Annotated in this window: 203 protein-coding genes and 9 pseudogenes (2 of these 212 only partly in view); 102 read left to right on the top strand and 110 right to left on the bottom strand. The window is 64.9% G+C overall.

What is annotated here, in order from left to right; translation table 11 throughout:
* The 7 genes from ACV229_RS10080 to ACV229_RS10050 all read left to right on the top strand — a co-directional run.
* Window positions 1–997: the 3' portion of an MBL fold metallo-hydrolase gene (locus tag ACV229_RS10080; RefSeq protein WP_448082960.1), read on the top strand. Its footprint begins 38 nt before the window's first position; the window shows 997 of its 1035 coding nt (coding positions 39–1035); its start codon lies off the left edge, out of view; the stop codon is at window positions 995–997.
* A 126-nt stretch (window positions 998–1123) separates the two neighbouring features.
* Entirely contained in the window at window positions 1124–1618 is a 495-nt protein-coding gene (locus tag ACV229_RS10075; RefSeq protein WP_448082959.1) for a hypothetical protein, read from the top strand.
* 182 nt (window positions 1619–1800) lie between these two features.
* Window positions 1801–2073, top strand: a complete 273-nt coding sequence (locus ACV229_RS10070) for a DUF4148 domain-containing protein (protein ID WP_448082958.1) — start codon at window positions 1801–1803, stop codon at window positions 2071–2073.
* Window positions 2074–2299: 226 nt separating this feature from the next.
* A complete protein-coding gene (gene nthA, locus ACV229_RS10065) occupies window positions 2300–2959 on the top strand; it encodes a nitrile hydratase subunit alpha (protein ID WP_448082957.1) in 660 nt (219 codons plus the stop codon).
* Complete coding sequence (gene nthB / locus ACV229_RS10060) at window positions 2956–3630, top strand: nitrile hydratase subunit beta (RefSeq protein ID WP_448082956.1); 675 nt, start codon at window positions 2956–2958, stop codon at window positions 3628–3630. Before nthA ends, nthB begins: the two co-directional genes overlap by 4 nt.
* Complete coding sequence (locus ACV229_RS10055) at window positions 3627–3995, top strand: nitrile hydratase accessory protein (protein WP_448082955.1); 369 nt, start codon at window positions 3627–3629, stop codon at window positions 3993–3995. Before nthB ends, ACV229_RS10055 begins: the two co-directional genes overlap by 4 nt.
* A 357-nt stretch (window positions 3996–4352) precedes the next feature.
* On the top strand, window positions 4353–5798 hold the full coding sequence (locus ACV229_RS10050; protein WP_448082954.1) for a DEAD/DEAH box helicase: 1446 nt from the start codon (window positions 4353–4355) through the stop codon (window positions 5796–5798).
* Between the two features lie 168 nt (window positions 5799–5966).
* On the opposite strand, the gene ACV229_RS10045 is transcribed toward ACV229_RS10050, so the two are convergent.
* The gene (locus tag ACV229_RS10045; protein ID WP_448082953.1) at window positions 5967–6299 is read right to left on the bottom strand and encodes a putative quinol monooxygenase; all 333 of its coding nucleotides are present in this window, start codon (window positions 6297–6299) and stop codon (window positions 5967–5969) included.
* 215 nt (window positions 6300–6514) lie between these two features.
* Here ACV229_RS10045 and ACV229_RS10040 point away from each other — a divergent pair.
* Window positions 6515–6657, top strand: a pseudogene (locus ACV229_RS10040) (integrase); the annotation flags it as partial.
* Window positions 6658–6896: 239 nt separating this feature from the next.
* On the opposite strand, the gene ACV229_RS10035 reads toward ACV229_RS10040, so the two are convergent.
* From ACV229_RS10035 to ACV229_RS10020, 4 genes are all read right to left on the bottom strand, one after another.
* Complete coding sequence (locus ACV229_RS10035) at window positions 6897–7136, bottom strand: hypothetical protein (RefSeq protein WP_448082952.1); 240 nt, start codon at window positions 7134–7136, stop codon at window positions 6897–6899.
* Window positions 7137–7419: 283 nt separating this feature from the next.
* Window positions 7420–8052 (bottom strand): LysE family translocator, encoded by a 633-nt coding sequence (locus tag ACV229_RS10030; RefSeq protein ID WP_448082951.1) that lies wholly within the window; start codon window positions 8050–8052, stop codon window positions 7420–7422.
* Window positions 8053–8178: 126 nt separating this feature from the next.
* Window positions 8179–9075, bottom strand: coding sequence for a LysR family transcriptional regulator (locus ACV229_RS10025; RefSeq protein ID WP_448082950.1), 897 nt, complete (start codon window positions 9073–9075; stop codon window positions 8179–8181).
* A gap of 246 nt (window positions 9076–9321) precedes the next feature.
* Window positions 9322–10260 (bottom strand): LysR family transcriptional regulator, encoded by a 939-nt coding sequence (locus ACV229_RS10020; protein WP_448082949.1) that lies wholly within the window; start codon window positions 10258–10260, stop codon window positions 9322–9324.
* Window positions 10261–10516: 256 nt separating this feature from the next.
* Between ACV229_RS10020 and gltP the strand changes: the two genes are divergently transcribed.
* The 5 genes from gltP to ACV229_RS09995 all read left to right on the top strand — a co-directional run bounded on the left by gltP (window position 10517) and on the right by ACV229_RS09995 (window position 15938).
* Window positions 10517–11842 (top strand): glutamate/aspartate:proton symporter GltP, encoded by a 1326-nt coding sequence (gene gltP / locus ACV229_RS10015; RefSeq protein WP_448082948.1) that lies wholly within the window; start codon window positions 10517–10519, stop codon window positions 11840–11842.
* Between the two features lie 55 nt (window positions 11843–11897).
* Window positions 11898–13172, top strand: a complete 1275-nt coding sequence (locus tag ACV229_RS10010; RefSeq protein ID WP_448082947.1) for an aminotransferase class V-fold PLP-dependent enzyme — start codon at window positions 11898–11900, stop codon at window positions 13170–13172.
* Between the two features lie 172 nt (window positions 13173–13344).
* Entirely contained in the window at window positions 13345–14094 is a 750-nt protein-coding gene (locus tag ACV229_RS10005) for an electron transfer flavoprotein subunit beta/FixA family protein (RefSeq protein ID WP_448082946.1), read from the top strand.
* A gap of 17 nt (window positions 14095–14111) precedes the next feature.
* Window positions 14112–15059 carry an electron transfer flavoprotein subunit alpha/FixB family protein gene (locus ACV229_RS10000; RefSeq protein ID WP_448082945.1) on the top strand — a complete coding sequence of 316 codons (948 nt, stop codon included), beginning with the start codon at window positions 14112–14114 and terminating at the stop codon, window positions 15057–15059.
* A 21-nt stretch (window positions 15060–15080) separates the two neighbouring features.
* Entirely contained in the window at window positions 15081–15938 is an 858-nt protein-coding gene (locus ACV229_RS09995) for an HpcH/HpaI aldolase/citrate lyase family protein (RefSeq protein ID WP_448082944.1), read from the top strand.
* Window positions 15939–16234: 296 nt separating this feature from the next.
* Here ACV229_RS09995 and ACV229_RS09990 read toward each other — a convergent pair whose 3' ends face one another.
* From ACV229_RS09990 to ACV229_RS09975, 4 genes are all read right to left on the bottom strand, one after another.
* Window positions 16235–17617, bottom strand: a complete 1383-nt coding sequence (locus tag ACV229_RS09990; protein ID WP_448082943.1) for an MFS transporter — start codon at window positions 17615–17617, stop codon at window positions 16235–16237.
* Between the two features lie 72 nt (window positions 17618–17689).
* Complete coding sequence (locus ACV229_RS09985) at window positions 17690–18868, bottom strand: CaiB/BaiF CoA transferase family protein (RefSeq protein ID WP_448082942.1); 1179 nt, start codon at window positions 18866–18868, stop codon at window positions 17690–17692.
* Between the two features lie 12 nt (window positions 18869–18880).
* Entirely contained in the window at window positions 18881–20041 is a 1161-nt protein-coding gene (locus ACV229_RS09980) for an acyl-CoA dehydrogenase family protein (protein ID WP_448082941.1), read from the bottom strand.
* 31 nt (window positions 20042–20072) lie between these two features.
* Window positions 20073–20918, bottom strand: coding sequence for an acyl-CoA dehydrogenase (locus ACV229_RS09975; RefSeq protein ID WP_448082940.1), 846 nt, complete (start codon window positions 20916–20918; stop codon window positions 20073–20075).
* 141 nt (window positions 20919–21059) lie between these two features.
* On the opposite strand from ACV229_RS09975, the gene ACV229_RS09970 reads away from it, so the two are divergent.
* Window positions 21060–22010 (top strand): LysR substrate-binding domain-containing protein, encoded by a 951-nt coding sequence (locus ACV229_RS09970; RefSeq protein ID WP_448083018.1) that lies wholly within the window; start codon window positions 21060–21062, stop codon window positions 22008–22010.
* Between the two features lie 22 nt (window positions 22011–22032).
* Here ACV229_RS09970 and ACV229_RS09965 read toward each other — a convergent pair whose 3' ends face one another.
* Window positions 22033–22965: a LysR family transcriptional regulator gene (locus ACV229_RS09965; RefSeq protein ID WP_448082939.1), complete on the bottom strand. Its 933-nt coding sequence runs from the start codon at window positions 22963–22965 to the stop codon at window positions 22033–22035.
* A gap of 117 nt (window positions 22966–23082) precedes the next feature.
* Between ACV229_RS09965 and ACV229_RS09960 the strand changes: the two genes are divergently transcribed.
* The 4 genes from ACV229_RS09960 (at window position 23083) to ACV229_RS09945 (ending at window position 27248) form a co-directional block, all read left to right on the top strand.
* A complete protein-coding gene (locus ACV229_RS09960; protein ID WP_448082938.1) occupies window positions 23083–23619 on the top strand; it encodes a phosphonopyruvate decarboxylase in 537 nt (178 codons plus the stop codon).
* The gene (locus ACV229_RS09955) at window positions 23619–24215 is read left to right on the top strand and encodes a thiamine pyrophosphate-dependent enzyme (RefSeq protein WP_448083017.1); all 597 of its coding nucleotides are present in this window, start codon (window positions 23619–23621) and stop codon (window positions 24213–24215) included. The genes ACV229_RS09960 and ACV229_RS09955 overlap by 1 nt, the downstream gene beginning before the upstream one ends.
* A 149-nt stretch (window positions 24216–24364) precedes the next feature.
* The gene (locus ACV229_RS09950; RefSeq protein WP_448082937.1) at window positions 24365–25843 is read left to right on the top strand and encodes an aldehyde dehydrogenase; all 1479 of its coding nucleotides are present in this window, start codon (window positions 24365–24367) and stop codon (window positions 25841–25843) included.
* A gap of 100 nt (window positions 25844–25943) precedes the next feature.
* Window positions 25944–27248: an MFS family transporter gene (locus tag ACV229_RS09945; protein WP_448082936.1), complete on the top strand. Its 1305-nt coding sequence runs from the start codon at window positions 25944–25946 to the stop codon at window positions 27246–27248.
* Window positions 27249–27297: 49 nt separating this feature from the next.
* Here ACV229_RS09945 and ACV229_RS09940 read toward each other — a convergent pair whose 3' ends face one another.
* The 7 genes from ACV229_RS09940 to ACV229_RS09910 form a co-directional block, all read right to left on the bottom strand.
* Window positions 27298–28419 (bottom strand): FUSC family protein, encoded by a 1122-nt coding sequence (locus ACV229_RS09940; protein ID WP_448082935.1) that lies wholly within the window; start codon window positions 28417–28419, stop codon window positions 27298–27300.
* A gap of 306 nt (window positions 28420–28725) precedes the next feature.
* Window positions 28726–28953, bottom strand: a complete 228-nt coding sequence (locus ACV229_RS09935; protein WP_448083021.1) for a hypothetical protein — start codon at window positions 28951–28953, stop codon at window positions 28726–28728.
* Window positions 28954–29302: 349 nt separating this feature from the next.
* Window positions 29303–30118, bottom strand: coding sequence for an alpha/beta fold hydrolase (locus ACV229_RS09930; protein ID WP_448083016.1), 816 nt, complete (start codon window positions 30116–30118; stop codon window positions 29303–29305).
* 89 nt (window positions 30119–30207) lie between these two features.
* Window positions 30208–31425: a pyridoxal phosphate-dependent aminotransferase gene (locus ACV229_RS09925; protein WP_448082934.1), complete on the bottom strand. Its 1218-nt coding sequence runs from the start codon at window positions 31423–31425 to the stop codon at window positions 30208–30210.
* Window positions 31422–32069 (bottom strand): RraA family protein, encoded by a 648-nt coding sequence (locus ACV229_RS09920; RefSeq protein ID WP_448082933.1) that lies wholly within the window; start codon window positions 32067–32069, stop codon window positions 31422–31424. Before ACV229_RS09920 ends, ACV229_RS09925 begins: the two co-directional genes overlap by 4 nt.
* Window positions 32069–32749, bottom strand: a complete 681-nt coding sequence (locus ACV229_RS09915; RefSeq protein ID WP_448082932.1) for an RraA family protein — start codon at window positions 32747–32749, stop codon at window positions 32069–32071. Before ACV229_RS09915 ends, ACV229_RS09920 begins: the two co-directional genes overlap by 1 nt.
* A 24-nt stretch (window positions 32750–32773) precedes the next feature.
* Window positions 32774–33433, bottom strand: coding sequence for an RraA family protein (locus tag ACV229_RS09910; RefSeq protein WP_448082931.1), 660 nt, complete (start codon window positions 33431–33433; stop codon window positions 32774–32776).
* Window positions 33434–33565: 132 nt separating this feature from the next.
* Between ACV229_RS09910 and ACV229_RS09905 the strand changes: the two genes are divergently transcribed.
* Both ACV229_RS09905 and ACV229_RS09900 read left to right on the top strand, forming a co-directional pair.
* On the top strand, window positions 33566–33772 hold the full coding sequence (locus ACV229_RS09905) for a hypothetical protein (protein WP_448082930.1): 207 nt from the start codon (window positions 33566–33568) through the stop codon (window positions 33770–33772).
* Window positions 33769–34704, top strand: a complete 936-nt coding sequence (locus tag ACV229_RS09900; RefSeq protein ID WP_448082929.1) for a LysR substrate-binding domain-containing protein — start codon at window positions 33769–33771, stop codon at window positions 34702–34704. The genes ACV229_RS09905 and ACV229_RS09900 overlap by 4 nt, the downstream gene beginning before the upstream one ends.
* Before the next feature lies 1 nt (window position 34705).
* Here ACV229_RS09900 and ACV229_RS09895 read toward each other — a convergent pair whose 3' ends face one another.
* A complete protein-coding gene (locus tag ACV229_RS09895) occupies window positions 34706–35581 on the bottom strand; it encodes a lysozyme inhibitor LprI family protein (protein ID WP_448082928.1) in 876 nt (291 codons plus the stop codon).
* 219 nt (window positions 35582–35800) lie between these two features.
* On the opposite strand from ACV229_RS09895, the gene ACV229_RS09890 reads away from it, so the two are divergent.
* On the top strand, window positions 35801–37384 hold the full coding sequence (locus ACV229_RS09890) for a tetratricopeptide repeat protein (RefSeq protein WP_448082927.1): 1584 nt from the start codon (window positions 35801–35803) through the stop codon (window positions 37382–37384).
* An 18-nt stretch (window positions 37385–37402) separates the two neighbouring features.
* Window positions 37403–37528: pseudogene (locus tag ACV229_RS09885) on the top strand (ESPR domain-containing protein); the annotation flags it as partial.
* Window positions 37529–37905: 377 nt separating this feature from the next.
* On the opposite strand, the gene ACV229_RS09880 reads toward ACV229_RS09885, so the two are convergent.
* Window positions 37906–43917, bottom strand: coding sequence for a hypothetical protein (locus ACV229_RS09880; RefSeq protein ID WP_448082926.1), 6012 nt, complete (start codon window positions 43915–43917; stop codon window positions 37906–37908).
* A 15-nt stretch (window positions 43918–43932) separates the two neighbouring features.
* On the bottom strand, window positions 43933–44379 hold the full coding sequence (locus tag ACV229_RS09875; RefSeq protein ID WP_448083020.1) for a hypothetical protein: 447 nt from the start codon (window positions 44377–44379) through the stop codon (window positions 43933–43935).
* Here ACV229_RS09875 and ACV229_RS09870 point away from each other — a divergent pair.
* Window positions 44378–44788, top strand: a complete 411-nt coding sequence (locus tag ACV229_RS09870) for a YadA family autotransporter adhesin (RefSeq protein ID WP_448083015.1) — start codon at window positions 44378–44380, stop codon at window positions 44786–44788. The genes ACV229_RS09875 and ACV229_RS09870 overlap by 2 nt on opposite strands.
* Window positions 44789–44918: 130 nt before the next feature.
* On the opposite strand, the gene ACV229_RS09865 is transcribed toward ACV229_RS09870, so the two are convergent.
* Window positions 44919–45797 (bottom strand): GntR family transcriptional regulator, encoded by an 879-nt coding sequence (locus ACV229_RS09865; protein WP_448082925.1) that lies wholly within the window; start codon window positions 45795–45797, stop codon window positions 44919–44921.
* A gap of 286 nt (window positions 45798–46083) precedes the next feature.
* On the opposite strand from ACV229_RS09865, the gene ACV229_RS09860 reads away from it, so the two are divergent.
* From ACV229_RS09860 to ACV229_RS09820, 9 genes are all read left to right on the top strand, one after another.
* A complete protein-coding gene (locus ACV229_RS09860; protein ID WP_448082924.1) occupies window positions 46084–47109 on the top strand; it encodes an amidohydrolase family protein in 1026 nt (341 codons plus the stop codon).
* A 29-nt stretch (window positions 47110–47138) separates the two neighbouring features.
* Complete coding sequence (locus ACV229_RS09855) at window positions 47139–48509, top strand: NAD-dependent succinate-semialdehyde dehydrogenase (protein ID WP_448082923.1); 1371 nt, start codon at window positions 47139–47141, stop codon at window positions 48507–48509.
* A gap of 25 nt (window positions 48510–48534) precedes the next feature.
* A complete protein-coding gene (locus ACV229_RS09850; RefSeq protein ID WP_448082922.1) occupies window positions 48535–48960 on the top strand; it encodes a cupin domain-containing protein in 426 nt (141 codons plus the stop codon).
* A gap of 15 nt (window positions 48961–48975) precedes the next feature.
* Window positions 48976–50049, top strand: a complete 1074-nt coding sequence (locus tag ACV229_RS09845) for an isocitrate/isopropylmalate dehydrogenase family protein (RefSeq protein WP_448082921.1) — start codon at window positions 48976–48978, stop codon at window positions 50047–50049.
* Between the two features lie 247 nt (window positions 50050–50296).
* A complete protein-coding gene (locus ACV229_RS09840; RefSeq protein WP_448082920.1) occupies window positions 50297–51610 on the top strand; it encodes an MFS transporter in 1314 nt (437 codons plus the stop codon).
* A 132-nt stretch (window positions 51611–51742) separates the two neighbouring features.
* Window positions 51743–52036 (top strand): antibiotic biosynthesis monooxygenase family protein, encoded by a 294-nt coding sequence (locus tag ACV229_RS09835; protein WP_448082919.1) that lies wholly within the window; start codon window positions 51743–51745, stop codon window positions 52034–52036.
* 297 nt (window positions 52037–52333) lie between these two features.
* The gene (locus tag ACV229_RS09830; RefSeq protein ID WP_448082918.1) at window positions 52334–53497 is read left to right on the top strand and encodes a porin; all 1164 of its coding nucleotides are present in this window, start codon (window positions 52334–52336) and stop codon (window positions 53495–53497) included.
* A gap of 142 nt (window positions 53498–53639) precedes the next feature.
* Window positions 53640–54917, top strand: a complete 1278-nt coding sequence (locus tag ACV229_RS09825; RefSeq protein ID WP_448083014.1) for an MFS transporter — start codon at window positions 53640–53642, stop codon at window positions 54915–54917.
* A 77-nt stretch (window positions 54918–54994) separates the two neighbouring features.
* Window positions 54995–55936, top strand: a complete 942-nt coding sequence (locus ACV229_RS09820) for an alpha/beta hydrolase (RefSeq protein ID WP_448082917.1) — start codon at window positions 54995–54997, stop codon at window positions 55934–55936.
* A 104-nt stretch (window positions 55937–56040) separates the two neighbouring features.
* On the opposite strand, the gene ACV229_RS09815 is transcribed toward ACV229_RS09820, so the two are convergent.
* The 7 genes from ACV229_RS09815 to ACV229_RS09785 form a co-directional block, all read right to left on the bottom strand.
* Entirely contained in the window at window positions 56041–57138 is a 1098-nt protein-coding gene (locus tag ACV229_RS09815) for a mandelate racemase/muconate lactonizing enzyme family protein (RefSeq protein ID WP_448082916.1), read from the bottom strand.
* The gene (locus ACV229_RS09810; RefSeq protein ID WP_448082915.1) at window positions 57135–57938 is read right to left on the bottom strand and encodes an NAD-dependent epimerase/dehydratase family protein; all 804 of its coding nucleotides are present in this window, start codon (window positions 57936–57938) and stop codon (window positions 57135–57137) included. Before ACV229_RS09810 ends, ACV229_RS09815 begins: the two co-directional genes overlap by 4 nt.
* Complete coding sequence (locus ACV229_RS09805) at window positions 57932–58249, bottom strand: Dabb family protein (protein WP_448082914.1); 318 nt, start codon at window positions 58247–58249, stop codon at window positions 57932–57934. Before ACV229_RS09805 ends, ACV229_RS09810 begins: the two co-directional genes overlap by 7 nt.
* Before the next feature lie 14 nt (window positions 58250–58263).
* Window positions 58264–59724 carry an aldehyde dehydrogenase (NADP(+)) gene (locus ACV229_RS09800; protein WP_448082913.1) on the bottom strand — a complete coding sequence of 487 codons (1461 nt, stop codon included), beginning with the start codon at window positions 59722–59724 and terminating at the stop codon, window positions 58264–58266.
* On the bottom strand, window positions 59721–60173 hold the full coding sequence (locus ACV229_RS09795) for a nuclear transport factor 2 family protein (RefSeq protein WP_448082912.1): 453 nt from the start codon (window positions 60171–60173) through the stop codon (window positions 59721–59723). The genes ACV229_RS09800 and ACV229_RS09795 overlap by 4 nt, the downstream gene beginning before the upstream one ends.
* A 182-nt stretch (window positions 60174–60355) precedes the next feature.
* A complete protein-coding gene (locus ACV229_RS09790) occupies window positions 60356–61255 on the bottom strand; it encodes an aldose epimerase family protein (protein ID WP_448082911.1) in 900 nt (299 codons plus the stop codon).
* 34 nt (window positions 61256–61289) lie between these two features.
* Window positions 61290–62873: an IclR family transcriptional regulator domain-containing protein gene (locus ACV229_RS09785; RefSeq protein WP_448082910.1), complete on the bottom strand. Its 1584-nt coding sequence runs from the start codon at window positions 62871–62873 to the stop codon at window positions 61290–61292.
* A gap of 158 nt (window positions 62874–63031) precedes the next feature.
* Here ACV229_RS09785 and ACV229_RS09780 point away from each other — a divergent pair, with 158 nt between their 5' ends.
* From ACV229_RS09780 to ACV229_RS09745, 8 genes are all read left to right on the top strand, one after another.
* Window positions 63032–63826, top strand: a complete 795-nt coding sequence (locus ACV229_RS09780) for an RraA family protein (protein ID WP_448082909.1) — start codon at window positions 63032–63034, stop codon at window positions 63824–63826.
* Between the two features lie 527 nt (window positions 63827–64353).
* Window positions 64354–65241 carry a 4-hydroxy-tetrahydrodipicolinate synthase gene (gene dapA, locus ACV229_RS09775; protein ID WP_448082908.1) on the top strand — a complete coding sequence of 296 codons (888 nt, stop codon included), beginning with the start codon at window positions 64354–64356 and terminating at the stop codon, window positions 65239–65241.
* A gap of 59 nt (window positions 65242–65300) precedes the next feature.
* The gene (locus ACV229_RS09770; RefSeq protein ID WP_448082907.1) at window positions 65301–66470 is read left to right on the top strand and encodes an iron-containing alcohol dehydrogenase; all 1170 of its coding nucleotides are present in this window, start codon (window positions 65301–65303) and stop codon (window positions 66468–66470) included.
* Window positions 66467–68833, top strand: coding sequence for a 4-hydroxythreonine-4-phosphate dehydrogenase PdxA (pdxA, locus tag ACV229_RS09765; protein WP_448082906.1), 2367 nt, complete (start codon window positions 66467–66469; stop codon window positions 68831–68833). Before ACV229_RS09770 ends, pdxA begins: the two co-directional genes overlap by 4 nt.
* Before the next feature lie 96 nt (window positions 68834–68929).
* On the top strand, window positions 68930–70354 hold the full coding sequence (locus tag ACV229_RS09760) for a sodium:solute symporter family protein (protein WP_448082905.1): 1425 nt from the start codon (window positions 68930–68932) through the stop codon (window positions 70352–70354).
* A 91-nt stretch (window positions 70355–70445) separates the two neighbouring features.
* On the top strand, window positions 70446–71621 hold the full coding sequence (locus ACV229_RS09755; protein WP_448083013.1) for a sialidase family protein: 1176 nt from the start codon (window positions 70446–70448) through the stop codon (window positions 71619–71621).
* 132 nt (window positions 71622–71753) lie between these two features.
* Window positions 71754–72542 (top strand): DeoR/GlpR family DNA-binding transcription regulator, encoded by a 789-nt coding sequence (locus ACV229_RS09750; RefSeq protein ID WP_448082904.1) that lies wholly within the window; start codon window positions 71754–71756, stop codon window positions 72540–72542.
* Between the two features lie 33 nt (window positions 72543–72575).
* Complete coding sequence (locus ACV229_RS09745; protein WP_448083012.1) at window positions 72576–73268, top strand: SDR family NAD(P)-dependent oxidoreductase; 693 nt, start codon at window positions 72576–72578, stop codon at window positions 73266–73268.
* A 29-nt stretch (window positions 73269–73297) separates the two neighbouring features.
* Here the strand turns inward: ACV229_RS09745 and ACV229_RS09740 are convergent, their stop codons facing one another.
* Window positions 73298–74833, bottom strand: coding sequence for an MFS transporter (locus ACV229_RS09740; protein ID WP_448083011.1), 1536 nt, complete (start codon window positions 74831–74833; stop codon window positions 73298–73300).
* Between the two features lie 129 nt (window positions 74834–74962).
* Entirely contained in the window at window positions 74963–75958 is a 996-nt protein-coding gene (gene senB, locus ACV229_RS09735; RefSeq protein WP_448082903.1) for a selenoneine biosynthesis selenosugar synthase SenB, read from the bottom strand.
* Here senB and senA point away from each other — a divergent pair.
* A complete protein-coding gene (gene senA, locus ACV229_RS09730; protein WP_448082902.1) occupies window positions 75957–77153 on the top strand; it encodes a selenoneine synthase SenA in 1197 nt (398 codons plus the stop codon). The genes senB and senA overlap by 2 nt on opposite strands.
* Window positions 77154–77222: 69 nt before the next feature.
* Here senA and ACV229_RS09725 read toward each other — a convergent pair whose 3' ends face one another.
* Window positions 77223–78926, bottom strand: coding sequence for a cobaltochelatase CobT-related protein (locus ACV229_RS09725; protein WP_448082901.1), 1704 nt, complete (start codon window positions 78924–78926; stop codon window positions 77223–77225).
* 16 nt (window positions 78927–78942) lie between these two features.
* Window positions 78943–80145, bottom strand: a complete 1203-nt coding sequence (locus ACV229_RS09720; protein WP_448082900.1) for an ATP-binding protein — start codon at window positions 80143–80145, stop codon at window positions 78943–78945.
* A gap of 238 nt (window positions 80146–80383) precedes the next feature.
* Between ACV229_RS09720 and ACV229_RS09715 the strand changes: the two genes are divergently transcribed.
* The 4 genes from ACV229_RS09715 (at window position 80384) to ACV229_RS09700 (ending at window position 85567) form a co-directional block, all read left to right on the top strand.
* Window positions 80384–81787 carry an HD domain-containing phosphohydrolase gene (locus ACV229_RS09715; protein ID WP_448082899.1) on the top strand — a complete coding sequence of 468 codons (1404 nt, stop codon included), beginning with the start codon at window positions 80384–80386 and terminating at the stop codon, window positions 81785–81787.
* A gap of 61 nt (window positions 81788–81848) precedes the next feature.
* Window positions 81849–83612, top strand: coding sequence for a histidine kinase (locus ACV229_RS09710; RefSeq protein ID WP_448082898.1), 1764 nt, complete (start codon window positions 81849–81851; stop codon window positions 83610–83612).
* 157 nt (window positions 83613–83769) lie between these two features.
* On the top strand, window positions 83770–85020 hold the full coding sequence (locus ACV229_RS09705; RefSeq protein WP_448082897.1) for a polysaccharide pyruvyl transferase family protein: 1251 nt from the start codon (window positions 83770–83772) through the stop codon (window positions 85018–85020).
* A gap of 169 nt (window positions 85021–85189) precedes the next feature.
* On the top strand, window positions 85190–85567 hold the full coding sequence (locus tag ACV229_RS09700) for a hypothetical protein (RefSeq protein ID WP_448082896.1): 378 nt from the start codon (window positions 85190–85192) through the stop codon (window positions 85565–85567).
* On the opposite strand, the gene ACV229_RS09695 is transcribed toward ACV229_RS09700, so the two are convergent.
* The gene (locus ACV229_RS09695) at window positions 85561–86724 is read right to left on the bottom strand and encodes a DNA methyltransferase (RefSeq protein ID WP_448082895.1); all 1164 of its coding nucleotides are present in this window, start codon (window positions 86722–86724) and stop codon (window positions 85561–85563) included. The two genes, ACV229_RS09700 and ACV229_RS09695, sit on opposite strands and share 7 nt — an antisense overlap.
* Window positions 86708–87916, bottom strand: coding sequence for a hypothetical protein (locus tag ACV229_RS09690; protein WP_448082894.1), 1209 nt, complete (start codon window positions 87914–87916; stop codon window positions 86708–86710). The genes ACV229_RS09695 and ACV229_RS09690 overlap by 17 nt, the downstream gene beginning before the upstream one ends.
* Before the next feature lie 309 nt (window positions 87917–88225).
* Between ACV229_RS09690 and ACV229_RS09685 the strand changes: the two genes are divergently transcribed.
* The 6 genes and pseudogenes from ACV229_RS09685 (at window position 88226) to ACV229_RS09660 (ending at window position 92866) form a co-directional block, all read left to right on the top strand.
* Window positions 88226–88390, top strand: coding sequence for a hypothetical protein (locus tag ACV229_RS09685; protein WP_448082893.1), 165 nt, complete (start codon window positions 88226–88228; stop codon window positions 88388–88390).
* 35 nt (window positions 88391–88425) lie between these two features.
* On the top strand, window positions 88426–88617 hold the full coding sequence (locus ACV229_RS09680; protein WP_448082892.1) for a hypothetical protein: 192 nt from the start codon (window positions 88426–88428) through the stop codon (window positions 88615–88617).
* A gap of 445 nt (window positions 88618–89062) precedes the next feature.
* A pseudogene (locus tag ACV229_RS09675) lies at window positions 89063–89296 on the top strand (YbfB/YjiJ family MFS transporter); the annotation flags it as partial.
* 38 nt (window positions 89297–89334) lie between these two features.
* Window positions 89335–90591, top strand: a complete 1257-nt coding sequence (locus tag ACV229_RS09670; protein WP_448082891.1) for an MFS transporter — start codon at window positions 89335–89337, stop codon at window positions 90589–90591.
* A 191-nt stretch (window positions 90592–90782) separates the two neighbouring features.
* Window positions 90783–91883, top strand: coding sequence for an NAD(P)H-dependent flavin oxidoreductase (locus ACV229_RS09665; RefSeq protein ID WP_448082890.1), 1101 nt, complete (start codon window positions 90783–90785; stop codon window positions 91881–91883).
* A 59-nt stretch (window positions 91884–91942) separates the two neighbouring features.
* The gene (locus ACV229_RS09660) at window positions 91943–92866 is read left to right on the top strand and encodes a recombination-associated protein RdgC (protein ID WP_448083010.1); all 924 of its coding nucleotides are present in this window, start codon (window positions 91943–91945) and stop codon (window positions 92864–92866) included.
* 166 nt (window positions 92867–93032) lie between these two features.
* Here ACV229_RS09660 and ACV229_RS09655 read toward each other — a convergent pair whose 3' ends face one another.
* Entirely contained in the window at window positions 93033–93269 is a 237-nt protein-coding gene (locus ACV229_RS09655) for a tautomerase family protein (RefSeq protein WP_448082889.1), read from the bottom strand.
* Window positions 93270–93281: 12 nt separating this feature from the next.
* A complete protein-coding gene (locus tag ACV229_RS09650) occupies window positions 93282–93698 on the bottom strand; it encodes a (R)-mandelonitrile lyase (RefSeq protein WP_448082888.1) in 417 nt (138 codons plus the stop codon).
* A gap of 131 nt (window positions 93699–93829) precedes the next feature.
* On the opposite strand from ACV229_RS09650, the gene ACV229_RS09645 reads away from it, so the two are divergent.
* A complete protein-coding gene (locus tag ACV229_RS09645; protein ID WP_448082887.1) occupies window positions 93830–94723 on the top strand; it encodes a LysR family transcriptional regulator in 894 nt (297 codons plus the stop codon).
* 466 nt (window positions 94724–95189) lie between these two features.
* Complete coding sequence (locus ACV229_RS09640; RefSeq protein ID WP_448082886.1) at window positions 95190–95549, top strand: septal ring lytic transglycosylase RlpA family protein; 360 nt, start codon at window positions 95190–95192, stop codon at window positions 95547–95549.
* A 209-nt stretch (window positions 95550–95758) separates the two neighbouring features.
* Here ACV229_RS09640 and ACV229_RS09635 read toward each other — a convergent pair whose 3' ends face one another.
* From ACV229_RS09635 to ACV229_RS09625, 3 genes are read right to left on the bottom strand one after another with little or no spacing between them, the layout of a single operon-like run.
* Window positions 95759–96139, bottom strand: coding sequence for a hypothetical protein (locus ACV229_RS09635; protein WP_448082885.1), 381 nt, complete (start codon window positions 96137–96139; stop codon window positions 95759–95761).
* Between the two features lie 10 nt (window positions 96140–96149).
* Window positions 96150–96551 carry a DsrE/DsrF/TusD sulfur relay family protein gene (locus ACV229_RS09630; protein ID WP_448082884.1) on the bottom strand — a complete coding sequence of 134 codons (402 nt, stop codon included), beginning with the start codon at window positions 96549–96551 and terminating at the stop codon, window positions 96150–96152.
* 27 nt (window positions 96552–96578) lie between these two features.
* Window positions 96579–96905, bottom strand: coding sequence for a sulfur reduction protein DsrE (locus ACV229_RS09625; protein ID WP_448082883.1), 327 nt, complete (start codon window positions 96903–96905; stop codon window positions 96579–96581).
* A 576-nt stretch (window positions 96906–97481) separates the two neighbouring features.
* On the opposite strand from ACV229_RS09625, the gene ACV229_RS09620 reads away from it, so the two are divergent.
* Window positions 97482–98918: a pyridoxal phosphate-dependent decarboxylase family protein gene (locus ACV229_RS09620; protein ID WP_448082882.1), complete on the top strand. Its 1437-nt coding sequence runs from the start codon at window positions 97482–97484 to the stop codon at window positions 98916–98918.
* A gap of 61 nt (window positions 98919–98979) precedes the next feature.
* On the opposite strand, the gene ACV229_RS09615 is transcribed toward ACV229_RS09620, so the two are convergent.
* A complete protein-coding gene (locus ACV229_RS09615) occupies window positions 98980–99357 on the bottom strand; it encodes a RidA family protein (RefSeq protein WP_448082881.1) in 378 nt (125 codons plus the stop codon).
* 1304 nt (window positions 99358–100661) lie between these two features.
* Here ACV229_RS09615 and ACV229_RS09610 point away from each other — a divergent pair.
* Window positions 100662–102308: an NRAMP family divalent metal transporter gene (locus ACV229_RS09610; protein WP_448082880.1), complete on the top strand. Its 1647-nt coding sequence runs from the start codon at window positions 100662–100664 to the stop codon at window positions 102306–102308.
* 319 nt (window positions 102309–102627) lie between these two features.
* Complete coding sequence (locus tag ACV229_RS09605) at window positions 102628–102825, top strand: hypothetical protein (RefSeq protein WP_448082879.1); 198 nt, start codon at window positions 102628–102630, stop codon at window positions 102823–102825.
* 824 nt (window positions 102826–103649) lie between these two features.
* On the opposite strand, the gene ACV229_RS09600 is transcribed toward ACV229_RS09605, so the two are convergent.
* The 8 genes and pseudogenes from ACV229_RS09600 to ACV229_RS09565 form a co-directional block, all read right to left on the bottom strand.
* The gene (locus ACV229_RS09600) at window positions 103650–104669 is read right to left on the bottom strand and encodes a TGS domain-containing protein (RefSeq protein WP_448082878.1); all 1020 of its coding nucleotides are present in this window, start codon (window positions 104667–104669) and stop codon (window positions 103650–103652) included.
* 231 nt (window positions 104670–104900) lie between these two features.
* On the bottom strand, window positions 104901–105431 hold the full coding sequence (locus ACV229_RS09595) for a nucleoside-triphosphatase (RefSeq protein WP_448082877.1): 531 nt from the start codon (window positions 105429–105431) through the stop codon (window positions 104901–104903).
* Window positions 105391–106023: an endonuclease III gene (gene nth / locus ACV229_RS09590; protein ID WP_448082876.1), complete on the bottom strand. Its 633-nt coding sequence runs from the start codon at window positions 106021–106023 to the stop codon at window positions 105391–105393. Before nth ends, ACV229_RS09595 begins: the two co-directional genes overlap by 41 nt.
* Before the next feature lie 102 nt (window positions 106024–106125).
* On the bottom strand, window positions 106126–106704 hold the full coding sequence (locus ACV229_RS09585) for an elongation factor P (protein WP_448082875.1): 579 nt from the start codon (window positions 106702–106704) through the stop codon (window positions 106126–106128).
* Window positions 106705–106739: 35 nt separating this feature from the next.
* Window positions 106740–106958: a hypothetical protein gene (locus ACV229_RS09580; protein ID WP_448082874.1), complete on the bottom strand. Its 219-nt coding sequence runs from the start codon at window positions 106956–106958 to the stop codon at window positions 106740–106742.
* 31 nt (window positions 106959–106989) lie between these two features.
* On the bottom strand, window positions 106990–107277 hold the full coding sequence (locus ACV229_RS09575) for a GYD domain-containing protein (protein ID WP_448082873.1): 288 nt from the start codon (window positions 107275–107277) through the stop codon (window positions 106990–106992).
* 152 nt (window positions 107278–107429) lie between these two features.
* Window positions 107430–107739: pseudogene (locus ACV229_RS09570) on the bottom strand (hypothetical protein).
* Between the two features lie 158 nt (window positions 107740–107897).
* Entirely contained in the window at window positions 107898–109709 is a 1812-nt protein-coding gene (locus tag ACV229_RS09565) for an ABC transporter transmembrane domain-containing protein (protein WP_448082872.1), read from the bottom strand.
* Window positions 109710–109940: 231 nt separating this feature from the next.
* Between ACV229_RS09565 and ACV229_RS09560 the strand changes: the two genes are divergently transcribed.
* Window positions 109941–110150 carry a hypothetical protein gene (locus ACV229_RS09560; protein WP_448082871.1) on the top strand — a complete coding sequence of 70 codons (210 nt, stop codon included), beginning with the start codon at window positions 109941–109943 and terminating at the stop codon, window positions 110148–110150.
* Window positions 110151–110538: 388 nt separating this feature from the next.
* Here the strand turns inward: ACV229_RS09560 and ACV229_RS09555 are convergent, their stop codons facing one another.
* The 16 genes from ACV229_RS09555 to ACV229_RS09480 all read right to left on the bottom strand — a co-directional run bounded on the left by ACV229_RS09555 (window position 110539) and on the right by ACV229_RS09480 (window position 130362).
* Window positions 110539–111084 carry a dioxygenase family protein gene (locus ACV229_RS09555; RefSeq protein WP_448082870.1) on the bottom strand — a complete coding sequence of 182 codons (546 nt, stop codon included), beginning with the start codon at window positions 111082–111084 and terminating at the stop codon, window positions 110539–110541.
* Window positions 111085–111661: 577 nt separating this feature from the next.
* Entirely contained in the window at window positions 111662–111934 is a 273-nt protein-coding gene (locus ACV229_RS09550; RefSeq protein ID WP_448083009.1) for a helix-hairpin-helix domain-containing protein, read from the bottom strand.
* A 31-nt stretch (window positions 111935–111965) separates the two neighbouring features.
* Entirely contained in the window at window positions 111966–113879 is a 1914-nt protein-coding gene (locus ACV229_RS09545; protein ID WP_448082869.1) for an SMP-30/gluconolaconase/LRE-like region family protein, read from the bottom strand.
* A gap of 529 nt (window positions 113880–114408) precedes the next feature.
* Complete coding sequence (locus tag ACV229_RS09540) at window positions 114409–114915, bottom strand: prolyl-tRNA synthetase associated domain-containing protein (protein WP_448082868.1); 507 nt, start codon at window positions 114913–114915, stop codon at window positions 114409–114411.
* A 61-nt stretch (window positions 114916–114976) separates the two neighbouring features.
* Window positions 114977–116389 carry an aspartate ammonia-lyase gene (locus tag ACV229_RS09535; RefSeq protein ID WP_448082867.1) on the bottom strand — a complete coding sequence of 471 codons (1413 nt, stop codon included), beginning with the start codon at window positions 116387–116389 and terminating at the stop codon, window positions 114977–114979.
* Window positions 116382–117365, bottom strand: coding sequence for a LysR family transcriptional regulator (locus tag ACV229_RS09530; RefSeq protein WP_448082866.1), 984 nt, complete (start codon window positions 117363–117365; stop codon window positions 116382–116384). Before ACV229_RS09530 ends, ACV229_RS09535 begins: the two co-directional genes overlap by 8 nt.
* Window positions 117366–117433: 68 nt before the next feature.
* Entirely contained in the window at window positions 117434–118831 is a 1398-nt protein-coding gene (locus ACV229_RS09525; protein ID WP_448082865.1) for an MFS transporter, read from the bottom strand.
* A gap of 219 nt (window positions 118832–119050) precedes the next feature.
* Entirely contained in the window at window positions 119051–119464 is a 414-nt protein-coding gene (locus ACV229_RS09520; RefSeq protein ID WP_448082864.1) for a gamma-glutamylcyclotransferase family protein, read from the bottom strand.
* 88 nt (window positions 119465–119552) lie between these two features.
* The gene (locus ACV229_RS09515; RefSeq protein ID WP_448082863.1) at window positions 119553–120656 is read right to left on the bottom strand and encodes a type II asparaginase; all 1104 of its coding nucleotides are present in this window, start codon (window positions 120654–120656) and stop codon (window positions 119553–119555) included.
* 593 nt (window positions 120657–121249) lie between these two features.
* A complete protein-coding gene (locus ACV229_RS09510; protein WP_448082862.1) occupies window positions 121250–121558 on the bottom strand; it encodes a hypothetical protein in 309 nt (102 codons plus the stop codon).
* 161 nt (window positions 121559–121719) lie between these two features.
* A complete protein-coding gene (locus tag ACV229_RS09505) occupies window positions 121720–122121 on the bottom strand; it encodes a transposase (protein WP_448082861.1) in 402 nt (133 codons plus the stop codon).
* 575 nt (window positions 122122–122696) lie between these two features.
* Window positions 122697–122900 (bottom strand): DUF2964 family protein, encoded by a 204-nt coding sequence (locus ACV229_RS09500; protein ID WP_448082860.1) that lies wholly within the window; start codon window positions 122898–122900, stop codon window positions 122697–122699.
* 467 nt (window positions 122901–123367) lie between these two features.
* Window positions 123368–124258, bottom strand: coding sequence for an AraC family transcriptional regulator (locus ACV229_RS09495; RefSeq protein ID WP_448082859.1), 891 nt, complete (start codon window positions 124256–124258; stop codon window positions 123368–123370).
* A gap of 175 nt (window positions 124259–124433) precedes the next feature.
* Window positions 124434–125900 carry an efflux transporter outer membrane subunit gene (locus tag ACV229_RS09490; protein ID WP_448082858.1) on the bottom strand — a complete coding sequence of 489 codons (1467 nt, stop codon included), beginning with the start codon at window positions 125898–125900 and terminating at the stop codon, window positions 124434–124436.
* Between the two features lie 157 nt (window positions 125901–126057).
* Window positions 126058–129219: an efflux RND transporter permease subunit gene (locus tag ACV229_RS09485; RefSeq protein ID WP_448082857.1), complete on the bottom strand. Its 3162-nt coding sequence runs from the start codon at window positions 129217–129219 to the stop codon at window positions 126058–126060.
* Between the two features lie 12 nt (window positions 129220–129231).
* On the bottom strand, window positions 129232–130362 hold the full coding sequence (locus ACV229_RS09480; RefSeq protein ID WP_448083008.1) for an efflux RND transporter periplasmic adaptor subunit: 1131 nt from the start codon (window positions 130360–130362) through the stop codon (window positions 129232–129234).
* Window positions 130363–131012: 650 nt separating this feature from the next.
* Between ACV229_RS09480 and ACV229_RS09475 the strand changes: the two genes are divergently transcribed.
* Both ACV229_RS09475 and ACV229_RS09470 read left to right on the top strand, forming a co-directional pair.
* Entirely contained in the window at window positions 131013–133133 is a 2121-nt protein-coding gene (locus ACV229_RS09475; protein ID WP_448082856.1) for a S53 family peptidase, read from the top strand.
* Window positions 133134–133394: 261 nt separating this feature from the next.
* The gene (locus ACV229_RS09470; protein ID WP_448082855.1) at window positions 133395–133598 is read left to right on the top strand and encodes a cold-shock protein; all 204 of its coding nucleotides are present in this window, start codon (window positions 133395–133397) and stop codon (window positions 133596–133598) included.
* 105 nt (window positions 133599–133703) lie between these two features.
* On the opposite strand, the gene rpoD is transcribed toward ACV229_RS09470, so the two are convergent.
* The 9 genes and pseudogenes from rpoD to ACV229_RS09425 form a co-directional block, all read right to left on the bottom strand.
* A complete protein-coding gene (gene rpoD, locus ACV229_RS09465; RefSeq protein WP_448082854.1) occupies window positions 133704–135692 on the bottom strand; it encodes an RNA polymerase sigma factor RpoD in 1989 nt (662 codons plus the stop codon).
* Window positions 135693–135950: 258 nt separating this feature from the next.
* Complete coding sequence (locus ACV229_RS09460) at window positions 135951–137072, bottom strand: alkene reductase (RefSeq protein WP_448082853.1); 1122 nt, start codon at window positions 137070–137072, stop codon at window positions 135951–135953.
* Between the two features lie 151 nt (window positions 137073–137223).
* Window positions 137224–137946: a hypothetical protein gene (locus ACV229_RS09455; RefSeq protein WP_448082852.1), complete on the bottom strand. Its 723-nt coding sequence runs from the start codon at window positions 137944–137946 to the stop codon at window positions 137224–137226.
* A gap of 36 nt (window positions 137947–137982) precedes the next feature.
* Window positions 137983–138387, bottom strand: a complete 405-nt coding sequence (locus ACV229_RS09450) for a nuclear transport factor 2 family protein (RefSeq protein ID WP_448082851.1) — start codon at window positions 138385–138387, stop codon at window positions 137983–137985.
* A gap of 40 nt (window positions 138388–138427) precedes the next feature.
* Window positions 138428–138565 (bottom strand): annotated as a pseudogene (locus ACV229_RS09445) (SDR family NAD(P)-dependent oxidoreductase); the annotation flags it as partial.
* A gap of 31 nt (window positions 138566–138596) precedes the next feature.
* Complete coding sequence (locus ACV229_RS09440) at window positions 138597–139094, bottom strand: DUF3237 domain-containing protein (RefSeq protein WP_448082850.1); 498 nt, start codon at window positions 139092–139094, stop codon at window positions 138597–138599.
* 35 nt (window positions 139095–139129) lie between these two features.
* Complete coding sequence (locus tag ACV229_RS09435) at window positions 139130–139930, bottom strand: alpha/beta hydrolase (RefSeq protein WP_448082849.1); 801 nt, start codon at window positions 139928–139930, stop codon at window positions 139130–139132.
* Window positions 139931–140071: 141 nt separating this feature from the next.
* Window positions 140072–141076, bottom strand: a complete 1005-nt coding sequence (locus ACV229_RS09430) for a LysR substrate-binding domain-containing protein (protein WP_448083007.1) — start codon at window positions 141074–141076, stop codon at window positions 140072–140074.
* A gap of 243 nt (window positions 141077–141319) precedes the next feature.
* Window positions 141320–142429 (bottom strand): alkene reductase, encoded by a 1110-nt coding sequence (locus tag ACV229_RS09425; RefSeq protein WP_448082848.1) that lies wholly within the window; start codon window positions 142427–142429, stop codon window positions 141320–141322.
* Window positions 142430–142467: 38 nt separating this feature from the next.
* On the opposite strand from ACV229_RS09425, the gene ACV229_RS09420 reads away from it, so the two are divergent.
* The 3 genes from ACV229_RS09420 to ACV229_RS09410 all read left to right on the top strand — a co-directional run bounded on the left by ACV229_RS09420 (window position 142468) and on the right by ACV229_RS09410 (window position 144623).
* Window positions 142468–142734, top strand: a complete 267-nt coding sequence (locus ACV229_RS09420) for a hypothetical protein (protein WP_448082847.1) — start codon at window positions 142468–142470, stop codon at window positions 142732–142734.
* A gap of 139 nt (window positions 142735–142873) precedes the next feature.
* Complete coding sequence (locus ACV229_RS09415; protein ID WP_448082846.1) at window positions 142874–143575, top strand: flavin reductase family protein; 702 nt, start codon at window positions 142874–142876, stop codon at window positions 143573–143575.
* Window positions 143576–143597: 22 nt separating this feature from the next.
* Window positions 143598–144623 carry a LysR family transcriptional regulator gene (locus ACV229_RS09410; RefSeq protein WP_448082845.1) on the top strand — a complete coding sequence of 342 codons (1026 nt, stop codon included), beginning with the start codon at window positions 143598–143600 and terminating at the stop codon, window positions 144621–144623.
* Window positions 144624–144747: 124 nt separating this feature from the next.
* On the opposite strand, the gene ACV229_RS09405 is transcribed toward ACV229_RS09410, so the two are convergent.
* From ACV229_RS09405 to ACV229_RS09385, 5 genes are read right to left on the bottom strand one after another with little or no spacing between them, the layout of a single operon-like run.
* A complete protein-coding gene (locus ACV229_RS09405) occupies window positions 144748–146418 on the bottom strand; it encodes an electron transfer flavoprotein-ubiquinone oxidoreductase (RefSeq protein ID WP_448082844.1) in 1671 nt (556 codons plus the stop codon).
* Window positions 146419–146465: 47 nt separating this feature from the next.
* Window positions 146466–147131, bottom strand: coding sequence for a HutD/Ves family protein (locus tag ACV229_RS09400; RefSeq protein WP_448082843.1), 666 nt, complete (start codon window positions 147129–147131; stop codon window positions 146466–146468).
* The gene (locus ACV229_RS09395) at window positions 147128–148072 is read right to left on the bottom strand and encodes an electron transfer flavoprotein subunit alpha/FixB family protein (RefSeq protein ID WP_448082842.1); all 945 of its coding nucleotides are present in this window, start codon (window positions 148070–148072) and stop codon (window positions 147128–147130) included. The genes ACV229_RS09400 and ACV229_RS09395 overlap by 4 nt, the downstream gene beginning before the upstream one ends.
* Window positions 148069–148842: an electron transfer flavoprotein subunit beta/FixA family protein gene (locus tag ACV229_RS09390; RefSeq protein WP_448083006.1), complete on the bottom strand. Its 774-nt coding sequence runs from the start codon at window positions 148840–148842 to the stop codon at window positions 148069–148071. The genes ACV229_RS09395 and ACV229_RS09390 overlap by 4 nt, the downstream gene beginning before the upstream one ends.
* A gap of 33 nt (window positions 148843–148875) precedes the next feature.
* Complete coding sequence (locus ACV229_RS09385; protein ID WP_448082841.1) at window positions 148876–150060, bottom strand: NAD(P)/FAD-dependent oxidoreductase; 1185 nt, start codon at window positions 150058–150060, stop codon at window positions 148876–148878.
* Window positions 150061–150244: 184 nt separating this feature from the next.
* Between ACV229_RS09385 and ACV229_RS09380 the strand changes: the two genes are divergently transcribed.
* Both ACV229_RS09380 and hutG read left to right on the top strand, forming a co-directional pair.
* Entirely contained in the window at window positions 150245–151210 is a 966-nt protein-coding gene (locus ACV229_RS09380) for a LysR family transcriptional regulator (RefSeq protein ID WP_448082840.1), read from the top strand.
* Window positions 151211–151227: 17 nt separating this feature from the next.
* A complete protein-coding gene (gene hutG / locus ACV229_RS09375; protein WP_448082839.1) occupies window positions 151228–152034 on the top strand; it encodes an N-formylglutamate deformylase in 807 nt (268 codons plus the stop codon).
* Between the two features lie 213 nt (window positions 152035–152247).
* On the opposite strand, the gene ACV229_RS09370 is transcribed toward hutG, so the two are convergent.
* On the bottom strand, window positions 152248–152850 hold the full coding sequence (locus ACV229_RS09370; RefSeq protein WP_448082838.1) for a helix-turn-helix domain-containing protein: 603 nt from the start codon (window positions 152848–152850) through the stop codon (window positions 152248–152250).
* A 247-nt stretch (window positions 152851–153097) separates the two neighbouring features.
* On the opposite strand from ACV229_RS09370, the gene glnT reads away from it, so the two are divergent.
* The 6 genes from glnT (at window position 153098) to ACV229_RS09340 (ending at window position 160878) form a co-directional block, all read left to right on the top strand.
* The gene (gene glnT, locus ACV229_RS09365; RefSeq protein WP_448082837.1) at window positions 153098–154486 is read left to right on the top strand and encodes a type III glutamate--ammonia ligase; all 1389 of its coding nucleotides are present in this window, start codon (window positions 153098–153100) and stop codon (window positions 154484–154486) included.
* Between the two features lie 12 nt (window positions 154487–154498).
* A complete protein-coding gene (locus tag ACV229_RS09360; protein WP_448082836.1) occupies window positions 154499–155407 on the top strand; it encodes an amidophosphoribosyltransferase in 909 nt (302 codons plus the stop codon).
* Window positions 155395–156084 carry a GltB/FmdC/FwdC-like GXGXG domain-containing protein gene (locus tag ACV229_RS09355; RefSeq protein WP_448082835.1) on the top strand — a complete coding sequence of 230 codons (690 nt, stop codon included), beginning with the start codon at window positions 155395–155397 and terminating at the stop codon, window positions 156082–156084. Before ACV229_RS09360 ends, ACV229_RS09355 begins: the two co-directional genes overlap by 13 nt.
* Window positions 156085–156109: 25 nt before the next feature.
* Window positions 156110–157462, top strand: coding sequence for an FMN-binding glutamate synthase family protein (locus tag ACV229_RS09350; protein WP_448082834.1), 1353 nt, complete (start codon window positions 156110–156112; stop codon window positions 157460–157462).
* Between the two features lie 150 nt (window positions 157463–157612).
* A complete protein-coding gene (locus ACV229_RS09345; RefSeq protein WP_448082833.1) occupies window positions 157613–159046 on the top strand; it encodes an APC family permease in 1434 nt (477 codons plus the stop codon).
* Between the two features lie 17 nt (window positions 159047–159063).
* Window positions 159064–160878, top strand: coding sequence for a protein kinase domain-containing protein (locus ACV229_RS09340; protein ID WP_448082832.1), 1815 nt, complete (start codon window positions 159064–159066; stop codon window positions 160876–160878).
* A gap of 112 nt (window positions 160879–160990) precedes the next feature.
* Here the strand turns inward: ACV229_RS09340 and ACV229_RS09335 are convergent, their stop codons facing one another.
* Window positions 160991–162139: a branched-chain amino acid ABC transporter substrate-binding protein gene (locus tag ACV229_RS09335; RefSeq protein WP_448082831.1), complete on the bottom strand. Its 1149-nt coding sequence runs from the start codon at window positions 162137–162139 to the stop codon at window positions 160991–160993.
* A 674-nt stretch (window positions 162140–162813) separates the two neighbouring features.
* On the opposite strand from ACV229_RS09335, the gene ACV229_RS09330 reads away from it, so the two are divergent.
* Window positions 162814–163863, top strand: a complete 1050-nt coding sequence (locus ACV229_RS09330; RefSeq protein ID WP_448082830.1) for a proline racemase family protein — start codon at window positions 162814–162816, stop codon at window positions 163861–163863.
* 53 nt (window positions 163864–163916) lie between these two features.
* A complete protein-coding gene (locus ACV229_RS09325) occupies window positions 163917–164876 on the top strand; it encodes an aldo/keto reductase (RefSeq protein WP_448083005.1) in 960 nt (319 codons plus the stop codon).
* 184 nt (window positions 164877–165060) lie between these two features.
* Here ACV229_RS09325 and ACV229_RS09320 read toward each other — a convergent pair.
* The 5 genes and pseudogenes from ACV229_RS09320 to ACV229_RS09300 all read right to left on the bottom strand — a co-directional run.
* Window positions 165061–165744 (bottom strand): annotated as a pseudogene (locus tag ACV229_RS09320) (lactonase family protein); the annotation flags it as partial.
* Window positions 165745–165888: 144 nt separating this feature from the next.
* Complete coding sequence (locus tag ACV229_RS09315; RefSeq protein WP_448082829.1) at window positions 165889–166695, bottom strand: radical SAM protein; 807 nt, start codon at window positions 166693–166695, stop codon at window positions 165889–165891.
* Between the two features lie 24 nt (window positions 166696–166719).
* Window positions 166720–167289, bottom strand: coding sequence for an exonuclease (locus ACV229_RS09310; protein WP_448082828.1), 570 nt, complete (start codon window positions 167287–167289; stop codon window positions 166720–166722).
* Window positions 167279–167956, bottom strand: coding sequence for a toprim domain-containing protein (locus ACV229_RS09305; protein WP_448082827.1), 678 nt, complete (start codon window positions 167954–167956; stop codon window positions 167279–167281). The genes ACV229_RS09310 and ACV229_RS09305 overlap by 11 nt, the downstream gene beginning before the upstream one ends.
* A 192-nt stretch (window positions 167957–168148) precedes the next feature.
* Window positions 168149–169246 (bottom strand): DUF6765 family protein, encoded by a 1098-nt coding sequence (locus tag ACV229_RS09300; RefSeq protein ID WP_448082826.1) that lies wholly within the window; start codon window positions 169244–169246, stop codon window positions 168149–168151.
* 188 nt (window positions 169247–169434) lie between these two features.
* Between ACV229_RS09300 and ACV229_RS09295 the strand changes: the two genes are divergently transcribed.
* Window positions 169435–171030 carry a GMC oxidoreductase gene (locus ACV229_RS09295; RefSeq protein WP_448082825.1) on the top strand — a complete coding sequence of 532 codons (1596 nt, stop codon included), beginning with the start codon at window positions 169435–169437 and terminating at the stop codon, window positions 171028–171030.
* Window positions 171031–171322: 292 nt separating this feature from the next.
* On the opposite strand, the gene ACV229_RS09290 is transcribed toward ACV229_RS09295, so the two are convergent.
* The 3 genes and pseudogenes from ACV229_RS09290 to ACV229_RS09280 all read right to left on the bottom strand — a co-directional run.
* Entirely contained in the window at window positions 171323–172075 is a 753-nt protein-coding gene (locus ACV229_RS09290; protein WP_448082824.1) for a hypothetical protein, read from the bottom strand.
* 69 nt (window positions 172076–172144) lie between these two features.
* A pseudogene (locus ACV229_RS09285) lies at window positions 172145–172249 on the bottom strand (rhodanese-like domain-containing protein); the annotation flags it as partial.
* A 24-nt stretch (window positions 172250–172273) separates the two neighbouring features.
* A pseudogene (locus ACV229_RS09280) lies at window positions 172274–172698 on the bottom strand (helix-turn-helix domain-containing protein); the annotation flags it as partial.
* On the opposite strand from ACV229_RS09280, the gene ACV229_RS09275 reads away from it, so the two are divergent.
* From ACV229_RS09275 to ACV229_RS09265, 3 genes are all read left to right on the top strand, one after another.
* Window positions 172668–173279 (top strand): histidine phosphatase family protein, encoded by a 612-nt coding sequence (locus tag ACV229_RS09275; RefSeq protein ID WP_448082823.1) that lies wholly within the window; start codon window positions 172668–172670, stop codon window positions 173277–173279. The pseudogene ACV229_RS09280 and the gene ACV229_RS09275 sit on opposite strands and share 31 nt — an antisense overlap.
* Window positions 173280–173670: 391 nt before the next feature.
* Window positions 173671–173946 carry a DUF4242 domain-containing protein gene (locus ACV229_RS09270; protein WP_448082822.1) on the top strand — a complete coding sequence of 92 codons (276 nt, stop codon included), beginning with the start codon at window positions 173671–173673 and terminating at the stop codon, window positions 173944–173946.
* A 43-nt stretch (window positions 173947–173989) separates the two neighbouring features.
* Window positions 173990–175783: a BTAD domain-containing putative transcriptional regulator gene (locus tag ACV229_RS09265; RefSeq protein WP_448082821.1), complete on the top strand. Its 1794-nt coding sequence runs from the start codon at window positions 173990–173992 to the stop codon at window positions 175781–175783.
* A gap of 545 nt (window positions 175784–176328) precedes the next feature.
* Here the strand turns inward: ACV229_RS09265 and ACV229_RS09260 are convergent.
* On the bottom strand, window positions 176329–178062 hold the full coding sequence (locus ACV229_RS09260; RefSeq protein WP_448082820.1) for an alkaline phosphatase family protein: 1734 nt from the start codon (window positions 178060–178062) through the stop codon (window positions 176329–176331).
* A 761-nt stretch (window positions 178063–178823) separates the two neighbouring features.
* Between ACV229_RS09260 and ACV229_RS09255 the strand changes: the two genes are divergently transcribed.
* Window positions 178824–179315, top strand: a complete 492-nt coding sequence (locus tag ACV229_RS09255; protein WP_448082819.1) for a RidA family protein — start codon at window positions 178824–178826, stop codon at window positions 179313–179315.
* On the opposite strand, the gene ACV229_RS09250 is transcribed toward ACV229_RS09255, so the two are convergent.
* Together ACV229_RS09250 and ACV229_RS09245 are read right to left on the bottom strand one after the other, a co-directional pair.
* Window positions 179241–179615 carry a PhzF family phenazine biosynthesis protein gene (locus ACV229_RS09250; protein ID WP_448082818.1) on the bottom strand — a complete coding sequence of 125 codons (375 nt, stop codon included), beginning with the start codon at window positions 179613–179615 and terminating at the stop codon, window positions 179241–179243. The genes ACV229_RS09255 and ACV229_RS09250 overlap by 75 nt on opposite strands.
* 95 nt (window positions 179616–179710) lie before the next feature.
* Window positions 179711–180013 (bottom strand): DUF1330 domain-containing protein, encoded by a 303-nt coding sequence (locus ACV229_RS09245; protein ID WP_448082817.1) that lies wholly within the window; start codon window positions 180011–180013, stop codon window positions 179711–179713.
* A gap of 528 nt (window positions 180014–180541) precedes the next feature.
* On the opposite strand from ACV229_RS09245, the gene ACV229_RS09240 reads away from it, so the two are divergent.
* Window positions 180542–180742 (top strand): hypothetical protein, encoded by a 201-nt coding sequence (locus ACV229_RS09240; protein WP_448082816.1) that lies wholly within the window; start codon window positions 180542–180544, stop codon window positions 180740–180742.
* Between the two features lie 229 nt (window positions 180743–180971).
* Here the strand turns inward: ACV229_RS09240 and ACV229_RS09235 are convergent, their stop codons facing one another.
* Window positions 180972–181277: a hypothetical protein gene (locus ACV229_RS09235; protein ID WP_448082815.1), complete on the bottom strand. Its 306-nt coding sequence runs from the start codon at window positions 181275–181277 to the stop codon at window positions 180972–180974.
* A 764-nt stretch (window positions 181278–182041) separates the two neighbouring features.
* On the opposite strand from ACV229_RS09235, the gene ACV229_RS09230 reads away from it, so the two are divergent.
* Entirely contained in the window at window positions 182042–183544 is a 1503-nt protein-coding gene (locus ACV229_RS09230; RefSeq protein ID WP_448082814.1) for a tetratricopeptide repeat protein, read from the top strand.
* Window positions 183545–183759: 215 nt separating this feature from the next.
* Here ACV229_RS09230 and ACV229_RS09225 read toward each other — a convergent pair whose 3' ends face one another.
* Window positions 183760–184974 (bottom strand): formylglycine-generating enzyme family protein, encoded by a 1215-nt coding sequence (locus tag ACV229_RS09225; RefSeq protein WP_448083004.1) that lies wholly within the window; start codon window positions 184972–184974, stop codon window positions 183760–183762.
* Window positions 184969–185640: pseudogene (locus ACV229_RS09220) on the bottom strand (caspase family protein); the annotation flags it as partial. The gene ACV229_RS09225 and the pseudogene ACV229_RS09220, both read right to left, overlap by 6 nt.
* A gap of 400 nt (window positions 185641–186040) precedes the next feature.
* Between ACV229_RS09220 and ACV229_RS09215 the strand changes: the two are divergent.
* The 8 genes from ACV229_RS09215 (at window position 186041) to ACV229_RS09180 (ending at window position 197513) form a co-directional block, all read left to right on the top strand.
* Window positions 186041–186469, top strand: a complete 429-nt coding sequence (locus ACV229_RS09215) for a DUF4399 domain-containing protein (RefSeq protein WP_448083003.1) — start codon at window positions 186041–186043, stop codon at window positions 186467–186469.
* Window positions 186470–186511: 42 nt separating this feature from the next.
* Complete coding sequence (locus ACV229_RS09210) at window positions 186512–186937, top strand: DUF4399 domain-containing protein (protein ID WP_448082813.1); 426 nt, start codon at window positions 186512–186514, stop codon at window positions 186935–186937.
* Between the two features lie 415 nt (window positions 186938–187352).
* Entirely contained in the window at window positions 187353–188780 is a 1428-nt protein-coding gene (locus ACV229_RS09205) for an efflux transporter outer membrane subunit (RefSeq protein WP_448083002.1), read from the top strand.
* A 170-nt stretch (window positions 188781–188950) separates the two neighbouring features.
* Window positions 188951–190834, top strand: a complete 1884-nt coding sequence (locus ACV229_RS09200) for an FHA domain-containing protein (RefSeq protein WP_448082812.1) — start codon at window positions 188951–188953, stop codon at window positions 190832–190834.
* Window positions 190812–192221 carry an HlyD family efflux transporter periplasmic adaptor subunit gene (locus ACV229_RS09195; RefSeq protein ID WP_448082811.1) on the top strand — a complete coding sequence of 470 codons (1410 nt, stop codon included), beginning with the start codon at window positions 190812–190814 and terminating at the stop codon, window positions 192219–192221. Before ACV229_RS09200 ends, ACV229_RS09195 begins: the two co-directional genes overlap by 23 nt.
* A 115-nt stretch (window positions 192222–192336) precedes the next feature.
* Complete coding sequence (locus ACV229_RS09190; RefSeq protein WP_448082810.1) at window positions 192337–193089, top strand: peptidylprolyl isomerase; 753 nt, start codon at window positions 192337–192339, stop codon at window positions 193087–193089.
* Window positions 193090–193107: 18 nt separating this feature from the next.
* Window positions 193108–196179 (top strand): peptidase domain-containing ABC transporter, encoded by a 3072-nt coding sequence (locus ACV229_RS09185; protein ID WP_448082809.1) that lies wholly within the window; start codon window positions 193108–193110, stop codon window positions 196177–196179.
* Window positions 196176–197513, top strand: coding sequence for a sigma-54 interaction domain-containing protein (locus ACV229_RS09180; protein ID WP_448082808.1), 1338 nt, complete (start codon window positions 196176–196178; stop codon window positions 197511–197513). The genes ACV229_RS09185 and ACV229_RS09180 overlap by 4 nt, the downstream gene beginning before the upstream one ends.
* Before the next feature lie 27 nt (window positions 197514–197540).
* On the opposite strand, the gene ACV229_RS09175 is transcribed toward ACV229_RS09180, so the two are convergent.
* Both ACV229_RS09175 and ACV229_RS09170 read right to left on the bottom strand, forming a co-directional pair.
* A complete protein-coding gene (locus tag ACV229_RS09175) occupies window positions 197541–198311 on the bottom strand; it encodes a PP2C family protein-serine/threonine phosphatase (protein WP_448082807.1) in 771 nt (256 codons plus the stop codon).
* Window positions 198312–198370: 59 nt separating this feature from the next.
* A complete protein-coding gene (locus tag ACV229_RS09170; RefSeq protein ID WP_448082806.1) occupies window positions 198371–198655 on the bottom strand; it encodes a hypothetical protein in 285 nt (94 codons plus the stop codon).
* A 480-nt stretch (window positions 198656–199135) separates the two neighbouring features.
* On the opposite strand from ACV229_RS09170, the gene ACV229_RS09165 reads away from it, so the two are divergent.
* Together ACV229_RS09165 and ACV229_RS09160 are read left to right on the top strand one after the other, a co-directional pair.
* Window positions 199136–199678, top strand: coding sequence for a lecithin retinol acyltransferase family protein (locus tag ACV229_RS09165; protein WP_448082805.1), 543 nt, complete (start codon window positions 199136–199138; stop codon window positions 199676–199678).
* Window positions 199679–199746: 68 nt separating this feature from the next.
* Window positions 199747–199962, top strand: a complete 216-nt coding sequence (locus ACV229_RS09160) for a hypothetical protein (RefSeq protein ID WP_448082804.1) — start codon at window positions 199747–199749, stop codon at window positions 199960–199962.
* A gap of 32 nt (window positions 199963–199994) precedes the next feature.
* On the opposite strand, the gene ACV229_RS09155 is transcribed toward ACV229_RS09160, so the two are convergent.
* Window positions 199995–200213: a hypothetical protein gene (locus ACV229_RS09155; RefSeq protein WP_448082803.1), complete on the bottom strand. Its 219-nt coding sequence runs from the start codon at window positions 200211–200213 to the stop codon at window positions 199995–199997.
* Between the two features lie 441 nt (window positions 200214–200654).
* On the opposite strand from ACV229_RS09155, the gene ACV229_RS09150 reads away from it, so the two are divergent.
* Window positions 200655–202751: a protein kinase domain-containing protein gene (locus ACV229_RS09150; protein WP_448082802.1), complete on the top strand. Its 2097-nt coding sequence runs from the start codon at window positions 200655–200657 to the stop codon at window positions 202749–202751.
* A 19-nt stretch (window positions 202752–202770) separates the two neighbouring features.
* On the opposite strand, the gene ACV229_RS09145 is transcribed toward ACV229_RS09150, so the two are convergent.
* Window positions 202771–203229, bottom strand: coding sequence for a (2Fe-2S)-binding protein (locus ACV229_RS09145; RefSeq protein ID WP_448082801.1), 459 nt, complete (start codon window positions 203227–203229; stop codon window positions 202771–202773).
* Window positions 203157–205532, bottom strand: a complete 2376-nt coding sequence (locus ACV229_RS09140; RefSeq protein WP_448082800.1) for a molybdopterin cofactor-binding domain-containing protein — start codon at window positions 205530–205532, stop codon at window positions 203157–203159. Before ACV229_RS09140 ends, ACV229_RS09145 begins: the two co-directional genes overlap by 73 nt.
* Before the next feature lie 282 nt (window positions 205533–205814).
* Between ACV229_RS09140 and ACV229_RS09135 the strand changes: the two genes are divergently transcribed.
* Together ACV229_RS09135 and ACV229_RS09130 are read left to right on the top strand one after the other, a co-directional pair.
* Complete coding sequence (locus ACV229_RS09135; RefSeq protein ID WP_448082799.1) at window positions 205815–208160, top strand: hypothetical protein; 2346 nt, start codon at window positions 205815–205817, stop codon at window positions 208158–208160.
* A 9-nt stretch (window positions 208161–208169) separates the two neighbouring features.
* Complete coding sequence (locus tag ACV229_RS09130; protein ID WP_448082798.1) at window positions 208170–209153, top strand: NAD(P)/FAD-dependent oxidoreductase; 984 nt, start codon at window positions 208170–208172, stop codon at window positions 209151–209153.
* A gap of 163 nt (window positions 209154–209316) precedes the next feature.
* On the opposite strand, the gene ACV229_RS09125 is transcribed toward ACV229_RS09130, so the two are convergent.
* The 3 genes from ACV229_RS09125 to ACV229_RS09115 form a co-directional block, all read right to left on the bottom strand.
* Window positions 209317–209577: a hypothetical protein gene (locus ACV229_RS09125; protein ID WP_448082797.1), complete on the bottom strand. Its 261-nt coding sequence runs from the start codon at window positions 209575–209577 to the stop codon at window positions 209317–209319.
* 782 nt (window positions 209578–210359) lie between these two features.
* The gene (locus ACV229_RS09120) at window positions 210360–210620 is read right to left on the bottom strand and encodes a hypothetical protein (RefSeq protein ID WP_448082796.1); all 261 of its coding nucleotides are present in this window, start codon (window positions 210618–210620) and stop codon (window positions 210360–210362) included.
* Window positions 210621–210853: 233 nt separating this feature from the next.
* Entirely contained in the window at window positions 210854–211132 is a 279-nt protein-coding gene (locus ACV229_RS09115; RefSeq protein ID WP_448082795.1) for a hypothetical protein, read from the bottom strand.
* A gap of 23 nt (window positions 211133–211155) precedes the next feature.
* On the opposite strand from ACV229_RS09115, the gene ACV229_RS09110 reads away from it, so the two are divergent.
* Window positions 211156–211893 (top strand): BON domain-containing protein, encoded by a 738-nt coding sequence (locus tag ACV229_RS09110; RefSeq protein WP_448082794.1) that lies wholly within the window; start codon window positions 211156–211158, stop codon window positions 211891–211893.
* A 171-nt stretch (window positions 211894–212064) separates the two neighbouring features.
* Here ACV229_RS09110 and ACV229_RS09105 read toward each other — a convergent pair whose 3' ends face one another.
* From ACV229_RS09105 to ACV229_RS09080, 6 genes are all read right to left on the bottom strand, one after another.
* On the bottom strand, window positions 212065–213168 hold the full coding sequence (locus ACV229_RS09105) for a YncE family protein (protein WP_448082793.1): 1104 nt from the start codon (window positions 213166–213168) through the stop codon (window positions 212065–212067).
* Between the two features lie 97 nt (window positions 213169–213265).
* Window positions 213266–213796 carry a hypothetical protein gene (locus tag ACV229_RS09100; RefSeq protein WP_448082792.1) on the bottom strand — a complete coding sequence of 177 codons (531 nt, stop codon included), beginning with the start codon at window positions 213794–213796 and terminating at the stop codon, window positions 213266–213268.
* A 104-nt stretch (window positions 213797–213900) separates the two neighbouring features.
* Window positions 213901–214083 (bottom strand): hypothetical protein, encoded by a 183-nt coding sequence (locus tag ACV229_RS09095; RefSeq protein WP_448082791.1) that lies wholly within the window; start codon window positions 214081–214083, stop codon window positions 213901–213903.
* A gap of 81 nt (window positions 214084–214164) precedes the next feature.
* A complete protein-coding gene (locus ACV229_RS09090; protein ID WP_448082790.1) occupies window positions 214165–215265 on the bottom strand; it encodes a PstS family phosphate ABC transporter substrate-binding protein in 1101 nt (366 codons plus the stop codon).
* A gap of 335 nt (window positions 215266–215600) precedes the next feature.
* Window positions 215601–216065, bottom strand: a complete 465-nt coding sequence (locus ACV229_RS09085; protein ID WP_448082789.1) for a hypothetical protein — start codon at window positions 216063–216065, stop codon at window positions 215601–215603.
* 79 nt (window positions 216066–216144) lie between these two features.
* Window positions 216145–217341, bottom strand: coding sequence for a PstS family phosphate ABC transporter substrate-binding protein (locus ACV229_RS09080; protein ID WP_448082788.1), 1197 nt, complete (start codon window positions 217339–217341; stop codon window positions 216145–216147).
* A gap of 325 nt (window positions 217342–217666) precedes the next feature.
* On the opposite strand from ACV229_RS09080, the gene ACV229_RS09075 reads away from it, so the two are divergent.
* The 5 genes from ACV229_RS09075 to ACV229_RS09055 all read left to right on the top strand — a co-directional run bounded on the left by ACV229_RS09075 (window position 217667) and on the right by ACV229_RS09055 (window position 223238).
* Window positions 217667–219244 carry a substrate-binding domain-containing protein gene (locus ACV229_RS09075; protein WP_448082787.1) on the top strand — a complete coding sequence of 526 codons (1578 nt, stop codon included), beginning with the start codon at window positions 217667–217669 and terminating at the stop codon, window positions 219242–219244.
* Between the two features lie 193 nt (window positions 219245–219437).
* Window positions 219438–220445, top strand: a complete 1008-nt coding sequence (locus ACV229_RS09070) for an ABC transporter substrate-binding protein (RefSeq protein WP_448082786.1) — start codon at window positions 219438–219440, stop codon at window positions 220443–220445.
* A gap of 108 nt (window positions 220446–220553) precedes the next feature.
* Window positions 220554–221366 carry an ABC transporter ATP-binding protein gene (locus tag ACV229_RS09065; RefSeq protein ID WP_448083001.1) on the top strand — a complete coding sequence of 271 codons (813 nt, stop codon included), beginning with the start codon at window positions 220554–220556 and terminating at the stop codon, window positions 221364–221366.
* 27 nt (window positions 221367–221393) lie between these two features.
* On the top strand, window positions 221394–222263 hold the full coding sequence (locus ACV229_RS09060; protein ID WP_448082785.1) for an ABC transporter permease: 870 nt from the start codon (window positions 221394–221396) through the stop codon (window positions 222261–222263).
* Between the two features lie 180 nt (window positions 222264–222443).
* Entirely contained in the window at window positions 222444–223238 is a 795-nt protein-coding gene (locus tag ACV229_RS09055; RefSeq protein WP_448082784.1) for a hypothetical protein, read from the top strand.
* 18 nt (window positions 223239–223256) lie between these two features.
* On the opposite strand, the gene ACV229_RS09050 is transcribed toward ACV229_RS09055, so the two are convergent.
* Together ACV229_RS09050 and ACV229_RS09045 are read right to left on the bottom strand one after the other, a co-directional pair.
* Window positions 223257–224675: an ATP-binding protein gene (locus ACV229_RS09050; protein ID WP_448082783.1), complete on the bottom strand. Its 1419-nt coding sequence runs from the start codon at window positions 224673–224675 to the stop codon at window positions 223257–223259.
* Window positions 224672–225337 carry a response regulator transcription factor gene (locus ACV229_RS09045; protein WP_448078360.1) on the bottom strand — a complete coding sequence of 222 codons (666 nt, stop codon included), beginning with the start codon at window positions 225335–225337 and terminating at the stop codon, window positions 224672–224674. Before ACV229_RS09045 ends, ACV229_RS09050 begins: the two co-directional genes overlap by 4 nt.
* On the opposite strand from ACV229_RS09045, the gene ACV229_RS09040 reads away from it, so the two are divergent.
* The 4 genes in view from ACV229_RS09040 to ACV229_RS09025 are tightly spaced (at most 58 nt apart) and all read left to right on the top strand, a layout consistent with a single transcriptional unit that may run on beyond the window.
* On the top strand, window positions 225336–225623 hold the full coding sequence (locus ACV229_RS09040) for a hypothetical protein (protein WP_448082782.1): 288 nt from the start codon (window positions 225336–225338) through the stop codon (window positions 225621–225623). The two genes, ACV229_RS09045 and ACV229_RS09040, sit on opposite strands and share 2 nt — an antisense overlap.
* Window positions 225613–227673, top strand: a complete 2061-nt coding sequence (locus tag ACV229_RS09035) for a PepSY domain-containing protein (protein ID WP_448082781.1) — start codon at window positions 225613–225615, stop codon at window positions 227671–227673. The genes ACV229_RS09040 and ACV229_RS09035 overlap by 11 nt, the downstream gene beginning before the upstream one ends.
* Before the next feature lie 58 nt (window positions 227674–227731).
* Window positions 227732–230638 (top strand): TonB-dependent receptor, encoded by a 2907-nt coding sequence (locus ACV229_RS09030; RefSeq protein WP_448082780.1) that lies wholly within the window; start codon window positions 227732–227734, stop codon window positions 230636–230638.
* A gap of 43 nt (window positions 230639–230681) precedes the next feature.
* Window positions 230682–230686: the beginning of a hypothetical protein gene (locus tag ACV229_RS09025; RefSeq protein ID WP_448082779.1), read on the top strand. 799 nt of this gene lie beyond the right edge of the window; the window shows 5 of its 804 coding nt (coding positions 1–5); it begins with the start codon at window positions 230682–230684; the stop codon falls past the right edge of the window.

The following is a 230686-nucleotide window of genomic DNA, read 5'->3' as shown; positions in this document are numbered from 1 at the left end:
CCACACTGTTGAGGTTGCAACCGGTGTGCGCTGGATCCGGCTGCCCATGCCGTTCAAGCTCGATCACGTCAACGTATGGGCCATAGACACCTCCGACGGCTGGGTGCTGGTAGACACCGGCCTGAACTCCCCTGACACCGTGGCGGACTGGTTGGCGCTAACGGCGCAGGGGCCGCTGTCGCGGCCGCTCCAGGGGGTGTACGCCACGCACATGCACCCGGATCACATCGGCTTGGCAGGGTGGTTCACGCGGCGCACCGGTGTGCCGCTGCACATGAGCCGCCTTGAATACCTGTCCTGCCGAGTATTGCATGCCGACACGAACCGCGAGGCCCCGCGCGACGGCGTGCAGTTTTGCCGGCGCGCCGGGTGGTCAGAGGCTGCCATCGAGGGCTATCGCAGCCGCTTCGGCAGCTTCGGCAAGCATATTCACGCGCTGCCCGAGAGCTATCGACGACTGCAGGACGGCCACCAGGTTCGGCTGGGCGAGCACGACTGGCGGATCATCACGACCGGTGGCCACTCGCCCGAGCATGTCAGCCTGTACTGCCCCGATCTGAAGCTGCTGATCTCCGGCGATCAGGCGCTACCGAAGATTTCGTCGAATGTGTCGGTGTTCGCCAGCGAGCCGCAAGCCAATCCGCTGCAGGAGTGGTACGAGTCGCTCGGCAAGCTAATGAACGGCGTGCCCAATGATGTGCTTGTGCTGCCTTCTCACAACGAGCCCTTCTACGGTTTGCATGAACGACTGGACTCGCTCAAATCCGGACAGGACCGTGCTATCGACCGACTGCGCCAATCGTTGGCGGCCGGGCCCCAACGGATCGTCGATGCGTTTGCCCCTCTGTTCGGCCGTCCCATCGGGGAACAGGATGCGCAGCAACTGAGTCTTGCGACCGGCGAAGCGGTGGCCTGCATGAACTACCTCATTGCCACGCGCGTGGTGAAGTGTGTGGTGGATGACGACAACGTCGCCTGGTATTCCCTGGTAGCTTGAAGCGGAGACATGCTTCGAATTGTTGAATCGCCCCACTAGCCGGGTATTGATTGACCCCTTGCGTTCTCCCGTGTCGCCGGCGCCACGGCGATCCGGGGCTACACCTTCAGAAGGAATCATCGTCCTATGCCTCATCCCATTTCCTCTTTGGGCGCGGTTCACACCGTTGTCAGCCTGGTGACGGTCGCCGCAGGTCTCTATGGCTTTGCCCGATATCGAAAGATCGATAGCACAACCCGGTCCGCCAGGATTTACGTGGCGGGGATGGTGGTATCCGTGTTCACATCGTTTGGTTTGTCCAGTACCGGCGGCTTCAATGTCGGGCATGCACTCGGCATCTTGGCGCTACTCGCAACATTGGGCGGACTACTCGTCCCGCGAATCAAAGCCTTGGGGCCCGCGCGGCTGTACCTGTCCCAGTTCGCATTCACGTTCAGCTTCTTTCTGCTGTTGGTCCCCGGGATCAACGAGACGCTGACACGACTGCCAGTTGGTCATCCCCTCGCGAATGGCCCTGAATCCCCAATCGTGCGAGGATCACTCGCCGTGTGGCTAGGTGTTTTTGTGCTGGGATCGATGTTGCAGCTTTTTTTGCTTCGTTCGAGCCGCAGCCGGACATGAATTTGCGGAGGTCATTCCCTCGAATAGCGACTTCCTCATCACCATGTTCGACGAATGGGTACACCGTGACGTGGAACAGATTCACGTGATGAACTTCGATCGGGCGCTGTCTGCATGAGGGGGCTGGGCGGCACAATGCCGCCTAGAATGAAAGGGCCGCCTTGTTAAAGGAGGGCCCTGTCATGAACCAAATCTCTCGCATCGGTCTGGGTGTGCTTCTCGGTGCAACCTGTGCAGCCTCTGCTTTCGCGGAGGTAGCGTCGGTTCCATATGATCAATCGACCCCGAAGACGCGCGCCGACGTCATCGCGGATCTGCGCGCCTGGATGGCTGCCGGCTATGATCCGAGCGACTGGATCAATTATCCCGAGAATGCGCTGCGCGCTGCCCGGATCGTGGCGGAGCGACGCGCGCAGGCCGCGGGGGCCGGCGGCGCAACGAACATTCGCCAATAGCTGCGGCAATGGGCTGGTAGCCGGTACAGCGAGCCGGTTTCGACCGGGTTGTCGGTGGCGCTTTGGGGGTCGCGATCGTGGCTGCGTTTGCTCGCAAATGCAGAGGGCGCGAGCAGGCAAAGCGGATCGCGATCGTGGGTGCATTTGCCCCGAAACTCTGCACCTTGAATTTGCGTTTGCAGCAAACCATACTCTGTCGCATTGGCACGCTTCCTGGTGAATTCCGATGAGCCACGACGACTCGCAAGGTGCGTGGCAGACCGATGGCCACGGCCACGAAGGCAGTGCATTGTCGGATCTGGACTTGCGTGTGCGCGCGCTGGAATCCCTGCTGGTGGAAAAGGGATACGTCGATCCGGCTGCGCTTGACATCCTGATCGAGACCTACGAGAGCAAGATCGGTCCGCATAACGGTGCTCGCGTCGTCGCTCGGGCCTGGTGCGATCCCGGATACAGGCAGTGGCTTCTGACGGATGCCAGTGCGGCCATAGCGTCCCTCGGCTACACGGGCAGGCAGGGAGAGCACATGGTGGTTCTGGAGAACACGCCAGGCGTGCACAACATGGTGGTCTGCACGCTTTGCTCATGCTATCCATGGCCCGTCCTCGGGCTGCCGCCTGTCTGGTACAAATCGGCACCCTATCGGTCGCGCGCGGTCATCGACCCGCGCGGTGTATTGGAGGAATTCGGCGTCATGTTGGCAGCGGACATCGAGGTTCGCGTATGGGACTCGACTTCCGAGGTTCGCTATCTGGTTATGCCGATGCGTCCGCCCGGTACCGATGGCATGAATGAGGATGCACTCGCCCAACTCGTCACGCGCGATTCGATGATCGGTACGGGGTTACCCAAGGCGCCTGACGAGTGGACAGGAGCAGTCCGATGAACGGCGCACAGGACCTCGGTGGCATGCAGACGTTCGGACCCGTTCAGCCGGAGCCCGATGAGCCGCCTTTTCACGCAGGCTGGGAACGTCGCGTTCACGCTCTGACGCTGGCGATGGGTGCTACCGGCAAGTGGAACATCGACATGTCCCGCGCCGCTCGCGAAAGCCTGCCGCCCGCGCAATATCTCGCCAGTACTTACTACGAAAAATGGTTCGAGGGCCTCAAGACGCTGCTGATCGAAACGGGCCTTGCCACTGCCGAAGAAATCGAAGGGGGCAAGTCGTTGACTGCGGCGGCGCCCGTCGCGCGTGTTTTGACTGCCGGCCACGTGGGCGCGGCGCTGGCGCGAGGCAATCCGGTTGACCGTCCGGCGCTCGCAGAAGCACGCTTCGCGGTCGGCGACATGGTGCGCACCCGCCTGATGAATCCTGTCACGCACACCCGGTTGCCGCGTTATTGTCGTGGCAAGCAAGGGCAGGTTGTTGCACGACATGGCGCGCACGTGTTTCCCGATACCAACGCGATCGGCGAGGGCGAGCAACCGCACTGGCTCTACACGGTGCGCTTCGAAGCCATTGAACTCTGGGGGCCCGATACGACCGCGTCATCGGTCTGCGTCGACTGCTGGGAACCGTATCTCGAGGCCGCGAGCGCGGGCAGCGTGACATGACTCGAAGGAAGACGCCGCCATGGGAGGAATACACGCGCTTGCCGGCCATGCGTCACGGCAGCGCCGATCCGGCTTTTAGTGCACCATGGCAAGCCGCGGCATTCGCAATGACGCTTGCACTGCACGAACGCGGCCTGTTCACGTGGGCGGAGTGGACGGTTCATTTGAGCAGCGCGATACGCGATGCTCAGGCGACTGGCGACCCGGACCGCGGGGACACGTACTACGAGCACTGGCTGACGGCACTCGAACGCATCGTCACGGAAAAGGGATATGTAACGGTTGATGCGTTGCTGCAACGTCGGGACGCATGGGACGAAGCTGCCCGGCGAACGCCGCACGGCGTGCCGATCGAACTGCGGTGATGGTGTCCTGAGGTTCGCCCGTCGCCTGGCTGGCACTGCTGAAAGACCCGAAAACAATCCCCCGCCGGAACCTCGAACGTTTGCTCGAGCGCATCCTGCAGGCTCCTTGAAATCGCCGTCAACCAGTTGGCGGATTTTCCGCAAGGAAGGGCAATTCGTGCGTATGGTACCTGGATAGGGCAGGTGCAGCTGGCAGTGCTGCTCATCGGTGTCTCGTAGTACAGCTTGCCGGCGCGCGGTGCCCGGCACCGCTACGTTTTTCAGCGGCGATCAACGTCGATCTTCTTGACCATCGATCTGCGCGGTGCGATCAGCGCGGTAACCGCTAGAATTGCGGTTTTAGCCCGGAATGCACCCATGTCCTTCGCCTCGCTTGGCCTGATCGATCCCTTGCTGCGTAATGTGCAGGACCTCAATTACCAGACACCTACGCCGGTGCAGGTCAAGGCGATTCCTGCTGTGCTCAATGGCAAGGACGTCATGGCGGCGGCACAGACCGGCACAGGCAAGACGGCGGGTTTTGCGCTTCCGCTGTTGCAACGGCTGGTGCAACACGGCCCGGCCGTATCCAGCAACCGCGCGCGTGTTCTGGTGCTGGTGCCCACGCGCGAACTGGCTGAACAAGTGCTGCAAAGCTTTATCGCTTACGGCAAAGGCCTCGACTTGCGATTTCTGGCCGCCTACGGCGGTGTGAGTATCAACCCGCAGATGATGAAGTTGCGCAAGGGCGTGGATGTGCTCGTTGCCACGCCGGGCCGTTTGCTGGATCTCAATCGCCAGAACGCGGTGCAGTTCGATCAAGTACAGACGCTGGTGCTGGATGAAGCGGACCGCATGCTGGATCTGGGCTTTGCGCGCGAACTCAACGCCGTCTTTGCTGCGTTGCCCGCTCAGCGCCAGACCCTGCTGTTCTCTGCCACGTTTTCCGATGATATCCGCGCCATGGCGGCGAGCATTCTGCGCGGCCCGGTCAATATCAGCGTCAGCCCGCCCAATGCGACGGCCAGCAAGATCAAGCAGTGGGTGGTGCCGGTGGATAAAAGGAACAAGCCCGAGCTCTTCATGCACCTTGTGGCCGAGAACAACTGGGAGCACGCGCTGGTGTTCGTCAAGACCCGCAAAGGCGTGGATTACCTGGCGGCCATGCTGGATGAAGCGGGCTATGCGGTCGACACCATCCACGGCGACAAACCGCAACCCGCGCGCCTGCGTGCGCTGGAGCGCTTCAAGACGGGCGAAGTCGACATGCTGGTGGCCACCGATGTGGCTGCACGCGGGCTGGATATCGATGACCTGCCGCTGGTGATCAACGTCGATCTGCCGATCGTGGCGCAAGACTATGTGCACCGTATTGGCCGTACCGGCCGCGCGGGCGCCAGCGGCGTGGCGGTGTCCCTTGTGTGTGCCGATGAAGCGCCGCAACTGGCAGCGATTGAAGCGCTGATCCGGCAAACGCTGCCCCGTGAAGAAGAGCCGGGTTTTGAAGCCGAACACCGCGTGCCGGAAACCAGCGCAACGGGCCAGATTATCAAGAAACCCAAAAAGCCCAAGAAGCCCAAAGTGCCGCAAGCTGCGCCGGGCGCCATGCCGGTGCTCGGCAAGAAACCGCGGCCGCAAAGCGGCGAAAACACACGCAAGCCTGCGGCGCAGCGCGCTGTAGCCGCAGGTAAAGGCACAAGTTTGTCCGGCGGTAACCCATTCAGCGTGCAAAAGCCACGCAGCAAACCCGCCAGCAAGCCAGCTGCGGGTTCACGCAAGCCGGCTGGCAAACCCGCTGGTGGCCGCGGTAAACGTCAACCCTGATCCGTGGGGATGAGTCACGCCGGTCCTGGAACAGGCTGGCGGTTTGCGGCCCGCTGGCAGGCAGCGGCGTGGCTTCGGCGTCCATTAGGGCGGCGGATGACGGCGCACTGAATCCAGGATCCGTAACAACTTCGGGGCCGCTGCCGTTCGCATAGGCGTCGACGACGTCTATGCGAGGCTATCGGGAGCAAGTCGTAAAACCCGTGCGGGTGCCGCCCTGAAGCTCGGACTGTGTGCATCGGCGGCAATCGTGTGAGGCGTCACGTCGTGTGCCGCCAACGCTTCAGCTGATGCCCAGCGCTCGATCAAGACAAAGCTATTGTCGTCACCGACGACAGCATGAAGGTCGTACTGGAGACAACCTTGTTCCGCTCGCACTATCGGCGCTAACTTTTCGTAGGCCGCGATTTGCTCGTGGCCTTTCCCGGGAATGGTTTGAATCGAGATAACAAGCATCACCTCGAGGTCGCTACTTCGGCTGTGGTGATTTACTTCGCCCATGACGACTCCGTGCTGGTGTGATACCGACGAAAGACGATCAGCCGTAAACGCGAAAGGCCCCGTCTTTTGCCGGCGGGGCCCTTGAGGATATGCAACGACGAAGATTACCGCGTGCGCATCAAGGACGACCCACCGTTGCCGATGGTCGTCGTTGTAATGACGGTCGCGAAAGGAATCAGATTGCGTTGCATGTTGGTACCGTACCTCATGCGGCGGAGGCTCGTCAACTCTACCGGTGCACGAAAAATCTTCTGGCGGTTCAGTTGCTGCTCGGACTTACAAAGCTCGAAACACTGTCCGATACCTTGGCATTGAGGTAGACGACGCTCCGGAAATGGCGGAGCAGACTGACGTTTAAAGGCTCAACGGCCTGCAAGCGGTCGCTCGCAGGCCGTTGAGCGTCAGTCGCGGAATTTCTCCGATAGGCCGCTTGCCGCCAAAAGGAAACGGTCATACCTGTTTCCATCGGTAGTTGTGGGCAAGCAAGCCTTGCTTACGAGCGAGGCCGCCCTTGAGGGCGTGATGTCGACGTTCCCCTGTTGTGTCAAACACAGCCACATTGGGCGTTTCCATGTGACTGAACGAGGGTGAGGAGGCTCATACGGCCATGCCAAGGTCCGCAAAGTTGGTCATTGTTGCGTCACAAGCTCGCGCAAGCTGCAAATCGTGACTCGAAAAGAAGACTACGCGGTCTTTAGCCAACGTCTTGAATAAATCGATAAGCACGGCACGCGTTGCTGCGTCGAGCCCGCTGCCGGGCTCGTCGGCGATGATGACCGTGGGCTCGCCCAGTGTGGTCGCCGTCGAGAATATTTTCTTGCGGGTGCCGAGCGACATTTGCTCGAAGCGCTTGTTCAGGTGCCCGGTGAGACCGAAGCGGTCCGCGAGATCAAGCGTGCGGCTGTTCAGCTGCGCAGTCGTGCAACCGCTGGTGCCGCTATCGTGCCACGTTGGCCGCAGCGCAACAACAGCACCGGTCTTTCGTCCATGTGGCGACGCGTATCGCTTTGATGTGATGGGGTGATCGTCTCGTGTCGTCCCAACAGCGGTCGTTTGGAAATGCCGCTTGAACGGCGAATTCGGGGTTGCGGATTCAACCGATCCCGCCTCTCGCCATTTTCTAGCTTCGCGACTCCAGTGCGATACGCATCGCCAATCCGGCCAACACAGTGCCCATCAACCAGCGCTGAACCAATGCCCAGGCCGGCCGGCCGGCGAGAAATACAGCAACGGAACCGGCCATGCTCGCGATCAGAGCGTTGACGCTAACGCTTACCGCGATCTGCACGCAGCCGAGTGCCAGTGATTGCGCGAGCACGCTACCATGTCCCGGTGAAATGAACTGGGGCAGTAGTGACAGATACATCACCGCGATCTTCGGATTCGCGAGGTTCGTGACGAAGCCCATCGTGAAGAGCTTTCGGCGGCTGTCGTGCGGCAACTGCCGGATCTGAAATGCCGAGCGACCGCCCGGCTTGAGCGCCTGCCAAGCGAGGTACAACAGGTACAATGCGCCAGAGAATCGCAACGCGTCGTACGCGTACGGCACGGTCAGCACAAGCGCGGTGATGCCTAGCGCCGCACAAGACATATAGAACACGAACCCCAGTGCAATGCCGCCGAGCGACAGCAGACCGGCACGGCGGCCTTGGCAGATCGAACGCGAAATCAGGTAGATCATATTCGGGCCGGGCGTCAGGACCATGCCGAGCGACAAGAGTCCGAAAGCAAACAGAGTGGGCAAGGCCGGCACGGCGGTCTCCTTCGGGGCAGCGAAGTCAGGTTGACGAGTTCCGTGCAATGTATTGCATCTCGGCCGCCTCTGGTGTGAATAAACTGCAAGCTGCATATGAGCGCTTTTCATCGCGCCTGCGACTCGCTACTTCGCCTTTTTCGCCCGCGTCCTGGTCGCGTTTCCTGCTCTGACACGTTGAGCTGCGGCGAGCCTGACAAATTCATTGGTCACCACATTGTCAGTCGTGTTCCACGACAGCCGTACGGAACGATGCAATCTCGGTGATAGCTCCAGCACCTGGCCCCCGAACGGCGTGTAAGTCAGCGTGATGCGCGGGACGATCGACACGCCCATGCCGGCCTCCGCCATTGAAAGAATGGTGCGCATCTCGACCACATTGAAGGCGGCACGAAGTTGCGCGCCACTACGCGCGAAGTAGTCTGCGATCAATGGCCCGCAACCTGCCTTCGAGAAAATGAACGGCAACGCAGACAACTGTTTTGCCGACACGCTCTTGCGGCCGTCGAACGTACCGGCCGCCGCTACCGCGACAAAATTCTCATCGAGCAGCAGAAAATTGCTCGTGAACGTTTTCGTGCCCGCCACAACGCCGACGTCGGCGGTACCGTCCTCGATCCATCCTTCGACTTCCGTATCCGTGCCTTCGAGCAGCACTGCCGTCACCCCCGGATGCAACTCTTTCAACGCCTCGAGTGCGGGCACGACGAACGCCAGGGATACGCTCGGCAGCGAGGCGACCACTAGCCGCCCTTCAAGCTTGCCGCGCGACAGGCTGAACTGCTGGCGCAGCGTTTGCGCTTCTCGCACCACATTTCGGATGTACGGCCATAGACGTTCGCCGGCTGCAGTCAACACGACCGGCTGCCGGTCACGCATAAGCAGCTTGATCTGCGTGATGTCCTCCAGTTCGGTCAAAGCATGACTGATCGCAGATTGACTGCGACTGAGCCGGTCGGCGGCAGCCGTAAGCGAGCCGAGTTCGACCACGGCGGCGAGTGCCTGCAACTGAGCAAGCGTCATCTGAACTCCTTGTACCGGTGCACGTATGTCATGCATGAAATGCGGAAACGTCATGAATTATATTGAACGGACGCGCCGGTACAGGAAGCCGTACCGCGCCCGTGAGAATTGGCGCCGTACATGTGCTCCGGAAGGCGGCGCACGTGGGAACTGAAGGTCCGTTATCGCGAAGGCTGACTGGCTGATGCGGATCGGACAGCGACATCCACACAAACCTGCGAAGAACCGTTTCTTGTGCGGGAACGCTCATCGAGCATGCGCCGCCGGCTGCCCTTGCGCGCCCGGATCCAGCAGGTTCGTATCGAAGTTGCACGACTGCGCGGCAAGCCGCGCGATCTCGGCATTCAGCGAATGCGCGCGCTCTGCGCGGTGCAGCGCGACGTAGCGGACGGGCGGTAGCGCGGGCCGCGTCCGCACGACGTCGAGCGCGCCGCATGCGACCAGGTGCGCAACGCACGCCTTCGGCAGGTAGCTGACGCCGAGGCCCGACAGCGTCAGGCCGATCTGCGCGATCAGGCTGTTGCTCGTCAGGATCCGCTGCATGCCGACGCCGTGTTCCTGCAGAAAGCGCGTGTAAAGGTAGCCCGTGCCCGACAGGCCGCCTTGCAGGATCAGCGGAAACTGCGCGATATCCGCGAGCGCCGTGACCGTCTTCCGGTTCGGCGCGAGTCCGGCCGCGCACATCCACGCGTTGTCGACTTCGCCGACCGGCGTCGCCGCGAACGACTCGGTGGCGTGGATCTGCGGCACCACGATGAGGTCGATCGTATCGGCGGCGAGGCGGTCGCGGAGCGCCGCGTTCAGATCCACCTCCGCTTCGACGCGCACCTTCGGATACGCGGACTGGATCGCCGCGATCAGGCGCGGCAGCCACGTCAGCGCAGTCAGTTCCGTCACACCGATCCGCACCTGCCGCACCAGTGCTTCCTTTGAACTGATCCGTTCGACGATCTGGTCGCGCCGTTCGAGCAGCTCCTTCGCATGGTCGAACAATTCCTCGCCCTTGTCGGTGAGCCGCGCGCTGCGGTGCGTGCGGTCGAACACCGTGAGGTCGAACGCCCGTTCGAGTTCCTGGATGCGTTTCGACACGGCCGATTGCGTCGTGTTGAGCCGGCTCGCCGCCGCTTCGAACGAGCCGAGCTGCACGATCCAGTACAGCGCCTCCATCTGTTTGAACGTCAGCATCGCCCGTCGTCCTTCGCATGCGGAAAAGCGATAGTTTCTCATATAAAAAAATCGCTTTTTTCGTTCATTTCGGCTGCTTATGGTTTCGACGTCGTATCGCCCGCCGTGGGCGCCGGACGAAACGCGGGCGCCGCATTGTCGGCTTTCCCGTGTTCCGTCCCACGCCGAGCGGTCCGGTCGAGCGAGCGCATTCGCCAGAAAACGCGCCGCACGCTGCCCGACATTCAACCGAATGAACCCCTGGTTTGGAGAGAGCATGGACACCGTCATCGAAACCCCGCCCGTCCCGCACGCCGAGCGCAAGCCGCGCGTCGGCCTTGCGTGGCAGATCGTCATCGGCCTTGTCGTCGGCATCGCGACAGGGCTCGTGCTGAACCGCTTTCCGTCGTTGCGCGACGCGGCCGTCGCGGGATTCCTGCAGCCGGCCGGCGACATCTTCATCAAGCTGATCAGGATGATCGTCGTGCCGATCGTGTTCACGAGCATGGTGATCGGCATCGCGGGCGTCGGCGACGGCAAGTCGCTCGGGCGCATCGGCCTGAAGACGCTCGTCTACTTCGAGGTCGTCACGACGATCGCGATCGTGCTCGGGCTCGTGATCGGCAACGTGCTGCAGCCGGGCGTCGGCACCGACATGTCGCAACTCGGGCATGCCGACATTTCGCGCTATCAGCAGGCGACGCAGCAGGTGCAGGCCCATCACGGGCTGATGGCGCTGCTGCTCGGCGTGATCCCGGACAACATCGTCGCGTCGATGGCGAAGGGCGACCTGCTGCCGGTGATCTTCTTTTCGCTGCTGTTCGGGCTCGGGCTGCAATCGGTGCCGGACGAATACCGCAAGCCCGTGCTCGCGACGCTGAAAGGCATCGCCGATGCGATGTTCAAGGTGACGAACATGGTGATGCGTTATGCACCGATCGGCGTGTGCGCGCTGATCGCGGTGACGGTCGCGAGCTTCGGCTTCGGGTCGCTGCTGCCGCTCGTGAAGCTCGTCGCGGTGACCTATTTCGCGATCCTGCTGTTCGCGGTCCTCGTGCTCGGCGTCACCGCGCGGCTGTTCGGCTTCCGCATCCTCACGCTGCTGCGCGTGATCAAGGACGAACTGATCATCGCGTTCTCCACCTGCAGCTCGGCGACCGTGCTGCCGCAGCTGATGAAGAAGATGGAGGACTACGGCGTGCCGAAGAGCATCACGACGTTCGTGGTGCCGACCGGCTACACGTTCAACCTCGACGGCGCGTCGATCTATCTCGGGATCGGCACGCTGTTCGTCGCGCAGCTCTACGGCGTGCACCTCGGCTGGCAGGAGCAGATCCTGCTGACGCTGACGATGGTCGTCACGTCGAAGGGGGCGGCGGGCGTGCCGGGCTTCATGTTCGTGATCCTGCTCGCGACGCTTGCGAGCGCAGGGCTGCCGCTCGAAGGCCTCGCGTTCATTGCCGGCGTGGACCGCGTGATGGACATGGGGCGCACCGCGCTGAACGTGGTCGGCAACGCGCTTGCGCCGCTCGTCATCGCGAAGTGGGAACGCCAGTACGACGCGGAAAAGGGGCGCGCGTATCTCGCGTCGCTGGACGCGTGACGCGGGCCGCACGACACATCCCGACAATCATTCGAAGCAAACAGGAGCAATCCAGATGAGCAGTACCCGTGGAGCATTCTTTCCCGACGCGCTGATGCGGGAAATCAGGTCGCGCTTCCTTCATGTCGATCACGATCTCGACGGACGCGAACGCCTGTTCTTCGACAACGCGGGCGGATCGTTCCGCCTGAAGGCGGCCGTCGATGCGTTTGCGCGGATCGACGCGCTGCCCGATTGCCCGGAGCGCATTCACGCGCGCGCGCTCGATCTCCAGGCGATCCAGTCGCGTGGCGAGGCCGACGTCCGCACGATCCTGAACGCGCAGGGCGGTACCGTCCATGCGTCGCTGACCGCGTCGGGCGCGATGTTCGACATGGTGCGCGCGATCATGGAGAACGTGCCGGGGACGAACGCCGTCACGACGATCCTCGAGCATCCGTCGTCCTACGACGCGATGGCGTACTACGCGGACCGGACCGGAAAGACGCTGCGTGTCGCGCCCAGCAATCCTGAGACGGGCGGCGTGGACGTCGATGCGATCGTCTCGCTCGTCGACGCGGATACCGCGCTGCTCAGCGTGATGTTTGCATCGAACATCTCCGGCGCGAAATTCGACATCGCGACGATCGTCGCGCGGGCACGCGAGAAGAAGCCGGACCTGTTCATCGTCGTCGACGCGGTCCAGCATGCACCGCACGGCATCGTCGACCTGCAGGAAACGCCCGTCGACGGCATCAACTTCGCACCGTACAAGTTCTTCGGCTGCCGGGGCTCCGGCATGTCGTGGCTGTCGCCGCGCGCGGCGGCGCTGCCGCATCACCGGCTTGCCGCGAAGCAGGCGGGGGTCTGGGAGCTCGGCAGCCCGGCGCCCGCGCAGTTTGCGGTCGTCACGGCGATCGTCGATTACGTTGCCTGGATCGGCCGGTATTTCAGCGACACGGACGACCGCCGCACGCTGTTCGTCGAAGGCATGCACCGGATCGAACTGCATGAACGCGCGTTGCTGGCAGCACTGCTCGACGGTCACGGCGGCCGCCGCGGGCTCAGGGCGATCGACGGTGTCGAAGTCTACTGGGACCATGACGACCTGACGAAGCGCGACCTTATCGTCGGCATCGGCTTCGCGAACCTCGAGCCGACGCAGGCCGTGCGCGAATACGAACAGCGCGGCGTGATCGTCTACGAACGCGTCGCGTCGAGCGTGTATTCGGGACGGATGCTGAAGTCATTCAATCTCGACGGCGCGGTGCGGATTTCGCCGCTGCACTGTCATGCGCCCGAGGATATCGAACGCTTCCTTGCGGTGACCGAATCGCTCGCGGCACGCTGACCACACGGCCCGGATTTCCGGGCCGTGTCGCATTCGGGCGCCGGAACGCGAGCGGACCAATAGGATCGGGCTATGGCCGGCAGAGTCAATCGATAGTTGTGGACGTGCGCGATTGCGCGTGTAATGGCCTGCGATATTGCACGATGCCAACGAGTCCATGGAGGAGCAACGCGTGAAAGTTGTCGTAGCAGTGAAACGAGTGGTCGATTACAACGTGAAGGTCCGCGTGAAGTCGGACAACACGGGCGTCGACATCGCGAACGTGAAGATGTCGATGAACCCGTTCGATGAAATCGCCGTGGAAGAAGCGGTGCGCCTGAAGGAAGCGGGCGTCGCGACTGAAGTGGTCGCGGTGTCGGTCGGTGTTGCGCAGGCGCAGGAAACGCTGCGCACGGCGCTGGCGATCGGTGCGGACCGCGCGATCCTCGTCGAGTCGAACGACAGCGTCGAGCCGCTGGCCGTCGCGAAGATCCTGAAGGCGCTGGTCGACAAGGAACAGCCGCAACTGGTGATCCTCGGCAAGCAGGCGATCGACGACGATTCGAACCAGACCGGCCAGATGCTGGCTGCGCTGGCTAACCTGCCGCAGGCGACGTTCGCATCGAAGGTCGTTGTAGCCGACGGCAAGGCGACGGTTGCGCGTGAAGTCGACGGCGGCGCGGAAACGCTGTCGCTGACGCTGCCGGCGGTCGTGACGACCGACCTGCGCCTGAACGAGCCGCGCTACGTGACGCTGCCGAACATCATGAAGGCGAAGAAGAAGCCGCTCGAGACCGTGAAGCCGGAAGAGCTTGGCGTGGACGTCACGCTGCGCCTGAAGACGCTGAAAGTGGCGGAGCCGCCGAAGCGCGCAGCCGGCGTGAAGGTGCCGGACGTGAAGACGCTGGTCGAGAAGCTGAAGACCGAAGCCAAGGTGCTGTAAGAGGGAGCGGAAAGAAAATGACGATTCTGGTTATTGCGGAACACGACAACGCGTCGATCAAGGCAGCGACGCTGAACACGGTGACTGCTGCGCACGAGGTTGCCCAATCCGTCGGCGGCGACATTCACGTGCTGGTCGCGGGTCACAATGCGCAGGCGGCTGCGGATGCGGCGGCGAAGATTGCAGGCGTCAGCAAGGTCCTGCTGGCCGACGCACCGCAACTGGCCGCAGGCCTCGCGGAAAACGTCGAGGCAACCACGCTGAACATCGCGAAGGACTATTCGCACATCCTGGCGCCGGCAACTGCCTATGGCAAGAACATCGCGCCGCGTATCGCCGCGAAGCTGGACGTTGCGCAGATCTCCGACATCACGGCGGTCGATTCGGCCGACACGTTCGAGCGCCCGATCTATGCGGGCAACGCAATCGCGACGGTGCAATCTTCAGATCGGATCAAGGTGATCACGGTGCGTTCGACGGGCTTTGACCCGGTTGCAGCGGAAGGCGGCAGCGCAGCGGTCGAGAAGATCGAAGCGGCAGCCGACGCAGGAGTCTCGCAATTCGTGAGCCGTGAAGTGACGAAGCTGGACCGTCCGGAGCTCACCAGCGCGAAGATCATCGTGTCGGGCGGCCGTGGCCTCGGCAGCGGCGAGAACTACACGAAGGTGCTGGAGCCGCTGGCGGACAAGCTTCAAGCGGCACTCGGCGCATCGCGCGCGGCAGTCGACGCGGGCTACGTGCCGAACGATTACCAGGTCGGCCAGACCGGCAAGATCGTTGCGCCGCAGCTGTACATCGCGGTCGGCATCTCGGGCGCGATCCAGCACCTGGCCGGAATGAAGGATTCGAAGGTGATCGTCGCGATCAACAAGGATCCCGAAGCCCCGATCTTCAGCGTGGCCGACTACGGACTCGAAGCCGACCTGTTTCAGGCGGTGCCGGAACTGGCCGATGCCTTGCAATGACGAAGCGGAGGCCGAACTGACATGACCCAGCAAAGTCACCCGGCAGGCAACGGGGCGTTCTCGCCCCAGTCCTATCTTTTCGTGCCGGGCAGCCGGCCCGACCGCTTCGATGCTGCGTGCTCGAGCGGCGCCGACGCCGTCATCGTCGATCTCGAGGACGCGGTCGAACCCGCGAAGAAGGACGCGGCGCGCGCGACCGTCGCGGCGTGGGTCTCGCGCGCGCGGCCGGTGCTCGTGCGCATCAACGGCCGCGGCACGCCGTGGTTCGACGACGATGCGCGGCTCGCCGCACTCGACGGCGTCGCGGGCATCGTGCTGCCGAAGGCCGAGCACCCGGACGACGTGATTGCCGTCGTGTCGCGCGCGCAGCGCAAGGTGCCCGTGTTTCCGCTGATCGAGACCGCGCAGGGCATGTGGTCGGCGATGGAGATCGCCAAGGCGCCATGCGTGAAGCGCCTGATGTTCGGCACGCTCGATTTCATCGCCGAGATGGGCACGGACGACGATCGCGACGCGCTGAATCCGTACCGCGCGCAACTCGCGCTCGTGTCGCGCGTGGCCGGCCTCGACCAGCCGGTCGACGGCGTCACGCCCGACATTCAAGACGCCGGGCGTCTGGCAACCGACGCGCGGAACGGCAAGCGGCATGGCTTCGGTGCGAAGCTGTGCATCCATCCGAAGCAGATCGCGACCGTTCACGCATGCTACGGTCCCGACGAGCGCGACCTCGCATGGGCGGCGCGTGTGATCGATGCGGTATCGAACGCGGAGGCCGGCGCGATTACCGTCGAAGGCAAGATGGTCGATCGCCCGGTCGTGCTGCGCGCCGAGCGCCTGCTGGCGCTTGCCGCGCATCGTCGCCCGACGGCGCCCGTGTAACGGCCGACGCCGCGCGCGGATGACCGTGCGCGTGTGAACCATGACGATGGCCCACAGGCCGCAATGTCCGTCGGGGTGCCTTGAACAGCAAACGGGGCGCCGGCGTGCACTTCACCCCAAAGGTTGATCTTGGATCCAACCTTTGGGGTGTTTTTCATGACGAAATGAGATGAGCGTTTCCGGCATCGCGTGGTCCAGGCGTACCTGACTGGAGAGACTGGTACCAGAACGCTTGCTCAGCGTGACTCAGCGTGACTCAGCGTGACTCAGCGTGACTCAGCGTGACTCAGCCTGTCTCAGCGCGCGGTACCGCCCGCCGCTTCCGGTGCGGCATCGCTCGCCGTCGGCGCGATGTCCTCCAGCGCGTGCCGGCTCGTTTCGATGCGCAACAGCGCGATGCCGGCACACAACGCGACGAAGATCGCGCTGACCAGCGCGATCACGCCGCCGACGCCGAACGCGTGATACAGCGTGAGCGCGAGATACGGCGTCGCAATCGACGCGGCGCGGCCGGCCATGCCCGCGAAGCCCGTGCCGCGCAGGCGCAATTCGGTCGGGAACAGTTCGGGAATGAAGCCGAACAGCCCGAGCGTCGTGACCGTGTAGATGCTCGTGACGAGACAGAAGCCGACGACGATGATCGCCGCCGGTTCGCGCAGCGACACGTAGATCCAGCCGAGCACGATGCTGACGAGCGCCGCGGAGATGATGCCTCGCGCGCGGCCGATCCGGTCCGCGATGAGATACCCGCACACGCCGCCGACCGGCGACCCGATCGACATCAGCAGCACGAAGCCGAGCGACTTGACGATCGACAGGCCTTCGGACACGAAGAACGTCGGCAGCCACGCGATGAAGCCGTACAGCCCGATGTTGACGGCAATGGCCGTCAGCGCCGCGACGAGCGCGCGGCTGCGCATGCCGGGCGCGAACAGCGCGCGCAGCGGCACTGCGCCGACATTCAGGTCGATGGTGCGCGACACCGGCGGCAGGGTACCGACCTGCGACGCCACTTCGCGCTCGATCGCCTGCAGCGTGCGTTCGGCTTCGTCGAGCCGTCCGACGGATTCGAGCCAGCGCGGCGACTCGGGCATCCGGTGGCGCAGGAACCAGACGACGAGCGCACCGGCGCCCGCGATCGCGAACATGTAGCGCCAGCCGAGATTCGGAATCACCCAGTAGCCGATCGCGAGCGCGAAGAACAGCCCGCTGTTGATGATGATCGCGAGCAGCGACACCCATTTGCCGCGCGTGGCTGGCGGCACGAATTCCGCGAGCGTGCCGGCCGCAACGACGAGCTCGGCGCCGAGCCCGATACCCATGATGAAGCGCAGCACGATCAGCCATTCGATGCCCGGCGCGAAGCAGGCAGCGATCGACGCGAGGCCGAAGATCGCCAGGTTGAGCTGGTACGAATAGCGGCGCCCGAGCCGGTCGCCGATGTAGCCGGACAATCCCGCGCCGATCATCATCCCGACGAAGGTGGCCGACACGAACGCGGCGCCCGTGCGGAGGTCCGCGAAGCCGGTTTTCACCATCGCGGCGACGGCGCCGTTGGCGAGGTACAGGTCGAACGCGTCGAGAAACGCGCCACCTGCGATCAGGCCGAGGATCTTCCAGTGAAAGCGGGATACGGGCAAACGGTCAAGCCGGCCAGCGGCGTTGACGATCGATGTCATGAGTGTCTCCTGATGGGGGAAAGAGGCCGGCGCTGCTTCTGCGGCAGCATGGTCCGGCCGGGGTGAGCCTGCCTACACGACGCGCCGCTCCCGGAGTTGCGCGATGCCGGCCGGGTCGTAGCCGAGCTCGGCGAGAATCGCGTCGGTATGCTGTCCGAGCGCGGGGACGGGCGCCATGACCGGCTCGTCGTGCGCGGACAGGCCCGGCGGATACAGCGCGGGCACCGGTCCCGCCGCCGTGTCGACCTCGGTCCAGCGGCCGCGCGTACGCAATTGCGGGTGCTGCCAGACCGCGCGCATGTCGTTGACCTGCGCGTTCGCGATGCCGGCGTCGTCGAGGCGGGCGACCACGTCGTCGGCGGTCAGTTCGGCGAATGCGCCGCGAATGATCGCCGCCAGCGCGTCGCGATTCGCGGCGCGCCGGCTGTTCGCGCAGAAGCGGTCGTCGGCCGCCAGGTCGGGCTGCCGGAGCACGACGTCGCAGAAGCGCTGCCATTCGCGCTCGTTCTGCAGCCCGAGCATCACGGTCTTGCCGTCGCCCGCCGGAAACGGGCCGTACGGATAGATCGTCGCGTGCGATGCGCCGGCGCGGCGCGGCGGCGGCTGGTCGTCGATCGCGTAGTAGAGCGGATAGCCCATCCACTCGACCATGCTCTCGAGCATCGACACGTCGATGCGCCGTCCGTGTCCGGTGTGCTGCCGCTCGAGCAGCGCCGCGAGGATGTTCGTATACGCATACATGCCGGCCGCGATGTCGGCGATCGAGCAGCCGGCCTTCGCGGGCTCGCTGTCGGAGCCCGTGATGCTGAGAAAGCCCGACTCGCTCTGGATCAGCAGGTCGTACGCTTTCTTGTCGCGATACGGGCCGTCGGCGCCGTAGCCCGAGATGTCGCAGACGATCAGGCGCGGATAGCGCGCGCGCAGCGTGTCGTAGTCGAAGCCGAGCCGCTGCATCGCGCCGGGCGCGAGGTTCTGCACGAGCACGTCCGCATCGGCCAGCAACTGGTGGACGATGTCGGCGGCCTCCGGCTGCTTGACGTCGAGCGTCAGGCTCTCTTTCGAACGGTTCGTCCACACGAAATGCGACGCGAGCCCCGACACGCGCTCGTCGTAGTTGCGCGCGAAATCGCCGCTGCCCGGCCGCTCGATCTTGATCACGCGCGCGCCGAGGTCGGCGAGCTGGCGCGTGCAGAACGGTGCGGCGATCGCATGCTCGAACGTGATGACGGTGATGCCGGCAAGTGGGCGCATGGGGCGTCTCCGTCAGAACGACCGCGGCAGGTCGAGGATGTGTTCGGCGACGTACGACAGGATCAGGTTCGTCGAGATCGGTGCGACCTGATACAGGCGCGTCTCGCGGAACTTGCGCTCGACGTCGTATTCGCACGCGAAGCCGTACCCGCCGTGGAACTGCAGGCACGCGTTTGCCGCTTCCCACGACGCATCTGCCGCGAGCAGCTTCGCCATGTTCGCCTGCGCGCCGCACGGCGCGTGCGCGTCGAACCGGCGCGCGGCCTCGAAGCGCATCAGGCTCGCGGCCTCGACGTTCACGTACGCGCGCGCGATCGGGAACTGCACGCCCTGGTTCTGGCCGATCGGGCGGCCGAACACGACACGCTCCTTCACGTACTTCGACACCTTGTCGATGAACCAGTAGCCGTCGCCGATGCATTCGGCCGCGATCAGCGTGCGTTCCGCGTTCAGCCCGTCGAGGATGTACCTGAAGCCCTGGCCTTCCTCGCCGATCAGGTTCTCGGCCGGAATCTCGAGGTTGTCGAAGAACAGCTCGTTGGTCTCGTGATTGACCATGTTCGGGATCGGCTGGATCGTCATCCCGTTGCCGACCGCTTCGCGCAGATCGACGAGGAAGATCGACATTCCTTCGGATTTCTTCTTCACGTCGGCGAGCGGCGTCGTGCGCGCGAGCAGGATCATCAGGTCCGAATGCTGCACGCGCGAGATCCACACCTTCTGGCCGTTGATCACGTAGCGGTCGCCGCGCTTCTCGGCGGTCGTCCTGATCTTCGTCGTGTCGGTGCCGGTGGTCGGCTCGGTCACGCCCATCGACTGCAGGCGCAACTCGCCGCTCGCGATCTTCGGCAGGTAGTGCTTCTTCTGCTCGGCGGAGCCGTGGCGCAGCAGCGTGCCCATGTTGTACATCTGGCCGTGGCACGCGCCCGAGTTGCCACCCGAGCGGTTGATCTCTTCCATGATGATCGACGCTTCGGTGAGGCCGAGGCCCGAGCCGCCGTATTCCTGCGGAATCAGCGCGGCGAGCCAGCCGGCCTTCGTCAGCGCGTCGACGAACTCGTCGGGATAGCCGCGCGCCTCGTCGATCTTGCGGAAGTACTCGGCCGGAAACTGGCCGCACAGGTCGCGGACGGCGTCGCGAATGTCTTGATACGGATCGGTTGCGTGATTCATAGGGGGAATTCCGGGATGCATGGGGAATGGATCAGGCAAGGCGGACCTGGGCCGACATCGTCAGCCAGCCTTCGTGGTCCTTCGCCCAGAGCTCGGCCGTCCTGCCGTCGTCGGCCAGCCGGCCACACAGCGTGAACGGATGGCCGAGAAACGTCGGGCGCACGGCCTTGTACGTGTAGTCGCGCACGACCGCGCCCGGCAGGCTGCGGGCCACGAGATCGAGCAGCAGCGTCGCGATCAGCGGCCCGTGCACGACGAGGTCGGGATAAGCTTCGACCTCCTGCACATAGCGCCGGTCGTAATGGATGCGGTGACCGTTGAAGGTCAGCGCGGAGTAGCGGTACAGCAGCGTTTCGGAGGGCTCGATGGCACGCACCCACTGCGCGCCGTCGGGCGCCGGCACCGGCTGTGGACGCGGTGCGCCGGGTTCGGCCGGCTCGCGATAGACGATGTCCTGCTCTTCCTCGATGCACAGCACGCCGTCCGATTCGACGCAATGCCGGACGGTCACGAACGCGAGGTGTCCGCTGCGGCCGCTCTTGCGTTCGACCGACAGGATGCGCGACGTGCGCGTCGCCGGTGCGCCGATCGCAAGCGGTGCGACAAAACGGAGCCGCCCGCCGGCCGCCATCCGGCGCGGCAGGCCGAGATCGGGCAGGAAGCCGCCCGTGCGCGGATGACCGTCGGCGCCGAGTTCCGACTGGCGTGCGACGGACCAGAAATAGAGCCAGTGCCAGAGCGGCGGCAGTGCGTCGCCGGCGCGCGGTCGGGTGTCGTGGTCGAGGACCGCGGCCAAAGCGGCCGCCGGGGCGAGGGAAACGAGGTCGGTCGCGACCTCGGCGGCGCCGGTGCGAGCGTCGGACTGCGTAGCGTTCAATGCCGTCTCCGTGACTGGGCGTGCCAGCGGTTTGGAATGGGATGGAGACGACTGTAGGTGAAGCGGCGTCGCGCCGGAAATACCGATTGAATGTGCCGGTCATAGGGGTATCCTATGGCTTTGCGCTCGATCGGCACGGTCATGGATATCCGCCAGCTCCGCTATTTTGTGAACATCGTCGAATACGGGAGCCTCGGCAAGGCCGCCGAAAAGCTCTACGTCGCGCAGCCGTCGCTGAGCCAGCAGATCGCGAAGCTCGAGGACGACCTCGGCGTCGCGCTGCTCGTGCGCAGCCCGCAAGGCGTGAAGCCGACGGCGGCCGGCCAGGCGCTGTACCGCCACGCGCGGCTCGTGCTGCGCCAGATGGACCAGTTGCGGCAGGAAGTGCGCGCGGGCGCGGGCGGCGAATCCGGCACGGTCGCGGTGGGCTTTCCGACGACGATGACATCGATTCTCGCGATGCCGGTGTTCGAGCGCGTGAGCGCGCGCTATCCGGGCATTCGCCTGCAGTTCTTCGAAAGCATGAGCGGTTACATTAACGAACTGCTCGCGAACGGCCGGCTCGACCTGGCGATCCTGTTCCGCGAATCGAACACCACGGGCATCACCGCGATGCCCGTGCTCGACGAGGAGCTGTACCTGCTCGGCGAGCCGGGCGGCAGCGTGTCGCCGCGCGCGCGCACCTGCAGCCTGGCCGCGCTCGCGGGGGTTCCGCTGGTGGCGCCCGGCCTGTCGAACGGCCTGCGCCTGCTGATCGAGCGGACCTGTGCGCGCGAGGAAGTGCCGCTCAACATCATCGCGGACATCGATTCTTTGCCGATCTTGCTGTCGATCGCACGCACGGGCGCTGCGTGCACGATCCTGCCCGCGTCGGCGCTGACGCTGTGGGACGAGGCGAGCCGCCCGAGGATGCGCCGGATCGTCGATCCCGAGATCCGCCGCCCGGCCAGCCTGTGCTGGTCGAATACGTCGCCCGTCAGCTCGGCCGCGCTGGCCGTGCGCGAGACCATCGTCGAGCTGATCGCGGAGCTGGCCGCGAAAGGCGCATGGACCGGCATCACGCTGCGCACGCCGGTCGAAGCGCCGGAGTGACGGCAGCCGGCGCACGCGCCGTTCATTCGGCGAGCCAGCGCGCGGCCGGCCACGCGCCGCGCTCGACCGCGTCCCGCATCTCGTCGACGAGAATCGCGGTGACCGCGCGCACGGCCGCGGCGATCCTGCGCGTGTTCGGCAGCGCGAGCACGATCGTGCGCTGCAGCCCCGGGTCGCTCAGCGGCGCTGCACGAAGCTGTCCGCGCGCGACGTCGTCGGTCACGCAGATGCCGGGCAGGATCGTGTAGCCGTGTCCGCCCGCGACGAGCTGCTTCTGCACGTTCATCGAATTCGTTTCCGCCACCACGTTCAGCCGCACGCCCGATCCGGGGCACGCCTGTTCGAGCAGGTTGCGGATCCCGTGCGGCGCGCTCGGCAGGATCATCGGCCAACCCGTCAGCGCATCCAGCGCAACCGGCCGCCGCAGGTCGAGCGGCGCGTCCGGCGGCCCGATCACGTACAGGCTTTCCTCGAGCAGCGGTTGCGCCTGCAGCGTGGGCGTCGCTTTCGGGTTGTACAGCAGCGTCACGTCCACTTCGCCGGCGTCGAGCCAGTCGTGCAGATGGCCGGCATAGCCGACCGCGATCCGCAGGCTGACCGCCGGATGGCGGGCCTTGATCGCGCTCAGCAGCGGGCCGGCGAGCAGGTCGGCCGTGCTCGGCAGCAGGCCGACCGTGACGACGCCGCTGATCTGCGCGTCCGAGGGCAGGATCTCGGCGCGCGCGCGATCGAGTTCGAGCAGCGCGCGGCGCGCGTGCTCGACGAGGATTTCGCCCGACTCCGTCAATTCCATTCCGTAGCGGCCGCGGTCGAACAGCGCGGCGCCGATGTCTTCCTCGAGCAGCTTCAGCTGGCGCGACACGGCCGGCTGAACGAGATGCAGCGCTTCGGCCGCGCGCGTCACGCTGCCCGTTTCGGCGACCGCCAGCAGCGCGCGAAGCTGTTTGATGTCCATGCGTTCTCCTGACGTGCGTCATGCCGGTTCGTGATGCGTGCATCAAAAATCTCTATTTCTGATGCGTGAACATCGCATTTTAAGATACCTGAAACCTCTCACTTCAGGAGCCCCCACATGAACGCTTCAACGGGACAACCGCCGGCCTGGCAGGAGTCCATCTTTTCCGTGCTGAAAGCGGGCGGCACGCGCCAGATCGTCTATGTGCCCGATGCTGGCCACGCGCACGTGATCCGCCGCGCGCAGGCGGACGACGCGATCCACGACATCGCGCTGACGACCGAGGAGGAGGGCGTCGCGGTGGTGAGCGGCGCGTGGCTCGGCGGCCAGCGCGCGGTGCTGCTGATGCAGAGCAGCGGCGTCGGCAACTGCGTGAACATGTTCTCGCTGCTGCGCAGCTGCAACTTCCCGTTCTTCACGCTCGTGACGATGCGCGGCGAATACGCGGAGTTCAACCCGTGGCAGGGTCCGATGGGCAAGACGACGCAGGCCGCGCTCGAACTGATGGGCATCACCGTGCTGCGCGCCGATCGTCCGGAGGACGTCGAGGATGTCGTCAGCGCGGGTTTCGATGCGGCGTTCGAAGCGGGCGAGCAGGTCGCCGTGCTGCTGTCGCAAAGCCTGATCGGTCGCAAGAAATGGGAGCGGAAATGATGACCACGGAAAACACCCGCGCGACGATCGAGCGCCGCGCGTTCGTAGAGCACCTGCTGGCCGGCGTGCCCGACGCGCTCGTCGTCACGGGGCTCGGCTCGCCTTCGTATGACGTGTTCGCGGCCGGCGACAGCGACAGCCGCTTCTATCTGTGGGGCGCGATGGGCGGTGCCGCGTCGCTCGGCCTCGGTCTCGCGCTCGCACAGCCGGACAAGCCCGTGGTCGTGATCACCGGCGACGGCGAGCAGCTGATGGGCATCGGCAGCCTCGGCACGATCGGTGCGAAGCAGCCGCGCAACCTGACGATCGTCGTGCTCGACAACGGCCACTACGGTGAAACCGGCATGCAGCGCAGCCATTCGAGCCTCGGCACGGATCTCGTTGCGGTGGCGAAGGGTTTCGGCGTCGCCGATTCGTTCGTCGTATGGGATCAGGACGACCACGGCAGGATCGTCGAGCGCGCGAACGCGCGGCAGGGCCCCGTGTTCGCGCAGGTCCGTATCACGGCCGACGAGCCGCCGCGCGCGCTGCCGCCGCGCGACGGCGTGCACGTGAAGAACCGCATGCGCGCGCATCTCGGCCTCGCGACGTTCTGAGCCGTGCGCGTATCGCGCCCGCGCGACACCGGCGCGGGCGCGCGCATCATGCCGCGCCGTCCGTGTCGCGCCGTTCGTGCCATGGGTGCCGATGGTGCCGTTGGTGCACCTCGCGGCGGCGCATGCCCACCGAAGTCAACGAGTCGATCATGCAACGCTACTCTCTCTATATCGACGGCGAACGGCGCGAGCCGGACAGCCGCGAATGGTTCGCCACCGACAATCCGTACACGGGCGAGCCGTGGGCGGAGATCGCGCGCGGCAACGCCGCGGACGTCGATCACGCGGTCCGGGCCGCTCATCGCGCGTTCGCCGACGGCACGTGGCGGTCGCTGTCGGCCAGCGCGCGCGGCCACCTGCTGATCCGGCTGGCCGACCGCCTCGCCGCCGAAGCCGCGCGTCTCGCCGAAATCGAAGTGCGCGACAACGGCAAGCTGTATGCGGAAATGCACGCGCAGCTGCAATACCTGCCGCAGTGGTACCGCTACTACGGCGGGCTCGCGGACAAGTTGCACGGCGACGTGATCCCGCTCGACAAGCCCGGCTATTTCAACTACACACGCCGCGAACCGCTCGGTGTCGTCGCGATCGTCACGCCGTGGAATTCGCCGCTGATGCTGCTCGCGTGGAAGCTCGCGCCCGCGCTCGCCGCCGGCTGCACGGCCGTGATCAAGCCATCGGAATTCACGTCGGCGTCGACGCTCGAGTTCGTCGAACTGCTCGCGGACGTCGGGTTCCCGCGCGGCGTCGTCAACGTCGTGACGGGGTTCGGCAACGAAGCGGGCAGCGCGCTCGTGTCGCATCCGCTCGTGCGCAAGGTCACGTTCACGGGCGCCGATGCCACGGGGCGCCGCATCAACGAGCAGGCCGCGCGCGACTTCAAGCACGTGAGCCTCGAGCTCGGCGGGAAGTCGCCGAACATCGTGTTCGACGATGCGAACCTGGACGACGCGGTCAATGGCGTGGTCGCGGGGATCTTCGCGGCGACCGGGCAGACCTGCATCGCGGGTTCGCGGCTGCTCGTGCAGTCGAGCATCCACGACGCATTCGTCGAGCGGGTGGTCGCGCTCGCGCGCACCGCGCGGATGGGCGATCCGATGGACGCCGGCACGCAGGTCGGGCCGATCACGACGCGGCCGCAGTTCGACAAGGTGCTGCACTACATCGACGTCGCGCGCGGCGAAGGCGCGGTGCTCGCGCTCGGCGGCCGCGCGGCCGCACGCGCCGAATGCGGCGGCGGCCGGTTCGTCGAGCCGACGATCTTCACGGGCGTCACGAACGACATGCGCATCGCGCAGGAGGAAGTGTTCGGTCCCGTGCTGTCGGTGATCCGCTTCGACACCGAGGAGGACGCGGTCGCCATCGCGAACGACGTCCGTTTCGGGCTCGGCGCCGGCGTGTGGACGCAGGATCTCGGCCGCGCGTTCCGCATGGCCGAGCGCATCGAGTCGGGCACCGTGTGGGTCAACACCTATCGGGCGGTGAGCTACCTGTCGCCGTTCGGCGGCTGCAAGGACTCCGGCCTCGGCCGCGAGAACGGGATCGGCGCGGTCGACGAATACCTGCAGACGAAGAGCGTGTGGATCAACACGGGCGCGCCGACCGGCAATCCGTTCGTGATGCGTTAGCCGTGACATGCCGGCAGCGGCGCGCATCCGCGCGTCGCGTCCGATCTCCCGACGCGGCGTCAGACCGGACAGCGGGACAACATGGATCTGGAGACACCAATTGAAAGCCAATACCTTGCTGCCGGATGCGGTCGGCACACCCGCCGATACGCGGCGCCGCATTCGCGCGATCGTGGGCGCGTCGTCGGGCAACCTGGTCGAGTGGTTCGACTTCTTCGTCTACTCGTTCTGCTCGCTGTATTTCGCGCATGCGTTCTTTCCGGCCGGCGACCGCACGACGCAACTGCTCAATACGGCCGGCGTATTCGCGACGGGCTTCCTGATGCGACCGATCGGCGGCTGGCTGTTCGGGCGCATCGGCGACCGCCACGGCCGCAAGCGCGCGATGGTCGTGTCGGTGCTGATGATGTGCGGCGGTTCGCTGGCGATCGCCGTGCTGCCGACCTACGCGCAGATCGGCGCGCTCGCCCCCGCGCTGCTGCTCGCCGCGCGCTGCGTGCAAGGGCTGTCGGTCGGCGGCGAATACGGCACCAGCGCGACGTACATGAGCGAGATCGCGCAGCCGGGACGGCGCGGCTTCTTCGCGTCGTTCCAGTACGTGACGGTGATCGGCGGGCAGGTGCTCGCGCTGGTCGTCGTCGTCGCGCTTCAGCAGTGGCTCACGCACGACCAGCTCGTCGCGTGGGGGTGGCGGATTCCGTTCGCGCTCGGCGCGATCGGGGCGGTCGTCGCGATGGTGCTGCGCCGCGCGCTCGACGAGACCACGACGATGCATACGCGCAACCGCGCCGACGCGGGCACCCTCAGCGGCCTGTTCGCGCATGGGCGCGCGGTCGCGACGGTGCTCGGGTTCACGGCCGGCGGGTCGCTCGTCTTCTACACGTTCACGACGTACATGCAGAAGTACCTCGTCAACACGGCCGGCATGCATGCGAAGACCGCGAGCGCGATCATGACGGCGGCGCTGGTCGTGTTCATGCTGATGCAGCCCGCATTCGGCGCGCTGTCCGACCGGATCGGACGCCGGCGGTCGATGCTGCTGTTCTGCGTCGGCGCGACCTTCGGCACGGTTCCCGTGCTCGCGGCGCTCAAGACTGCTCACGATCCGCTGTGGGCGTTCGTGCTGATCCTCGCGGCGCTGGCGGTCGTCAGCCTGTACACGTCGATCAGCGGGCTCGTCAAGGCGGAGATGTTCCCGGCCGAGGTGCGCGCGCTCGGCGTCGGCCTGCCTTATGCGATCGCCAACGCCGTGTTCGGCGGATCGGCCGAGTATGCGGCGCTGTCGCTGAAGGCGGCCGGCGTCGAATCGGTGTTCTTCTGGTATGTGACCGCGCTGGGTGCGGTTGCCGTGATAGCATCGTTGACGATGCGCGATCCGGCCACCCACGGCTATCTGCGCGATTGACGCCGGCCGGATGCCCGGTCGGGCGCGGGCGGCGCGCTGCGATGCACGGTCACGGCCGGGCGTCGGCGCGCCGGCATCGCGACGGCCACAGCGCGAATACCGGATACAGGACCGCGATGCCGGACAGCACGCCGAGAAAGCGGTCGAGCCCCGCGGCCGTGTCGACCGCCGTGTATGTGTCGGGCACGAGCACGACGAGGAAGGCCAGCGCGAACTGCGTGCCCACGTAGTTCGCGCCCGTGCGCGAGTTCTCGATATGGCGGCCGACGACGACGCCGGCGGCAACCAGCAGTGCCATCATCGCGGGCGAATGGTGGCATGCATAGAGCCCGACGGTCGCGAGCGCGCCGCCCGCCGCACAGCCGGCGAAGCGGTGCGCCATGCGCCGTGCCGTGGGGCCGTGCGCGGCCGTCAGCTGCGCAGCCGGAATCATCGATACCGCGAAGATCGTCACGCACGCCTGGGCCGGCGACGGCAGGTGCAGCAGGCGCGCAAGCAGCGGGACGAGCGCGAGCGCGACGCCGCCCTTGAGCGCGTGCATGCCGGCGGCTGCTTGCCAGCGCCGGGCGGGCGGGTCGGCTGCCGCGGCCGGCGGAGCGTAGTAGTCGCCCGCCAGCGTGCGGCGGATCGCGGCCGTGGACAGCGCGCTGACGGCGATCCCGCACAGCGTGCCGGTCGCCACCTCGGCGACGCGCGACCACGCGAACGCCGCGAGCTGCACGGCCGGCTGTTGCAGCGCTTCGGTCATCACCATCGCGAAGGTCAGGCCCGCGAACAGCCACGCATATCCGTTCGCTTCGGTGACCGCGAAATACAGCGTGATTGCGCCGGCGCACGCCAGCGCAACGGCGAGCGCGGCCGTCGAGCCGGGCCAATGCGCATGCGCGGCACAGGCGGCCGCCGCGCCCGCGACCGTGCCCGCGATGCGCAGCATGCCGCGGCGCAGGGTGGTTGCGACATGCGTGCGCATCACCATGTAGCCGCTGAACGCCGCCCATCCGACGTTGCGCTCGCGCAGCGCATGCGCGCACAGAATCGAAAGCAGGACCGCGACGACGGCCTCGATTTCGTCGAGCGCGCGCGGCCCCGGCACGGGAATGCGGCGCAGGTCGCGTGCGACGTCGGCGGCCACGCGGCGCAGATCGGCGATGAAAGTCACTTCCGGCTTCATCGGAATCCACCCGGGACGCGATGCGCGATGTGTTCCGCATGGCCGCGTTGCAGCGGGTGCGGGCGGGTCACGACGACCATGCCGCACAGGTCGCCGGCAGGTGTGTCGACCAGGATTTCAATCGGGCCAGCGGATCCGGGAAGGGGCGTCCGCGAAGTTTCCGGGTGACGGATGTCCATGATTCCGGGAGGCAAACGTGAAGGCCAGCGTGGCCAGCGCGTGAACGCGCGCCGACATTCTCGTTGATCCCGCGCCGGCGCGCCAATATGCGCCGGCTTTGTCGGGCATAGGCCGCGCCTATGCCGGTCACGGGCGGAGCAGATCGAATCCGGCAAATACCACCACGCCGCTGAGCGCAATCATCGCCACGGAGTGCTGGCCGAAATAAAGGATCGCGGCAGCGAGCCACGACGCGATGCAAAAGGCGCCAATGCGGGCCATCGTGTGTACCTCAAAACTCGTCATGAAAGTGGATGCGCGTCCGCCGGCGGCATCGTGCAATGCGATGCGACCCCAAAAATGGAAATCGCGCATCCGGATGCAGTGTGTCGCTCGGGCCCGCGACCGGCACGCAAGGGCGTACCCATTCATGCGTTCGCGGTGGTCTCGACCGAGGCGCGGCCTCGGGACGGGGACGGCAGCACGCGCTTGCGTGCCCTGACCGAAAGGACGGTCGTGGGTGCCGGCGGCGATCGCATTGGGCGACCCCGTGCGGAAGTCGGATCGCGAGATCGGCCGGAACACATTCAATTTTACCAGCGAACGCAGGGCTTGCCGTCCGGCATTGCGACTGATGCAGCGTCGTCATCGTGCAGCCTGCCGGGCTCAAGTTTCGTCTGACCAATGCCGTAATGCGGTTGCAAGGAATGCCTTGCGCGAGCAATCATCGATCCGCGCATTGCCGATGGAACGCCGCGATGCGCGCCCACATCGCCGGCGGATTCGAATACATCGGGAAGTGCCCGCACTCGGGAATCCCGGCGAGCTGGACGCCATTGGCCGCAATATCCGCGAGATACGACAGCGACGCGTTCTGCTCGCCGTACATGAACATCTTCGGGCACGGCAGCCCGAGGAACTTGCGCATCAGGTCGCCGTTGTCTGACAGCTCGACCATCGAGCGGAAGATGCCGCCGACGGCTTCCGCTCGCACCTTGTGGCGCAGGCTCGCCGCATACAGCGCGCTCGCGAACGCCGGCGCGTGCCGCGCGCGCTCGATGAAATCGTCGAAGAAGCGTTCGGCGCTGTCGCGTGGATGGTCGACGATCTGCCGGCTCAGGAAGCAGTCCTCCGGCGCGATGTTCCCTTCGATGTCGACGAAGCTGAGCACGCGCGCCGGATGACGATGCGCGAGCATCAGCGCCGTGAGCCCGCCCATCGAATGGCCGACGAGATGGAATCGTTCGAAACCGGCCCGGTCGAGCACGTTCAGCGCGGTGTCGACGAGAAACGGAATCGCGACCTTCGACAGGTCCGCGCATTGCGTTTCGCCGCAGCCCGGCGCGTCGTAGGCAATGAACGGCCGGCCCGCGAATTCGGCATGGCGCACGATGTCCGCATAGTCTTCCTTCGTGGAGCCGAAGCCGTGCAGGAACACGATCGGCGCACGCTCGCCGGCGGCGCGATGGATGGCGGCGACGTCCACGGGCGTGCCGTCGATCGTGAACGAGAACCGAGACTGAATGAATTCCTGACGCATCGAACCTTGCTCCCTGGTTGGGCCGGCGTCGCGACGGCCGTGATTCGTGTTACGACGAACCGCGGCCGCAGCGGCCGGCAGATACACGCTTAATCGACGAGCGACCGGCAGAACCGCTGGATGGCGTCGCATGCGTGCTGCAGCGACACGTCGTCCAGCGCGTATGCGATGCGGATGTACGGCCCGAGCCCGAATGCGCTGCCATGCACGGCGGCGACGCCGGCTTCGTCGAGCAACGCATTGACCACGTCCTCGTCGCTGCGAATGCGCGTGCCCGCCGGCGTGGTCTTGCCGATCAGGCCCGCGCACGACGCGAACGCATAGAACGCGCCTTGCGGCACCGCGCAGTGCAGGCCGGGCGCCAGGTTCAACTGTTCGACGACCAGATCGCGACGACGCTGGAATGCCACGCGCGAGTGAAAAATGAAGTCCTGCGGCCCGGTCAGCGCGGCGAGCGCCGCATGTTGCGAGATCGTCGATGCGCCCGACGTCTGCTGGCCCTGCAACTTCTCCATCGCGTCGATCAGCCAGCCGGGGCCCGTGCCGAAGCCGATGCGCCAGCCCGTCATCGCGTACGCCTTCGACACGCCGTTCATCGTCAGCACGCGTTCGCGCAGCCGCGGTTCCACCTGGGCGATCGTGCGGAAATCGATGCCGTCGAAGATCAGGTGTTCGTAAATGTCATCGGACAGCACGAGCACCTGCGGATGCGCGAGCAGCACGTCCGCGAGCGCCTGCAGCTCGGCACGGCTGTACACCGCGCCTGTCGGGTTCGACGGCGAATTCAGGACCAGCCAGCGCGTGCGCGGCGTGATCGCGGCTGCCAGCGCGCCGGGCGTGAGCTTGAAGCCGCTGTCGGCGCCGCAGGCGACGGTGACGGACGTGCCGCCGCAGAGCTGGACGATCTCCGGGTAGCTGACCCAGTACGGCGCCGGCACGATGACCTCGTCGCCTTCGTTGAGCGTCGCGGCCAGCGCATTGAAGATCACCTGCTTGCCGCCGTTGCACACGAGCGTGTTGTGCCAGTCGACGTCGAGGCCATTCTCGCGCCGGAACTTCGCGGCGATCGCCTCGCGCAGCGCGCGCAGCCCCGCGACCTGCGTATAACGCGTGTGGCCAGCGCGGATCGCCGCGATGCCGGCCTCGCGCACGTGCTCGGGTGTGTCGAAATCGGGTTCCCCGGCGCTCAGCGAAATCACCTGCGCGCCGCTCGCGCGCCGCGCGGCGACGCGGTCCATCACACGGTAGGTCGCCGACGGCTTGGCGGCTGCAAGGAAGCGGTTCAATGAATGGGCGCGGGCATTCATCGTGCGGACCTCCATTGAGTCAGGCCGAGCAGCTCCAGCGTCGTGCGGCCGGCGGCCAGCGCGGCCATGATCTGCGCTTCCTTGTCCGCACGCGCCTGGCCGTTCGCGAGCGTTGCCTGCGCATGCGCGGCCGGGATGATCACGACGCCGTCGTCGTCGGCCACCACGAGGTCGCCGGCGGCGACCGGCGTACCCGCGAAGCTGAGCGGCGCGCCGACCGACGGCGCGCTGTCCTTCAGCGTGCCACGCACCGACACGCCACGCGTGAACGCCGGAAAGCGCCGCGCGGTGAGCGCCGCGATGTCGCGCACGCCGCCGTCGATCACGAGGCCCGCGATGCCGGCCGCTTCGGCCGCGACCGCGAGCACCTCGCCCCAGTAACCGGCGACGAATCCGCCCGTCGACACGACGAGCACGCTGCCGCGCGGCGCTTTTTCCATCGCGAGATGAATCGCGAGGTTGTCGCCCGGCGCGCATTCGACCGGGTAGGCGGGGCCGGCGACCGATGCGCCGGGCCAGATCGTGCGGATCGCCGGATCGACGGAACTGGTCGGCAGCCCGGACGCTTCGTAGAGGGTCGACGTGCCGAGCTTGCGTGCCTGTTCGAGCGTCACGGCGTCGTAGGCGGGGACGGTGTCGGACATCATGCTTTCCTTTGCAGCGTGTGGTAACCCAGCGCGGCGCGTGCGTCGCGGACGGTGGCGCCGCCGGCGATGCGCTCGCGAATGGCGGTCTCGACGGCCTCGATCGCGCGTGCGGTTTCCGCGACTTCGCGGGCGCGCGCACGCGGCACGATCACGACGCCGTTCGCGTCGGCCACCACGATGTCGCGCGACGCGACGCGCACCGTGCCGATCGCGACCGTCGTGTTGACCGACTCGACCTGCACGCGGTCCTTGCCGGTGCGCATGAAGCGGCCGGCCGTGAACAGCGGATAGCCGTCGCCGAGCGCCTTGTTGACGTCGCGGCAGACACCGTCGATCACCGTCGCGGCGATCCCGCGCAGGCCCGCGTATTGCGTGAGGATGTCGCCCCACACCGTGCAGTCGGTGCGGCCGTCGTTGTCGATCACGATCACGTCGCCCTCGGCGACGTCGTCGACGAAGTCGCCGACGGTGCCCGCGGGCACGCCGGCCGGCACGTACCTGACCGTGTACGCGGGGCCGACGACCGGATGCGGATAGTCGGCGAGCGGCGCGATGCCGAGCGCCTGGCCGTGCAGGCCGAGTTTGTCCAGCGCGTCGGACACGCCGGGCGTGTCGAGGCCGGCGAACAGCGCGACCAGTGCCTGGTCTTCGGCGCTTGCTTTCAGGGGATTCGTCATGGGAAAAGCTCCGGGAGAGAACGCTTACTGCGCGCGGATCGCGTCGAATTCCTTGTCGTGCATCACGTCGGCGACCGGACGGCCCGTGCGGACCGCGGCGACCATGCCGTCCTGGCGGCGCGCGATGCGTTCGCCGAGGTCGAGCACGTCGTCGATCCGCGCGGCCGGCACGAACACGGTGCCGCAGCGGTCGGCGATCACGTAGTCGTCCTCGTGCACGGTCACGCCCGCCATCTGCACGGGTTGGCCGGCATCGACCTGCACCACGCGATTGCGTGCGCTGATCATCGTGATCCCGCGGCCGTAGACGGGGTAGCCGATCGATTCGCTGCCTTCGATGTCGCGGCTTGCGCCGTCGATGACCGAGCCGCGGATCCGTTTCGCACGCGCGGCATTCGCGAGGATGTCGCCCCAGCACGAGATGCCGTCGAGTCCGCCGGCGATGACGAGCACGCGGTCGTCGGTGGCGATCGCGTCGACGACGGGCGTGATCAGGTGCACGGTCGGCGCGGCATCGGTCTTGGGGCCGAGCTGGATCGTGCTCGCGCGCCCGACGATTTTCGGGCAGTCCCACAGCGGACGCAGACCGACGGTCGCGCCCGGCAGGCCGAGAAAATCGAGCGCGTCGGACACCGTATTCGTGTCGAGCGCAGCGAGGCGGTCGAGGAGAGTGGTTTGGGTCATGGCGACGGGTTCCGTTGACAGAGGCACTCATCGTCGGGCCGGGTAGCTGATATGTAAATTCGCTATTTCGTATCTGGCTGATATGATTTTCGGATCAGGCGGATTCACACTTTTCCGGTCCGCCGGCCGATCATGGCGGCGATGGCGATGGCGATGGCGATGGCGATGGCGATGGCGATGGCGATGGCGATGGCGATGGCGATGGCGATGGCAATGGCGATGGCAATGGCGATGGCGATGGCGATGGCAATGGCAATGGCAATGGCAATGGCAATGGCAATGGCAATGGCAACGGATCACGGCGCGTCCCGGTACGACGCGGAGGCACGGCGGACATGAGCAATACGATCGACTTCAGGCTGATCAGGCAGCTATGGATGTTTCTCGCGGTGGCCGAGGAACGGCATTTCGGCCGTGCGGCGCAGCGTTTGAACATGTCGCAGCCGCCGCTGACCGAGCAGATCAAGGTGCTCGAACAGTCGCTGAAGCTGCAGCTGTTCGAGCGGTCGCGGCGCGGTACGCAGCTCAGCGCGGCCGGCGCCGCGATCCTGCCGGCCGTGCGGCAGTTCGCCGATCAGGTCGAGCGGCTCGAACGCGTCGTGCGCGAAGTGGCGGCCGGCCAGTCCGGCGTGCTGCATGTCGGGGCCATTACGTCCGCGATGCTCGAAACGGTGCCTGCCGTGCTGGATGCGCTGAAGCGCACGCATCCGCACCTGACCGTGTTCGTGCGCGAGATCGACAGCGCGGAAGCAGTGCCGGCGCTGGAGGCCGGCGAACTCGACCTCGCGTTCGTCCGTCTCGACGGCGAGGTCGGGCACGGGATCGCGACGATGCCGCTCGCGGAGGACCGGCTCGCCGTCGCGCTGCCGCGCGATCATCCGCTGGCCGCGTTGTCGCGGGTGAGGATCGGGTCGCTTGCCAACGAATCGCTGGTGATGTCGGCGCGGCAGGTCAGCCCTGTCTACTTCGACATGCTGACGGGCGTGTGCCGTGCGCACGGGTTCGCGCCGCGCGTGCTGCACGAAGTGCGGTCGGTGACGTCGCAGATCGCGTATGTCGGCTGCGGCCAGGGCGTTGCGCTGGTGCCGGCGTCGATGCGCAAGCTTGCGCCCGAGAACGTCGTGGTCCGGCCGCTGAAGGAGCGGGTCATGGTGGTCACGGCGGCGCTCGCATGGAATGCGAATCGGCACCATCCGATGGTGGATGCCGTGGTGGCCTGGCTCAGGACCTGCGGCGGGAAGCAGCCGGCATCGCGTGACGCAGGCGTGTGAATCATTGACCGCCGCAGGTCAGCTTCCCTTCCTTGCAATGCAATTGGGCGTCGAGACGCTTCGCCTGTTCCTGCGTCAGTTCATCGATGCACATCGCATAGACCGACGAATTGATGGAACCGCCACGCGTGCCCATCGTGTTGAATTCGCATTGCGCGTCGCGCCATGCGATCCACGCACGTTCGGCCTTTCGCAATTGGTCGCCGCCTTCCTTGCTCACCTTGGCGAGCAGCGCACGGTACGTTTCGTTCAGCTTCTGGTCGGACGCCTGCTTGCTGTGGCCGATACACTCGTCCATTGCCATCTGGGTCGGCGAGTCGTTCAGGCAATCGATCTGTGCGCCCCAGGAGGATCCGCTCGCGAACAGCAGGGCGGCAGCCCAGAGTACGGGAAAACGCATGTGTAGAAACTCCATTAGATTGCGGTCGGGTGACTTTCCCAGGGCCATGCCATCGCCATTCAGTCTGTAGCTCGGCCGCCCCGGCGCACGACTATGCCATATACCCCCCGGAACTTCGACGTTGCCCTTCTGCAAGCCGCCAACGGTTTGTGGGCCGCCATGCCGGTTCGTGGCCTGAAGCGAAACTCCGAACGCCGTCTGGTATCCATCCCGAGCGCACACGCATACGTCGACGGAAGCGGCTGCCGGTTTCAGGGTTGAAACAATTCTTCGATGCATTGCAGCGACGGCTTGCGCTGAGCCGAATGCTTGTCGCCGCCGCGGAGCCTCGCCGTGAGTGAGTTTCCTTGCCACGCGCGGGACTCGGCGAATCGATTCAATCGCCGTGCGTTTCAGAACTGAAACATCACCAGGGTCCGAACGTTTCATCCCGCGATCGATCGATCGCGCAGCCCCTTGTGCATTGCGTCGCTGCATGCTGGTCCGTTCCTTGCTCACGTCACTCGCACACATCCAAGCCGCACGGCCGCAAGGCCCGATGCAGGCGATGAAAAACGAACACACAGATCGGGGAAATCATGTCCAAGCACCATGGGCCGCCATGCGGCTGCCTTCTCGCATCACCACGCCGTACACGTTGACTGAGTCGCACTCACGCGCAATGAGGATTCAATCAATGACGTGTTCGGGGTGAGTATGAGAGTCAGAAACGGCTTACATTCGTCCGCTGTCGTGCCGGCATGCATCACCGATGCATTGCCGCTTCATGGGTCGACAGGGAGCTTCGCGCCCGGCGTGCCGACGAGCGCCGCCGCGCTTTCGAAGCGGGCATGGCAACTTCTGAATGCCGGGCACTTCGAGCAAAGTGCCGCGTGCGCCCGGCAGGCTGTGGCCATTGATCCGGGCAGCGGCTTCCTGCGTCTGCTGCTGGGCGTGGCATTGATGCAAGGTGGCCGACGACGCGAGGCACTCGGCGAACTCGCGCGGGCTGCCGAACTCGCGCCTCGTGATCCGCAGATTCGCTACAACCTGGCAGTCGCCTTGCACGAATCCGGACAGCAGGAACTCGCGATGGTCGAGTATCGCGCCTGCCTGGAGAGAGATCCGAATTGTGCCAACGCGTTATGGAATTACGGCGAACTTCTCCGTCTCCGGGAGCACTTCGACAAGGCGCTCGAGTGCTTTGACCGGCTGGTTCGCCTCGAGAGCGGATTGCGCGACAAGGCTGCGCACCGGATGGCCGTGTGCTGCGCCTATCTGGGTCTGGACGAACGTGCACAGGCCCTCTTCGAGACACAAATCGCCGAAGACGACGATCCGCTCACCCATTGGGAATACGCGCATTTTCTGCTTGGCAGGGGCCGGTTCACTGATGCCTGGCCGCATTACGCGAGACGTTTCGATGCAGCAGGGAAGATCGGCTTCAAGGGCATGGGCTTTCCGTACCCTTCGTGGCGCGGCCAGTTCGAAGCCGGTTCGACATTGATTGTGTCCGGCGAACAGGGCGCCGGAGACGAGATCCTGTTTGCGGCATTTCTGCCTTCGCTGCTGCAGCGGGCAGGGGCGGCCGACATGCGCGTGGTGGTGGTGTGCCGGCCCGCTCTGGTGCGGTTGTTCAGCGAGAGCTTTCCGTCGGCACGGGTATTGGGGGGAATGGTCGCTCAAGAACCGGATATTCGCGAGATCGTTGAGGAGACCTCACGTATCTGGCACATCCCGATCGGTGATTTGCCGTTGTGGCTGGACAAACCTGAGCCTGCGGCATACCTGAAGCCTGCGCCGGAGGATCAGAACGCCGCCCGGCGGCTGGTCGCAGCGTCGCGCTCGAGCGATGACTGCAGGCGCATCGGCATTGTGTGGTCAGCCAACCCGGCGTCAACCGCGTCGAACCGGCTGGCGCGCAGCGTGCCGTCGGAACCGCTGAACGCGTGTCTGAAAGGCATTGGCGGCGTGCGCTTCTTTTCGCTGATGCCGTCGGAACATCGCGCTGTGCTGGCCGGTGTGCCCGATTTGCCCGTTACCGATCTCTCTTGCTTTTTGACCGACTTCAGCCGGACTGCGGCAGCCATGCAGTGTCTGGATGAAATCGTGTCGGTGTGCACGTCGAGCGCCAATCTTTCGGGGGCGCTCGGGCTGAAAACGCATGTGCTTTTGCAAAAGCATGCGGACTGGCGGTGGTGTGGGAATACCGCCTGGTATCCGGATGTCGAGACATACAGACAAGAGGTGCGCGCGGACTGGGGAACCTGTCTGCAAGCGCTCTCCGCGAATTGGCGCTGACAAGAACTGGGGGGAAACATGAACAAGATCTACAAGTGCATTTTCAGCCGCAAGCTGAATCAGATCGTTGTTGTTGCGGAGAGCGTGGCGGGTCAGGGGAAGTCGGGGGGGCGAACCAGAGCGGTGCGGCGGGTGCGCGCTGTGCTTGCGGCGTTGGTGACTGTCGCCTGTATGGCTTTTCCGCATTGGGTATGGGCGGTTGACAAGGCTTGCGGTAATAGCAACTCCGTTTGCGGCACCAATTCGGGGTTCACCGGCTCGAGCGGGAATAACGACACGTTCTACGGCGGGGGGAGCGCCACAAATGCCTCGGGCGACAACAACACGGCTTATGGAGCCAATGCGAGCCAAAATCTGACGGGAAGTAACAACACGGCAATCGGGGAGAACGCCGGGCAGAACGTAACCGGAAGCGGAAACGTGGCGTTGGGTGTGAATGCAGGCTCGGGAATCAGTGCCTCTAACACCGTCGCGATCGGCAACAGTGCGACGGCTACTGGGGCAAACAACGTCGCTCTGGGTTACGGTAGCACGGACCAGGGCCAGTCTAACGTTGTAAGCGTAGGTGCTGGCACTGGCACCGGCGCAGGCCCCGGACCGGCAACGCGCAAGATCGTCAATGTTACGGCCGGGACCGTGACATCAACCTCAACGGATGCGATTAACGGCTCGCAGCTATACAGCTTGTCGACGTCGACCTCCACGGGCATCAGCACGGCGCAAAGCGGCGTGAACTCGCTGTCGACGGGGCTGAGCACGACCAATAGCACTGTGACGAGTTTGTCGACCTCGGCCGCGGCGGGGATCAGCACGGCACAAAGCGGCGTGGGTTCGTTGTCGACGGGCTTGAGCACCACCAAAAGCAGCGTGACGAGTTTGTCGACCTCGGCTGCGGCGAGTATCAGCACGGCACAAAGCGGCGTGAGTTCGCTGTCGACGGGACTGAGCACGACGAACAGCAGCGTGACGAGTTTGTCGACCTCGGCTGCGGCGAGTATCAGCACGGCACAAAGCGGCGTGAGTTCGCTGTCGACGGGCTTGAGCACCACCAACAGCAACGTGACGAGCTTGTCGACGTTGGCTGCGGCGAGTATCAGCACGGCACAAAGCGGCGTGAATTCGCTGTCGACGGGACTGAGCACGACGAACAGCAATGTGACGAGTTTGTCGACTTCGGCTGCGGCGAGTATCAGCACGGCACAAAGCGGTGTGAATTCGTTGTCGACGGGCTTGAGCACCACCAACAGCAGCGTGACGAGTTTGTCGACCTCGGCTGCAGCGGGGATCAGCACGGCACAAAGCGGCGTGAATTCGCTGTCGACGGGTCTGAACACGACCAACAGCACCGTGACGAGTGTGTCGACTTCGGCTGCAGCGGGGATCAGCACGGCGCAAAGCGGCGTGAATTCGCTGTCGACGGGGCTGAGCACGACGAACAGCAATGTGACGAGTTTGTCGACCTCGGCTGCGGCGGGGATCAGCACGGCGCAAAGCGGTGTGAATTCGCTGTCGACGGGTCTGAGCACGTCGAACAGCAGCGTGACGAGTGTGTCGACTTCGGCTGCGGCGGGCATCAGCACGGCGCAAAGCGGCGTGAGCTCACTATCGACAGGCCTGAACACGACCAGCAGCACCGTGACAAGCCTGTCGACCGCGGCTGCGGCGGGCATCAGCACGGCACAAAGCGGCGTGAGCTCGCTGTCGACGGGACTGAGCACGACGAACAGCAGCGTGACGAGTTTGTCGACCTCGGCTGCAGCGGGGATCAGCACGGCGCAAAGCGGTGTGAGTTCGTTGTCGACCAGCCTGAACACGACCAACAGCAGTGTGACGAGCCTGTCGACTTCGGCTGCGACGGGCATCAGCACGGCGCAAAGCGGCGTGAGTTCGCTGTCGACCGGCCTGAACACCACCAACAGCACGCTCGGGGCACTGTCGACGCAAGAAGCGACCGACGTGGGTTCGCTGTCGACCAGCTTGAATGCGACCAACAGCAACGTGACGAGTGTGTCGACCTCGGCGGCCGCCGGCATCAGCACGGCACAAAGCGGCGTGAGCTCGCTGTCGACGGGGCTGAGCACCACCAACAGCAGCCTCGGGGCACTGTCGACGCAAGAAGCGACTGACGTGGGTTCGCTGTCGACCAGCTTGAATACGACCAACAGCAGCGTGACGAGCCTGTCGACCTCGGCCGCGGCGGGGATCAGCACGGCACAAAGCGGCGTGAGCTCGCTGTCGACCAGCTTGAACACGACCAACAGCACCGTGACGAGCTTGTCGACTTCGGCTGCAGCAGGCATTAGCACGGCACAAAGCGGTGTGAGTTCGCTGTCGACGGGTCTGAGCACCACCAACAGCACCGTCGGGGCGCTGTCGACGCAGGAATCGACCGACGTGGGTTCGTTGTCGACCAGCCTGAATACGACCAACAGCAGCGTGACGAGCTTGTCGACCTCGGCCGCAGTGGGCATCAGCACGGCGCAAAGCGGTGTGAGCTCGCTGTCGACGGGTCTGAGCACCACCAACAGCACGCTCGGTGCACTGTCGACGCAAGAAGCGACTGACGTGGGTTCGTTGTCGACCAGCCTAAATACGACCAACAGCAGCGTGACGAGCTTGTCGACTTCGGCGGCCGCCGGCATCAGCACGGCACAAAGCGGCGTGAGCTCGCTGTCGACCAGCTTGAACACGACCAACAGCACCGTGACGAGCTTGTCGACTTCGGCTGCAGCAGGCATCAGCACGGCACAAAGCGGTGTGAGTTCGCTGTCGACGGGTCTGAGCACCACCAACAGCACGCTCGGGGCACTGGCGACCCAGGAATCGACCGACGTGGGTTCGTTGTCGACCAGCTTGAATACGACCAACAGCAGCGTGACGAGCTTGTCGACCTCGGCCGCAGTGGGCATTAGCACGGCGCAAAGTGGCGTGAGTTCGCTGTCGACGGGTCTGAGCACCACCAACAGCACCGTCGGGGCGCTGTCGACGCAGGAAGCGACCGATGTGGGTTCGTTGTCGACCAGCTTGAACGCGACCAACAGCAGCGTGACGAGCCTGTCGACTTCGGCTGCGGCGGGGATCAGCACGGCGCAAAGCGGTGTGAGTTCGCTGTCGACGGGTCTGAGCACCACCAACAGCAGCCTCGGTGCGCTGTCGACACAGGAAGCGACCGATGTGGGCTCGTTGTCGACCAGCTTGAACGCGACCAACAGCAGCGTGACGAGCCTGTCGACTTCGGCTGCGGCGGGGATCAGCACGGCGCAAAGCGGCGTGAGCTCGCTGTCGACGGGGCTGAGCACCACCAACAGCACGCTCGGGGCACTGTCGACGCAAGAAGCGACCGACGTAGGTTCGTTGTCGACCAGCTTGAATACGACCAACAGCAACGTCAGCTCACTTTCGACCGGCCTGAATGCGACCAACAGCAGCGTGACGAGCTTGTCGACTTCAGCGGCGGCGGGCATCAGCACGGCGCAAAGCGGCGTGAGTTCGCTGTCGACGGGTCTGAGCACCACCAACAGCACCGTCGGTGCGTTGTCGACGCAGGAATCGACTGACGTGGGTTCGCTGTCGACCAGCCTGAATACGACCAACAGCAACGTGACGAGCCTGTCGACCTCGGCGGCCGCCGGCATTAGCACGGCGCAAAGTGGCGTGAGTTCGCTGTCGACGGGTCTGAGCACCACCAACAGCACCGTCGGGGCGCTGTCGACGCAGGAAGCGACCGATGTGGGTTCGTTGTCGACCAGCTTGAACACGACCAACAGCAGCGTCAGCTCACTTTCGACCGGCCTGAATGCGACCAACAGCAGCGTGACGAGCCTGTCGACCTCGGCCGCAGCGGGGATCACCACGGCGCAAAGCGGCGTGAGTTCACTGTCGACGGGTCTGAGCACCACCAACAGCACGCTCGGGGCACTGTCGACGCAGGAAGCGACTGACGTGGGTTCGTTGTCGACCAGCCTGAATACGACCAACAGCAGCGTGACGAGCCTGTCGACTTCGGCTGCGGCGGGGATCAGCACGGCGCAAAGTGGCGTGAGTTCGCTGTCGACGGGTCTGAGCATCACCAACAGCACGCTCGGGGCACTGTCGACGCAAGAAGCGACCGACGTGGGTTCGTTGTCGACCAGCTTGAATACGACCAACAGCAGCGTCAGCTCACTTTCGACCGGCCTGAATGCGACCAACAGCAACGTGACGAGCCTGTCGACTTCAGCGGCGGCAGGGATCAGCACGGCGCAAAGCGGTGTGAGCTCGCTGTCGACGGGTCTGAGCACCACCAACAGCACGCTCGGGGCATTGGCGACGCAGGAATCGACCGACGTGGGTTCGCTGTCGACCAGCTTGAATACGACCAACAGCAGCGTCAGCTCACTTTCGACCGGCCTGAATGCGACCAACAGCAGCGTGACGAGCCTGTCGACTTCAGCGGCGGCAGGGATCAGCACGGCGCAAAGCGGCGTGAGTTCGCTGTCGACGGGGCTGAGCACCACCAACAGCACGCTCGGGGCACTGTCGACGCAAGAAGCGACCGACGTGGGTTCGTTGTCGACCAGCTTGAATACGACCAACAGCAACGTCAGCTCACTTTCGACCGGCCTGAATGCGACCAACAGCAACGTGATGAGCTTGTCGACTTCGGCCGCGGCGGGTATCAGCACGGCGCAAAGTGGCGTGAGTTCGCTGTCGACGGGTCTGAGCACCACCAACAGCACCCTCGGTGCGTTGTCGACGCAAGAAGCGACCGACGTGGGTTCGCTGTCGACCAGCTTGAATACGACCAACAGCAGCGTGACGAGCCTGTCGACTTCGGCCGCGGCGGGTATCAGCACGGCGCAAAGTGGCGTGAGTTCGCTGTCGACGGGTCTGAGCACCACCAACAGCACGCTCGGGGCACTGTCGACGCAAGAAGCGACCGACGTGGGTTCGTTGTCGACCAGCTTGAATACGACCAACAGCAGCGTCAGCTCACTTTCGACCGGCCTGAATGCGACCAACAGCAACGTGACGAGCCTGTCGACTTCAGCGGCGGCAGGGATCAGCACGGCGCAAAGCGGTGTGAGCTCGCTGTCGACGGGGCTGAGCACCACCAACAGCACGCTTGGGGCACTGTCGACGCAAGAAGCGACCGACGTGGGCTCGTTGTCGACCAGCCTGAATGCGACCAACAGCAACGTGACGAGCCTGTCGACCTCGGCCGCAGCGGGTATCAGCACGGCGCAAAGCGGTGTGAGCTCGCTGTCGACGGGTCTGAGCACCACCAACAGCACCGTCGAGGCGCTGTCGACGCAAGAAGCGACCGACGTGGGCTCGTTGTCGACCAGCCTGAACACGACCAACAGCAGCGTGACGAGCTTGTCGACCTCGGCTGCAGCCGGCATTAGCACGGCACAAAGCGGTGTGAGCTCGCTGTCGACGGGTCTGAACACGACCAACAGCACCGTGACAAGCCTGTCGACCTCGGCTGCAGCCGGCATCAGCACGGCACAAAGCGGTGTGAGCTCGCTGTCGACGGGCCTGAACACCACCAACAGCACCGTGACAAGCCTGTCGACCTCGGCTGCAGCCGGCATCAGCACGGCGCAAAGCGGTGTGAGTTCGCTGTCGACGGGTCTGAACACCACCAACAGCACCGTGACAAGCCTGTCGACCTCGGCTGCGGTGGGGATCAGCACGGCGCAAAGCGGCGTGAGTTCGCTGTCGACCGGCCTGAACACGACCAACAGCACCGTGACAAGCCTGTCGACCTCGGCTGCAGCCGGCATCAGCACGGCACAAAGCGGTGTGAGCTCGCTGTCGACCGGCCTGAACACCACCAACAGCACCGTGACAAGCCTGTCGACCTCGGCTGCGGTGGGGATCAGCACGGCACAAAGCGGCGTGAGCTCGCTGTCGACGGGCCTGAACACCACCAACAGCACCGTGACAAGCCTGTCGACCTCGGCTGCAGCCGGCATCAGCACGGCACAAAGCGGTGTGAATTCGCTGTCGACCGGCTTGAACACCACCAACAGCACCGTGACAAGCCTGTCGACCTCGGCTGCAGCCGGCATCAGCACGGCGCAAAGCGGCGTGAGTTCGCTGTCGACCGGCCTGAACACCACCAACAGCACCGTGACAAGCCTGTCGACGGCGTCCGCCGCCGGCATCAGCACCGCACAAAGCGGCATGACCTCGTTATCGACGACCCTGAACACCACGAACAGCAATGTCAGCTCACTGTCGACCGGCCTGAACACCACCAACAGCACGGTTGGCTCGCTGTCGACGACCCTGAACACGACGACCAGCAGGGTCAATTCACTGTCGACCAGTCTGAACACGACCAACAGCAACCTCGCGACCCTGTCGACCTCTGCGTCGACCGGAATCAGCTCGGCTGTAACCGGCGTGAGCTCGCTGTCCACCGGCCTGTCGACGACGAACAGCAATCTGGCGTCGCTGTCGAGCACGTTTTCGAGCTCGATTGCCTCCTGGGTCAACAGTCTGAGCACGGTCAACAACAACCTTTCGACGTTGAGCTTTTCCATGTCGACCAGTGTGGTTCAGCTCTTCACGGGTGTTGCGTCTCTCTCGACCGGTTTGAGCACGACGAACGGCAACGTGTCGACATTGAGTACCGCGGTCACCTCGCTGTCGACGGGGCTGTCCTCGCTGTCCACGCAGATCAACTCCCCCGGGTTCGGGAAAGGTACACAGAACAAGACGACTACGTCTACGTCCACCGCGCTCTCTACATCGACTTCGACAAGTGTCAGCACCGCGCAAAGTTCCACCTCGACGGCGTCGGCTTCGCTGTCCACCAGTTCCGGCTCGCAATCGACCGGCACCAAGGCAGTCGTTGGCGCGCAACTCGTTCCGAGCGCGCTGGCAAGCCCGGTCGCGACAGGCACCGGTGCACAGGCCACCGCCGACTCCGCCACCGCAGTGGGCACCAACGCGGTCGCGTCGGGGAGCAACTCGGCTGCGGTCGGTTCAGGAGCGGTAGCCATGGCGCCGAACTCGGTCGCGCTCGGCGCGAACTCGATAGCGACCGATGCGAACACAGTGTCAGTGGGGACGCCAGGCGACGAGCGCAGGATCACGAACGTGGCGCCCGGCATGAACCCGACGGACGCGGTCAACGTTTCGCAACTGGCAGCCGTGCAGTCGAACATGAACCAGGTGGCAAGGCTCGCATATTCCGGCATAGCCGGGGCCGCCGCGCTGACGATGATTCCTGAAGTCGATCCCGGGAAGACACTCTCGGTCGGCTTCGGAACGGCCAGCTACCAGGGCTATCAGGCCGTGGCCCTCGGCTTCACGGCTCGCATCACCAACAACCTGAAGATCAAGGGCGGGGTGGCGATCAACGGCGCGGGCGGCAATACGTATGGGGGCGGCGCAGCGTACCAGTGGTAAGCAACGCATATCGATCGAGGCAGACAGCCATGCGAATCGGAATTTCGGTTCTCACGCACGCCGGCCAGAACATCCGGGAAAACGGCCTGGGCCAGAACGTCTCCTATCTGGCCCGGCTGTTCCGGTGCGTTCAATCGGTCGTCTTTTCGCGCACCGCGTTGTGCAGATGCAGCTTCATGAAGTCGGCAGCGGCTTCGCGTTGATCGGCGAGAAGCAGGTCGATGAGCGTCAGGTGTTCGCGGCAACGCCGCTCTGCCTGATCCCGATCGACGGCCTTCCGGTATTCCATCAGCCGGCGTAACCGGTCGAGACGGCGCAAGCCGTCGAGAATGAACGCATTGCCCGAGCAGGCGGCGATCGTTTCGTGCAACCGGCTGTTCGCGTCGAAAAGCGCTGCCGGAGACGCGGTTCGCACGCCGCCGGTCGCCAGGGCCTCCTGTTCCGCGCGACAGCGCAGCAGTGCCTCGCGATCCAGCCGGAATGTGGGCTCGAGTATCCCGGCGGCTTCGATCAGCAAGCGATACCGATACCCCTGCCGATACGTTTCCGACGAGGTCAGGACGGACTGGAACATCCAGCCATGTCCGGGCCGGCGTTCTATCCATCCTTCCTGCACCATCCGCCGAAGTATCGCGTTCAGCTGCGCACGCGTGACGCCGTAGCGGCGCATCAATTCGTTCTCCGTCACGCGGTCGGGGAGTTGGCCGGCCAGGCGATCCTCGGCAATCGCCAGATAGACCTGCTCGGTTGCATCGGTATTTTCCGCGTCCCGAGTGGCGACGGCGTCGAGCGGCATCGCGCCTTCCGCGACCGCATAGCCGCCATCGGGATGCGCGGATACGACCGATCTTGCGGCCAGGCGCTTCAACGCTTCGCGGACAGGCGAACGCGACACATTGAACTGCTCCGCAAGCGCGCGTTCGGGCAGGCGCGTCCCGGGTGCAATACCGGAATTGGCAATGTGCTGATGAATATTCGCCGCGAGCACATCGGCGAGGGCGCGAGTCATGGGGAATCGGATCACGTGGGACGGTGCGATCGTACCACATCGGCGGATTGGTCTTTTGGGCGTATGGTGAACCTGACGAGGGTGTTGCATCGGTCACGCCAGGTCCACCATTGAATCCCACAAGTACAAGTAAAGACCGGTGAACTTGCGCGGTCGTCCAGGGCGAAAGATGGATCATTGTTTACCCTGATTGGTACTTTGACATGTCAAAAATCCCTTTACATGGTCTTTTGAATTCGTAAAATGCCACTCATTCCAACCGGTTGCATCGATCAAGGAGGCACATGTGCAGCGCAGGCATCTTCTCGGCGCGAGTCTCGCGGCAGTCGGCGGCTACGCGCTGTCGAGCACGGATTCGGCCGCCTCGTTGTCCGGCGGCTCGGTGGCACCGGTAAGCACCGGACCGCAGGACTTCCCGAGCCGCCCGGCAGCGAATCTGCCGCCGGGCAGCTGCGATTGCCACGTTCACCTGTTCGACGCCGAGCGCTTTCCGTTCGCGTCTGACCGTACGTACACCCCCGGGCGTGCCGGGGTAGCGGATCTGCTTGCGTTCGAGGCCCGTCTCGGGATCGATCGCATCGTGCTCGTCCAGCCGAGCGTGTACGGAACCGATAACGCGGCGCTGCTCGCCGGCCTCCGGGAGCTGGGGTTGACCCGGGCCCGCGGCGTTGCCGTGATTGATCCGCGTACGGCAACCAGGGCGGAGCTGCAGGCTCTGCACGAACAAGGCGTGCGGGGTATCCGGCTGAATTTGCAGGTGAAGGGCGAGCGCGATCAGACGGTCGCGATGGCGCAATTGCGGCGCGCGGCCGACGTCGTCGGACCGCTCGGATGGGCGGTTCAGATCTACGCCGACCTGGACGTGATCGCAGGCCTCGCTTCCGGCATTGCGGATCTCGCGGCGCCTGTCGTCCTCGATCACTTCGCAGGCGCACGCGCGGACAGGCTGCCCGAGCAGCGTGCCGCCTTCGGCACCGTTCTCGATCTCGTGAGACACGGCAATGCGTACGTGAAGCTGTCGGCGCCATACCGCGCTTCACGGCAGGCGCCGCAATTCGACGACCTCGCGCCGCTGGCACGGAAGCTGATCGAGACGCGCCCCGATCGCATGGTGTGGGCATCGGACTGGCCGCATACCGGGCGCGCCGGCAATCGCGACGGGAATCTCGCGCGCGTCGAACCGTTCCGCCGCGAAGATGCCGGCCGCGCGCTGAATCAGTTGCTCGCATGGGCGGATTCCGCGGCGCTGCGTCAGCGCATCCTCGTCGACAACCCTGGGCAACTCTATGGCTTTACCGAGCCGGCAATCTGAACTCTTTCGACATCGACTGGAAATCACTCATGTTTCGCACCTTGAACCCGGCCACGGAAACTGTCGTGGCAACCTTCGACGCCGATTCGCCCGCGCGCATCGAGCAGGCACTCGCGGATGCGTGCGCCGCGCAACGCCACTGGGCTTGCGAGCCGCTTGCCGTGCGTGCGGCGGCGGTCGCGCGCATCGGCGACGTGCTGTTGCGCCGCAAGGCTGAACTGGCCGCGCTGATCACGCTGGAGATGGGCAAGCCGATCGTCGAGTCGGAAGCCGAGGTCGAGAAGTCGGCATGGACGTGCCGCTTCTATGCGGAGCACGCGGCACGGTATCTCGATGACGAGACGGTCGCGAGCAACGCGAGCGAGAGCTTCGTCGTCTACGACCCGCTCGGCGTGGTGCTGGCGATCATGCCTTGGAATTATCCGCTCTGGCAGTTCATCCGTTTCGCGGCGCCGGCACTGTGCGCAGGAAACGGCGCGATCCTGAAGCACGCCGGTAACGTCCCGCAATGCGCGTTGGCAATCAACGCGGTGTTTGCGGAGGCCGAGGTACCCGCGGGTCTCGTGGCGTCGCTGCTGATCGAGCCGGAAAACGTCGCCCCGCTGATCGACGATCCGCGCATCGCCGCGGTCACGCTGACCGGTTCGACCGCGGTCGGCAAGCTGGTCGCATCGCAGGCCGGGCGCGCGATGAAGAAGCAGGTGCTCGAGCTCGGCGGTTCGGATCCGTTCATCGTGCTCGCCGACGCCGACGTGGAAGCGGCCGCCAAGGCGGCTGTGAAGGCGCGGTTCTCGAATACCGGCCAGAGCTGCATTTCGTCGAAGCGCTTCATTGTCGACGACAAGGTGGCGGATCGCTTCGTCGAACTTTTCTGTGCGGGCGTTGCGCAGCTGAAGGTCGGCGACCCGACGGATCGCGACACGACGATCGGCCCGATGGCACGCGCGAACCTGCGCGACGAACTGCACCGGCAGGTCGAGCGGACCGTTGAGGCCGGCGCGGTGCTGAAAGCAGGCGGGCAACCCATTCCCGGCACGGGATTCTTCTATGCGCCGACGGTGCTGGACCACGTCGCGCCGGACATGGCGGCCGCATGCGAGGAAACGTTCGGTCCGGTCGCGGCGATCCTGCGCGTCACCGACACCGAGTCCGCGATCGAGCTCGCCAACGCAACGGAGTTCGGGCTCGGCGCCGCGATCTGGACGGCTGACCTTCACCTGGCCAGGAAACTGGTTCGCCGGATCGAGGCGGGCGCGGTATTCGTCAACGGCCTCGTGGCGTCGGATGCCCGTCTGCCATTCGGTGGCATCAAGCAGTCCGGGTACGGTCGCGAACTCGGCGCGGCCGGCATCCGCGAATTCACCAACATCAAGACGGTCTGGATCGGACCGGCGCGCTGATTTCACATCCCCACAGGAGTACCCCATGACGATCACGACCCCTTCGGGCGCGGCGCTGCTGCAACCCGACCGCCTGCCCGCCTACGATCGCGGCGGTGGCGCGAGCACCACGCCGCTCGTCGGCCGGTCCGTCGGTTCCGACAGCTTCATCACCGGTTACACGTCGTTCGCCCCCGGCGTCGAAATTCCGTTTCACAGCCATAACTGCCAGGAAAGCGTCGTGCTGGTCGAAGGCGACGCGATTCTCGACATCGACGGACTCGAGTTCCGGCTCAAGCCGCTCGACACGACCTTCATCCCGCCGAACGTGCCGCATCGCTTCCGGAACGTGTCGACGACCGTGCCGATGAAGATCCTGTGGATCTACGCGCGCCCCGACGCGACGCGCACGCTTGCCGACAGCGGCGAGACCCGGCCGGTCACGGCCGAACACCAGACGCCTTCGAAATAACCTGAGCGAATCATCATGCGTATCCTTGTTCTTCCCGGTGACGGAATCGGCCCCGAGATCATCGCGGCGTCGATCGACGTGCTTGAAAAGGCCGATCGCCTCTTCGATCTCGGCCTCCAATACGACTACGAAGATGTCGGCTTCGCGAGCCTCGACAAGCACGGCACCACGCTGCGGCCGGCGGTGCTGGAAAAGGCGGCGGGCTACGACGGCCTGATCCTCGGCACCGTCTCGCATGCGGACTACCCGCCTCCCGCGGAGGGCGGGCGCAATGTGTCGGCCGCGTTCCGTTGCGAACTCGACCTCTATGCGAACGTGCGTCCGTCACGCACCCGCCCGTTCCTGACGTCGAACATGCGCGAAGGCAGGCGCATGGATCTCGTGATCATGCGCGAGGCCACCGAAGGCTTCTATCCGGACCGCAACATGCACCTCGGGTGGGGCGAGATGATGCCGTCGAAGGACATGGCGCTGTCGGTACGCAAGATCACGCGTCACTGCAGCGAGCGGATTGCGCGGCGCGCGTTCGAGCTTGCGATGAAGCGCAGGAAGAAGGTGACGGCGATTCACAAGGCGAACAGCTTCCACATGACGGACGGCCTCTTCCTCGAAAGCGTCCGCCATGTCGCGAAAGACTTCCCGGAGGTGGCGCTCGACGATCTGCTGGTGGACGCGTCGACGGCCCACCTCGTCCGGTCGCCGGAGCGTTTCGACGTGCTGGTCGCCACCAACTTCTATGGCGACATCATCAGCGATCTCGCGGCGGAGCTGTCCGGCAGCCTGGGTCTCGGCGGCTCGATCATGGCGGGCGATGCGCTTTGCTGTGCCCAGGCGCAGCACGGCTCCGCGCCGGATATCCAGAACCAGGACAAGGCGAATCCGACCTCGATGATCCTGTCGGTCGGCATGCTGATGCGCTGGATCGGCGAACACCGGCAGAAACCGGCTTTCATTGCGGCCGCCGATGCGATCGATGCCGCGGTCGACGCGGTGCTTGCCAATCCCGAGACGCGCACCGCGGATCTCGGCGGCACCATGGGCTGCAAGGCCTTCGGCAAACAGGTTGCCGACGCGCTCCAGGCCGCGTGACGCGCTGCTCGGCGGGCGGCGCGTTGCCGCCGCCGAATCGCGACAACAAACCGGAGACATTCGATGATGGCCGCGCCACGGCTGACGGGCGAATGTCGCGCGTCGCCCGATAGCGTTATCGAAACGCCAATCCCGACCGGATCGCGTTGCAGACGATATCCGCGCGCGCCGCGTCGATGCGCTCCATGGCGAGGCCAGCCGGAACACGTACGTTGGACGATCACACGCATTCATCGAAGGATTTAGCATGCATTCCGAATCAATGGCGATGGACCCGGCGTCCGATCATCGGACGACCCGGCAAGCGATCCGGCAGCGGGCGCTGCACAAGAATACCTGGCGCCTGTTGCCACTGCTGACGCTCGCGTTCATTTTCAACTACATCGACCGGACCAGCGTCGGCTTCGCGGCGCTGACGATGAACCAGGACATCGGGCTGACGCCCGCCCAGTTCGGCTGGGGCGCCGGCGTTCTGTTCACCGGGTATTGCCTGTTCGAGATCCCGAGCAATCTCGCGCTGTACCGGTACGGCGCCCGGCGCTGGCTCGCACGGATCATGATCACCTGGGGCCTCGCCGCGACCGCAACGTCACTGGCGCAGGGGCCGACGAGCTTCTACATCCTGCGATTGCTCCTCGGAATCGCCGAAGCAGGCTTCTTTCCGGGCGTCACGTTTTTCCTCGCCTGCTGGTTCCCCACCGAGTACCGCGTACGCGTACTCGCCTTCTTCATGCTCGGCGTACCGCTGTCGTCGGTCATCGGCGGCCCGATGTCGACGGCGCTGCTCGGCCTCGATGGCATCGCGGGGCTGCACGGCTGGCAATGGATGTTCGTCGTGCAGGGCATGCCCGCCGTCCTGATCGGGATTGCCGTGCTCGTCTGGCTGCGCGACGATCCGAAGGACGCGTACTGGCTGACGCAGGAAGAGCGCAGCGAGCTCGTCACGATGCTCGCGGAGGAGCCGCGCGAAAAACCGAAGAAAGCGCTGTTCGCCGCGCTGAAGGACGGCCGGGTACTGCTGCTCGCGGCGATTCAGTTCGGCTTCGTGCTCGGTTCGTATGGCATCGGCATCTGGCTGCCGATCATTCTGAAGGGACACGGCCTCAGCCTTGTCGCGGTCGGGTTGCTGTCCACGATTCCGTATATCGCCGCGGTATTCGGGATGTTGATCTGGGCACGCGTGGTCGATCGAAGCGGCCGCAAGGTTTTCCATCTGTTCAGCGCGTGCCTGCTGGGCGGTATCGGCCTCGCGCTGTCCGCGCTCGCCGGCAGTGTGGCCATCGAGCTGGTGGGGCTGAGCCTGGCCGTGGTTGCGGTCAGCGCTGCGCGCGCGATCTTCTGGACCATTCCGACGCGATTCCTGACCGGCGTCGCCGCTGCCGGCGGTCTCGCCTTCATCAATTCGATCGGCACGCTCGGCGGCTTTGCGGGCCCGTACCTCGTCGGCTTCCTGAAGCAGTCGACCGGCTCCTTTGCCGCCGGCATCTGGGCGATGGCCGCGATGCTTGCGCTGTCTGCCGCGCTGGCCGCATCGCTCAAGCTGCTCATCGAGAAAGCCTGAAGTGTTGACCGGCACGACGGCCTCCGCGCACGGACCGTCTTGCCGATTTCCGGTATCGTTCCCGTGCGACGCCGGCCGCGGCTGACGCCGCGTCGCAAACCGACCGAATTTTCCCGAATGAATGGAGCGCTCATGATCCTCGAAATGGCCAGTCTCGAAATCGACCCGTCTCAAGCCGAACAATTCGAAGCCGCAGTCCGGCAGGCCCTGCCGTTGTTCGCGCGCGCCCGCGGCTGCGGCGGCGCGGAACTGCACCGCGTGATCGAACGCAACGGCGAGTATCTGCTCGTCGTGAAATGGGAGACCGTCGACGATCACATGGTGCATTTCCGCGAGTCGGATGACTTCCAGGCCTGGCGGCAACTGGCGGGGCCGTTCTTCAAGCGGCCGCCGGAAGTCATCCATACGGTCGTCGCCGTGAAGTAAAGGGCGCGGCACGCTGGAAAGACGCGGCGGCGCGCGCACTCCGGGCCGCCCCGGCATCCGGCCGTCGCGGTCTCGCAATCGGAACGCACGGCCGACATTGCCGCATCGGCGTACGACGTATCGTCGACCTCCCGCCTTCACTCCACGTCGCGCCCGTCAGGGTATTCGCGCATCCGCACACGCCAGTCCCGAATGCTGGAACGCCGCACGGCATGCGTGCGACGACGCAAGCCCGCACCGCCCCGACGCTGGCTAATATCCGTCCCGACTCGAATACGACATAGGAGACTCGGGACCATGAAGTTCAAGCTACTCGCCGTGCCGGTCGGCATGCTCTTCTGCGGGACGGCGCTCGCGCAAAGCAGTGCGACGATCTACGGGATTCTCGATACGGCGGTGACTTACGTCAACAACGCGCGCGGCGCGTCGCTGACGGCGCTGACCGCGGGGCCGCTGAAAGGCAATCGACTCGGCTTCATCGGCAGCGAGGATCTTGGCGGCGGCACCCGTGCGCTGTTTCGCCTCGAGAACGGTTTCTCGGCGCTGAACGGTTCGCTGGGGCAGGGGGGAGCAATGTTCGGCCGGCAGGCCTATGTCGGCCTGAGCGGCGCGTTCGGCACGGTGACGCTCGGGCGTCAGTACGACTCGGTCGTCGATTACGTCGGCGCGTTGAAGGCGGGGGGCGATACCGCCGGCGCATACGCGAACCACCCCGGCGACATCGACAACACCGGCAACAATTTCCGCGTGAACAACGCCGTCAAATACAGCAGCCCGGATTTCGCGGGGCTCACGGTCGGCGGCGTATACAGCCTGGGCGGCGTGGCGGGCGACTATCGCCGCAAACGCATCTATTCGCTGGGCGCCCGCTACGTGCATGGCGCGGTGCAACTGGGTGTGGCGTATCTCAACGCGCAGGATCCGAATTTTTCGTTCTACGGAAACAACCCGTCGTCGAGCGCGACCGGCAACAACATGACGGCCGCACCGATCTATTCGGGCTATGCGTCTGCCGGCTCGCTGCAGGTGTTCGGCACGGCCGCGACCTACACGTTCGGCGGCTGGACCGCGGGCGGCGTCTACACCCATTCGCAATTGCGCGACCTCGGCAGCCAGCCCGGGCTCGATCCGCTCGGCTATCGCGGCAGTGCCGTCTTCAACACCTGGGAACTGAACCTGCGCAAGTTCGTCACGCCGGCCGCGATGTTCGGCGCGTCGGTGCAATACACGCGCGGCAGCCCCGTGGCTGGCAATCTCGGCGGCGTGAATTATCTTCAGGCGAATGCGGGCATCGATTACTTCCTGTCGAAGCGTACGGACGTGTATCTCGTGGGCATCTGGCAGCACGCGTCCGGGTACGACTCGACCGGGTCGAAGGCCGTGGCGGCGATCTACGGCTTCACGCCGTCGAGCACCGCGTCGCAGGTGGCCGTGACCGCCGGACTGCGTCACAGCTTCTGACGAGGCCCACATTCTGGAAAACCGTGCGCGGCCGTCGTGTCGGCGGTCTTTCGCGGCTTGCGGTGCACGCTAGGATGCGATCGGAACGCGGTTCGCCGTTCGCGACGCACCGCAAACACAACATCGGAGACAGTTCGTGAACATGCAACACCGGAAATACCGGACGACCATTCTCGTCATGCTGATGCTGGCGATGGTCATCAACTACATCGATCGGGCCGCACTATCGATCGCGATGCCGTTCATCACGAAGGACTTTCACCTGACGCCCGGCGAGAAAGGCCTGATCTTCAGTGCATTCTCCATCGGCTACGCGCTGTTCAATTTCCTGGGCGGCTACTTCTCCGACCGCTTCGGCGGCAAGCGCGTGCTGACGGTCTCGATGACAGGCTGGTCGATTGCGTGCGGCCTGACTGCGGCTGTGTCCGGCTTCTGGTCGATGCTGCTCGTGCGCATCGTGTTCGGCGCCGGCGAGGGGCCCAACTCGGCGACCGCGAACAAGGTGGTCAATACCTGGTTTCCGGTCAGGGAGCGCGCGAGCGCGGCCGGGATCAACCAGGCCGGCGGCCCGCTCGGCGGCGCGCTCGCAGGGCCGATCATCGGCTTTCTCGCGCTGTCGTTCGGCTGGCGCGCGTCGTTCATCGTGATGGCTGCCCTCGGGCTCGCATGGGCGCTCGCGTGGCACCGGCTGGCAGTCGAAACGCCCGCGCGGCATCCGCGCATCAGCCGGGAAGAGCTGGCCGAAATCAATGACGGGCAGGAAGAGGACGTGCGTGACGGCGAGGGCAAGGTGTCGATCCTCGAGGTAATCTCGACGCGCTCCGTGTTGATGACCGGCATTTCGCTGTTCTGCTACAACTACATCCTGTTCTTCTTCATCACGTGGTTTCCGAGCTATCTCGTCGATACGAAGGGCATCAGCCTCAAGGACATGAGCCTCGTCAGTTCGCTGCCGTGGATCACCGGTGCGCTCGGCTTCTTTACCGGCGGGCTGATCGTCGACGCGATCTTCCGCCGCACGGGCAAGCGGATGTTCTCCCGCAAGGTCGTGCTGGTGACGTCGTTGATGATCGCCGCGGTATGCATTGGCCTGACGGGCCTCGTCGATTCGGCGATGACGGCCGTCGGCGTGATGACGGTGGCCATCGGCTTCCTGATGCTCGCGGCGCCCGCCTACTGGGCGATCATCCAGGACAGCGTGCCCCGTCGTCAGGTCGGTACGGCGAGCGGCTTCATGCACGGACTGGCGAACGTGTCGGGCATTGTCGGCCCGGCGGCGACGGGCTTCCTGATCCAGGGCACCGGCAGCTATGCGAGCGCGTTCGTGCTGGCCGGCTCGCTTGGCCTCGTCGGCTCGATGATCCTCGCGCTCTTCGTCGGCGGCCGCACCGATCGCGAGACGGCCGCTTCGCTCGCGTAGTCATCGCCGGCAAACGGCGCGCGTACGAGGCGCATGCCCGGATCGGGCATGCGCCTTTTTTTTCTTCTGGAAACCGAATGAACACTTTTTCCGCTTCCTCGTTGAGCGACGGCATGCACGCATTTGTGCGCACCGCTTTGCGCTTTGCCCCCGCAGGCGGCGACTGGCCGTCGCGTCGCGCCGCGTTCGCGCGCCAGTGCGCGCATTTCACGCCACCGCGCTCCGGCACGATCACGGTCAGCGACCAGCTCGCCGGCGGCGTGACGACACGCTGCATCCGGCCCGCGGAGCCCGCGCCCGCGCGCGGCTGGCCCGTCCTGCTGTATTTCCACGGTGGCGGATGGACAGCCGGCGATCACACGACGCATGACTGGTTTGCCGCGGCGTTGCTGCAGCGCGTGAAGGTCGCGGTGCTCGCGGTGGACTACCGGCTGGCGCCCGAGGCGTCGTTTCCCGCGCCGCTGCTCGATGGTCGGGCGGTCTGGGACGCGATCGCAGACCTGCCGTTGCCGCTCGACCCGACGCGGCGTGCAGTGGCGGGCGACAGTGCCGGCGCAACGCTGGCGGCGGCGCTGTGCATCGCGCTGCGTGCGGCGGGCAAGCGTCAGCCGCGCGCGCAGGTGCTCGCGTATCCGGTGCTGAGCGCATCGACGGACTTCCCGTCGATGATCGAACATGCGCATGCGCCGATACTCAGCGCATCGGGGCTGGCGTCGTCGATTGACGCGTATCTGCCGAACCCGGACGATCGGCGCAATCCGCTGGCGATGCCGCTGGAGGTGGACGACTGCACGGCGCTCGCGCCTGCGCTGCTTGCGCTCGCGCAGGTCGACCCGGCGCGCGACCAGGGACTCGCCTATGCGGCGCGCTTGCGCGACGCCGGCGTGCCGGTGGACGTATGCGCCGGAGCGGGACTGGTGCACGGATGCCTGCGTGCGGCGCAGTTGCCGGAAGTGGGCGCGCTGTACGACCGGATCGCGGCGTTTCTGCTGGAGAAGGGGGTGGCGTTCGCGAGCTGACCGCCACCGGTGAGTGTGCGCGACGACATGAAGATTGCCGCGCACACGCGTGGCGGTCGTAACGCGTGGCCCGGGGTGGCCGCGCTTGCGCGTGGCCGGACAAGTCAGCGGGGACGGAGATAGCGCGACAGCACGGCTTCGTCCGGCGCCGCGCCGATTCCGGGCGCATCGTCGAGACGGAATGCATGCCCGTCGCGAATGGGGGCGAGATCGATCAGCCAGGCAGCCGGATCGACGTACAGATATTCGATCTGCATCAGGTCGGGAAAGGCGGTCGCGAGATGAAGGGTCGCGAGGAAGCCGGGGCCGAAGTACGGGCTGTGCGGCAGCACGCCCAAGCGCGCACCGCGCGCCAGCGCGACGATTTCCATGAACTCGGTGATGCCGCCGACCTTGCTCACGCTCGGCTGCAGATAATCGACCGCCTGCGCGTCGACGGCCTGCCGGAACTGCATCGCGGTGCACCAGTTCTCGCCGGCGGCGATCGGCACATCCGGCGTGCGCAGCGCGGACTGCGTCGAGAAGTCTTCCGGCGGAAAGACGGGCTCTTCGAGCCAGTCGAATCCGCCCAGCTCGCGCAGGCGCACGATATTTCGCCGTGCGGTCGCGGGATCCCACGCGCAGTTGACGTCGACCGACAGCGCGGCGCGGCCGGCCACCGCAGCATGACAGGCTTCGATGACCGGCATGTCGATCTCGTGCAGCTTGATGTCGGCAAAGCCGTCGTCGAGCGCGCGTCGGCACATGGCCGCCGCCGCGTGCGGATCGCCGTAGCGCACGAGGCTCGCGTAAGTCGACCGCGTGACCGGCGCATTGCCGCCGAGCAGCCGATACAGCGGGACGCCTGCGCGTTTCGCCGCCAGGTCATGGAGCGCGAGATCGACGCCCGAGATCGCGAACATCGTGATCCCGTATCGGCCGAACAGGTGCAGCAGCTGCTGCACGTGCTTCGTCCAGTCCGTGACCGAGTCGATCGCCGCGCCTTCGAGCAGCGGTTTGAGTCGGCTGTCGATCACGTGGCGCGTCGCATCGGCAACGAAATAGCCGAAGCCTTCCCCCCAGCCCACGTGGCCGTCCGTGTCCTCGATGCGCACGAGCACGGTTTCGAGCGTGCGCCATGCGGAGGGCGTGATGCCGAGCCCGGCGCCGCCGTCTTCGAACGGAATCTCGACGATGCGGGTGTCGACCGACTTGATCTTCATGCGGCACCTCGCACGCGCAGTGGCTTGGGCACATAGGGGCCGCCGATGTAGCCGGGCCCGTCGCCGGCCGGCATCGCGTCGCGCGGCACGAACGCGCGCGCGACGTGATCGCGCGCGTCGTCCTGCGGCACATAGCCGAGTTCGGTCGCACGCCGATTGTCGAAGAACGGCTCCGGACAGCGCGATATGCCGTAGACGACGTCGTGCGCGACGGCGTCGTGTTCGATCCCGATCCGGATCAGCTGCGCGAGATCGCGGCCGCTGACCCACAGGTGCAGCCGCCGCCCGTCGGCGACTTCCGGATCGGCATTGCCGATGCGGATCGACAGCGTCTTCAACCCGTGACGATGTGCATACAGCACGCACGCCGCCTCGCCGAACACCTTGCTGAGCGCATAGAAGCCGTCGGGCGCGACAGGCGCGTCGTCGCCCGCGAAGCCGTCGATACGATGATGGCCGACGACATGATGGCTGCTGGCGAACACGAAACGCGGGATGCCGTATTGCCGGCACGCGTCGAGCAGGTAGAGCTGCGCGCGGTAGTTGGCGTCGAGCGTTGCCTCGAAATCGATGTCGAGGCCGTAGCTGCACGCGAGGTGGAGGACCCCGTCCACACCTTCGGCCGCACGCCGGACCAGCGCCGGATCGGTGATGTCGCCGACCAGCGCGGTTTCGTTGTCCGCGAGATCCTGCGGCTCGCGCAGATCGAGCAGACGCAGGCGGTAATGTTCGCGCAGCCATGGGCGCACGCGCGTGGCGACGCCGCCGGCTGCGCCGGTGACAAGCAGGGTCTTCAACATTCAGGCATCCTTTCTGGCGTTCGTCCGTCGATTTCCGACATCGTATAGTCGACGGCGGCCCACTCGAAATAGGTCTTGAGGTCCGCGACCAGCGCCTGGTGCGCCGGATGGGGCAGATATCGTGCGACGGCGTTCTCGTCGTCGAATTCGGATTCGAGCAGGTAGTCCCAGCAGATCGGCCGGTCGAGTTCGTTGGCCGACACGCGCCAGCCGCGGACGAACCCGATTTCACGTCCGAGCGCGTGCATCTTGTCGACGAGTACCCTTTCCCGCGCGGCGTCCCGCTCGACATGAGCGAGGCGGCGGAACATCACGACATGCTTCATCATCGCGCCGTCCCTCCGCGACACGCGTCGAGGTACCACGCAGGCGCATCCTGCAGCGCAACGGGCCGCAGGAACCGTTCGATCGCGGCATAGCCGACGGACGTCGATTGCGGGTGCGTCGATGCAGGCCACGGCCCGCCGTGCTGCTGCGCATGGCAGACCGCAACGCCGGTGGGCACGCCGCCGAACAGCACGCGGCCGGCAATCCGCCGGGCGGCGCCGATCAGCGTGCGATTGTCCGGTGTATCGTCGTGCGCGCCCCACAGCGTGACGGTCAGCGATCCGTTGACGGCCGCCAGCACGCGCAGGATCTCGTCGTGGTCACGCACGCGGACGACGAGCGCGGCGGGACCGAACATCTCGTCGCGCAGCGCCGGCGTTGCGACGAATGCATCGGCATCGACTTCATAGAGTCGTGGCGCTGGCGCGTCCGTGTCGGCACGCGCGCCGTCGGGCGGCGCGACCCGCACGCGGATGCCCGCTTGCGCGGCGATCGTCGCCGCAGCCTGTTCGAAGCCGGCGCGCATCGCGGATGTCAGCATCCGGTGCGGGCGCTGCGCGGAGAGCGCACGGGCGAGATCGGCGACGAAGCTGTCGCCCTGCGGATCGTCCTGCACGACGATCAGGCCGGGGCTCGTGCAGAACTGGCCGCAGCCGAGCGTGATCGATGCGGCGAGCGCGTCGGCCGCGCTGGCGGTACCGGCCGCCAGTGCCGGCGGCAACACGACGAGCGGGTTGATCGACCCGAGTTCGCCGAAGAACGGAATGGGGCGCGGGCGGTCGTTCGCTGCCCGCCACAACGCGACACCGCCCTGATACGAGCCGGTGAATGCGACCGCCGCGATCGCCGGGTGCCGGACCAGATGCGTGCCCGCGTCGCGGGGCACCTGATCGGTGAACGCGATGACGCCGTCGGGCAAGCGCTGCTCGCGCACGACGTCGGCCGCAAGCGCGAACACGCGCCGCGACAGTTCGGGATGCCCTGCATGCGGCTTGACGACCACCGTACAGCCGGCTGCCAGTGCGGACGCGGTATCGCCGCCGAGCACCGAGAACGCGAACGGGAAATTGCTCGCGGAGAACATTGCGACCGGCCCGAGCGGCACGAGCACGCGCGTCAGACGCGGGCGGCCTGTCGGCGGCGCGCCGGCCACGGCGGCGGCGTCGATCTGGCGGAACGGCGCGCCGGCGTCGACTTCGTCGGCAAAGCCGCGCAACTGGAACGTCGTGCGGGCAAGTTCGCCGGCAAGGCGCGCATGACCGAGGCCGGTTTCGTCGTCGGCCAGTGCGATCAGCGCCGCCGCCTGAGCGTCGAGCGCATCGGCGAGACCGTGCAACAGGCGGGTGCGTGCGGCGGCAGGGGCCAGCGCGTCGGCTGCATGGGCGTCGGCTGCGAGCGCCACCGCGCGATCGATGGCCGGGAAGGGCGCGGCGCGGGCGCCGGAATCGGTCGTGCTCACGATTGCGGCTCCACGTGATAGCCGCGCGCCGCATAGTCGAACGCCACCAGCGCGTTGATCGCGACCGCGTTGTCGGCCGGTGCGGCGTAGTACGCGCGGATTTCCTTGATCCGGCACGTGTCCGGGTCGAACACGTACCATTCGTCGCCGCGCAGCGCCGTGCCGGCTTTCGACTTCCAGTGCGTCCATTCGATGACGGCCTCGTGCGAATCGTGCGACACGAGGATTTTCTCGATCGTCCACCGGGAACCGAGCTCGGCGACGCACCATTGCCACTTGCGCGCGATGGTGTCGGCGCCGCGCCACGGGATGTCGGGCAGGCCGGCGGGGAAATAATGCACGGCGTCGGGCGTGAAGCACGCTACGAGCGCGTCGTAGTCGGCTGCGTTGCATGCGTCGAAATAGCGGCGGATCAGGGCCGCGTATTTCGCCTGGTCGATGACTGCCATCGATGAGCCTCCTGGGAATGCGCACCGCAGACTTTGTGCGGCACGCGATGGAACACGATGCGAGTGTAGGGTCGGGGCTCGCCGATGATTGCGGCCGCCTGTGGCCGTAGCAGACAGCAGTTCCAGCATCTGGGACCGTCGCCAGGCAGGCCGAGCCTTCCGGCGTGGCGACGGTTGCGTCGTCAGCGATTCGCCCGCGCCTCCCAGCGCAGCGACGTGTGCGCGCTCAGCGACTCGCCCGGGCCGAGCACGCGCATGCCGGTGTGTGCGACGCCGGCCGCGGCGAGATTGAATGCGTTGGCGACGTGGCTGACGGGTTCCACGCACAGATACGGCGCGCCGCGCGGCACGAAGGCGACGAGGTGGTCGAGCGGCGCGGCCGCATCGATCGCGATCCGTCCGTTCGCGCGTGTGACGACCGCCGGCCCGTGCCATTCGCTCGCATAGATCGCCACGTCCGACGATTGCCAGTCGCGCTCGTCGATCCGGATCGCCTCGTGCGTGGACGAGGTGTTGCCGTTGGGCACGCAGGCCGCGTCGATGTGCCAGCGGCGCCGCGCATCGAAGCGAATCGACGCGTGCGCGTCGCGCGCGAGAAACGGGTGCCAGCCGACACCGGCCGGCATCGCGGACGCACCGGCGTTGCATACCGCGAGTTCGACGTGCAGCGCCGGACCGTCGAGCCGGAACGCGATGCGTGCATCGAAGGGCCATGGCCAATGCGCGCCGGCGTAATGCAGCGCGAATTCGGCCGAGACATCGCTGAATGCACGCGTCTCCCATTCGCAGCGATGCGCGATGCCGTGCAGCGTGTTCGGAAGATCGAGCGGATGAGGCGGCAGCGCATGGACCATGTCGCCGAATCGCAATTGCGCGCCGGCAATGCGGTTCGAATACGGGATCAGCGGATAGGCGCCGGCCTTCGGCCAGCTATGCGGCGGTGCGGTCCATTCGTGCAGCGGCACGACAATGTCGGTGCCGCATGCGACGACCTGCAGGCGCGTCAGCCGGGCACCGAGGCCGGGGGCCAGTTCGGCGCGCAGCACGCGATTGTCCAGTATCAGTCGCGAGCGAGTGCTCATGAAGTCTCCGGGAATGTGATGCGACGGCCGTCGTTCAGGCATCGATCCGCAGACGCAGCAGATGCCCGGATAGCGGCGCGCTGGCAAGCGATTCGATCGGCTGGTGATTGCGGTCGCTGGTGATGTAGATCGACGCGTCACGCCCGTCGCGCACGAATGCGAGCCCGGTCGGCGCTGCGACAGGCAGGCTGACGACGCGGTCGAGCGCCCCGTCGCCGGTGAAGCGCATCAGGCTCCAGCCGTCTCTGAGCGCGACCCAGATGCCGTCGCCGTCGTCGAGCGCGATCCCGCAGAGCCGGCCTGAGCCTGGCGGCATCGACGCGAAGCGGCGGATCGTCTCGCTGCCGCGCTGCATCGTATAAATCGTTCCGGATGCCGGGCCGAGCGCATAGGCGGTGGCGCCGTCGCCAGACCAGGCGATCGCGTCGATCGGTTCGCTGAACTGCCAGCGCGTTTCGAAGTGCCGGGTAGCGTTGATGAAGCCGACGCGCACGATGCCGTCGCGTTGCAGGCAGCCCCACGTGACGCCGCGCGCATCGGTGCATTGCAGCGACATGGCCGGATCGTTCCACGCGCTCACGCCGTCGTGCGCACACGCGGCGCCGTCCGCCCCGACCATCCAGACCCGCCGCGCCTGCGTGACGATCAGGCCGTCCGTCCGCAGCTGCATGCCGGTGATCGGCTCGTCGAGCCGCATCACGATCCTGTCGTGCGCGCCGTCGAACGCATGCACGGCGGGCGCGAGCGTGTCCGCCCAGTAGAGCCTGCGTTGCGCCGCCGACCAGACCGGATGCGCGCCGTGAAACGCCCAGCCGTCTCCGACGGGCGTCACTTCCTCCTGTTCCGTCGCGGGGCGCGCGACGTCGAGCTGCATGCCGACGCGTCGAGCGGCTTCCGCCAATTCGGGGCCGAGCAGTTCGAGCCGCGCGAGCGACAGGCGGTATGCGGGTCCGGCGACGCTGAGCGCGCCGCGCACCCGGCCCGCCCCGTCGACGATCGGCGCGGCAACGCAGCGCACGCCGAGCACGATTTCCTCGTCGTCGATTGCAAAGCCGCGGGTCGCGGTGATCCGCAATTCGACCTGCAGCCGCCGCCGGTCGGTGATGGTGTGCGGCGTCAGCGCGGTCATCGTCACGCTGCGCAGCAACGCATCGCGTTCGTCGCGCGGCATCCGTGACAGGATCGCCTTGCCTTGGCCCGTGCAGTAGATCGGCTTGCTGCGGCCGAGCGCCGCCGACGAGCGCTGCGAGTGCGCGCCGTCGCATCGCTCGAGCGAGATGACTTCGTTGCCGTCGCGTGCGGCCAGATACGTCGTTTCGCCGGTCAGGTCGCGCAGCGCGCGCAGTTCGGGCGTTGCCGCCGCGACGAGGTCAGGCATCAGGTATGCATTGCGTACCAGTTCCAGATACCGGAACCCGAGACGATAGACGCGATGGCTTGCGTCACGCCGCAACAGGCCATGCTCGATCAGCGTCGCGAGGATCCGATAGAGCGTCGTCTTCGGCAGCCCCGCTTGCGCGAGGAGCGCCGCATTGGTCATGCCGCCGGGCGCGGCGCCGACCAGTTCGAGCACCGTCAGCGCCTTGCCGAGCGATGCCGTACCGTCTCCGATTCCCACTTTTCCACCTTCTGGAATTCATGCGCGGCGTGTCGGCACCGCGCCGTTTCGTTGCCAGTCACTGTAGCAGTAGCATGAGTTCGAACCTAGCCGCCTGGCTTCGCGAGTTCCACTTTCTGGAACTTTCATCCCACTTCATTCTTGCCACAGGATCCAACGTGACGCTCCACAACTATTCGGATGAACTCGACCGCGAGATCGATCGCACTGTGCATGTCGGCGAGGCGACGCTTGCGCGTCTCGCCAGCGTGAGCAGCGGATCGCTCACCACCCAATTGTTCAAGCGCGGATTCCGCCAGCCGGCGCTGGTCGGGCTGCGCGCGCTGAACCGGGAAGTGAAGCCTTTCGCGGGGCGCGCGTTCACGATGCGATTCATTCCCGCCCGAGAGGACATCGACACCTACGGGACGATGACCACGAAGCCGAACGGCGACAATCTTCAATGGCAGGGGATCGAGCAGATCGGTGAAGGCGACGTGCTGGTGATCGACAGCCGCAACGACCCGCGCGCCGCGTCGGCGGGCAACATCCTCGTGACCCGCCTGCTCGCTCGCGGCGCGCGCGCGATCGTGACCGACGGCGCGCTGCGCGACGGCAGCGAGATCGCGCAGATGTCGTTGCCGGCGTATGCGCGCGAGGTCACCGCCACGACGCGGATCTCGTATCACCACGTCGCGGACCTGCAGGTGCCGATCGGCTGCGCCGGCGTCGCGGTCTATCCGGGCGACGTGATCGTCGGGGATGCCGACGGCGTGACCGTCGTGCCTGCGCATCTGGCCGAAGAGCTTGCCGACGTCTGCGAGCGGCAGGACGACATCGAGCATTACCTTGCGATGCGCGTCGCGACCGGCGAAGCGCTCTGGGGCGTCTATCCGCCGAGCCAGAAGACTTACGCCGATTACGAAGCCTGGGTCGCGGCCGGGCGTCCCGCGATCGAACGGAAATTTGCCTGACGCGGTAGCGGGGCGCGGGCGTCTCTCGCCCGGCCAGCGCCGCACCGTCGTAATGCCGGTAACGTTGGTAACGCTGCCCCGATTCCGCCGCTCGGCTGCACCTCCTGTCTCACCGGCATGAAGCCGTGCATCTGCTGGTTCTTTAATTCAGGTCCGAAACTTGTGGGTAACGCCCAGTCCTGAAGGACGGGGCTTGCCGCACACAGGGTCAATTCACTGCCCGCGCTCCCCGGAAGCCACGCGCGCCGTCTCCCGGCGCTTTCCCGCGTCTTCCCGGCGATCATCCGTCCTCTTCCATCGCTTATCCGCCGCGACCGATTGATCGATTCCCGGTTTTCACCTGCCCGCCACCCACCAAAAACGATCGATTCGATCATTTAACGGGTAAACCCTCGATTGAATCGCGCAAAATCTGCGCGTAGGATGACCGAAACAGTCACGAATCGATGCGTTTCCGGGTTCCGTTGACTGAACCGCTCACTCGGCCGGCGATTCGCATCGGCCCGGCAACACACTGGAGTTCGAGGATGGCAATCACGTTCAAGGGCATCGTGCCGGCACTCATCACGCCGATGACGCGCGATGAGGAAATCGACGAGGCAGGCCTGCGAACGCTCGTCGATCGCCTGATCGATGCGGGCGTTCACGGCCTGTTCGTGCTCGGCACGAACGGCGAGTTCATCGCGCTTTCCGACGAAGAGAAAGTGCGTGTCGCGCGCATCGCGGTCGACCAGGCGCGCGGCCGCGTGCCCGTGGTCGCCGGAACCGGCGCGTATGCGACGCGCGATGTGATCGCGCTGAACGGCAGGATGCAGGACGTCGGCGTCGACGCGGTGTCGGTCATCACGCCTTACTTCAACGGCGCGACGCAGCAGGAACTGTTCACGCACTACGAGCGGATCGCGCGCGCCACGCCACTGCCGGTGATGCTGTACACGATTCCCGCAAAAGCCGGCGTGACGCTGAACGTCGACACGGTGCGCCGTCTCGCGGAGATCCCGAACATTCGCGGGATCAAGGACAGCGGCGGCGATTTCGACCGTCTGCTGCAGCTGATCAACCTGCGCCGCGACGATTTCGCGGTGTTCACCGGCACCGACTCGATGATCCTCTGGACGCTGATCGCCGGTGGCGACGGTGCGGTTGCCGCGACGACGAATGCGGTGCCGAGTGTCGTGATGTCGATCTGGAACAACTTCCAGGCCGGCGAGATCGCGGCCGCGCGGCGCGCGCAGGAATCGCTTCGCCCGCTGCGCGACGCGTTCGCGCTCGGCACGTTGCCCGTCGTGCTGAAAGAGGCGGCCGACCTCCTCGGCATGCCCGCCGGGCCCGCGCGGGCACCCGCGCAGGCGCTCGACGCCGCCGCCCGCGAACGCCTGGTGAAGGCGCTCGCGATCTATCCGCGCGTGTCCTGACGCATCCCCGCAGACGCCCCGCACCGTTCGCGCAATCGACCGACACAGAGAACCCCGACATGCATCCCGTGTATCACTTCCAGACCGTCAAGCACATCGTGCACGGCCCCGGCAGCCTCGACCAGCTGCCCGACAAGCTCGCGCTGCTCGACCGCCCGGTGCGCCGCATCGCGTTCATCACGCAGCCGTTCATCGAGGCGAGCGGCATCGCCGCGCGTGTCGTGTCGGCGCTGGCCGGCCGGGATATCGAAACGCTGATCGTGCGCGACGTGCAGCCCGAGCCGACGATCGAGAACGTCGAAACCGTGTTTCGCGAGCAGATCGAACCGTTCGCGCCGGACGCGGTGCTGTCGATCGGCGGCGGCAGCGTGCTCGATGCCGCGAAACTGTTCGCGGTGCGCCTGACCAACCGGCAGCCGCTGCGCGAATGGCTCGGCATCGATCTGATCGCGGCACCGGGCGTGCCGCTGGTCCTGGTGCCGACGACGTCCGGCACGGGTTCCGAAGTCACGCCGAACGCGATCGTCACGCTGCCCGACGAGGAACTGAAGGTCGGCATCGTGAGCCGCCACCTGCTGCCGCAACTCGTGATCCTCGACGCGACGCTGACGCTCGACCTGCCGAAGCCGATCACGGCCGCGACCGGCATGGATGCATTCATCCATGCGATCGAATCGTACATCTCGACGAAGGCGAACCCGATCAGCGACATGTTCGCGATGGAGTCGATGCGGCTGATCGGCGCGAACCTTCTCGAAGCCTACGAGAACGGCCGCTCGCTGAAGGCGCGCGAGGCGATGCTCGTCGGCTCGATGTACGGCGGTCTCGCGTTGACGGCCGCGGGCACGGCGGCCGTGCACGCGCTCGCGTACCCGCTCGGCGGCATGTTCAACATCACGCACGGCGTCGCCAATTCGATGCTGCTGCCGCACGTGATGGCATTCAACCTGGACGCGATCGTCGGCCGCCTCGCGAACGTCGCGCACGCGCTCGATATCGCGCGGCACGACGACAGCGACGAAGCGGCGGCCAACAAGCTGCTCGAACGGATCCGGGAATGGACGGCCGCGATGGCGATTCCGCAGGATCTGCGCGCGTTCGGCGTGGCGGACGAACACGTCGACGCGCTCGCCGTCGCCGCGTCGAAGGTGAAGCGGCTGCTCGGCAACAACCCGAAGCCGCTGAGCGTCGACGACATCAAGACGATCTATCGCCGCTTGCTGCCATGACCACCCACCCGAACGGCCCCGCGCGGCTGCTGATCCTCGGCGACGACCTGTCGGGAACGGCCGATTGCGCGGTGACCTGCACGCACTACGGTCTCGACAGCGCCGTCGGCTTGGGTCCGCAGGTCGACGCGGCGGCGCCCGCCGTCGACGTGCTCGCGATCGATACCGACACGCGGCGGCACGCGGCCGACAGCGCGGCCCGCCTGAACCTGGACGCGTGGCGCCGGTACGGGGACGGCCGCAAGCTGTACAAGAAGATCGATTCGACGCTGCGCGGCAACGTCGCGGCCGAGATCGCCGCGCTGACGCAAGCGGGCATGGCGATCGTCGCGCCCGCGTTTCCCGCGGCCGGCAGGACGACCGTGGCCGGGCGGCAGTTCGTCAATGGCGAGCCGGTCGAGCAAACCGAGGTGTGGCGCAACGAGCACATCGCAGGCAAGGCCGATCTCGTCGCGATGCTGTCGGATGCGGGCCTGCGTGTCGCGCATGTCGACGTGGCGGGCGTGCGACGCGGTGTCGAGCTGCTGCGCAAGCAGCTTGCCGCGTGCCGCGCAGCGCATTGCCAGGCGGTCGTATGCGATGGCGAAACCGACGACGATCTGGCGAACCTCGCTGCTGCATCGTCGGTGCTCGACGGCGTGTTCTGGGTCGGCTCGGCCGGGTTCGCCGCGCCGCTCGTCGCGGTCATCGCCGGTCTCAGTCAGCCCGACGTTCAGCCCGACGTTCAGCCCGACGTGCAGTCCGATGCCGGGCGCGATGCAACCGCGCGCGTGCTGCCCGAGTTCGGCACATCGCACCCGCGCGGCGTGCTGATCGTGGTCGGCAGCATGTCGAGCGTGTCGCATCGACAGGTCGCCGAACTGCGCGCAGCGAGCGCGGCGGATTCGATCGACACGTTCGACGTCGATGCGCGCGACTTGCTCGATCCGGTCAGTTCCGCCGCGCTGACGCTCGCGGCGCGCGTGTCGGGCGCGCTGATGCGCGGCCGTCACGCGATCGTCGCGCTCGGCCAGGCCGAACGCGTGCCGGCCGACGACAGCGTGCTCGTCGCGCGCCGGCTCGCCGACCATCTGGCGCCGGCTGCCGGCCACGCAGCCGGATTGATCGCAACCGGCGGCGAGACGGCGCGCGCGCTGCTGTCGGCGATGGGCGTCGGCGCGCTGAAGGTCGTCGCCGAGATCGAAACCGGCGTGCCGCTGCTGGCCGCCGACCATGCCGGCCGCACGTTGCCGGTCGTCACCAAGGCGGGCGGCTTCGGCCGGCCCGACACGCTTTATCGCGCATGGCAACGGCTCGTCGCCATGCAGCAAGCGGATGCGCATGCACCGCGTCAATCCAGCGGAGAGGAAAACATGACATATCGTCCGGTAATCGGAATCACGATGGGCGATGCCGCCGGCGTGGGGCCTGAAATCATCATGAAGAGCCTCGCGCACCGGTCGGTCTACGACGGTTGCCGGCCGCTCGTCATCGGCGACGCGAAGCGCCTCGTCGATGCGGCCCGGCGAACCGGCGTGTCGCTGACGGTGCGCCCGATCGGGGCGCCTGCCGACGCGCGCTTCCGCTACGGCGAAGTCGACTGCATCGACCTCGGCCTGATTCCCGAAGACCTGCCGTACGGCAAGCTGTCGCCTGTCGCCGGCGACGCGGCCTATCAATACATCGCGCGCACGGTCGAACTGACGTCGGCGGGCGAGCTCGACGCGATCTGCACGGCGCCGCTGAACAAGGAAGCGCTGCATGCGGGCGGGCACATCTTCCCGGGGCACACGGAGATGCTCGCGCATCTGACCGGCATTCCCGAAGTATCGATGATGCTCGTCGCGCCGAAGCTGCGCGTGATTCACGTGACCACCCATATCGGCCTGCTCGACGCGATTCGCCGCATCGAGCCGGGGCTCGTCCAGCGCACGATCGAACGCGCGCACGAGACGCTCGTGCGCGCCGGGATCGAGTCGCCGCGGATCGGCGTATGCGGGATCAACCCGCATGCGGGCGAGAACGGGCTGTTCGGCTACGGCGAGGAAGAAGAAAAGATCATTCCGGCGGTCGAGGTGCTGCGCGAGCGCGGCTGGGACGTCGAGGGGCCGCTGCCTGCCGACACGCTGTTCTTCCGCGCGGGGCGCGGGGATTTCGACGTGGTCGTCGCGATGTACCACGACCAGGGCCACGGCCCGGTCAAGGTGATGGGGCTCGAAGCCGGCGTCAACGTCACCGTTGGTCTTCCGGTGATCCGCACGTCCGTCGATCACGGCACCGCATTCGACATCGCCGGCACGGGCATCGCGGACGAACGCAGCATGCTCGAGGCGCTGAAGCAGGCGCAGGACCTCGCGACCCGCCGCGCGGTGCAGGCCGCATAGCAGACGCCGGCCGCAGGCTGCCCGGGACGCAGCCTGCCGATCCAGGGCGCGCCGCCCGACGAGCGCGCCCGGAGCATCAACAACATGGAGACATCGATGAATCAGTTCACGGCATGGGACACGGGCATCATCGTCGCGATGGTGTGCGCGTATATCGCGGTCACGGCATGGCTCAGCATTCGTCTGCGCAGCAAGACGCCGGAGCAGTTCATGGTGGCCGGGCGCTCGACGCCCGCGATCGTGATCGCGGTGCTGCTGATGTCCGAATTCATCGGCGCGAAATCGACGATCGGCACGTCCCAGGAGGCGTTCAACGTGGGCATCGCCGCGTCGTGGTCGGTGCTCGCCGCGTCGATCGGGTTCCTGCTGTTCGGCCTGTTCATGGCGAGGCGCCTGTACCGGTCGGGCGAGTTCACCATCTCCGGATTCATCGCGCAGAAATACGGCCAAAACGCGAAACTCGCGGTGTCGGCCGTGATGATCTACGCGCTGTTCGTCGTGAACGTGGGCAACTACGTGAGCGGCGCGGCCGCGATCTCGACCGTGCTGCGCGTCAACCTGCCGACGGCGGCGCTCATCACCGCGATCGTCAGCACGATCTACTTCGCGTACGGCGGCCTGAAGAGCGTCGCGTACGTGACGATCGTGCACAGCGCGGTCAAGCTGCTCGGCATCGGGATTCTCGTGTGGGTCGCGCTGTCGATGACGGGCGGCATCGCGCCGATGGTGCATGCGATGCCGCAGCATTACTTCACCTGGAACGGTCTCCTGAGCGGCGGCACGATCGGCGCATGGGTCATCGGCACGGCCGGCGCGATTTTTTCGACGCAATTCATCATCCAGGCGATCTGCGGCGCGAAATCCGCGAACGACGCGCGCAATTCGACGCTCATCGCGAGCGTGCTGTGCGTGCCGCTCGCCGTGGCGCTCGGCCTGCTGGGTGTCGCGGCCAGGTATCTGTTTCCGCACATCAAGAGCCTCTATGCGCTGCCGGTCTTCCTGCAGCACATGCATCCGCTGCTGTCCGGCATCGTCACGGTGTCGCTCGTCGCGTCGATCTTCGTCAGCGTCAGCACGGTCGCGCTCGCGATCGCCTCGCTGATCGTGAAGGACTTCTACGTGCCGCGGTATCGGCCGACGCCGGAGCGCGAACTGCGCACGACGCGGCTCATCTCGCTCGTCGTCGGGTTCCTGCCGCTGATCTTCGTGCTGTTCGTGCCGCAGATCCTCGCGCTGTCGTTCTTCACGCGCGCGCTGCGCCTGACGGTGACCGTCGTCGCACTGATGGGGATCTACCTGCCGTTCTTCAACAGCAGCCGCGGCGCGATCTCCGCGCTGGTCATCGCGACGCTCGCGACTTCCGTCTGGTATCTGCTCGGCAACCCGTACGGCATCGACAACATGTACGTGTCGCTCGCGGTGCCGGCCATCGTGATGATCGTCGAGAAGCTGCTGCTTCCGCCGCCGCACCACCGCTCGGGGCATGTCGACCACGGGCGCGTCGTGCACAACGACCTGTAATGCGGGCCGACCGGCCAATCACGCAATAACTGAATGCAATGGAAATTCAACGATGACGAGTGCTTCCACCTTGCCCGAGCCGGCCACGACGATGCCGGGCCGTCTGCACCATCCGGCCGGCGACGATGCGCGAACCGACGCCTACCTGCCGGCGTCGACCGCGCAGAACCATGCAGCCAACCTGATCGCGCTCGCGAACGGCGACCTGCTGTGCGCGTGGTTCGGCGGTACGCAGGAAGGCGTTCCGGACATCTCGATCTACCTGTCGCGGCTCGCTGCGGGCAGCACGACGTGGAGCGACCCGGTGCGGCTGTCTGACGATCCGGCGCGTTCCGAGCAGAACCCCGTGCTGTTCGCCGCGCCGGACGGGAAGCTGTGGCTGATCTACACGGCCCAGTTGTCCGGGCACCAGAACACGGCGATCGTGCGGCGCCGCGTCTCGAGCGACAATGGCCAGACGTGGGGGCCGGTCGACACGCTGTTCGACCGGCCGGGCACCTTCGTGCGCCAGCCGATCGTCGTCGCGCAGGACGGCGCGTGGCTGTGCCCCGCGTTCCTATGCCGCGTGAAGCCGGGCGAACGCTGGTCGGGCAACGACGACGTCAGCGTCGTGATGCGCTCGACCGATCGCGGCGCGAGCTGGACCGAACACGATGTGCCGGCGAGCGTCGGGTGCGTCCACATGAACATCCAGCCGCTCGCGGACGGCACGCTCGTCGCGCTGTTCCGCAGCCGCTGGGCCGATCACGTGTACATCAGCCGCTCGACCGACGGCTGCGCGTGGAGCGAACCGCAGCCGCTCGACCTGCCGAACAACAATTCGTCGATCCAGTTCGTCGCGCTCGCGAACGGCCATCTCGGCCTCGTGTTCAACCACAGCAGCGCCGCGCAGAGCACCGCGCGCCGCGCGTCGCTGTACGACGACATCGAGGATTCGGAAGACAGCGGCACGCTCGTCACGCAGGCGGCGTCGGCGCGCGGCACCGCGTTCTGGGGCGCGCCGCGCGCGCCGATGACGCTCGCCGTCTCGCTCGACGGCGCCCGCACGTGGCCGCTGATGCGCAACCTCGAGACCGGCGACGGCTACTGCATGACGAACAACTCGACGGACAGGCTGAACCGCGAGTTCTCGTATCCATCGATCGTGCAGTCGGCGGACGGCAGGCTGCACATCGCGTACACGTACTTTCGACAGCGCATCAAGTACGTGAGCGTGACGGAAGACTGGGTATCGGCCGGCGAGGGGGCCGCCGCGCAGGCGGCCTGACGGCGCCGGCCGGCGGCAGGTGCCGGGTCGGGGTGGGCAGGAAAAATGGATACACTACGTCGGCGCAACCGCATGCGCACGTCTGCCGGCGACACCGGCGGGCGGTGTATCCAACCTTTTCCCGATCAGACCATGAAAGTTGCTCGCCGCCGGGAGGCCATGCTGCAGGCCGTCCTGTCCGGAATGACCGAAGTCGCCGCATTGTGCGACCACTTCGGGATGTCAGAGGCCACCGTGCGCCGCGATCTGCGCGCGCTCGCCGACGAAGGCCTGATCCTGCGGACATACGGCGGCGCGGCGTCCGTGAGCGCGCACGCGCCGGAGGAGTCGCTCGAGCAGCGCAGCCACAGCTTCCAGGCGGAGAAGGACGCGATCGGCCGCGCGGCCGCGCAGCACATCGCCGCCGGCGATACGGTGTTCCTCGACGGCGGCACGACGACGGCGGCGCTCGCGCGGGCGCTGTCGACCCGCCAGGACGTGCGCGTCGTGACGAACAACCTGCTCGCCGTCCAGATCCTGGCCGGGACCAGCGTGCCGCTGACGCTGCTCGGCGGCGAGGTGCGCGAGTCGAGCATGAGCACGCTGGGCTCGATCGCGCAGCTCGCGCTGACCCGGATCAGCTTCGACAAGGCGTTTCTCGGCGCGGACGGCGTGGTGCCGGGGCGCGGGCTGTGCGAAGCGACGGCCGAGCAGGCGTACCTGAAGGAGTGCGTGATGCGTCAGGCCGCGGAGGTGTTCGTGCTCGTGACGTCGGACAAGCTGAACCGGGACAGCCAGCAGCATTGGGCGCCGATCGAAAAAACGTGGACGCTGATCACCGATGCGGCGGCGCCGCACGACGGGCTGCACGCATTCGACAATGTCGCAGGCGTGAAGATCGAATCGGTTGCAGCCACAGGGGCGCTTGCGGCCGGGCAATAGCGAATCGAACCGCCCCACATGATTGCAATGGAAATGGACGTGACCAGACAGATCATCGTGACGGGGGCGAGTTCAGGCATCGGGCGCGCGATTGCAGCACGATTGCTGGACGACGGGTACGCGGTCATCGGCCTGAGCCGCAGCGTGCCCGATCTGACCCACGCGCGGTTTCGCCATGTGCGGGCCGACCTCGCCGATCTGGATGCGATCGGCCCGCTCGCAAGAGAACTGGGCGCCGTCGACGGGCTCGTGCATGCGGCCGGCTTCATGAAGACGGCGCGGCTCGGCGAGCTCGATGCCGCAAGCGGCGAGGCGATGTGGCGGATTCACGTCGGCGCGGCATCCGCGCTGGCCGACGCGGTGGCGCCGGCGATGCGCGACGGCGGACGCATCGTGCTCGTCGGTAGCCGCACGTCGGGCGGGGCGGCGGGCCGAAGCCAGTATGCGGCCGCGAAAGCCGCCATCGTCGGCATGGCGCGATCGTGGGCCATCGAACTGGCGCCGCGCGGCATCACGGTCAACGTCGTGTCGCCGGCCGCGACCGAAACACCGATGCTGAAGGATCCCGCACGCGCGTCCAGCGCCCCGGTGTTGCCGCCTATCGGCCGATACATCCGGGCCGAGGAGATCGCCGCGCTCGTCTCGTTCCTGATCGGCCCGGACGCGGGCGCGATCACCGGGCAGCAGATCATGGTCTGCGGCGGGAGTTCGCTCGCGCAGGCATAGCGCGCGACGGCGAAACAGTCGCCCCGCGCTCAGGCCGCGGCGCTCTTCGACGGCTGCGCCGCACGCTGGAACCGGATATGGGCGATGCGCCGCACGAGCAACGCGGCGCACAGTGCCGCGCATCCCGACAGCGCGATGCCGATGTGGATCGACTGCACGAGCACGCGGCGTGTCGTCTCGAGAAGCGCGGCGCCGTCGATGCCCGCCGTGCGCATGCCGCCCAGCAGCGTGTCGCGCAGCGACGAGTCGACCAGCACGCGCGGATCGGCGAGATGCGGCAGCCAGTGCGCCGCGGCCCCGGGGCCGAGCGCGCTGAGCGCATCGGCGACGCCGGCGGAATAGCGATGGTTGACGATCGCGGCGAGCACGCTCGTGCCGAGCATGCCGCCGACCATGCGCGTCGATTGCAGCAGCGCGGTCGTGATGCCGAAGCGCTCGCGGCCGGCGATTTCCTGTGCGAACACATTCAGGTTGTTCAGGATGAAGCCGAGCCCGATGCCGATCGCGGACATCGCGATCTCGAGCACGACGCGCGGCGTGGACGGCACGGTGAACGCGAGCACGGCCGACGCGGCGGTCAGCAGTCCGAATCCGACCGTGAGGATCGCGGTCGGACGCGGCAGGTGAATCACGATGCGCGTGTTGATCACGCTGCCGATCGCGATGCAGGCCGCGATCGGCGTCGCGAGCAGCCCGGCCGTTTCGGGAGACAGGCCGAAACCGCCCTGCAGCAGCAACGGCGCGAAGAAGATCAGCGAGAACATCACGAAGCCGGACAGCGTCGACAGCGCAAAGAGCGTCACGAGTTGCGGGTCGCGAAACAGTCCGAGCGGCACGATCGGGTGGGTCGCGCGGCGCTCGCAGATCAGCAATGCCGCGAGGCACAGCGCGACCGCGCACGCGAGCATCAGGTTGCCGGCCGTCAACCCGCTGCCGGGCAACGCCTCGATCAGCGTCTGAACGCCGCCGAGCAGCAGCGCGACGAGCACGGCGCCGGTCCAGTCGATGCGCACCTTGTCCACATGCGGACGCCGGTAATCCGGCAGGTGCCCCCAGATGAAATAGAGCGCAAGCGCGCCGACGGGCAGGTTGACGAGGAAGGTCGAGCGCCAGCCGAAGTGCTGGCTGAGCCAGCCGCCGAGCGACGGTCCGGCCGCGGTGCCGATCCCGTAGGCGGCCGCCATCACGACTTGCCATCGCACGCGTGCGCGCGGATCCGGAAACAGGTCCGGAATGGACGCGAACGCGGTGCCGACCATCATTCCGCCGCCGACGCCCTGCAGCGCGCGGGCGATGGCGAGCATGCGCATGCCGGTCGCCATCGCGCACAGCACGGACGCCGCGGTGAACACGATCACGGCCGCGACGACGAAGCGCTTGCGTCCGAAGAAGTCGCCGAGCCGGCCGAACACCGGCACGGTGACGACCGATGCCAGCAGATAGGCGCCGGCAATCCATGCGTAATATTCGAACCCGTGCAATTCGGCGACGATCGACGGCAGCGCCGTGCTGACGACGGTCTGGTCGAGTGCGACCAGCATGTTGACGAGGCCGATGCCAAGCATCGCGAGCAGTGCGTCGCGGAACGACAGAGGGGGGCGGGAAGGGCTCACGGGAGGAGATGCCGGGTGATGCGGTCAAAGACTGTCACGATAGCGGGACGGCGCTTGCCGTGCAATCGTTGTCTGGGTGACTCACACCAGCTGCAACGCGCCGGCAACCAGCTCGATCACGGCCGCGCGCTCGCGTGCCGGCGCAAAGAGCGGCGCCCGTTGCGCGCATTGCTCCTGCAAATGAACGAGGAATCCGGCATCGCGGCTCGCGCGCTCCAGCAGTTGCGCGAGCTGTGCGGCGGCGCCCACCGGGAAATAGCCGGCGTAGTCGCGGCCCAGCATGCCGACGTTGCCGGGGATGCGGCTGGCCAGCACCGGCACACCGCTTGTGACGGCCTCGATGATCACGTTGGCGCCGCCTTCCATCACGCTTGATATGACCATCGCCTGGGCCCGCGCGATGCGTCGCCGCGTGTCGGCATGCGACAGGTTCCGCAGCCACACATAGCGCTGCACGGCCGGCCACGTTTGCGCCTGCAGTGCCTGCGCGGCTTGCAGATAGACGTCGTCGAGCGCGCTGCCGATATGGATCAGGCGTACGCGTGAATCGTCGGGAAGCAGCGACAGGGCCCGCATCGGCGTCAGCGGATCTTTCTCCGCGCGCATGTGCCCGACCAGCACGACGTCGAATGCGTCCTCGGGCGCCGCTGCCGCGTGCCACGCCGGGGCGGACTGGTAGATCACCCGGCACTTGGCGCGATCCACGGCCGACAGTTCGAGAGGCCCTTCATCCTGCAGCACGACGAGGTGAGTCGCGAGATCGAGGGAGCGTTGAGCGGATGCATCGCTGCGGATGTCGCGGTACAGGTCGGTTCCGGTCAGCACCAGGATCAGCGGGCGTCCCGGGCACGCACCGGCGAACCGGGCGATGGAATCGGCGGAGCGCCGCGCGTGCAGCGCGATCAGGCATGCTGGCCGCGCGCCATCGTGGCTTTCCGCCGTCCATTCGGCGGCCACCGTGACGTCGTAATCCTTCTGAAGGAATTGCGCCCAGCGATGAGCGGTCTGCCAATTGCCGTTGTTGGCTTTGCGCAGTGCCGGGCTGATAATCGCGACGTTGGCCTTCGGAGGACACATGACGATCGGGGCTGAAGGGGTTGCAGCAAGAAGGATAGGCAAGTTTGCGCTGCGTGCGGCGTTTTCCGAGTCGCACCAACGGACGTGGGCCATTATCGACGACCTGTCGCCGTCCCGGTGGCAGGTTCGCTACGATCCGGGGATCAATCCGCCGTTGTGGGAGTACGCGCATGTCGCGTGGTTCACCGAGCATTGGGTGCTGCGGGATCCGCGCGCCGACGCAAGCGGCCGCCTCGTCGCCACATTGCCGTCGATACTGGCGGATGCCGATTCGCTGTTCGACTCGATGCGCGTGGCTCACCAGGCGCGCTGGCATCTGCCGATGCCGCCGCCCGACGCGGTGCGCGCGTACGTCGGCGACGTGGTCGAACGCGTGCTCGCCGCGCTCGACGCGTCGGACGACACTGACGAAGCGCTGTATTTCTTCCGTCTCGCGCTGTTCCACGAGGACATGCATGCCGAGGCGCTGACCTACATGCGCCAGACGCTCGACTATCCGTTGCACGTTCCGGCCGCAATGCCGGCCGTCCGGGCGGACGCCGGGTTGGCGCAGGCAGGGGGCGATACCTTCACGATGGGTTCGCCCGCGGGCGACGGATTCGTGTTCGACAACGAGAAGTGGGCGCACCAGGTCCGGGTCGCGCCGTTCCGGATCGACGCTGCGTGCGTCAGCCATGCGGCGTTCGCGGAATTCGTCGCGGACGGCGGCTATCGCAACCGGCAGTGGTGGTCCGATGCCGGCCTCGCGTGGCTGCAGCAGAGCGCGCTCGCGCATCCGGCGCGCTGGCGTGTCGCGGACGGCGTGCCGGGTCAATGGGAATGGCGCTGGTTCGGCCAGTGGGCGCCGCTGCCGCTCGAGCGGCCCGTGTGCCACGTCAACGCGTACGAGGCGCAGGCCTATTGCCGCTGGGCCGGCAAGCGCTTGCCGACGGAAGCGGAATGGGAGTACGCGGCGACGCAGGGCCTGATCGATTGGGGCGGATCGGTATGGGAATGGACGGCCGATCCGTTCGCGCCTTATGCGGGGTTTTCGGTCGATCCGTATCTGGAATATTCGGCGCCGTGGTTCCACACGCATCGGTCGGTACGCGGCGGATCGTTCGTCACGCGCGATCGCATGCAGCATCCTCGCTATAGGAATTTCTACCTGCCGCACCGCAACGACCTGTTCGTCGGGTTCCGCTGCTGTGAATGATCGCAATGCGTGATGCACGCTATCGCGACGCGCGGCGCCCGGACGTTGTACGCGGCAGTGTCCCGGATGCTACCGCCGGTCCAGCAGCGTATCGCTCAGCACATTGAAGGCCGCGCCCGGGAGCTCATGCAGGTGTTCGACCACGCTGCTCGTCGGATAGAACGATTCGACCGAATCGTCGAGGATGCCGACGCCGATCAGCTCGACGCCGCGCGCACGAAGCGCATCGACGCGCGCGTGCAGGTCGGTCCGCAGGATCGCCGCGTTGCCGTCGCCGGTCGCCGGATAGCCGTCCGACAGCACCATCAGGATCCGGCGGCGCGTGCGCTTCGACAGCAGCCGTTCGGCGGCCCAGCTCAACGCTTCGCCGTCGGGATTCTCATGACCGCATTCGATGCACGCGAGACCGCTGAGGTTGTCCGAATCGAAGCGCTTGTAGACGCGCAAGTCGAGCCGCTCGACGAAGCGGTTGTAGCCGAACGTGCCGTTTCCGCCGTCGAGCCAGCGCTGGTAGTAGGCGCGCATCGCGGCGTCCTCGACGGAACTGTAGCCGAGCGCTTCGCACGCGAACCCGAGCTGCGTGAGCGCGTCGCACAGTGCCGCCGCGCACAGTCTTGCGAGTTCGATCTTCCTCCCGGCCATCGAGCCGCTGCAATCGATCAGCAGGCTGACTGCCGCGTCGCGCCCGGGCGCCGCACGCTTGACGCGGAACGGGGTGCGGTATCCGGGCGAGGTCGCGAGACGGACGAGTGACGGGCGATCGAGCTCGCCGCGTTCCTGTTCGCGTTTCCAGCGGGTCTGCTCGTCGACCTTCAATGCACGGTCCAGCCGCGCCTTCAATGGCTCCGTCTGCGCGCGTGCGGCGCTCCTGAGATGACGCCAGCGCGTCGGATCGCCCTTGCCGGTGAAATCCGTCACCGTGTCGTACGCGGTGGTCAGCGGCACCGACAGCAACGGCCGGCGGTCGGCGCCGACGCGTATCGTGTTCGGCGCCGCATCGCCCTGAGGCGGCGTGCCGGGCGCCGATTCCGTTTCCGCGACTGTGCCCGCACCGGATGCAGCGGCGGCCGGCGTACGCGTGTCGTCCGTCGCGGCCGGCTCGCCCTGATCGAATTCGCTGGCGACGACGTTGCTGTCGATCGTGCCGCCCGGATCCGCCGTGAACATCATGTTGTTCACGCCGCCGGAGGCCAGCGCGCGAACCCGCGCGACGATGTGTTGCGCGACACGGATGCTGTCGAGCGTCGATGCGCACGCGCGCGCGTCGGCGATAAGGTCGTCCGACGCGCCGATGGCCGCGTCGAGCGACGGGATTCGCTCCTGCGCGGAGGGCGGCTCATCCCACAGTGCACGCTCCAGCCGCCAGAGCAGCCTGTCGCGCCATGCCGTTTCAGGCCATCGGTCGAGGACGTGGCGTGCCGCCGCACCGCGCATGGCGGCCAGCAACGTGCGCGCGCCCGGATAGATCGACGTGAGGCGGCGGCATGCACGCCGGTCGTCGATCGCTTGCGCGATCGCCCGTGCGATCGGTGACGTCACCGCGGCAATGGAGTCGATGCGGCTAAAGCGTGCGCGCGCGGCATAGAGGTCGACATAGCCGGTCACGATATCCGGATCGGCATCGCCTGCGAGCAGGTGTTCGGGCAGCACGAGCAGATCGGGCTGCACGATCGGACCGGTGCTCGCGAAGCGCACGTCGATTCCGTGCCGTCGCGTGAGCGTGCGGACCAGTCGTGTCAGGTGTGCCGACCGTGCGTCGTCGTCCGTGTCCATCGCGTTGTGCGTCGAACTAAGCGTCGAAATCGATGTAATGGCGGATGATGCTGCGAATCAGCGCCGCGTCTTCCGCGCTGACCTTCGCATAGATCGTCGGTCCGGCGGCGGACTCGGGGTCGCCGGTGCGCAGCATCAGTTCGGTCCAGTCGAGCAGCCGTCGCGTCGAGAACGCGCCGGCGAGATCCTCGCGGACGAACGCGTCGCGGCAGTCGGCCGCGATGGCCGCGAGCGTCCCGGCCATGTCCGCCGACACGCGCGGACCGAACGTCCGCTGCAGGACCAGCGCCTCGTCGGCCGGCGGCAGGTAATCGATGTGGTAAACGCGCCAGCGGTCGAGGAACGCTTCGTTCATCACGTTGGCGCCCTGGTACAGGTGCCGGAATGGCCCCATCGCGCCGATCGCGTTGGCCGTCGCGAACAGGCGGAACGACGGGTGGGGCGCGACGATCTCGTTGCCTTTCTCCTTCAGCAGCAGGCGTCCTTCCGGCTCGAGCACGGCGGTCAGCACCGCGAGGATCGCCGGTTCCGCGAAGTCGACTTCGTCGACGATCAGCCACAAGCCTTCACGCATGGCCGTCGGCAGCACGCCGTCGACCCAGATCGTCTCGCCGCCCTTGACGGTCCAGAAGCCGACGAAGTCGCCGACGGTCGTCTGGCCGTTCATGTTGGAGCGCAGCACGCCCTGACCGGCATGGGCGGCGACCTGCTCGATGAGGCTCGTCTTGCCCGTGCCCGTGTGGCCGATCAGCAGGATGCGGCGGTTCTCGACGATGTCCTCGACGACGTTCGCCGATCGGGCCGTGAACAGGTAGGCCGGATTCAATGGCGGAACGAGCGGCCCGCCCGAACCTTGGGGCACCGGGACACCGCCGACGTGCACGACGTTCGCCGCATCGCCGGCGTCGACAGCGAAGGGAACCCGCGCGCCACGCAGCGCCTGCATGAACCGGTCGCGGTGCGCGGGCGTGGCCGTGTCGCCGTCGTCGCGCCGCACGAAGCCTTCGCGGGTCCATTTGTGCAGCTTCGCTTCGAGGTTGTCCGCATCGACGACCGTGTCGACGGACGTGCTTCCGTCCGGCAGGTGATGCTGGATGCGGTACATGTGCGCCCGCTCGGAGCGGCTGACGACCCATTGCCCGGCGGCCGGATCGGCAAGCTGCCGATAGACGCCGAGGACCGGCGGCTCGGAAGGCGCGTTGTCAGCGGTTGCGTTCATGTCGTCGAGCGGGAGCAGGCATCGTGGTGGAAGGCGAAAGCGGACGACCGGTGACGGCCACGCCGGAAGCGCCATTTTGCCGCAAAGCTTTCCTATGATGGAATCTGCCGGATCGACGGTGATTCTGCGGCGCCGCAACGGGGCTGTATACGCGTTTCCCCGGATCAAGAAGTTGCGGCACCGGCCGATGTTACGGATGAGGCGACAAGAATCTAGAAGAATCAACCAGAGGGCCATCATGACGACGCCTGCAATAAACGGCAGCAGTTCCACGCCTGACGAAACGGTCGACGCGACGCAACCGGCGGGCGAGCCGCCCGCCGCCGTGATCCTGCTGGTCGACGACGAGCCCGGTGTGCTGTCGGCGCTCAGGCGTCTGCTCAGGCAGTCCCGCTACGATGTACGCACGGCCGACGGCGGCGAGGCGGCGCTCGAGATCCTCGCGTCGACCGACGTCGACCTGATCGTGTCGGACATGCGCATGCCGCACATGAGCGGCGTGGAGTTCCTGGCCCGTGCACGGGCGCTGTATCCGGACACGATGCGCATCCTGCTGACCGGCTATTCGGAAATCGAATCGGTCGTGCAGGCCGTCAACGAAGGCGCCATCTATCGCTACCTGAACAAGCCGTGGGACGACCACGACCTGCTGCTGACGATCGGGCAGGCGCTCGAACAGCGGCGGCTGCGCAGCGAAGCCGCGCGGCTTGCGGCGCTCACGCAGGTGCAGAACGACGAGCTGCGCCGCTTCAACACGGAACTCGAAAGCCAGGTGCGGGCCCGCACCGAAGAGCTCGGCCAGACGGTGTTGTTCCTGGAGGCCGCGCAGCGCGACCTCAAAAGCAATTTCACCGCGATGGTCCAGGTCTGCGCGAGCATGGTCGAATTGCGCTGCGGGGTCATCGGCGGGCAGTCGATGCGCATCGGCGAGATCGCGCGGCGTCTCGCGCTCGCGTCCGGCATGAGCAGCCTGCACGCCCAGGACGTCTATTACGCGGGGCTGCTGCACGGCATCGGCAAGCTGTCGCTGCCCGACGAACTGCTGCACAAGCCGCTCGTCCGGATGACGGCGGACGAGCAGCGGCTGTACCGGCAGCATCCGCTTCGTGCACAGATGGTGCTGACGCCCGTCGCGCAGCTCCATACGGTCGCGTCGATCGTGCTGCACCAGTACGAACGGTTCAACGGCCGCGGCACGCCGAACGGACTCGTGGGCGCCGACATCCCGCTCGGCTCGCGGATCGTCGCGGTCGCGCGCGATTTCGAAGGGTTGCGTCACGGCGAGATCGGCGCGCCGCAATCCGTCGAGCAGGCGATCGACATCCTCAAGTCGCAGGCCGGCGTGCGCTACGACCCGGAGATCGTCGAGCGTTTCGTCGCGCTGATGAAGCATCCGGCGGAACTGGGTATTGCGTCGTCCGTGTCGGAAGTGAAGTCCTCGCAACTGCTCGAAGGGATGCAGCTTGCCGACGACCTGCGCACGCACCGCGGCGTGCTGCTGATCACGAAGGGGAGCGTGATGTCGGCCCATCAGATCGAGCTCGTTCGCCGTTTCGAGGCACGGGAAGGCACGCCGTTCGACATTCTGGTACTGGCGGCGCCCGACGCGTCCGCACGGGTGGCCGGCGGGCCGCCGGGCTGACAGTCGCGCACCGCACGGCAACGCACGGTAACGCTACCCCGACTTTCCGGAGCGCTCGACCATGCACGGCACGTACAACCTGTCGCTCGTCCTGCTGTCGCTCGTCATCGCGACGCTGGCGTCGTATACGTCCCTCGATCTGGCCGCGTTCATCTCGCTGCTCGACAAGCCGAAGATCCGGCTTGCGTGGCTGAGCGGCGGCGCGGCCGCGATGGGCACCGGCATCTGGTCGATGCATTTTGTCGGGATGCTCGCGTTCTCGTTGCCGATTCCGCTCGGATACGACCTGGCCGAAACGGGCGCGTCGCTCGCGATCGCCGTGCTGGTGTCGTACTTCGCGCTGAACGTCGTGACGCGTGCGAAGCTGACGCGCTTGCGCCTCGTCGTCGGCGGGATACTGATGGGCGGCGGGATCGCCGGCATGCATTACACGGGGATGGCCGCGATGCGGATGCAGCCGGGGATCCGCTACGACCCGGCGCTGTTTGCCGCGTCGGTCGGCGTGGCCGTCGTCGCGTCGACGGCCGCGCTGTGGATCGCGCAGACGCTGCGCGCGCAAGCGACGCGCAACGCAAGACGCATCGGTGCGGCCGCGATCATGGGGATCGCGATCACCGGCATGCATTACACGGGGATGGCGGCTGCGCATTTCGCGCCGGACGCGCGCTGCGGCGCCGCGAACGGCATCGACACGCCGTGGCTCGCGACGACGGTCGCGCTGTTCACGCTGGCGACCCTGATCGTCACGTTGATGATTTCGCGCTTCGACGCCAGCACCGCGTTCCTGCGCGGGATGGCCGACACGCTCGAGGAACTCGTGCAGGTGCGGACCAGCGAACTCGAACGTGCGCTGCGCCGTTACGAACGCACCACGCAGACGCTGCAGCGGACCCGCGAGACCATGCAGCGCGAGATCGAGGAACGCAAGGCCGCGCAGGCCCGCCTCGAGCAGGAGAAGGACGAGCAGCGCCGGCTGCTGCACGAACTCGAGGCGACCCACGTGCAGCTGCTGCAGTCGGAGAAACTCGCGTCGATCGGCCAGCTTGCGGCCGGCGTCGCGCACGAAATCAACAATCCGATCGGCTTCGTCAGCGCGAACCTCAATATGCTGAGGACCTGGGTTCGAAGCCTGCTCGACGTGGTCGAGGCCCATGAAGCCGTGGCGGCGCGGCTGGACGCCGACACGCGCGGCACGCTGGACGCGGCGAGGAAGGCCGCGGATCTCGACTACATCCGCGGGGAAATCGCGACGCTGATCGACGAATCGATCGACGGCACGATGCGCGTGCGGCGCATCGTGCAGGACCTGCGCGACTTCTCGCGGCCGGGCAGCGACGAATGGAACATCGTCGACATCCACGCGGGACTGGAGAGCACGCTGAACGTCGTTCACAACGCGCTCAAGTACAAGGCCGACATCGTGCGCGACTACGGCGACGTGCCGCATGTCGAATGCCTGCCGTCGCAACTGAACCAGGTGTTCATGAATTTGCTCGTCAATGCCGCGCAGGCGATCCCCGAGCGCGGCGTCATCACGATCCGCACGACGAGCGACGGCGAAACCGTGTCGGTCGCGATCGGCGACACGGGCAAGGGCATGCCGCCCGACGTCATGCGACGGATTTTCGACCCGTTCTTCACGACCAAGCCGGTCGGACAGGGCACGGGCCTCGGGCTGTCCGTGTCGCACGGCATCGTCGAGCGTCACCGGGGCATGATCGACGTGGCCAGCGAGCCGGGGCGCGGCACGACGTTCACGGTGCGGCTGCCGGTCCGCCGCGAGCGGGCGGGCGCGGAAGCTGCGGCGATGCGGCAGAGCGCGTGAGCGCGTGAGCGCGGGGGCGTGCGGGGAATTGCGCGGAGTAGCTGGACCGGCAGGTCGCGCATGCAGACGACGCGGCGCAAATGCCGCGCCGACCGATAGAATCTCCGCAATGCTCACCCGCGCACGACGCCCGTCGCGCGCCGCCCGGAAATCCCGCATGCGAACGCACGAAGCGCACGAAACGCACGACATGCCGACGGTCCTGTTCGGCGCATTCGACCGGCACAATGTCGGCGACCTGCTGTTTCCGCACGTCGTCGAGCGGATGCTCGACGGCCACGACCTGCGATTCGCGGGCCTGGACGCGCGCGACCTGCGCCGCTACGGCGGCCATCGTGTCGAGGCGTTCGGACGGATCGCGGCGGCCGCGCGCGATCAGGCGCTGCAGGTCATCCACGTCGGTGGCGAACTGCTGACCTGCAATGCATGGGAAGCGGCCGTCATGCTGTCGCGTCCGGGCGAGACCCGGGACGATATCGCGAGCGCCGACATGTGGGCGCGCAGCGGGCCTGCGTGGGCCCATGCACGGTTCGGCACCGCGTCGCTCGCGCCGTATGTGCTGTCGACGGATGCGTATCCCGACGTGCCGATGCGCCACGTCGTGTTCAACGCCGTCGGCGGCGCCGATCTCGACGTGCGCGATCCGGCGCTCCGCGGCGAAGTGCTGGCCGCTCTCGCGGCGGCGGACGACGTCAGCGTGCGCGACCGGTGCACGCTCGCACAGTTGAGCGCGGCGGGCATCGAGGCGCGGCTCGTCCCCGATCCGGCCGTCATGACCCGCGCGCTGTTCGGCACGCGGATCCGTCGCCATGCCAGGGAACGTGCGGTGCGGGACGTGCGTCAGGCCTTTCCCGACGGCTACGCGGCCGTGCAGTTCAGCGCCGATTTCGGCGACGACGCAACGCTCGACGTCATCGCGCGCGCGCTCGACCGGACGGCGGCCTCGCATCGGCTCGGCGTCGTGCTGTTTCGCGCCGGCGCGGCACCGTGGCATGACGATCTCGCGTGCTACCGGCGCATTGCCGGCAAGATGCGCAGCGGCTCGGTCAGGCTGTTTGCGTCGCTGAACCTGTGGGATATCTGTGCGCTGATCGCGCAGAGTCGCGTGTATTGCGGCAGCAGCCTGCATGGCCGGATCGTGGCGATGGCGTTCGCGCTCCCGCGCGTCAACGTTCGTCACCCGTCCGACGGTGCGCGGACGACCAAGCTGACCGCGTATGCGGTGACATGGGAAGCGGCAGGCGTCCCGGGCGTCGTCGGCGTGGACGATATCGCCGATGCGATCGACGACGCGCTGCGGGCGGATGCGTCGATGCTCGAAGGCAAGGCGAGGGAACTGGCGGACCTGTATCGCGAAGGGTTCGCGCCGGTGCGCGACGGGTGCTTGCGGGACGCCGACGTCGGCTGATTTCCGCTCGACGGGGTTCGAGGCGACCTGAATCGCGTTGCGTCAGGCTGCATGCGCTTGTTGGCACGAGGCAGTGCCGCATACACTACGCCGTTCTCGCGCCCATTTGCACGGTCGGGAACGGACGGGAAAGGCGCAAGGCCGTGCGTCGTTACACACAAAAACCATCATGACAACCATTCCAGTGAGCAAGTTGGGCGTCATCCTCGCGTTGTGCGCGAGCTTCACCGCAACGTACGCACATGCCGAAGGTCCGGTGGACTGCGGGAAACTCGACGAAGCAGCCAGCGGCCCTGACTACAACTTCAGACCGCCGCTTTCCGCGACCGTCATCGGGTCGGGGCGCGCCTATTTCTATTCGGCGCCCGCCGCCCAATGCATGACCAAACGCACCTTCATCATTCCCGGCGACTCGGTGACCGTCTACAAGCCGTACAAGAAGTGGATGCTGATCATGTACGTGAACGGCAAGACAGGCGAGGATTTCCAAGGGTGGATCGAGGAAAGCCGTCTGGACCTGGGCGGCCACCTGGGCGGGAATCAATAGCCGATTCGATAAACGATCGCGCCCGGATCGCCGGCCGCCCATTCGTCGAATCCCTGCCGGGTATCGGCGATTGTCACGTCGACCTGCAGCAGTGCGCCGCGCGCATCGATGCGTCGCGCACGGAAGTAGTGGCGGTAGCGCAGCGCGGCGGCCGCAACGGGCGGCGCGACCCGCGTGTTCCACGATTCGATCGCGAAGCCGTTCGCTTCGAGCCATTGCAGCAGCCGTGATACGTCGGCATCGTCGGGCGGCACGACGAGGTCGACGTCGTTCAGCGGCGTGCCGGCGTTTGCACGCGTGTCCGTATCTGCGTTCGTGTCCGCCGCGAGCAAGCGTGCGAAGCCGCCGATCACCGCGAACGAGAAGCCGTCGCGCGTCAGCGCCGCAACGAGCGCGCGCGCTGCGTCGGCGTCGCTCGCGAGCGGCGCCTTCCGGCAGACGAGCGCGTATTCGTGCGTGCGATCGGTCGCCCCGGCACCATGCGGCGCGGGGCCGGCTGCGCTTTCGTAGACGAGCACGCGCTCCTCGTGCAACTCGAAGCGTTCGCCGAGCAACCGCGCGACGTCCCACGCGAGCGGCACGAAGCGCCCGCCGAGGCGCAGGTTCTGCGCCATCGCGATGCACCAGCCGCCCGGCTCCAGCAGCGCATGCACGCCGGCGAACACGTTGCGCATCCGTTCGAGATACGGCGCGTAGTGCGGAACGCCGTATAGCTGCCCGTCGGCCGACTTGCCCGGCAGCTCGTTGCAGCCGAAGTACGGCACGCTCGTCAGGCACAGCGTGAACGGGCCGCCCGCGTCGCGCGCGGCCGCTTGCGTCGCGTCGGTCGACAGGTCGCCTGCGAGCACCGGATGACGATCGGCCGCCGCGCCGGCGCGCGCGAGCCGTTCGCGCGAGAACGCCGCGCGCTCCGGATCGATCTCGACGCCCAGCGCCGGCACGCCGCATTGCGCGGCGGCGACGAGCGTCGTGCCGAAGCCGCAGAACGGATCGACGATCCAGCCGCCCGGCGTGGCGTGGCTGCGGATGAACGGCGTCATCTGCTCGACCCAGCCGCAATCGCGTGCGGCGAACGAATCCCGCGCGCGCACGTCGGCGGGCAGGGTGGTATCGGCCGCTTCCCCGGTCAGGCGCAGCCAGCTAGTCACAGCGTGCATCGTCGCTCCACAGTATGTCGCGCGCAGGCTGCCAGCCCGCGCAAAGATTGCCGTTCGGATGAAACACGAGCTTGTACACCGCGTCGCGCAGCTCATGCTCGCGCATCGCGCCGTAGTCCGATGTCTCGAACACGACTTCGAGACCGTCTCGGTGCGCCCAGCGCGCATTCCAGAAGTAGTAGCCGCCCGTCAGCGCGATCGGTTCGCAGCGTGCGGAGAATGCCGGGTCCGCGACGCAGTCGAGCAGCAACGCGTCGATCGCGATTCGCGCTTCGTCGATATGACGACGCGTCGCATTGCGACGGTACGCGTCGGGCAGCATCGAGAACTCGCGGAAGATCACCGCGGCGGCGCCGAGCGCGCGTGCGCGGTCCACATAACGAAGCACATCGGCCGGCGTTTCGATGCCGCCGCGCTGCACGATGCAGACGAGCTTGACCGGGAAGCGCGCGCGCGCGGCGCCGAACGCCGTCTCGAACGCCGCTTGCCGCATGACCGGCTGGCCCGCACGAAAGCGCATGATCGACTGGTTCACGTCGTCGCGATCGTGGTGGCGCGACCATTCGAGCCATGACAGGCCGAAGCCGGCCAGCGCGGGCAGCAGCGCGTCGCCGTGCTCGACGAGGCCCGCGCCGTTCGTGTACAGCACGCTGCCGCCGACGTTCGGGGCGTCGGCGCCAGCCCCGCCCAGCGTCGCAAGCAGCGACAGCAGCCACGCCGGATCGTCGGTGCTTTCGAGTCCCGACAGCGAATACGACAGCGGCACGCCGCGCAATGCACGCAGCGCGCGGCCGAGCACGTCGAAATAGTCGGCGCGCGGGCGCAGGCTCGCGGCCATCGGGCCGGACGCGGTGGTGTCGACGAGCGTTTCGGAGCAGAACCGGCAGCGTGCGGAGCAGGGTTGCGCGGCCGCGTATGGCGTGAACGTCAGCGGTTGCGCGAAGCGGAGCGCGCGGCCGCCGAGCGTGTGCGCGTGCCAGCGCGTGCGGTCGTCGGCGGGCGGCTCGCGCAGCGCGAGCCATGCAAACCGCTCGGCAAGCGTGCCGAACGCGCGGCTGCGCGCGACGAGCGGCGCGACGCCGTTCGCGTTGGCGAGCGGCACGAGCGGGATTCTTGTTGTCTTGCGCGCGGGATTCATCCCGGTCGCGTCCGGCTGGCCGGGCGCTTGGAAAGCATCTGGGTGCATCGTCATCGTCGTTGTTCTTGTCGTCGATCCCGCCGCCACGGCCTGTGGCGGGCCGCTTGCGGCGACCTGCTGAATCCGGCGGGATGCGATATCTGGAGACATCGTAAATGCGCGGCTGTCAGCCGCGGATCGCCGATATGTTAGCGGAATCCGGGCGGGGGGCCGTCGCGGCGGGGCCGCGATTGTTCGCGTTTGAACAACGGAGATTTCGTCCGGGCCTCATTGATGTTCATGGTGCCGCGCGTAATCTTCAAGGCAGGAAGGAATGAACTCCGCAGAACGCGAGTTATTCGGTTATCAGGTAAGGAGGTTGAGATGGACATCCTGAATCTCGCCCGGCAATCCGGCATGACGATCGTGCTCGACGCACGCATCGGCCAGCAGGAATACCAGTCGGTGTACAGCAGTATTGCGGCTCTGGAGCGATTCGCAGAGCTGATTGAAGCGGCACGGCAAACCGAAGCTGCGCAGCGCAGCTGAATCGCATCGTCAGCCACACAGTTCGAGGTCATGCAATGAAAGACGACGTTCGGGATTTTCTTCAGATGGAAACGGAAGGCGGCGCGGGTGTCGCGGCCGATGGTGGAGCGGCAGGTGTCGTGCGCCGGGTGGCGTCGTCACCCAATTGGGCGTGGGCAGCTCAAAGCGGTTCATATGACTGGATGAATTCGGCGGGACCGTTCTCGTTCGACAGCGGTTCCGAGTAATCCCCGCCTGCGTCCTGCGTTCGTCTTCGCCGTGGGTCTTCGGCGTCAGCCCTTCCTCATTCAACGTTTCGAGCAGGATCTCGCCCCTTCGGCATTCGCCGCGTGAATGCCGGCCAGGCTGGTCAAATCGAACACGTCCATCAACTCGGCGCGACTTGCGCTGAGATCCGATTCCTTTCATTTCCATCGCAACGCCTGCGTTGAACACGTGCGTCGACGACGCAGTCGTCTGCTGACGCCTCACGGGCGTCCGTCCGTCCACGAAGTGCGGGCGCTCGTCGATTCCGCGGCCACCGGCTTGCGCGGATTTCCGACGGGGATTGAACCGGGTCGCGGAAGGATGTCTTGCGTATTGCGAGGATTCTCTCTATTTCCGGATCAATCTAGACTTTCTCCCATGATGACGAGCGCCTGCTTGGCGCTCGTTCAGCGGATGGAGATCACCATGCAGCAAGCGATCCTGAATCGGCCCCGAGCGCCCGCGTTCAACGTGTGGCGGGGCACGGTGGCCGGCGCGAGCGCGAGCCTCATCGGCATCGGGCTCGTGTGCTTCGCCTACACGCCGCTCCTGCCGGCAATCATCGGCGCACACTGGTTTCCGGCGTCGACGGCCGCGTATCCCGGCGCGGCAAACCTTGGCGGCTATCTCGCCGGCGCGCTGCTCGCGGGATCGCTCGCGCTGACGGTCGATCTGTTCGCGACGAAGGCGAGGACGCAATGAGCACCGTCGTCCGATCCGCTTCCGGCTCATTCACCCGGCCCGCCGCAGCCGGCTATGCGGAGCGCAATGCACGTCACTGGCGGCCCAATCTCGCGGTCTGCGTGTTCGGTTCGTTCACGACGCTGGTCAGCCTGAGCATGCTGCTGCCGTTCCTGCCGCTGTATGTTCGGCAGCTCGGCGTCGATTCGCAGGCGGCCGTGATCCAGTGGTCGGGCGTCGCGTTCAGCGCGACGTTCCTCGGTACCGCGGTGACCGCACCCCTGTGGGGGCGCCTCGCGGACCGCTTCGGCCGCAAGCCGATGCTCGTGCGCGCCGCGGTCGGGATGGCGATCGTGATGTCGCTGATCGGCGTCGCGCACAACGTCTACGAACTCGTCGCACTGCGTCTCGTTGCCGGCCTCGTCGGCGGATACGCGTCGGCGTCCACGGTGATGGTCGGCACGCAGGCGCCGCGCGATCGCGCGGGCTGGGCGCTGGGCATCCTGTCGACCGGCGCGCTCGCCGGCAATCTGGTCGGGCCGCTGGTGGGCGGGCTGCTGCCCGAGTGGCTCGGCATTCGCGGCACGTTCTTCGCCGGCGGCGCGATGATCGCATTCGCGGCGCTGCTGACGATCTTTGTCGTGAAGGAAGATTTCCACCCGGCCACCGACGCGCGGCGCAACACGGCCGGCCCGGCCGCGGACGCTGCGCGCCGCACCCCGTTCGCCATCGTGGCCGCGTTGCTCGTGACCGCGATGATGGTGCTGCTCGCGAACATGTCGATCGAGCCGATCATTACGGTCTACATCGGCGGTCTCGGCGTCGGCGCAGCCCACCTCGCGCGCGTCGCGGGCGTGGTGATGGCGTGTTCGGCGCTCGGCAGCATGCTGACGGCGGCGCGGCTCGGCGCGCTGGCGGACCGCATCGGCAGCTGGAACGTGATCGTCGGCTGCCTGCTGCTGACCGCGCTCGCGATGCTGCCGCAGGCGTTCGTCACGCACTGGTGGCAGCTCGCGGCGTTGCGCGTGCTGATGGGGATGACGCTCGCCGGGCTGCTGCCGTCGATCGGCAAGCTCGTCAGGCAGTCGGTCGACGAACGTGCGACGGGACAGATGCTCGGTTACCTGCAGTCGGCGCAATTCAGCGGACAGGTGATCGGGCCGGTGATCGGCGGTCAGATCGGTGTGAGCCTCGGTTTGCATTCGGTGTTCTTCGTGACGGGCGCGTTGCTGGCTGCTTGCGCGGGGATGGTTCACTGGGCGCGCGGACGGTAGTCGGTTGGGCGTGGGCAGACGTCGTCCGCGCGGGAAACGACTGGCGTAGCATGTGCGCAGACCCGACAGGCGGGAAAGGGCAGGCGGGCGCAACGCAGCGTGATTTCGACGCGGGATCGTGCCGTGTTCGTCCATTCGATTGCGTGAGCGCGTCAATGACGAGATTCGGTTTCGTAACAGGAGCAAATGACATGGACAATCCTTCCGACAGCCGTACCCTGCTGCACAAGCTCGGCATCCGGGCGCCGATCATCCAGGCGCCGATGGCGGGTGTCAGCACGCCGGCGCTCGCGGCCGCGGTGTCGAATGCGGGCGGGCTCGGCTCGCTCGGTGTCGGCGCGACGAACGCCGAAGGCGCCCGCAAGATGATCCGCGACACGCGTGCGCTCACCGATCGGCCTTTCAATATCAACGTGTTTTGCCACCAGCCGGCGACGCCGAACGCGGCGGTCGAGCGCGCATGGCTCGACTGGCTCGCGCCGGAATTCGCGAAGTACGGCGCGACGCCGCCTGGTGCGTTGTCGGAGATCTACACGAGCTTTGTCGCTGATCCGGCAATGCAGACGATGCTCGTCGACGAAAGGCCGGCGGTCGTCAGCTTCCATTTCGGGCTGCCTTCCGCTGACGTGATTGCCGCGTTGAAGCGCGCCGGCATCACGCTGTTCGCGAGTGCGACGAACGTCGACGAGGCGCAGCAGGTCGCTGCGGCGGGCGTCGACGCGATCGTCGCGCAAGGGATCGAGGCCGGCGGGCATCGCGGCGTGTTCGACTCGACCGCGACCGACGATCGCCTCGGCACGTTCGCGCTGACGCGTCTGCTTGCCTGCGAATTCGCGCTGCCCGTGATCGCCGCGGGCGGCATCATGGACGGCGCGGGAATCGCGGCGGCGCTCGCGCTCGGCGCGCAGGCCGCGCAGCTCGGCACCGCGTTCGTCGCGTGCGCGGAAACGTCGATCGATGAAGGCTATCGTCGCGCGTTGCTGGGCGACGCGGCGCGTCGCACGACGTTGACGTCGGCGATTTCAGGGCGGGTCGCGCGGAGCATGGTGAACCGCCTGACGGCACTCGGCGATGACGCGCATGCACCGGCGACACCGGATTACCCGATCGCGTATGACGCAGGCAAGGCGCTGCATGCGGCTGCGAAGGCGAAGGGGGAGTTCGGTTACGCTGCGCAGTGGGCAGGGCAGGCGGCGCGGCTCGCGCGGGCGTTGCCGGCTGCCGAGCTGTTCGCGCAGCTGGAACGCGAAACGCGGGAGGCGATCGGGAAGCTGCAGACGGACTGGAAGTGACGCTTCATGGCCGGGAAGCGTCACCGTCGTATAGAATGGTCCGCTTTGCCCGTACTCCCATGTGGTTCAAAAATCTTCAGATTCATCGTCTTCCGGCACCTTGGGCCGTTACCCCCGATCAGATGGAAAAATGGCTGGCGCCCCACGCGTTTCAGCCGGGCAACAGCTTCGAGATGCAGAGCCATGGATGGGCATCGCCGCGTGACGACGGCGCGCTCGTGTATTCGATCAACCGGCAGATGCTGCTGGTGTTTCGTGCCGAAAAAAAGCTGCTCCCGGCGTCGGTCGTCAATCAGGTGACCAAGGCCCGCGCGCTTGAAGTCGAAGAGCAGCAGGGCTACAAGCCGGGGCGAAAACAGATGCGCGAACTCAAGGAGCAGGTTACCGACGAACTGCTGCCGCGCGCGTTCACCATTCGCCGCGATACCCGCGTGTGGATCGATACGGCGAACGGCTGGCTCGTCATCGATGCGGCTGCACAGGCGCTTGCCGACGACGTTCTCGGCCTGCTCGTGAAATCGATCGATCAGTTGCCGCTCGCCGGCATTCGCGTGGCGCTTTCGCCGGTCGCCGCGATGACGGATTGGCTGCTGTCCGGCGAGGCGCCGGGCGGATTCACCGTGGACCAGGACGCCGAGCTGCGCTCGAGCGGCGAGGGCGGCGCGACGGTGCGATACGTCGGCCACGCGCTGGAGGCGGACGACATGCGCCGGCACATCGAGGCCGGCAAACAATGCATGCGCCTCGCGATGACCTGGGATGACCGGATCTCCTTCGTGCTGACGCCGTCGCTGACGATCAAGCGCGTCACGCCGCTCGACGTGATCAAGGAGGCAGCGGATCCCACCGCGCAGAACGACGATGAACGCTTCGACTCGGACGTCACGCTGATGACGGGTGAATTGGGACGGATGTTGACCGATCTTGTCGAAATCCTGGGCGGCGACCAGAACGATGCGATTCATCAGGCGGCGGCAGCCTGAACGCCGTCGGCTGTCGAGGATCATCTTCCCGCGATGGAGAGGTTTTGCGCCGCGGCGACAGTTCGAAGCGGACCGTCGCCGCGCTGGCGGCGATGAATGTCGCGCGCGGCCGCCCCGGATACAGATGAAACGTGTTGGCCGCGCGCATCAAGCGGGACCTGGCAGCCTAAAGGTGTGACGGGTCGTAACCTGGCTTTCGATACAGCGTGTCCCACTTGTCGCGGATGTCGGGTTCATAGACATCCCTGACCCAGGCAGAGGGCGGTACGACCTCGATTCCCACGGAAACGGACTCCTGTCCGTATCCAAGGATACTGGTCACGGCCTTCGTGATCTCGTCGGAAAGCTGCTGCTTTTGCTGCTCCGACTTGCCTGGCCATAACTTCACGATGACGTGCGGCATCGTCGGCTCCCGTTAGCGTGCCGCTGCCGAGTGCGGATACTGCTCGGCGCTGACGTGTTCGAGCCAGTCGACGGCCTTGCCGTCGAGCGCTTCCTGGATGGCGATATGCGTCATGGACGTGTCGGTGGACGCGCCATGCCAGTGTTTTGTGCCTGCGGGAATCCACACCACGTCGCCCGGACGGATCGTTTCGAGCGGACCACCCCAACGCTGCACAAAGCCGCAGCCGGCTGTAACGATCAGCGTCTGACCGAGCGGGTGTTCGTGCCATGCGGTCCGCGCACCCGGTTCGAAAGTGACGCTGCCGCCGGAGGCGCGCGTCGTGTCGTTGGGTTGAAACATCATGTCCACGCGAACGCTGCCCGTGAACCAATCGGCAGGACCCTTGGCGGAAGGAACGCTTCCGCAACGCCTGACTTCGATTTCCATTTCCCGACTCCTGTTTCGATGTTCGCTCGTGGCGTCTGGATGCGCCACGAAGCCGATGGATGAACTTTATCGATCGCTCGGTTCCACCGGTAGCTGCTAGACTTGGCAAACAGTTATGAGCCAGATTCATAATGCCGAACATTGATCTGAACGTCCTGCGGGCATTTTTTGTTGTCGCGCGCGAGCGCAGCTTCACCCGCGCGGCGGCGCAGCTTGGCGTGTCGCAATCGGCGTTGAGTCATTCGATGCGCGGTCTGGAAGAGAAAATAGGGTTGCGATTGCTGACCCGGACCACCCGAGGCGTTTCGGCTACCGAAGCAGGTGAACGTTTGTTGTCGAACGTCGGCCCCTACTATGAGGGGATCGAGGCGGAGCTGGAGTCGCTGAGCGCGTTGCGGGAGAAGCCAGCGGGCCTTATCCGCATTTCGGCTCACGATCACGCGGCCGATACGATTCTCTGGCCGAAGCTGAAGGCGGTGCTGCGAAGTTATCCCGACATCTCGGTCGAAATAAACATCAACTACGGGATGGTCGATATCGTCGGCGAACGGTTCGACGCCGGTGTGCGCAGCGGGGACTTGATCGCACAAGACATGATTGCCGTACGTATCGGTCCAGACTTCAAAATGGCGGTCGTCGGTTCACCGGACTACTTGATGTCGAATGGGCGTCCGGTCACGCCGCATGATCTGGCGGCCCATAACTGCATCAACCTTCGTCTCCCGACGCGTGGCGGGTTGTACGCCTGGGAATTTGCCAGGAAGCGCGAAGCATTGCACGTGAACGTGCACGGTCAATTTATCTTCAATACGACGCCTCAGATGCTCGACGCTGCGCTGGCGGGATACGGACTTGCCTACGTGCCGTACGATCTGGCCGCTCCGCATCTGGCCGAGCGTCGGCTGGCGAGCGTTCTCGAAGAATGGTGCCCGACGGTGCCCGGCTATCATCTTTACTACGTGAGTCGGCGGCAGACATCGCCGGCGTTTGCAGTGATCGTCGACGCGCTTCGGTACCGTGGTTGATGGCGAACGGTCAGCCTGCTTCCTGGCTGCAACCTTCCGCGACCGCAATGAAACATCTCGCAGCCGCTCGTGTTGCGACCGTGGCGTATGGGGCAATATCAAGCCGAAGCGAATGACTCGCGTACGACCGGTGGATAATGACAGGAACGACGACTCGTCTCACGTTTTGTATGATGAATCGCGCTAGCCCGGCGGACGGCAGCCGGGGAGGGCTATCGGAAAAACCGGTTGGCCGACTTCCTCAAGCCGTCGGTTGCCTTGTGAACCCGTTCGACGTCCGGAACGCTGTGGATGTCGCATCGTGGCGAGCAGCTTTTGAGAACGTTGAAACCACGCCTCGTTAACTGACATGCGGTCAATGGAGCTATCACTCCGCTATTTGGGCGTTTTGGGAATCTGCGCTTTGTTCGCTGCTTGCGGACAGATTGCGCCCGAACATGCTGCGTGTCGAGGTGATTCCTGTCGCATGCGACACGAGATGGTGCAATCCGGCGAGGCATCATGGTATTCGGCAACGTTCCAGGGGCATCTGACCGCAAACGGAGAACGCTATGATGGCGGCGCATTGACGGCTGCCCATCGAACATTGCCGCTCGGCAGCTATGTGCGCGTCAGTTCATTGGCAACAGGAAAGTCGGTTGTCGTGCGCATCAACGATCGCGGACCCTACATCAGGAAGCGAATTATCGATCTCTCTTACGCCGCGGCGAAGGCCTTGGGATTGACGGGCGCACGGTCGATGCAAGTACGGATCGAACGTGTGGAGAGCACGGCGAACCCACAGACGGAGTCGGACGGCAGCGGAATCCTGACGACGGGAAAGTGAATTCCGCTGTCGACCCATTGGAGCGGCTCAGTCGGAGTTCGCGACCGTCCGCTCCCCAGCTTGCACGCGACTGTCGGGAATCACTGCAACGCTCCGCTCAGCGACCGTTGCGTATGGCCTGGGCGCCTCACTGACGGCATGCCGCAACGGTTGCGAGCGAAACGTATGCCTTCCCTCCGGTCAGCAGAATGCGGTGCAGCCTTGAGCCGTTACCAGTGCCAGACCTGATCGAAGCGGTCGAACAGGGCAGGGATCTCGGCACGCTCGAGCAGCGTCAGGCCGCCGATCACATCTTCCTGTGTCAGTCCACAGTCGCGCATGTCCTCGGTGACCGCATACACGGCAACGCCAACGCCGATCATTTTGTCCAGATCCTTATCGAGCGCCGGCGGATGGACCTGCCGGCGCGTGCCGAAGGCGAGGCCGGTGGCATCCTGCCCGCGCGCTGCATAGTTCACGGCGCTTCCGTACAGCAGCAGGCTGATGTCCGCGCCGGCGTTTTTCAGCACATGGTTCAGCCACAGGATGGTGTCATCCTGTTCTTCCAGGGTAGCCCGGTACGCTGTCTCAACAATGCTCAGGATTTTCATGGCGCGGCTCCTATTTCGTCGGGATTACCAGCACAGCGTTGCTCTGGATCGCGGATTCGAGAAAATCCTTCGGGCTGCCTCGGCGGGGACCCTCAATCCAGTCGCCCGCGCCGCGTTCGTCCACACACAGGCCGCAGTTGATCCAATCGAGCTTGACACCCTGCTGGGCGGCGAGTTGAAACAAGGCTGCCACCCAGTCCCTGGTTGTCGGGTGATCCTCCTCCTCCACGGATGTGCCCTTGACGGGATTGGCATGTGGGGCTTGCGCCTTCATGGTCAGATTGACTGCGCCTTCGTAGGCGAACACCGTTACGTCGTGCCCCCGTCGCAGTGCCGCATCCACCATGCGCAGCGCCGTCGTGCTCGCTGCCTTCTCATACGGGGGATCCATCAGTGCCAGGGTCAATTTCATACCGGTAGCCATCTCGTTCTCCCTAATTCAATGCCAAACGGCCTTGGTCCCAGCCACAAAGAGAAGATCCACGAGCTGTCCGATGTCCGCTTTCTGGACACCTTCCGCCAGCCGTTCGATCGCCCGTTCGCGCAGGGAGAATTCGTCGGCAAGGACGGTGATGCCGCTGCGCGTCAGATCCGCATATCGCTCGCTGAATTTCGCCCCGGGGCGAGTGGAAAGCACGCCGTTCTGAACCAGGAACAGCGTGACCGTGTTGCCCCTCTGGCGTACGCCCCTGACCAGTTCCTCGACGTGCTGGGTATCCCCAGCACCATATGGACCGCGCGATTCTACGAACAGATAATTTGCCATCTCAGCCTCCAGCCCGAAGCAGCGGTTCCCACCGATTTGTTGCCCCCTGCGTCGCGCCCGTCGCAACGGGCACTCGACTCGCCGTGCGGCGCGTGGGCCGCGCACAGCTCATGAATTGGGTATAGCAGAACGGACAGATAGTCCAAGTAACTCCACGTGTCGTAGCTCGGGAAGGCTTATCCGTGTTGTTTCGCCGTGGTTGAAGCGCTGCAGAAGCTGGCAGCTTCCCCGGAGTGTTATGGCCGGTACGGGCCGAGGAGCGGACATTCCCCGGCAGGCGCGAACGTCTGTTCCTGGCCGAACGCCGAAGCGCGAAACTGGTCGACGGTCGCGCACGCTGGCGCCCGCCGCCGAACTTCGGCTGTCGAGCCGTTTCGGTCCTTCGACGCCACGAGGTGCGAACGGCAGGTTTCAAAGTGAAGCGGTCCGCCCTTCACCTGACGCACCGGCAGGCCGTCGACCCAATGGCTGGCATTGCATATCGCCGACAGCCGGACATTCGCCAGACTAATAATGGCCGTAGAACTATTCACTAGAGCGTCTATAAATCAAGCAGTGTTTCCGCAAGGGGCGGCCATGTCGGACGAGCAACGCTCGGCATTCGAGCAGGCTTACGCTTTAGCGATTGCTTTTCACGCGTCCCGCGCAACCCGAAGCCCTGCTGCGACCGCCAGCTTCGATGAATTGTGGGAGGCACTGTACGTGCCAACGCCTGACGATGGCATGGCAGGATCCGAAGTGATCAAGCAACTGGCCGCGGGTGCAGACGCCGGCCTCATGGGGGAGGCAGGGCCTCGGTTCTTTGCCAAGGTCATAGGCGGCTCGCATCCGGTCGGGGTCGCGGCCGACTGGCTGACCAGCATGTGGGGGCAAAACAGCGGGAGCTATCTTGGATCGCCGGCAAATGCAGTCGTTGAGCAAATCACGGGTGAATGGCTGCTGGACTTGCTGTCGTTGCCCGCGTCCTGCTCGATAGGCTTCACGACGGGCGCGACGATGGCATCGTTCGTCTGCCTCGCGGCGGCGAGAAGCAAGGTGCTGCGACAGATCGGTTGGAACGCCGATGCCGACGGATTATTTGGTGCGCCTGCAATCAACGTGTGTGTCGGCCACGACGCACATGTCGCGATCTTTGCCGCTTTGCGTTATCTCGGACTTGGCCACGATCGCGTCATTCGAATTGAGACCGATGATGCGGGACGCATGCAGGTTGCCGCATTGTCCAGCGCTTTGGCATCCTGTGACGGGCCGCTGATCGTGGTCGCTCAGGCCGGCCAAATCAACACAGGCGCGTTCGATTCATTTCAGGAGATCGTGGACGTCGTGCATGGCCATGGCGGCTGGCTTCATGTCGATGGTGCGTTTGGTTTGTGGGCGCGAGCCTGTCCGACATTCATCCATTTGACCGCGGGCGTTGAGCAAGCCGACTCCTGGGCCACTGACGGCCACAAGTGGTTGCAAACGCCATACGATTGTGGCTACGCCATCGTCCGTGACCCGGAGGCGCATCGGCACGCGATGGCATACGAAGCGAGCTACCTGCCCGCCGCGGGCAAGGAATGCCGGGAGCCATTTCACTACGTGCCCGAACTCTCGAGGCGCGCGCGTGGCTTCGCGACGTGGGCGCTTATCCGCACACTCGGACGGAGCGGCATTGCGGCGATGATTGAACGACATTGTCGTCTCGCACGGCGCATGGCAGATCGACTCGGATCTGAAGCGGGCGTCGAGATCCTCAATCACGTGGAACTGAACCAGTTTGTCGTGCAGTTCGGCATCGGAGAACCGCCTGAGCACCGGGATCAGGTAACCATGGCCACCATCAAAAGAATCCAGGCAGCGGGAACCTGCTACGTCGCCGAAGCCACTTGGCACGGCCGGCTCGTTATGCGATTTTCTGTCATTTCCTGGGCGACGACGGAAGAGGATATCGATCGATCAGCCGATTCGATCATAGCGGCCTGGCGAGAGGTCCGTGCCGAAAACGGCAAAGCGAATGCTCGCACTTCGTAAGCCGCGATTTTTCATTTCGATGGCGGACTTTCAAGACTGCGAATGATCCGCAATGCGTCGCTCAGGGCCGATAAGCGATGGCCTCGATTTCTATTCGGCTGCCGACCATGTTCGTCGCCTGCAATGTCGAACGCGACGGCTTGTTCCGGGGAAAGAACTCTGCGTAGACGCGATTGAATTCATCGAAGTCGCGAGCGTCTTCAAGCCAGACGGTGATTTTCACGACGTTCTCGAGCGTACAACCCGCAAGCGCGAGTACCTGAGCGACGTTCTTCAATGTCCGGCGCGTCTGCGCTTCGATCCCGCCAGCGACGATGGTGCCGTCTTCGTCTCTGGCGACCTGACCGGACACGAACACCAGATCGCCGGCCTTGGTCGCCAGCGAGCGCGGCAGGTTTCGGGTAGCCGGATTGCTCTCCGCAAAGTATTCGATCGACATTTGTGTCACCCCCAACCGGCGCGCCCCTTCGACCGACGACGATCACGGAACGCATTGCGCGCTCGAAACGAAACAACAGACACCAAGCACCCGGACAATGCGGGAATCGCACGTGCGACAAACGCGTGATGTGGCTATCGGCTCCACAGGACAGCGTGCGTCTGCCTTTTGGGGAACGGGGGAAGGCAATGGCCAAGGTATTGAAGCCGGTCCCGGTTGGATTCCTGGCCTACACGTCAGGCAGATTCGGGCACGCACGAATCGCACCATGGCCCTTCTGTCACGGATTCCGGAATGCCGCCCGCGAGCGCGCGCGAAAAGCGTTTCAGCGGAGAAACGCGTCGACAGGGACGCACATGTTCAGTGCGTGATGTGTGGCCGCCGACTGGAGCCGAATTGGATTCGACGGACAATCGGAATGTCCGGGCGTCGGATTCGTCTGCTGTTAGCCAAACGGATGCTTCCAACGCGAAGCGATCAGTCGAATGTCTGATTGCCGGCAGAGGCGAATGCACCTTCCTGGCCGGCTCCTGCTTTCCGCGATCGGCCGTAGCCGACCCGAAGGGGACCGTCTCGTCATTGCGGCAAACGTCCGATGTCCCGCTCGAATCAGACGTGTCGCGGTCCGTGGATCGCTGCGCGATGACCGGCCATTCCATTGATACGCTGATCCCGAGCGGCAAAACGTTTTTACCACCTTTTTACTTGCGGCCGAATTCGGAGCCCACCTAGAATCGCACAACTCTCACAAAAGGGGCTTGCGCCTTGGACAGTTGCGGTAGTCGACCTTCGAACAGTTTCGCTGCCTGACCGTCAAGACGTCCGCGCTCTGATCTTTCCAGCCACCGTCTTGCCAGCAGGCAGACGGTGCGCGCCGTAGTCACTTTCTCCGTGCACCTTGAACAGCACTATACGGACGCCGCCTCTTGCGTGCGCCCGTGTGGCCCCGCGTTTGTTTGAATTCATTATCGAGCCGCCCGCTTCAGCAGGCGCTTGGTAGCGCTCGTGCGCGCTTCCGTCGAGTCGCGTCGGGCCGAACCCTCGGAGAAACATCGTGAACGTTTGCCTCTTTCTGTTCCGACTGCTTCACGTTCACGAATCGCACGCCGGATCCGGCGCATTGTCGTTACCACCTGCCTGCTGATCGCGCGAAGCTGATCGATTTCAGATGGTTATCAAACGTTTTATCAATAAGTAATCCTGTTTGTTTGAGAATACGCAAGCCGAATCGTCATGCGCAATGGCATATACATCACGCCAGAAGAAAGCGCACATTCCTCAACCCATGCTTTGGAATAACAGAAATGACAACCCCACCTCATGTTGCAACTCGGCAAAGCGCCGTAATCGATGACGCCCATGTAGGCGACATCACTGGCGCGCTTGGCACCATTGCTCAGCATGACACAGGCCCCCGCATCAATTGGTGGGCTCGCTTTCGCACGCTGATGGCGATCGTCGGCCCCGGCCTCATCGTGATGGTTGGCGATAACGACGCCGGCGCCTTCGGGACCTACACGCAAGCCGGGCAAAACTACGGGACCACGTTGTTGTGGACACTGCTTCTGCTAGTACCCGTGCTTTACGTCAATCAGGAAATGGTGCTGCGACTTGGCGCGGTAACCGGAGTCGGTCATGCACGTCTCATCTTCGAGCGCTTCGGCAAGTTCTGGGGAACATTCAGTATTGTCGACTTGTTCATCCTCAATGCACTGACGATGGTGACCGAGTTCATCGGCATCGTATTCGTGCTCGACTTCTTCGGCTTTTCCAAAGTTGCCGGGGTTTGCATTGCCGCCGCCTTGATCATGATCGCGGTCAGCACCGGCAGTTTCCGGCGCTTCGAACGATTCGCCGTCTTTCTGTGCGTACTGAGCTTGCTGATCGTGCCGCTGGTGGTCGCGATTCACCCGCCGCTCGGCCAGATGACGCGTGATTTTTTCGTCCCTAACTGGCCTGCCCATTCGAAGCTCAGTGATGTGATGCTGCTCGTCATCGGCCTCGTCGGCACGACGGTCGCGCCGTGGCAACTGTTTTTCCAGCAAAGCTATGTCGTCGACAAGCGCATTACGCCGCGCTTTATCAAGTACGAAAGGGCAGACCTGTGGATCGGCATCGTGGTCTTGATGATTGGTGCAGTGGCAATGGTCGCCATGGCGGCAGCGCTTTTCGCAGGGAAGCCCGAGTTCGGCAATTTTACCGACGCGGGCGGCGTCATCGCCGGACTGACCAAGTACGCGGGCTACACGGCAGCTGCGCTCTTCGCCATAGCACTGCTGGTTGGCTCTCTTATCGGCGCGGCGTCGGAGTCGCTGGCAGCCGCCTATGCAATCGGTGATGTGTTCAACATGCGTCACTCACTGCATCGCAATGTGACGGAAGCGAAGGGCTTTTATTTCGTGTACTTCGCCATCGTCGCGGTGTCCGCAGCGATCGTTCTGATTCCCGGAAGCCCGCTCGGACTCTTGACTTTGGCTGTGCAAACGCTCGCCGGGATCGTGCTTCCCAGCGCGACCGTCTTCTTGCTGCTGCTGTGCAACGACAAAGCTGTGCTCGGGCCGTGGGTCAACGGCAAGAAGCTGAACCTCTTTACCGGCGCCGTTATCTGGGTGCTCGTCATGCTGTCGATTATCTTGACTGCATCCATTGCGTATCCGGACATGAGCGGCGAGACGATTCTTTGGGTGCTGGGCAGCGGCACGCTGCTGGCTGTCGTCGGCTACGCCGCTTTCGTCGTGATACGCAAGCTTCGCGGCGAGCCAGCGGAAGCGGCGTCGCGGACTTACACCAGGGAAGAACGCGAGTCATGGCGCATGCCGCCATTGAATGAATTGCCGCCGCCGAACCTCACGCTTTCGAAGCGCGTATGGATGGGTGTACTTCGCTCCTATCTCATAGTGGCGGTGATCCTGTTCATCGTGAAGGTTGTGCAAATGACGTTCTTCAAATGAACCGACGTGCGCGCGCACGCCCTTGTGGCGTGGCGCGCACCTGTGTGATGCTCGCGCCCCCGGCGAGCATCGCACCCGATCAGGCTTCCGGAAGCAGGGGCTTCATGCGAAGAACGTCGGGAGCACCTCCAGCCAAGCCAGATGAAACCGAATCGAAAACCAAAAGGGAGATGGCTGATCCACTTCCCGCTTCGGTCATTCGGCGTGAGTTGCACCAGCGTCTCCTCCTGGCCGAATCCGGAAGCTCGCATTTGGTAGACAATCGCCCTCTGGCACTGCCCGCCCAACTCCCGCTGTCGACTGCGGATTCAACCGGTCGATGCAACGGATTGGTGAAATCGCTCCGCCGCTGGTCATCGGCTACGGGCTACTGAAGATCGGGGGGATCAACGGCACTGGCCTCCTGGCGTATGCCGTCGTGCTCAGTTTCACGCCGATCCTCTTCGCGGCCCTCAGGAGTCGGCTCATAATGCCTGAGTTGCTGCGGCCAGATCCCGCGCTGCAGGCCATCGTGTAGCAGCTTGGCCCCGAGCCCGTAGCACCTAACAGCACAATCGAGAGGGATGCGCGCAAGAGCAGCGCGTGTCCCTCATCGTGAACGTTAGATTGCTTGAACTCACATGGAGACGTGCATGCCGCAAACATACGTGAATGATGAGAACGGCTACCTCGGGTGGGTGCAAGCGCACCCGAACGGATACGTCGTAAACATCGACAATCCGCAGGTCACTCCGCAGTACCCCATGGTCCATGCAGCCTCTCACAGGTCGATTTCCAGCCCAGCTCGCACGAACTACACGACTGGGCGTTACTTCAAGGTCTGCTCCGAACAACTCGAAGAACTGGAAGCCTGGGCTCAGGGCAAGTATGGTCGTGCTCTTACGCGGTGCCGACAATGCATGTAGCGATTGCTGGATGTCACTTCAACGTTAAAAGTCCGCTTACGGAAAGCGTCTACTTCTGCTTTGGGTCGATCTGAGTCGGTCACCACAAGCCTGGTGACCGGCCGGATTCGGCCATGAAGCGTCGTTCGTCTGTATGGGCACCCGGACATTCGGGCGACTGCTTTGCACCGTTAATCGAACGTTCGATCAGCCATGTTGGACTTCGCTTGGTTGGCCAATATAGCTGCCACTTGCGATGGGCGGCTACCAGAGCCGTTCCCGACGGATCGGTGTCGAAGGGAATGGCCATTGCTCATCGCATAAGGCTGGGGATCCTAGCCACCTAATCCCATCGCCGCACTTTTTCGATTCACAAGGGATCGTTACTTCAGGAAGTTGAGCCAAGCAAACAGCCGGCAGTTCACGGGAGCGTGTCAAGATCACAGGGCAGCTTGAACTACGAATGCAGTTCCACGACGTCTGTATCGGCTACCGGATGATCGGCGCCCACCTGCTGGCCGCTGAACTGACCGCTCCCCCAAATGCGGGCGAACTTGAACGTGCGTGCGAGATCAGGATGCACCCGCAGGGCGACATCCAGCACGGTGTCGCCGCGGCGCATCGTAAAGGGCCGATTCCGGTCGACGGGTTTCCCGGGGGCCTTGGTGTAGACGCGCACGATGCCCAGAGCACTGAAGAGGAACGGCCCGATCTCGGCCAGTCCTCGTCCGCTGGTTGCCGAGGTTGCGAGCGCCGGAAAGCATACGCCGAGCAGGTCTTCGAGCACGTCCACGTCTTCCGGGTTGGCGAGGTCGGTCTTGTTGGCCAGCAGCAGCGCAGGGAGGTAAACACTGAACGGCTCAGCTGGCGCCAATTCCGCCGTCGCCGCGGGGCTGCTGGCCTGACCCGGCCAGCGCTCCGTCAGGATAATCTTTGCCTCGGCGAGCCGCCACAGAATCAGCGCCAACTGTTCTGTACAGTCTGGCGCGCTCAGATCGATCACGAGCAGTGCGCCGTCAGTCGACTGCAGTATGCTGGTGAGCCCAGGCTGCATGAATTCGACTGAGACAGGCGGCAGATCAACCAGCTGAAAAGAAATGTCCTCGAACTTCAACATGCCGGGAATCGGCAGCCTGGTCGGGTGGGGGTAGGGCCCGAGCTCGCTGTTTGATCCTGTCAGCCTCGCGTGCAGGCTGGATTTTCCCGCGCCGGGCGGGCCGATCAAACAGAGTTGGGCCGCGCCGTCGGGATGTACAGCATGTGACGGCCCTCGGTGAGCCGCCTTCCCGTGGCCCTCGGATTCCTGGGTGAGTTCCCTGATCCGCGACTTGATTTCGGCTTGCAGATGCTCCGTCCCCTTGTGCTTTGGGATGGCACGGAGCATCTCCTTCAGGCATTCGAGCTGCTCGCGTGGCTGGCGTGCCAGCCGATAGGCTTGTTCGGCCCGCTTGTACTCGGGAGAGAGGTTTGCTGGCATCGGTCTGTCAGCACAGAGGAGCATTCCGCGCCTACGGAGAAACACTTGCATGGCGTCAAGCGCTTCACTATTCTGCACGCTTTTTGTGGCTGCCACCGCACTGATGTGCCTGGCATTCACGGCGATCCGAGACCAGCTTATGCCCCCCCTGGCTGCGCCAAGGCTACGCCGTATTCCGCTTCAGCCACGCGCGTATCTGGCGGGGCAGGTTTTCCCGATTGCGAGGGGTGACTACCCAAAGGTCCGCCCCTCGCATACGCCTCTGCACGCCCTGACTTGCTCGATGAAACCGCCGCCATGCTGCGCGACTGTCGCGACCACCGGTTTCCCGGACGCGAGCAGGGCTCCAACGCGGGCGACAAAGATTGGGCAGAGGCATTCCATCCTGCCGACCTCGTCCACCAGGTAAGCATCCACGCCCGGGCTCAGCACTAGCGCGGATTCCGCAATCCTGCCGATCGCACCAACGTCCACGCCGTATTTGCCGACCCGGAGGGGCCCGCTAAAGTGGGTGTGCGCCATCACCTCCTCCTGGCCGTCGAAGGTGCTGATCCGAAAGCCGAGGCGCTCTCCGCCCGACGAGCGGATCTCAGCGGTGTAAAAGCCGCCCAGCCGCCAATCCTGCAAGGCTGCGGCGAGCCTGCAGATAACCGTGGTCTTGCCGGAGGCGGGCACGCCGGTCAGCAGCAAGACGCTGCTGCGCACCGCCTGCGCGCCACCTTCACGAACGCTTTGCCTTGTCTGGCCACTCACATGCTTCATAGAGCGCGCACCGCCCGCACTCGGGCTTCTTCGCGGTACAGGTCTCCCGGCCGTGGAGAATCAGCGCATTGGTGAACTGCGTCCATTGCGCACGGGGGACCTGTTTCATCAGCTGCCCTTCGACTTCGTCCGCATTGTCCGAGCTGGCAAGGCCCAGGCGGTTAGCGACCCGCAGCACATGCGTGTCGACTGCGATGCCCGGGGTGCCGAAAGCGTTGCCAAGCACCATGTTCGCAGTTTTTCTGCCGACTCCTGGCAGGGTGACGAGCTCGTCCAGCGTAGCCGGAACTTCTCCGCGAAAATCCTCGAGCAGTTTTCTGCAGCAGTTGATCACCCGTTTCGCCTTGTTCTTGTAGAAGCCGGTGGGCCGGATTTCCTCCTCGAACGCAGTGAGGTCTGCTTCGGCATAGTCGCGCACGTGGCGGTATTTCCTGAAGAGGATTCGGGTCACGTCGTTGACCCGGACATCGGTGCACTGGGCGGACAAGATCACCGCCACCAACAGCTCCAGCGGGCTGCTGAAATGCAGAGCCAGTTCGGGCTCGGGGTAGGTGCCGAACAACAGTCTGGTGATTCTGTTCGCGTTTGCCATGACCAGATCGTCGTCATATTGGTGCTGAGCGTTGCAATCTGCGCCCCAACAGCGCGTGCAACACAGCCAGGTCGAACGCTGACAGGACAAGAAACGCTGAAGTCATGGCTTTCGCGTTCCTCGCCTTATCCTCTCCAGGTATTTTCCTGAAGCGACCTCGATTCGCACCGTGTCCCCTTCCTTGATGAACTGAGGAACGAGAACTTCCATGCCGTTCTCGAGGGTGGCGGTCTTGAAGGTGGAGGTTTCATGCTCGTGCAGGTCCGGCGCCGTGGACACGACGCTCAACTCGACCGCCGGGGGGAAAGCGATGGTGACGGGCTCACCCTCATAAAGCTGCACCGGGATTCGCATATTGGGCTGAAGAAACTTTTCGTATGCGCCGATGGTTTCCGAGGGAAAACTGATCTGTTCGAAGGTGTCGGGATTCATGAAGTAGAAGGCGACACCATCCGTGTACAGATACTCCATATCCTTGCGATCGAGCGCGTACTCCTCGAGCTTGTCGCCCGGGTGCAACCGCAGTTCCTTGATGTGACCGGTCTTCAGGTTCTTGACCCTGGCAAAGACCGCGCTAGCCTGCTGGCCGCCGCCGGCGTGGTACCCGGCGCTGACGACGCTATGAAGTTCGCCTTCAAGCATGACGACCATGCCCGACGTCAGTCCGGAAGCTTCGACCATTTGCTTGTCTCCGCCTGGCCGGCAAGTTGACGCCTTCAGCGTAGCACTGCAGCAGACCGCCAACAACCGGCCGGCTCCGCCACGAGGCCCCGCAACGCCTCAGGTGTCGGCCAGGCGCGAAGTCCGCCGGAAGCGAGGCCCTCGATTGCAGCCTTTTCAGGGAAGTAGATAAAACGATCCTGCAGGATGGCGACTCCTGCGAACACGGTCAGGCACGCGACGGTGAGACGCAGCATCAACCCGGTGAATTTCATCGCCTCGAGCCCGATCCATCGATCTCCTCCGTTACAGTGCCGCGATGAACTCGTCCCACGGCGTCGCTTGCAGGGTCTCGGTGGCGGCGTGTCCGTAGCCTCGGATGATCAACGCCGCCCGCTCGAGCTGTTTCAGATCGTTCGATTCGACAACGTCCACGACGTCGAAGCGCCCGAGTGTCAGATAGCTGTCCTTCCAGGTGACGGCAGGGCATTCGGCCTTGATCTTCTCGGCCACCGTGGCGGCGAGTTGCTTCAGGTCCTTGGGATCCTTGAACGCGTCAGGAGCGAGACGGCTGAGGATGACGTACGTAGCCATGACATACCTCCGTGCAAGAAATTGCTCCGCCATCGGGCACCGCAGTCACGCGGAAGCAAACGGCCGTGCGTCAGGCGGATGCGTTGCTGCGCGTCTTGATGACGCCGAAGTGCAAGTAGCCCCGGCGGGTGGGACGGGGGCCGTCAGGTCGGTCAGTGCAGTTGTCGCTTCAGGTCAAAAAGTTCCGAATGCATCGAACTGACTGCATTCATGATCCTGGCATCGAGACCGCCGGCCTGTTGGCAAGCGCGCTGTACGATCACCGATCCGTTCGAGATCATCGACGCACTGCCGGATTCGATCCTCATCCTTGGACGACATGACCTACATTGCCGATTTGCATTCCTTACCGAGCTCATCTACCCGGTTCATCAAGTCCTTTGGAATCGTCGCGTCGGCATGGCGGGTCCGTGATGCCTCGCTGACGGTTTGCTGCAGATGACGCTGTGTTGCCCGTGCCATATGGCCATTCGCCCGCTTCAATCGGCTGCCGGCGACGTTGCATTGCGTCAAAGCGGCAACCGGGCACGCGAAAAACGTTTTTCCAGTGTAGGTCATAATCACTCGCCTGCTCCGATGTGTCTCCGAGGCCCGGCCGTTGGGTGACCTCGATCGCGTCGTCACCTGGAGTCGACGTGGTCGCGCACAGCGCCGCGCTGCACCGTCTGCCCCAACGGCTCGCCGAACTGCAGGGCGGCAAGCTGCGCATAGAGCGGCGAGGTCTGAAGGAGATCGGAGTGACGGCCCTGCGCGACGATGCGGCCCTGCTCCAACACGACAATGCGGTCGGCTTGTTGTACGGTAGCGAGGCGGTGCGCGATGACCAGCGTGGTGCGATTCTGCGCGGCATTGTCCAGCGCCAGTTGGACCAGTCGTTCACTGGTGGCATCGAGCGCACTGGTGGCCTCGTCGAGCAGCAGGATGGGCGGATTCTTCAGGATCGCGCGGGCGATCGCGATGCGCTGACGTTGTCCACCAGAAAGCCGCACCCCGCGCTCGCCGAGAAACGTGTCGTAGCGTTGCGGCAGTTCTTCGATAAAGCCGGCCGCGGCGGCCATTTCGGCGGCCTGCTGAACTTGAGTGAGTGTGGCTTCGGGCGCGCCGTAGCGGATGTTGTCGAGTACGCTGCCGGAAAAGATCACCGATTCCTGCAGGACCACGCCGATTTCCCGGCGCAACTCGGCAAGCGGCACACGCCGTGTCGGAACGCCGTTGATCAGAATGCTGCCGGCCTGCGGGTCGTAAAAGCGCAGCAGCAGTTGGAACAGTGTGGTCTTGCCGGCGCCGGATGGTCCGACCAATGCGACATGCTCGCCCGGGCGGACATCGAGCGAGAGGCCGGAGAGCGCGGCGATGCCGGGGCGGGACGGATACGAAAAGCTGACGTTGTCGAAGCGGATGCCGTCCCCGTGCGTCGGCAGCTGGACGGCGGCCTCGGCCTGCGCCACCGGCGAGCGCGCCGCCAGCAGTTGCAGCAGTCGCTCGGTGGCGCCGGCAGCCCGCTGCAGATCGCCCCACACCTCGGCGACCGCCCCCACAGCCCCGGCGGTGACCACTGCGTAGAGGATGAACTGGGACAATTGGCCAGCCGTCATGTGCCCAGCCAGCACCGCCTGCGCGCCTAGCCACAGGACGAAGACGATAGCCGCGAACACCAGTACGATGACCACGGCGGTCAGCCAGGCGCGCGCCCGAATGCGCGTGAGCGCCGTCTCGAATGCCGCTTCCACCATGCCAGCAAACCGCCGCGCCTCGCGGGGCTCCTGCGTATACGATTGCACGGTCGGCATGGCATTGAGCACCTCCCCCGCCAGCGCGCTCGCGTTCGCCACCTTGTCCTGGCTCGCACGCGAGAGCCTCCGCACGCGCCGCCCGAAAATGACGATGGGTGCGACCACCACGACCAGCGTGGCCATGATGTAGCCCGACAGCACAGGGCTCGTCACCGCCAGCATCGCTACGCCGCCGGTAAGCAGGAAGAAGTTGCGCAACCCCATAGACAGGCTGGTGCCCACCACCGTCTGGATCAACGTGGTGTCCGTGGTGAGTCGCGACAGCACCTCGCCGCTCTGCGTGGTCTCGAAGAATTGCGGACTCATCCCCAGCACGTGGTCGTAGACCGCCTTCCGCAAGTCGGCCGTGACCCGCTCGCCGAGCCACGACACCAAATAGAAGCGCAGCGCCGTGGCCCCGGCCAGTACCAGCGAAACGGCGAATAGTGCCAGGAAATAGCGATCGATGTGCGCCCGGTTGCCGCCAGCGAAGCCCCGGTCGATCAGATATTTGAACGTTACCGGCAACGCCAGGGTGGCGCCTGCTGACGTCACCAGCGCTACGAAGGCAAGCGCCCAGCGTCCGGCATAAGGGCGCAGGAAGGGCAACAGGGCGAACAGGGGACTGATGTTCGGAGTAGACGGGGCGACATCTGGCATGAGGATTCCTGAGCGGCTCGAGGATCCCCACGATTGTGCCAGTCCTGCAGATTCGAAGTCAGTCCGCCTGCAAGCTTGTCATTGATCCATGAGGCGTCATGGCTCGCTTACACCACAGCGGGCTGCCCGCCTGTCTGACTACGCGCCGGTCAGCGATCTGCTTCCACATGCTTGCTGCGAATGCGCATCTGTATCAAGATCAAGTCGCCTCGTCAGGAACAAGCGACTCCCATGGCAGACGATCCCGATCTCGATCCTGATTCCGATCCCGACAAACTGAAAGGCCCCGGCGGCATGACGTTGCGACAGATCCATGAACAGGTGCAGAAGAGCGTCGAGCGCGACCGCGAAGCGCAGGCTGCGCACAACTCACCCGCTCCGCCGCAAAGCCGGTGGCAGCGGTGGGTGCGCTATGTATGGGGCCGCAGCGGACGTCGCTAGCGATGGTTTGATAAGGGATGTGCCGGTCGCCAGCAGGTTTCTCAGGAATTGAGCCGTATCGCCACTCAGCGTCGTTTCGCTGCGGCCAACCCGAAATTTGAACGCCCGTAGGCCAGCAATGTTGCTAGCGGCTGATATGACTTTCCCGCTGTCAATCGGGATGGGTTTTTCAGTCTTCAAATGCATGTTGTCCGAATTTCCTGAGGGCGGCGCAGCAGTAAATCTCGACGGTGGATCATCTGATATCCGCGGGTTGGCTACCGCATTACAGATGTTCCGCTCAATGAGCCTGCCGCAATCTAGTACCGCAAGTCGAATCAGATCCGTTGCGTAGCCGCGTCGCGGGTTACTCGTGTGCCGGGGTACGCCGCCTTCAGGAAGACTTGCACTACGTGAGCGCGAGCACGAAATCGAACCGGGCCGCCTTTTGCCCGCCGTGGTCGTCGATCGTCATCAGCAGCTGGCGATCGAACAGGAAATCGCGAGCGTTGCGCGGCTCCCCGGGAAAGTACAGTTGAGTGGTGAGGATCGGCCCGTTCGGCGGCTGCACCGTCACGTGGAAGTGTCGTGTGCGCCCCGGATATAGACCCGGCACGATGGTCTCGAGGCGGTAGCGTCCCTCGCTGTCGGCGAATTGGTGGCCGCGCAGCCGGAACCCCTCGACGTCGTACTCCCCGGCGTCATTGGCGTGCCAGAAATCGAGCAAAGCCCCGGACACCGCCCTGCATCGTGTCGACAGCACCCGCCCGGTCAGGACGATCTTCGTTCCATTGATCCCGGGTTCGAGCAGCGATGCGCGTTGCGGCGAGTGCGGCATGAAGAACGGGCCTGCCGTCTGCCGCGGCGTCGGTTCGTGATCGTCGGTGCACGCGGGCGTAGCTGAAACCGCGCCGGCCCGGCCATAGTTGGCATTGCCGAGGGCCAACAGCAGCAACGTGGACGGCACTACACCCGACCTGCGAAGAAAATCGCGCCGTCCCTGGCTCACACTTCGTGTCCGCATCGTGGAGGCTCCTTGCTTCCCGCTCGATTGTCACGCTGCGCGGTGCGCGCCGTGGAGCCGACGAGCGGCCGTGCGGGTGCCGTCACGGTTAACGGAGCCTGCACCTGTGCCAACCATGGTAAGCCGAAACTTCAGGTCGGGCGATTAAGGCCAGCATTCTGCGGCCGATATCTGAAGACCGCACATTAATCAGGATAGGGCAGCCGACACGGCGCTGAAAGGCGAGCTCATACAGGCACGTCACCGCGGAACAACTGCTCGTGGCACGGCGACGGGAAATGGGCGGACTGGTGATCCGGCGCGAGGCCGAAGCTCAGCTACTCTAGATCACCTTTTCGGAGATAGTGCAGTTTACGCGGGACAACGTGCATTTTGATTGCTGCGCGAATGCTGAGCTGTCAGGGCTCGCGGGTTTCGAGCAAATCGCAATTGTCTGCCTGTTCGACAAACGGATAGCTCGCCGCCTTTCCCGGGTGTCCGCTGTCGGGAGTCCAACGGACATCAGCCATTACAGCCCGACAGGCGGCTTCGGGTCGGCTTCAGTCTCCGGACGATCACGTTCTTCTGGCCGGTCTCGTCCTCCAGCGTCACGAACTAGCGCCCGCCGTGAAGGATCCGTGACGTCCGCGAATGGCCGAGCGGCACGCGCGAGCTCGATGCGGGGCGCTGCCTCCTGCCGCATCCCGTGCAGCAACGAGAAGCCCAGTCGAACCAGCTCCGCCGTCGTGTCGCCTTCAACGAAGGTATCCCGGTCGTTCAGCTTGACGCCGACGGGCAGCACCAAACCCCGCAGCGCCCAGCGCCGCGGCCAATCACGGCGTCCAGCGATACACGACGACGCTGGAGCCGTTGTAATTGTCCTTCGTGATCACGTACTCCCCGGTCGACCGTCGGTACGACCGCAGTCCGTACATCGAATCCACGTCATTGCCGACGTACACGGCGCCGGGGCTGCTGTTGCTCAATGTGTTGTCGAGGGCGCCGGTCGTGAGATTGAACGCGTCGATGTTGGGCACGGTGTGCACGTAGCCGACGAACAGATAGTTGCCGGTCGCGGTGATCGACTTGGGATTGGCGCTGGTGAGGTTGATTACCGGCTTGGGCGCGGTGGTGTTGCCGGCGAGCCAGCCGTGATACACCTCGATCCGGGTTCCGATCGCCGTCCAGTCCGTGCTGCCGACGATGCCCTGGGCGAGGATCATGGTGTCGCTCTCCGGCAGGTAGATGATCCGTGTCAATGGCGCGATCGTGCCCGGAATGGGCGTCGATTCCCCGGCTCCCCAAGTTGGCTTGCCGTTGGCGTCGAAGCCGGTCAGTCGGTAGTGCCAGATGGCGTTCGTCTTGTCGAGCCCGGCCCACACGTCGCCTTTGCTGTCGAGGCAAAATCCGTTGCGGACCCTGGCGGTCGCATTGAATGCGGTGCCCGGAAGCGCGGCGTCCGGGATCGCGATGTAGCCGTTTGCGCGATTGAAGTGGAAGAAGTAGAAGGTGTCGGGATTCTGGCTGGCCGCTACGAGGATCCGGTTTGCGCCGACGGCGGCGAGCTGGCCGAAATGCTCGCCGCGTTCGTGATCGTGGAGGTTGATGCGCGGATCGGACGGATAGGTGATCGGATCGACCGTGTTCGCGACGAAGGTTCCGCCGGCGGAGCCGGTATAGAGATTGGTGCCGCCATAGAAGTACGCGCCGTCGGTAGCCGGATCCGGTGCGGCGATCCCCTCGAAGTTCAGTGACTGCAGCTTCCAGCGCAGATTGCCGACGCTGTCGTACGCGTGGATGTCGGTGCCGCCGTCGCGGCCGAGATCCCATGTCCCGCCCCACGGGTTGTTGAGCACATACAGATTGCCCGCTGAATCCTTGCCGATCCCGACGACGCGGGTAAAGCGCTTGTCGCCGACCTGGCCCTTCGTTCCCGTGGTCGTGTCGAGATATCCGCCCCGAACGCCGAACGTGCCAGCCAGAAACGGCGCGCGCGAGACATCGTAGATCTTGATGTTCATGTCGGGGCCCTGATCGCCGATCATCAGACGCGCGGTCGCCGCATCGAAATACAGGGCGGACGGCCGGGAGGATGCCGACAGCCGGATCGTGTTCAGCGGCGCGCCCGCGGGATTGAATTCGACGACCGTACCCGCGTTCTTCTGCGCGACCCAGAGGTTTCCCGCGCCGTCCAGCGCGAGCGCGCCGGGGCCGGTGACGGTGATATCACGCTGCCAGACGCCGGCGGTGGTGTAGACACGCACGCGATTGCCGGGGAAGTCGCTTGCGTAAAGCAGCGAGCCCGACGTCGCGAGTCCGGTAACGACATCGGCGCGCCTTTCCGTCGTCGTCGCGCTGACCGGGATGAGCAGATCGCGGGTCTGACTGCTTCGGTTGTACCGCCCCACGGCGCCGCTGCCGTAAGCGGATTTGAACTGCAACGCGGCGAAGATCGACGTGGCGTTGCCGGTAATCGCGCTGCCCTGGAATTCGTTGTGCGCGCCGAACGAGCCCTTGCTCTGGCCGTTCTGGTAGATCGCAACGCCGCCTTCGTTTTCGTCCCACATCGACGCGGTATAGATGACGCCTTCGGGCGCGATCCACATCGAACGCGCAACGCTGCCCACGTGGCTGGCGTTGGTCCCGTATGTATTCGCCAGCCAGTCGGTCGTGTATGCCCCGTGACACGCCGGCGCCGCCGTAATGGTCAGCACGGCGGCAAGAAATGCAGCTTGGATTTGCTTCATGGTCTGAGTCAGTCTTTATGTGTTATCGGTCACCCCGCGTGCGGATCATCAGTGTCCGATACGTCGATGACAATCGATACCGTTCCGGACAGGGTTTACCGGTGCGCGCAGGCAACGCTCCGCTTTCGATCGTGGTCGGTGGCGCCTGACAAAGTCTTGAACGGTGTTGAACGGTGGCTTTCAGGAATGCAGAGCGTCTGGGCGCGTAGGGTCGGAGTCAGGCGGGTGTAACCGGACGGTAAGTAATTCCCGGTTGAAGGTGTTCAATACTTGTCGAATGGTCGCTTTGGCCGCGCACTCGGCCAACGTAGCTGAGTGAGTGACTCTTGCACCTTGAGAACTGTCATCTTGACGGCTGTGGGCCGACCGGCGGCAACGGGTCGTGGATACAACTGGTCAACGCAACAGCGCGCGACACCCATCCCAGCGGCGTCCGATCACCCTGTCGCAGCGCTATCACTGCGATACGAGGAGATTCCGTGCAAACTGAAGTCAATCGACCTTGAAGCAAGCGCGAGTTCCATGCGTGCTACCTGCCAGCCAATTCCTTCCACTCGCCACCATGACCGATGCCAGCCAGGAAAGCGTCCAAGGCGGGCTTCGACAGGGAGACGCTCGCGTCGTTTTCAAGCGGGTGGAAGAGAAACGTCGACTCACAGATCAGATCCAGGTCGATAACGAGACGAACAAGTTTGGCTGTATCGTTGATCAGCGCCAGTGGGCTCAGGGAGCCCGTGCGGATGCCTAGTAGCTCGAAAAGTTTGTCGGAAGAAGCGAAGGAGAGCCGCTTGCTGCCAAGCGTTTCCGCCATGGCAGCCAGGTCGAGCGCCTTTGCAGCCGTCGTCACCACAAGGAAGTAATGCCCTTTCTTGTTCTGAAGCAGCAGGTTTTTGCAGCGCGCGCCTTCTAGCGAAAGAGTCAGCTTCGCAGATTCGGCCATGTTGAGCACCGAGTCGTGCTCCTCACAGGAAAATGGAATCTTCCATTCGTCGAGGAGTTTCAGTAGTTCGTCTTTTCCAAGCATGCCGTCGTTCAATCCTCTTTTCAATCTGGCCAACCCGCGGCCCGACCGGGGTCGAGCCGCGTTGTTCGCGTGACTAGGCGTCGAACACCGGATACGAAGCCTTGCGAATCGCCGCCATGGTGGCATCCGGCGAGAGCAGTCCCGACTCGTCGAGAATGGCCACGAGAGAGCGGCCTTCTGCAACGGACTGACGTGCGAGCTTGCTGACACGAGCGTACCCAATCTTCGGAACCAACGCGGTTGCAACCGCCATCGACTCAACCAGATGCTTCTCGTTGCGCTCGACGTCCGCCTGGATTCCTTTTACGCATTTCTCGGCGAACCGGTGGATGCCGTTCGTAAGCAGGGCAATGCTGTCAAAAACGCGTGACGCGACCACGGGTTCGAAGTGATTGATTTCCAGTTCGCCATATTGCACGGCCTGCGCGACAGCGACGTCGTTTCCAACGACCGCGAAGCTCAACTGAATCATGGCCATCGGTAGAACGGGATTGACTTTGCCCGGCATGATCGATGAGCCGGCCTGGGCCTCCGGGAGCTTCAGTTCGCCCAAGCCGCCGACGGGGCCGGACGACAGGACGGTCAAGTCGGACGCGATTTTTGCGAGCGAGACCGCCGTCGTACGCAACTCAGCCGAAACACGGGAAAACACGTCCAAGTTCTGCATCGCATCGAACGAGTTCTTCGGCGCCTGATACTCCACGCCTGTGATGCTGCCAAGGTGCGAGTAGACGGCAGCGCGGTAACCAGCCGGAGCACCGAAGCCGGTTCCGATGGCGGTACCGCCCAGCGGAAGTGTGCGAAGCTTGTCGCGAACCGCGGCAAGTTCTTCCGCCAAACGCTCGGTCAGCGATGCGTAGCCTCCGAACAACTGGCCGAGGCGCATCGGCTGACCGTCCTGCAGGCAAGTGCGACCCAGGTGAAGAACATCCGCAAACTCAGCGGCCTTGCCATCAAATAGAGCGGCGAGTTGAGAAACTTCCGCGATCAGTGGTCCAAGCATCGCATATGTTGCAATCTTCAACGCTGCGGGATACGCGTCGTTTGTCGACTGAGAGGCGTTCACGTGATCGTTCGGATGGACTACCTCATAGCTTCCAGCAGGGTGCCCCATAATCTGCTGCGCGCGGTTGGCGATGACTTCATTGAAGTTCATGTTCGTCGAGGTCCCGCCCGACCCTTCCATGAGGTCAACCACGAGCGAAGCGTCGCAGCGTCCTTCAATGACGTCCTGGCATGCCTGTACGATCGCATCACATTGCTCTTTGCTGATTACGTCGTTGTCGAGGTTGGCCAGAGCAGCCGCCCACTTCACTTGGGCGAACCCGTCTCGGAACGCCGGATAGTGAGCAACGCCGAGCGGGGACACCGTGAGATTCTCGACACCACGGACTGTGTTGACACCATAGAGCTTGTCGCCCGGAATGCTGACTTCGCCAACGTAGTCGCGTTCGATTCGTTGCTCGCCCTGAGAAAGCTTATTCATGATTAATCCTTTCGCCAACAGTAATAAGTGTCTCTATGTTCGCGCCGAGCGCTTTTAGCCTCGGCAAGAATGATGTTTCGATAACATCATGTGCCGTATCGCACGCGTCATCGAAGAATGCGTTGTATTCATCTCGTCGCGCCACCAGATATAGTGAACGCTCCAGGCCCATATTCTCAACGACATGCGTGGTCACTCTTTCGGCATGTGTCACGGCCTGGAGAAAGCACATGGGGGATGTGATTGCCCATCCGATTCCTTCCGCAACCATCGAAGTCAAAGCATCGGCGTTGTCGAGTTCGAGGCGGTTCGGGGCGCGTACCTCGATACGCCGCAAGTACCGCTCGATCTGCATCCCCACCTGAGAGGTCCGGTTGAACCTGACGATGGGTAAGCTGTTCGCCAGAGCTCGCAAATCCTCGAGGGTCCTGACCGGTTTTCTCAGATCCTTGGGTGTTATGACGAAGTAGCGCTCCGAAAACAATCGATATCGGACCACGTCATTCGCATCGATCAATGGGTCACTCGTTACGATCAGGTCCAGATCCCGACGCAGAAGTGCCTCGCCCTGCTGGGGACTCAATCCGGTACGTATCGATAGCTGAGTGACCTTATTCAACAGGTTCTTTGTAAAGACCGAGCCGCAGGTTGAAGCAAACGAGTCGACCAATCCGATGCGCAAGTCTGGTTTGATCCCTTGACCTGCTTCGACCACTTGCGCCTTCAAATTTGCGATTTCCTCGCTCAGCACGGCACCGCGGTTTCGAAGCGCGATGCCGAATGGTGTCAATGCCAGCGGCCGAGTCGTACGGTTCACCAACACGACACCCAACTCGTCTTCGAGTTGTCGAATGATCTGCGATACCCCCGATTGGGATATGCCCATCCTGGTTGCTGCCGCGGACATGCTTCCTTCCTCCGCGACGGCGACAAAGACCTGCACCGCATGCATATCAATCGGCTTGTTCGGCGACATGACTTGTTTCCTTGCGTTGAGCGTCAACCTATCGTCACGCGCCTTTTCCCCGGCATCCAGGTGCCAAGTCAGAGCTGCGTCTTGCCATGACTGGCTGCTGCTGCCGCGCCAGTCGCTTCATGATGCTGCGCTTCGAGCGACGATTCTTCGGCGGCACTATTGGATTGAACGTCCGAGAGATTCTCCGTGCCCGTTTCGGGTGCCATCACGTGACAAAACACCCCACCGAAAAGCAGGACTGCAACGCAAACACCCAGAGCCGAGTGAATGCCGACATGCTGAACCGCCAGCGGCAACAGGAATGTGCTGATCGCGGAGCCAAAGCGACTCGAGGCAACAGCCAGACCGACGCCGGATGCTCGCAGATGAGTGGGAAAAAGCTCGGGCGGATAGACAAACTCGAGGTTGGCTGCAGCCGAGAGAATGCAGGCGAAGACGCCGAACGCGAGCATTGTGCCGATGGGTCCGAAGCTGGCGTAGGCGAGCACGGCCAGACCGATCGCTGCAAGGTAGAAGGTCCCGATGAGAAAGGTACGGCGGGAGATCTTGTCAATCAGCAGCAGGCCAATGATGGCGCCCGCGAACAGCAAGATGTTGTAGACGAGGCCGCCAACGAACTTGTCTTTGACTTGCAGCGCCTCAAGCACTTTCGGCGCAAAGGTCCCTAACGCAAAGTAAGGGATGACCTGACAGGTGTAAAAAACGCATCCGACGAGCGTGTTCCTGCGCCAGCGCGGCGAGAACAACTCCGACCACGCTCCTCGACGCTGCTGAGCCGAAGCGCTCGGCGTGGAGAGCATGACTTCGGAGCCGAACTTGCGATGGATGATCGTCAGCGCTTCGTCGCCACGACCACGCTTCATCAGCCACATCGGCGACTCGGGCACCACGAGACGAAACGGAAGAATCAGAAGGGCGGGAATGCCACTCGCCGCAAGCATGATACGCCAGGCGTCGGGGCCAATATCGCGCATTGCGAAGCCAGCGAGGTAGGCACCGACATACCCCGCTGCCCATGCTGCGGCAAGCACGCTGAGCAGGCGTCCGCGATAGCGACGGGGCGAGTATTCGGTGACCAGCGACTTGCTCACGACATAGTCGGCGCCAAGGACCAGACCCAGAACAAGGCGCAGAACGAGCAACTGAGCAGGGGACGTCACGAAATACTGCGCGGCTGAAACGACTGCAAAGAGCAACATGTCGAATGCGAAGATCGTCCGGCGGCCGTATTTGTCAGCGACGGGACCGGCGAGCATGCTGCCAAAGAAAAGACCGGCCAGCGATGCCGCGCCAAGCAGGCCCATCCACAGCGCATCGAGATGCAGCGGACCCGCTGCCATGCTGACGGCGATGCCAATGATGCCAAGCACGAAGCCGTCGCTGAACTGGCCGCCAGTTCCGCTGAACGCAACGCCCACGTGGAATGGGCGAAGCGGTAGATCTTCAAGTAGTACCTGTTTGCTCACAATCGTCTCCTATCTCTCGTTCTGGTGCAAAGGCGGATTCGCACCTTGAGAAACAGTCTATGTTGACGAATTCAAGAAAACAGCATGTCACATGGCAGTATCACTACTTCTAATACTATGTCGAAGCGGGCCTGAAGATAAGCCCCCGCTGAGCAATCCCCTGAACGACAAACGGCCGGACAGAAGCCTGCCCGGCAATCAGATTGCGTGTTGTGTCCCTCAGTGTTGCGGTGTTCGCGAGCGGCGGTGACTTACCCAGTCGCCTGAGTGAATTTCAGTCACACCCGCTGTGGACGCGGCCGATACGGGATAGAACAAACAACGCACTTTCTGCCCATCAACCTCTACATCAATGGGTTGCCCAACAAATAAAGTGTCGTCCTCGGGATAAGCCTGCTCGATTTCATCGAGAACCGCGAGCAGTGAGTCCTGGATTTCATAAACTTCGCCGATGACAGCGTTCCCGTCGCTGCACAACACCACGCCGGGAAATCGTCCGAAGTCGTGCATGCGTCCGGAAATTGACGCCGTTCCAATCAAGCGCGGAGGCGCGATACCATGGCGGACGCACGCCTCATGAAGGTCGTTAGCTTCACCTTGTCGCAGGGTGCCATACACAAACACATTGAGCATCAGCTTCGGGTCCTCGAGTTGCGAGTGTTCGTCACCGGATGGCTAGAGAGGCGATGAGCGTGATCACCCGTCGCCTCGCCGTCCATCGTCAGAACTGATGGAACATATTCTGCAAGCGGGCAGGGTCGTTGGTTACCGTAAGCGCGAGCATCAAGAGGATACGAGCCTTTTGCGGATTGAGATTGTCTCCAAGAAGACCAAGGTAGGCTGGATCTTCCGGGACGTAGCCGCTGCCGGTTCTCGAGGAGCGGACGACGATAACGCCTTTGTCCACGGCCTTTTTGATTGACGGAAGCGTCAGAAGGGACTCGCTCCCGGCACCCACGCCGGCGACGACAATCCCGCGCGCGCCGTGAGCCACTGCGGCGTCGTACATGTACCCGCCATCATTCTGATGACCATAGACGATGTCGACTTCAGGAAGCGAGTTCAGTTTCGAAACATCGAATGGAGTTCGCGTCGTCTGAAGTTTCGTCACGGTCGTTTCAAAATGAGGCACCTGGTCGATCAGCGTCCCGATATAACCATCGTCGGCACTCTTGAAGGTATCGAGTGTGTTTGCGTTCGTCTTCGTCGTGTAGCGAGCTGAGCCGATCCGGTCATTCAACACGACCATGACTCCGCGTCCACGTGCATCCGGCGAGGCGGCCACGGTCACTGCTTGGAGGATATTGCCAGGTCCGTCCGCGCTGATCGCAGTCGATGGGCGCATCGAGCCGGTGACCACTACCGGTTTGTCGCTCTTGACAACGAGGTTGAGGAAGTAGGCCGTCTCCTCGAGCGTATCGGTTCCGTGGGTGACCACGACGCCTGCAATGTCCGGCTGAGCAAGAAGTTGGTTGACCCGTTTAGCGAGTTTCAACAGGATTTCGTTGGTGATGTTCTCGCTTCCAACGTTGGATACTTGCTCTCCTGAAACCTCGGCCACTTTTCCAAGCGACGGGACTGATTTCAAGAGCGCATCCGCGGTGAGAACGCCCGATTTGTATCCCGTTGTCTGCGTTTCGCTTCCACCGGTTCCGGCAATCGTGCCGCCGGTCGCCAATACGGCAACGCGAGGCAAAGATGCCTGTCGATTCTGGCTTTGGATTTGAGCTTGTCCGATCGCAGGCCCAGTCGAGATAAGAGCGAGGACCATGACCATGCAGCCAAGGCTTCTCATTTTGCTCAGTTGTGCGCGTACGTCTCTCACGGCGGACTCCGAATTCAAGTGTGATGGGCTGCCGCCGCGTCATCGCGCGAGTCGGTCGATTGAATCGGACTCGTTCGATCTTCGGTGGCATGCATGGGAGCATCGGCCATCGAACAGTGCGAGGTCCGATGGGCGAAGTGTAGTGAGATGGCTCGCACGCCAAATTAGCTGTGCATCACCATTACGAAATCTGATACCACCGTCCACATAGTCTGAACCTTACAATTTATCGAAGGTCCGTGAATGTGCGGACCGTTCAATCGAGAATGAGTTTGCTGCCTTGCGACTTCCACGCGCGCAGCAAGATGAGCGGCCCGATGACACGGCGGATTCGAAAGTCCGTTTTGCAACATGGAACGGTCAACAGTCGTGAACGCTGCCTAGTGACTGGTTGGGGTCGGCAACGATCCTCGGTTGAATTGCCGGTTCGGTGCTCATGAACACCAGTCTCGGTGATCGCGTTGCCGATCGGGTTGATCACATTCACCGAAATCCGCAGATGAGCCCGCGGCGTGCGATTCAGAAGGAACCAGGGACGGTCCGATAGGCGAGCCGATAGCAGTCGGCAAAGATGCAACGCATTGAAGAACTTCCTACACGTCGTGATCTTGAGGAATGCGAACAAGATCGATAGCCTCTCTCAATGTCCTGGCGCTTGCATCATTTTTCCTCGTCACGATGCGGGGCAACGCAAAGTAGGTGCGACGCACCGAGTCGCAATACTCTTCGTGAGCCTGCGCGCTCAGCCAGTCGAGCCGTTCGCTGTCCGCGTTACTGGCATGCGCCTCAAACAGGTGCCTGCGAAGGAGTCCGATCTCGCTGGCCGCTTGCCGAAGGGTATCAGCCGCGTCACCCGTCATGGCTTCCGCCAGCTTTCTCAAATGTTCAAGGTCGACAGACATATCAGGCAAATTCCTGCGCTTTCTGGCCGGAAGGTGAAACCGTCGTGTTTCGCATGAAAATGCCGCTCCGGTTCATCGTCATCCCGATTCCGTCATGGCTGCCCTTCGCGGGATGTCTTCGTACCGGATGAAGCCATCCTCATCGGACAGTTCGTCGTGCGTTACGCTATCTTGACCGGCGCATGCCAGGACGCCGGGTTGACCCAGAAGGCGCCGCGCAGGCGATCGCTGCCAGGCAGTGCCGGCGGTTTGGCGGCGGTGGCGCGAACGCTGCTGCGCGGCGAAATCTTGCGGCCGCTAGAATTGAGGCGTCTGATTATTTCGGCAAGCGTGCCATCCGCCTGCCACTCGTCGTAGCGGCGCCTGCATGTAGGCGGCGACGGGTAGCGGCCCGGTAGCCTGGACCAGCCTTCGCCGGTCGAGAGCACCCAGAGCACTGCATTGAGAACTGCACGCGTTTCCGCGCGCGGCCGGCCGCGCCGCTCGCTCCGCGCCGGCTTCGCACGGAACAACGCTTCGACCAACTCCCACTCCTTGTCTCCCAATTCGTCGATCAGCATCATGTCTCACCTCGACAAAGCCAACTCTGCACTGCGGTGGCTCGCTCTCTTCGAACAAGCCGAGAGGCCCGCTACAGCTTAACCAGGCCGTGAGAAGACGATGCCACGGATGGCGACGCATCGGTTACATCGATCCGCCGAGAGTGGTGCCTGATCCTGCAAGCGGATGCGTGTGCCGATCCATCTGCAGCTACCATTGTGATGACAGGCACAACGCCCAAATTCGCGGTTGGCCATGAAGCACACGAGGGAGCGAATTTCTCCACGTCAGGGTTTTCGTACACGACGATCCTCTGCGTTCCTGATGAATCGACGAACGGTGGACAGGATGAAGAAAAGGTGCATGCAAGGTGCTCGAAGAAAAGTGGAGGAGGGCGAATTCCGTGCCGCGAACCGAATGCTCAAGACACTTGCGGTCGTGACGGCAATCATTGTCGTCATCGGTTTGCTCGGGATATCGCTTGTCGCACTGTGTGACGAGGACTGCGAAGCCAATTGGTCAAGCGTTTGCGTCCCATAGCAATCGATGCACCCGCGATCGTCCTTTGATCGATATCCGCCGTCACGCACTTCACAGCCTACGAATCGTCTTTCGAGACGTCATTCGGCCACAGGTTCAGCATCACGACGAGCGCAACGATCGCTGCGAAGATGATCCCGATGCCCAACCATAGGACCCGCGTCAGGTCGAACAACAGCCCGTGGATGCAGACCGCCGCGCCAGCCAGCGCAGCGAAATTCGCAAGCACTGCCAGCGCGATTCTCCATTCAGCTCGCACCATGACGTTCTCCCGAACGGTGCGTCGATTGCGCGCCATTTGCCGCGGGTCACCAGCGTTTTCTGAACGCCGCCGCACGTGTAAAAGTGCGCCACCACCTGAAGTGGTGGCGCAAAGGCACTTCGACCCGGGGGTGGCCGAAGGCGCGGAGGTAACGTTCGTCGCAGGAAGCGTTCGGTTGGCGTTCTGCGAGGTGACATCGTCAGCGCTCGGGTGCAGCCTGACTGCAAGGTGCATTTCGGCTCAAATGCGATGCAAGCCCAGCAGTGATATGCCGCAATACCTGTGAGAATCGACCACATACGAACGATGCCACGGATACCGACGTATCGGTTACATCGATCCGACGAGAGTTGTGCCTGATTCCGCGAACGATGCACCGGCGGGGCTCCATCCTCACCGGAGCGTCATGCCGGAGCCTGTCGAACTGCATGGAAGCTTTCGGAATCAGCGAGAGCACAACCCGGCCGTTATCTCGGACTACTGCTGATCATGTGCTGCTGCGGCGATACCCCGTATAGCCGGCTGTATTCACGACTGAACTGCGAGCGGCTTTGATAGCCCACCGCATAGCTGGCACTGCCGATGTTCCGACGTTCGATCTGTATCAGTCGGCGTGCCTCGTGCAGTCGGAGTTGCTTTTGGTACTGCATCGGCGTGAGGCCGGTGATCGCCTTGAAGTGGTGGTGCAATGAGGACTCGCTCATCCCGATCTGGCCGGCAAGTTCGGGGATGCGCAGTGGTTGCACGTAGTGCCTGCGCAGCCAGGCGATCGCCTTGGCGACGCCATTGGCCGGACTGCCGGCCACGGCCAGTTGCAGCAGGCGTCCGCCATGCGGCCCGGATAAAAGCCGGTAGATGATCTCCTGCTCGATCAGGGGCGCCATCGGCCTGATGTCGCCAGGCGCATCCAGCAGGCGCAACAGGCGAAGCGTCGCATCCTGCAAGTCGACGCTCGCACGGGCGACGATGACACTGCATGCGCCTTCGGTTGCCGTGGCGTGCGGCGGCAAGTCCACCCTCGCGAGCACTTCGTGCAGACGCTCAGCGGAAATCGCCATACCTAGTCCGAGACACGGCTGTTCCTCGCTAGCCTCTATTACCCGGAATGCCACCGGAACATCGAACGACACGAACAGATAGTCGCCCGGCCCGAAATCCCGGATCGTCCCACCCAGTTCGATGCTCATTCTGCCCTGTACCACCATCCCGAACATCGGCGATTGCGGGCAATGGATCGATGGTGAACGGGAGGTGTACCGCGATACCGCCAGGCTGTCGACAGGTGTGGCGCTTTGGCCTTCGGCTTTCGCATGCAGCGCGACCAGCCGGGCAATTTCCCTGAAGGTTTGGATATTCATGGCAGGCATCAGTGCCGATCGGGAAGGTGTTCCACCCCATGGTAGCGGCAGATCGATCCATTCGGGTGTGTGTTTGCGGGATCAGGCACAACTCTCGCGGGATCGATGTAACCGGTGCGTCGGTGTCCGTGGCATCGTCGTCGCGCTGGCCACGTTCACGTGACCTCGATATCCGTCAACGCGACAACTCCGTCGACGACAGTTTTTCCGCTTCCGGCAGTTTCTGCGGCCAGCCGCCGGCCAGCGCCTGATACAGCGCGACCGCGGCGGTGGCGCTGCGCGTGCGGCTGTCGGCTGCGGCATCCTGGGCGGAGAGCATCTGGCGTTCGGCGTCGAGGGTTTCGTACAGGCCGATCATCCCGGCCTGGTAGCGCACGCGGGCCAGCCGCGCCGCCTCCGCGCTGTCGCGCGCGGCGCGCTCGAGCTGCGCGTCCTCGCTGCGTGTACGCGCGTCGCGGATCAGCGCATTCTCGGTGTCCTCCAGCGCGAGCAGCACGGTCTGCTGGTATTGCGCGAGCAGGCCGGCCGCATCGGCGCGGCTCGCGGCGATGCGCGCGCGCACGCGGCCGATGTCGAGAAAGGACCAATCGACACCGAGGAAGGCCGAATTCATGCCGGTGCCGCCATGAAACAGCGTGCTGGGGGTGAACGCCAGCGTGCCGATCAGCCCGCTCAAGGAAAACTTCGGGAACAAGTCGGCCGTCGCGACGCCGACCTGCGCGGTCGCCGAGTGCAATCGTTCTTCCGCCGCGGCGATATCGGGACGGCGACGGATCAGGTCGCCCGGCGTGCCGGGATCGATGCCCGCGGGTACCGCTGGCAGCGGCTTGGGTGCATCGAGTTCGGCAATCAGCGCCTCGGGCGGGCGGCCGGTCAGCACGGCGAGGCGATGCTCGGCCACCGCCACCTGTGCCTCGAGCGACGGCGCGCGCGAGGAGGTGGTCTCGAACTGCGAGCGCGCGAGCGCAAGCTCGTAGTCGGTGTCGCTGCCGGCCTTGTAGCGCGCTTCGACGAGGTTCAATGTCTCGCGCTGGTTGTCGGCGTTCTCGCGCGCGACGCGCAAGCGTTCCTGCAGGCCGCGCAGTTGCAGGTAGGTGCTCGCGGTCTCGCCCGCGATCGACACCTGCAACGCCGCGAGATCGGCGCGGCTGGCCGCGGTGTCGGCACGCGCCGACTCCACGTCACGACGCACGCGGCCCCACAGATCGAGCTCCCAGCTCGCGTTGGCCTCGATGTCGTAACTGCGGAACGAGCGTGGCGTACCGGGCAGGACTTGCGACGCGCTCAGCGTCTGATGCCCGCCCTGCGCGCTGGCGGTGATGGTCGGCACGTAGTCGAACCTGGCCTCGCGCAACAGCGCGGCGGCGCGATCGTAGTGCGCCAGCGCACTGCGCAGATCGTTGTTCGCGGCCAGCGCCTGTTCGACGAGTCCGGTCAATTGCGAATCGCCGAACGCCTGCCAGAACTGCATGTCGGCGGGGGCCGGCGCAGCGATGCCGGCGGTGCTCGACACGGACGCGGCCTCGTTGCGCGCGAACTGCGTGGGCGCCGGCAGGTCGGCACGATGGTAATCGGGGCCGACCGCGCAGCCGGCCAGGGCCAGGCTGGCGGCGATCTGCAGGGACAGCGTTGAGTTGCGCATGGTGTTTGCGTCTCCACGGAAATCATGTGTCGGCCACCAGCCGCATGCGCGTGCGCCGACGACGCGAGCATCGGCGCACGCGGGGACTGCTGGCTGGCGTTGTCGTCGATGGCGCGGGCGCGCGCGCTCCCGGCGCCGATCGGCACGTCGGCCGACATCAACCGTGCGCCATGCTGCCCTTGCCATGCTGGGCCAGCTTGCGGCCGGACAGCTTGCGCAGGCCGACGTAGAACACCGGCGTGAGGAAGAGGCCGAACAGGGTCACGCCGATCATCCCGGCGAACACGGTGATGCCGGTGGCCGCGCGAACCTCGGCGCCGGCGCCGTGCGACAGCACCAGCGGAACGGTGCCGGCGATGAAGGCCACCGAGGTCATCACGATCGGGCGCAGGCGCAGGCGGCAGGCTTCCAGCGCGGCTTCGACGATGCCCGAGCCCTGGAATTCCAGCTCGCGCGCGAACTCCACGATCAGGATCGCGTTCTTGCATGCCAGGCCCATCAGCACCACCAGGCCGACCTGCACGAAGGTATTGTTGTCGCCGCCGAACAGCTTGACCCCGGCCAGCGCCGAGAGCATGCACATCGGCACGATCAGGATCACCGCGAGCGGCAGCACCCAACTCTCGTACAGCGCAGCGAGCACGAGGAAGGCCAGCAGGATCGCGACCGGGAACACGAGTAACGAGGCCTTGCCCTGGGTGGCTTCCTGGAAACTCAGGTCCGTCCACTCGAAGCTCATGCCGTTCGGCAGCACCTTTGCGGCCACCTCGGTGATCTTGTCCATCGTTTGCGCGGAGGACAGCAGGGCGGGGTTGGCCTCGCCGACGAAATCGGCGGCCGGATAGCCGTTGTAACGGAGCACCGGATCGGGGCCGTAGCTCTGCCTTATGTTGACCATCGAGCCGATCGGCACCATCTGGCCCTGCGCGTTGCGCGTCTTCAGGTTGCCGATGTCCTCGACCTTTTTTCGGTAGTCGCCGTCGGCCTGCGCATACACACGCCAGGTGCGGCCAAACAGATCGAAATCGTTGACGTAGCTCGAGCCGAGATAGACCTGCAAGGTCTCGAACAGGTCGCTCAGCGCCACGCCCTGGGTCTTGGCCTTGACGCGATCGACGTTCACGTCGAGCTGCGGCACGTTGGACTGGTAACCCGAGAACGGGAATCCCATGCCGGGCACCTTCATCAACGCACCCTGCAGCGCGCCCACGCCTTGCTGCAGCACGCCGTAGCCGCTGCCGGCGCGATCCTCGACGAACAGTGAATAGCCGGCACCGTTGCCGAGGCCGAGGATCGGCGGCGGCATGATCACGAAGGCCATGCCTTCCTTGATCGTGTTGAGCCTGGCCTGGATCACGTCGGCTATCTGCTTGGCGCTGACGTGGCGTTGGTCGAAACTCTTCAGGATCACGAAGGCTATCGCGTAGTTCGGCGTGTTGGTGAACTGGGTCGGGTTCAGGCCGGCGAACGAAACCGCGTGAGCCACGCCTTCGGTCCCCAGGGCCATGTTGACCACTTGCTTCACGACCGCGTCGGAGCGGCTGATCGACGCGCCCTCCGGCAGTTTCACGCCAGCGATCAGGTAGAGCTTGTCCTGGGTCGGGATGAAGCCGCGAGGCACGTTGTCGAACATCAGGCCGGTGCCCGCGAGCAGCACCGCGTAGACCGCGAACGCTACGCCGCGGCGCTTGAGGATGCGCGACACCGAGCCCTGATATTTGTCCGAACCGGCCTTGAAGAAACGGTTGAATGGACCAAACAGCCAGCCGAACGTGCGCTCGATCCCGCGCGATATGGCGTCCTTGGGGGCGCCGTGAGCGTGCAGCAGCTTGGCCGCGAGCGCCGGCGACAAGGTCAGCGAGTTGATCGCCGAGATCACCGTCGAAATCGCGATGGTCACCGCGAACTGCTTGTAGAAGGTACCGGTGACGCCGGTCAGGAAGGTCATCGGCACGAACACCGCGCACAGCACCAGTGCAATTGCCACGATGGGCCCGGAAACTTCTTTCATCGCCTGGTGTGCGGCTTCCAGCGGTGAGCGCCCTTCCTCGATATTGCGCTCGACGTTCTCGACCACGACGATCGCGTCGTCGACGACGATGCCGATCGCCAGCACGAGGCCGAACAAGGTCAACGTGTTGATCGAGAAGCCGAGCACATACAGCACGGCGAAGGTGCCGATCACCGACACCGGCACCGCGATCAGCGGAATGATCGACGCGCGCCAGGTCTGCAGGAACAGGATCACCACCAGCACGACCAGCAGGATCGCCTCGCCCAGTGTGTGCACCACGGCCTTGATCGAATCGCGCACGAAGATCGTGCTGTCGTAGTCGGAGCGGTAGGTCATGCCGGGCGGGAACTGCCTGGCCAGCTCGTCCATCTTTGCGATCACCGCATCGCGTACGTCCAGCAGGTTGGCGCCCGGTGCCTGGAAGACGCCGATCGCCGTCGTGTACCTGGCGTCGAGCGCGCCCCGCAACGTATAGTCGCTGGCGCCGAGCTCGACGCGCGCCACGTCGGCAAGGCGCACGACCTCTCCGTTGGCGCCGGTCTTGAGCACGATGTTGCCGAACTCCTCGGCCGTCTGCAGGCGGCCCTGGGCATTGATGGCGATCAGGAAATCGCTGCCGCCCTTGATCGGTTCGGCGCCGAGCTGGCCGGCCGAGACCTGGACGTTCTGATCCTGCATCGCGCGAACCACATCGCCCGCGGTCAGGCCGCGCGAGGCAACCTTGTTCGGATCGATCCAGACGCGCATCGCGTAGTCGCCGCCGCCGAACATGCGTATCTGGCCGACGCCGGGCAGGCGCTCGAGTTCGTCCTTGATCTTGATGTTCGCGTAGTTGCGCAGGTAGAGCGCATCGTAGCGGCCGTCCGGAGAGTACGGCGTGACCATGACGGCAAAGGTCGGCGACTGCTTCTGCGTGGTCACGCCAAGCGCGACCACTTCCGACGGCAGGCGCGACAGCGCCTGGGCCACACGGTTCTGTACGTCGACCTGGGCCTGGCTGGGATCGGTGCCCGGCTCGAACGTGACCGTCAACTGCAGGACGCCGTCGGAACCGGCCACCGATTTCATGTACATCATGTGATCCGCGCCGTTGATCTGCTCCTCCAGCGGCACCGAGACGGTTTCGGCGATCACCTTGGGATTGGCGCCGGGATAGGTCGCGGTCACGACCACGGTGGGCGGCACCACCTCGGGGTACTCGCTGATGGGCAGCAGCGGTATCGCGATCAGGCCGGCGACGAAGATCACGATGGACAGCACCGCCGCGAAGATCGGACGGTCGATAAAGAATCTGGAGATATTCATGAGGCGCTTTCCTCACTTCGCCGCGGTCGAGACCCGTGCGGCGGACGGCGCCGGCGGTGCGCCCATCACCACCTTGCTGGCGTTCACCGGCGCGCCCGGGAAGAAGATCTTCTGCAGGCCGGCGACGATGATCCTGTCGTTCGGCGCGAGCCCGGACTGCACGATGCGCAGCCCGTCGGCCATGCCGCCGAGCGTGACGTCCTTGCGCAGGGCGTCGTGCTTCGGTCCGACCACATAGACGTACTTGCGGTCCTGGTCGGTCATGATCGCCTTGTCGTCGATCAGCATCGCGCTGAACTCGGCGCTGCCCTCGAGCTGCACGCGGGCATACAGACCGGGCGTAAACGCGCGGTCGGGATTCGGCACCACCGCGCGCAGGTTGATCGTGCCGGTGGCCGAGTCGACCTGGTTGTTGACGAAGTTGACCGTGCCGGAATAGGGAAAGCCCGTGTCGTTGGCGAGGCCGACGCGCACCGGATTGGCCAAGTCCGGCCGCTGGCCTTTGCGCGCGAGCGCCGCGTAGCGCAGATAGGTTTGTTCGTCCAGCTGGAAGTAGACATAGACCGGGTCCTGTGACACGACGCTGGTCAGCACGCTCTGATCGGCCTGGACCAGATTGCCGACCGTCAGCATGGCGCGGCTGACGCGCCCGGCGATCGGCGAGCGCACCTCGGTAAAGCCGAGATTGAGCTTCGCGGTGGCCAGCGCCGCCTCGGCCGCGCGCACGTCGGCGTCGGCCTGGGCCAGACCGGCGTGGCGCGTGTCGAATTCCTCGCGCGAGATCGCGTTGGCCGCGATCAGCGTCCGCGCGCGCTGGTCCTGCGCGCTTGCCAGTTGCGCCGCCGCGCGCGCGCGTTCGAGCTGCGCCGCCGCGCTGTCGTAGGCGGCCTTGTACGGGCGCCGATCGATCACGAAAAGCAGATCGCCGGATTTGACCTCGTCGCCTTCCTTGAGCGCGATGCGCTCGAGGTAGCCGCTGACCCGCGCGCGCACCTCGACCGCGTCGGTGGCGGCGATGCGGCCGGTGAATTCGTCCCACTGGCGCACGGTCCTGATCACGACCTGAGCCGCGCTGACCTCGACTGGCGGTGGCGCCCCCGTCTGCGCGCTGCCCTTGCTGCAAGCGGAGAGCATGGCGGCCATCGCGGTGGCGGCAAAAAAGGAAAATCCCGCGCGCAACAGCGCGCAATAACGCTGGGAGTCAGGCACGAACATCTCCTCGACTTGAAATCGGAGCAAAGTCCGACGCGCTTGGATCCACCAAGTGGGCCGCCTTTTACGCGGCGCGCGATCGGACTCGTATCGAAAGGGGAATCACGAAGCAATCTTGCGGTCAACGCCGGCGCATCGGTTACATCGATCCCGCGAGAGTTGTGCCTGATCCTGCATGCGCAAGCCAAGGGGGCGATCTGCAGCTAACCCGATGGAGTGCGAAGTTCTCGTCCGGCTTGCGGGTCCGAACGATGGGTTCCCGGCACCGATGGCTGGTTTCGGAACTGAAACAACTTCCGTGCTTTTGTCTCGACCTCGTGTGCCAAGGGAAGGGCAAACCGCATTCAAATCATTCGGTTACCCGTGCATGGCATGGACGATGCTTGCTCGCGCAGATGGAGCCGGAACTCGACGCGACCCGACCAGCCTGGCATCGGCAAAGCGCGCGTCGCCGGCAGGGCTTCGCTCAACGCAGGCTCCATTAGCGCTGCACACGACTCCGTGGCTCATTCCGGAGCGGTGCGACTGCAGCATCCAACGACGAAGGCATACGAGGGCTAATCGGCTTCCCGGAGAAGAACATGCTCACGAAACTGAAATCGGAAATCCTGATACCGCTTCTCGGCATTCTGCTCGTCATGGTTCCTGGCTTGCCCCAGGCAGGAACGGTATCGCCTGCGCGACTCGTCACCCAGGTCGTCGACGAGCGCCAGACCGTGGAATTGCCCGGCAATCTCCGTCAGGAGGCAACGGCCGGCAACGATCGCGGCCGGGTCGACGACAACCTGGTTCTGGAACACATGCAGTTGCTGCTCAACCGCCCGGCGGAAACCGAAGCCGCGCTCGATCGGTTCCTCGACCAGCTCTACGACCCGACGTCACCCAACTCCCACCGCTGGCTCACCCCGGAACAGTTCGGGGCCGCGTTCGGTCCCGCCAGGGAAGATGTGGCCGTGGTCACGGATTGGCTGGGCCGGCATGGCTTTACCGTCAACAACGTGCAGAAGAACGCGATGGTGATCGATTTCTCGGGAACGGCCGAGCAGGTTCGCAGCGCGTTTCAGACCGAGATCCACAAGCTCGATATCAACGGCATTGCCCACCTCGCGAACATGAGCAACCCGCGCGTTCCACTGGCGCTCGCCGGTATCGTGCGCGGCGTCGTGTCCTTGCATGACTTCACCCCCCACGCGAACTTCAAGCCAAGGCGGGCTTATACGTTCACATCGATGCTGTCGACATACAACGCAGTCGTCCCGGCCGATCTTGCGACCATCTACAACCTGCAGCCGCTGTTCTCGGCCGGAATAACCGGCAAGGGGCAGACGATCGCCGTCATCGAAGATACGAACGTGTACAGCGTTGCGGACTGGACCGCATTCCGCTCGACCTTCGGCTTGTCCAGCTATGCAACAGGCTCGTTGTCGCAGGTCCATCCCGGCAATTGCGGCGACCCCGGTGTCGTCGCCGGCAACGAGATGGAAGCCGAGCTCGATGCCGAATGGGCTAGCGCGGCCGCCCCGGGCGCAGCCATCGTGGTCGCGTCGTGCAAGGACACCAGCACCACGTTCGGCGGGCTGATCGCACTTCAGAACCTGCTCAACAGCGGGAGTGCGCCGGCCATCGTCAGCATCAGCTACAGCGAATGCGAGGCGGAGAATGGCGCGGCCGCCAACGCGGCCTACAACGCCGCATATCAGCAGGCCGCCAGCCAGGGCGTTTCCGTGTTCGTGGCGGCCGGCGACGAGGGGGCAGCCGGCTGCGATCCGAATGCAGCGAGCGCCACGCACGGCATCGGCGTCAACGGCCTTGCGTCGACACCCTACAACGTGGCGGTCGGCGGCACCGACTTCGGCGACACGTACGCCGGGACGAACTCGACCTACTGGAGTTCGAGCAACAGCTCGACCTACGGCTCGGCGCTGTCGTACGTCAACGAAATCCCGTGGAACGATTCCTGCGCGAGCACGCTGCTCGCCGCAGCAAACGGTTACAAGACGACGTACGGGCGTGGCGGCTTTTGCAACAGCCTGTACGGCGTGCTGTTTTATCAGACCACGGCAAGCGGCAGCGGAGGACCAAGCGGCTGCGCCACGGGTGTCCCGCGCCTGCAAGGCATCGTCGGCGGCACATGCAAGGGCTACGCGAAGCCATCCTGGCAGACGTCGCTCGTCGGCAATCCGTCCGACCTCGTGCGCGATCTTCCGGATGTTTCGCTATTCGCCGCCAACGGCACATGGGGGCACTTCTACGTGTTCTGCGACTCCGACACCGCTGACGGCGGCGTCGCCTGCACCGGCGCGCCGAGCGGCTGGGCGGGGGCGGGCGGGACGTCGTTTGCGTCGCCGATCTGGGCTGGATTTCAGGCGCTCGTCAACGAGAAGAAGAACGCCAGCCAAGGGAACCCGAATCCGGTGCTCTACCGGCTCGCGAAAACCGAATATGGGGCTGGCGGCAGCAGCAGCTGCAATTCGAGCAACGGAAGGAATGTCGGCAGCAGCTGCATTTTCTATAACGTCACGCAGGGCGACATGGACGTGAACTGTACGGGATCGACGAACTGCTATCGCGCGGGCGCCGTCGCCGGCGTGCTCTCGACGGCGAGCAACAGCTACCGGAAAGCCTTTGGCGCCGGTGTCGGCTGGAACTTCGCGACCGGCATCGGCACCGTCAATGTGACGAACCTGGTGAACAATTGGTGAAATGCGGGTCGTTCGACTGCTGCGGAATTCGGTCGCGGATCCCGCGATGCTCGCGCTGGTCAATCCGAAGCGTACGAACCGTTGCTCCAGCGCGGATTGACAAACCGAGAGCGCTTCATTGAGCGGCAGTATTGAACAGGCTGGGGTGTTGGATGCGATCTGGATTGTCGGTGCCGGCTCACGTGTGTTACAAGGTAGCCGCGCGTCCGGCGCAGGCCGGAGACGTCATCTACAACCAGGCTTTCGTGGAGCTTTCAGAACATGGCAACAGGTACCGTCAAGTGGTTTAACGATACGAAGGGTTTTGGGTTCATCACGCCGGACGACGGCGGCGATGACCTGTTCGCGCACTTCTCCGAAGTTCAGGGAAGCGGCTTCAAATCCCTTCAAGAGGGCCAGAAGGTCAGTTTTGACGTCAAGCAGGGGCCCAAGGGAAAACAGGCAGCGAACATCAAGCCGGTGTAAGGTTTCCACGCCGCGAACGCGGCCCGTCAGCGCAGCGATCAGCCCGATGCATGATCGCTGCAGGTCTGGAGCAGGGCGTCGAAAGAGGCGCGCCTCCGCCCTGGCTCAACGCTCGAGAAAGGGCCGCAGCTTGTCCGCGCGACTGGGATGCATCAGCTTGCGCATCGCCTTGCTCTCGATCTGACGGATCCGCTCGCGGGTCACGTCGAACTGCTTGCCGACCTCTTCCAGCGTGTGATCGGAGGTCGTGTCGAGCCCGAATCGCATCCGCAGGACCTTGGCCTCGCGTGGCGACAACGCGTCGAGTGCTTCATCGATCGCGGCGCGCATGTTCGCGTGAATCGCGGCGTCAGCCGGTGAACTCGCCGAGGCATCTTCAATCATGTCGCCGAGCGTCGCGTCGGCATCGTCGCCTACCGGCGTTTCGAGCGACACGGGTTGCTTGGCGATCTTGAGGATGCTGCGCACTTTCTCCTCGGTCATCTCCATACGTTTCGCGAGAACCGCGGGATGCGCTTCCTGCCCGGTCTGTTGCAGGATTTCGCGCGAAATCCGGTTCAGCTTGTTGATCGTCTCGATCATGTGGACCGGCACACGAATGGTCCGCGCCTGATCGGCGAGCGCACGCGTGACAGCCTGCCGGACCCACCAGGTCGCGTACGTCGAGAACTTCCAGCCGCGCCGGTATTCGAACTTGTCGACCGCCTTCATCAGGCCGATATTGCCTTCCTGGATCAGATCCAGGAACTGCATGCCCCGGTTCACGTATTTCTTCGCGATCGAGATGACAAGGCGAAGATTCGCTTCGATCATCTCGCGCTTGGCTTGCCGCATCTTCAACTCCGCGGCACTCATCTGACGGTTGATCTGCTTGAGCTGCTGGAGCGGCAGCGAGACCCGCGACTCGATGTCGACGAGCTTCTGCTGCCCGGCCTGGATGGCAGGCAGATGTCGCTCGAGCGCCGCGCCAAACTGCCGCGAAGCCGCCGCCGTGCGGCTGGTCCATTCAAGGTCGGTCTCGTGGCCCGGGAACGACTCGACAAACGCGTCGCGCGGCATGCCGCAACGGTCGACAGCGATCTCCAGGATGCTGCGCTCGATCGCCCGAACCTCGGTCACCTGTTCATGCACGCTGGCACACAGGCGGTCGATCGTCTTGGCGGTGAAGCGGATCGGCGCGAGCTCGCGCTGGATGTCCGCGCGCATTTGCGCAACGGCTGCGGAACGCGCTTTGCCAGTAACGGGCGCATCCGGCAATTGCTCGAACAGTGCGCGCACGCGCGCGAAAATCGCAAGACTGTCGTTCGTGAGTGCTTCGAGGCGGGCTGCGTTCGCTTTCTCCGAATCGCCGGCGTCCGCGTCAACGTCGTCACCGTCCGCGTCATCGTCGGCGGCGTCTGCTTCCACCTCGACTTCGTCGGATTGCGGCGTCGCTTCGCTTTCGTCCGTATCGTCGCTGATGCCATCGACCAGTTCGTCGATACGCAGTTCGCCGGCAGCGATGCGGTCCGCATCGGCAAGAATCGTCGACACGACCGACGGGCACGCGGCGATCGCCTGAATCATGTCCTGCAGGCCGCTTTCGATACGCTTTGCGATCTCGATTTCGCCGGCGCGGGTCAGCAGTTCGCTGGCACCCATTTCACGCATGTACATCCGGACCGGGTCGGTCGTGCGGCCGAACTCGGAATCGACGGTCGACAGTGCCGCTTCCGCTTCCTCGTCCGCCTGATCGTCGGATGCGACCGCAGCCGTGGCGTCGTTCAACAGGAGCGTCTCCGCGTCCGGCGCCTGCTCGTAGACGGCCACCCCCATATCGCTGAACGTGCTGACGATCGTTTCCATCGCAGCGGTTTGCGCAAAATTGTCGGGCAGGTGATCGTTGATGTCGGCGTGGGTGAGGTAGCCGCGCTCACGGCCAAGCGCGATCAGCGCGCGCATCTGGCGTTGGCGTTCCTCGTCCTGGCGCGCCAGCGACGCGACGTCCAGTGGTGTTGCGGTGCCCTGGGGCTTGCCCTTTGGGGCGCTGCGGGTGGTCTTTGACGTGACCGTGGTCACGCTGGATGTTGCGTCGTCGCGAACTGGATTTGCCAATACATTCTCCTCGACAGGTTGGCCGACGATCGTGGCGGACGCGACGGGCTGGTCAAACCTGTCGGGGTGCGAACGGAATCGTGGGACGGCGCACGGACAGTCGAGGCCGGAATGCCTCTCACGGGTTCTGGTGCGCGCAGAATGGGGAACCGGAAATTATACCGGACGCCGTTGTGCGACGCAACATCAATATTGATATGCTAGAGCGGCCCTGTCATGCCGGAAGGCTGGCATGTGCGTGAACGGCGTGGCGACTTGTCATGCCGGCAGCGCCTGAAAGGCGGGATAGTCGGTGTAGCCCTCCGCTGTCGGGCCATAGACCGTCGGCCAGGCGACTTCCGCAAGCGGCGCATCGATGGCGAAGCGCGCCGGCAGATCCGGGTTGGCGATGAAAGGGCGACCGAATGCGACCATGTCGACCAGCCCCGCGTCGATCAGCCGATTGCCGCGCGCACGATCGATATCGACGTTGGCGATGATGTTGCCGCGATAGGTGTCCCGGAAATGGCGGAACATGCCATCGCCGGCCAGCGCAGCCAGAGGTGTCGCCGACAGGTCGGCCATTGCGCCCATCAGCAGCAGATGGGAAAGGTCGAAATCGTTGAGCCGGCCGATCACGTATTCGGACGTGGCAAGGGTTTCATCGGTCGACGCGAACGCCCCTGTTTCGGATGTCGCCGGCCCCGTCTTGATTCCCGTTCGGTGTGCGCCGACGGCGTCGGCCACCGTCTCGAGGACCTCGAACAGGAAGCGTGCGCGGTTCTCCGTCGAACCGCCGTATTCGTCCGTGCGCAGATTGGTGCGGACGTTGAGGAACTGGTTGAACAGGTAGTGGTACCCGCCCTGGATCTGCACGCCGTCGAAGCCGGCCGCGATCGCGTTGCGTGCTGCCCGGCCGAAATCGGCGACGGTGCGACGGATTTCGTCTTTTTCCATCGGACGCGGAACGACAGTGTCCTTGCGGCCGGATGCGGTGACGCTCTGCTGCTGCGGGTTGACCGCGGAAGCGGACAGCGGCGCCTTTCCGGCGTGGAAATCCGGATGCCCGAGTGAACCGGTATGCCAGAGTTGCGCGACGATCCGGCCGCCCGCACGGTGCACGGCATCCGTCACCACGCTCCAGCCGCGCACCTGCGCGTCGCTCCACAATCCGGGCACGTCTGCCCAGCCGACCGCATCGGGGCTCACGAAAACCCCCTCACTGACAATCAGTCCCGCCGACGCGCGTTGTGCATAGTAGTCGGCATGCAGGCGGGTCGGGGCCTGCTCCGGATTGGCCGCGCGCATGCGCGTAAGCGGCGCCATGACGACGCGGTTGGGTAACGAGAGGTTGCCCAGGCGAATCGGCTCGAGCAAGGGCTGGTTGCTTGGGTTGTTCATGAACTTTTCCTGCGAAGTTTGAAGGATGTACTGCGGGCGGCTTGGACAAGCGCGCGCCGTCGAAAGTGGCGCCGGCCGCCCTGTACGCGCCGGATCTCCCGGCACGCGTTGCCGTGTCGGCACGACCGTCGGGGCCGACGCACAGCGAGTGCTATTCAGTGTGGAAATCGATGCTGCGAAAGTCGATCGACACCAGCAAGGGCTCGTCGACCTTTTGTCCCGCATCGTCGTAGGCAAAGACCCGCCGCGACATCGGGACCATGACACCGCGTACGTTGCGGTAGTCGGACGCATAGTTGGCGCCTCGCGCGCCACCCATCACGTCCACCGTATAGTCGTGACGGCGCAGCAGCCCGTCTTCACCGAAGTAGGAAACCTGCTCGCGCGCGTGGCTGGCGATCGAATCCGGGAACGTGACCTTCAGACGTCGCCACACTTCGCCGTTCTCCTTCCATTCGGGCAGCTCTTCCGTATGGAAACCGGGGAGCGTGTAGAGAAACGGAATGGTCAGGTATGTCCAGAGTGCGTAGCCGGTAAAGTACAGCGCATGCAGGCGGTCCCATCGGGTTTCCTGGGTATGGCCTCGATACGCCGTTCTCGGCGCGCTCCGCTCCTCGGTGGCACGGGCGTCTGCCGGGTCGATACGCACGGCATCCGGCGTGAACGTGCCTTGCCAGCCACCCGCCTGCGACGTGATCGCGACGTGCTGGCGCCGCAGGTCGGCGGCCAGTTCGATACCCTGGAACATGTCGGGTTGGCCTTTCAGGTGCCAGACGGCTCCGCCGATATCGAGTGCTGCCGACAGGTGGCGGAGCTTCGCCCAGTTGTCGATTCCGCCATGCGCCTGCACGGCCTGCTCAAGTAGTGTGCTCATTGCGTCGTCCTCGTGTGGAGCGGCGTTTCGCAAGCGTTACCGCTCGTCGGCGAACTTGTCGCCGAACATCGGATAGCCGCCGGCGGATTCGCTGCGCGGCGCTTCGTTTTGCAGCACGTCCCAATGCTCGACGAGCTTCCCGTCCTCGATTCGCAAGATGTCCGCGGCGATCAGCGCGGTGGGTGTTGCGGAGTTGGTGTATCGGCTGTGCACCCAGACGAAGTCGCCGTTGGCAGCAACCATGTCGTATTCGAAACGCATGTCGGGTAGCGAACGCACGAGGCCGAACAGCCCGTCGCGTCCGGCCGGAACGTGCTGGCTGTGCTGGACGTAGGCGTCCGACCAGAACCGGGCCGCTTTCTCGTAATCCTTCTTGTTGAACAGTGTGTCAAGCGCGTCGAGTACGAGCGCGATGTTCTTCTCTTCAAGTGCTGTAGCCATGATGTGAACTCCAACGGTTGATGGTGTTGCGTTACCCGTTCGCGATCTCGTCGAGCAGCGCGTTGCGGCGCCCCGCGACGATGAGCTTGTTGCCACGCTGGTGAAAGGCTTCTGCCAGCGCGCGGCCGATGCCCGACGTGCCGCCGGTGATGAACACGGTGTTTCCGCCGAGTTTCATGATGAGCTTTCCTTACTTGTCAGGATGTGAGTCAGAGCACTTCGAACACGCTGTAAACCGGCCCGCCGCGAAAGCGATGGCCGGTGCCGACGGCGACGATGCGATTGAGCCAGTCGTAGCGGCCGGCGGGTGCCTCGAACGTCGGTGCGATGCGGAAGTAGTAGTGCGCGGGGTCGACGTCCTCGCCGCTTTCGAGGCGGCGGATGACGTCGGGCGGCCCATGGCGCACGCCGCCATATCGCATGGTGATGGCCGCACCGTCGTCGGTAGTCAGCACGAGCCGCACGTCCAGCGTGACGCTGCCGTCGCTTCTGACGACCTGCCAGTCGCTGCTTCCGTCGATCACGTGGCCGGAAAGCCTTTCACCTTCAAAGCGTCCGGAAGGCACAATACCGATCCTGCGGAACGGGCCCGGCGTCGCACCGACGACGACGAGCGGCTTCACGTCGAGTGCCATGACGAAGAGCGGGCGCGTGCGCACCGTTTGCAGGACGTCCGGCAGCGCATCGAATGCGGGAAGCGGGTTCATGTTGATCGGCTCCTGGATTTGTCTCGTGTTCGGGGTCATCGGCTGCCCGAAAGGTGTCGCTGGAGAAAACCGCCGGCCGCGAGCAGCGTGGGCGCGTGCGTTGCGATGCCGGCGCGCGTCGTGTTCGAGTAGCGGGCGCATTCCGTGGGGACGCCCGCGGCGATCAGCGACGCGGCGTAATGTTCGGCTTCGACATGCAGCGGGTCATGCTCGACGCTGGCAATGAACGTCGCCGGCAGATGGGCAAGGCGGCGCGATTCGAGCGGCGCGGCGTACGGATGGACGCGTTGCGCGAGCTTCGGCAGATAGGCGCGGTAGCTGGCCGCCAGCGTGTCGATCCCGGGTGCCGCATGAGTCGTGTCGCGACCGATGCGGGTCATGCTGGGGTCGAGCAGCGGCGCGAGCAGCACCTGGGCACGGATGCCTGGGTCGCCGCGGTCGCGCGCGATGGCGGCGACGCAGGTAGCGATATTCCCGCCGGCATCGTGGCCGGCAACGGCCACCTGCCGCTTGTCCGCGCACACGCCGCCGGCTTCCGACCGGACCCACTGCAACGCGCGATGCGCGTCTTCGACGGCATTCGGAAAGGGAAACACCGGGGCGAGCGAGTAGCCGACGGACAGCACCCACGCGCGTACGTGCAGCGCGAGCGCTTCGCACACCGCATTCGTGTCGTCGAGCGAGCCGGCGGTGAACAGGCCGCCGTGGAAATAGAGGATGATCGAGAGCCGGTGCTTCTGTGCCGACGGTCTGAAGCTGCGCATCGCAATCGGCTGGCTGTAGCCGTTGATGCGAACTTCCTCGATCAGCAAACTCGAATGGGAAACGGTAGACATGCCATTCAACGCGCAGCGTTCTCGCTTGCAGGAACAATGCACGAATTCTGGTCGTTACCGCCGGGCCGATAAATCCTGGGCTCGCCCCAACAGTGTTCTCTGAAAGAGAACAATGCTGCATCCTTACCCGGCAACGCTCGCTTACGCGATCGGCTCCTCTTCGTCGCCGGCAAGGTCGAGCGCGTCGCCGTCCTGGACTTCGATGCTCGTCGGGCGGCACCGCGCGTCCGTCTCAGGGGTGCTGGACATCAACGGGTTGTTGCGAAACAGTTCGGCGATCCAGTCGACGAACGCGCGGACGGTCGCGGAGAGGTGGCGATTGTGCGGATAGACGGCGGAAATGGGCAGCGGCGGCGGCTTCCATTGCGAAAGAACCTCGACCAGCTCGCCCGATTCGAGGTATGGCAGCGCCATGAAGCGGGCGCCCTGGACGATGCCGAGACCATTCAGCGCGCCGCGCAAATAGGCCTCCGCGTCGTTTACCGCGATGGAGCCGCGCATCTTCACGTCGACCATCTTGCCGTCGATCTCGAACGTGAGCGGCATGATCCGGCCCGTGCGCCCAAAGTAGTAGTTCACCGTGCGGTGATTCGCGAGCTCGTCCAGCGTGAGCGGGGCGCCCGACTGACGGAGATACCCGGGGCTCGCGACGGTGACGGCCTGATAGATGCCGACGCGTCGTGCGACGAGCGACGAATCCTGCAACGTGCCGATGCGCACCACGCAGTCGATGCCTTCCTGCACGAGATCCAGCGGCTTGTCGCCGAGGCCGAGCATCAGGTCGATTTCCGGAAAGCGCGCGTGAAAGTCGCTCAGCGCCGGCATGACGATGAGGCGCCCGAGTGCGCCGGGCATGTCCACCCGCAACTTGCCGCGCGGCGATCGCTCTTTGCCGAGGAACGAGCTCTCGATGTCGTCGATGTCGGCGAGGACGCGCACACATCGCTCGTAATAGGCGGCGCCGTCCGCCGTGAGGTTCAGGCTGCGCGTGGTGCGCTGCAGCAGACGTGTTTTCAGGTGCGCTTCGAGGCTCTGGACGATCACGGTCACGCGTCCCCGTGTCAGGTTCAACGTGTCGGCCGTGCGCGTGAAGCTCTTCGTTTCCACGACGCGGGCGAATACTCTCATCGCCAGCACGATATCCATTGGCCACACCTCATCAGAACCACGCGTTGAAAATGCAGACGGCCCCCGACGCGCGCCACGCGCGTGGGAGGCCGGAAACATGGCGGGGCCGCAGAGGCGCCGACCGGTGTTGCGGCGCACCGTTTCGGCGCGGTCGCGAGACCGTCACGCCCAGCGCGCAGTCTAAACCGCGGCGGCAAATGCCGCCATACGCGGGCGGGACAGGCGGTTAGCCGGTTGCGGAGCCGGCGGCGGCATGCAGTCTCATGCCGCGACGGGCTCCTCGTCGTATGCCGGGTAGTCTGTGTAGCCGGCGTCGGTGCCGCCGAAGAACGTCGATCGATCGTACGCGTTCAGCGGCAAATTGCGACGCAGACGTTCGGGCAGGTCCGTGTTGGCGATGAAGTGCCGGCCGAACGCGACCAGGTCGGCGTCGCCGGACTGCAGGATCGCTTCGGCGCCGTCGCCGTTGAAACCGCCCGCTGCGATGATGGGGCCGTGGAAGTGCGCGCGGAGCATTTTTGCGGCGACCGGGTGCTGGGCGCGCGTCTCGTTCTCCGCGGCGCCGGCGATGCGCGGCTCGATCAGATGCAGGTAAGCGATGCCGAGCTTGTCCAGCTCCGAAGCCACGTAGGTGAACAACGCTTCCGGGTCGCTATCGGACATGTCGCCAAACGAGCCGCTCGGGCCCAGGCGGACCGCGACCCTGTCCGCGCCCCACACCGAGATCACTTCGCGTGCGGCGTCGAGCAGCAGGCGGGCGCGGTTGGCAAACGAGCCGCCGTATGCGTCGGTGCGCTTGTTGCTGCCGTCCTGCAGGAACTGGTCGAACAGGTAGCCGTTCGCGGCGTGGAGCTCCACACCATCGAAGCCCGCCTTCGCGCCGCGTTCGGATGCTGCGCGAAAGCGCTCCACGATGCCGGGGATTTCCGCCGTTTCCAGTGCGCGGTTCGGCGTGTTGGGCACCCATCCCGCGTCCGTGTGGGCGACGCCGCCATGGGGCACTTCGGACGGCCCCACGGGGCGACCGCCATCGGGCTGCAATTCGGCGTTCGACTGACGGCCCGCATGGTAGAGCTGCAGGAAGATTCGGCCGCCCTTGGCGTGCACGGCGTCGGTCACGGCCTTCCAGCCCGCGATCTGGCTATCGTCGTAGAGGCCGGGGGCGCCAAGATAGCCGTTGCCGTTCGGCGCGACGATGGTGGCTTCGCCGATCAGCAGGGCACCGGGCGAGGTGCGCTGCGCGTAGTACTCGGCCATGAGCCGGCCGGGGCGCGCGCCGCTTTCGGCACGCATGCGGGTGAGGGGGGCCAGCACGACGCGGTGCTCAAATTCATAGGGGCCGACCGCGATTCTTGAAAAGAGCCTGGACATTTTCATTCTCCACGACAGGGAATTCGGAAAGGAACCGGATGAAGACCGTTGGACCACGCCGGCAACCGGGCCTGCTGGGCGCCAATGTAGAGGCCGGCGCGCGCAAGAAAAACGGCCCGGCGGTTGACTCACTTCGGACACGGCTGTCCGCAATCGCCGATTCCTGGATCACGAATCTCGCCGGCCATTGTTCTGGTGCGGAGAATTGTCATGTCCTTGCTCGGGGATTTATCCGCCAGACGGTCATTCCGATAATTCAAGCCAACCTGACGGGCGTGTTGCGGATCGAACCTCGCCGCGCGTGATCCTTCCCCCGGGTCGGATGAAGAGTGGAAGCCGGACGCAGGTATGTCCCGCGCCGGAACAGCACGAGCATGTCGGCCGTATCGCGGTTTCGGCATGAGATCGGCGTCGACACGCATTTCCGAAAGAGCAGAGGCAAGCATGGAATTCAATTTCGAACAGGTCGATGCGAAGCAGCGCTACAAGCTCCTTGGCGCGTCGGTGACGCCGCGGCCGATCGCATGGGTATCGACGCTCGGCGAACGCGGCGAACTGAATGCCGCGCCGTTTTCGTTCTTCAATGCGTTTGGTGAAGATCCGCCGATTCTCGGTTTCAGCATCCTGCACCGCTCGGGCACGGACCTGAAGGACACCGGAGCGAATGTCCGACGCGAGCAGGAGTTCGTCGTGAATCTCGTGGGCGAATCGAACCTCGAGATGATGAACGTCACGGCCATCGATTTTCCGCCGGATCGCAGTGAATTCGTCGAAGCGGGGCTGGTACCGGCGCCGTCGAGCAAGATCCGGACGCCACGCATCGCGCAGAGCCCGGTTTCATTCGAGTGCCGGCTGTTCGATATCGTGCCGCTCGGGCCGTCGCGTTCGCTCGTGCTCGGCCGCGTCGTCGCGATGCACGTCGTGGACGAGGCCGTGATGGACTTCGAGCAGGGCTACATCGATACGCGCAAGCTGCGCCTGATCGGTCGAGGCGAAGCCAACACCTATGTGCGTACCGCCGATGTCGTTCATCTGCCGGCGATTCCGCTGCAGAACTGGATCTCGCAATCGGCCGAGGCCCGGACCAGACAAGACCAGGATCCTGGCACGCGTGCGGAGATGGGCGCTCGTTCGGCAGCCGCATGACCGCGCTTTCTGGAGGTGCCGCGTGACGATCCGGATGGACGCCGCTTCGAAGGGCTCGATGCCACATGACTTGCCCGCTCCGAACGGCCGGTCGGGCGGCGCGATGGACCGCATGAGCGGCATCGCGATCTTCACGCGCGCGGCGGAAACGCTGAGCTTTTCGGAGGCGGGACGACAGCTCGGGATTTCTGCGTCGGCGGTCGGCAAGGCGGTCGCGAGGCTGGAGGCGCGCCTCGGTCTTCGGCTGTTTCATCGAAGCACCCGTAGCGTGCGCCTCACGCCCGAAGGCGAACTCTTTCTGGCGCGCTGCCAGCGCATCCTTGGCGAGATCGTCGAGGCGGAATCCGAACTGGCCGTTTCGCGCGCGACGCCCACGGGCCGCCTGCGCGTGAGCGTTCCGCGGGTCGGCATGCTGTTGATGCCGGCGCTCGCGGCATTCATTCGCACGTATCCGGACGTGCAGCTTGACATCGACTTCAGCGACCGCATCGTGGATGTGATCGAGGACGGCTTCGACGTGGTCCTGCGAACCGGCGAGGTCGTCGATTCGCAACTGACCATGCGCACGCTCGGCCATTTTTCGCATGTGGTCGTGGCCTCGCCGGCGTACCTCGCGGAGCATGGGGTGCCGGCCGCGCCTGAAGACCTCGCCGCGCATGCGTGCCTGCAGCATCGCTTCTCGCGCACCGGACGCCTGCGGCAATGGTCGTTCGTGCGCGATGGCGCATCGTTCGAGGTCGAGCTTCCTGCCACGGCGATCGCGAGCGCGGTCGAGCCGCTCATCGCGCTGGCCGAGCAGGGGCTGGGCTTTGCGAGCGTGCCGGACTTTTCGGTGCGCGCACAGCTGGCCAACGGGTCGCTCGTCGCCGTGCTGCGAAACTTCACGGCCGACCGCCATCCGTTTCGCGCGCTTTGGCCCTCGGGGCGCATGATGCCGCCAAAGGTGCGGGTGTTCGTCGATTTCCTGAACCAGCGGCTTTTTCCGGACACCGGCGACCACGCGAACCCGTTGCACCACACGGACAGCGGGGCGAGCAGCTTGCTGTAACGCGCCAGCAACCTCCATAACGAGGGACTCCTTCGGAGCGAGCGTCGGCAGCGCGCAGCGACGGAGGTGAGATGTCGGTGCGAGCATGGGCTGATCATTCGAAACGTCCGTCGCCCGCGCGCGATCACATGTTCGGGTAATTCGGCCCGCCGCCTTCCGGCGTGACCCACACGATGTTCTGCGTCGGGTCCTTGATGTCGCAGGTCTTGCAGTGCACGCAGTTCTGCGCGTTGATCTGCAAGCGATCTTCGTTGCCATCGTTCTTGACGAACTCGTAGACGCCGGCCGGACAGAAGCGCGCTTCCGGGCCCGCGTACGTGCGCAGGTTCACGTTCACCGGCACGCTCGCATCCTTCAGCGTCAGGTGCGCCGGCTGGTGCTCTTCGTGGTTCGTGTTCGAGATGAACACCGACGATAGCCGGTCGAACGTCAGCTTGCCATCCGGCTTCGGATACTCGATCGGCTGGCATTGCGACGCGGGCTTCAGCATCTCGTGGTCCGCATGCTTGTGATGCAGCGTCCACGGCACGTTGCCGCCCATCAGCTTCTGTTCGATGCCGACCATCAGCGTGCCGAGGTACAGGCCCTTCGCCATCCATTGCTTGAAGTTGCGCGCGCGGTGCAGCTCGTTGTACAGCCACGATTGCTTGAACGCATCCGGATACGCGTTGAGTTCGTCGCTTTGACGCCCGGCCTGCACCGCGTCGAATGCCGCTTCCGCCGCCAGCATCCCGGTCTTGATCGCCGCGTGGCTGCCCTTGATCCGCGACGCGTTCAGGAAGCCCGCGTCGTCACCGATCAGCGCGCCGCCCGGGAACACCGTCTTCGGCAGCGACATCAGCCCGCCCGCGGTGATCGCGCGCGCGCCGTACGACACGCGCTTGCCCCCTTCGAGGAACGCGCGGATCGACGGATGCGTCTTGTAGCGCTGGAATTCCTCGAACGGCGACAGGTACGGGTTCGTGTAGCCGAGGCCGACCACGAAGCCGACGACGACCTGGTTGTTGTCCATGTGGTACAGGAACGAGCCGCCGTAGGTATCGGGCTTCAGCGGCCAGCCGGCCGTGTGGATCACGAGGCCCGGCTTGTGCTTCGCGGGGTCGATTTCCCACAGCTCCTTGATGCCGATCCCGTACGCCTGCGGATCGGCGTTCGCGTCCAGCTTGTACTTCGCGATCAGCTGGCGGCCGAGGTGGCCGCGGCAGCCTTCCGCGAACAGCGTGTACTTCGCGTGCAGCTCCATGCCGAGCTGGAAGTTCTCGGTCGGCTCGCCGTCCTTGCCGACGCCCATGTTGCCGGTCGCGACGCCCTTCACCGAGCCGTCGTCGTTGTACAGGATCTCCGCGGCCGGAAAGCCCGGGAAGATCTCGACGCCCAGCGCTTCCGCCTGTGCCCCAAGCCAGCGCGTGACGTTGCCGAGCGAAATCACGTAGTTGCCGTGATTCTTGAAGTTGTCCGGCAGCGCCCAGTTCGGCGTCTGCTTCGCGCTGTTCTCGGACAGGAACAGGAAGCGGTCTTCCGTGACCTCGACGGTCAGCGGCGCGCCTTGCTCCTTCCAGTCGGGGAACAGTTCGGTGATCGCACGCGGATCCATCACCGCGCCGGACAGGATGTGCGCGCCGATCTCGGAACCCTTCTCGAGCATGCACACGCCGATCTCGGCGCCTTTCCCGGCGGCGAGCTGCTTGAGCCGGATCGCCGCCGACAGCCCGGCGGGGCCGCCGCCGACGATCACGACGTCGTATTCCATCGATTCGCGCGGGCCGTAGCGTTCGATCAGCGAGGCGTGGGACATGAGCGGGTACCGGGGGTAAGCGAGGGATAAGCGCTAGGAGACAAGCGCTAACGTACGGCCGGCTCGATCGCGATCGAAATCAGCCGCGATTCGGGGGCGGTGGACTTCAGGTCGAGATCCTTGCCGTGTCCATCGAGCCACATGCCATGCATGGGCAGCAGCGCTTGCGTGCCGAGCAGCGCGCTGCCGACGCGCCACTGGCCCGCCGCGCAGATCAGCAGATGCGTCGACGCCGGCGTGACGCGGCACGAATGCGTCGCCACGACGACGGTCGCCCGGCAGGCCGTGCGGCGCGTCATCACGTTGAGCACGTGCGTCGGCCGCGCGATGCCGCTCGTCCATATCTGCAGGTCGCCGGGGAACTGCGCAGGTTCGGTCGGGCGCGCGATCAGGTGTCCGTCCTGCGCGTGCAGTTCGACGCTCGTGTCGTCGACCGGCACGAGCAGGCGGTCGATTCCCGGAAACCGCGAGAAGCGGGCCGACCCGTCAAGCGTCGCGAGACTGGTCCGCCAGTCGATATCGCCATCGGCGCCGGTGCGACTCGCGATCGTCCGCGTGACGCCGCTGCCGTTCGCCCAGGATTCCGGCGCGATCCGGGCGCAGTCGATGAACTGCACGCACGGATAGCGCGACGCCGGTTGGCTGCCCGCTGCGCGCTCGATGGCGGCCGGCGTTCCGCGCCCGTCGCCGCCTGCGATATGCAGAGGTGTCATGCGTGGCCTCCTGCGCCGATGTGACGCTCGAGCGCAGCCATTACGTCGAACAGGTCGCCTACGAAGCCGACGTCCGCGAGCGAGAAGATCGGCGCGTCCGGGTCCTTGTTGACGGCGACGATGAGCTTGGAATCCTTCATCCCCGCGAGGTGCTGCACCGCGCCTGAAATCCCGAACGCGAGATAGACGTCGGGCGCGACGGTCTTGCCGGTCTGCCCGACCTGGATCGCGTTCGGCGCGTAGCCCGCGTCGACGGCCGCGCGCGATGCGCCGAGCGCAGCGCCGAGCCGTGCCGCGAGCGCGCCGAGCCGCGCCATGTTCTCGCCCGATGCGAGACCGCGCCCGCCCGACACGACGATCGGCGCATTCGCGAGATCGATGCCGCTCGACTGCGCGCCGTGCCGTTCCAGCAGCGTCGTCGCGGCGAACGCGGGTTGCGCGGCGAGCGGCACGATCGCGGCCGGTTCCGTGCGGACGCCGGCGGGCGCGAACGACGACGCGCGCACGGTCATGAAGGTCGTGTCGCGCGCGCTGGTCACGGTCGCGACGACGCTGCCCGCATACAGGCCGCGCACGAAGTCGCCGTCGTCGGCGATGCCGGTCACGTCGGCGACGAACGCCGCGCCGGCCAGCGCGGCGGCGCGCGGCAGCGCGTTGCGGCCGAGCGTGCGATGCGCGGCCGCGATCAACGCGTAGCGCGGCGCCAGCCCGGCCAACTGCGCGGCCAGACCCTCGGGCGTGATCACGGCTGCCGCATCTTGCGTGTCCGGGCGGATCACCGCGTCCACGCCGTCGATCAGCGCCGCCTCGGACGCCGCCGCGGGATCGAGCACCAGCACGTCGACCGGCTGGCGTCGTGCGCACGCGGCGCTGACCACGCGCCGGACCGCATCGGCGAGCGTGCCGTCGGCGGTCGTTTCTGCGACAACGAGCGTTCTCATGCGGAGGCTCCAGAGTGGGCGAATACGTTCTGCGCGGACAGCGCCGCGACGAGCGCATCGATGTCCGCGACGCGCTCGCCGGCGCGGCGCGCGGCCGGTTCGGCGAGCCGGACCACGCGCGACGCGGGCGCCAGATCGATCCCGAAGCGGCTGGCCTCGACGACCGCGATCGGCTTCTGTTTCGCCTTCACGATATTCGGCAGCGTCACGCGTCGCGGCTCGGCGAGGCGCAGGTCGGCGCTGACGACGGCCCGCCCGTCCAGCCGCCACGTCGCGGTGCCGCTGTCGTCGCCGCAGGTAACGCGCCAGCCGTCGCCGTCGGGCGCGAGTGCGGTCGCATCGAGCCCCTGCGGCCAGCCGAGCAGGCCGGCCAGCATCGGCGCGACGCCGCCGGTGTCGTCGTCGATCGCCTGCTTGCCGCACAGCACAAGGTCGTACGGCGACGTGCCGAGATACGCGTGCAGCAGGCGCGCGACGCCGAGCGAGTCGAGCGACGCGGTCGCGTCGCCGGTGTCGATCAGGATCGCGTCGTCCGCCCCCATCGCAAGGCCCGTGCGCAGCACGTCCTGACAGACCGGCAGGCCGCAGGTGAGCACGCTCACCAGCGCGGCGTGGCCGGCTTCGCGCAGGCGCAGCGCCATTTCGAGCGCGCATTCGTCGAACGGGTTGATGGACATCTTGAGGCCGGCCGTCTCGATCGCGCCGGCCGAGCCGACGCGCACGCGCACGTTCGGGTCGACGACGCGCTTCACGGGCACCAGGATCTTGATGGGCATGGCAATGTCTCGTCGAAGCGATTGGGATCAGGACACGGCGCCGTGGCCGTACTTGCCGGTGAGCAGCGCGCCGGTCGCGAAGCGTTCGAGCGCATAGGGCGCGAGCGACACGTCGGTCGGCAGGCCGAGCGCATGCTGCGCGAGCAGCTTGCCGATGCCGGGCGACAGCTTGAACCCGTGGCCGGAGAAGCCGAAGCCGACGACGAGCCCGTCGATGCCGGGGACGCCGCCGAGCACCGGGTTCCAGTCGGGGGTGACGTCGTAGACGCCCGTCCACGACGACGCGAGCCCGGCCGTCTCGTACGCCGGAAAACGTTCGGCGACCTGCGCGCCGACTTCGGCGACATAGTCGAGCGAGATGTCGCCCTGTTCGGTTTCCGGCGCGTTCAGTGTCTCGCCGACGACGCCCTCCGACACGAGCATCTGGCTGCCGCCGTAGCTGCGGTAATACAGCATGCCGGGCGAGCCGAGATCCTTGAACGCCGGCATCTGGAACGCGTATTTCGCGTCGCATTCGAGCGCGAGCACGGTGTGCCGTTCGGGCTTGACGGGCAGCGGCACGCCGATCCAGGCCGCGAGCTCGGGCGTCCAGATGTTCTGCGTGCTGATCAGCGTGCCGCACGTGAAGCGGCCTGCGCTCGTGTCGACGCCGGCGATACGGTGGCCGTCGCGCACGACGCCCGTGACGGTCGTGCCTTCGAGGATCTTCACGCCGCGGCGGCGTGCCGATTTCGCGAAGCCCGTCGCGACGAGGTACGCGTCGGCGAAGCCGGCTTCCGGCTCGAAGCCGATCAGCGCGGCATCGTCGAACTGCGCGATCGGCAGGCACGCGCGCGCCTCGTTGCGGTCGAGCAGCCGGACCTCGATGTCCATCGCCCGCTGCGCGTCGAGCGACGCGCGCAGCGGCTCGAGCTTGTTGCCTTCCGGCGCGCAGATCATGTAGCCGCACTTGACGAGCCCGCACGATGCTTCGTCGTCGCCGACGTATTCGGCGAAATTGTTGAACGCCCACCAAGACGCGCGCGCCAGCTCGACGTTCTGGCGGACCGAATAGTGCGTGCGCAGCAGACCGGACGATTGCGACGTCGTGCCGGCGCCGATCATGCCGCGCTCGAGCACGAGCACGGTGCCGGCGCCGAGCGCGGCAAGGTGATGCGCGACCGACGCGCCGATCACGCCGGCGCCGATCACGATGAAGTCGTAGTGGCTCATGGATTCCCTCTGGGTAGGCGGTGAGCCAATTCTAGAAAGCCGCGGCGTCGCCGAATTTTGTATTAGGCAAACTTATGACGCGCGCCCGTAAATGCTCATTCAGCGTGCGCGCCGTCCGATCCGGCGCACCATTCGTCCCGTGTTGCCGGATCGGCCACATCCGACGGGCAACCTTGGAGAAGCGATGAGACGCACCCCACCGCCAATCGATCTGCGCGCGCTGCAGGCGTTCGTCGCCGTGTGCGAATCCGGCTCGATGACTGCCGCCGCCAAGCGCATCGGCGTAAGCCAGAGCGCGATCAGCCAGTCGATCGCCACGCTCGAGCGCGAGCACGGCACGGCGTTGTTCGACCGCGACAGCCGCCCGCCGCGGCCGAATACCGCCGGGCGCGCGCTGCTCGAACTCGCCGGCCCGCTGCTCGAGCATGCGCAGATGGTCAGCACGCGCGTCGGCGATGCGTCCGACGCGGGCCGCGTGCCGGTGCGGCTGGGCTGCGTCGATTCGTTCGCGGCGACGGTCGGGCCGGAACTGATCCGCGCGGTATCGGGCGCGTCGCGGCAGATTTCGATGTGGTCCGGACTCACGCCCGGACTCTCCAGACAATTGCACGACCGGGAACTGGATGTCGCGGTGTGTACGCAGACGGCGCTCACCGACGCACGCATCGTCGAGGTGCCGCTGTTCTCGGAGGCATTCGTCGCCGTCGTCGCGCGCAGCCATCTGGCCGGCCGCGCGACGGTCGACTGGCGCACGCTTGCGGCCGAGCTGCCGTTGATCCGCTACACGGCGCGTTCGGTGATCGGCCAGCAGGTGGAGCGCTTCGCGCGTCACCTCGGCATCGACAGTCCGAGACGCTTCGAATTCGATGCGACGGACCCGCTGCTGAGTCTCGTGGCCGCGCGGCTCGGCTTCGCGATCTCGACGCCGCTGTGTTTGTGGCAGGCACGCCATTACCTCGGCGAGATCGCCGTGATCCCGCTGCCGTCCGCGCGGCTCGGGCGGCGCGATTTCTTCCTGTTGCACCGGCAGGGCGAGTGGGAAGACTTCGTCGGCGAGATCGTCGCGCTGACGCGAACCGTGGTCGACCGCTCGATCCGGCCCGCGCTCGCGCGCAGCCTGCCGCAACTGCCCGACGACGCGTTGCTTTGATTCAAATGGAGCCCTGAGTGAGCGACCTCTATACGCTGCGATGCGGCGACGCGCCGCTGATGATCTCGATTCCGCATCTCGGCACGGAGATTCCCGAGTCGCTGCGCGACATGTACACCGACGACGCACTGACGCTCGCCGATACCGACTGGTATCTCGATCACCTGTACGCATTCGCGTCGGCACTCGGCGCAACCATGCTCGGCGCGCGTGTGTCGCGCTACGTGATCGACCTCAACCGTCCACCGAACGACGAGAGCCTGTATCCGGGGCAGACGACGACCGGCCTGTGTCCGGGCGAAACCTTTCGTGGCGATCCGCTATACCGGGCGGGGCGCGTGCCCGACGCGCAAGAGAAGGCGCGTCGCGTGGCCGCGTACTGGCAGCCGTATCACGCGACGCTCGAAGCCGAACTGGCGCGTTTGCGCGCGCGCCATCGGCACGTGCTGCTATGGGAGGCGCATTCGATTGCGAGCGTGCTGCCGCGGCTGTTCGACGGCAAACTGCCCGACCTGAACATCGGCACCCAGGACGGCCGGACCGCCGCACCCGCCGTGCAGGCCGCGGTTGTGTGCGCGGCCGCTGCGAGCCCGTTCACGTCGGTTGCCAACGGCCGCTTCAAGGGTGGCTACATCACGCGCCGGTTCGGCGAGCCGGCGCGCGGCGTGCATGCGGTCCAGCTCGAGATGTGCCAGTCGACGTACATGAGCGAGGCCTACCCGTTCGACTACGACGCGGCGCGCGCGGCCGCCGTGCAGCCGACGCTGCGCCGGATGATCGACGGCGCGCTGGACGCGCTCGCGTCGTTGCCGGCAGCAGCATAAGTACTACTGATACATCTTCGTAACCGCGGTTCCCGTTTCAGTGCGACGCTGCACCGCATTCGGCACGGAACCGCACCTTCGACAGGCAGGCACCCTCGCATGACACCGCTGATCAACCGGTCCGATTCCGCCAGGAGTGTTTATCCATGGGAATCTTTGATTCCTGGAGATAAACATGGCACGGAGCTTGCATCATCTGTCATGACAGTGCGCTCATTCTTCGGCGGTCTGTCCGTAGACGAAGATCGACAGGAACTGGATCGGAGTCTTGATCAGGCGTTCGGGGCCGTGCGGGATATCGGCGCGAAACGTCAGCGTGTCGCCCGGATGCAGCACGTAGGTTTGCTGGCCGTGCCGGTACTCGATCACGCCCTTGAGCATGTGGATGAACTCGGTGCCGGGATGCTCGAACACCGGAAAGCGCTCGGCTTCGTCCTCCATTGTGATCAGGAACGGTTCGAAGAGTTTGCGCGGCCCCTGGTCGTAGGCGAGCAGATGGTAGGTGTGACCGCTTTTCGTCCCCTTGCGGACGACCTCCATGCCGGCGCCTTTCTTCACGAGCTGGGCGCCGCCTTGCGGCACGTCGAAGTTGCGGAACAGCGTCGAGATGGATACGCCGAGCGCCTGCGCGATCCGGTGGAGCACGTCGAGACCGGTTGAAGTCTGCGCGTTCTCGATCTTCGAGAGCATGCCGCGGCTGATGCCGGCCTGTTGCGCGACTTGCGCGATGGTCAGGCCGTGGCGCTGGCGAAGCTCGCGGATCGTCGCGCCGAGGTAGCGTTCGAGCGGTGTCTTGCTGTCGTCTGCGGGGTGCATCGTCGACCTCGTAAAAGGGCAAGGGTAGCAGATTGCAGTACGCACGCCGGCATGGCGGGACGCGTCGGCGCGCGGGCAAGGAGTTTCATGGCAGGAATTATTGTTGCACGTCAATAAATTCGGCCATGCATTGCGGATACGGTCGCAGCCCGCCCCGAGCGGTGCCCGCCCATGTCCCGCAGCCGGGTCGCTCGCGCGTCGAGCGGATTCCTCAAACCAGCGAACGATGCAGTTGCAAGGAGTGACGATGAACCTGAACGATGCGAGCAAGTTGCCCGTCAACGCGCTCGGAAGCGTGCCGCGCTTCGCGTCCGCGGCGGAGGCGCAGGCGTATCTCACGCAACAGGGCGTGAAGTACGTGCTCGCGCAATTCGTCGACATCCACGGTGTGGCCAAGGCGAAGTCGGTGCCGGTCGCTCACCTGGAGAGCGTGTTGACGGCGGGCGCAGGCTTTGCCGGCTTTGCGATCTGGGGTGTCGGCATCGAGCCGAACGGGCCCGACTACATGGCGGTCGGCGAACTCGCGACGCTGACGCCGGTGCCCTGGCAACCGGGGCTCGCGCGGATCGTCTGCGACGGCCACGTGGGCGGTGCGCCGTGGGCCTTCGATTCGCGCGTGACGCTGAAGAAGCAGGTCGCGCGCATGACGGCGCGCGGCTGGACGCTGTTCACCGGCCTCGAGCCGGAGTTCTCGCTGCTCAAGCGGTCGGTGTCCGGCACGCTCGAGCCGTGCGACCCGAGCGACACGCTCGCGAAGCCGTGCTACGACTACAAGGGCCTGTCGCGCACGCGGGTGTTCCTGGAAAAGCTCACCGAATCGCTGCGCGCGGTCGGCATCGACGTCTACCAGATCGACCACGAGGATGCGAACGGACAGTTCGAGATCAACTACACGTACACCGACTGCCTGACGTCGTGCGATCACTACGTGTTCTTCAAGATGGCCGCGTCGGAGATCGCGAACGAACTCGGGATGATCTGCTCGTTCATGCCGAAGCCGTTCGCGAACCGCCCGGGCAACGGCATGCACATGCACATGTCGATCGGCGACGGCAAGCGCAACCTGTTCGCCGACGACGCCGATCCGCTCGGCATGGGCCTGTCGGCGCTCGGCTACCGCTTCACGGCCGGCCTGCTCGCGCATGCGCCTGCGCTCGCCGCGCTCTGCAATCCGACCATCAATTCGTACAAGCGCCTCGTCGTCGGCCGTTCGCTGACCGGCGCGACATGGGCGCCCGCGTACATCAGCTACGGCGACAACAACCGTTCGACGATGGTGCGGATGCCGGGTGGCCGGATCGAACTGCGCCTGCCCGACGGCGCCTGCAACCCGTACCTCGCGACCGCGGCCGTCATCGCGGCGGGCCTCGACGGCATCGACCGCGAGCTGTCGCCCGGTGCGCCTGCGAACGAGAACCTCTACGACTGGCCGGCGCAGAAGCTGCGTGAGCACGGCATCGGCGTGCTGCCGCAGAACCTCGGCGACGCGCTCGACGCGCTCGAGGCCGACCGCGTGATCTGCGAAGCGCTCGGCCCTGTCGCCGACGAATTCCTCAAGCTGAAGCGGATGGAATGGCTCGAATACATGCGGCACGTATCGGATTGGGAAGTCAGGCAGTACCTCGAATTCTTCTAAGGAGAGAGCAACATGTGCGGAATCGTAGGGTTGCTGGTGAAGACGCCGGCATTGCGCGAGCGGCTTGGCGAACTGATGGTGCCGATGCTGATCGGCATGACGGAGCGCGGCCCGGATTCGGCCGGGCTCGCCGTGTTCGGCAAGTCGGTCGATGCAAGCCAGCGCAAGCTGAGCCTGTATTCCGGCTTCACCGATGAAGGCGAGCACTTCCCGTGGGAGGCGCTGGCCGACCGGCTCAACGCGTCGATGGACGTGACGGCGCGCATTGGCGCGAAGCGCAATCATGCGGTCCTGACCGTGCAGAGCCAGGCCGAGACGGTCCGGCGCTGGCTGCACGAACACTATCCGCAGGTGTACGTGCTGTCGGCGGGGCGCTCGATCGACCTGTACAAGGACATCGGCGCGCCGGCCGAAGTGGCCGATCGCTATGCGTTCTCGGGCCTGCAGGGCTCGCATCTCGTCGGCCATACGCGGATGGCGACCGAATCCGCGGTCACGCCGGACCGCGCACACCCGTTCACGGCCGGCGAGGATTTCTGCCTCGTCCACAACGGGTCGCTGTCGAATCCGTACGGCGTGCGCCGCAAGCTGGAACCGAAGGGCATTCACTTCGACACGGACAACGACACCGAGGCCGCGTGCCGCTTCCTCGAATGGCGCCTGCGCGAAGGCGACGCGCTGCCGGTCGCGCTGCAGAAGGGCTTCGAGGAACTCGACGGCTTCTACACGTTCCTGATGGGCACGCCGACCGAGCTGGCGTTGATCCGCGACCCGTTCGCATGCAAGCCCGCCGTCGTCGCGGAGAACGACGACTACGTCGCGATCGCGTCCGAGTTCCGCTCGCTCGCGCATCTGCCCGACATCAAGAACGCAAAGGTATTCGAACCCGCACCCGAGGAGATGTACGTATGGAACGCGTGACTTTCGACCTTGAGCGCACGACCGTCAGGGACGTCAACCAGTACCTGCACGGCAGCGCCGACACGCTCGACGGCCGGCAAGTCGTCGTGACGTCGCCGAACGGCGCGCACAACATCGCGGTGGGCGTCGACGCCGACGTGACCGTCACGATCGACGGACACGCCGGCTACTACGCCGGCGGCATGAACAAGCACGCGACGATCGTCATCGAGGGCAGCGCCGGAACGGGCGTCGCGGAAAACATGATGAGCGGCAAGGTGCACGTGAAGGGCTTCGCGTCGAACGGCGCGGGCGCGTCCGCGCACGGCGGGTTGCTCGTGATCGATGGCGATGCGGGGCTGCGCTGCGGGATTTCGCTGAAGGGCGGCGACATCGTGGTCGGCGGTTCGGTCGGCAGCTTTTCCGCGTTCATGGCCCAGGCCGGCCGCATGGTGATCTGCGGCGACGCGGGCGATGCGCTCGGCGATTCGCTGTACGAGGCGGTGCTCTACGTGAAGGGCGACGTGAAGTCGCTCGGCGCGGATGCGCAGTTCGAGCCGATGACCGGCGCCGACGTGAGCGCCGTCGCGGCGCTGCTCGACGCGGCCGGGCTGGATCACGATCCGCACGCGTTCAAGCGCATCGCGTCGGCCCGCACGCTCTATCACTGGAACGCGGACGCGAACCAGGAATACTGAATCCACGCTCCATCGAGAACACGCCATGGAAAAGACCATTCACTTCGCACGCTTGCAGCACGAAGAGTCGCACGGCTACGACCGCAAGACGATCGACTATATCCACGCGGCCGCGCAGCGCGGCCTCTACGAGATCCGTGGCCTCGGCGCGAAGCGCCAGGTACCGCACTTCGACGACCTGCTGTTCCTCGGCGCGTCGCTGTCGCGCTATCCGCTCGAGGGCTATCGCGAGAAATGCACGACGCAGACCGTGCTCGGCACGCGCTTCGCGAAGAAGCCCGTCGTGCTCGACATTCCGATCACCGTGGCCGGGATGAGCTTCGGTGCGCTGTCCGCGAACGTCAAGGAAGCGCTCGGGCGCGCGGCAACGGCGGCCGGCACGTCGACGACGACCGGCGACGGCGGGATGACGCAGGAGGAACGCCTTTCGTCGAAGACGCTCGTCTACCAGTGCCTGCCGTCGCGTTACGGATTCAATCCCGACGACGTGCGCCGTGCCGACGCGATCGAAGTCGTGATCGGGCAGGGCGCGAAGCCGGGCGGCGGCGGCATGCTGCTCGGGCAGAAGGTCAACCCGCGCGTGGCCGCGATGCGCACGCTGCCGCCGGGCGTCGACCAGCGCTCGGCGAGCCGCCATCCTGACTGGACGGGCCCGGACGATCTCGCGATCAAGATCCAGGAGCTGCGTGAGATCACCGACTGGCAAACCCCGATCTACGTGAAGGTCGGCGCGACACGCACGTTCAACGACGTGAAGCTCGCGGTACATGCGGGCGCGGATGTCGTCGTGGTCGACGGGATGCAGGGCGGAACCGCCGCGACGCAGACCTGCTTCATCGAGAACGTCGGCATTCCGACGCTTGCCGCGGTCCGCCAGGCCGTCGACGCGCTCGAGGACCTGAACGTGAAGGGCACGGTGCAGCTGATCGTGTCCGGCGGGATCCGCACCGGCGCCGACGTCGCGAAGGCGCTCGCGCTCGGCGCCGACGCTGTCGCCATCGGGCAGGGGGTGCTGATGGCGCTCGGGTGCAACAGCGACCGGTATTTCCAGAACGGCATGCTGCACTCGGCCGAAGCGGATTACGCGGCATTGAACACGTCGCCGGGCTTCTGCCACCACTGCCACACCGGCAAGTGCCCGGTTGGCGTGACGACGCAGGACGCGGTGCTCGAACGACGGCTGGAGCCGGAGGAAGGCGCGCGCCGCGTGCGGAACTACCTGAAGACGCTGAACATGGAGCTCGCGACGATCGCGCGCGCATGCGGCAAGCAGAACGTGCATCACCTCGAGCCGGAGGACCTCGTGGCGCTGACCGTGGAGGCGGCCGCGATGGCGCGCGTGCCGCTCGCGGGCACGTCCTGGATTCCGGGCCACTGATCCGGGTGCGTGCCTTTTCCTGATTTTCCCGATTGACGCAGCGGAGTTCACGATCCTTTGCGATGAACAGGGCAGTTCGATGTGTGTCCGGATTGCCCGATGAAGTGTCCGTCTCTTTCCGATCAAGTTCATTTTATTGTGGAGTGCGATATGAATAGCTCAATGCAAGGGATATCGAAGCCCGCTCAGGATGCGGGTCTGCGCCACGGAAGCCTCGGATTTTCAGAGGTGATCGGCCAGTCGGTGGCAAACCTGTCGCCGACCTTCACGCCGTCGATCAACGTCGTCGCGATTGCGGCGCTGGCCGGCACCGGCACCTGGCTCATCTACGGCCTTTCGACGATCGGGCTGTTGCTGGTGAGCCTCAACATCATCGTGCTGGCGAGCCGGGTCGCGACTGCGGGATCGTTCTTCATCTTCATCGCTCGCGCGCTGGGGCCGATGGCCGGAGGCATTGCCGGCTGGGGGCTGATCGCCGCGTATACGGGCACCGCGATGGGCGTCGGCGCCGCGGGCGTCGTGTTCGTGCAGAATGCGTGCGCGGCATGGGGCGTCAAGGTGCCGAGCCTGGCCGTCTATGTCGTGCTGGTGGCGCTCGCGTGGTTCTTCGCCGCCCGTGACATCAAACTGTCGTCACGCCTTTCGCTCTATATCGAGGCGGCGTCGGTTGCCATTGTCATGGGCGTGCTGCTCTACGTTTTCTGGCTGCATCCGGAGCACATCGTCGATCATGCGCAGATCACGCTGCAAGGCACGAGTTCGAAGGGGCTGGCCGAGGCGATGGTGCTCGGGATCTTCTCGTTCGTCGGTTATGAAAGTGCTGCGTCGCTCGGCAAGGAATCCAGGGATCCGTTGCGCGTGATTCCGCGCGCGGTGATTCTGAGCCTCGTGCTGTCCGGACTTTTCTTCATGTTCGTCGCCTACGCGATGGTCGTTGCCTACAACGGCGACGTGAACAAGCTCGGCAACGACTCGGCGGTATTGATGACGTTGCTGACGAACGTCGGCGCGTCGCCGCTCGGGCCGGTCTTTTACCTGATCGCGTCGTTCAGTGCGTTTGCCTGCGTGCTCGCATCGCTGAACTCGGCAAGCCGCCTGCTGTTCTCGATGGGGCGCTACCAGTTCGTGCATCGTTCGATGGGGATGGTGCATCGCACGCATCAGACGCCGCACTACGCGGTCGCGTTCTCGGCCGTCATCACGTTGGGCGTGTGTCTCGCGATGCTGGGCACCGGCCCGCTCAACACCTTCGGCTATACGAGTACCTTCGCCACGTTCGGTTTTCTGGTCGCCTATTTCCTGATCTCGATTTCGGCGCCGATCTACCTGAAAAAGCAGGGTGAGCTCAAGCCGATCAACGTCGTCTGGGGCGTGCTCGGCGCGATCGCGATGATCGGCGCGTTCATCGGCAGCGTCTACCCGGTTCCGGACTATCCGTACAACGTGCTGCCGTATCTGTTCGTGGCCTACATGCTGGTCGGGATCATCTGGTTGATGATGCTGAAAAAGCGTTCGCCGCAGGTGCTCGACAGAATCGAGCACGACCTCGAAACAAGCGAATCGGAAATCTTCGGCAAGAAGTGACAACGCGTGCTTTCTCGATGAGTTCTGACCTCGACAGGCCGGCCGTCGCTCGCCGGGCGCGCGCGCCCGACGCAGCGAACGGCCGAGCGACCAGCGGGCCCGATCACCCGGACACCGTATTCGAACTGACGGTGGAGCCGGAACGCGGCGAATGCGCGGCGCTCCACGTCGGCTGTGTGTCGAAACCGGCTCGCGCGAGCGGAGCGAGCCGGACGAACGAGGATTACGTGGGTGTCATGTCAGGGGACCTCTCCGAGCGCGTTGCGCGCGGAATCGTGGTCGCACTGGCCGACGGGATGAGCGGCGGCAAAGGCGGACGGGTAGCGGCGGAGCTTTCGGTGCGGACGTTCATCGACGCCTACTACGGGATAACGGACACGCTGCAGCCCGAAGTGGCCGCCTCCCGTGCGCTGGAATCGATACATGGCTGGCTTCATCAGATCGGCCGCTCCGATCCGGGTTTGAGTCAGATGGCGGCCTCGTTTGCCGCGCTGATCGTGCGGCGCGCAAACGCCTGGCTGGTGGCTGCGGGGGACGTTCGCCTCTACCTGTTCCGTGACGGGCAACTGACGCAGGTGGGCAACGACGACCTGGTGCCGGTCGCATTCGGCTCGTACGTCACACACGCGATCGGCCTGCAGCCAGCCCTCGTGACGCGCGTCGAAACATTCGAACTTCGTGAGAAGGACCGTCTGCTGTTGTGTTCGGATGGTCTCTATCGCCGCATTCCGATGCGGGAAATGCAGGCCGTCCTGTCTCAGACGAAGGGTTCGCTGGCGGCGGCGCAAAAGCTCGTCGCGCTCGCCGATGCGCGCCATTCACCGGACGATGCGACGGCTGCCGTGATCGACGTGGACACCTTGCCCGCTGTCGATCTGGGTTACCTCGAACGTGTGGTCGGCGCGTTGCCCATTCCCGCCGTGCCGCAGGCAGGCGACGTGATCGACGGCTACGTGCTCACGCGCGTGCTGAGCGACGGTTTTCACTCGCGCATCTTTGCCGGCCACGATCTTGCGAATCCGTCGACGCCACTCGCGCTGAAGTTTCCGAGGCCGCGCGTCGACCAGGACGAGAACGTCCGCCAGTCGATCGTGCGCGAGCGCTGGCTGGCCGGAAAGATCGACGAAGAGGGCGTGCTTGCGCCGATACCGATCGATCCCGGGCGCCAGACCCGGCTCTATGTGGTGATGCCGCTTGGCGACGGCGTCACGCTGGAAAAAATGCTGACTTCGCCGCGGCCGCTCGCGCTCGCGCAATCGTTCGAGATTGCGCGGCGACTCGGCGACTCGATCCATGCGTTGAACCGTCGCAATATCTATCATCGGGACATCAAGCCTGAGAACGTGCTGGTCATGCGCGACAACGGCACGCGACTCCTGGATCTCGGTTTTGCCTATATGCCCGGCATCGGGGTGCCGGTTCCGGACGTTTCGCCCGGCACGCCTGCCTATATGGCGCCGGAGCTGATGCGGGGCGCGCAGGGCGACGCCCGCTCCGAAGTCTTCGCGTACGGCGTGACGCTCTATCGCCTGTTCAGCGGCGGAAAGTTTCCGTACGGATTCAATGGGCGAGTGCCGGTCTATCAGCATCGGCCCGACGCGCCGGTGTGGCTGGATCTGATCCTGGAGAAAGCGCTGCAGTCTGATCCGGCGCGCCGTTATCAGGACGTACTCGAAGTCTGCTCGGATCTCGAGCGATTCGCCGCGGACGCGACTGCCGGGCAACCGTTGCGGCCTGCGCCCCTGATCGAACGCGAGCCGGTGTTGTTTTGGCAAATGGTGTCGGTTTTGCTGCTCGTCGTGTTGTTCGCGGTGCTGTTGAGAATCCGGTAGGTGGTTGGCCGTATGCGCGATTTTGCAGGCGCGGCGGTGCTCGCTTACGTTTCGCTATCTGGACGCCCTGTTCCTCGGCACACGCTCGGCTCAACCACAACCGCTCGGAAAGTCACTCGGCGCCGATGGTCGTCACGGGTTTCCACTTGGCGCCCTTTACCTGATAGAGCGTCGACGTCGGGTGTTTCAGGTCACCGTACGAATCGAATTCGATCTTCCCCGTGATGCCGTCGTACTGCATGGTTCGCAACGCAGGCGTGAATACCCCGGGTTTGGCGGAATTCGCCTGTTTCATCGCGTTGATGGCCACCCACGCACAGTCATAGGCGAATGGCGCGAAAGTCAACGTATCCGCGCCAAATCTCCTTTTGAATTTTTCCGCGAACGCCTTGCCTTGGGGAAGGGACTCGACCGGCCGTCCATACTCCCACGCCATTGCGCCCTCGGCGGCACTGCCCGCGACGCTGAGGAAGATGCTGTCGGCAATGCCCCCGCTTCCTACGAACTGCGTCCGCATGCCGAGTTGTTTCATGCGCTTGGTCAGGAGCGCCGCCTGGTTATCAAGTCCGGCGAAGTACACGAGGTCCGCGTTCGCCGCCTTGATATTCGTGAGCTGCGCGTTGAATTCGACGGCCTTGTCGTTGGTGTATTCGGACGCGACGATATGGCCACCGGCCGCGACGACAGCCTTCTTGAATTCATCCACGGCCCCCTGGCCAAATGCCGTGCGGTCGTCCATCACCGCAATGCGCTGCGCCTTGGTGACCGTTACCGCGTACTTTCCTGCATTTCCGGAGTTCTGCGCATCGGTGGCGATAATACGGAAGACGTTCTTCAGCCCTTGCCTGGTTATGGCCGGGTTCGTCGCGGCGGGGTCGATCAACGGAATGCCGGCCTTGGCGAATATCGGCGACGAGGGCAACGCGACGCCGGAGTTGTAGTAGCCCACCACGGCCGCCACGTCGTCGTCGACGAGTTTCTGGGCGACCTGCACGCCAATGCGCGGGTCGCCCTGATCATCGACAGCGTCCAGTTCGAAGCGCACCTCCTGCCCGCCCAGCTTCATGTGCTGGGCGTTGGCTTCTTCGACGGCGAGGCGAACACCATTCTCGATGTCCTTTCCGTTGGCGGCTCCGGCGCCGGTCAGCGGGGCTGACACGCCGATCTTCACGACCTGCTGCGCAAGCGATTGGCTGCTTGCAAGCAACGTGGCAACGGCGGTCAGGCCGGCGGCAATACATTTTCTAGAAGTACTGAGCATCAGTTCACTCCCGGATGGGACAAGAATCGGCGCGAGAGAGCAATCACGCGCTGACAAAGCGATTGCACTGGTTATGGTTGGGCATCCTGCAGCCAGGCAGCGTGCCCCGAATGCGCGATGTTCTTGCTCAAGGCAATGACAGGCATATCGGGATTGCAGCGTAGCAAGCCAAATTGACCGTTCAATCTACATTTTCTGCGTGCTTTCCCATACCTTTGGTAATGCAAGGCGCTTGTGTCGTGTTCGCCGAAAGGAATCATCGAAAACGGGATGCTCGCGACGCAAGTCGTGGCGCGGATTGGCGGCCACAATGAGCGCGATAGCCCGGCGTCCCAACGCCTCCGCCTACTGATCGATGAAGCTGGCTTCATAGGGAATTCCCTATGAATAACACGGGTTGGAATCGATATCCGATCCAAGGACGGACATCAGGCCACAGCGGACGGATTGACCTCGAGCGTCACGTGCGAAATGCCTTTGAAGCGGGGAATCTCAAGTCGCGAAAAAACGGCTATTACCAAAGGTGCGGGCTATACCCAAGAAAATGTTTCCGGGGCCTTGGGATTTGACTTGGTACGCTTTGAATCGTGAGCATGTCGGGTGCGGCGCGAAGAGAGTTGACTCAAGCGATCGGTGTCGGACTCAGTGCTCTCATCGACAAAGGAGAGCGGACCGTGACCTTTAAGAGAACGCTTCAGACGGTGGAGACGCACGCTGGCGAGCCTATGCGGGTGATTACGGGGGGTGTTCCCCACATTCCGGGCAATACCGTATACGAGCAAATGAAATGGCTCGAGAAGAATGACGATCAAATCCGGTTGCTGATGCTGCGGGAGCCTCGCGGGTATCCGCCGGTTTGCTGCAACCTGGTTGTGCCTGCGAAGCATCCGGATGCAGCCGCTGGATACATCATCATGGAGCAGACTGAATATCCGGTGATGAGCGGCGGTAACACGATCTCGGTCGCTACGGTTCTGCTGGAAACAGGGATGATTCAGATGCACGAGCCGGTCACGGAATTCTTTCTGGAGGCGCCCGCTGGCTTGATCGGTATCAAGGCGGACTGCAAGGATGGCAAGGTTACTCAAGTGACCTTCAAGAACGTACCGGCCTTTGCCGCCTATCTGGACACCGTGATCGATGTTCCGCACCTTGGAAAAGTCACCGTGGACGTGGGTTGGGGAGGGATGTTCTATGTCATAGCGGACGTCAGGCAGTTTGAAGGTCTGGAACTGATCCCGGAGCATGGGCGTGCGATCACCCGCATTTCCGCACTGATTCTGAAGGCCGCACAAGATCAGCTTCCAGTCGAGCATCCCGACTATCCTGGAATCGGGATCACTGTCTCCCAACTGTCCGGACCGACTGACAGTCCGAATGCGGATTGGCGCAATACTGTCACCGTTCAAAACGCACCGATCGACTTTGAGAACCCCGCGACCTGGACGGGTGCCCTTGATCGTTGCGCATGCGGAACCGGTACGTGCGCGAAGATGGCTACCTTGTACGCAAAAGGGAAGTTGAAACTCAACGAACCCTTCCGTCACGAAGGTATGCTCGGCGTTGTCTACACGGGCAATCTCGTCGCGGAAGTGCAGATTGGAAAGTACACAGGTGTCGTACCGACGATCTCGGGACGGTCATGGATCTATGGTTTCAATACATACGTGCTCGATCCCACCGACCCGTTCGTAAACGGCTTTACCGTTGGGGACATCTGGTAATGAACCCTGTAGCCAAGCGAAGATGGCCGCGGTCCGGCCTCGAGACCACCGTGATGGGCTTTGGTGCGGCCCCGATCGGCAACTTCTTCAGCGCGATCAGCGACGACGATGCCGCGACACTGATCAAGGCCGCATGGGATGCCGGCGTTCGCTATTTCGATACTGCGCCGAGTTATGGTCACGGGTTGAGCGAGGCGCGCTGCGGCCAGGGTCTTCGCTGGTATCCGCGCGACCAGTTCGTCCTTTCGACCAAGGTGGGACGATTGCTCACGCCCCGCAAGCGCGGCGAGATCGACTTTGCGCCGTGGGTGGACGGTCTGCCCTTCGAGTCGCATTTCGACTACAGCTATGACGGGACGATGCGCTCGATCGAGGACAGTCTGCAGCGCATGGGGCTGGAACATATTGATGTTGCGCTGATTCACGAAGTCGACGTGTATACCCACGGCAAGCGTCAACCCGAAATTTTCGAAGCCGCGATGTCAGGAGCAGCGAAGGCGCTGCTGCGCCTGCGCGATGAAGGTGTCGTCGCGGCAATTGGTGTAGGCGTAAATGAATGCGCGGTGGCCCAGGAAGCGATCGAGCGCCACGACTTCGACTGCCTGTTGCTGGCGGGGCGCTACACACTGCTCGAACAGGATGCGCTCGACGGCTTCTTGCCGATGTGTGAGCAACGTCAGGTGTCCGTGATCATCGGCGGCGGCTACAACAGCGGCATTCTCGCGACCGGTGCGGTACCTGGAGCAAGGTACAACTATGCACCGGCGACTGAATCGATTCTGGAACGCGTGCGCAGGATCGAGCAGGTATGCCGTGAATTCAATGTGCCGCTCAAGTCGGCTGCATTGCAGTTCGTGGTGGGACATCCTGCCATTCCAACGATCATTCCGGGAGTCCGTAGCGTCGCGCAACTCGATGAAAACCTGCGGACCTTCGAGGCCGATATCCCGTCCGAATTCTGGGCAGAGCTTCGGCGGCGGGATCTGATCCGGCCGGATGCGCCGACGCCGTAACGGTCGCGCAAACAGGCAGGCAACCGATCGTGAAGGCTGGTGGCAAATACGATCGCGTCGACATGACCGGCGGCCATTCGCGGCGCAACAGCGGGCGCGCGTGGCGCCTTCCGGTCGACGATGGTTGATGGTGCGGTTCTCCGGTTTCCGCACGCTGGCGCGGTTCGACCGCACCAGCTTCGTGTCATTGGCGAGACGAAGAGAAGACCATGCACACCGGGCCTCCGACCGCGATCGAAAATCCGGTGGGCGTCAGCCGGCCGCTTGCAGGTTCGATCGCAAACGCGACGATACTGTCGCTATCTTCATTGAGCACGTACATGTAGCGGCCGTCAGGTGTGCTCGTCATGTAGCGCGGCGTCCGGCCCTGCGTCGGTTCCGCATCGATAAACTTCAGCCGGCCCGTTGCCTGGTCGATGCCAAAGATGGCGATGCTGTCGTAACCGCGGTTTGACGCGTAGGCGTAGCGCCCGCTTCCGTCAATCTCGATTTCGGACGCGCGACTGTTACCTGTATACGTGTCAGGGAGCGTGGACAGGATCTGAAACGGCGTGAGCGCTCCGGTCTCCCGGTCATACCTGTACGCGGTGACGGTTGAATCCAGTTCGTTCACGCAGTAGGCGAAGTCGGCGCGTGGGTGGAAGGCGAGATGCCGCGGTCCGGACGTTTCGCGCGAAACAACGAACGCCGGATCCGTCGGCGTGAGCTGGCCGTCCCGAAACCTGAAAACAAGGATGCGATCGAGGCCCTTGTCCGGCACGACGACAAACTGGCCTGTGGGATCGAACGGGTTGAAATGCGGCTTTGCCTGCTTCTGTTCAATCCGATGCGGACCTGTCGGCCCTTCGATCTGCACGAGTTGCGAGACGGGCCGCGCGAACAGCCCGCATCTCGGCCGGTACGCGACTTCTAGACCGCGCCTTCGGGTCTGTACTGCGGAAATGGGCTGACCGGTCAGAGCAAGCTTTGCTTCGGGAAGTCGACAACGCCTGGCGCAGTCGCCCACAAGACATTAACCACTCACACTCGTCCGAATAGCAATGCGTTTCCTCGGCACGTTATCCCCCGGAATCGTGCACAGCAATGTGTCCATCGATTCACTGGCGCCTTCGAGCACGAGACGCCCATCGGCTTCAACCACATGTAACGGACGCGCCGAAAAGTCGAGCCAGCGTACATCCACACGGCCTTGAAGCGATCGACGCGTGCGACGAACGCGCTCGCGAAGTGTGCTCCGCTGCATGGGTGTCAGCCCGTACTCACCCTGAGTGCGATAGCCGTTTCCACGTGGAATGAACGGAAGAATGCTCAGTTGCCGTACATGCTCAGTGAGGCAGAAGTCGACCATCCAGTCGAGCACCCAGTCGCCATCGGCGACGATCGTCGTTTGAACCGCCGTCGGAATTCCAGCCTCAATCAAACGGCGAAGGTGTTCGGTTGCCAGATCGAACGCCGCGCGCCCGACCAGCGCGTCGTGGCGCGCACGGTCGCCATGCAGACTCACCTTGACTTGCGTTCCAGCAGAGCGCAATGCAGGCAACAAGTGCTCGGGCAGGGCGATGCCGTTTGTCGTGAGCCGCGAGCGACCGCCGTGCGTCGCGACGTGGATCAGCAATTCCGGTAAGGCCGGGTGAATCGTCGGCTCGCCGCCACAGAAGTGGATGACCCGCACACCCTGTCCAGCCAGCCAGTCGAGGCGGTGCATCAGCACCGGGGCCGGCGGATGCGCACCGTCGGGCGGCGCGAGACAGAAGCCGCAACGCGCATTGCAGTAGCGCGTGACCCTGAAGCAAATCATCGGCGGCAAGTGCAGGTCCATGGCAGTGGTGAATCGTGTCGGTTGTCAGCGTTTGCGGCTCTCGCTTAGCATGTTGCAAAACAACGCTCCCTGCTCAAGCGCATCGTCAAGCGCCACGTGGCTATGTGGCAAATCGTCGAACCAGCGCTTCGGCATCGCGCTCTTCGTGCTGCGACGATAGTCCTTGCGCAGAAGCACCATTGCCATCGTCTTGATATCGAGTGCCGAGTGGCTGAACGGGCTCCGGCCCACGAAGCGCATCAGATACCAGTACACGAACATGAAGTCGAAGGCCGCAGGATAGCCAACGAATACCGGCAACCCGGGCAGAGCCTCCAGCCATGCGACGTAATCGGTCATGGCCGACTGCGGCGCCTGCAGATTCGCACGCGCCGCTTCCCAAGCCGCGGGATGCTGGCGCCACCACTCGAGTGTGTCGGGGTGACCACTCGCGCCGAGCAGCAATTCGAGGTTGGCGGAAAACGTGCCATGCAGCACCTTGTCCGCACCGTATGCCGCCGACGCGAAGCTCAGCATCGAATGAGGCCCTGGAATCGGACCATCGACCTCGACGTCCGTGCTGACATAGATTTCAATCCTGCCTTTATTGTTCATCGGATGTACTTTTGTGGGCGTCCCCTGCGTTCCCCAGCTGGTTGCGTAGCCAGCGCGCCACCGCGGCAGGTCCGCGCTTGACGAGTGCCGTGTTCCAGTCTTTGCAGCGCGGCGGTGGCAGCAGCCGCAACATGGTTGCCTCCGGCAGCAGTTGCGTATAGCGTGCCGCCATGTGATCGCCGGGCGCGTTCGCGTCGAAACCGAGCCACACCGCACGCCGCGCGCAGACCTGCGGCAACCAGGGCGCCCAACGTCCAATAGTGGCAACGCCGGGCCAGCCGCACACCGCCAGCGAGAGCGCATCGAAGATGCCCTCCACCAGTATCAGGTGTTTCGCATGCCAGCCATCGCCGACACAGGCTACCCCGCCGCCGCGGCCGACAGTCAGCATTTTGTTCTGGCCGCGCACGGTGGTCAGATAGCGGCCGTGTACCGACACCAGTGCGCCGTCGCGGTCATACAAGCCGATCAGCACGGCGGGCCGTCCGTCCCATTCCGGGTCGAAGCGCATCCCGGCGGCGTCCGCTATCGCGAGAGGGATGCCGCGGTGCTCGACGTACGCCTGCCCGGCAGTCCCTGCGAGCCGAATGGCGCGCGCAATTCGCTCGTCGGGCAACTCGCCGGACAACGGTAATCGCAAGTGATCAACGCTTTCAAACCGAACCATGAGAGTACAGATCGCACAGTCTGCATTTGGGAGCCGCAGGCCACAACGGCCATTTGAGTCTAGTCGAAATGGCGAATGTGTCACGCAAACAGGAACAATTGCATAAAGCTTTCAACGCTCGTCGTAGGGTTCATGGGCAGCGGTCGATCTGCAAAACAAGACATGCCCTTCATCGTTTCGTCGTCGCCGACATCACGAAGCGCACAACCCGAAGCGCGGCAACAGGTCGTGCAGCACGAACAACCGCTGGTATTGCACCGCGTCGTGGAAGCGTTTCCAATCGGAAGTGAGGAATTCCGGCGTGAATTCGAAAGTCTCGTCCTTTTCTGCTTCGGGATCCTGCGGATCCTTTCCGAGAGCGAGCATCTTCCACGAGGTCGGGCCTTGACTGGCGTAGGCGATCTCCGCCGGACCGAACGAGAACGTACCGTTCGCGATCGCAGCAATCCAGGTCTGATGCCGGGTTTCCCCATCGATGTCCTGCGTACCGCGCAGCAGACCGTCGATCGCAGTGTCATCGGCGGGTGGCAGCGGCACGTCCGCCAACGTCTCGTCGACGGCGACGTAGCGCCGCACCATATTGAAGGCGCCGCACGCGGCGGCGAGGAAGTCGGTCGGGTTATCGCGCTGCACCTGTTCGCCATTCTTGCGCGTGAAGTGCCATCGAATGAACGGGATGTCGGGAAAGGTCGTGGCGGCGGCGTGACCCACGGGCAGGAAGTCGGCGAGGTATGCCGTCAGCCTCTCCTTGAAGCCGGTCATTGCGGCATAGGCGGGGGAGGCGTTGTAAGCGGGATCATCATCCACACCCACTTCAGCGAGCTCATTGAGGTCACACACGCCGCCCACGAACTGTTGGTGCGCCCAGGTATCGACGTAGGTGTGCAACGCCACGCCGAACCGGTGCAGCGCAAAGGGCAGGTCGCGGTGACGGATGCAGTCCGCGACCATCGCGCGCGCGACGTCGCTATCCGGCTTGCACATCAGCCGATGCAGAAAAGCCTCTTCGGGCGTGCAGTCAGGCGGTGGCGCGGCATTGCCGGGCAGAAAGTGGAAGGGCAGCCAGACCAGCCGGTTGTCGGCCGCTTCGGCGTTCTTCGTGAGATCCAGCATCTTGTGCGAGGACGTGACTCGCACGTAGCGCTCGCCGCTGTCGAACTGCAACGGGCCGTCACAGGTTGCGTCGTCGACGTACTGGGCGGCTTGTGCCACCGTGCTGGCCTGGTCGTGCGGCAGTCCGCCGAGCCGTGCGGCCACATAGGTAACCGCGTGATGGAAGTCGATTTGCATGTGGCCCTCCGCGAAGGGGACGACGACCACGAACGAACACGCTGGCACGGTCATGTGCGCGTGAACCGACGCTGTCCACGCCACGATTGACACTGTTCAATATTAGATCGATGCTGTCCACGCCCCAAAGGGGGCGCCCCTGCGTTGTCGAGCTGACAGGCGCGCCGTCGATTCAGGAGATCGCCGTCATGAGCGCGATTGAATACGATGTCATCGTTGTCGGGAGCGGCTTCGGCGGAGCGGTGGCAGCCTGTCGCCTCGCGGAGGCGGGATGGCGGGTGCTGGTGCTGGAGCGTGGTCACCGCTGGACGCCGGATACGTATCCGCGCGACGAAACCGATCCGTGGCTCTGGAACCAGCAGAATCCGCAACGATTCCATGGCTGGGCCGATCTTCGTGTCTTCTCCAATATGTCGGTGGTGGCCGCCGCGGGCGTGGGTGGCGGATCTCTGATCTACGCCAACGTGTCGGTCGAGGCCAAACCCGACGCCTTCGACGCTGGCTGGCCGCCGGAGATCACATACGAGGCGCTCAAGCCCTACTATCAGCGCGCGGGCTGGATGCTGTCGGTCCAGGAGGTGCCTGACAACCAGATCAGCGAACGGACCCGCTTGTTGCGCGACGCCGCCGACGCCTGCGGTTGGGGCGATCGGTATCGCAAGTTGCCGCTCGCCGTGTCGTTCTCGCCGACCTACGATCCGTCCTTGCCCGACGCGCGCGACGACCGGCATTCCGTCAGGCACGTCAACGTGCATGGGGTACCGCAAGGCACGTGCGTGCACTGCGGCAATTGCGACATCGGATGCCAGGTGTTGGCGAAGAACACGCTCGACCTCAACTACCTGGCCGTGGCCGAGCGCCATGGCGCAAGAATCCTTCCGCTGCACGTGGTGCAAAAGCTCGAGCCGCTCGGCCAGGGATGGCGCGTGCATTTCGACGTCATCGTTCCCGACGCCGGCCGTTGCATGCACGGAACCGCCACGGCGGCCAAGGTGATCGTCAGCGCGGGATCGATCGGCAGTACCGAGTTGCTGCTCCGCTGTCGTGACGAACATCGCACGCTGCCGAATCTGTCACCGCGGCTTGGCTGGGGCTGGGCCTTCAACGGCGACTTCGTGACCCCCACCTTCTACAGCCACCGCAAGATCTCGCCGTCGCACGGCGTCACCATTTCCGCGGCGATCGACCTCCTCGACCACGCCGGTGACAACGGGCAGTGTCTGTTCGTGGAGGACGGCGGCGTGCCCGATCTTGCGCACGATTTCGTGCGCCGCCACCTGCAGCGCTCGCATGGCGGGGTGATGCGCACGTTCTGGCGCGCCTTCGCGCGCCATTTCGATTGCGACGACCCAGTCGAGAACATGATGCCCTGGTTCGGCCAGGCGATCGATCCGGGGGACGGGCGAATGCGTCTCGGTCGCTGCTGGTTTGCCCCATGGCGTCGCGAATTGCGGCTCGACTGGTCGTACACGCGATCGCAGCCTGTCGTCGACGCGATGGTCGACGCGCACCGGCGCCTGTCGGCTGCCACGGGCGGCGAACCTTTCATCCCGCCGACGTGGAGTGACTTCCACAAGCTGATCACCCCGCACCCGCTCGGGGGTTGCAACATGGGTCTCACGCACGCGGACGGCGTGGTGAACGCGGACGGAAAAGTATTCGGCTACGACGGGCTGTACGTGATGGACGGTGCGGCGATCCCGCGTGCGCTGGGGCTGAATCCCTCGCGCACGATCGCCGCGCTGGCCGAGCGCAATGTCGCCGTATTGCTCGGCAAGAGCTGAGTGGTCGAGGAAATTTTGCACCTTGATGTCGTCATTACGCGGGGCGTTCATCCCGTTGCCTGCGAGACGTGGGCCGGAAGTTAACTTCCGGTTTCGGCCACGAAGAGTCGTTCGTCTATCGCGTCATTCGGTCATTCGGATGACCCTAGCCCAATTTTCGTCCCGGTCTTAGTTGCTTGGTGTTGGCATCCCTGTGTCAAACGGCTGTGAGCAGACCCAGCCACATCTTCGGTCCGGACGCAGCCAGAAGCGGTTCGTCAAAGCGAACATGCGAACGTCGGGTATATCAGATTTACATCATCCCTCCGCCGCCTCCCGTTCCGGTGCCGCCGGGACCGCCGCCTGTCGAGGGGACCGGGAGCATGGGCAGGGGATGCTGGGCGCCCGCCGTCGCCATGAGCGCGGTGGCGACAGGGTCCGGCTCGCCGTTCGAGTCGATCGCGCCGGCGTGCGCGAGCGCCGTGAGATCCGTGTCGACTCCGGGCTGCCCGACGGCGAACGGCGTTGTCAGGAAGCTCGGCACGGCGAGCGTGAGCGCGAATCGCTGATCGAGCGCCTGGCCCACGGCCGCTTGCGCGTTCAGCACGTCGTTCGGGTTCCCGAGCGCCAGCTGAAACTGTGCGTTGGCAGTGAAGCTCACGATGAGGCTGCCTTCCGTCGTGCCGAGCTGCGCCGCCATGTACGCCAGCAGCAGATCCGTTTCCGGTGTGACGTTGAACGTACCGCCGGCGAACGCGATCGAATGCAGCACGGTGGAGCCCGAGGTGGCGGTGATAAGGCACGGCAAACGCGCGCCGAGTGTCGCGTGGTAGTTGCCGCCCGCGTCCGTGGTCGCGCTCGACGATCCCAGCACGCAAGTGATGCTGATCGTCGCATTCGCGAGCGCCCTGCCGGTGGCGGCCGTGCCCGACATCGAGACGGACGGCGCCGCCGCCACGCCCGAGCCGCCGCCCCCGCCGCCTCCGCACGCGACGAACAGCGCAAGAGAAGCCGTCAGCAAGAGCGCGCTGCCAGTGCGCGGGAGAGAGCGGAGTGGAGCATCCATGGGAGTCTGCCGGCGGGCGATCGAAGCGATCGAATACAACGAGTAAACGTATTGCCGACAGCGTTTATTCTAGGCACCCGCAGATTCCGTCGATGTTGCATTGACGAGCGCAAACCCTTCGTCGATCCAGCCCGTTACTCCTCCGATCATCACTTTCACGGGCCGCCCGAGTTGCCCGGCGTGTGGCGATGACGAGTCCTACGGCGTACCGGCGGCGGATTGGGCGCGTGCCGGCGTCGTCTCCCGTTGAGCCCGCCACCGCGCCGGGCTCACGCCCGTGTGCTTCTCGAACCCGCGCTGAAACGCCGCCTCTGACTGGTACCCCACCGCCTCGCCGATCGCCGCGATCGGCTCGTCGCTCTGGCTCAGCTTGCGCGCAGCGAGCGTCACGCGAATCTCCGTCAACGCAGCGCTTGCGGAGCGTCCCAGCGCTTCTTCGAAATGCCGCACGAAGGTCGTCCGCGACATATGGCAAAGTGCGGCGAGATCTGGCACTCGTCGTCCATGGCGGCCAGCGCGGACTGGGGGCGAGGGCGTTGTGCGAACGCGAGCAGCCCGCGCGGCGCCTCCGACGCTTCGCTGGCGAAGCGCAATGTCAGCGCGAACAGCGCGCCGAACAGGTGCTGCCATCAATCCGCGCGATCGGTGCCAGATTAGCGCAAGTCAGCCGCCACAGAAAGACTCGCCAGCCATGTTTGGCGCCGTCAGGCCGGCGCGTTTGCCATCGGCATGCGCCGCAAAAGCGTCGTTGTCAGCGACAGGTAGCCGCCTTCAAGGCGCCGCGCGTGGTCCCGCGCCCACTCCGCCGCGATCGGGGGCGCCAGCGCCAGAGGCGCTTCGTGACGTTGACTACGGGGACTGGCGCGGAAAGTCACTGCGCGATCTGGCTCGCGATATGCCGGGGGCACTCAGAACCTGGCTAGAAGACCCATGTGCATCGCCGCACGGCGGGGACTCTTTCGAAGACGTGATATGCCGGGTTGGTCACTGGCTGGAATGCCTTCCACATCAAGGCAATATCGTTGCGGTGACTCATTCCGTCGTCGTTCGTGCCGCAATCGTATATGCGCAGCAAGCAGAACCGAAAGCCATGTCGAGAATTGACGTTTCACCGCTGTCGTTCACGGAATTCACTCGCTCGTTTGACGGATGGAAGCTGGCGGTCAGTTCGGGAAAAAACCTCACGGCAATCCGTCGCAACTGATTGTTCGCTCCATCAATTACGTGCCGCCGGGAACGGCCGAATACAGGTGGATTTGAGCCGATTGTATATTTCTCGCCGGTGCCTCAAACGGGTCGGCTACGGAAGTTCCGAGCCGTACGGGGCCAGCGAAACTTCCGGCCGTGACGAATTTCCGGGTTCGGCCAGCAAGCGTCATTGCCGGAATGGAAAAACCGTACCGTTGAACGTCCGGTCAGGAAGACGTAGCGGCCGTACTCAAGGGATTTTTTGCCATCGTTTGCGCTGACTTTGTGCCCATTTCTGGTGATGGTCCGGAATCGATCCCAGTTTGCGTTGAATGTGGTCCTCACACGCTTGCTCACATGCACATTGCGTACCTTAGGAGCTCCTCTTCACCTCAACGGAGACTGTCATGCCAAAATTTGTGATCGAACGCGCCATTCCCGGAATCGGAGCCTCGAAGGCCGCCGAGTTGCAGGCCATCGCTCAGAAGTCGTGCAGCGTCCTGCAGGAGCTCGGCCCGGACGTCCAGTGGGTGCAAAGCTACGTGACGAGTGACAAGGTCTACTGCGTCTACAACGCGGAGAGCGAGGAACTCGTCAGGGAACATGCGCGACGAGGTGGTTTTCCGGCGGACAGCGTCGCACGGGTCATGACAATCATCGATCCGACCACCGCCGAAGCCTGATGCCGCCCTTGCATGCCCGCAGGCCCTGAGTCATGATCGACTCATGGGCCTTGCGATCCACCTTCTCGGCGCGCCGCGAATCGAGCGGGACGGCCACCCGTTGCCAGCGCCGCGCGGCCACAAGGTTTGGGGTGTACTCGCGTACCTGATCCGCAGCGATGCCTGCGCGAGTCGCAAGCACTTGGCGGGGCTGCTGTTCGAGGACGCCGATGACCCGCTGGCAGCATTACGCTGGAATCTAAGTGAACTCCGACGCCTGCTGGGCACCGAGGTCTTGCGTGGCGACTTGCTAGCGCTTTCGCTGGAGCCGGCCGTGTACGTCGATGTCGAGGTTGTGGCCAAGGGAACCTGGGCGGAGGCGCTGTGCGTGCCCGGCCTCGACCGCGAACTGCTCGAAGGGATGAGCTTTTTGGGCAGTCCGTCATTCGAAGTCTGGCTCGCTTCTGAACGCCGGCACCTTCAGGCGACTGCCGAGGCGGTCCTGCGCGAGGCCGCGTTGGCCCGTCTGGCCACCGGCGCCGTGATCGAGGCGGCCGATCTGGCCGGTCGGCTCGTGCGCCAGAACCCCTTGGACGAGAACTTCCAGGCGCTGCTCGTGCGCTGCCTCGCCGCTGCGGGCGACGGCGTAGGTGCTGCGCGCCAGGCCGCTGCGTGCCGCGAGCTGTTCAAGCGCGAGCTTGGCGTGCAACCAGGCGCGACGCTCGAAGCCGCAATACGCACGGTCACCGCCGCGCCGATCGCGCGGCCCGCGATCGGTCGCGCTGCGGCCGTTGCGCAGATCGAGGCTGGAGAGGCTGCGATCGGCGGTGGAGCGCTCGATGCAGGACTGCAGTGCCTGCGGCGTGCGATCGTCGAGGCCGATACCATCGGCGACGCGGTACTGCGTACGCGTGCGCGCGTTGCTCTCGGCGGCGCGCTCGTGCACGCCGCGCGCGGGCGCGACGAGGAAGGCGCCACGGCGCTGCACGAGGCACTCGCGATCGGTCAGGATGCCTCGCCGTCATACGCATCGGCGGCATGCCGCGAACTTGGCTACATCGAGTTTCTGCGCGGCCGTTACGAGCGGGCGCTGGTGTGGCTACGGCGGGCGGCGCCGCTGGCCGGCGACGACCGCGCAGAGCAGGCACGCATTGCCATCGTGCATGGATCGACGCTTAGCGACACCGCACACTATGCCGCCGCGATTGCGATGCTTCGCGGCGCCGAGGCACTCGCCGACAGTTTGGGCGACCTCAAGCAGCTCGCTTATGCGCTGTCGATGCTTGGGCGCGCGTTGCTGCTGTGTGGCGACGTCCTGGCAGCAAGTGACGCGCTCGATCGATCAGTCACGCTGGCGCAACAGGTCTGGACAGCATTTGTGCCTTGGCCCCAATCCCTGCTCGCCGAAGTCGATCTGATGCGCGGCGATGTGGACGTCGCTGCGGGGCGCTTCGAGCATGCTTTCGCGCTCGGATGTCAGCTTGGCGACCCGTGTTGGGAAGGCATCGCCGGACGCGGCCTAGGACGCATCGCCATCGCGCGGGGTGAATCGCAACGCGCCGTCGAGATCCTTGTCGATGCCATTGCGCGCAGCGTTCGCCTGCCCGATGCCTACCTCTGGGGCAAGGGCTACGCGCTCGACGTGCTGTGCGGTCTGGCGGTCGCGCACGCCATGCCCCAGGGGGCGGCCTGGATCGACGACATGCAGAACCTCGCCGCGCGCAGCGGCATGCGCGAACTCAGCGTGCGTTCGCATCTTCACCGTGCAGCACTCGGCGACAGAGCGAGTGCTGCCGCGGCACGGCTACTCGCCTACGAAATCGACAATCCTGCACTGAGCGCCGTCATCGATGCTTGAAACGCGGTAACGCAGATTCTGCGCTGCATTGGTGACACGACGCGAAACCGCTCGACCGGCTGGTTCGAGTCTGCAGTGATCCCCTTAGGGTTCCGGGACATTCGCTTGCGCGGGTGGTCAGCCTTTGCCAGCGATCCGCGACTACCTAGCAAAGGCCGATGTGCTGCCCCCGTCGTGCCCTACGCGACCGTCTGCTTCCCACTTGCAAGCGGACGGACATCATTCGAAAGCCGGATTGGCGGCTTCGGGTCGACTACAGAAGTTCAGGGCCGAGTCGGGAGGATTGATCGTCGGCAGACGACGAAATTCCGAGTTCGGCCAGCTCCAGACATTCGCCCGCACAATCAAATGGTCACCCAAGCGGCCGATCCACCTCCGAAGGCAGTCACTCACCGCAAATAGGGGTTGACGCGGTATCGGCGGGCGCTCTGCCTTGACTATCCCGTTTGAGCATTCGCTTGTCGCACGCGAAACCTCATTCCGGAAGCGTCACGAAGATACCTCCGGAACCACCACCAATTCAGGTGGTACGTCGACATATCCTGTCAGTGCAAGTGGGGCAGCACCCGCGTATTCTCGATGCGCACAGCGTCAAGTTCGCGTGGGTTGTACCCCAGCAGATGCAGGATCGTCGGTGCAATCTGCTTCGTCTGGACCGGGTCGTCGACGATATTGTTCCGGATACCCGCGCCCCAGACGACGAGCGGGACATGCCGGTCATCCTTCGCATCGCCGCCGTGCTCGGCAATCTTGGACAGCGAGCCGCCTGCGTACACCGATCCGTGCTGCGCAATACCAATGATGTCCGGGTAACGGTCGTCGAACTTGGGAACGCCGATGAAGTCGGCAGCTTCTTCCCCAGCGTAGATCTTCCTCGTACCGGCCTGGGTGAATGGCTTTGCAAAGGAAGATCCGTCTTCGCGCGAGCCGACACCGGTGCCGGAATAGCTGAGCAGGAAATTCCGCGCGAAGTCGATCGCCTTGTCAGACCGGTCGTTCAACCACATCAGGATGCCGTCGTCGTCGATCGAGTGCGCAATCAACGGCAAGGTACCAGGATGTTGGCTTGCCCATGCGTTATTCAGTGCGTCGTTCAACGCACCGTCGTTGATGATCGTCAGATCTTCGCGATTTCTTGGCGACTGCCCGTGCTTCGCTGACAGGATGAGGACCGTATTCTGCGGGTCAAAAGCCTTGTCGTTGATCATGGCCGCCAGTTCTTCGTCGACGAAGGCCAGTGAGCTTTGCAACACCGGGCCTGGTACGGTGCCGTCATTCGTGTAGCCGCCCAACCCATTGGGAACGATGCTGGCAGGGTCCAACGGGTCCGTGTAGTAATTCGATTTGTTGAGTTTCTGGGCGGTCGACACGGCCTGGAAGTTCATGCCGTAAATGGTCGGTATGGCAAACGTGCCATTGCCCGCATGGTCGTGTCCATGGATCCAGTTGAGCACGGCCTGCGCCTTGAATGCATCGTATTTTTGGGTATTCGTGTTGTCCTTTGTCCAGTCAGGACCGGGCTGCGCCGGCGGCGTCGGGTCGGTCGTCGAGCTGTTGATCTCAGGCGCAAACAGGTCATCGATGCTCGTCCCAGCCGGCGTGCCTGACGGTCCATTCAGGATCTCATAGGCGATATGTTTGTCGGACCAGGCCGTGCGAAGGTGATGGTTGTGAAGCACGCCGAAAACCGTGTTCACTTTGAGGTAGTCGTGCGGATACACGGGTTTGCAACCGGGTGACGGCGACACCGGCAGCGATGCGGTATTGATCAGACTTGCCACACCCGCGGGGTCTCCAAACAACTGAAATATCTTCGCGAAGTCCGTATACAAGCCGGGGATATCCTGCCCGCTATCCAGCCGGTTTGGATCCTTGGCGATCACCTCTGCGTAAAACACCTCTGCACCGGGCTTGGTCGAAGCACAGGCAGCCTGCGTGGTTCCCTGCGGAAGCAGCGACCGGCTATATTCATCGTCATAATAGATGCCCGTCGTTTTGGGATCACCCCCGGTAACCTGACCCACCATGCCCGGGAAGGAATCCGACGGGAAGGGCGTGCGTGCGTTCGTGTACTCCACGCCTTGATGGACCAGCTTCGCAATGGTCGAATTCGGATACTTCGAAACAAACCAGTCGAGATCGGCCTGGTGCATACCGTCTACCGATATCAGCAGCACATGCTTCGCGTGAACGGAATGCGGGTCATTGTCGGCAAATGCTGTTGTCGTGAGACTGCACGCCGACATGAGAACAGCCAACATCAGTTTTAAGTTGCACATACACCCCTCCATTATTAGTAATACATATGAAATAAAAGGCCGATTTTCCGGAAACTATTGGGTATTGCAGAATCAGCGTATGTTCCGGTCATTGCAATTCGGTGACACGAAACGAGCATGGATATCGACTCGGATTGGTAATAACGTAGGGACTTTCAACGCTTGAATGCTTGTTATCCGTCCAGGTTCCCTTCCAGAAGGAGTCGGATTTGCGGGATGCCCCAATGGGTGAGCAAGTGAACCAGCACCGCCCACTCGCGAGCTGTCAACGGCACGCGCTCGTCACCACGCAGAACGGTCGTGCCGCCAGTTCAACGGTCAAGTCGCGGTACCGGATCACCTCGACGCTACGATTGGTTGCAGATGACTGCAATGGCCACCGAGTATCAGGCAGCCGACATGGCAGTTCGGATGGCCGCAGTGCACTGGAAGCGACCCTCGCGCTAGCGCAGCCGCGTGTGACCGCTGCGGGTTGTGTTATGCCATTCGCATGCAATGCCGCGCCCGACGCGATCGCCGCGCTCGGGCGTGGGGCGCTAGTCGGCCAGGAGCGGTCGTTGGCCGTGTGCACTACGACGACCGCTTGCTAGCCTCAGTGATCAGTCTTTCACCAGGAAATCTGGCCCGTTTCCGGGGGTGAAAGCCTGTAGACAGTCAATCGCTCGTGGTCAGGTTTCATGCGAGTCGCGAACGGCATGTCAGGAGCTTGAAGAGCAGATCCTCAGCATCTAACGTGCTGTGTACGACTTCAGGGGACCGTCATGGCCAAAATCGAAGCGAAGCTGGCGAAAATGGGATTGGTGTTACCGCAACCACTACAGATGCCGGCCGATGTGCGCATGTCGCTGCCGTTTGCATGGGTGCGTGTGAGTGGGAAACGCGCGTTTGTTTCGGGACATGTACCTCTGAACCCGGACGGGACCATTGCGCAACCCATTGGCAAAGTGGGCGCCGAGGTGTCACCGGACGAAGGCTATTCAGCAGCACGCCTCGTGGCTCTTGCCCAGTTGGCGAGTCTCCAGAGGGCACTCGGCGATCTGGATCGCATTACAGCCTGGTTGCGCGTTCTCGCGATGATCAATGTCGCGCCGGCTTTCGACCAGACGCCGCGTATCGCGAATGGCTTCTCGGATCTCATCCTTGAGCTATTCGGTCCAGACATCGGGACACATGCTCGCTCAGCAGTCGGCATGGTGTTGCCTTTGAATGTGCCGGTCGAATGCGAGGCGGAGGTCGAGATCGACGGACCGTGATAAATGTCCGACCATGCAATCGAGTTCCAGCTGTGCATGATCCGAGATGCGAACCCGCTCCGATTCAACTTCGCAATGCAGTACGCCGCTTCGTCGGGAAGCCTGCAGCGCCAGCAGCTTGGTCTTGCCGAGCCGCACTGCCCACCTCGGCGCGAGCACCGCGTGAATCGAACCCGTCACCGGGGCTTCGTCGCCGCCGTTGGCCGGCCAGAAATAGCGCGAGACGAAATCGTGGTGGTCACCGGGCGCAGTGACCACCACGTCGCGTCGCGCGAGCCGCGCGATCAGCCCTCGGCTCATGGTAGTTGAAGCTCGATTCGCGAAGGACCGTTCACGAGGGAACCGGCGTCTTTCAACGGGCGATCAAAGCCGGCAACGCTTCCGCCCAAGACGTACTACGAGGTTACGGTCGGAACCCCTTCCAGCGCGATAATCCTTGTCGTCGCACATCTTTCACGGATCGCCTTGAGACGGGCGTACTCAGGCGACTCATACCAGGCCAGCAAGGAATCCATGTCCGGGAACTCAACGATGACGAGGCGATGCGGCTGCCAATCACCTTCGAGAACTTTGGTCAGACCACCACGGCCCAAATATTTTCCGCCGTAGCGCGTCTCGGTAGCAGGGACTTCTCGTTTGTACTCTTCAAAAAGCGCAGGGTCGGTTATATCGACATCGGCAATCAGGTATGCAGCCATGGCGCGATCCTTTCCGCAGTAGTCTCACCGCTCACTGTCATCGTTCTATTCTAGGGGCAATTCGGGTGCAGAGCCGCCGGTTTCCGAACCGGCTGCTTGACAGTCCGCAGTGTCGAACGAGCGCAACGGCGGTGAAGCCAAGGATGGCGGTTCTACCTGGAAAAGCGGGCGTTTGCGGGTGGGGCCGTCAACGGCAGCAACGGGTCAATCACGGACCTTTGACTTGGAGTCGGCAGCGGTAGATTACAGTCCGACGACGAACTTCCGAGTTCGGCCACAACCGGTCATTCGACATGCCTGCGTGAATCGTCGACAATCTTGACCATCGAGCCTGCCGACTCGTCGACTAACAACCTATCCCAAGCCATGCACGCCTCATACTACATACTTCTTGCGTTGGGAATTTTAGTAATTGGGGTGCTTCGAGCGGTCCGCTGGCGAAATGCAAAGGCGCGGGGGTTGAGCCGAGCGCAGTTCGCGCTAGAGAACGGTGCATCAGCTCAGAAGCTCCGTGCAACGGGAAACCAGATGCGCTGGCTTGGCAGGATATTTTTCTTTTTCCCATTGATTCTGGGTATGGGATTGGCGATCCACCCGAAATCCCCGGTGAGTCTTCTTGCAGAGGAATTCGTGGCCTTCGTGTTCATCTTTGGAGCTCTTGGACTTCTTTTCCTATGGGGCGCAAGGAAAAATGAAGCGCTTGCACGCGAGCTAGAAATGCTTCCGTGAACACTGCTGCCTGACACGCGTTGGTGCGGCACGAGGACCGACCATCCGTGAATGTCGGGTGTAGAACACATTTTTCGTCCGCTTCGGGTCGGGTTGCGACTTCCCAGCGACGCCGAGCGTCGAGGCGGCCTCGTCGGTCGGGGTGCGGCCAAATTCGGACGTTCGATGTCCGGGCCAAGATTATTGACAAATCGCTTGTGAACCGTAAATCCCACCGATATAGACGATCCTACTGATCATGCGCCGCTGGAAAAATCGCCGCCATTCCTTTGGCCCAAAAATATCCGGCCCACAAACACAGCGGAAATGAAACGCATAAGAAAATAACAGCCCAGTACAATAAAGAGTAAATATCACGCTCTGGTATAATTGCTAGGCTGACAATAACGCCCATCAGCCAAGAGGGAACACCCAATCCCAATACGCCTCGCCGATAAATCATTCTCCCGTTCGGCTGGTTTCGCAATTTTTTCAAATAACGAACAGTCCAATACGTGAAAGGAATCCACAATATCGCAACCAATATCAATTTCATTCAATCCCCCTGTCGAATCAGTGAAGATAGAAGTAAAGGTCGCCTGATACTACCCCTAAAACGGCTCCCGCCGCTCCTCCTAACATTGCGCCAGCCATGGCGCCGCTAGCTACCGCATCCCCAACGCTAACGGCAGATGCGATGGGATCTGTTTTCGCAACCTCGGCTACGCCAACTCCCAGACCAAAAAGTCCTCCTTGCACCGCGCCTATTGCCGCTGAGGGGAGGAAGATGTCTGGATTTGATTAGGTCCGCGATTCATGATCTGTGTCGCAGCCGTTGCTCGAATGTCCGTTGTCGAGGGCGGTGACGGGCCGCTTCGGGTCGACAGCAGCCACTCGCCTCTTGATGTTGTCGGTCAAAACGGTCATTCGATCCGGATGGCCCGCAGCCCGCCGTGAATGGCCGCCCGAGCACCATACCCACGACAGCAGGCGCCCCCGGTCTGGAGACTAGCCGTTTCGCGCCGTTATTGGCCGCTTCCGGGAGGCATTTTCGTATCGTCCTCTCATCCCTTGCAACTGTAGGCCTGACCTCCCACCGACGCTGTTCGAACGGATCCGACATTCGAGTTGGCCAAATGCCAACACTTTCTGGATTCGATATCCCCAGATAGGGCCGCCCCCTCGCCGCACTGCAGGCATGCTGGCTGGCACAAACGATGCTGTTGTTCATTCAAGCCGCAACGGCCAAGAGAACCAAACGGGCTCTCACAACGTGCTCGCTTGGTCCGCCATCAGCATCCACCCACGCAGGAGACCAAAATGCGTATCCTCAGTCAGCCGTCCAGGCGATATTCCTCAGCGATATTCAGGCGATCCGCCCGGTCGCGCAAAGCCGAACCGTTGATTGCAAATTTTGCGAAGCGCACCGGGGAGCTTCGAACCATCGTCGTAAATTGCATTTTGTTGATCGGAATCTCTGTCACCATCACCCTCTTTTGTCAGCAGGTATGCACGAGCGCGACATTCGTCGAACCGATCGACGCTCCCAGCGATCAGCAGGATATGGCGAAAGCGGCTCAATCCCAAATCGAAATAAAGCTTTACAAGATCCAGAACGAAGTAAGTTCAGTAACCCCCGGATCAAGTATGGGCAAGATTCCATCCCAGTTTGATCCGCCCGATTTTGCCATCCCCGGGACGTCCATTCCAATGCGGGCGCTTGTAAAATACATAAAGGGATTGCTGCCTGGCAAGGACTGGATAATTGCCGGTCAGTTGGCCAAGGATCCACATGGAAAATTGGAACTGCATCTGACAATGAAAGGTCGCGGCAAGAAGTTCGACAGAGTAATCGATGCAGATAAAGTGAGCAGCGACAGCGATGACGACCTTCAAAAATCATTGCTTGAGATGCTGCGCGCGCAAAGCCCTTACCTGTACGCCTCTTATATCGCGAGAGAAGAACGCGATAAATGCTATACCCGCCCGATGGCTTGTGACTTTCAATCCGCGCAGGATGCATATAAATTGATCATCGGAAGTGGAAAGAGCGACCCGAATTACAAGTGGGCAATCCTCGGCTTGTCGAAAATCGAGCAAGACCGAGGGCATCCCGAGCAGGCAATCGTATACGCCCGCAAAGTAGCAGTCGAATACAAGTCGAGTTGGGGGTACTACAATTGGGGCGTATCCCTCAGCGACTTGGGGTGCTACGAGGCCTCCATACAACCATTGCTTGAGTCCTCCAAACTGTTACCTTCCTTTGAAGCGACGTACAACGCACTCGGTCGCTCATACTTGGCCATGGCAAAATCGCGACTTCGCATGGACGGTAGCAATGTAGGACCGGTGCTTATAGATAAACACAATACAATCAGAGACGCCGAGACTGACCTTAAGGAAGCGAAATTTTATTTCAATAGAGCCATAGCATTGAAACCGGAATATCAGGAGGCGCATGTCAATCTCGGAGAATCGCTGAGCTTGCTGCGTGAACCCGATGAGGCTCGAACGGAATATGAAATGGCTATTGCACTTGACGCTGAGCACGCCGGCCGCGCCTACGAGAAGATGGCAGAGATGAGCGCTGACCCAGGTGATCGCGAAGTAAATCGCACGAAGGCCAAGCTGGCGAGCAGTCAGGTTCCAGAATGCCGCTACTCCGTCGAAAAATCTCTCCGCGAATCTTTTGGATGCGTTGAAGAAACGAGCGACATCACCGGCGACCCCAAGCACAGCTCTGGTCCGCGCCGAAATATCGTTCAAGGTCCGCAAGCGGCGGTATGTAACAGGCTCGCATTATTCGATGGCAACATCTCGTAACGGCATTCGAATCACGCCCGCTGCGATCGACCTCCTCGAACGGGCCGGCGACAATGCTCAGTCTCTGTTCGTGGAGGACGGCGGCGTGCCCGATCTTGCGCACGATTTCGTGCGCCGCCACCTGCAGCGCTCGCATGGCGGGGTGATGCGCACGTTCTGGCGCGCCTTCGCGCGCCAATCCGGGGGACGGGCGCATGCGTCTCGGTCGCTGCTGTCTACTTCATGTCCCGGGCCACGCGAAACCCGTTTGCAGAATAACGTACGCTGCTGTCGTATTTGAAGCGTGTCGAGACTGGCATGTAGCTTGCGCCATCCCGCCACGAGCCGCCGCGGATCACGCGGACCTGGCAATTCGGCTCGTCCCACGAGCGGCCGTCGGCAGGCGCATTCTTGTACGAGTTGTGCCAGCAATCGCTGACCCATTCCCATACGCCGCCGGACATGTCGTAGAAGCCGAGCGGATTGGCCGCGAACGACCCGACGTTATCCGGTGCATCGGCACGCCACGGCGGACCGCAGTCCTTGCAGTTCGCGTTACCCGGGCGCATCTCGTTGCCCCACCAGAAGCGCGTTGCGGTGCCGCCACGGGCGGCGAATTCCCATTCGGCCTCGGTCGGAAGCCGGTAAGACTTGCCGCTGATTTTCGACAGCCACTTCACGTACTGTTGCGCATCGTCCCAACTCAGGTCGCGCGCAGGTGCGTTCGGCACCGTGTTGCTGTCGTTGGGCAGGCGCGGGCAGGCGCCGGCATCGCGGCACGCGTTCCACTGCGCGACGGTCACCACATATTTCGCGAGCGCGAAAGAATGATCGAGCGTGACGCGATGCGCAGGTTTTTCCGACGGGTCGCCCGAATTGCTGCCCATCGCGAAAGTCCCCGGACTGACCGCCAGCATGGCGGGGCATGCAGGGCAATCCTTGATTTCGTTGGCGGCCGTCGCGCCGCTTTTCGGTGGCGGTGCCGAAGGGGCCGTCGCTGCAGTGGGAGGCGGCGCTTTCGTCGGCGAGCCAGCCGCGTGTGCAGGCTGGGCCGACGTTGATGCTGGCGCCGGAACGGGGGCGGGGGCCGGCGTGGGGCTCGCCGTCTGCGCGGGCGCGGACGCCGCAGGCGCCTTGGGCGCGGCCGCGCGCAGTCGCGCAAGACGGGCCTGTGCCAACTGCGCGAAGCGGCCGTTCGGGTAGGTCTTCAGATAGGCTTCGTAGTCGCCCGCTTCCTTGCTGTCCTTGATCGACTCCCAGAACGTGATTTCGTACTGCTCTGCGCTGTCTTTCGGCATCACGCCACGGCTGTCGAGCGCGACGACGCTGACGTCGGCCGGCACGTCGGATCGTTTCCCGATGTCGCCGCCGGAAAGCGCCGCGCCGGTTCCTGCGCGACGGGCCCCGGTGAACGCAAACGTCGTTGCCACCGCGGAAAGGGACGAGGCCACCCACGGCGTCTGCCGATGCCCGGTGGCGCTTTCGACAATCGCGCCGGTACGGTCGAAGACCTGTGCGATGCCGAGTCCCGGCAACGCGAGCGACTGCAGCAGCGCCGCCGTGTAGACGCCATGCGTTGCACCGTCGGCCGCGTCTTCGCCGGGCGCTGTCGCGTAGGCGACGAGCGTGTGCGGCGGTGGCTGGCGGGCCGCCACGTTGCCGGCGCCGGCGGGCGCGCTCAGGCAGGAATCCATAATGATCAGATCAATACGATCGCCGTGCCGCCGCGATGTCGCATCGAACACGGTTTGCAGGTCAATGCCCGTTCGCGACAGGCCGGCCGGAGAGCCGACGTCCGCATCGACCGGCGCGAGCCATGTCGTGCCACCGACGCTGGCACCGTGGCCCGCAAAATAGACCAGCCCGGTGCCGCCGGCTGCGACGCGGTGCTCGAACGCGGCAAGCCCGTCGAGCATTTGCTGCCGGGTGGCGTTGCGCAGTGTGATGACGTCGAAGCCGAGCGCCAGAAGCGCATCGCGCATCGCATCGGCGTCATGGACGGGATTGGCGAGCGGATGGTCGAGATATGCGCCGTTGCCGATCACGAGCGCGACGCGATGCGGTTCGACGGACCGGGCGTGCGCGGACGCTGCCGGCGGCGCTGCGGACGGATGCATGACCTCGCCGGAGCAGACGCTCGATGTCACCGAGATCGACGCAAACAGGCATGCGGGCAAGAGTATTCGCCACATATTCAGCCCCCTAGGGTGCGCCGTCGGATCAGATGGCCGAAGGCGGAGCGCAGCCGTTGCCGCGTGTCCGGTCGTCGCGAGCGCAATGTCGGCCTACGGCAGGCACGGGCACGGCCAGGACACATTCAAGATAGCACGTGCACTCAGCGGCGATTACCGGAACCACCCGCGGTTTTCGCAAAAAACAGACATACGCGTGCACGGATCGATGTCGGCCGATCACTTTGGGGATCGACATGTGCCTTCCTGTCGATTACGTCCTAAGCTGTTAGTCACGCTCCACTGTCCGACGCCGCGCGCCGCCACCAACGCGAGGAGCAACACGATGCGAAGAAGGGCTACGCTGTTGGTTTTGGCCGCCACCGTCCTGGCGCCGAGGGTCGCGCTCGCTGCGGGTCGAACGCCTTCGCCGCCTGGCGCCGAGGCGTACATCATCTGGCCGTCGGATGGTGCAACGATCACGGGCGGCAAGTTCTGGGTGCGCATGGGCCTGCGCAACATGGGCATCTGCCCGAAAGGCATCGAGCGGCCCAACGTGGGCCACCATCATCTGCTCATCGATACCGATCTCCCGCCGCTGGACCAGCCGATACCATCGGACCGGAATCACCTCCATTTCGGCGCCGGTGAAACCGAGGCGCGCATCGAGCTTCCACCGGGCAAGCACACGCTGCAGTTGCTGATGGGCGACTACAACCACGTGCCGCACGATCCGCCGGTGTACTCGAAGAAGATCACGATCACGGTCAAGTAGCGCGCCATGCCGCGCCTGCCGCACGAACCGGGAAACGACGCCATGAACAAGCTCATCCTCTTCGCCGCTGCCGTGGTGCTGCTATGGGCAGGTGCGACGACCGCAGAGACCGGCACGCATTCCGCGAAGGCCGTCGTCTACATCGGATGGCCCAACGATGGCCAGGTGCTGCCGGCCGGACGTCCGTTCCGGGTGTGGTTCGGCTTGCGCGACATGGGCGTCGCGCCGTCGCACGTGCAGTTTCCGAACACGGGCCACCATCACCTGCTGGTCGATACGGACCTGCCGCCGATGGACCAGCCGATTCCGTCCGACCGGAATCACCTGCATTTCGGCGCGGGCGAGACCGAAACCACGCTGGAGCTTCCTCCGGGCAAGCACACGTTGCAGCTGTTGATGGGCGACGCCAACCACGTGCCGCAAAATCCCCCCGTCTATTCGAAGAAGATCACGATCTACGTGAAGTGACGTCGCGCGCGCGCCGATCCACGGTCGCGTAGCGTGCGCGCTCGCCCGCCCGCGCGGGGGCGCGCCTCGCGCGGCGACGCTATCACCGATTGCGTGAGTGTTTGCGCGCTCCCGACATCCTGAGCCTGAACTGTTGGTGACGACCCGTCACGCATCGTCGATCGGTGTGCCGCGCACACGTCGCCCGAATCTCCCTCTTTGTCGCCCGGACCCGCATCGGCAAGCCGCCCGGCATGATTCCCGCCGATTCCGCGAGCGGCTGGCACGCCCCATGCTGTATGAGACGCGAGCGTGCAACGCTGAAGCATAAACACCAACACATCCACCCGTCCCGCACCGTCGCCGCGTTCCTCCGAAGGAGTCGATCGTGAACACCCACCTGTCGCCGACCGCCACGCGCAACCGCCGTGGTCTCATGCGTTCGCTGGCCCGCATTGCCGGTTCCGCCGGCGCATGCGCGGCGTTGCTGTCCGGCTGCATGGATCTGAACATGCCCGTCTACCAGCGCCCGGAGATGCCGGCGAAGACCACGTGGTCGAACGCGCACGGGCCGGTATCCGCGTCGGACGCGGTCAATCCCGAATGGTGGAAGAGCTTCGACGATCCGTATCTCGACGCGCTGATCGACAGGGCCATCGCGGGCAACGTCGATATCAAGGTGCTCGCGGCCCGCATCGGCGTGGCCGGCGCGCAGGTCGGCGAAGTCCAGGCGGGCGCGCTGCCGACCGTCGACCTCGGCGCGGGCGTGGACTTCGAGAAGAACACGCATCAGTCGCTGTCGAAGACCTACAACCTCGGCAGCCAGGTGAACTGGGACATCGACATCTGGGGCAAGGTCGAAAAAGGCGTGCAGGCGCAGAAGGCCGAATACCATGCGACCGAGGCCGACTGGCGCGCAGGCTACCTGACCCTCGTCGCCGACGTGTCGAGCACGTACTTCCAGATCCTCCAGTTCGACGACCAGATCGAGCAGGAGCAGCGCACGCTCGACAAGAACCGGCAGATCCTCGCGATCTACCAGTCGATGTTTGCGAACGGCGTCGCGCCGCAGACGGAAGTGCTGCGGCAGAGCGCGGAGATCAACGGGCTGGCGAACGAGCTGATCGAGCTGCACCGTTCGCGCGACACGGCCGAGAACGCGCTCGCGACGCTGCTGGGCGTGCCGGCCGGCGAATTCAGCATGCCTGCCGGCCATCTCCGCCAGCGCGTCAAGCTGCCGGACGTGCCGATGGGGCTGCCCGCGCAACTGCTCGCGCGCCGGCCGGATGTCGTCGCCGCGCAGTATCGCGTGCTCGAATCGTATGACGAAGTGGGCGCGGCGAAGCTGGCGCAACTGCCGTCGATCAGCCTGACGGGTCGCGGCGGCACCGCGGCGTTTGCGCTGTCGGACCTGTTCAAGGCGTTCACGTTCAGCTTCCTGCCGAGCATCAACCTGCCGATGTTCGACCCGAGCGTGCGCGCGCACATCAAGACGACCGAGGCGGAGACCAAGGTCGCCGAACAGCAGTACCGGCAGACCGTGTTCACTGCGTTCAAGGAGGTGGAAAATGCACTCGTCGATCTCGACGCGCACAAGCGGCAGCGCGTCCAGCTTCAGCAGCAGAGCGAGCGCCTGCGTACCGTCGCCGCGCAGGTCGAGGCACAGCTCAAGGAAGGTCTTGTCTCGCAGCTCGAGGTGCTCGAATCGGAACGTTCGGTGGCGTCCGCGGAGCTCTCGCTGCTCGCCAATCATCAGCAGATTCTGAGCGACACGGTCACGCTCTACAAGGCGATCGGCGGCGGCTGGCGCGCGGTCGAAATCTCGAATGCAAGCAGCGAGCCTGCCGGCCAAGCGATGCAATGAACACGCCAGCCCTGCGCAATCGCGCGATCGGTGCCAGCCGATTGACTACCGTCATCCGTCGCCTAAACTTTTTTCACGATCGTGCCGCCATGTGCGTTGGCGGCGCGGCTTCACGAGGGTGGTTCGCAAGCGCGTCGCGTTTCCTGCGCCGCGTGCCCATTGGCGGGCGCATGTCGATCGTTGGCCGAATCATGGTTCCAGACGCCGCTTCGATTGCCGAGAAACAGGCCGCGCTCGACCGGCAGTTCGATATCGTGCTCAAGCCGGTTTCCCATCCGGAGCTGAGCGAGATCCGGATCGACAAGGCGCTGTTCGCCGTCGGGCGGACGAACACGCCGTTCGCGTCCGCGCGGCCCGAGCTGGTGGCCGACCTGTCGCGCCGGCATGCACGCATCTTCTTCGAAGGCAGCGCGGGCTATGTTGCCGATCTCGGCAGCAAGAACGGGACGGCCGTCAACGGCGTCGACGTCGGCGACAAGCCGCACCTGCTGCGCGACGGCGACGAACTGCGATTCGCCGGCGCGCTGGCGTACCGTGTCGCGTTCGTGCCGCGCGCGACGCATCAGCCGGCGCGGCCGGCCGTCGTCACGCTGTCGCCGGAGCGCGGCGATCTCGGCCTGCAACCGGTCATCATTACCGCTTTCCCGTTCCTCATCAGCAAAACTGACGACACGTTCGCGTGCTACCGGAATGCGTATCCGCATCAGGTCAACTACCTGTCGCGGCGTCATGCGCACATCTACGTGCAGGACGGCGACGTCTTCGTCGAGGATCTCGGGAGTACGAACGGCACGTTCGTCGACGGCCGGCGTCTCGACGAGCATGCGGTGCCGCTCGGCGACGGCGCGATGCTCGCATTCGGCGGCGATCACTTCGTCTATCGCGTCGGCGTGCAGCGCGAGCCGGGGCCGGACTCCACCGTGACGGCCGCGTCGTCGCCCGGCGCCAATGCGGCAGCCGCCGACGCCGACCGGACGACCTTCGTCGATACCGCGCATTCGTTCCTCGACATCTTCTGCACGGTTCCGGCCGTTCAGCAGGACGACGAGGTCAACCCGCAGGCCGCGCATGGCGCCGCCGAAACCGCGCATGACGCGCGCCACCGGCGCGGCCGGTTCGAAGTCTTCCTGTCGGAGCTGAGCGAGGCGCTCGGCGGCAGCGGGCGCGTCAACGTGCGCCGGCTCGGCTGGTGGAGCGGCGGGCTGGTCGCCGCGGTCGTCCTGCTGCTCGCGACGCTGTATTTCCAGGACGCGCCGCTGCGCGAGATGCGCGCGCTGCTGGCGCGCGGCGACACCGTGCAGGCGGCGCAACTCGCCGACCGCTATCTCGCGAGCCATCCGGACGATACGGCGTTCCTCGCGCTGGGTACCGAGGCGCTCGTCCGGTCGAAAGTACCGGACTGGATCGCCGCGATGAACGTGCGTGCATTCGATCGTGCCCGTGCCGTCGTGCAGGACATGCGCACGCTGGCCCGCCACAACGCCGACGCCCGGCCGCTCGTCGACGAAGTTGCGTGGATCGGCGAGCTGCGAGCGTTCGTTGCCGGCCGCGGCGGGCCGGAGGCGCCGATCCGCATCTACCGCGACGAAGCGCCGATCAAGGCATTGACCGGCCGCTGGAACGACGACCCGGGTGCGCACCAGCGGCTGCTCGACCGGATCTCGTCATACGTTCCCGCGTTCGGCGTGCTGTATGCCGACGCGCTCAGCGAGGTGCGCAAGCTGCAAAGCGACAACTCCGTCTATGTGGCCGCGCTCGAGCGGTTGCAGCGCGCGATTGCGTCGGCGCTCGACGACGACCGGCTCGACGGTCTTCCGGCGCTGCTCGCCGATTACGAGCAGCGCTATCCGCGCCTCGGCGGCCTCGACGCCGTGCGTGCGGATCTGCAGCAGTACACGCAGTTCGAGAGCGACGCGCGGGCCGGGCACGGCCCGGCCGTACTGGATCGCCTCAGGCAGTTCCGCTTTGCGACGCCGCAATTCGCGGCACATGTCGCGACGCTGGAACGGCTCGCTTCGTCGGGAGGGCGCGGTGAAGCTCGACAGTCTCCTTAAGCGCGCGCGGCAGGCGGCGCCGCCGGAGCCGCCGCGCCCGCTCGGCGAGGCGCTGGAGGATCACAGCGCCGAAGGGATTGCGATCCTGACGGCGCGGCCGTGGCGGCTCACGCAGGCGACCATCATCGCGATGGTCGGGCTCGTCGTGTGTGCGCTGCTGTGGTCGTTCGTCGGCCGCGCCGACGTCATCGTGACCGCGCAGGGCGCGCTCGCGCCGGAGTCCGAGGTGCGCCGCATCTACGCGCCCGTCGACGGCGAGCTGGTGGACATCTATATCGCCGAAGGCCAGCCGGTCGAGAAGAACGACGTGATCGGCAGGATCAATGCGCGCGGCGCGATCGAGGCGGCGACCAACGCGCTCGATGCGCGGCTCAAGCTCGACGACGCGGAGCGCGAATGGAAGCAGTTTCCGGACAAGAAGCAGCTGATGGAGCGCAAGGCCGACGCGCTTAAGCAGCAGATCGAGGTCGAAGAGCACCTGCACCAGAACCGCATTGCCGAAGGCACCAGCAAGCTCGCGCAATCGCAGCGCGCGCAGATCGACGAAGCGCGCAGCAACATCGACAACGCGCGCCACGCGCTCGATCTCGCGAAGGACGAACAGGACAAGTACGCGCGCCTGTTCGCGCTGCCGGGCGGCGGCGGCGTGTCGCAGAGCCAGGTGGAACAGAAGCGCAGCGCGTACCTGCAGGCCGAGGACAGCTACCGCGTCGCGCAGGCGCGGCTCACGCAGCTCGAGGCGCAGCAGAGCCACGAATTCGCGCAGGCGAAGGCGCAGCTCGAAGGCAGCGGCGAGACGCTGACGGGGCTGCGCATCCAGTACGACGCGACCGTGCGCGACATCGCGAACACCGAAGAGAAGCTGCGCCTGCAGGTGCAGACGGCGCGCCTCGCCGCGGATGCCGCCGCGCGCATCCGCTTCGAGAACATCGACAAGGACAATTTCCTGCTCGTGCTGGCGCCGGTCTCCGGCGTGATCACCGATGTGACGACGACGCAGCCCGGCGACAAGATTCTCGCCAACACGCCGCTCGGCAGCATCGCGCCGTCCGATGCGCGGCCGGTGGTGAAGGTCGCGATCGCGGAGCAGGACCGCGCGTTCCTTCATGAAGGCTTGCCCGTGAAGCTCAAGTTCAATGCGTTTCCGTATCAGCGCTACGGCGTGATCGACGGCACGCTCGAATACATCTCGCCGGCGACGAAGCCGCAGGCGCAGACGAAGGAACCCGTCTACGAAGGCCGCGTGGCGCTTGTGCGCGACGCGTACACGATCGCCGGCACGAAGTACCCGCTGCGCTACGGGATGACGGCCACGGCGGAAATCGTGGTGCGCGAGCGGCGCCTGATCGGCTTCGCGCTGGACCCGTTCCGGCAGATCGCGGGCTGACGGCTGACGGTGACTGCCACGGTGATGTGGAACGAAAGCAGGCGGTGATGCGAGGCGCCGGCGGCGAATCAGGGCGATCGCCGCTTACAGGATCAAGGGGACCAAGGGGAACGAGATGACGGCAATAGTGCGTATCGACGACGAGGTGCTCGGCACCGACGACTTCATCCGCGTGCTGAAGCTCACCGGGCAGTTCGAGGGCCTCGTCGAGCAGCAGGTCCGCGACCGGCTGACGGTGATCGCGGCGAAGAAGATGGGCATGCAGGTGAGCCCGGAAGAAATCCAGGAGCGTGCCGACCAGTTCCGCCGCGTGCGCGGCCTGCACCGCGCCGCGGACATGAACCGCTACCTTGACGTGTTCGGCATCAGTCTCGACGAGTTCGAGCGGTTCATTACCGACACGCTGTACCAGGAGAAGACGCTCGACACGGTGTGCAGCGACGCGGCAGTCGAAGCGTACTTCAAGCTCAATTCGCCGAAGTTCGACAGCATCGAGGTCAGCCACATCGTGCTGGATTCGGAAGGCAAGGCGCGCGAGATGATGGCGACCCTGGAGGACGACCCGGACTGCTTCGGCGACATGGCGCGCGAGCACTCGATCGCCGACACGAGCGAGCGTGGCGGCGTGATCGGCAAGGTGCTGCGCGGTTCGCTGAAGACGGACATCGAGGCCAAGGTGTTCAACGCGCGCGTGGGCGACCTGCTCGGGCCGTTCGCGGCGCCCGACGGTTCGTTCTTCGAGATCTTCTCGGTCACCGCGAAACACCCGGCCGCGCTCGACGCCGACGTCGCGTCGGAAGTGCGCCGCCTGCTGCGCGAGGAGTGGCTCGCCGAGCGCGCGCAGGAACACATCATCGAGGCACGCTGATCACGGAGAACCGCATCGATGGACGCACAAGCCCCCGCCCCGGCCAGCACCCCGTCGCTCGCGGAGTTTCTCGCGTCGGTGGAGCCGCTGTCGCTCTTCTCGCGAGATGAACTCGATCGCATGGCCGCGCTTGCGCAGGTGCGCACCTACGCGTTCGGCGACACCGTCTGCAACCGCGGCGAACCGGCCGAAGGCCTGTACGTGCTGCGATTCGGGGCCGTGCGCCTGATCGCCGACGAGCGCGGCAAGGAAACCAGCGTCGGCGTGCGCAAGGAACGCGAAGTTTTCGGCGAAATGGCGATGCTGCGCGACTACTGGCACGAGGTGTCGGTGCGCGCGTCGACGAAGACCGAGGTGCTGTGCATCCCGCGCAGCGCGATCGAGCCGATCCTGCGCGACAACCCCGCCGCGCAGGCGTTCGTGACGAGCTATGTCGCGATCAGCTCGGCCGGCGGCTTCGTGACGCGGCTGTTCGACCTGCGCGGCAAGCTGACGCGCGCCGAGCTCGAGGAATACGTATCGAGCGTCGGCGTGAAGCGCGTGGCGGCCGGCAAGGAGATCGTCCGGCAGGGGCCCGGCGGCGACCTCCGGCTGTATGTCGTGCGCCAGGGCGAGGTGAGCGTGTCGTGCCACGAGGACGGCAACGACTATCCGCTCGCGACGCTCGGCGCAGGCGAGATCTTCGGCGAGCGCGCGTGCCTGCTGCGGCAGGAGCAGGCGGCGACCGTCACCGCGGTCACCGATACGCGCCTGCTCGTCATTCCGGAAAAGACCGTGCACTTCATGCTCGAGCGCAACCCGAAATTGCGCGAGGTGCTCGAGGAGCGCATTCGTTTCGTCGACAAGGAGCTGCAGCGTCAGAAGAAGCTCGCCGAACGGCGCCGCCACCCGCTGCAGATCGATATCGGCGCCGACGCCGCGTTCGGCGAGCGCATGATCAAGCGTTTCGTGCTGGTCGAGCAGGCGGAGGAAATGGATTGCGGGGCCGCGTGCCTCGCGATGATCTGCCGTCACTACGGCGTCGCGATGACGCTCGGCAAGCTGCGCGATCTCGCGAACGTGACGACGCAGGGCGCGACGCTCGAGAGTCTCGCGCGCACCGGCGAGGCAGTCGGTTTCGCGACGCGCGGCGTGCAGTGCACGTACGAGGCGCTGCTCGGGTTCGACCTGCCGTTCATCGTGCACTGGGAGGGCTATCACTACGTCGTCGTGTACGGCGTGTCGAAGTCGTGGGTGCGTATCGCCGATCCGGCGCTCGGCTTCAGGAAGCTGAGCGTCGAGGCGTTCGAGCGCGGCTGGAGCGGCACCTGCCTGCTGTTCACCGCGAGCGCGACAGCCGCGGCGCCGGCCGAGTCACGTTCGCCGTGGGTGCGCTTCATCGGCTACCTGCAGCCTTACAGGAAGATCCTCGCGCATCTGTTCCTGGCGACATTCGTGATCCAGGTGCTGGGCGTCATACCGCCGATCATCATCCAGAGCATCCTGGACGGGGTGATCGTGCACCAGAACGTCAGCCTGCTGCACCTGCTGATTGCCGGGCTCGTCATTTCGAACGTGTTTACCCAGCTGATGACGACGATCCGCGCGCATCTGTCCAACTTCATGGTGCGCAGTCTCGACTTCGCGATGATGTCGCAGTTCTACAAGCACACGATGTCGCTGCCTTATTCGTTCTTCGCGCGCCGCAAGAGCGGGGACGTGTTCGCGCGCTTCCAGGAAAACCAGACGATCCGGGCGTTCCTGACGGAGTCCACCGTGACCACCGCGCTCAATCTCCTGATGATTTTCATCTACTTCACGATCATGTTTCTCTACAACGTGAAGATGACGCTGCTGCTGATCGCCTTCGTGATCCCGATCATGGCGCTCACGGCGCTCGCGACGCCGAAGCTGAAAGGCTATGCGCGCGAGGTGTTTGCCGCGTCCACCGATGCGAAGTCGCTGCTGATGGAGACGCTCGGCGGCGTCGAGACCGTGAAGGGCATGGGCATCGAGCGGTCGGTGCGGCTGAAGTGGGAACGCAAGTATGCGAAGGCGCTCGACGTCCAGTACCGCGCGCAGGCATTCAACATCGTGGTGGCGCTTTGCAGCCAGCTGCTGAATGCGGCGACCACGATCGTGATCCTGTGGGTCGGCGCGAACCTCGTGCTGTCGCATGAACTCAGCATCGGGCAACTGATCGCCTTCAATGCGTTCATGGGCAGCGTGCTGGCGCCGCTGATGGGGCTCGTCGGCATGTGGAGCCTGATGAACGATGCGGCGGTGGCGATGGAGCGGCTCGGCGACGTCCTCGACATCGAGCCCGAGCAGAAGCCGTCCGAACTGGCCTCGCGCGTGCTGCTGCCCGACCTGCAGGGCGACATCAGCTTCGACGGCGTGTATTTCCGCTATGGCGGCAACGAAACGCCTTACGTGCTCGAGAACATCAACTGCACGATCAAGCGCGGCGAGATGGTGGCCGTCGTCGGGCGCAGCGGTTCGGGGAAAACCACGCTGGCGAAGCTGCTCGTGGGCTTCTATGCGCCGACGGACGGCAAGATCGTGGTCGACGGATACGACATGAGCGCGATCGACAAGGCTTACTACCGTGCGCAGATCGGCTACGTGATGCAGTCCAACCTGGTCTTTTCGGGATCGATTGCGGAGAACATCGCATGTGGCGACGCGAGCCCCGACTGGCGCCGCATGGAAGAGGTCGCCCGGATGGCCGACGCACATGCCTTCATCAGCAAATTGCCGCTCGGCTACGAGCAGGTGGTGGGCGAGCGCGGCGTGGGCCTGTCGGGCGGCCAGATCCAGCGGCTCTGCATCGCGCGCGCGCTGTATCACGATCCGCGCCTGCTCGTGTTCGACGAGGCAACCTCGTCGCTCGACACGCAGTCGGAGAGCAACATCCTCGCGAACATGCACGAGATCCTGCAAGGGCGCACGGCGGTGATCATCGCGCACCGGCTCAGCACGATCATGCGTGCCGACAAGATCCTGGTCCTGTACGAAGGCGCGATCGTCGAACAGGGCTCGCACGACGAACTGGTCGCCCTCAAGGGCATGTATTACCAGCTCGTGCAGAAACAGCTGGGTGCAGCATGAAACTCTTCGACCCGCACGGATTCGGCAACTCCGCGATCTCGTATGCCGGCCTGCTCGAGAAGATCGAGATCCTGCGCTCGATGCTGCGCTGGGCGCCCAAGCTCGAGCGCGCCGACATCGAGAAGCTGCTCAATCAGGCGAACGTGTTGCGCGACGAAGTCATGCAGATGTCGCGCAAGGAGCGCTTCGTCGAGGCGGCCGTCGCCGCGCCGCAGGCCCCCGATGCGCCCGACACGTCCGACACGTCCGACAAGCCGGAACCGGCCGCGCCTGCGGCGCAGCGGCGCCGACAGGCGCTGATCGAGCGCAGTTTCATCTTCGAGGGCATCTTTGGCGACAATCCGAAGCTGCTCGCCGCGCTCGAAATTGCCGAAAAGGCCGCACCGACCGATCTGCCCGTGCTGATCGACGGCGAGAGCGGGACCGGCAAGGAACTGATGGCGAAAGTCATCCACGCGAACGGGTCACGTGCCGATCGGCCCTACATCTCGGTGAACTGCGGCGCGATTCCCGACAACCTGCTCGAATCCGAGCTGTTCGGGCATCGGCGCGGCGCGTTCACCGGCGCGTCGAACGATCGCAAGGGCAAGTTCGAGAGCGCGCACACCGGCACGATCTTCCTCGACGAAATCGGCGAGTTGCCGCTGTCGGGCCAGGTCAAGTTGCTGCGCGTACTGGAATCGCACGAGATCCAGCGGGTCGGGTCGGATGAGCCGATCGCCGTCGATACGCGCATCGTCGCCGCCACCAACAAGAACCTGCGGCAATTGAGCGAGCAGGGGCTCTTTCGCGAGGACCTGTTCTACCGCCTGAGCGTCATTCATTTGACGTTGCCGGCGCTGCGCGAGCGTCGCGACGAAATTCCGCTGCTGCTCGCCTACTTCGGCGACGAGGCGGCAGGGGCACTGAAGCGCAGGCCCATCAAGACGACGCCGAAGCTGCGCGACTTCCTGCTGACCTACGCGTATCCGGGCAACATCCGCGAGCTGCGCAACCTCGTCTACCGTCTGTCGTGCCTGGCCGGCGAGGTCGCGGATATCGAGCACCTGCCCGAGGACGTCCGTCCGAAAGCCGCGTCGGCCGTGGGTCGTGCGACGGAAGAGGGTACGCCAGGCAGGCCGATGTCGCTCAGCGACGCGAAGCGTGCCGCAAGCGACGAGGCGGAGCGCGCGTTTCTCGAGCGCGGGTTGCAGGAAACCGGCGGAACCGTGGCCGAACTCGCGCGCCGTTGCGAGATGAACCGGTCGCACCTGCAGATGCTGCTCAAGAAGCACGGCATCCGTTCGAAAGCGTTCCGTCATCCGGACGGCACGGCACCCGACAAGGATGCGTGAACGCAGCGCGCGTCCGCTTATGCTCGTTCAGCGCTGCACGGCAGGATTGGCGATCGTCTGGTCCGACGCGTCGGGGTCGTCGGCGCGGATCACGATGGCGGTGACGTTGTCCCGTCCACCTTCGCGCAACGCGAGGTCGACGAGCGCGTCCGTTGCGCGCGCGCAATCGCCGCACGCGAGGGCGGCCGAGATGTCGGCTTCGTCCATCTCGTTGCTGAGGCCGTCGCTGCACAGCAGGAACATGTCGCCGTTGCACACGTCGATGCGCCGTTCGTCGAGATGCAGCCGCTCGGCGGCGCCGACGGCGCGCGTGATCACGTGTTGTGACGGATGATGGCGCGCCTGCTGTGCGCTCAGGTGGCCTTGCGCCTGCAGTTCCGCGACCTGGCTGTGATCGAGCGTGAGCTGCGTCAGGTGCGCGTCGCGGTACAGGTAGATCCGGCTGTCTCCGGCCCAGAGCCAGCCGCATTGACGGCCGCTCGCCAGCAGCACCGCCACCGTGCTGCCGATCATGCGTACGCCGCGCTGGGTGGCCGATTCGCGCAAGTATGCGTTGACGGTATCGAGCGCGGTGCGCGCTGCCTCGATGAAGTCCGCCAGCGTGGCAGGGGCGGCCAGCCGTTCCAGCGCACGCACGATCGTCCGGCTCGCGAGGTCGCCGGCCGAATGGCCGCCCATGCCGTCCGCAACGGCCCACAGGCCACGTTGCGGCAGCGCGAGGCAGTCGTCTTCGTTGATCTCGCGAACCAGGCCCACATCAGTGCGTGAAGCCGAAGTCCATTGCAGTTCTGCGCTCACGGCGCGCCATTCCTTTCCGTTAGGGCCCGTTCCGCTGATAACGGGCTTGTGAAGCGGCCCTAGACAAGCCGGTTCCTGCCGTCTGCGCCAACCCCGACCGCGATGTTCGAGCCGGGCGCCGAGTTCGTGACTTCGACGTTCTGGATCTGGTTCAGGACCTGGTTCGCGTAGAACGTGTTGTACGTCTGATAGAGGTTGACGACGGGCCCGAACGCCGTAACCGGCGGCGCGTAGGGCTGGATCCAGCCAAATACCCACGGCGCGCCTGCGCCGCGGATGAACGACATCGTCTTGCGGTCGATGTCGTGCTGCATGTGAAGGTCGGTAATCGCGAGCGTGGTCATGATGCGTCTCCGAATGGGGGCTTGCCGACGGACCGGTACCCGATAAGTGCAAACCTCGTGCCATGCGTGACGCAACCCGCGTGCGTTGCCCGGGCGCGTGCGTCGATCCGGTGAGCGCCGCACGCGGCAAGGCAAGGCGCCATCGACACGCGTTGCTTGCATGCTAGTGCGTCGCGGCCTCGTCCTGCAATGGTTGCGCGCAGGCCAACAGTTGCGCCCGCGAACGTAGCCGCGAAACCGACACTTGCGCCGGCAGACGCAGACGGCTGTCCGGCGCGCCAACTGGTGCTGTCGCACCAACAAAATCCCCGTCGAATGGTTGGCCGCGCGACGACAGCGCGGCGCCCGGCTCGCCGGGCATTTCCCGTCGCGCATGGCACGGCGGGCTCCGGCTCATTGGCACGCTTGATGCAGGTTAGTTGGCAACCGGCTAACCCTTCGGCAACACGGGCGGCCGCCAACCAGCAGACGGAGCCAGTCATGGAACTCGACCTTCAACCAGTGAACAGCACCGTGTACCGCACGGCGGCTGGCGCTACGGAGGCGATCTCGCATGCGGCTTCGCTGCCCGCCGGCGACGCGACCCTGCCGCTCGGCGCGCACCTGGTTTCCGATCGCATCGGCTACAGCCATCACGGCATCTATGTCGGCGACGGACGTGTCGTCCACTACGCGGGGCTTTGCGCGTCGCTGCATCGCGGCCCGATCGAGGAGGTCACGCTCGAACGCTTCGCCGACGATCACGCGGTTCGCATCGTGCCGCATCCGTACGCGGCGTATGCGGGGCGCACCGCGGTGCTGCGCGCGCGTTCCCGCCTTGGCGAAAACCGCTACCGCCTGCTGACGAACAACTGCGAGCACTTCTGCACGTGGTGCCTGGAAGGCACGGGCCACAGCGAGCAGGTTCGCACGTGCGTGATGCATCCGCGCACCGCACTTCGGTTCGCGCTGTCCGTCTGCCGCGCGCTGATCGTGGCGCGGCGGGCGGGCGGACGGTGTGAGGCGGCCATCGCCGCAGCATGAGCGACGTCGCGACGCGTTGACATTGCCACCAGGGGGCTCAAATGAACGGAACCGGATCATCCCTCCGCATGCAGGTCGACAAGTGGCTCGCGCCGAGCGCGTTCGTGCCGGCGCGCGTCGTGTGTTTCAGCCGCATGGCCGCACAACGGCGCCGCTATGTCTGCGTCGAGGCCGCGCATCCGGCCGGCACGATCGCGATCTTTTTCTTTCGTCACGACGACGGCTCGTGGTGCGTGTTCCCACCGGCCGATCGGCGGCTCGCGATGACGACGCGAGCGGCCTGACCGTGCGCGCCGAGCCCAGCGCCGTGTGCCCGTCAACGCAACAGCGTCGGACGCGCCGGGGATGCCGCTGCTTCGGCCACCGGCGTGCGCGTCAACGCAGCGCCGTGCACGTCCGTGTGCAGATACGGGAAAGGCTGCGGCGCGAGCATCGTCTGATGCGCGCGGACCATCGCGCCACCCGTGATGGCGGCCATCGCCTGCCGGTCGAGGTCGACGCTTTCGGGAAGATCGTTGATGACGAGCACGCCCATGGTTTGCTCCGCGAAATCGGATGGGAGAAGGGCCGCCACGCAGCATTCTGCGATGCGCCGGCGTACCGGGGATCTGTCCAGTATAGGTTCGCGGCACGGCCGCGCGCGCTGGAAAATGGACGACGCGGCGCAGGCGGCGTGAACGGCGAAACCCTGGGGCCGGCTCGCCACGGATCTGCCGGAAATCTAGTTCCGGCACCGATTGCGCAGGGCGTTACCGCAGACTAGTATGATTTGTTAGACATCCTGTCAGAAGGGAGGCGGCCGGTGCGGCGCGCAGTCGAATTCGTCTGACGATGGCGTGGCCGCGAGTTCGTTGATGTCCGGTGCATCACCGATACGTTGCGCTGCGTCGGTGCGCCAATGGACGTTCCTTGCCCTGGTGGCGCCGTGAGGCGCCGAAGCGGGTCGGCAAGCTGAAGCTGAGTAGACGGCATACGAATGATGAGCTTTGCGCAGCTGATTCAGACATTCCAGAGCGGGGCGCTGTCTCAGGAGGCGTTCTTCTCGGAGATCGACCGGGTGCTGGCGACCGATCAGGTCAATTGCGCGCAACTGCGCGAAGTTCTCGACCAGACGCAAACCACGCAGCCGCTGGCCGACGAGATCTATGCGGAAGTGCTGAGGCGCATCGAACGGTGTCGCGACAGGACGGCATCCGCTGGCGACGCAACCCGGGTCCAGGAGAGCCCGCTCCAGGCCGGTGCTCAGCCAGGTACCCCGCCCGGCCCGTCGAGCGGCGCGCTGTTCGTCGAAGGCGAGCGCGTGAAGGGCATCGGCGATACGCTGAACGGACGCTTCGTGCTGGAGGAGTGCCTCGGCGTCGGCGGGATGGGTACCGTGTACAAGGCGCTCGACCTCCGCAAGCTGGAGGCGTCGGATCGCAAGCCGCACATCGCGATCAAGGTGCTCAACGTGCAGTTTCGCGGCCAGCCGACATCGCTGATCGCGCTTCAGCGTGAAGCCCGCAAGGCGCAGACGCTCGCCCATCGCAACATCGTCACCGTCTACGACTTCGATCGGGACGGCCCGCTCGTCTACCTCACGATGGAGTATCTGTCGGGCAAGCCGCTCAGCAAGGTGCTGCGTGCGCCGGGCTTTGCGGGCATGCCGCTCGATGCCGCATTGCCGATCATCGCCGGCATGGGCCATGCGCTGGCGTACGCGCATGAACGCGGCTTCGTCCACTGTGATTTCAAGCCCGCCAATGTGTTTCTCACCGACAGGGGCGAAGTGAAGGTGATCGACTTCGGGATTGCTCGCGCATTCCAGCGGCGCGACGAGGATCCCGACGTGACCGTGTTCGACCCGGCGAGCCTCGGCGGCATCACGCCGGCCTACGCGAGCCCGGAGATGTTCGAGCATCGCGAACCGGATCCGCGCGACGACGTCTACGCGCTCGCCTGCGTCACCTACGAATTGCTGACCGGACACCATCCGTTCAATCGGCTGTCGGCCACCCAGGCGCGTCACGACCACTTGCGGCCCGAGCGCCCGCCCGGTCTCGATCGCACGCAATGGCGAACCTTGAGCGCCGCGTTGTCGTTCGACCGTGCGACGCGCACGCCTGGCGTCAACCTGTTCCTGGACGGCATGGGCGTGCACAAGCGTCCCGCGCCGGCACCGGGCGCACGCATCGGGGCGGCCGTGGGCGTCTGCGCGCTGGCGGTGATCGCCGTGCTCTGGTACGGCTACCAGTTACTTTCGCGCAGCGGCGAACGGCCCTCCGCAGCGGACACGCTCGCGCACGCGCCCGCAGGCGGAGGGAATGCCGCGAAGACGGGCGCCGCTGCCGGCAGCGCGCCCGTGGCCGCCGCGAACGCCGTTCCCGCTGCTGCCAGCGAGCCGCCGCCGGCGCCGGCGATCTCGCTGGCATCCGTGATGGCTGCGCTGGCGCGTCTTCCTTGTTCGGCGCTGGATGCCTCCGTGCAGGATCATGTGCTGCAGGTGCGGGGTTATGTGGAATCCGGTGTCGGTATCGGGCGGTTGCGAACCGCGCTCAGCGGCATGCCGGGCGGGCAGACGGCGAATCTCGATGTGCATCCGGTCGATGCCCACAATTGCGAGGTCGTGAGCGCGCTCGCCCCGTACTGGCGATCGAATCGGGCGTCGTCACACACCGCGTCGATCCGCACGCGGCCGCCTGATGCGCGTCTCGCGGAAGGCAACCCGCTGGTCATCGACATCACGACACCCGGTTACGACTCGTACGTGAACGTCGATTATTACGTGCTGAACGGAAGCGTCGTGCATCTCGTGCCAAGCAGCCACGAACGCGACAACCAGGCGCCGCCGAATTACTCCGCCACGATCGGCAGCATGGGCGACTGGGTGATCGGCAAGCCGTTCGGGACCGAGATGATCGTGCTTCTCGTCACGCCGGCGCCGCTGTTCGACGGGATTCGCCCGCCATCCGAGCCGCGCGCGGCCTATCTCGCGGCAGTCGATCGGCAACTGAAACTGTTCGAGGCCAAGTACGGCGCGGACCACGTTGCAGCCGATTTCGTCCAGATCACGACGCATGCCGGCGGTAAATGATCGGCCGGATCCGCACTCGTCAGCGGCCTAGCGATTCCGCCGCCTTGTGAATGGCCTTGCGGATGCGGGGAAACGTGCCGCATCGGCATGCGATGCTCTTCATGGCCTCGTCGATCTGGCGGTCGTCGGGGCGAGGGCAGCGCATGAGCAGGGCAGTGGCCGCGACCAGTTGCGCGCTCTGGCAATAACCGCATTGCACGACGTCGACGGCGATCCACGCGTCCTTCAGTGCTCGCGCTTCAAGGCTGTCCAGTCCTTCGACGGTCGTGATGCGCGCGCCGTTCAGCGTACCGACCGGGAGCTGGCAGGACGGCACGGCCTGATCGTTCAGCAGCACCGTGCATGCACCGCAGATCCCGACGCCACAGCCGAACTTCGTGCCGGTCAGCTTCCGTTCGCACCGAATCACCCAGAGCAGCGGGGTGTCGGGCTCGGCATCGAGATGAGCGGTTTCCCCGTTGATACGGACTGACACCATCGGTCGTCTCCTGGATCGGGCGGGGGCGGCTTGACGAGCGGCAGCGTGCGATGGCGCACACCCGTGAGCGCGTACAGCGCATTCGCCACGGCCGCTGCAATCGGCGGCGCGCCCGCTTCGCCGACGCCGTGCGGCTCGGTCCCGCCTGCCACGACTTGCGTGACGATCTCGGGACACGTTTCCATGTTGACCAGCGGGTAGCTGTCGAAATAACGCTGTGCGACTTGTCCGTTCTCGATCGTGATCGCCTGCTCAAGCGCGGCCGACAGCCCGAAGATGATCCCGCTTTCCATCTGCTGCTCGACGAGGTTCGGATTCACGGCCAGCCCGCAGTCGATCACGCAGACCACGCGCGTCACGCGAAAGCCGTCACCTTCCTGCCGGACTTCGGCGACTTGCGCGACCACGCTGCCGAACGCTTCGTGCAGCGCGATGCCGCGCGCGTGCCGCACGCCGGTCTTGTCACGCCATGCGAGCGGCGAACGCCAGCCGGACAGCGCGACGAGCGCCCGCAACACGGCCGCATGGCGCTGGTGCGCCGGCTGCTTCAGCATGTCGAGGCGAAACTGGATCGGGTCTTTCCGTGCAAGCACAGCCATCTCGTCGATGAAGCTCTCGACGAAGAATGCCTGATGCGAGTGCCCGACGGAGCGCCAGTAGCCGACCGGAACCGGGAGCGTCACCGTATTGTGCTGGACGAGAATGTTGTCGCATTCATAGGGCTGGTCGAATGCGCCTTCCGCCATCGTGGCATCGGGCAGCAGCTTCACAGCGATGCTCGGCATGCCAAAGGTACGGGGCATTGCCTGCGCGCTGACCGACTGGCTCGCCGATATGCCTTTCCATGCGACCAGCCTGCCGCTCGCATCGAGGGCGCCGCTGTATCTCGCCACGCAGGCCGGGCGGTAGAAGTCGTGCGTCATGTCCTGCGGGCGCGACCAGATCGTCTGCACGGGCCGCCCCTTCGCATTGCGCGCGATGGCGGCGGCCTGCGTGATGAAGTCGACTTCGAGCCGGCGGCCGAACGCCCCGCCGATCAATTGCTGATTCACGACCACCTTGTCTTCGTCCAGACCCAGCAGCGCCGCAACTGCCTTGCGTGCCGCCATCGGAACCTGCGTGCCGACCCAGATCGCGGCCGAGTTGTCGTCGACCAGCACCGTGCAATTCATGGGTTCCAGCGGGCCGTGAGCCAGATAGGGCGCTTCGTACTGCGCGACGAACGGCTTCGCGCGGCTCAGCACCGCATCCGCGTCGCCGGCGGCGTAGAAGACGTGGCGGCCCGCGTCGCCGTCGAGGGCGTGCGTCAACGTCGTGAGAACGTCCCCGGTATTCACGCCGGCAGCCGGCCCGTGGTCCCATGTGATCGGCAACTGGCACAACGTCCGCATGGCGATGAACGGATTGTCCGCAATGACCGCAACGCCTCCCGTTCCGCCGTTGTATGGCTCGATCCTGAAGATGCCGGTCACGCCTTTCATGCTGGCGACCCTGGACTTGTCGAAATCCAGCGCCTTTCCGCCGAGTGTCGGACACATCGTGACGCTCGCATACAGGAGCTTGTCCGGAAGCGCATCGATGCCATAGCGCGCGCTGCCATCGAGCTTCGAGGGCGCCTCGATGCGACCCAACCGTTTCCCGACGAGCTTGAACGTCTTCGGGTCCTTCAGATCGACGTGCGTCGGGTGCGGCATGTCCTGTGCGAGCTGGACGAGTTCGCCATACGTCGCCGAGCGTCCCGATCGATGCAGCACCAGGCCGGCTTTCGTCTCGCATTCCGCGACGGGCACGCCCCAAAGCTTCGCTGCCGCGCCGCACAGCATGACGCGGGCCGTGGCGCCCGCTTCGCGCATGGGCCCCCACAGATCGATCATGCTCGTCGATCCGCCCGTCACCATCGAACCCAAATAGCGTGCTCCTCGGCGCACAAACGCCTCCGCGCCGCGAGCAAGCAGGCCGTCGTCATCGGGACGAAACGGAAGGCCGTCGGCGAGGCTTTCACGGTCCTTGTAGATCGTGTCGAGTGGAGACATGACGATGCGGACCCGGGGCCAGTCCGCATCGAGCTCTTCCGCCAGCAACATGGCCGCGCCCGTATGTATCCCCTGGCCCATTTCGGATTTGCTCATGACGATCGTCACGTCGTTAGTCGAACTGATCATCACCCAGCCGTTCAGCGGCACACCGACGGGCGACACCTCCAGTTGAGGGGGGATGTCCAGCCGGTCGTCGGGGCGCCACCATGCCCAGCCGATCACCAGCGCGCCCGCACTGCCCAACAGGAAGGTTCTGCGCTTCAACATGATGTGGCTCGCCGACATGTGTTGACCGAGTCACTGCGCCTTCAACGAATCAGGCCACGCGCCTCGAGAATGCATTGTTTCAAACACAATCAGACATTTTATTGCTGCTGCAATCACCTATATTAGTCACTGATATCGGCGACTGAGAACCAGAATGTGATGCGCGTTTGAAACGCATGCTGAAAACGCGTCCTGCTGCGGCCGGATGAATCTGCCGGGCTTGCGGGACGCGAAGCGCATCGTGCCAACCGCTTCGAACGCACCACCAACCGGAGGTCGTTGATGCTTGTCGACGAGGTTCACGCGTTGCTGCTTGAGCTGTCGGCGCCGTGGCGAGAAGCGTTCAAACGTCATGGTCTCGACCTGTCCGATTCGGGCACGCCCGAGGAGACGGCGAATCGGCTGCGCCGGCCACTGCCGATCGATTGGGACGATCCCCGCATTCACGATCTCTGCCCGACCACCGAGCGGGCGATCGAGCCCGGCGACCCCGCGCGTAGCCTGATCTATCACATGCTTGCCCTGTCCGAGTGCCCGTCGCCGGACGGTGGCGTGCGTCTCGAAGCGATCGATTTGCTGGAGAACTACATCGATTCGCTGGCGCCGTTGCCGCCCGACTGGCAGACGCTGGACATCGCGGTGCTGGCGTACCAGTACCGGCCGGCGCGCCGTACCGGACATCAGCAGCATGCGGACCGCGTGTTCTCACGACTCGGCATTGCACGCAATGGCGACATCGATGCATGCTATGACGAGCAGACCCGCGGCTTCGTGCCGCACGTGCAGGACGGGATCGAGCATGTCCGCACGATGCCGGCGCGCTACGGCGCGTTCCTCGTCCGCCGGGTCGTCGGTCCCGGCACGCTCGCGCTGATCGAAGGCAAGCAGTCGGGCGACGATCAGCGGACCTTCATCGAACCCGTGCGCAAGCTGTTTCCCGAGGGATGCCTGCCCGGACTCCGGTTGACGTTGAATTATGGCCACCGCCATGTCGGCGAGAAGCTGAAGCGGGCCGTCGAGGCGCGCTGGGGCGTGCGGCCGTCACCATCGGGCGATCTGGACGACGCACCGTATGCGCTCTGCTGTCAGGAACCGGGCGCGGCACCGCCAGCCGGTCCGGACGCACCGGCAGTCACACTGAAGCGCTCGGGCGCGGCCGTGCTGTTGATGCCGGCCGCGCGACCGCTGATCGAGCACGTGACGGCTGCCAGCTTCGGGGTGCGCGGCTTTCGGGTGCCGGCTCAATGGCGACTGGTACCGCTCGCCAACCGGCGCTTCACGACGATGAGAATCGTCACGAACCTGTGGAAGCTGGTGCTGGCCGCGATCGACGACGTGCGGCAGCAATATTTCCCGCATTTCGCACCCGGATGGCTTCGATTTCCCGAACCCCGCAACGCGCCGGAGTTCATCAACATCCGCCACAAGGCGCATGAGGACGGCACCTGCACGGATATGCGCGCACATCCCGTCGACCGGCAGGATTTTCTCGGGGCAGTCAGCAAAGGCGGCTACCGCGCGCAGCTGTTTCTGGATCACTGCAGCGAAGGGGTCGTGACGATCAGCATCGCCGAGCTGGCCGAACACGCTGTGCTCCCGGCCTATTCGGTCGTCGCCGCGCCGGATTTCTATCCGTACGCCGACCAGGCGGAACTGCAGCGCTGGTTCACGGACCGGCAGATCGATCCGAAGTCGCAGTTCAGAAGCGGCTCGCCGATATCGCTCAGCGCCGAGCGTCTCGCGGCCAATCCCGGCCACATCGATCCGTTCAGGAAAACGCAGGCGTTTTCGCCGAACGACGAGACGGTCGCTGTCGCGTTCAGCCTGGCGGCACGCGCACCGCGTCGGCGGGACACGCAAGTGCATACGCCGCGCATGACCTCGTTTCTGTCGGACGCGTCCTCGGGTGTCTTTGCGCCCGGCTGGGACGTCACCTATGCGGGCAACCGGCGGGGCATCTTCCTCGCTACCTTCGGATTGGGCAGCCCGTTCGCCGAAGACATCAAGCTTTGCGCGGCCTCGAACAGCTTCTGGCCTGCCGTGAGTCCGGATGCGTCGAGAACCTTCAATCGGACCGACGCGCCGACCGCCATCCCGATGCTTGACCATGAACTCGGCTTGCATCCGTGTCATCCGCTGGTCACGCGTGGCGACGAGTCGAATACGCGGCGCGGATGGGACGGCGAATACGGCCCTTACCTGACGCCCGACGGCAGCGTGGATTACGCGGATATCGAACGCTCGGATTACGTCGCAAGCGCACTGCACGGCGAGATGCTGTACGGCGCATTCGAGCACGTCGATTCTGCCGAGCTGATTCGGCGGATCAGTGCGTTGCGCCATGCCGTCGCCGCATGCGACAACGGGCAAACGCCTTCGCGGACGAAGCTGTGGCTGGTCTCCGCACGGGTGCTTCGCGACGCCGGCGACGCGGACGCTCCGGGCGTGGCTCGGCGCTATCGCTTTCTTTTTGTTGTTCCTGCCGATGATGCGGCGACGGCGCAGCACACGCCGGGACGACTGCGCGTGCGCTACGGGCAGGCGATCCGTTGCGATGCGACCGAGGCTCGGGTGGTCGGGCACGTGCTGCGCAGCGCACCGGGGCCTGGCGCGCTCACGCTTTACTGAGCGATCTCGATGAATGCATTTGACGTGCTCGTCGTCGGCGACGGGCCTGCCGGATGTGCTGCCGCGATCGCTGCGGCGAGAGCGGGCGGCAACGTGTGCATGCTGGGTCGCGGGCGTTCGCGCGCCGCGCCGGAATGCATGTCCGGTGCCGCGCTCGTGCTGCTCGATCGACTGGCGCCGGCTCTGGCCCGGCAACCGGATACCTGGCTCGATGGCGAGGCCGATGCGCAGCGGGGACGTGCGGTCATACGCAGCCGCCTCGACGACGGCTTGCGCGCCGAAGCGTTGGCCGCAGGGGTTCGCTATTCGCGTGTGCCCGCCGGCGGACTTGTCTCGCGTGTCGAACACGGAACGGTTGTCGGCATCACGCACGGCGACGGCGACGTCGGCGCGCGCGTCGTGATCGACGCGACCGGCATCAGCAGATGGCTGCGTCGCGCGATTCGGCTCGTTGTGACGACCGACTCTTCGCCGTTCTGGCTTCGCCGCGGCTACGCGCGTGCGCACGAGGCGCGCATCGGCACGTACTGGCACATCGCGCATGGTGGCTGGCTCTGGTTGAGAGCGACGTCCACGTTTCAGATCTGGACGTCGCTATCGACGCTGCGCGATGGCGATATCGCATGGCCAGCGGATACAGCGCCCGTCGGACCGGTGTGGCGCGAGTGCGGGCGCTGGCAGTGCCTGCGCGAGGCTGCGGGACCGGGCTATATCGTGTGCGGCGATGCGGCGGGCTATCTCGACCCGGCGACAGGAGACGGTTTGCGTTTTGCGATCGCTTCCGGCCTGCGCGCGGGAGCAATGGCCGTCGAGGTCACGCGTCATCCCGATCGGGCGAGCGTGCTGGCCGCGCTGTACTGCGACTGGGTGACACAAAGCTACGAGCGCAACCGGGCCGTGCTGGCACAGAGTTACACGCATGCGGGGCTGGATATCGGGTGGCGCGATCCGGTTCGTCGATCGGACTGCCGCTCAGCGGTTCATGCGCCGTGAGTGCTGGCGAGAAAACGCTGGCTGCGTTTTTATCCATGCAAAGAAGCCCGCCGAGCGAGCACGGCTCGGCGGGGTTTAAACGCCGCGAGGGCAAGCTCGCGGCGGCCTGGAGCGGTACAAAGCTATCGCACACGGCTATGACTGCGAGGAAGGATGGTGAAACTTACAGGCCCAGCTTCGCAAGAACCTCGCCGCCGAGGTTGTTGATCGAATTGGTCACGCCGAGGACATTCTGGTGCGACGATGCATCGACCTGAGTCACCGGGGCCGTGATGGTATTGGGGCTGGCGAACGAGAAGCCGCTGCCGGTTGCGATGTTGTTGATCCCCGCGTTTTGGAACACGCTACCACCGCTTACGGAAGCCATTTCCTTGCGGCTGAGTTCCTGGGCGCGGGACAGGTCGTTGATCATCAGTGCGGACATGGTAAATCTCCTTGAGTTTGCTACGGTTTGGAAAGGAGCACGTTTCGTTGCGCTCGCAGCTACTAACGCATGGGACGTGCCAGCTCCGGATCATGTGCACAGATTTGTTTCTAACCTGATGAAAACAAACACAATTCAATCTGGTTGGCGACATTGCACATGGCTTGCCGGGCAAGATTGAAGATCCACGATGTCTGGTTCTCCCAAACAATTTCTCCGGTAGCTGTCTTGTCTCACCCAACATGAAATCGGGCGTGTCGCTCGCGATGCGCGTCGAGGACATCCATGTGCAGCAGCGGCGGATGTGGGAGCGCCCACGCGATGGTGCGCCAACGGGCGGCCGCAACCGGAATCGATGCAGAGATCGGAAGTCGTGCGCTTCGCGCAACTGGAATCAGTCGCGTACCTGCAGAACGGCGGGACGCTCGAGAACGCCGCGGCGATGGTCAACCACGCATCGACGCGACCACGCAGTTCCATGACTGGCGTCGCGACGCCATCAACCTCGATGACGTGGAGCGGATCCGCGTGTAGGGGGGCGGGGGGCCAAAAGCGCTTCGGGATCTGGCCCGCCGTTGATCGTGGCGGGCTGCGCAACTGACGGCTCGTCAGCCAATCTCCCTGTCGATGCTGGCTTCGTTTTGGCACATGCAAAGAAGCCCGCCAAGCAAGCACGGCCTGGCGGGCTTTTAAACGCCGCGAGGGCAAACCCGCGGCGGTCTCGAGAACTTCGGTACAAGGCTATCGCATACGGCTATGACTGAGAGGAAGGATGGTGAAACTTACAGGCCCAGCTTCCCGACAACGAGGCCGCCGAGGTTGTTGATCGAATTGGTCACGCTGGTGAGATCCACGTGCGTCGATGCGTCGACCTGAGTCACCGGGGCCGTGATGGTATTGGGGCTGGCGAACGAGAAGCCGCTACCGGTTGCGATGTTGTTGATCCCGAGGTTCTGGAACACGCTGCCACCGCTGACGGAAGCCATTTCCTTGCGGCTGAGTTCCTGGGCGCGGGACAGGTCGTTGATCATCAGTGCGGACATGATATATCTCCTTGAGTTTGCTGCAGTTTGAAAAAGAGCACTTTTCGTTGCGCTCGCTGCTACAAACGCATAGGACGTGCCAGTACCGGTTCATGTGCGCAGAGGGTGGCATAACATCATGAAAACAAACGGAATTTTATCTTGCTGTCGCCATTTGACATGGCCCGCCGGGCAAGATTGAAGAACCACGATGTCTGGTTTTCCCAAACAATCTCCGTGGCGGCTGTCTTCTCTCACCCAACATGAAATGGGGTGTGGCGCTCGCGATGCGCGTCGAGGACATCCATGGGGAGCAATGGTGGCCGTACTCGCGCCGATTGGCCGAACGACAGCAGTGCGGAATGCTGCGCGGCCGCCGATGCCGACGCTTGCGCGAGTCGCGCGGCGAACAGATCGATGTCGAAGCGAGCGGCCGGCACGGCGTCTTCGGCACGGTTCCTATAATTGACGATACAGCGACCGCCGGATGCAGCACACGCCTTTTCAGTCCGGGACCGACGGCGCTGCTTCATTCAACCTTTGCGCGAGGCAGATCATGCAACGCAGCGATACGGTCTTGAAGCAGGTGATGGCGGCCTTTGAACACGAATCTCACCTGAAGTTACACAATCATCCCATTCACATGAGCTTTGACGGCAACGCGTTGACCGTGTCGGGCGATGTGCCGGATATCGCATCGAAGAAGCGCCTGCTCTCGCTGACCCACGCGCACAGCGGCGGGATGCCGCTTGTCGATCAGCTCCGTGTGGCGGCCCATCCGCCGATGGGCGACGGCGAACTGCGCACGCGCGTTTGCGAGCGGCTCGCGCAAGCGGTCGATTTTCGCAACTGCGTGATTTGCGCACGCGTCAAAGGGCAGCTCGAGGTGCTGCGCGGCACCATGGATCAGGCCGGTAACGAGGGCAGCGGCGCGATCGAGGTGACGGTCGAAGGCGGTGTCGTGAGACTGACAGGGCAGGTGATCAGCCTGTCTCACCGGCGCCTTGCTGGCGTGATTGCGTGGTGGGCAGGCAGCTGCCGCGATGTGGTGAACCTGCTGGAACTGGTACCCGCCGAAGCCGACGGCGACGAGGAAATTTCCGAAGTGATGCATCTCGTGCTGGAAACGGATCCCCGCGTGCGAGCCGACCAGATCACCGTCAGCGTGAAGAATCACCAGATCACCCTGGCGGGCTGGGTCCCGACAGATGCGGAACGGCTGATGGCCGAACAGGACGCGTGGTGCCTGGATGCGATCGAAGGTGTCGTGAATCGTATCGAAGTGAGCGCGTGATGGCGCGGCGTCGAGCAGATGCGTGCCCTTCAGCAGCGGCAGGTATTAAGGCGGCATCAAAATGGAGGAAGCGTGCAGGCGATAGCGCGTTATCCTCCATTTTTTGCCTTCTCGCCAATGGGTCGTGCTCGAGCGTCTCCAACCCTGCGCAACATGACTCGCAGCGAGCATCTACCTCCCGGCAACCGTTTTCACGCTCCCGTTCGGTTGCACATCGAATCGCAGCAATTTTCCGCCGCCGCCTGAATCGCCAGGCGAGACCGCCACATAAAGGCACCTGCGCGCAGGCACGAGAATCGCCGTCTTGGCACCCTTGGCCGTCGGCACGTGCGCGATCTCCTCGTAGTGGTCCGCATCCTTCTGCTGGATCACGCCGACGTAATCGTCGCCAGCCAGGTAGATGCGACGGTTGACTTCGTCGAAAATGACCTCGTTGGTGCGCTGCGGCGCATCGAACGACGCCAGCGTGTTGCCGTTGGTGGCATCGAGCACCAGCAGCTTGAACGGCTTGCGTGTGCCGACGAACAGCCGTTGATGCGCCTCGTCGAACGCGATCGGTGCATTCAGCTCGGCACCCTGGACCGGCCAGCGGGCAATCACGTCGCGTGTCGTCTTGTCGACGACGGCCAGCGTGCTCTTGCCCGTCACGTTGACGAACAGGCGGTGGCCATGCTGCTCGGCCGCCATCGCCTCGGTGAAGTCGGTGTCGAACGTCACGTCGCCGACGTGGCGCCCGGTGCGCGGATCGACCTCCGACACCACCGTCTGCTGCATCTTCGGGTCTGCGTTCTTGCCGCCGGTGACGACGTACATGTGGCGGCGCGACGGATCGTAGCGCATCGAGTCCGCGCCGACGGTGAGCGGGATCGAGCCGGTGATGCGATAGCTCGCGCCGTCGACGATGCGCGTCATGCCGGCGCCGCTGTCCGTGACGATCAGCCGGTTCAGGTCCGGCAGGTACAGGATCGCGTGCGGCTGGTCGAAGCCCTTGACCGTGCGCAGATGCTTGCCGCTGCCGAGGTCGAACACTTCGAGCGTGCCGCCGTCCTCGCCGGCGAGGAACAGCCGCCCGCCGGCGACGTCGGCGGCGAAATGGTCGAAATCGCCTTTGTAGTCGGGCAGCGCCGTGCTGCCGATCAGCCGCAACGGCTCGCCCGCCGCGCCGGCGGCGTCGGCCGCGAGTGTCGCGGCATCGGCTGCCGGCAGCATCGTCGCGCACAAGGCTGCGGACGCGAGCGCCGCCAGCGACACGATCGCGGAAATTCGCAAACGCATGTTCAGCCTCCAGAACAGGGATGAATCGATGAGGGAGGCATCCACCCCGTCACGTGGAGAGGGACGCCTCGCATGCGCACGGCGGACCGTGCGACGCTTATTTCGCGGGTTCGAACAACGCGCCGTAGGTCGGGATCTGCTTCTGCAGCGCATCGCGCAGTGCCGTCGACGCCAGGAAGAAGGCCTTTTCGCCCTTCGCGTTCGCGCCGTCGTTCTTGTATGCGAGCACGATCTCGCCGACGTTCTGGCCGCTCGCGTCGCGCAGCGGCAGCATCATCACGAACTTCTTGACGGTATCGTTGGGACGGTGCCAGCGCGGGTCGACGATCGTGATGCCCTTCTTCGAGATGTCGATGTCGTCCGGGTCGTCGGCGTTGCCGATGCGGTCGAGGTAGGAGCCAGCGAACATCGTGTAGTTCTCGGTCATGCCCGGCGGGACGCCGTGAAACGTCACGCTGAGGAGCTCCGGATGCTGGCTCATGATCTGCTCGGACAGCGTCTGCGCAAAGATCTTCGTCGTCGGCGGCGTCCAGTTCCGCGGGTGCGGTGCCGGGTCGGCGGCGTACAGCACGGATGCCGTCATCACGCCGAGCGTCGCGGCGATCAGGGTCTTGGTCAGGGTCTTCATGTGTCTCCTCTCTTGGCCCGGCGGGCGTTGTCGAAGCAGGTGAAATCGAGTGTAGGGGCGTCACCTTGAACCAGCGTTAACGCGATCTGAATGCAAATTCAGCTTCAGGGGGCGGCCGCCTTCTGCGACGCAACGGGCGAACCCGATTCCGCATCCGCAACCGGTCTCGGGTCGGTTCCGGTCGCCGCGCAAGCAGCGTGAAGCGCCATGAACAGCGACAGCACGCCCGCCGTGCAGAGCACGATGCCGACCCAGTCGTGGCGGCCATTCCTCGTGGACCACTTCATTGAAGCCTCGCGGATGCTGCTCATGGGGAAGGCGGCCGGCGCGAACGACGCAGGCGGCCGATGCGCGCCCGCGTCGAAGGATCAATCGGCGCTGTCGAGCTTCGCCAGTTCTTCCTTCACCACGGCCGGCGTCAGCGGGATATAGACGCCTTCCCTGGCGACCACGTCCTGCCCCTGCCGGCTCAGCACCAGCTTCAGGAATTCCTTGATCTTCGGCTGCAGCGGCTCGCCCGGCTTCTTGTTGACGAAGATGTACACATAGCGCGAGAGCGGATACTTGTGCGTGTAGACGTTCTGCAGCGTCGGCGCGAGGTACGGCCCACCCTCGCTGGCCGCCAGCGGCACGACCTTCACGTTGGGCGTGACGTTCGCGAGCAGCGCATACGTGAGCCCGCCCGGATGCGTGGCCATGTCTTCGGCGGCCACCGTGAACGCGTGCGTGAAGCCCTTGCCCTTCACGAACTGGATGTTGTCCTTGTAATCGCCGCCCTCCAGCAGGTTGATCCTGAGGAAGTATTCGATGCCGTTGACCGGTTTCAGGCCGTACAGGTGAATCGGCCGGTCCGCCCATTCGCCGCCGAGGCCGAGGTCGCCCCATGTGTTGATGTCGGCGTGGCCGCGATTGCGCGTTTTCGAATAGATCGCGTCGAGTTGCGCCATCGTCAGGCCCTTGATCGGATTGTCCTTGTCGACCAGGATGACCGACGTCGCGGTCTTGCCGAGCGAGCCGACGCTGCCCGTGGCGACGCGGATCGCGAGTGGCTTGTAGCCGTACTTGTCGACGAACGCCTTTTCCTCGGCCGGCAGCAATTCGCGACCGACCGGCGCCAGGTCCGCCGTGTCGTTGGTCAGTGCCGGGCCGCCAGAGCCTGACGCCTTGGCCTCCATCGTGACGCTCAGGTGGGGGTAGGCCTTGCGATACATCTTGATCCAGCCGAGCGTGATCTCGTCCATCACGTCCGCGCCGACCAGCCGCAGCTCCTCCTCCGGCACCGACTGGACTTCGCCCGGGTGCCAGCTCGGTATTGACGGATCGACCTTGAGATGGTGCTCCACTGCCGCGTATTTCAGCGCGAATGCCGGCGGCGAGGTCAGTGCGCCCAGCATCCCCAGGCCGATCATCGCCGCGGCCGATGCCGCCGCGGTCTTGCGCAACCCGCCGATCTTCTGCGTCTGTTTCATGAGTGTCTCCTGATTGAACCGAAGCCAAGGTGGATTCGTATGGTTGCCCTCTGCGGGGCGATGAAGGTATTGCGTGCTGGCGTGCCCGGGCCCGCTCGGCTTGTCGGCGGTGGTGCCGTCGCGCCGCGTGCGCGACGGTCCTTCCGCCTTGTCACCATGGTGGGCCACGAAGTTAAACGCGACCTGAAGGCTTTCTGAATGAAATTTCAGGCGGCCGGCCAGGTGCGGCCGGCCAGGTGCGGCCGGCCAGGTGTGCCGGCGAGGTGCGGCCGGCGAGGTCTGGCCGGCGAGGTGTGACCGGCAAGGTGTGACCGGCCAGGCGCGACCGGCGAGTGTCATCGCGCCGGCTGGAACAGCGCGGCGAGCGATGGCGTGCGTCCGGCCAGCTCGTCGCGAACCTGCTCGGCGCGATGCACGATCACCGCGCGATCGATGCCCGGCGCGTAGCGGAACGTCGAGCCGATGACGCCGATGGTCTTGCCGCCGGCGTCGCGCATCGGCAACTCGACCGACAGGTCGCCGGTCTTCGTCACCTCGACGCGCGGCTGGCCACTGTCGAGCACGGCGAGGTCGTCGGCATCGGCCGGCTTGCCGATGCGGCCGATGTTCGACGCGATGATGACGTTGTCGCCGGCGGCGGGCGGCGTGACATGCAACGCGAGAATCGTCAGCTCGGGATGCGCGGACAGCGTGGTATCGACGAGTTGCTGCGCGTACGGCGCGGCGGGCGTGTCGGCGTGCGCCGACCAGGCGAGCGCGAGCAGCAGCGCCGCCGCGGCGGCTCTGGGAGAGCGGTGCATGTAAAGACTCCTGGGGACGGCGCCGCCCGGCAGGAAGGGCGGGCGGCGCCGGATGGGCGGACGACCGGGGCGTGTGGCGTCAGTTGGCGAGCATCGCGCGCGAGGTTTCGGCCTGCTGCGCGCGCAGAGGCACATACATCGCGTGGTCGAGCACCGCCTGCTGTCCCTGCCTGCTCAGCACGTAGCGCAAGAATTCGGCGATGGCCGGATTGAGCGGCTTGCCGGGCGCCTTGTTGGTGTTGAAGTAGATCAGGCGGCTCAGCGGATAGGTCGCCAGTGCGACGTTCTCGTACGTCGGCGCGACATACGGGCCGCTGTCCGACGCGCCGAGCGGCAGCATCTTGACCGGCGCGTCGATGTACGCGATTCCCGAGAAGCCGATGCCGTAGCGATCGTCGGCGACGTTCTTCGCGAGCGGGAACACCAGCTTGTCGTAGTGGATGTCCTCGCGCCACTCGCCGCGCTTGCCGTCGGCGCTCAACACGCGCTGCCGGACGAATTCCTCGAAGCCGTTCCACGGCTTGATCGCATAGACATGCACGGGCTTGTCGGCCCATTCGCCGGTCAGCCCGAGATCGCCCCAGGTCTTGATCGGCTTGCCGCCGCGCAGGTGCGTGCGCGAGTAGAGCGCGTCGATCTGCGCGTAGCTCAGCTTCTCGATCGGATTGTCCTTGTTGACGAAGAAGCCGATCGCGTCGAGGAAGCCGAAATGCCGGTACGAGCCGCCGGAGATCGGCACGCTGAGCGGGTCGTAGCCGAACCTGGCCTTGAAGTCGGTGACGTCGTCCGGCTTCAGCTCGCGCGAGACGAACACGAAGTCGAGCTTCTCCTTGACCAGCTCTTTCGCGCCGAGACTGCCCGCGTACGGCGGGGAAATGTGGATGTCGACGTCCGGGTAGTACTTCCTGAAGCCTTCGATCCAGCGATTGACGAGCGACGGCAGCACGTCGGAAGCCGCACCTGCGAACGTGCCCGAGAGCTTGACGTCGGTGCGCGGCCGATAGTCGGGCAGCGCGGCGTCGAGCCGCGGCTGCAGGATTTCCGGCTCGAGCAGCGCACGGCCGACCTTCATGCCTTCGTCGGCCTGCTCCTTGGTCTGCGGGGTCGTCGTCTTCAGCGCGGGCACGACCCACTCGACCATCGGCGCGTCGGCCGCTGCCGCGCCCATCGTCCAGGACGCCGCGAAGGCCGTGGCCGCCGCGGAAGCGGCCAGCCGGCGCAGGCGGCCGGAAGGCGCGAGCGGGCCGGTCGCGGAACGGGGTTCGATTCGATTCACGTGGTGTCTCCTCCTTTATTCAAGCGGGCCTCGTACGGCTACGGCGCTATTGTGCGGCCGGCTCGAGCCCGCGGAAACCGGGGTACGTGCCGATGCGTCGTGTCCAACGATAGTGTCGCCGGATGAACGCAGTCTGAAGACATCCTGAAAATCCGTTCATGAAATGCCCGCGCCGAAGATGAACGAATATTCAGCATCGGTTCAGGTTCGCTTCAGCGTCTGGCCGTAACGTTGGGTCGGCTTTCTCCACGCGCGACGGCGGGGTGGCGTTCCTGACCGGAAGCCGTGCCGTTGAGCGATCTCCCATTACAGGCAGGAGACACCCGTGCTTGCTTTCGATTTCTTCTCGCGGCGCGCATTGCCGTCGATGCGGCCGCCGCCGCATCCATCCCGCATGCAGGACGCGCGTTCGGTACGGTCGGGCGCGCGCGGTGCCGGTCGCGGCCTCATGCTCGCCGCATGCCTGGCGCTCGCGGTGCCGTGTGTCGCGCCGGCGGCCGACAGCGCTGCCGGCCTGCCGGCCTATCAACCGCAGGCCCATCTGAGTGGAACGCTCGACAGTGTCGGCGACGACGCGATGGGCCCGCTGCTCGACGCGTGGCTGGCGGCCTTCGAGCAGCGCCAGCCGGGCATCCGGCGCGGGCCGCACTGGCGGCATGCGGGCAGCGCAACCGCGTTCGGCGCGCTGATGTTCGGCGACGCCGACATCGCGCCGCTCGCGCGCGAACCGTTGCCGGCGGAACTGCAGCCGTATGCGCACCAGTTCGCCGGCGACATGATGAAGTCGCCGCTGCTCGTGCGTGTCGCGACGCTCGACGGGCACGCGGCTTATCTCGCGGTGAACCGGCGTCCCGGTGCGCCGCTGCCGCCGAAGATCAAGGCCTTCCTGACGTTCGCGCTGAGCGGCGACGGGCAGGCGATCGTCGCCGCGCAAAAAGGCTTCGCGCCGCTCGATGCAGCGGGCGCCACGCAGGAACGCGCGAAGCTCGACGGCTTCCTGCCGCCGCTCGACGCGGCGCTGCCCGGCTATCGCCCGGTGCCCGGCCTGCACGGCGCGATCGAGAGCATCGGCAGCGACGGCATGAAGTCGCTGATGGACACGTGGATCGACGCGTTCACGCAGGTGCAGGCCGGCGTGCGCAAGGGTGGCCGGTGGGAGCATCTCGGGACGCTGAACGGCTTTCATGCGCTGCTCGCCGGCGACACCGAGATGGCGCCGATGGGCCGCGAGCTGTGGCCGGACGAACGGGCTGCCTACGCGCAGATCCGGCATCGCGCGGAGCCGCTCGAAATCCGCGTCGCGCGAGGCGGCTTCGACACGCCGCAACGGACCACCGCGCAGGCGATCTTCGTGCATCCGGACAACCCGCTCGACGGCATCACGCTCGCGCAGCTCGCGTCGATCCTGCAGCGCAACCCGGGCATCACGCGTTGGGGCCAGCTCGGCCTGACCGGCGAGTGGGCCGACCGACCGATCACGATCTACATGCCGCCGCACGTCGCGCCCAATGCGATGTCGATGCAGTTCATGGTGCTGCACGGCGGCGCGTGGAACGCCGCCGTGCACGAGGGATCGATCGACGCTACCGCGCGCGCGATCGCCCGCGATCCGGGCGCGATCGGCTTCGGCGGGCTCGAGGAAGGTATCCCCGGGCTCAAGACGCTGGCGGTCGCGCGCGGTGCGGGCGAGCCGTTCGTCGCACTCGACGCGGAGAACGCGGCAAGCGGCCGGTACCCGCTCACGCGCTACATGTACATCCGCCTGAACCAGCCGCTGGCGCCGCCGGTGAAGGCATTCCTGCGCTACATCCTGAGCCGCGAGGGCCAGGAGCCGGTGCGCTATTCGGCGTACTTTCCGCTGACCGCGGCCGAAGCGCGCGAAGAGCTCGCGAAGCTCAAATGACCGTCATGCGCGGCCGTCCCGCCGCGGGCCGCGCCGGTCCATCCCTGAAAAGAGATTCATTTTCCGTTCAGCCTGATTTTAAGGTCGCCCCGTATAACTGAAACCGTTCCGTGAACCCATGTGCGCCGCTCGGGAAAGCGCAAGTGCATGGCAGGCGGTACGCCACACCTATCGACCCAGGAGGAGACACCCCATGAAACGCACTGTCCTGCGCATCGCCCTCGGCGCATTGGCACTTGGTACGCTGGCCCCGGCTGCACAAGCCGACGACAAGATCACGCTGATGGTCGGCGGCATGGAAAAGCAGATCTACCTGCCGGCCAAGCTCGCCGAGCGGCTCGGCTTTTTCAAGGAGCAGGGCCTCGACGTCGAGCTCGTCAACGAGGCGGCCGGCGTCGATGCCGAGAACGAACTGATCGCCGGCGCGGTGCAGGGCGTCGTCGGCTTCTACGACCACACGATCGACCTGCAGGCGAAGGGCAAGTACATCCAGTCCGTCGTGCAGTTCAGTCACACGCCCGGCGAAGTCGAGCTGATCTCGACGAAGCTCGCCGGCAAGGTCAAGTCGCCGGCCGATTTCCGCGGCCTGACGCTCGGCGTGACGGGGCTCGGCTCGTCGACCAACTTCCTCACGCAATACCTCGGCGTGTCGCACGGCGTGAAGACGTCGGAGATGACATCGCTGCCGGTCGGCGCCGGCAACACGTTCATCGCCGCGATCAAGCAGGGCAAGATCGACGGCGGCATGACGACCGAGCCGACCGTGTCGCGGCTCGTCAACGGCGGCGACGCGAAGGTGCTCGTCGACCTGCGCTCGCCGGAAAGCACGCAGAAGTGGCTCGGGGGTCTCTACCCGGCCGCGAGCCTCTACATGGAGAACGGCTGGGTGCAGTCGCACAAGGCGACGGTGCAGAAGCTCGCCAACGCGTTCGTCAAGACCCTGCGCTATATCAACACGCACAGCGCCGACGAGATCACCGCGCAGATGCCGGCCGACTACTACGCGGGCGACCGCGCGATGTACGTGAAGGCGCTGGCGGCCGGCAAGGTGACGTTCATCGCGGACGGCCGCATGCCGGAGTCGGGCCCCCCGACCGTGCTGAAGGTGCTGTCGTCATTCGACAGGGCCGTGGCCGGCCACAAGATCGACCTGGCGAAGACCTACACGACGGAGTTCGTCAACGCCGTGCAGGTCAAGTAACCGCGTGCGCCGCTGCGGCCCGGCAGCGGGCCGCAGCGGGCACTTAGTCGATTCCAACCCGGTTCTAGAGGTGGCAACCCCATGACAGCCCCAGCTTCCCCGGCAACCATGCCGAATTCCGCTGCCGAGTTGGCCGACGTCTCGGCCGACGTCCCGGCCATCGAACTCGATCGCGTCAGCCGCCGCTTCGTCAGCCCCGAAGGCAAGGCGATCATGGCGCTGCAGAATTTCAGCATGCGCGTCGCCAAGGGCGAATTCTGCGCCGTCGTAGGCCCGACCGGCTGCGGCAAATCCACCACGCTCAGCCTGATCACGGGCCTCGCCACGCCGAGCGCCGGCGCTGTCAGGATCTGGGGCGAGCCCGTCACCGGCATCGACCGCCGGATCGGCTTCGTGTTTCAGTCCGACGCGGTGTTCCCGTGGAAGAGCGTGCTCGACAACGTCGCGGCCGGCCCGCTGTATCGCGGCGAGAACAAGGCGCAGGCGTATGACCGCGCGATGGAGTGGATTCGCCGTGTCGGCCTCGCGCGTTTCGAGCATCACTACCCGCACCAGCTTTCCGGCGGCATGCGCAAGCGCGTGGCGCTCGCGCAAACCTTCATCAACGAGCCGGAGATCCTGCTGATGGACGAGCCGTTCTCGGCGCTCGACGTGCAGACGCGCACGCTGATGCAGGACGAACTGCTGCATCTGTGGAGCGTGAACGGTGCGTCGGTGGTGTTCGTCACGCACGACATCGAGGAGGCCATCGCGCTCGCGGACAAGGTGTTCGTGCTGACGTCGGGCCCCGCGACCGTGAAGACATCCTACGAAATCGACCTGCCGCGCCCGCGCGACGTGGCGGAATCGCGCTATTCCCCGCGCTTTATCGAACTGTCGCGCCAGATCTGGAACGATCTGCGCGACGAGGTCCACATCTGAGCGCCCGCGGGCGCGTTGAGGAACAGCATGAATACCCCGATGACAGGCGCCGCCTCGAACGAGCTCGAGCTGCGGCAGGTGGAAGTGCGGGCCCAGGCGACCATGCGCCGGCGCCAGACGCTCGTGCATGTGCTGCGGCTCGCGGTGCTGGTCGTGACGCTGGGCGGCTGGGAGCTCGCCGGACGTATCGGCTGGATCGATCCGTTTTTCTTCTCGACGCCGTCGCTGATCGTTGCGCAGATCTGGCAGTGGCTGACCGAGGGAACGTCGCAAGGGCCGTTGTGGGTGCAGGTGCTCGTGACCCTCGAGGAGACTGCGCTCGGCTTCCTGATCGGCAGCGTGGGCGGCGTGATTGCCGGGATCGCGCTGGGCCGCAACAAGCTGCTCGCTGACGTGTTCAGCATCTACATCAAGATCGCGAATTCGATCCCGCGCGTGGTGCTCGGCTCGGTGTTCATCATCGCGCTGGGGCTCGGCATGGCGTCGAAGGTCGCGCTGGCGGTCGTGATGGTGTTCTTCGTGGTGTTTGCCAACGCATTCCAGGGCGTGCGCGAGGCCGACCGCAACCTGATCGCGAACGCGCACATCCTCGGCGCGTCGAAACGCGACGTCACGCTGACGGTCGTGTTGCCGGCCGCGATGAGCTGGATCCTCGCGAGCCTCCACGTGAGCTTCGGGTTCGCGCTGGTCGGCGCCGTGGTCGGCGAATTCCTCGGCTCGAAGCAAGGCATCGGGTTGCTGATCTCGACCGCGCAGGGCGCGTTCAACGCGGCCGGCGTGTTCGCCGCGATGATCGTGCTCGCCGTCGTCGCGCTGGGTGCGGAGTTCGTGCTCACGCAGCTCGAGAACAGGCTCCTCAAGTGGCGGCCGCCGCAATTCTCCGACGCCGGCCATTGAGTGCCGCGCGCCGGGCTGGCTGCGCGTGAAGGACCAGCCCGGTATCTCCCTTCGCGCGGCCACCTCGGCGCCGCGCTTCTTCCTGTCCCGCCTGTCTTTCATCTGATCTATCGCGTTCCTGCGTGACCGCGGGCGTTCGCCCGCGGCGCAGCTCACATTTTGATCTGGAGATTCCGCCTCATGCCATTCACCCGTGATCCGGCCGCGCGCCGCACGCAGCGCCGCGCGCGTCTCGTCAACGCGGTGCTCGCCGTCGGCGCGTGCCTGGCCAGTCATGCCGCGCTTGCCGGCCCGCCGTTCGTGACCGACGATCCCGAGCCGGTCGAGCGCGGGCATTTCGAAATCGATGCCGCCGCATCGGGCACCGTGCGGCAGGGAAGTCATGCTGGCCTGCTGCCGGGTATCGAGGTCAATTACGGGCTGCTGGACAACCTGCAGGTCAGCGTCAATGCCGGGATGGCGTTCATGCGCGACAGCGGCGACCGCACGCATTACGGCTTCGGCGATACCGAGCTCGGCGCGAAGTACCGCTTCATCACCGAGGACGACGCGGGCTGGCGCCCGCAGGCCGCCTTCGCGCCGAGCGTCACGCTGCCGACCGGCAACGATCGCCTCGGCCTCGGTGACGGGCACGCGCACGTGCTGCTGCCGCTGTGGATGCAGAAATCGATCGGCGACTGGACCACGTTCGGCGGCGGCGGATACGTCGTCAACCATCATGCGGGGCAGAAGGGCTACTGGACTGCCGGCTGGGCCGCGTTGCGCAAGTTCGGCGACCGGCTTCAGCTCGGCGGCGAAGTGTTCTACACGGGGGCGATGAGCGTGGACGACCCGTCGGCAGTCGGCTTCAACCTCGGCGGCATCTACGGGCTGACCGAGCACGACCGCATCCTGTTCTCGTTCGGGCGAGGCATCACGCACGTGAGCGACACCAACCGCTTTTCCTATTACGTCGGCTATCAGCGCGACCTCTGACGCGTGCACGCGGTGCGCTCACGTGGCGCCAGTGGGGTGAAATGCCGTGCTGGCCGGGACGTTGCCGGCATGCTCGGGCGCCGTCTCCGCGGGAATGTCGAAGATGACGGACAGCCCGCGGCCGCCCGGCCCGGCCTCCGCGAAGATGCGGCCGCCGTGCAGTTCCACGATGCTGCGGCAGATGGCGAGGCCGAGGCCGCTGCCCTTGTCCTCGTTGCCCGGGCGATTGACGCGCACGAAGCGCTCGAAGATGTGTTCGCGCTGTTCGGCCGCGACGCCGGGCCCTTCGTCCTCCACGCACACCTGCCAGCACTGGTTCATCAGTGTCGAGCGCAACGTGACGCGGCTGCCGGCCGGCGAAGCGGCGAGGGCGTTGCTGAGGAGGTTCAGCAGCACCTGCCGGATCCACTTCGGCTCGATCGCGACGAGGCCGTGGCCGTGATGCGTGAGGAAGAAGCGCTGCTCGCGATATTCGGCGAGCACGTGGGCGTCCTGTGCGAAGCCTTGCAGGAACGGCTCCGGATCCTGCTGTCGCAGATCGAGACTGATCGCGCGCGCGTCGGCACGTGACAGGAACAGCAGATCCTCGATGATGCGGTTGAGCTGCGCCAGTTCCTTGATCTGGATCTGCACCGCCTGTTCCTGCGCTGGCGTGAGCTGGCCGTCGACGACGAGCTTTTCGGCCTGCAGACGCACCAGCGTCAGCGGCGTCTTCAACTCGTGCGACGCTTCGGCGGTAAACCGGCGGATCTGGTCGAACGAATTCTCGAGGCGGTCGAACATCTGGTTGAGCAGGCGCGCGAGGTCCGAGATTTCGTCGCGCGCACGGGACACCGGGATGCGCTCGCTCAGGTTGTCGGAGCGAATGCGGTCGGCCGTGTCCTGGATCAGCCGCAGCGGCCGCAGTGCCATCCGGCTCAGACCGTAGCCGATCACGCTGCTGACCGCGATCATCACGACCAGCAGCCCGTAGAACGTGCGTTCGTACGCGCTCATCACCACGCGCACATGGCGCTTCGACGTCGCGATCGCGGCCGTATAGGGACCGAGCGCGAAGGTGCCGGCACGCAGCTCGCCCAGGCCTTCGACATTGGCATTGAAGGCCTGCTGCTTGGACGCGGGCACGATGTCGTGCCCGCGCAGCCCCGGCGAACGAAACACGACCGTGCCGCCGGGCCCATAGATCTCGATGAAGAACAGCTCCAGGTTGTCGCTCGTCATCGCTTGCACGCGCTGGCGCCACTCCGCCTCCGACGGCGTCGCGCCGAGCGGTGCGATGCTTGCGCGGATCTGTTCGAATTCCGAACGATTGAGCAGGTCCAGCGCATGAATGGCATGGCCTTCGATGAAGTAGCGCCCGGCCAGGAACAGCGATGCGAACGTGACGGTCGACGCGAGGACGTAGCAGATCGCGAGACGCGCGCCGATGGATTTCATATCAGTTGGTAGCCGACGCCGCGCACCGTCTTGAACAGCGGCTTGCCGAGCGGCGCCTCGAACTTGCCCCGCAGCCGGCTCATGTAGACGTCGAGCAGGTTGGTGTCGACGTCGTAATGCGATTCCCAGATCTTCTCGGCGATGAGCGTGCGCGTCAGGATGCGGCCGGGATTCTGCAGGAAGATTTCCAGCAGCGCGAACTCGCGGCTCGTCAGGTCGATCGGCTTGCCGTTCAGGTGGACGGTGCGGCTCAGCAGGTCGAGCTTGATGCCCTGGTGCTGCAGCACGGTCTCCTTGACGGACGACTGGCGGCGCAGCAGCGAGCGCATGCGCGCGAGCAGCTCCTCGAGGCTGAACGGCTTCGGCAGGTAGTCGTCGGCGCCGACGTCGAGCCCCTTCACGCGATCCTCGACGGCATCGCGCGCGCTCAGGATCAGCACGGGCTCGTTGAAGCCGGCCGCGCGCCATTCGCGCAGCAGGTCGAGGCCGTCGCCGTCTGGCAGGCCCAGGTCGAGCACGATCACGTCGTAGCTCGACTCGCATAGCGCCTCGCGCGCCTGTGCGCAGTTCTCCACCCACGTCACCGTGTATGCGCGCTCGGTCAGCGCCTGCTTGAGAAACAGGCCGAGCTTGCGCTGGTCTTCCAGGATGAGGATCTTCATGATGAAACTGCCTGTCGACGGTGGTTTCAGGCTAGCGCAGGCTGTTCTTCGTGACAAGCGAAGCGTGGGCCGGGGCGGGGTTTTCCTGATCAACCTGAACGCGAATTCAGGTAGCGTTCATGCCCGATTCAGGATCGCGGTGCGTGCGCGTGGCGCGGCGATTTCGACGACACGCGGTGAATCGGGACTTTCCCCGATATCCCCGCAAATTCAGCTTTCATTCAGGTTTGCCGACAAAGATGATGACCATGCAACGTCGTCGCCTTGGCTACCCCATGACACCTGAAATCCATCGGCTCGTTCTGCAGGTCCATCGCTGGTGCGGCATGACCGTCGGGCTCGTGATCCTGCTGATGGCGATCACCGGCGCATCGATCGTGTTCCGCCCCGACCTCGAGCCCGTGCTCAATCGCGATCTGCTGACGGTGCCGGCTTGCATGGCGCGCGTGCCGCTCGATACGCTGGCCGCGAACGCCGCCGCGTCGCGGCCGCGTGCGACGCTCGATTACATCCGGCTCGTCGCAGGCAAGCGCGATGCGCAGCGCATGCCGTCCGCGATGGTACGTTTCACCGACCAGTACTTCGTCTATGTCAATCCGTGTACCGGTGACGTACTCGGTGAGCGCTCGCGCTATGGCGGCCTGCTCGGCACGATCGAGCAGATCCATCGATTCCGCTTCATGCGGAACGGCAGCCTGATTACCGGTACGAGCGCGATGCTGTTCGGCCTGTTGCTCATCGCCGGCGGGGTCGCGCTCTGGTGGCCGCGCACGCGCTACGGCTGGCGCCATGCATTCACGCTCCGGTCCGGCGCGCGCGGCGCGGTGTCCGCGTATCGCCTGCACCGGACGGCTGGCGCGTACGCAAGCGTGGTGCTGCTGTCGATGGTGCTGACCGGGCTGCCGTGGGCATTCGACTGGTACGCGCACGGCATCTACACGATCGCGGGCTCGCCGGCGCCCGCGAAACCGCCGAAGTCGGCCGTGCCTGCGCATGGCGCGACGCACCGGCCGCTCGAAAGCTTCTGGCGCACCGCGCAGTCGCTGTCGCCCGATCCGCAGGATGCACTGCTGCATATCCCCGAGAAACCGCGCGACCCCGTCGAGATGTACCTGATCGATCGCGACGCCCCCCATCCGAACGCCCGCACGATGCTGTTCATGGACGCGTATACGGGCAAGGTGCTGCGGTTCGTGCCGTATCGGGACAGCAGCGTCGGGCACAAGCTGTATTTCTGGGCGCTGTCGTGGCACACGGGCGCGGTCGGCGGCGTGTTCGGACAGCTGCTCCTGCTGGCCGCCGCGCTGTGCGTGCCGCTGCTCGCATTCACGGGCATCCGGAACTTCCTGCGCCGCACGCAGCGCACGGCATCGAACCAGGCACGCATGACCGTGCGCGTCACGAGCAAGACGATCGAGGCCGACGGCGTGTGTGCGTTCGAGCTGACCGCCCCGGCCGGACGCAAGCTGCCGCCGTTCACGGCCGGCGCGCATATCGACGTGCATCTCGGCGACGGCCTCGTGCGCCAGTATTCGCTGTGCAACGATCCGCGCGAGCGCCATCGCTACCTGATCGCCGTGCTGCGCGTCGAATGCTCGCGCGGCGGGTCGGCGGCGATGCACGACCGCGTTCGCGAAGGCGACCTGCTCGAGATCGGCGTGCCGGGCAATCACTTTGCGCTCGACGAATCCGCGCCGCGCTCGCTGCTGGTCGCGGGCGGCATCGGCATCACGCCGATCGTCGCGATGGCGGAGCGGCTCGCACGGCGCGGCGCCGATTTCGAGGTGCATTATTGCGTGCGTTCGCGCTCGCGCGCGGCGTTCCTGCCGCGGCTCGCGAGGGCGTCGTTCGCGGGCCGCGTGCGCTGCCACTTCAGCGACGGACGCCCCGAACAGCACTTCGACATCGAGCGCGTGCTCGACAGCCAGTCGCCGCGCACCCATCTTTATGTGTGCGGCCCGGCCGGCTTCATCGACAGGGTGCTGTACGCGGCGCGGCAACGCGGCTGGCCGGAACGGCAATTGCACTGTGAGCGCTTCGCGTCGCAAGCGCAGAAGCCGGCATCGACGCATGCGTTCGACGTCCAGCTCGCCAGCACGGGCAAGGTGTACCGCGTTCCCGGGCACAAGACCGTCACCGCGTCGCTGGCCGAGCACGGCGTCAGGATCCCGACGTCGTGCGAGCAGGGTGTCTGCGGCACCTGCGTCACGCGCGTGATCGCGGGCGAGGTCGAGCACCTCGACTGCGTGCTGACCGACACGCAGCGGGAGCGGCACCGGCACTTCACGCCCTGTTGCTCGCGCGCGAAGGGCGACCTGCTCGTGCTGGACATCTGACCGGGCGCCCGTCGCGACCGGACCGAATACCGATATCAAAAGCAACCTGGAGGAGACCGTGATCAGAAAGACGATGGTGGCAATGGCCGTCATGGCCGTGTTTTCCCCCGCGCTCCACGCGCAGGCCGACGGCGGCCCGCGCGTGGATGCCCAGGTGTCGCAGCCCGGGCAGGCGAAGAACTATGCGCAGCTGTTGGTGGAACGCACGGTCGCGTTGCATCCGGAGCTCGTCGAGCTGGACCTGCACATGCGTCCGCCCGGCGAGTCGGAAAGCATCATCGTCGCAGCGAAGTCCGCGAAGCGGATCGGCATGAAATCGGACCGCGACGATCTCGACGTGGTCAAGACCGGCACGCCGTTCGTCGAAGTGAACAGGCGCGCCGACCAGAACGTCGAGGTGCACCTGCCGTTGCTGGACGTCACGCGCAAGGTGATCGGCGAGATCGAAGTGACGTTTCCATATCCGCCCGGATCGGGGCTCGACAAGGATGCGCTGATCCGCGCAGGCGCGGTGATCCGCGACGAGCTGAGCCGGCAGATCCGCTACGGCAACGAGCTGTTCGATCCCGTGCTGACGAACACGGGCATTCCGGCCAACCCGTACGCGCAGACGCTCGTCGACGACGTGATCCGCAAGCGCCGCGACGTGATGGTGATCGCGATGCACGTTGCGCGTCCGGGCGCCAGCGGCGACTATCCGATCGTCGCGTCGAACATCGGCCGCATCGGCAAAGCCGCCGACGCGGACGACCGCGACGTCATCGAGACCGGCAAGACGCATCTCGCAGTCGGCCGCGACGGCGATCGCCTCGAGGTGGAACTGCCGCTGCAGGATGCGTCGGGCCGCACGGTCGGCGCGCTCGCCGTCGTGATGCCGTACCGCGCGGGCGACGAGCAGGCCACGCTCGTGAAGAAGGCCGAGGCGATCCGCCACGAGCTGCGCGAGCGGATCCCCGACGCCGCCGCACTGTACGAGCCGAAGCGGCTCGAACCGGCGACTTCGGTGGTCGCGGCGCAGCTCAACGACGTGGCGCTCGGCAACAAGGAATCGCTGCCGATGACCAAGGAAGTGATGGGCGCCGCGACGCTGCAGACCGCGCAGGAAGGCGTGACGGATGCGGTCAAGAACCAGGCCGGCGTCACGCCGACCAACTCGTCGGGCAGCCCGGCCGACGCGGCGAGCATTCGTGGCATCAAGGTCAACCTGTTCGCAAACTACCGGCTCAACGGCGGCTTGCCGACCGCGAACGTGATGTCGGTGCCGGCAGAGAACAAGGAGCGCGTCGAGACGCTGAAGGGCGCGAACGCGCTGATGTTCGGCGTCGCGAGCCCGGCCGGCATCATCAACATGGTGACGAAGCACGCGCCGATGGACAAGGACGTCGCGTCGCTCGCGGTGCTCGGCAATTCGTTCGGGCAGATCGGCGTCGCGGCGGACGTCAGCCATCGCTTCGGCAGCGAGAAGCAGTTCGGCCTGCGCGTGAACGCGTCCGATACGCACCTCGAGAACGGCGTGCACGGCGCGTCCGGACGCGGCTGGTTCGGCAGTGTCGGCGCCGACTGGCAGGTCACCAATCGCCTGCACTTCCAGTTCGACGTCGAGACGTTTCGGAAGGAAGTCGTCGAGCAGGGCAGCATCAGCCTGCCGACGGCGGTCAAGGGGCACATTACGCTGCCGAGTGTGCCCGATCCGCGCAACCTGCTGTCGGGCCCGTGGGCAGTCTTCTCGGCGAAGACGACGAACGTGCAGGGGCGTGTCGACTACGACATCGCGCCGGGCTGGAAGGCGCTCTTCGAGATCGGCCAGTCGGATTCGGATCGCTCTCGCTTTACGACGCGAATCGGCGGATACAACGTGTTCACCGGTGCGGGCGGCATCCCGACCGTCAGCGAGGTGACGCAGGTCTACTTCAACAAGTACAAGCGCGCGGAACTGCTCGGCCAGTTCGCGACCGGTCCGCTCACGCACGACATCACGTTCGGCGTGTCGCGCAGCGAGCGGATCGCCGAGACGCCCGCGCAGAACACGATCGTGCTGCCGGTGCGCGTCAACATCTTCGATCCGATCGCGTTGCCCGCGCCGGTGCCGACGAAGCCGGATACGTCGCTGCCGAAGCAAGTCAACGCGGATACGGGCCTTTATACATACGACATGGTCGGCATCGGGTCGAAGTGGAAATTCCTGCTCGGGTTCCGCGGCAGCCGGTCCACCGCGAACGACGGCGTCGTGTCGTCGGCGACGTGGGTCGGATCGCCGGCATTCGGCATCCTCTACGACGTGCTGCCGACGACCACGCTGTTCGCGAGCTACATGAAGGGGCTCGAGGACGGCGGCGTCGCGCCCGCGAACGCCAAGAACGCGTATCAGATCCTTGCGCCGGCCGTGTCGACGCAGTACGAGTTCGGCGTGCGCGACCATTACTTCCGGTGGCTGCAGGTCAGCGCGTCCGTGTTCGACATCAAGCGCGCGAACGCGGTGACGAATTCGGTCACGCAGATCTTCGCGAACGACGGCACGATCGAGTACCGGGGCGCGGAAGCGGTGCTGACGCAGGACATCACGCGCCAGTGGTCGCTGTCCGAGGCGATCCAGTACCTGCACGCGGTGCAGAACCCGACGAATGACATGACGATCAAGGGCCTCACGCCGGAAAACACGCCGAAGTGGATCGGCAACGTCGCGCTGACGCATCGCCCGTCCTGGCTGCCGGGCCTGTCGCTGACGGTGCGCGCGTCGTTCGTCACGAAGCGCCCGGTCAACCCGCAGGACCAGGGTTACATCCCGGGTTACACGATCTACTCGCTCGGCGCGAGCTACTCGACGCGCATCGGCGGCAAGCATGTCGATTTCAAGGTCGCCGTCGACAACCTGTTCAACAAGCGCTACTGGAACTCCGTGCAGACCGGCACGCTCGGCACCGGCATGGACCGCAGCGTCAAGATGCTCGCCAAGATCGATTTCTGACGTGCCGACCTTCATCCGCAACACGCTTTCGACAAAGACCATCATGAA

The organism is Burkholderia sp. MR1-5-21 (assembly GCF_053427715.1).
Note: the sequence above shows the minus strand (reverse complement) of the source record. Positions and strands in the feature narration are given on the sequence as shown.

Coding starts and splice junctions, on each gene's coding strand:
- ACV229_RS09790 (WP_448082911.1), bottom strand. CDS start 61,255: ATGAGCACTCGCTCGCGACTGATACTGGACAATCGCGTGCTGCGCGCC.
- nthB (WP_448082956.1), top strand. CDS start 2,956: ATGAACGGCGCACAGGACCTCGGTGGCATGCAGACGTTCGGACCCGTT.
- ACV229_RS09905 (WP_448082930.1), top strand. CDS start 33,566: ATGGCGGCGATGGCGATGGCGATGGCGATGGCGATGGCGATGGCGATG.
- ACV229_RS09640 (WP_448082886.1), top strand. CDS start 95,190: ATGCGACACGAGATGGTGCAATCCGGCGAGGCATCATGGTATTCGGCA.
- ACV229_RS09950 (WP_448082937.1), top strand. CDS start 24,365: ATGCAACGCTACTCTCTCTATATCGACGGCGAACGGCGCGAGCCGGAC.
- ACV229_RS09490 (WP_448082858.1), bottom strand. CDS start 125,900: ATGCGCAACTCAACGCTGTCCCTGCAGATCGCCGCCAGCCTGGCCCTG.
- ACV229_RS09370 (WP_448082838.1), bottom strand. CDS start 152,850: ATGCACCCCGCAGACGACAGCAAGACACCGCTCGAACGCTACCTCGGC.
- ACV229_RS09120 (WP_448082796.1), bottom strand. CDS start 210,620: ATGTCCGCACTGATGATCAACGACCTGTCCCGCGCCCAGGAACTCAGC.
- ACV229_RS09050 (WP_448082783.1), bottom strand. CDS start 224,675: ATGAAATCCATCGGCGCGCGTCTCGCGATCTGCTACGTCCTCGCGTCG.
- ACV229_RS09165 (WP_448082805.1), top strand. CDS start 199,136: ATGGAACTCGACCTTCAACCAGTGAACAGCACCGTGTACCGCACGGCG.
- ACV229_RS10070 (WP_448082958.1), top strand. CDS start 1,801: ATGAACCAAATCTCTCGCATCGGTCTGGGTGTGCTTCTCGGTGCAACC.
- ACV229_RS09880 (WP_448082926.1), bottom strand. CDS start 43,917: ATGGAAAAGCTCAACGTCGAAAGGTTGTTGTTGACCGTGCTCAGACTG.
- ACV229_RS09825 (WP_448083014.1), top strand. CDS start 53,640: ATGCAACACCGGAAATACCGGACGACCATTCTCGTCATGCTGATGCTG.
- glnT (WP_448082837.1), top strand. CDS start 153,098: ATGAACCTGAACGATGCGAGCAAGTTGCCCGTCAACGCGCTCGGAAGC.
- ACV229_RS09305 (WP_448082827.1), bottom strand. CDS start 167,956: ATGGTTCGGTTTGAAAGCGTTGATCACTTGCGATTACCGTTGTCCGGC.
- ACV229_RS09505 (WP_448082861.1), bottom strand. CDS start 122,121: ATGATGCTGATCGACGAATTGGGAGACAAGGAGTGGGAGTTGGTCGAA.
- ACV229_RS09145 (WP_448082801.1), bottom strand. CDS start 203,229: ATGGTGTCAGTCCGTATCAACGGGGAAACCGCTCATCTCGATGCCGAG.
- ACV229_RS09700 (WP_448082896.1), top strand. CDS start 85,190: ATGACAACCATTCCAGTGAGCAAGTTGGGCGTCATCCTCGCGTTGTGC.
- ACV229_RS09840 (WP_448082920.1), top strand. CDS start 50,297: ATGCATTCCGAATCAATGGCGATGGACCCGGCGTCCGATCATCGGACG.
- ACV229_RS09650 (WP_448082888.1), bottom strand. CDS start 93,698: ATGGAAATCGAAGTCAGGCGTTGCGGAAGCGTTCCTTCCGCCAAGGGT.
- ACV229_RS09140 (WP_448082800.1), bottom strand. CDS start 205,532: ATGTTGAAGCGCAGAACCTTCCTGTTGGGCAGTGCGGGCGCGCTGGTG.
- ACV229_RS09760 (WP_448082905.1), top strand. CDS start 68,930: ATGAATCAGTTCACGGCATGGGACACGGGCATCATCGTCGCGATGGTG.
- ACV229_RS09595 (WP_448082877.1), bottom strand. CDS start 105,431: ATGAAGCATGTGAGTGGCCAGACAAGGCAAAGCGTTCGTGAAGGTGGC.
- ACV229_RS09395 (WP_448082842.1), bottom strand. CDS start 148,072: ATGAGAACGCTCGTTGTCGCAGAAACGACCGCCGACGGCACGCTCGCC.
- ACV229_RS09985 (WP_448082942.1), bottom strand. CDS start 18,868: ATGCGCCCACTTGCCGGCATCACCGTCATCACGTTCGAGCATGCGATC.
- ACV229_RS09185 (WP_448082809.1), top strand. CDS start 193,108: ATGGACGCACAAGCCCCCGCCCCGGCCAGCACCCCGTCGCTCGCGGAG.
- ACV229_RS10050 (WP_448082954.1), top strand. CDS start 4,353: ATGTCCTTCGCCTCGCTTGGCCTGATCGATCCCTTGCTGCGTAATGTG.
- ACV229_RS09955 (WP_448083017.1), top strand. CDS start 23,619: ATGACCACGGAAAACACCCGCGCGACGATCGAGCGCCGCGCGTTCGTA.
- senA (WP_448082902.1), top strand. CDS start 75,957: ATGACGATCGGGGCTGAAGGGGTTGCAGCAAGAAGGATAGGCAAGTTT.
- ACV229_RS09625 (WP_448082883.1), bottom strand. CDS start 96,905: ATGGCAAATTATCTGTTCGTAGAATCGCGCGGTCCATATGGTGCTGGG.
- ACV229_RS09845 (WP_448082921.1), top strand. CDS start 48,976: ATGCGTATCCTTGTTCTTCCCGGTGACGGAATCGGCCCCGAGATCATC.
- ACV229_RS10025 (WP_448082950.1), bottom strand. CDS start 9,075: ATGACGCTTGCTCAGTTGCAGGCACTCGCCGCCGTGGTCGAACTCGGC.
- ACV229_RS09750 (WP_448082904.1), top strand. CDS start 71,754: ATGAAAGTTGCTCGCCGCCGGGAGGCCATGCTGCAGGCCGTCCTGTCC.
- ACV229_RS09250 (WP_448082818.1), bottom strand. CDS start 179,615: ATGAGCCGAGGGCTGATCGCGCGGCTCGCGCGACGCGACGTGGTGGTC.
- ACV229_RS10010 (WP_448082947.1), top strand. CDS start 11,898: ATGAGCAGTACCCGTGGAGCATTCTTTCCCGACGCGCTGATGCGGGAA.
- ACV229_RS09460 (WP_448082853.1), bottom strand. CDS start 137,072: ATGAACAACCCAAGCAACCAGCCCTTGCTCGAGCCGATTCGCCTGGGC.
- ACV229_RS09455 (WP_448082852.1), bottom strand. CDS start 137,946: ATGAGCACACTACTTGAGCAGGCCGTGCAGGCGCATGGCGGAATCGAC.
- ACV229_RS09670 (WP_448082891.1), top strand. CDS start 89,335: ATGAGCACCGTCGTCCGATCCGCTTCCGGCTCATTCACCCGGCCCGCC.
- ACV229_RS09620 (WP_448082882.1), top strand. CDS start 97,482: ATGTCGGACGAGCAACGCTCGGCATTCGAGCAGGCTTACGCTTTAGCG.
- ACV229_RS09660 (WP_448083010.1), top strand. CDS start 91,943: ATGTGGTTCAAAAATCTTCAGATTCATCGTCTTCCGGCACCTTGGGCC.
- ACV229_RS09645 (WP_448082887.1), top strand. CDS start 93,830: ATGCCGAACATTGATCTGAACGTCCTGCGGGCATTTTTTGTTGTCGCG.
- ACV229_RS09420 (WP_448082847.1), top strand. CDS start 142,468: ATGAAGACCGTTGGACCACGCCGGCAACCGGGCCTGCTGGGCGCCAAT.
- ACV229_RS09725 (WP_448082901.1), bottom strand. CDS start 78,926: ATGGACACGGACGACGACGCACGGTCGGCACACCTGACACGACTGGTC.
- ACV229_RS09125 (WP_448082797.1), bottom strand. CDS start 209,577: ATGTCCGCACTGATGATCAACGACCTGTCCCGCGCCCAGGAACTCAGC.
- ACV229_RS09215 (WP_448083003.1), top strand. CDS start 186,041: ATGCGAAGAAGGGCTACGCTGTTGGTTTTGGCCGCCACCGTCCTGGCG.
- ACV229_RS09960 (WP_448082938.1), top strand. CDS start 23,083: ATGAACGCTTCAACGGGACAACCGCCGGCCTGGCAGGAGTCCATCTTT.
- ACV229_RS10000 (WP_448082945.1), top strand. CDS start 14,112: ATGACGATTCTGGTTATTGCGGAACACGACAACGCGTCGATCAAGGCA.
- ACV229_RS09275 (WP_448082823.1), top strand. CDS start 172,668: ATGTCAGCGCGAACAGCGCGCCGAACAGGTGCTGCCATCAATCCGCGC.
- ACV229_RS09240 (WP_448082816.1), top strand. CDS start 180,542: ATGCGCTGGCTTGGCAGGATATTTTTCTTTTTCCCATTGATTCTGGGT.
- ACV229_RS09870 (WP_448083015.1), top strand. CDS start 44,378: ATGGCGCCGAACTCGGTCGCGCTCGGCGCGAACTCGATAGCGACCGAT.
- ACV229_RS09260 (WP_448082820.1), bottom strand. CDS start 178,062: ATGTGCAACTTAAAACTGATGTTGGCTGTTCTCATGTCGGCGTGCAGT.
- ACV229_RS09070 (WP_448082786.1), top strand. CDS start 219,438: ATGAAACGCACTGTCCTGCGCATCGCCCTCGGCGCATTGGCACTTGGT.
- ACV229_RS09245 (WP_448082817.1), bottom strand. CDS start 180,013: ATGGCTGCATACCTGATTGCCGATGTCGATATAACCGACCCTGCGCTT.
- ACV229_RS09830 (WP_448082918.1), top strand. CDS start 52,334: ATGAAGTTCAAGCTACTCGCCGTGCCGGTCGGCATGCTCTTCTGCGGG.
- ACV229_RS09315 (WP_448082829.1), bottom strand. CDS start 166,695: ATGGACCTGCACTTGCCGCCGATGATTTGCTTCAGGGTCACGCGCTAC.
- ACV229_RS09100 (WP_448082792.1), bottom strand. CDS start 213,796: ATGAAGACCCTGACCAAGACCCTGATCGCCGCGACGCTCGGCGTGATG.
- ACV229_RS09545 (WP_448082869.1), bottom strand. CDS start 113,879: ATGAAGCAAATCCAAGCTGCATTTCTTGCCGCCGTGCTGACCATTACG.
- ACV229_RS09290 (WP_448082824.1), bottom strand. CDS start 172,075: ATGGATGCTCCACTCCGCTCTCTCCCGCGCACTGGCAGCGCGCTCTTG.
- ACV229_RS09875 (WP_448083020.1), bottom strand. CDS start 44,379: ATGGCTACCGCTCCTGAACCGACCGCAGCCGAGTTGCTCCCCGACGCG.
- ACV229_RS09705 (WP_448082897.1), top strand. CDS start 83,770: ATGCGAACGCACGAAGCGCACGAAACGCACGACATGCCGACGGTCCTG.
- ACV229_RS09170 (WP_448082806.1), bottom strand. CDS start 198,655: ATGACCACGCTCGCGATTACCGACCTTCACATGCAGCACGACATCGAC.
- ACV229_RS09615 (WP_448082881.1), bottom strand. CDS start 99,357: ATGTCGATCGAATACTTTGCGGAGAGCAATCCGGCTACCCGAAACCTG.
- ACV229_RS09350 (WP_448082834.1), top strand. CDS start 156,110: ATGGAAAAGACCATTCACTTCGCACGCTTGCAGCACGAAGAGTCGCAC.
- ACV229_RS09205 (WP_448083002.1), top strand. CDS start 187,353: ATGCGTTCGCTGGCCCGCATTGCCGGTTCCGCCGGCGCATGCGCGGCG.
- ACV229_RS09085 (WP_448082789.1), bottom strand. CDS start 216,065: ATGCACCGCTCTCCCAGAGCCGCCGCGGCGGCGCTGCTGCTCGCGCTC.
- ACV229_RS09130 (WP_448082798.1), top strand. CDS start 208,170: ATGAATGCATTTGACGTGCTCGTCGTCGGCGACGGGCCTGCCGGATGT.
- ACV229_RS09040 (WP_448082782.1), top strand. CDS start 225,336: ATGATGAAACTGCCTGTCGACGGTGGTTTCAGGCTAGCGCAGGCTGTT.
- ACV229_RS09355 (WP_448082835.1), top strand. CDS start 155,395: ATGGAACGCGTGACTTTCGACCTTGAGCGCACGACCGTCAGGGACGTC.
- ACV229_RS10035 (WP_448082952.1), bottom strand. CDS start 7,136: ATGTCGCTCGGCACCCGCAAGAAAATATTCTCGACGGCGACCACACTG.
- pdxA (WP_448082906.1), top strand. CDS start 66,467: ATGACCACCCACCCGAACGGCCCCGCGCGGCTGCTGATCCTCGGCGAC.
- ACV229_RS09580 (WP_448082874.1), bottom strand. CDS start 106,958: ATGAAATTCACCGGGTTGATGCTGCGTCTCACCGTCGCGTGCCTGACC.
- ACV229_RS09210 (WP_448082813.1), top strand. CDS start 186,512: ATGAACAAGCTCATCCTCTTCGCCGCTGCCGTGGTGCTGCTATGGGCA.
- ACV229_RS09565 (WP_448082872.1), bottom strand. CDS start 109,709: ATGCCAGATGTCGCCCCGTCTACTCCGAACATCAGTCCCCTGTTCGCC.
- ACV229_RS09925 (WP_448082934.1), bottom strand. CDS start 31,425: ATGAATGCCCGCGCCCATTCATTGAACCGCTTCCTTGCAGCCGCCAAG.
- ACV229_RS09605 (WP_448082879.1), top strand. CDS start 102,628: ATGCAACGGATTGGTGAAATCGCTCCGCCGCTGGTCATCGGCTACGGG.
- ACV229_RS09095 (WP_448082791.1), bottom strand. CDS start 214,083: ATGAAGTGGTCCACGAGGAATGGCCGCCACGACTGGGTCGGCATCGTG.
- gltP (WP_448082948.1), top strand. CDS start 10,517: ATGGACACCGTCATCGAAACCCCGCCCGTCCCGCACGCCGAGCGCAAG.
- ACV229_RS09600 (WP_448082878.1), bottom strand. CDS start 104,669: ATGCCAGCAAACCTCTCTCCCGAGTACAAGCGGGCCGAACAAGCCTAT.
- ACV229_RS09265 (WP_448082821.1), top strand. CDS start 173,990: ATGGGCCTTGCGATCCACCTTCTCGGCGCGCCGCGAATCGAGCGGGAC.
- ACV229_RS09115 (WP_448082795.1), bottom strand. CDS start 211,132: ATGAAGCAGCGCCGTCGGTCCCGGACTGAAAAGGCGTGTGCTGCATCC.
- ACV229_RS09230 (WP_448082814.1), top strand. CDS start 182,042: ATGCGTATCCTCAGTCAGCCGTCCAGGCGATATTCCTCAGCGATATTC.
- ACV229_RS09915 (WP_448082932.1), bottom strand. CDS start 32,749: ATGACGAATCCCCTGAAAGCAAGCGCCGAAGACCAGGCACTGGTCGCG.
- ACV229_RS09295 (WP_448082825.1), top strand. CDS start 169,435: ATGAGCGCGATTGAATACGATGTCATCGTTGTCGGGAGCGGCTTCGGC.
- ACV229_RS09530 (WP_448082866.1), bottom strand. CDS start 117,365: ATGTCGCCGAACAAGCCGATTGATATGCATGCGGTGCAGGTCTTTGTC.
- ACV229_RS09665 (WP_448082890.1), top strand. CDS start 90,783: ATGGACAATCCTTCCGACAGCCGTACCCTGCTGCACAAGCTCGGCATC.
- ACV229_RS09480 (WP_448083008.1), bottom strand. CDS start 130,362: ATGGCCGCCATGCTCTCCGCTTGCAGCAAGGGCAGCGCGCAGACGGGG.
- ACV229_RS09995 (WP_448082944.1), top strand. CDS start 15,081: ATGACCCAGCAAAGTCACCCGGCAGGCAACGGGGCGTTCTCGCCCCAG.
- ACV229_RS09270 (WP_448082822.1), top strand. CDS start 173,671: ATGCCAAAATTTGTGATCGAACGCGCCATTCCCGGAATCGGAGCCTCG.
- ACV229_RS09850 (WP_448082922.1), top strand. CDS start 48,535: ATGACGATCACGACCCCTTCGGGCGCGGCGCTGCTGCAACCCGACCGC.
- ACV229_RS09535 (WP_448082867.1), bottom strand. CDS start 116,389: ATGAATAAGCTTTCTCAGGGCGAGCAACGAATCGAACGCGACTACGTT.
- ACV229_RS09520 (WP_448082864.1), bottom strand. CDS start 119,464: ATGCTCAATGTGTTTGTGTATGGCACCCTGCGACAAGGTGAAGCTAAC.
- ACV229_RS09900 (WP_448082929.1), top strand. CDS start 33,769: ATGAGCAATACGATCGACTTCAGGCTGATCAGGCAGCTATGGATGTTT.
- ACV229_RS09835 (WP_448082919.1), top strand. CDS start 51,743: ATGATCCTCGAAATGGCCAGTCTCGAAATCGACCCGTCTCAAGCCGAA.
- ACV229_RS09795 (WP_448082912.1), bottom strand. CDS start 60,173: ATGGCAGTCATCGACCAGGCGAAATACGCGGCCCTGATCCGCCGCTAT.
- ACV229_RS09045 (WP_448078360.1), bottom strand. CDS start 225,337: ATGAAGATCCTCATCCTGGAAGACCAGCGCAAGCTCGGCCTGTTTCTC.
- ACV229_RS09690 (WP_448082894.1), bottom strand. CDS start 87,916: ATGACGATGCACCCAGATGCTTTCCAAGCGCCCGGCCAGCCGGACGCG.
- ACV229_RS09895 (WP_448082928.1), bottom strand. CDS start 35,581: ATGCAGCGACGCAATGCACAAGGGGCTGCGCGATCGATCGATCGCGGG.
- ACV229_RS09345 (WP_448082833.1), top strand. CDS start 157,613: ATGAATAGCTCAATGCAAGGGATATCGAAGCCCGCTCAGGATGCGGGT.
- ACV229_RS09470 (WP_448082855.1), top strand. CDS start 133,395: ATGGCAACAGGTACCGTCAAGTGGTTTAACGATACGAAGGGTTTTGGG.
- ACV229_RS09680 (WP_448082892.1), top strand. CDS start 88,426: ATGAAAGACGACGTTCGGGATTTTCTTCAGATGGAAACGGAAGGCGGC.
- ACV229_RS09770 (WP_448082907.1), top strand. CDS start 65,301: ATGCATCCCGTGTATCACTTCCAGACCGTCAAGCACATCGTGCACGGC.
- ACV229_RS09720 (WP_448082900.1), bottom strand. CDS start 80,145: ATGAACGCAACCGCTGACAACGCGCCTTCCGAGCCGCCGGTCCTCGGC.
- ACV229_RS09150 (WP_448082802.1), top strand. CDS start 200,655: ATGATGAGCTTTGCGCAGCTGATTCAGACATTCCAGAGCGGGGCGCTG.
- ACV229_RS09965 (WP_448082939.1), bottom strand. CDS start 22,965: ATGGACATCAAACAGCTTCGCGCGCTGCTGGCGGTCGCCGAAACGGGC.
- ACV229_RS09815 (WP_448082916.1), bottom strand. CDS start 57,138: ATGAAGATCAAGTCGGTCGACACCCGCATCGTCGAGATTCCGTTCGAA.
- ACV229_RS09400 (WP_448082843.1), bottom strand. CDS start 147,131: ATGACACCTCTGCATATCGCAGGCGGCGACGGGCGCGGAACGCCGGCC.
- ACV229_RS09970 (WP_448083018.1), top strand. CDS start 21,060: ATGGATATCCGCCAGCTCCGCTATTTTGTGAACATCGTCGAATACGGG.
- ACV229_RS09820 (WP_448082917.1), top strand. CDS start 54,995: ATGAACACTTTTTCCGCTTCCTCGTTGAGCGACGGCATGCACGCATTT.
- ACV229_RS09035 (WP_448082781.1), top strand. CDS start 225,613: ATGACACCTGAAATCCATCGGCTCGTTCTGCAGGTCCATCGCTGGTGC.
- ACV229_RS10045 (WP_448082953.1), bottom strand. CDS start 6,299: ATGGGCGAAGTAAATCACCACAGCCGAAGTAGCGACCTCGAGGTGATG.
- ACV229_RS09425 (WP_448082848.1), bottom strand. CDS start 142,429: ATGTCCAGGCTCTTTTCAAGAATCGCGGTCGGCCCCTATGAATTTGAG.
- ACV229_RS09710 (WP_448082898.1), top strand. CDS start 81,849: ATGCACGGCACGTACAACCTGTCGCTCGTCCTGCTGTCGCTCGTCATC.
- ACV229_RS09810 (WP_448082915.1), bottom strand. CDS start 57,938: ATGTTGAAGACCCTGCTTGTCACCGGCGCAGCCGGCGGCGTCGCCACG.
- ACV229_RS09385 (WP_448082841.1), bottom strand. CDS start 150,060: ATGAGCCACTACGACTTCATCGTGATCGGCGCCGGCGTGATCGGCGCG.
- ACV229_RS10020 (WP_448082949.1), bottom strand. CDS start 10,260: ATGCTGACGTTCAAACAGATGGAGGCGCTGTACTGGATCGTGCAGCTC.
- ACV229_RS09890 (WP_448082927.1), top strand. CDS start 35,801: ATGAGAGTCAGAAACGGCTTACATTCGTCCGCTGTCGTGCCGGCATGC.
- ACV229_RS09585 (WP_448082875.1), bottom strand. CDS start 106,704: ATGGTCGAAGCTTCCGGACTGACGTCGGGCATGGTCGTCATGCTTGAA.
- ACV229_RS09855 (WP_448082923.1), top strand. CDS start 47,139: ATGTTTCGCACCTTGAACCCGGCCACGGAAACTGTCGTGGCAACCTTC.
- ACV229_RS09060 (WP_448082785.1), top strand. CDS start 221,394: ATGAATACCCCGATGACAGGCGCCGCCTCGAACGAGCTCGAGCTGCGG.
- ACV229_RS09155 (WP_448082803.1), bottom strand. CDS start 200,213: ATGGGCGTGCTCGTCATCAACGATCTTCCCGAAAGCGTCGACCTCGAC.
- ACV229_RS09920 (WP_448082933.1), bottom strand. CDS start 32,069: ATGTCCGACACCGTCCCCGCCTACGACGCCGTGACGCTCGAACAGGCA.
- ACV229_RS09695 (WP_448082895.1), bottom strand. CDS start 86,724: ATGCACGCTGTGACTAGCTGGCTGCGCCTGACCGGGGAAGCGGCCGAT.
- dapA (WP_448082908.1), top strand. CDS start 64,354: ATGGCAATCACGTTCAAGGGCATCGTGCCGGCACTCATCACGCCGATG.
- ACV229_RS09405 (WP_448082844.1), bottom strand. CDS start 146,418: ATGTCCCACGCCTCGCTGATCGAACGCTACGGCCCGCGCGAATCGATG.
- ACV229_RS09450 (WP_448082851.1), bottom strand. CDS start 138,387: ATGGCTACAGCACTTGAAGAGAAGAACATCGCGCTCGTACTCGACGCG.
- ACV229_RS09990 (WP_448082943.1), bottom strand. CDS start 17,617: ATGACATCGATCGTCAACGCCGCTGGCCGGCTTGACCGTTTGCCCGTA.
- ACV229_RS09745 (WP_448083012.1), top strand. CDS start 72,576: ATGGACGTGACCAGACAGATCATCGTGACGGGGGCGAGTTCAGGCATC.
- ACV229_RS09510 (WP_448082862.1), bottom strand. CDS start 121,558: ATGTCTGTCGACCTTGAACATTTGAGAAAGCTGGCGGAAGCCATGACG.
- ACV229_RS09340 (WP_448082832.1), top strand. CDS start 159,064: ATGAGTTCTGACCTCGACAGGCCGGCCGTCGCTCGCCGGGCGCGCGCG.
- senB (WP_448082903.1), bottom strand. CDS start 75,958: ATGTGTCCTCCGAAGGCCAACGTCGCGATTATCAGCCCGGCACTGCGC.
- nthA (WP_448082957.1), top strand. CDS start 2,300: ATGAGCCACGACGACTCGCAAGGTGCGTGGCAGACCGATGGCCACGGC.
- ACV229_RS09430 (WP_448083007.1), bottom strand. CDS start 141,076: ATGGATATCGTGCTGGCGATGAGAGTATTCGCCCGCGTCGTGGAAACG.
- ACV229_RS09090 (WP_448082790.1), bottom strand. CDS start 215,265: ATGAAACAGACGCAGAAGATCGGCGGGTTGCGCAAGACCGCGGCGGCA.
- ACV229_RS09380 (WP_448082840.1), top strand. CDS start 150,245: ATGAGACGCACCCCACCGCCAATCGATCTGCGCGCGCTGCAGGCGTTC.
- ACV229_RS09500 (WP_448082860.1), bottom strand. CDS start 122,900: ATGGTGCGAGCTGAATGGAGAATCGCGCTGGCAGTGCTTGCGAATTTC.
- ACV229_RS09635 (WP_448082885.1), bottom strand. CDS start 96,139: ATGAAAATCCTGAGCATTGTTGAGACAGCGTACCGGGCTACCCTGGAA.
- ACV229_RS09575 (WP_448082873.1), bottom strand. CDS start 107,277: ATGGCTACGTACGTCATCCTCAGCCGTCTCGCTCCTGACGCGTTCAAG.
- ACV229_RS09630 (WP_448082884.1), bottom strand. CDS start 96,551: ATGAAATTGACCCTGGCACTGATGGATCCCCCGTATGAGAAGGCAGCG.
- ACV229_RS09200 (WP_448082812.1), top strand. CDS start 188,951: ATGTCGATCGTTGGCCGAATCATGGTTCCAGACGCCGCTTCGATTGCC.
- ACV229_RS09360 (WP_448082836.1), top strand. CDS start 154,499: ATGTGCGGAATCGTAGGGTTGCTGGTGAAGACGCCGGCATTGCGCGAG.
- ACV229_RS09415 (WP_448082846.1), top strand. CDS start 142,874: ATGGAATTCAATTTCGAACAGGTCGATGCGAAGCAGCGCTACAAGCTC.
- ACV229_RS09930 (WP_448083016.1), bottom strand. CDS start 30,118: ATGCGTCAGGAATTCATTCAGTCTCGGTTCTCGTTCACGATCGACGGC.
- ACV229_RS10075 (WP_448082959.1), top strand. CDS start 1,124: ATGCCTCATCCCATTTCCTCTTTGGGCGCGGTTCACACCGTTGTCAGC.
- ACV229_RS09235 (WP_448082815.1), bottom strand. CDS start 181,277: ATGAAATTGATATTGGTTGCGATATTGTGGATTCCTTTCACGTATTGG.
- ACV229_RS09335 (WP_448082831.1), bottom strand. CDS start 162,139: ATGCTCAGTACTTCTAGAAAATGTATTGCCGCCGGCCTGACCGCCGTT.
- ACV229_RS09325 (WP_448083005.1), top strand. CDS start 163,917: ATGGGCTTTGGTGCGGCCCCGATCGGCAACTTCTTCAGCGCGATCAGC.
- ACV229_RS09755 (WP_448083013.1), top strand. CDS start 70,446: ATGCCGGGCCGTCTGCACCATCCGGCCGGCGACGATGCGCGAACCGAC.
- ACV229_RS09065 (WP_448083001.1), top strand. CDS start 220,554: ATGCCGAATTCCGCTGCCGAGTTGGCCGACGTCTCGGCCGACGTCCCG.
- ACV229_RS09440 (WP_448082850.1), bottom strand. CDS start 139,094: ATGAACCCGCTTCCCGCATTCGATGCGCTGCCGGACGTCCTGCAAACG.
- ACV229_RS09980 (WP_448082941.1), bottom strand. CDS start 20,041: ATGAATCACGCAACCGATCCGTATCAAGACATTCGCGACGCCGTCCGC.
- nth (WP_448082876.1), bottom strand. CDS start 106,023: ATGGCAAACGCGAACAGAATCACCAGACTGTTGTTCGGCACCTACCCC.
- ACV229_RS09255 (WP_448082819.1), top strand. CDS start 178,824: ATGGCCAAAATCGAAGCGAAGCTGGCGAAAATGGGATTGGTGTTACCG.
- ACV229_RS09190 (WP_448082810.1), top strand. CDS start 192,337: ATGACGGCAATAGTGCGTATCGACGACGAGGTGCTCGGCACCGACGAC.
- ACV229_RS09110 (WP_448082794.1), top strand. CDS start 211,156: ATGCAACGCAGCGATACGGTCTTGAAGCAGGTGATGGCGGCCTTTGAA.
- ACV229_RS09475 (WP_448082856.1), top strand. CDS start 131,013: ATGCTCACGAAACTGAAATCGGAAATCCTGATACCGCTTCTCGGCATT.
- ACV229_RS09685 (WP_448082893.1), top strand. CDS start 88,226: ATGGACATCCTGAATCTCGCCCGGCAATCCGGCATGACGATCGTGCTC.
- ACV229_RS09655 (WP_448082889.1), bottom strand. CDS start 93,269: ATGCCGCACGTCATCGTGAAGTTATGGCCAGGCAAGTCGGAGCAGCAA.
- ACV229_RS09560 (WP_448082871.1), top strand. CDS start 109,941: ATGGCAGACGATCCCGATCTCGATCCTGATTCCGATCCCGACAAACTG.
- ACV229_RS09495 (WP_448082859.1), bottom strand. CDS start 124,258: ATGAATATCCAAACCTTCAGGGAAATTGCCCGGCTGGTCGCGCTGCAT.
- ACV229_RS09105 (WP_448082793.1), bottom strand. CDS start 213,168: ATGCGTTTGCGAATTTCCGCGATCGTGTCGCTGGCGGCGCTCGCGTCC.
- ACV229_RS09865 (WP_448082925.1), bottom strand. CDS start 45,797: ATGACTCGCGCCCTCGCCGATGTGCTCGCGGCGAATATTCATCAGCAC.
- ACV229_RS09160 (WP_448082804.1), top strand. CDS start 199,747: ATGCAGGTCGACAAGTGGCTCGCGCCGAGCGCGTTCGTGCCGGCGCGC.
- ACV229_RS09055 (WP_448082784.1), top strand. CDS start 222,444: ATGCCATTCACCCGTGATCCGGCCGCGCGCCGCACGCAGCGCCGCGCG.
- ACV229_RS10055 (WP_448082955.1), top strand. CDS start 3,627: ATGACTCGAAGGAAGACGCCGCCATGGGAGGAATACACGCGCTTGCCG.
- ACV229_RS09300 (WP_448082826.1), bottom strand. CDS start 169,246: ATGCAAATCGACTTCCATCACGCGGTTACCTATGTGGCCGCACGGCTC.
- ACV229_RS09610 (WP_448082880.1), top strand. CDS start 100,662: ATGACAACCCCACCTCATGTTGCAACTCGGCAAAGCGCCGTAATCGAT.
- ACV229_RS09940 (WP_448082935.1), bottom strand. CDS start 28,419: ATGAAGCCGGAAGTGACTTTCATCGCCGATCTGCGCCGCGTGGCCGCC.
- ACV229_RS09910 (WP_448082931.1), bottom strand. CDS start 33,433: ATGACCCAAACCACTCTCCTCGACCGCCTCGCTGCGCTCGACACGAAT.
- ACV229_RS09715 (WP_448082899.1), top strand. CDS start 80,384: ATGACGACGCCTGCAATAAACGGCAGCAGTTCCACGCCTGACGAAACG.
- ACV229_RS09435 (WP_448082849.1), bottom strand. CDS start 139,930: ATGTCTACCGTTTCCCATTCGAGTTTGCTGATCGAGGAAGTTCGCATC.
- ACV229_RS09310 (WP_448082828.1), bottom strand. CDS start 167,289: ATGAACAATAAAGGCAGGATTGAAATCTATGTCAGCACGGACGTCGAG.
- ACV229_RS09135 (WP_448082799.1), top strand. CDS start 205,815: ATGCTTGTCGACGAGGTTCACGCGTTGCTGCTTGAGCTGTCGGCGCCG.
- ACV229_RS09935 (WP_448083021.1), bottom strand. CDS start 28,953: ATGCGCGATTTCCATTTTTGGGGTCGCATCGCATTGCACGATGCCGCC.
- ACV229_RS09805 (WP_448082914.1), bottom strand. CDS start 58,249: ATGTTCCGCCGCCTCGCTCATGTCGAGCGGGACGCCGCGCGGGAAAGG.
- ACV229_RS09740 (WP_448083011.1), bottom strand. CDS start 74,833: ATGCTTGGCATCGGCCTCGTCAACATGCTGGTCGCACTCGACCAGACC.
- ACV229_RS09180 (WP_448082808.1), top strand. CDS start 196,176: ATGAAACTCTTCGACCCGCACGGATTCGGCAACTCCGCGATCTCGTAT.
- ACV229_RS09485 (WP_448082857.1), bottom strand. CDS start 129,219: ATGAATATCTCCAGATTCTTTATCGACCGTCCGATCTTCGCGGCGGTG.